This is a genomic window from Nocardia sp. NPDC057663, from assembly GCF_042799895.1.
Taxonomy (GTDB): domain Bacteria; phylum Actinomycetota; class Actinomycetes; order Mycobacteriales; family Mycobacteriaceae; genus Nocardia.
Genome location: NZ_JBHVHX010000001.1, coordinates 613,452 through 836,627, shown reverse-complemented (window position 1 = coordinate 836,627; position 223,176 = coordinate 613,452). Strand labels below are relative to the sequence as shown.

At 68.4% G+C, this 223,176-nt stretch carries 233 protein-coding genes, 4 tRNA genes and 1 pseudogene (1 of these 238 cut by a window edge); 139 read left to right on the top strand and 99 right to left on the bottom strand.

The features are described 5' to 3' along the window. Positions 1–129, top strand: the final stretch of a protein-coding gene (locus ACFVAV_RS03900; protein WP_379029436.1) for a DUF5933 domain-containing protein. The gene continues 1,221 nt to the left of window position 1, outside the view; 129 of the gene's 1,350 nt are visible here — the last part of the coding sequence; its start codon lies beyond the left edge, outside the window; its stop codon occupies positions 127–129. Here ACFVAV_RS03900 and mnhG read toward each other — a convergent pair. The 9 genes from mnhG to ACFVAV_RS03855 form a co-directional block, all read right to left on the bottom strand. Continuing rightward, on the bottom strand, positions 126–461 hold the full coding sequence (gene mnhG, locus ACFVAV_RS03895; protein WP_379029433.1) for a monovalent cation/H(+) antiporter subunit G: 336 nt from the start codon (positions 459–461) through the stop codon (positions 126–128). The two genes, ACFVAV_RS03900 and mnhG, sit on opposite strands and share 4 nt — an antisense overlap. Beyond that, on the bottom strand, positions 458–718 hold the full coding sequence (locus ACFVAV_RS03890; protein ID WP_189025197.1) for a monovalent cation/H+ antiporter complex subunit F: 261 nt from the start codon (positions 716–718) through the stop codon (positions 458–460). Before ACFVAV_RS03890 ends, mnhG begins: the two co-directional genes overlap by 4 nt. Continuing rightward, positions 715–1,272 carry a Na+/H+ antiporter subunit E gene (locus ACFVAV_RS03885; RefSeq protein WP_379029429.1) on the bottom strand — a complete coding sequence of 186 codons (558 nt, stop codon included), beginning with the start codon at positions 1,270–1,272 and terminating at the stop codon, positions 715–717. Before ACFVAV_RS03885 ends, ACFVAV_RS03890 begins: the two co-directional genes overlap by 4 nt. Then, positions 1,269–2,864, bottom strand: a complete 1,596-nt coding sequence (locus ACFVAV_RS03880; RefSeq protein WP_379029426.1) for a Na+/H+ antiporter subunit D — start codon at positions 2,862–2,864, stop codon at positions 1,269–1,271. Before ACFVAV_RS03880 ends, ACFVAV_RS03885 begins: the two co-directional genes overlap by 4 nt. Continuing rightward, complete coding sequence (locus tag ACFVAV_RS03875; protein WP_379029423.1) at positions 2,861–3,244, bottom strand: Na(+)/H(+) antiporter subunit C; 384 nt, start codon at positions 3,242–3,244, stop codon at positions 2,861–2,863. The genes ACFVAV_RS03880 and ACFVAV_RS03875 overlap by 4 nt, the downstream gene beginning before the upstream one ends. A 76-nt stretch (positions 3,245–3,320) precedes the next feature. Further along, complete coding sequence (locus ACFVAV_RS03870; RefSeq protein ID WP_379029420.1) at positions 3,321–6,107, bottom strand: Na+/H+ antiporter subunit A; 2,787 nt, start codon at positions 6,105–6,107, stop codon at positions 3,321–3,323. 113 nt (positions 6,108–6,220) lie between these two features. After that, positions 6,221–7,510 carry a hypothetical protein gene (locus tag ACFVAV_RS03865; RefSeq protein WP_379029417.1) on the bottom strand — a complete coding sequence of 430 codons (1,290 nt, stop codon included), beginning with the start codon at positions 7,508–7,510 and terminating at the stop codon, positions 6,221–6,223. 185 nt (positions 7,511–7,695) lie between these two features. Then, on the bottom strand, positions 7,696–8,961 hold the full coding sequence (locus ACFVAV_RS03860) for a hypothetical protein (RefSeq protein ID WP_379029415.1): 1,266 nt from the start codon (positions 8,959–8,961) through the stop codon (positions 7,696–7,698). A gap of 65 nt (positions 8,962–9,026) precedes the next feature. Next, positions 9,027–11,231 carry an AAA family ATPase gene (locus ACFVAV_RS03855; protein WP_379029412.1) on the bottom strand — a complete coding sequence of 735 codons (2,205 nt, stop codon included), beginning with the start codon at positions 11,229–11,231 and terminating at the stop codon, positions 9,027–9,029. A gap of 89 nt (positions 11,232–11,320) precedes the next feature. On the opposite strand from ACFVAV_RS03855, the gene ACFVAV_RS03850 reads away from it, so the two are divergent. Then, the gene (locus tag ACFVAV_RS03850) at positions 11,321–11,779 is read left to right on the top strand and encodes a hypothetical protein (RefSeq protein ID WP_379029410.1); all 459 of its coding nucleotides are present in this window, start codon (positions 11,321–11,323) and stop codon (positions 11,777–11,779) included. A gap of 69 nt (positions 11,780–11,848) precedes the next feature. Here ACFVAV_RS03850 and ACFVAV_RS03845 read toward each other — a convergent pair whose 3' ends face one another. From ACFVAV_RS03845 to ACFVAV_RS03825, 5 genes are all read right to left on the bottom strand, one after another. Beyond that, entirely contained in the window at positions 11,849–12,202 is a 354-nt protein-coding gene (locus tag ACFVAV_RS03845) for a UBP-type zinc finger domain-containing protein (RefSeq protein WP_379029407.1), read from the bottom strand. Beyond that, entirely contained in the window at positions 12,202–13,671 is a 1,470-nt protein-coding gene (locus ACFVAV_RS03840) for an ATP-binding protein (RefSeq protein ID WP_379029404.1), read from the bottom strand. Before ACFVAV_RS03840 ends, ACFVAV_RS03845 begins: the two co-directional genes overlap by 1 nt. Before the next feature lie 82 nt (positions 13,672–13,753). Next, complete coding sequence (locus ACFVAV_RS03835; protein ID WP_379029402.1) at positions 13,754–15,421, bottom strand: FAD-dependent oxidoreductase; 1,668 nt, start codon at positions 15,419–15,421, stop codon at positions 13,754–13,756. A 38-nt stretch (positions 15,422–15,459) separates the two neighbouring features. After that, on the bottom strand, positions 15,460–15,639 hold the full coding sequence (locus tag ACFVAV_RS03830) for a hypothetical protein (protein WP_379029400.1): 180 nt from the start codon (positions 15,637–15,639) through the stop codon (positions 15,460–15,462). A 190-nt stretch (positions 15,640–15,829) separates the two neighbouring features. Then, the gene (locus ACFVAV_RS03825; protein ID WP_379029397.1) at positions 15,830–16,858 is read right to left on the bottom strand and encodes a beta-ketoacyl-ACP synthase III; all 1,029 of its coding nucleotides are present in this window, start codon (positions 16,856–16,858) and stop codon (positions 15,830–15,832) included. Positions 16,859–17,186: 328 nt separating this feature from the next. On the opposite strand from ACFVAV_RS03825, the gene ACFVAV_RS03820 reads away from it, so the two are divergent. The 5 genes from ACFVAV_RS03820 (at position 17,187) to ACFVAV_RS03800 (ending at position 20,564) form a co-directional block, all read left to right on the top strand. Then, positions 17,187–17,900 carry a phosphatidylserine decarboxylase gene (locus ACFVAV_RS03820; RefSeq protein WP_379029394.1) on the top strand — a complete coding sequence of 238 codons (714 nt, stop codon included), beginning with the start codon at positions 17,187–17,189 and terminating at the stop codon, positions 17,898–17,900. After that, positions 17,897–18,781 carry a CDP-alcohol phosphatidyltransferase family protein gene (locus ACFVAV_RS03815; RefSeq protein WP_379029391.1) on the top strand — a complete coding sequence of 295 codons (885 nt, stop codon included), beginning with the start codon at positions 17,897–17,899 and terminating at the stop codon, positions 18,779–18,781. Before ACFVAV_RS03820 ends, ACFVAV_RS03815 begins: the two co-directional genes overlap by 4 nt. Positions 18,782–18,900: 119 nt before the next feature. Beyond that, the gene (locus ACFVAV_RS03810; RefSeq protein WP_379029388.1) at positions 18,901–19,071 is read left to right on the top strand and encodes a hypothetical protein; all 171 of its coding nucleotides are present in this window, start codon (positions 18,901–18,903) and stop codon (positions 19,069–19,071) included. Further along, a complete protein-coding gene (locus ACFVAV_RS03805; protein WP_379029385.1) occupies positions 19,034–19,393 on the top strand; it encodes a hypothetical protein in 360 nt (119 codons plus the stop codon). The genes ACFVAV_RS03810 and ACFVAV_RS03805 overlap by 38 nt, the downstream gene beginning before the upstream one ends. 82 nt (positions 19,394–19,475) lie before the next feature. Beyond that, positions 19,476–20,564: an NAD(P)/FAD-dependent oxidoreductase gene (locus ACFVAV_RS03800; RefSeq protein WP_379029377.1), complete on the top strand. Its 1,089-nt coding sequence runs from the start codon at positions 19,476–19,478 to the stop codon at positions 20,562–20,564. A 203-nt stretch (positions 20,565–20,767) separates the two neighbouring features. On the opposite strand, the gene ACFVAV_RS03795 is transcribed toward ACFVAV_RS03800, so the two are convergent. Next, the gene (locus tag ACFVAV_RS03795) at positions 20,768–22,015 is read right to left on the bottom strand and encodes a hypothetical protein (RefSeq protein ID WP_379029373.1); all 1,248 of its coding nucleotides are present in this window, start codon (positions 22,013–22,015) and stop codon (positions 20,768–20,770) included. A 72-nt stretch (positions 22,016–22,087) separates the two neighbouring features. Here ACFVAV_RS03795 and ACFVAV_RS03790 point away from each other — a divergent pair, with 72 nt between their 5' ends. Both ACFVAV_RS03790 and groL read left to right on the top strand, forming a co-directional pair. After that, positions 22,088–22,819, top strand: coding sequence for a Clp protease N-terminal domain-containing protein (locus ACFVAV_RS03790; protein WP_379029371.1), 732 nt, complete (start codon positions 22,088–22,090; stop codon positions 22,817–22,819). A gap of 243 nt (positions 22,820–23,062) precedes the next feature. After that, positions 23,063–24,688, top strand: coding sequence for a chaperonin GroEL (gene groL / locus ACFVAV_RS03785; RefSeq protein ID WP_379029367.1), 1,626 nt, complete (start codon positions 23,063–23,065; stop codon positions 24,686–24,688). Positions 24,689–24,771: 83 nt separating this feature from the next. Here groL and ACFVAV_RS03780 read toward each other — a convergent pair whose 3' ends face one another. Continuing rightward, positions 24,772–25,524: a DUF6585 family protein gene (locus tag ACFVAV_RS03780; RefSeq protein ID WP_379029964.1), complete on the bottom strand. Its 753-nt coding sequence runs from the start codon at positions 25,522–25,524 to the stop codon at positions 24,772–24,774. 189 nt (positions 25,525–25,713) lie between these two features. Beyond that, the gene (locus tag ACFVAV_RS03775; protein WP_379029364.1) at positions 25,714–26,295 is read right to left on the bottom strand and encodes a TetR/AcrR family transcriptional regulator; all 582 of its coding nucleotides are present in this window, start codon (positions 26,293–26,295) and stop codon (positions 25,714–25,716) included. A 19-nt stretch (positions 26,296–26,314) separates the two neighbouring features. On the opposite strand from ACFVAV_RS03775, the gene ACFVAV_RS03770 reads away from it, so the two are divergent. Together ACFVAV_RS03770 and ACFVAV_RS03765 are read left to right on the top strand one after the other, a co-directional pair. Then, entirely contained in the window at positions 26,315–26,476 is a 162-nt protein-coding gene (locus ACFVAV_RS03770; protein WP_379029361.1) for a hypothetical protein, read from the top strand. 9 nt (positions 26,477–26,485) lie between these two features. Beyond that, positions 26,486–27,265 (top strand): alpha/beta fold hydrolase, encoded by a 780-nt coding sequence (locus ACFVAV_RS03765; RefSeq protein ID WP_379029358.1) that lies wholly within the window; start codon positions 26,486–26,488, stop codon positions 27,263–27,265. A 1-nt stretch (position 27,266) separates the two neighbouring features. Here the strand turns inward: ACFVAV_RS03765 and ACFVAV_RS03760 are convergent, their stop codons facing one another. Further along, positions 27,267–28,235: an SMP-30/gluconolactonase/LRE family protein gene (locus tag ACFVAV_RS03760; RefSeq protein ID WP_379029355.1), complete on the bottom strand. Its 969-nt coding sequence runs from the start codon at positions 28,233–28,235 to the stop codon at positions 27,267–27,269. 114 nt (positions 28,236–28,349) lie between these two features. Between ACFVAV_RS03760 and ACFVAV_RS03755 the strand changes: the two genes are divergently transcribed. Beyond that, positions 28,350–28,796, top strand: a complete 447-nt coding sequence (locus tag ACFVAV_RS03755; protein WP_379029352.1) for a MarR family winged helix-turn-helix transcriptional regulator — start codon at positions 28,350–28,352, stop codon at positions 28,794–28,796. 60 nt (positions 28,797–28,856) lie between these two features. Here the strand turns inward: ACFVAV_RS03755 and ACFVAV_RS03750 are convergent, their stop codons facing one another. The 3 genes from ACFVAV_RS03750 to ACFVAV_RS03740 form a co-directional block, all read right to left on the bottom strand. Beyond that, positions 28,857–29,309 carry an SRPBCC family protein gene (locus ACFVAV_RS03750; RefSeq protein WP_379029349.1) on the bottom strand — a complete coding sequence of 151 codons (453 nt, stop codon included), beginning with the start codon at positions 29,307–29,309 and terminating at the stop codon, positions 28,857–28,859. A gap of 67 nt (positions 29,310–29,376) precedes the next feature. Further along, the gene (locus tag ACFVAV_RS03745) at positions 29,377–30,336 is read right to left on the bottom strand and encodes an ADP-ribosylglycohydrolase family protein (RefSeq protein ID WP_379029346.1); all 960 of its coding nucleotides are present in this window, start codon (positions 30,334–30,336) and stop codon (positions 29,377–29,379) included. A gap of 65 nt (positions 30,337–30,401) precedes the next feature. Next, complete coding sequence (locus tag ACFVAV_RS03740; RefSeq protein ID WP_379029343.1) at positions 30,402–31,247, bottom strand: DUF4265 domain-containing protein; 846 nt, start codon at positions 31,245–31,247, stop codon at positions 30,402–30,404. A gap of 536 nt (positions 31,248–31,783) precedes the next feature. Here ACFVAV_RS03740 and ACFVAV_RS03735 point away from each other — a divergent pair. Both ACFVAV_RS03735 and ACFVAV_RS03730 read left to right on the top strand, forming a co-directional pair. After that, the gene (locus ACFVAV_RS03735; protein ID WP_379029340.1) at positions 31,784–32,416 is read left to right on the top strand and encodes a TetR/AcrR family transcriptional regulator; all 633 of its coding nucleotides are present in this window, start codon (positions 31,784–31,786) and stop codon (positions 32,414–32,416) included. After that, entirely contained in the window at positions 32,416–33,285 is an 870-nt protein-coding gene (locus ACFVAV_RS03730) for an alpha/beta fold hydrolase (RefSeq protein ID WP_379029337.1), read from the top strand. Before ACFVAV_RS03735 ends, ACFVAV_RS03730 begins: the two co-directional genes overlap by 1 nt. A gap of 3 nt (positions 33,286–33,288) precedes the next feature. On the opposite strand, the gene ACFVAV_RS03725 is transcribed toward ACFVAV_RS03730, so the two are convergent. Continuing rightward, a complete protein-coding gene (locus ACFVAV_RS03725; RefSeq protein WP_379029334.1) occupies positions 33,289–35,349 on the bottom strand; it encodes a prolyl oligopeptidase family protein in 2,061 nt (686 codons plus the stop codon). 52 nt (positions 35,350–35,401) lie between these two features. Continuing rightward, on the bottom strand, positions 35,402–35,932 hold the full coding sequence (locus tag ACFVAV_RS03720) for a hypothetical protein (protein ID WP_379029331.1): 531 nt from the start codon (positions 35,930–35,932) through the stop codon (positions 35,402–35,404). A gap of 138 nt (positions 35,933–36,070) precedes the next feature. Here ACFVAV_RS03720 and ACFVAV_RS03715 point away from each other — a divergent pair, with 138 nt between their 5' ends. Then, the gene (locus ACFVAV_RS03715; protein ID WP_379029327.1) at positions 36,071–37,045 is read left to right on the top strand and encodes a dipeptidase; all 975 of its coding nucleotides are present in this window, start codon (positions 36,071–36,073) and stop codon (positions 37,043–37,045) included. Between the two features lie 54 nt (positions 37,046–37,099). On the opposite strand, the gene ACFVAV_RS03710 is transcribed toward ACFVAV_RS03715, so the two are convergent. From ACFVAV_RS03710 to ACFVAV_RS03700, 3 genes are all read right to left on the bottom strand, one after another. After that, positions 37,100–38,128, bottom strand: coding sequence for an NADP-dependent oxidoreductase (locus tag ACFVAV_RS03710; protein ID WP_379029324.1), 1,029 nt, complete (start codon positions 38,126–38,128; stop codon positions 37,100–37,102). 193 nt (positions 38,129–38,321) lie between these two features. Continuing rightward, entirely contained in the window at positions 38,322–39,359 is a 1,038-nt protein-coding gene (locus ACFVAV_RS03705; RefSeq protein ID WP_379029321.1) for an AraC family transcriptional regulator ligand-binding domain-containing protein, read from the bottom strand. Positions 39,360–39,480: 121 nt separating this feature from the next. Further along, positions 39,481–39,810, bottom strand: coding sequence for a rhodanese-like domain-containing protein (locus ACFVAV_RS03700; RefSeq protein WP_379029318.1), 330 nt, complete (start codon positions 39,808–39,810; stop codon positions 39,481–39,483). Between the two features lie 89 nt (positions 39,811–39,899). Between ACFVAV_RS03700 and ACFVAV_RS03695 the strand changes: the two genes are divergently transcribed. The 4 genes from ACFVAV_RS03695 to ACFVAV_RS03680 all read left to right on the top strand — a co-directional run bounded on the left by ACFVAV_RS03695 (position 39,900) and on the right by ACFVAV_RS03680 (position 43,467). Next, a complete protein-coding gene (locus ACFVAV_RS03695) occupies positions 39,900–40,373 on the top strand; it encodes a MarR family winged helix-turn-helix transcriptional regulator (protein ID WP_379029315.1) in 474 nt (157 codons plus the stop codon). Between the two features lie 81 nt (positions 40,374–40,454). Further along, on the top strand, positions 40,455–41,855 hold the full coding sequence (gene lpdA / locus ACFVAV_RS03690; RefSeq protein ID WP_379029312.1) for a dihydrolipoyl dehydrogenase: 1,401 nt from the start codon (positions 40,455–40,457) through the stop codon (positions 41,853–41,855). A 77-nt stretch (positions 41,856–41,932) separates the two neighbouring features. Next, positions 41,933–42,604 (top strand): L,D-transpeptidase, encoded by a 672-nt coding sequence (locus ACFVAV_RS03685; protein ID WP_379029309.1) that lies wholly within the window; start codon positions 41,933–41,935, stop codon positions 42,602–42,604. 158 nt (positions 42,605–42,762) lie between these two features. Further along, positions 42,763–43,467 carry a polysaccharide deacetylase family protein gene (locus ACFVAV_RS03680; protein WP_379029306.1) on the top strand — a complete coding sequence of 235 codons (705 nt, stop codon included), beginning with the start codon at positions 42,763–42,765 and terminating at the stop codon, positions 43,465–43,467. 78 nt (positions 43,468–43,545) lie between these two features. Here ACFVAV_RS03680 and ACFVAV_RS03675 read toward each other — a convergent pair whose 3' ends face one another. Further along, positions 43,546–43,953, bottom strand: coding sequence for a winged helix-turn-helix transcriptional regulator (locus ACFVAV_RS03675; RefSeq protein ID WP_379029303.1), 408 nt, complete (start codon positions 43,951–43,953; stop codon positions 43,546–43,548). Positions 43,954–44,052: 99 nt separating this feature from the next. On the opposite strand from ACFVAV_RS03675, the gene ACFVAV_RS03670 reads away from it, so the two are divergent. Continuing rightward, a complete protein-coding gene (locus ACFVAV_RS03670) occupies positions 44,053–44,901 on the top strand; it encodes an SDR family oxidoreductase (protein WP_379029300.1) in 849 nt (282 codons plus the stop codon). Positions 44,902–45,005: 104 nt separating this feature from the next. After that, entirely contained in the window at positions 45,006–45,329 is a 324-nt protein-coding gene (locus ACFVAV_RS03665) for a hypothetical protein (protein ID WP_379029961.1), read from the top strand. On the opposite strand, the gene ACFVAV_RS03660 is transcribed toward ACFVAV_RS03665, so the two are convergent. Together ACFVAV_RS03660 and ACFVAV_RS03655 are read right to left on the bottom strand one after the other, a co-directional pair. Then, entirely contained in the window at positions 45,330–45,707 is a 378-nt protein-coding gene (locus ACFVAV_RS03660; RefSeq protein ID WP_379029298.1) for a VOC family protein, read from the bottom strand. Positions 45,708–45,801: 94 nt separating this feature from the next. Then, positions 45,802–46,347: a carboxymuconolactone decarboxylase family protein gene (locus tag ACFVAV_RS03655; protein ID WP_379029296.1), complete on the bottom strand. Its 546-nt coding sequence runs from the start codon at positions 46,345–46,347 to the stop codon at positions 45,802–45,804. A 200-nt stretch (positions 46,348–46,547) separates the two neighbouring features. On the opposite strand from ACFVAV_RS03655, the gene ACFVAV_RS03650 reads away from it, so the two are divergent. Next, positions 46,548–47,435, top strand: coding sequence for an NERD domain-containing protein (locus ACFVAV_RS03650; protein ID WP_379029293.1), 888 nt, complete (start codon positions 46,548–46,550; stop codon positions 47,433–47,435). Positions 47,436–47,439: 4 nt separating this feature from the next. Here the strand turns inward: ACFVAV_RS03650 and ACFVAV_RS03645 are convergent, their stop codons facing one another. The 6 genes from ACFVAV_RS03645 to urtA form a co-directional block, all read right to left on the bottom strand. Next, a complete protein-coding gene (locus ACFVAV_RS03645) occupies positions 47,440–48,177 on the bottom strand; it encodes a GntR family transcriptional regulator (protein WP_379029289.1) in 738 nt (245 codons plus the stop codon). Positions 48,178–48,191: 14 nt separating this feature from the next. Further along, positions 48,192–48,884 carry an urea ABC transporter ATP-binding subunit UrtE gene (gene urtE / locus ACFVAV_RS03640; RefSeq protein WP_379029286.1) on the bottom strand — a complete coding sequence of 231 codons (693 nt, stop codon included), beginning with the start codon at positions 48,882–48,884 and terminating at the stop codon, positions 48,192–48,194. Next, the gene (gene urtD / locus ACFVAV_RS03635; RefSeq protein WP_379029283.1) at positions 48,877–49,689 is read right to left on the bottom strand and encodes an urea ABC transporter ATP-binding protein UrtD; all 813 of its coding nucleotides are present in this window, start codon (positions 49,687–49,689) and stop codon (positions 48,877–48,879) included. The genes urtE and urtD overlap by 8 nt, the downstream gene beginning before the upstream one ends. Next, positions 49,686–50,828 carry an urea ABC transporter permease subunit UrtC gene (gene urtC, locus ACFVAV_RS03630; RefSeq protein ID WP_379029280.1) on the bottom strand — a complete coding sequence of 381 codons (1,143 nt, stop codon included), beginning with the start codon at positions 50,826–50,828 and terminating at the stop codon, positions 49,686–49,688. Before urtC ends, urtD begins: the two co-directional genes overlap by 4 nt. Then, positions 50,825–51,709, bottom strand: a complete 885-nt coding sequence (gene urtB / locus ACFVAV_RS03625) for an urea ABC transporter permease subunit UrtB (protein WP_379029277.1) — start codon at positions 51,707–51,709, stop codon at positions 50,825–50,827. The genes urtC and urtB overlap by 4 nt, the downstream gene beginning before the upstream one ends. Before the next feature lie 72 nt (positions 51,710–51,781). Beyond that, positions 51,782–53,032 carry an urea ABC transporter substrate-binding protein gene (gene urtA, locus ACFVAV_RS03620; protein WP_379029274.1) on the bottom strand — a complete coding sequence of 417 codons (1,251 nt, stop codon included), beginning with the start codon at positions 53,030–53,032 and terminating at the stop codon, positions 51,782–51,784. Positions 53,033–53,357: 325 nt separating this feature from the next. Between urtA and ACFVAV_RS03615 the strand changes: the two genes are divergently transcribed. Further along, positions 53,358–55,187, top strand: coding sequence for an acyl-CoA dehydrogenase (locus ACFVAV_RS03615; RefSeq protein ID WP_379029272.1), 1,830 nt, complete (start codon positions 53,358–53,360; stop codon positions 55,185–55,187). A gap of 11 nt (positions 55,188–55,198) precedes the next feature. On the opposite strand, the gene ACFVAV_RS03610 is transcribed toward ACFVAV_RS03615, so the two are convergent. The 3 genes from ACFVAV_RS03610 to ramB all read right to left on the bottom strand — a co-directional run bounded on the left by ACFVAV_RS03610 (position 55,199) and on the right by ramB (position 57,610). Beyond that, a complete protein-coding gene (locus tag ACFVAV_RS03610) occupies positions 55,199–55,657 on the bottom strand; it encodes a YbhB/YbcL family Raf kinase inhibitor-like protein (protein WP_379029269.1) in 459 nt (152 codons plus the stop codon). Positions 55,658–55,695: 38 nt separating this feature from the next. Then, entirely contained in the window at positions 55,696–56,067 is a 372-nt protein-coding gene (locus ACFVAV_RS03605; RefSeq protein WP_379029266.1) for a cupredoxin domain-containing protein, read from the bottom strand. Between the two features lie 136 nt (positions 56,068–56,203). Continuing rightward, the gene (ramB, locus tag ACFVAV_RS03600; RefSeq protein ID WP_379029263.1) at positions 56,204–57,610 is read right to left on the bottom strand and encodes an acetate metabolism transcriptional regulator RamB; all 1,407 of its coding nucleotides are present in this window, start codon (positions 57,608–57,610) and stop codon (positions 56,204–56,206) included. A 94-nt stretch (positions 57,611–57,704) separates the two neighbouring features. On the opposite strand from ramB, the gene ACFVAV_RS03595 reads away from it, so the two are divergent. The 5 genes from ACFVAV_RS03595 to ACFVAV_RS03575 all read left to right on the top strand — a co-directional run bounded on the left by ACFVAV_RS03595 (position 57,705) and on the right by ACFVAV_RS03575 (position 61,866). Further along, on the top strand, positions 57,705–59,222 hold the full coding sequence (locus ACFVAV_RS03595) for an ATP-dependent DNA ligase (protein ID WP_379029260.1): 1,518 nt from the start codon (positions 57,705–57,707) through the stop codon (positions 59,220–59,222). Between the two features lie 64 nt (positions 59,223–59,286). After that, complete coding sequence (locus tag ACFVAV_RS03590) at positions 59,287–60,462, top strand: anion permease (protein WP_379029257.1); 1,176 nt, start codon at positions 59,287–59,289, stop codon at positions 60,460–60,462. Positions 60,463–60,474: 12 nt separating this feature from the next. Continuing rightward, positions 60,475–60,756, top strand: a complete 282-nt coding sequence (locus ACFVAV_RS03585) for a hypothetical protein (RefSeq protein ID WP_379029254.1) — start codon at positions 60,475–60,477, stop codon at positions 60,754–60,756. Between the two features lie 11 nt (positions 60,757–60,767). Next, the gene (locus ACFVAV_RS03580) at positions 60,768–61,109 is read left to right on the top strand and encodes a DUF3349 domain-containing protein (protein WP_379029252.1); all 342 of its coding nucleotides are present in this window, start codon (positions 60,768–60,770) and stop codon (positions 61,107–61,109) included. Between the two features lie 157 nt (positions 61,110–61,266). After that, positions 61,267–61,866: a TetR/AcrR family transcriptional regulator gene (locus ACFVAV_RS03575; protein ID WP_379029249.1), complete on the top strand. Its 600-nt coding sequence runs from the start codon at positions 61,267–61,269 to the stop codon at positions 61,864–61,866. A 61-nt stretch (positions 61,867–61,927) separates the two neighbouring features. On the opposite strand, the gene ACFVAV_RS03570 is transcribed toward ACFVAV_RS03575, so the two are convergent. The 3 genes from ACFVAV_RS03570 to ACFVAV_RS03560 form a co-directional block, all read right to left on the bottom strand. Then, on the bottom strand, positions 61,928–62,944 hold the full coding sequence (locus ACFVAV_RS03570) for an alpha/beta hydrolase (protein ID WP_379029246.1): 1,017 nt from the start codon (positions 62,942–62,944) through the stop codon (positions 61,928–61,930). 295 nt (positions 62,945–63,239) lie between these two features. After that, the gene (locus tag ACFVAV_RS03565; protein WP_379029243.1) at positions 63,240–64,256 is read right to left on the bottom strand and encodes an XdhC family protein; all 1,017 of its coding nucleotides are present in this window, start codon (positions 64,254–64,256) and stop codon (positions 63,240–63,242) included. 15 nt (positions 64,257–64,271) lie between these two features. Next, on the bottom strand, positions 64,272–64,934 hold the full coding sequence (locus ACFVAV_RS03560; protein WP_379029240.1) for an NTP transferase domain-containing protein: 663 nt from the start codon (positions 64,932–64,934) through the stop codon (positions 64,272–64,274). Positions 64,935–64,994: 60 nt separating this feature from the next. On the opposite strand from ACFVAV_RS03560, the gene uraD reads away from it, so the two are divergent. The 5 genes from uraD to ACFVAV_RS03535 all read left to right on the top strand — a co-directional run bounded on the left by uraD (position 64,995) and on the right by ACFVAV_RS03535 (position 69,199). Next, complete coding sequence (gene uraD / locus ACFVAV_RS03555; RefSeq protein WP_379029237.1) at positions 64,995–65,489, top strand: 2-oxo-4-hydroxy-4-carboxy-5-ureidoimidazoline decarboxylase; 495 nt, start codon at positions 64,995–64,997, stop codon at positions 65,487–65,489. Further along, complete coding sequence (gene uraH / locus ACFVAV_RS03550; protein WP_379029234.1) at positions 65,486–65,803, top strand: hydroxyisourate hydrolase; 318 nt, start codon at positions 65,486–65,488, stop codon at positions 65,801–65,803. The genes uraD and uraH overlap by 4 nt, the downstream gene beginning before the upstream one ends. A gap of 8 nt (positions 65,804–65,811) precedes the next feature. Then, positions 65,812–66,717 (top strand): factor-independent urate hydroxylase, encoded by a 906-nt coding sequence (gene pucL / locus ACFVAV_RS03545; protein ID WP_379029230.1) that lies wholly within the window; start codon positions 65,812–65,814, stop codon positions 66,715–66,717. Continuing rightward, a complete protein-coding gene (locus ACFVAV_RS03540) occupies positions 66,705–68,075 on the top strand; it encodes an 8-oxoguanine deaminase (protein WP_379029227.1) in 1,371 nt (456 codons plus the stop codon). Before pucL ends, ACFVAV_RS03540 begins: the two co-directional genes overlap by 13 nt. A gap of 278 nt (positions 68,076–68,353) precedes the next feature. Beyond that, positions 68,354–69,199 carry an FAD binding domain-containing protein gene (locus ACFVAV_RS03535; protein ID WP_379029224.1) on the top strand — a complete coding sequence of 282 codons (846 nt, stop codon included), beginning with the start codon at positions 68,354–68,356 and terminating at the stop codon, positions 69,197–69,199. Positions 69,200–69,201: 2 nt separating this feature from the next. Here the strand turns inward: ACFVAV_RS03535 and ACFVAV_RS03530 are convergent, their stop codons facing one another. Next, entirely contained in the window at positions 69,202–69,600 is a 399-nt protein-coding gene (locus ACFVAV_RS03530; RefSeq protein WP_379029221.1) for a winged helix-turn-helix transcriptional regulator, read from the bottom strand. A 102-nt stretch (positions 69,601–69,702) separates the two neighbouring features. On the opposite strand from ACFVAV_RS03530, the gene ACFVAV_RS03525 reads away from it, so the two are divergent. The 9 genes from ACFVAV_RS03525 (at position 69,703) to ACFVAV_RS03485 (ending at position 79,492) form a co-directional block, all read left to right on the top strand. Beyond that, positions 69,703–70,656 (top strand): NADP-dependent oxidoreductase, encoded by a 954-nt coding sequence (locus ACFVAV_RS03525; protein WP_379029218.1) that lies wholly within the window; start codon positions 69,703–69,705, stop codon positions 70,654–70,656. Continuing rightward, the gene (locus tag ACFVAV_RS03520) at positions 70,653–73,751 is read left to right on the top strand and encodes a molybdopterin-dependent oxidoreductase (RefSeq protein ID WP_379029215.1); all 3,099 of its coding nucleotides are present in this window, start codon (positions 70,653–70,655) and stop codon (positions 73,749–73,751) included. Before ACFVAV_RS03525 ends, ACFVAV_RS03520 begins: the two co-directional genes overlap by 4 nt. Next, complete coding sequence (locus ACFVAV_RS03515; protein ID WP_379029212.1) at positions 73,748–74,980, top strand: DUF6986 family protein; 1,233 nt, start codon at positions 73,748–73,750, stop codon at positions 74,978–74,980. Before ACFVAV_RS03520 ends, ACFVAV_RS03515 begins: the two co-directional genes overlap by 4 nt. A 106-nt stretch (positions 74,981–75,086) precedes the next feature. Further along, on the top strand, positions 75,087–76,064 hold the full coding sequence (alc, locus tag ACFVAV_RS03510) for an allantoicase (protein ID WP_379029209.1): 978 nt from the start codon (positions 75,087–75,089) through the stop codon (positions 76,062–76,064). Beyond that, the gene (puuE, locus tag ACFVAV_RS03505) at positions 76,061–76,966 is read left to right on the top strand and encodes an allantoinase PuuE (RefSeq protein ID WP_379029206.1); all 906 of its coding nucleotides are present in this window, start codon (positions 76,061–76,063) and stop codon (positions 76,964–76,966) included. The genes alc and puuE overlap by 4 nt, the downstream gene beginning before the upstream one ends. A 204-nt stretch (positions 76,967–77,170) precedes the next feature. After that, positions 77,171–78,040, top strand: coding sequence for an NAD(P)H-binding protein (locus ACFVAV_RS03500; protein WP_379029203.1), 870 nt, complete (start codon positions 77,171–77,173; stop codon positions 78,038–78,040). A 55-nt stretch (positions 78,041–78,095) separates the two neighbouring features. Continuing rightward, the gene (locus tag ACFVAV_RS03495) at positions 78,096–78,530 is read left to right on the top strand and encodes a winged helix-turn-helix transcriptional regulator (protein ID WP_379029200.1); all 435 of its coding nucleotides are present in this window, start codon (positions 78,096–78,098) and stop codon (positions 78,528–78,530) included. A gap of 189 nt (positions 78,531–78,719) precedes the next feature. Next, positions 78,720–78,989 (top strand): DUF1778 domain-containing protein, encoded by a 270-nt coding sequence (locus ACFVAV_RS03490; RefSeq protein ID WP_379029197.1) that lies wholly within the window; start codon positions 78,720–78,722, stop codon positions 78,987–78,989. Further along, a complete protein-coding gene (locus tag ACFVAV_RS03485; RefSeq protein WP_379029194.1) occupies positions 78,986–79,492 on the top strand; it encodes an N-acetyltransferase in 507 nt (168 codons plus the stop codon). The genes ACFVAV_RS03490 and ACFVAV_RS03485 overlap by 4 nt, the downstream gene beginning before the upstream one ends. A 192-nt stretch (positions 79,493–79,684) precedes the next feature. Here ACFVAV_RS03485 and ACFVAV_RS03480 read toward each other — a convergent pair whose 3' ends face one another. Both ACFVAV_RS03480 and ACFVAV_RS03475 read right to left on the bottom strand, forming a co-directional pair. Beyond that, positions 79,685–80,080 (bottom strand): hypothetical protein, encoded by a 396-nt coding sequence (locus tag ACFVAV_RS03480; protein WP_379029191.1) that lies wholly within the window; start codon positions 80,078–80,080, stop codon positions 79,685–79,687. Positions 80,081–80,195: 115 nt separating this feature from the next. Further along, on the bottom strand, positions 80,196–81,356 hold the full coding sequence (locus ACFVAV_RS03475) for a lipase family protein (protein ID WP_379029188.1): 1,161 nt from the start codon (positions 81,354–81,356) through the stop codon (positions 80,196–80,198). Between the two features lie 473 nt (positions 81,357–81,829). On the opposite strand from ACFVAV_RS03475, the gene aceA reads away from it, so the two are divergent. The 3 genes from aceA to metE all read left to right on the top strand — a co-directional run bounded on the left by aceA (position 81,830) and on the right by metE (position 86,738). Further along, on the top strand, positions 81,830–83,119 hold the full coding sequence (aceA, locus tag ACFVAV_RS03470; RefSeq protein WP_379029185.1) for an isocitrate lyase: 1,290 nt from the start codon (positions 81,830–81,832) through the stop codon (positions 83,117–83,119). Between the two features lie 181 nt (positions 83,120–83,300). Beyond that, positions 83,301–84,173: a 3-hydroxybutyryl-CoA dehydrogenase gene (locus ACFVAV_RS03465; protein WP_379029182.1), complete on the top strand. Its 873-nt coding sequence runs from the start codon at positions 83,301–83,303 to the stop codon at positions 84,171–84,173. A 228-nt stretch (positions 84,174–84,401) separates the two neighbouring features. Further along, a complete protein-coding gene (gene metE, locus ACFVAV_RS03460) occupies positions 84,402–86,738 on the top strand; it encodes a 5-methyltetrahydropteroyltriglutamate--homocysteine S-methyltransferase (protein WP_379029179.1) in 2,337 nt (778 codons plus the stop codon). 72 nt (positions 86,739–86,810) lie between these two features. On the opposite strand, the gene ACFVAV_RS03455 is transcribed toward metE, so the two are convergent. Genes ACFVAV_RS03455 through ACFVAV_RS03445 form a run of 3 tightly spaced genes read right to left on the bottom strand, consistent with a single transcriptional unit; the run spans position 86,811 to position 89,843 of the window. Further along, a complete protein-coding gene (locus tag ACFVAV_RS03455) occupies positions 86,811–87,542 on the bottom strand; it encodes a ZIP family metal transporter (protein ID WP_379029175.1) in 732 nt (243 codons plus the stop codon). 8 nt (positions 87,543–87,550) lie between these two features. Beyond that, on the bottom strand, positions 87,551–88,741 hold the full coding sequence (locus ACFVAV_RS03450) for an AI-2E family transporter (protein WP_379029172.1): 1,191 nt from the start codon (positions 88,739–88,741) through the stop codon (positions 87,551–87,553). Positions 88,742–88,790: 49 nt separating this feature from the next. Beyond that, complete coding sequence (locus ACFVAV_RS03445; RefSeq protein ID WP_379029169.1) at positions 88,791–89,843, bottom strand: NAD(P)-dependent alcohol dehydrogenase; 1,053 nt, start codon at positions 89,841–89,843, stop codon at positions 88,791–88,793. Between the two features lie 110 nt (positions 89,844–89,953). Between ACFVAV_RS03445 and ACFVAV_RS03440 the strand changes: the two genes are divergently transcribed. Then, on the top strand, positions 89,954–91,048 hold the full coding sequence (locus ACFVAV_RS03440) for a S1C family serine protease (protein WP_379029166.1): 1,095 nt from the start codon (positions 89,954–89,956) through the stop codon (positions 91,046–91,048). Here the strand turns inward: ACFVAV_RS03440 and ACFVAV_RS03435 are convergent. The 7 genes from ACFVAV_RS03435 to ACFVAV_RS03405 form a co-directional block, all read right to left on the bottom strand. Beyond that, complete coding sequence (locus ACFVAV_RS03435) at positions 91,045–91,608, bottom strand: vitamin K epoxide reductase family protein (protein WP_379029958.1); 564 nt, start codon at positions 91,606–91,608, stop codon at positions 91,045–91,047. The genes ACFVAV_RS03440 and ACFVAV_RS03435 overlap by 4 nt on opposite strands. Continuing rightward, on the bottom strand, positions 91,608–92,366 hold the full coding sequence (locus ACFVAV_RS03430) for a DsbA family protein (RefSeq protein ID WP_379029163.1): 759 nt from the start codon (positions 92,364–92,366) through the stop codon (positions 91,608–91,610). The genes ACFVAV_RS03435 and ACFVAV_RS03430 overlap by 1 nt, the downstream gene beginning before the upstream one ends. Positions 92,367–92,441: 75 nt before the next feature. Next, positions 92,442–93,287 (bottom strand): PPK2 family polyphosphate kinase, encoded by an 846-nt coding sequence (locus ACFVAV_RS03425; protein WP_379029160.1) that lies wholly within the window; start codon positions 93,285–93,287, stop codon positions 92,442–92,444. Between the two features lie 153 nt (positions 93,288–93,440). Continuing rightward, a complete protein-coding gene (locus ACFVAV_RS03420; protein ID WP_379029157.1) occupies positions 93,441–94,073 on the bottom strand; it encodes a class I SAM-dependent methyltransferase in 633 nt (210 codons plus the stop codon). Next, on the bottom strand, positions 94,070–95,314 hold the full coding sequence (locus ACFVAV_RS03415) for a saccharopine dehydrogenase family protein (protein ID WP_379029154.1): 1,245 nt from the start codon (positions 95,312–95,314) through the stop codon (positions 94,070–94,072). Before ACFVAV_RS03415 ends, ACFVAV_RS03420 begins: the two co-directional genes overlap by 4 nt. A 10-nt stretch (positions 95,315–95,324) precedes the next feature. Continuing rightward, the gene (locus ACFVAV_RS03410; RefSeq protein WP_379029151.1) at positions 95,325–96,743 is read right to left on the bottom strand and encodes an ABC1 kinase family protein; all 1,419 of its coding nucleotides are present in this window, start codon (positions 96,741–96,743) and stop codon (positions 95,325–95,327) included. A 160-nt stretch (positions 96,744–96,903) separates the two neighbouring features. Further along, complete coding sequence (locus tag ACFVAV_RS03405) at positions 96,904–97,590, bottom strand: TetR/AcrR family transcriptional regulator (RefSeq protein ID WP_379029148.1); 687 nt, start codon at positions 97,588–97,590, stop codon at positions 96,904–96,906. 207 nt (positions 97,591–97,797) lie between these two features. Here ACFVAV_RS03405 and ACFVAV_RS03400 point away from each other — a divergent pair, with 207 nt between their 5' ends. The 6 genes from ACFVAV_RS03400 to purU all read left to right on the top strand — a co-directional run bounded on the left by ACFVAV_RS03400 (position 97,798) and on the right by purU (position 102,774). Then, positions 97,798–99,129, top strand: coding sequence for a DUF445 domain-containing protein (locus ACFVAV_RS03400; RefSeq protein WP_379029145.1), 1,332 nt, complete (start codon positions 97,798–97,800; stop codon positions 99,127–99,129). A 93-nt stretch (positions 99,130–99,222) separates the two neighbouring features. Beyond that, positions 99,223–99,669, top strand: a complete 447-nt coding sequence (locus ACFVAV_RS03395) for a helix-turn-helix domain-containing protein (protein WP_379029142.1) — start codon at positions 99,223–99,225, stop codon at positions 99,667–99,669. Then, entirely contained in the window at positions 99,669–100,337 is a 669-nt protein-coding gene (locus tag ACFVAV_RS03390) for a heparin-binding hemagglutinin (protein ID WP_379029139.1), read from the top strand. The genes ACFVAV_RS03395 and ACFVAV_RS03390 overlap by 1 nt, the downstream gene beginning before the upstream one ends. A 90-nt stretch (positions 100,338–100,427) precedes the next feature. Then, on the top strand, positions 100,428–100,721 hold the full coding sequence (locus ACFVAV_RS03385; protein WP_379029955.1) for a DUF2516 family protein: 294 nt from the start codon (positions 100,428–100,430) through the stop codon (positions 100,719–100,721). Between the two features lie 89 nt (positions 100,722–100,810). Further along, positions 100,811–101,863, top strand: coding sequence for an alpha/beta fold hydrolase (locus tag ACFVAV_RS03380; RefSeq protein ID WP_379029137.1), 1,053 nt, complete (start codon positions 100,811–100,813; stop codon positions 101,861–101,863). Between the two features lie 20 nt (positions 101,864–101,883). Further along, the gene (gene purU, locus ACFVAV_RS03375) at positions 101,884–102,774 is read left to right on the top strand and encodes a formyltetrahydrofolate deformylase (protein ID WP_379029134.1); all 891 of its coding nucleotides are present in this window, start codon (positions 101,884–101,886) and stop codon (positions 102,772–102,774) included. Between the two features lie 4 nt (positions 102,775–102,778). Here the strand turns inward: purU and ACFVAV_RS03370 are convergent, their stop codons facing one another. After that, on the bottom strand, positions 102,779–103,306 hold the full coding sequence (locus tag ACFVAV_RS03370) for a GNAT family N-acetyltransferase (protein ID WP_379029131.1): 528 nt from the start codon (positions 103,304–103,306) through the stop codon (positions 102,779–102,781). 121 nt (positions 103,307–103,427) lie between these two features. Here ACFVAV_RS03370 and deoC point away from each other — a divergent pair, with 121 nt between their 5' ends. Continuing rightward, positions 103,428–104,099, top strand: coding sequence for a deoxyribose-phosphate aldolase (gene deoC, locus ACFVAV_RS03365; RefSeq protein WP_379029128.1), 672 nt, complete (start codon positions 103,428–103,430; stop codon positions 104,097–104,099). 1 nt (position 104,100) lies between these two features. Here deoC and ACFVAV_RS03360 read toward each other — a convergent pair whose 3' ends face one another. Next, positions 104,101–104,835: a DUF2993 domain-containing protein gene (locus ACFVAV_RS03360; RefSeq protein WP_379029125.1), complete on the bottom strand. Its 735-nt coding sequence runs from the start codon at positions 104,833–104,835 to the stop codon at positions 104,101–104,103. Positions 104,836–104,941: 106 nt separating this feature from the next. On the opposite strand from ACFVAV_RS03360, the gene ACFVAV_RS03355 reads away from it, so the two are divergent. Beyond that, a complete protein-coding gene (locus tag ACFVAV_RS03355) occupies positions 104,942–105,550 on the top strand; it encodes a hypothetical protein (RefSeq protein ID WP_379029122.1) in 609 nt (202 codons plus the stop codon). On the opposite strand, the gene ACFVAV_RS03350 is transcribed toward ACFVAV_RS03355, so the two are convergent. From ACFVAV_RS03350 to ACFVAV_RS03340, 3 genes are all read right to left on the bottom strand, one after another. Then, entirely contained in the window at positions 105,536–106,336 is an 801-nt protein-coding gene (locus ACFVAV_RS03350) for a class I SAM-dependent methyltransferase (protein ID WP_379029120.1), read from the bottom strand. The two genes, ACFVAV_RS03355 and ACFVAV_RS03350, sit on opposite strands and share 15 nt — an antisense overlap. A gap of 22 nt (positions 106,337–106,358) precedes the next feature. Next, the gene (locus tag ACFVAV_RS03345; RefSeq protein WP_379029117.1) at positions 106,359–106,883 is read right to left on the bottom strand and encodes a DUF2505 domain-containing protein; all 525 of its coding nucleotides are present in this window, start codon (positions 106,881–106,883) and stop codon (positions 106,359–106,361) included. Between the two features lie 202 nt (positions 106,884–107,085). Next, on the bottom strand, positions 107,086–107,568 hold the full coding sequence (locus ACFVAV_RS03340; RefSeq protein WP_379029114.1) for a DUF2505 domain-containing protein: 483 nt from the start codon (positions 107,566–107,568) through the stop codon (positions 107,086–107,088). Between the two features lie 120 nt (positions 107,569–107,688). Here ACFVAV_RS03340 and ACFVAV_RS03335 point away from each other — a divergent pair, with 120 nt between their 5' ends. Then, positions 107,689–108,807, top strand: a complete 1,119-nt coding sequence (locus tag ACFVAV_RS03335; RefSeq protein WP_379029111.1) for a UDP-N-acetylmuramate dehydrogenase — start codon at positions 107,689–107,691, stop codon at positions 108,805–108,807. Between the two features lie 127 nt (positions 108,808–108,934). Continuing rightward, positions 108,935–110,134, top strand: a complete 1,200-nt coding sequence (locus ACFVAV_RS03330) for an Ig-like domain-containing protein (RefSeq protein WP_379029952.1) — start codon at positions 108,935–108,937, stop codon at positions 110,132–110,134. Between the two features lie 134 nt (positions 110,135–110,268). On the opposite strand, the gene ACFVAV_RS03325 is transcribed toward ACFVAV_RS03330, so the two are convergent. Beyond that, a complete protein-coding gene (locus ACFVAV_RS03325) occupies positions 110,269–111,627 on the bottom strand; it encodes an MFS transporter (protein WP_379029108.1) in 1,359 nt (452 codons plus the stop codon). A 178-nt stretch (positions 111,628–111,805) separates the two neighbouring features. Between ACFVAV_RS03325 and ACFVAV_RS03320 the strand changes: the two genes are divergently transcribed. Further along, positions 111,806–112,408, top strand: coding sequence for an NADPH-dependent FMN reductase (locus ACFVAV_RS03320; RefSeq protein ID WP_379029105.1), 603 nt, complete (start codon positions 111,806–111,808; stop codon positions 112,406–112,408). Between the two features lie 5 nt (positions 112,409–112,413). Continuing rightward, complete coding sequence (locus tag ACFVAV_RS03315; protein WP_379029102.1) at positions 112,414–113,874, top strand: DHA2 family efflux MFS transporter permease subunit; 1,461 nt, start codon at positions 112,414–112,416, stop codon at positions 113,872–113,874. Positions 113,875–113,883: 9 nt separating this feature from the next. Here the strand turns inward: ACFVAV_RS03315 and ACFVAV_RS03310 are convergent, their stop codons facing one another. The 3 genes from ACFVAV_RS03310 to ACFVAV_RS03300 all read right to left on the bottom strand — a co-directional run bounded on the left by ACFVAV_RS03310 (position 113,884) and on the right by ACFVAV_RS03300 (position 115,470). After that, positions 113,884–114,066, bottom strand: coding sequence for a DUF1737 domain-containing protein (locus ACFVAV_RS03310; protein WP_379029099.1), 183 nt, complete (start codon positions 114,064–114,066; stop codon positions 113,884–113,886). 15 nt (positions 114,067–114,081) lie between these two features. Then, positions 114,082–114,537, bottom strand: coding sequence for a large conductance mechanosensitive channel protein MscL (gene mscL / locus ACFVAV_RS03305; RefSeq protein WP_379029097.1), 456 nt, complete (start codon positions 114,535–114,537; stop codon positions 114,082–114,084). 198 nt (positions 114,538–114,735) lie between these two features. Then, positions 114,736–115,470, bottom strand: a complete 735-nt coding sequence (locus tag ACFVAV_RS03300; protein ID WP_379029094.1) for an SDR family NAD(P)-dependent oxidoreductase — start codon at positions 115,468–115,470, stop codon at positions 114,736–114,738. A gap of 81 nt (positions 115,471–115,551) precedes the next feature. Here ACFVAV_RS03300 and ACFVAV_RS03295 point away from each other — a divergent pair, with 81 nt between their 5' ends. The 5 genes from ACFVAV_RS03295 to ACFVAV_RS03275 all read left to right on the top strand — a co-directional run bounded on the left by ACFVAV_RS03295 (position 115,552) and on the right by ACFVAV_RS03275 (position 120,957). Then, positions 115,552–116,376 carry an alpha/beta fold hydrolase gene (locus ACFVAV_RS03295; RefSeq protein WP_379029091.1) on the top strand — a complete coding sequence of 275 codons (825 nt, stop codon included), beginning with the start codon at positions 115,552–115,554 and terminating at the stop codon, positions 116,374–116,376. Between the two features lie 125 nt (positions 116,377–116,501). After that, positions 116,502–117,518 carry an alpha/beta hydrolase gene (locus ACFVAV_RS03290; protein ID WP_379029087.1) on the top strand — a complete coding sequence of 339 codons (1,017 nt, stop codon included), beginning with the start codon at positions 116,502–116,504 and terminating at the stop codon, positions 117,516–117,518. A gap of 487 nt (positions 117,519–118,005) precedes the next feature. Then, positions 118,006–118,962 carry an alpha/beta hydrolase gene (locus ACFVAV_RS03285; protein WP_379029084.1) on the top strand — a complete coding sequence of 319 codons (957 nt, stop codon included), beginning with the start codon at positions 118,006–118,008 and terminating at the stop codon, positions 118,960–118,962. Between the two features lie 145 nt (positions 118,963–119,107). After that, on the top strand, positions 119,108–120,466 hold the full coding sequence (mshA, locus tag ACFVAV_RS03280; protein ID WP_379029949.1) for a D-inositol-3-phosphate glycosyltransferase: 1,359 nt from the start codon (positions 119,108–119,110) through the stop codon (positions 120,464–120,466). Next, positions 120,463–120,957: a YbjN domain-containing protein gene (locus ACFVAV_RS03275; protein ID WP_379029081.1), complete on the top strand. Its 495-nt coding sequence runs from the start codon at positions 120,463–120,465 to the stop codon at positions 120,955–120,957. Before mshA ends, ACFVAV_RS03275 begins: the two co-directional genes overlap by 4 nt. A 39-nt stretch (positions 120,958–120,996) precedes the next feature. On the opposite strand, the gene ACFVAV_RS03270 is transcribed toward ACFVAV_RS03275, so the two are convergent. Beyond that, a complete protein-coding gene (locus tag ACFVAV_RS03270; protein WP_379029079.1) occupies positions 120,997–122,172 on the bottom strand; it encodes a lipase family protein in 1,176 nt (391 codons plus the stop codon). Positions 122,173–122,375: 203 nt separating this feature from the next. Here ACFVAV_RS03270 and ACFVAV_RS03265 point away from each other — a divergent pair, with 203 nt between their 5' ends. The 4 genes from ACFVAV_RS03265 to ACFVAV_RS03250 all read left to right on the top strand — a co-directional run bounded on the left by ACFVAV_RS03265 (position 122,376) and on the right by ACFVAV_RS03250 (position 124,703). Continuing rightward, the gene (locus ACFVAV_RS03265; RefSeq protein WP_379029076.1) at positions 122,376–123,287 is read left to right on the top strand and encodes an ROK family protein; all 912 of its coding nucleotides are present in this window, start codon (positions 122,376–122,378) and stop codon (positions 123,285–123,287) included. After that, a complete protein-coding gene (locus ACFVAV_RS03260; RefSeq protein WP_379029073.1) occupies positions 123,284–124,021 on the top strand; it encodes a phosphoglyceromutase in 738 nt (245 codons plus the stop codon). The genes ACFVAV_RS03265 and ACFVAV_RS03260 overlap by 4 nt, the downstream gene beginning before the upstream one ends. Before the next feature lie 142 nt (positions 124,022–124,163). Next, entirely contained in the window at positions 124,164–124,511 is a 348-nt protein-coding gene (locus ACFVAV_RS03255) for a DoxX family protein (protein ID WP_379029070.1), read from the top strand. Positions 124,512–124,523: 12 nt separating this feature from the next. Beyond that, positions 124,524–124,703 (top strand): hypothetical protein, encoded by a 180-nt coding sequence (locus ACFVAV_RS03250; RefSeq protein ID WP_379029067.1) that lies wholly within the window; start codon positions 124,524–124,526, stop codon positions 124,701–124,703. A 229-nt stretch (positions 124,704–124,932) separates the two neighbouring features. On the opposite strand, the gene ACFVAV_RS03245 is transcribed toward ACFVAV_RS03250, so the two are convergent. Next, positions 124,933–125,514, bottom strand: a complete 582-nt coding sequence (locus tag ACFVAV_RS03245; protein ID WP_379029064.1) for a hypothetical protein — start codon at positions 125,512–125,514, stop codon at positions 124,933–124,935. A gap of 795 nt (positions 125,515–126,309) precedes the next feature. Between ACFVAV_RS03245 and ACFVAV_RS03240 the strand changes: the two genes are divergently transcribed. The 6 genes from ACFVAV_RS03240 to ACFVAV_RS03215 all read left to right on the top strand — a co-directional run bounded on the left by ACFVAV_RS03240 (position 126,310) and on the right by ACFVAV_RS03215 (position 131,389). Next, positions 126,310–126,672, top strand: coding sequence for a hypothetical protein (locus ACFVAV_RS03240; RefSeq protein ID WP_379029061.1), 363 nt, complete (start codon positions 126,310–126,312; stop codon positions 126,670–126,672). 1 nt (position 126,673) lies between these two features. Then, a complete protein-coding gene (locus tag ACFVAV_RS03235) occupies positions 126,674–127,303 on the top strand; it encodes a DUF3558 domain-containing protein (RefSeq protein ID WP_379029058.1) in 630 nt (209 codons plus the stop codon). 2 nt (positions 127,304–127,305) lie between these two features. After that, positions 127,306–128,673: a hypothetical protein gene (locus ACFVAV_RS03230; RefSeq protein ID WP_379029056.1), complete on the top strand. Its 1,368-nt coding sequence runs from the start codon at positions 127,306–127,308 to the stop codon at positions 128,671–128,673. Next, positions 128,670–129,374: a hypothetical protein gene (locus ACFVAV_RS03225; RefSeq protein WP_379029053.1), complete on the top strand. Its 705-nt coding sequence runs from the start codon at positions 128,670–128,672 to the stop codon at positions 129,372–129,374. The genes ACFVAV_RS03230 and ACFVAV_RS03225 overlap by 4 nt, the downstream gene beginning before the upstream one ends. Before the next feature lie 151 nt (positions 129,375–129,525). Beyond that, positions 129,526–130,440 carry a hypothetical protein gene (locus ACFVAV_RS03220; protein WP_379029050.1) on the top strand — a complete coding sequence of 305 codons (915 nt, stop codon included), beginning with the start codon at positions 129,526–129,528 and terminating at the stop codon, positions 130,438–130,440. A gap of 103 nt (positions 130,441–130,543) precedes the next feature. Continuing rightward, positions 130,544–131,389, top strand: coding sequence for a hypothetical protein (locus tag ACFVAV_RS03215; RefSeq protein ID WP_379029047.1), 846 nt, complete (start codon positions 130,544–130,546; stop codon positions 131,387–131,389). Between the two features lie 86 nt (positions 131,390–131,475). Here the strand turns inward: ACFVAV_RS03215 and ACFVAV_RS03210 are convergent, their stop codons facing one another. Further along, complete coding sequence (locus tag ACFVAV_RS03210) at positions 131,476–132,252, bottom strand: NADPH-dependent F420 reductase (RefSeq protein ID WP_379029044.1); 777 nt, start codon at positions 132,250–132,252, stop codon at positions 131,476–131,478. 110 nt (positions 132,253–132,362) lie between these two features. Here ACFVAV_RS03210 and ACFVAV_RS03205 point away from each other — a divergent pair, with 110 nt between their 5' ends. The 3 genes from ACFVAV_RS03205 to ACFVAV_RS03195 all read left to right on the top strand — a co-directional run bounded on the left by ACFVAV_RS03205 (position 132,363) and on the right by ACFVAV_RS03195 (position 134,802). Beyond that, a complete protein-coding gene (locus tag ACFVAV_RS03205) occupies positions 132,363–132,749 on the top strand; it encodes a winged helix-turn-helix transcriptional regulator (protein ID WP_379029042.1) in 387 nt (128 codons plus the stop codon). Positions 132,750–132,877: 128 nt separating this feature from the next. Then, complete coding sequence (locus ACFVAV_RS03200; protein WP_379029039.1) at positions 132,878–134,116, top strand: sensor histidine kinase; 1,239 nt, start codon at positions 132,878–132,880, stop codon at positions 134,114–134,116. Continuing rightward, on the top strand, positions 134,113–134,802 hold the full coding sequence (locus ACFVAV_RS03195; protein WP_019049472.1) for a response regulator transcription factor: 690 nt from the start codon (positions 134,113–134,115) through the stop codon (positions 134,800–134,802). The genes ACFVAV_RS03200 and ACFVAV_RS03195 overlap by 4 nt, the downstream gene beginning before the upstream one ends. A 64-nt stretch (positions 134,803–134,866) precedes the next feature. On the opposite strand, the gene ACFVAV_RS03190 is transcribed toward ACFVAV_RS03195, so the two are convergent. Both ACFVAV_RS03190 and ACFVAV_RS03185 read right to left on the bottom strand, forming a co-directional pair. Beyond that, on the bottom strand, positions 134,867–135,196 hold the full coding sequence (locus ACFVAV_RS03190; RefSeq protein ID WP_379029036.1) for a hypothetical protein: 330 nt from the start codon (positions 135,194–135,196) through the stop codon (positions 134,867–134,869). 70 nt (positions 135,197–135,266) lie between these two features. Further along, positions 135,267–136,091 carry a hypothetical protein gene (locus ACFVAV_RS03185; protein ID WP_379029946.1) on the bottom strand — a complete coding sequence of 275 codons (825 nt, stop codon included), beginning with the start codon at positions 136,089–136,091 and terminating at the stop codon, positions 135,267–135,269. Between the two features lie 119 nt (positions 136,092–136,210). Between ACFVAV_RS03185 and ACFVAV_RS03180 the strand changes: the two genes are divergently transcribed. The 9 genes from ACFVAV_RS03180 to ACFVAV_RS03140 all read left to right on the top strand — a co-directional run bounded on the left by ACFVAV_RS03180 (position 136,211) and on the right by ACFVAV_RS03140 (position 144,739). Next, positions 136,211–137,194 (top strand): hypothetical protein, encoded by a 984-nt coding sequence (locus ACFVAV_RS03180; RefSeq protein ID WP_379029034.1) that lies wholly within the window; start codon positions 136,211–136,213, stop codon positions 137,192–137,194. Then, the gene (locus ACFVAV_RS03175) at positions 137,191–139,086 is read left to right on the top strand and encodes a hypothetical protein (RefSeq protein WP_379029032.1); all 1,896 of its coding nucleotides are present in this window, start codon (positions 137,191–137,193) and stop codon (positions 139,084–139,086) included. The genes ACFVAV_RS03180 and ACFVAV_RS03175 overlap by 4 nt, the downstream gene beginning before the upstream one ends. Before the next feature lie 15 nt (positions 139,087–139,101). Beyond that, complete coding sequence (locus tag ACFVAV_RS03170) at positions 139,102–139,968, top strand: sugar phosphate isomerase/epimerase family protein (protein WP_379029029.1); 867 nt, start codon at positions 139,102–139,104, stop codon at positions 139,966–139,968. An 84-nt stretch (positions 139,969–140,052) separates the two neighbouring features. Next, entirely contained in the window at positions 140,053–140,919 is an 867-nt protein-coding gene (locus ACFVAV_RS03165) for a thioesterase family protein (RefSeq protein ID WP_379029026.1), read from the top strand. A gap of 28 nt (positions 140,920–140,947) precedes the next feature. After that, positions 140,948–141,766: a pyrroline-5-carboxylate reductase gene (gene proC, locus ACFVAV_RS03160; protein ID WP_379029023.1), complete on the top strand. Its 819-nt coding sequence runs from the start codon at positions 140,948–140,950 to the stop codon at positions 141,764–141,766. Positions 141,767–141,928: 162 nt separating this feature from the next. After that, positions 141,929–142,198: a helix-turn-helix domain-containing protein gene (locus ACFVAV_RS03155; RefSeq protein ID WP_229739639.1), complete on the top strand. Its 270-nt coding sequence runs from the start codon at positions 141,929–141,931 to the stop codon at positions 142,196–142,198. A 187-nt stretch (positions 142,199–142,385) separates the two neighbouring features. Continuing rightward, the gene (locus tag ACFVAV_RS03150) at positions 142,386–142,487 is read left to right on the top strand and encodes a 30S ribosomal protein bS22 (protein ID WP_003402602.1); all 102 of its coding nucleotides are present in this window, start codon (positions 142,386–142,388) and stop codon (positions 142,485–142,487) included. A 204-nt stretch (positions 142,488–142,691) separates the two neighbouring features. Next, positions 142,692–143,726, top strand: coding sequence for an NAD-dependent epimerase/dehydratase family protein (locus ACFVAV_RS03145; RefSeq protein ID WP_379029020.1), 1,035 nt, complete (start codon positions 142,692–142,694; stop codon positions 143,724–143,726). Then, positions 143,723–144,739 carry a lysophospholipid acyltransferase family protein gene (locus tag ACFVAV_RS03140; RefSeq protein WP_379029017.1) on the top strand — a complete coding sequence of 339 codons (1,017 nt, stop codon included), beginning with the start codon at positions 143,723–143,725 and terminating at the stop codon, positions 144,737–144,739. Before ACFVAV_RS03145 ends, ACFVAV_RS03140 begins: the two co-directional genes overlap by 4 nt. Before the next feature lie 135 nt (positions 144,740–144,874). Here the strand turns inward: ACFVAV_RS03140 and ACFVAV_RS03135 are convergent, their stop codons facing one another. After that, positions 144,875–145,783, bottom strand: coding sequence for an HAD family hydrolase (locus tag ACFVAV_RS03135; protein WP_379029943.1), 909 nt, complete (start codon positions 145,781–145,783; stop codon positions 144,875–144,877). 205 nt (positions 145,784–145,988) lie between these two features. Between ACFVAV_RS03135 and ACFVAV_RS03130 the strand changes: the two genes are divergently transcribed. The 5 genes from ACFVAV_RS03130 to ACFVAV_RS03110 all read left to right on the top strand — a co-directional run bounded on the left by ACFVAV_RS03130 (position 145,989) and on the right by ACFVAV_RS03110 (position 151,369). Then, positions 145,989–146,270: a glutaredoxin family protein gene (locus tag ACFVAV_RS03130; protein WP_379029014.1), complete on the top strand. Its 282-nt coding sequence runs from the start codon at positions 145,989–145,991 to the stop codon at positions 146,268–146,270. A 206-nt stretch (positions 146,271–146,476) separates the two neighbouring features. Beyond that, positions 146,477–147,346 (top strand): redox-sensing transcriptional repressor Rex, encoded by an 870-nt coding sequence (locus ACFVAV_RS03125; RefSeq protein ID WP_379029011.1) that lies wholly within the window; start codon positions 146,477–146,479, stop codon positions 147,344–147,346. Continuing rightward, on the top strand, positions 147,343–148,737 hold the full coding sequence (locus tag ACFVAV_RS03120; protein ID WP_379029006.1) for a glutamyl-tRNA reductase: 1,395 nt from the start codon (positions 147,343–147,345) through the stop codon (positions 148,735–148,737). The genes ACFVAV_RS03125 and ACFVAV_RS03120 overlap by 4 nt, the downstream gene beginning before the upstream one ends. Further along, complete coding sequence (hemC, locus tag ACFVAV_RS03115; RefSeq protein WP_379029003.1) at positions 148,734–149,804, top strand: hydroxymethylbilane synthase; 1,071 nt, start codon at positions 148,734–148,736, stop codon at positions 149,802–149,804. Before ACFVAV_RS03120 ends, hemC begins: the two co-directional genes overlap by 4 nt. Next, positions 149,801–151,369, top strand: a complete 1,569-nt coding sequence (locus tag ACFVAV_RS03110; RefSeq protein WP_379029001.1) for a uroporphyrinogen-III synthase — start codon at positions 149,801–149,803, stop codon at positions 151,367–151,369. Before hemC ends, ACFVAV_RS03110 begins: the two co-directional genes overlap by 4 nt. A 56-nt stretch (positions 151,370–151,425) precedes the next feature. Here the strand turns inward: ACFVAV_RS03110 and ACFVAV_RS03105 are convergent, their stop codons facing one another. Continuing rightward, entirely contained in the window at positions 151,426–151,707 is a 282-nt protein-coding gene (locus tag ACFVAV_RS03105) for a hypothetical protein (protein WP_379028998.1), read from the bottom strand. A 192-nt stretch (positions 151,708–151,899) separates the two neighbouring features. Between ACFVAV_RS03105 and ACFVAV_RS03100 the strand changes: the two genes are divergently transcribed. The 6 genes from ACFVAV_RS03100 (at position 151,900) to ACFVAV_RS03075 (ending at position 155,342) form a co-directional block, all read left to right on the top strand. Next, on the top strand, positions 151,900–152,535 hold the full coding sequence (locus ACFVAV_RS03100; protein WP_379028995.1) for a serine hydrolase domain-containing protein: 636 nt from the start codon (positions 151,900–151,902) through the stop codon (positions 152,533–152,535). A 42-nt stretch (positions 152,536–152,577) separates the two neighbouring features. Continuing rightward, on the top strand, positions 152,578–153,555 hold the full coding sequence (hemB, locus tag ACFVAV_RS03095) for a porphobilinogen synthase (RefSeq protein ID WP_379028993.1): 978 nt from the start codon (positions 152,578–152,580) through the stop codon (positions 153,553–153,555). Further along, on the top strand, positions 153,552–154,064 hold the full coding sequence (locus ACFVAV_RS03090; protein ID WP_379028990.1) for a hypothetical protein: 513 nt from the start codon (positions 153,552–153,554) through the stop codon (positions 154,062–154,064). The genes hemB and ACFVAV_RS03090 overlap by 4 nt, the downstream gene beginning before the upstream one ends. 265 nt (positions 154,065–154,329) lie before the next feature. Continuing rightward, positions 154,330–154,770: a hypothetical protein gene (locus tag ACFVAV_RS03085; RefSeq protein WP_379028987.1), complete on the top strand. Its 441-nt coding sequence runs from the start codon at positions 154,330–154,332 to the stop codon at positions 154,768–154,770. Then, a complete protein-coding gene (locus tag ACFVAV_RS03080) occupies positions 154,767–155,036 on the top strand; it encodes a hypothetical protein (protein WP_379028984.1) in 270 nt (89 codons plus the stop codon). Before ACFVAV_RS03085 ends, ACFVAV_RS03080 begins: the two co-directional genes overlap by 4 nt. Positions 155,037–155,120: 84 nt before the next feature. Then, positions 155,121–155,342, top strand: a complete 222-nt coding sequence (locus tag ACFVAV_RS03075) for a hypothetical protein (RefSeq protein WP_379028981.1) — start codon at positions 155,121–155,123, stop codon at positions 155,340–155,342. On the opposite strand, the gene ACFVAV_RS03070 is transcribed toward ACFVAV_RS03075, so the two are convergent. Then, entirely contained in the window at positions 155,339–155,725 is a 387-nt protein-coding gene (locus tag ACFVAV_RS03070; protein WP_379028978.1) for a hypothetical protein, read from the bottom strand. The two genes, ACFVAV_RS03075 and ACFVAV_RS03070, sit on opposite strands and share 4 nt — an antisense overlap. Positions 155,726–155,930: 205 nt before the next feature. Here ACFVAV_RS03070 and hemL point away from each other — a divergent pair, with 205 nt between their 5' ends. From hemL to ACFVAV_RS03030, 8 genes are all read left to right on the top strand, one after another. Then, positions 155,931–157,268, top strand: coding sequence for a glutamate-1-semialdehyde 2,1-aminomutase (gene hemL, locus ACFVAV_RS03065; protein WP_379028975.1), 1,338 nt, complete (start codon positions 155,931–155,933; stop codon positions 157,266–157,268). Between the two features lie 116 nt (positions 157,269–157,384). Next, entirely contained in the window at positions 157,385–158,002 is a 618-nt protein-coding gene (locus tag ACFVAV_RS03060; RefSeq protein WP_379029940.1) for a histidine phosphatase family protein, read from the top strand. Next, positions 157,999–158,640 carry a TlpA disulfide reductase family protein gene (locus ACFVAV_RS03055; protein WP_379028972.1) on the top strand — a complete coding sequence of 214 codons (642 nt, stop codon included), beginning with the start codon at positions 157,999–158,001 and terminating at the stop codon, positions 158,638–158,640. Before ACFVAV_RS03060 ends, ACFVAV_RS03055 begins: the two co-directional genes overlap by 4 nt. Further along, positions 158,637–158,864: a hypothetical protein gene (locus ACFVAV_RS03050; protein ID WP_379028970.1), complete on the top strand. Its 228-nt coding sequence runs from the start codon at positions 158,637–158,639 to the stop codon at positions 158,862–158,864. Before ACFVAV_RS03055 ends, ACFVAV_RS03050 begins: the two co-directional genes overlap by 4 nt. Continuing rightward, complete coding sequence (locus ACFVAV_RS03045) at positions 158,864–159,676, top strand: cytochrome c biogenesis CcdA family protein (RefSeq protein ID WP_379028967.1); 813 nt, start codon at positions 158,864–158,866, stop codon at positions 159,674–159,676. The genes ACFVAV_RS03050 and ACFVAV_RS03045 overlap by 1 nt, the downstream gene beginning before the upstream one ends. Then, positions 159,676–161,310: a cytochrome c biogenesis protein ResB gene (locus tag ACFVAV_RS03040; RefSeq protein WP_379028965.1), complete on the top strand. Its 1,635-nt coding sequence runs from the start codon at positions 159,676–159,678 to the stop codon at positions 161,308–161,310. The genes ACFVAV_RS03045 and ACFVAV_RS03040 overlap by 1 nt, the downstream gene beginning before the upstream one ends. Next, positions 161,310–162,275: a c-type cytochrome biogenesis protein CcsB gene (gene ccsB, locus ACFVAV_RS03035; RefSeq protein ID WP_379028962.1), complete on the top strand. Its 966-nt coding sequence runs from the start codon at positions 161,310–161,312 to the stop codon at positions 162,273–162,275. Before ACFVAV_RS03040 ends, ccsB begins: the two co-directional genes overlap by 1 nt. 41 nt (positions 162,276–162,316) lie before the next feature. Beyond that, the gene (locus ACFVAV_RS03030; protein ID WP_379028959.1) at positions 162,317–163,093 is read left to right on the top strand and encodes an ATP-grasp domain-containing protein; all 777 of its coding nucleotides are present in this window, start codon (positions 162,317–162,319) and stop codon (positions 163,091–163,093) included. A gap of 135 nt (positions 163,094–163,228) precedes the next feature. Here ACFVAV_RS03030 and ACFVAV_RS03025 read toward each other — a convergent pair whose 3' ends face one another. The 3 genes from ACFVAV_RS03025 to ACFVAV_RS03015 form a co-directional block, all read right to left on the bottom strand. Beyond that, a complete protein-coding gene (locus tag ACFVAV_RS03025; RefSeq protein WP_379028956.1) occupies positions 163,229–163,882 on the bottom strand; it encodes a hypothetical protein in 654 nt (217 codons plus the stop codon). A gap of 72 nt (positions 163,883–163,954) precedes the next feature. Continuing rightward, positions 163,955–164,137: a hypothetical protein gene (locus ACFVAV_RS03020; RefSeq protein ID WP_189025537.1), complete on the bottom strand. Its 183-nt coding sequence runs from the start codon at positions 164,135–164,137 to the stop codon at positions 163,955–163,957. A gap of 115 nt (positions 164,138–164,252) precedes the next feature. Beyond that, on the bottom strand, positions 164,253–164,462 hold the full coding sequence (locus ACFVAV_RS03015) for a BldC family transcriptional regulator (protein WP_019049435.1): 210 nt from the start codon (positions 164,460–164,462) through the stop codon (positions 164,253–164,255). Positions 164,463–164,625: 163 nt separating this feature from the next. On the opposite strand from ACFVAV_RS03015, the gene ACFVAV_RS03010 reads away from it, so the two are divergent. The 6 genes from ACFVAV_RS03010 (at position 164,626) to ACFVAV_RS02985 (ending at position 167,540) form a co-directional block, all read left to right on the top strand. Beyond that, positions 164,626–164,952, top strand: a complete 327-nt coding sequence (locus ACFVAV_RS03010) for a DUF4229 domain-containing protein (RefSeq protein WP_379028952.1) — start codon at positions 164,626–164,628, stop codon at positions 164,950–164,952. Then, complete coding sequence (locus tag ACFVAV_RS03005; RefSeq protein WP_379028949.1) at positions 164,949–166,034, top strand: PLP-dependent cysteine synthase family protein; 1,086 nt, start codon at positions 164,949–164,951, stop codon at positions 166,032–166,034. The genes ACFVAV_RS03010 and ACFVAV_RS03005 overlap by 4 nt, the downstream gene beginning before the upstream one ends. A gap of 57 nt (positions 166,035–166,091) precedes the next feature. Further along, positions 166,092–166,229, top strand: coding sequence for a hypothetical protein (locus tag ACFVAV_RS03000; protein WP_379028947.1), 138 nt, complete (start codon positions 166,092–166,094; stop codon positions 166,227–166,229). Between the two features lie 55 nt (positions 166,230–166,284). Beyond that, complete coding sequence (locus ACFVAV_RS02995; protein WP_379028944.1) at positions 166,285–166,506, top strand: helix-turn-helix domain-containing protein; 222 nt, start codon at positions 166,285–166,287, stop codon at positions 166,504–166,506. Beyond that, positions 166,506–167,081, top strand: a complete 576-nt coding sequence (locus ACFVAV_RS02990; protein WP_379028940.1) for a Clp protease N-terminal domain-containing protein — start codon at positions 166,506–166,508, stop codon at positions 167,079–167,081. Before ACFVAV_RS02995 ends, ACFVAV_RS02990 begins: the two co-directional genes overlap by 1 nt. A 63-nt stretch (positions 167,082–167,144) precedes the next feature. Continuing rightward, on the top strand, positions 167,145–167,540 hold the full coding sequence (locus tag ACFVAV_RS02985; RefSeq protein ID WP_379028937.1) for a phage holin family protein: 396 nt from the start codon (positions 167,145–167,147) through the stop codon (positions 167,538–167,540). Between the two features lie 84 nt (positions 167,541–167,624). Here ACFVAV_RS02985 and ACFVAV_RS02980 read toward each other — a convergent pair whose 3' ends face one another. Both ACFVAV_RS02980 and ACFVAV_RS02975 read right to left on the bottom strand, forming a co-directional pair. Next, positions 167,625–168,494 carry a 1,4-dihydroxy-2-naphthoate polyprenyltransferase gene (locus ACFVAV_RS02980; RefSeq protein ID WP_379028934.1) on the bottom strand — a complete coding sequence of 290 codons (870 nt, stop codon included), beginning with the start codon at positions 168,492–168,494 and terminating at the stop codon, positions 167,625–167,627. Between the two features lie 96 nt (positions 168,495–168,590). Further along, entirely contained in the window at positions 168,591–169,049 is a 459-nt protein-coding gene (locus ACFVAV_RS02975) for an SRPBCC family protein (RefSeq protein WP_379028931.1), read from the bottom strand. A gap of 117 nt (positions 169,050–169,166) precedes the next feature. On the opposite strand from ACFVAV_RS02975, the gene ACFVAV_RS02970 reads away from it, so the two are divergent. After that, the gene (locus ACFVAV_RS02970) at positions 169,167–173,063 is read left to right on the top strand and encodes a BTAD domain-containing putative transcriptional regulator (protein WP_379028928.1); all 3,897 of its coding nucleotides are present in this window, start codon (positions 169,167–169,169) and stop codon (positions 173,061–173,063) included. A gap of 30 nt (positions 173,064–173,093) precedes the next feature. Here the strand turns inward: ACFVAV_RS02970 and ACFVAV_RS02965 are convergent, their stop codons facing one another. The 5 genes from ACFVAV_RS02965 to ACFVAV_RS02945 all read right to left on the bottom strand — a co-directional run bounded on the left by ACFVAV_RS02965 (position 173,094) and on the right by ACFVAV_RS02945 (position 177,693). Beyond that, positions 173,094–173,918, bottom strand: a complete 825-nt coding sequence (locus ACFVAV_RS02965; protein WP_379028925.1) for an ABC transporter permease — start codon at positions 173,916–173,918, stop codon at positions 173,094–173,096. Beyond that, positions 173,915–174,901, bottom strand: a complete 987-nt coding sequence (locus ACFVAV_RS02960) for an ATP-binding cassette domain-containing protein (protein WP_379028922.1) — start codon at positions 174,899–174,901, stop codon at positions 173,915–173,917. Before ACFVAV_RS02960 ends, ACFVAV_RS02965 begins: the two co-directional genes overlap by 4 nt. Positions 174,902–174,978: 77 nt before the next feature. Further along, positions 174,979–176,112, bottom strand: coding sequence for an o-succinylbenzoate--CoA ligase (menE, locus tag ACFVAV_RS02955; RefSeq protein ID WP_379029937.1), 1,134 nt, complete (start codon positions 176,110–176,112; stop codon positions 174,979–174,981). A gap of 279 nt (positions 176,113–176,391) precedes the next feature. Next, on the bottom strand, positions 176,392–176,784 hold the full coding sequence (locus ACFVAV_RS02950; protein ID WP_379028919.1) for a VOC family protein: 393 nt from the start codon (positions 176,782–176,784) through the stop codon (positions 176,392–176,394). A gap of 15 nt (positions 176,785–176,799) precedes the next feature. Continuing rightward, positions 176,800–177,693 carry a 1,4-dihydroxy-2-naphthoyl-CoA synthase gene (locus tag ACFVAV_RS02945; RefSeq protein ID WP_316576188.1) on the bottom strand — a complete coding sequence of 298 codons (894 nt, stop codon included), beginning with the start codon at positions 177,691–177,693 and terminating at the stop codon, positions 176,800–176,802. Between the two features lie 141 nt (positions 177,694–177,834). Here ACFVAV_RS02945 and ACFVAV_RS02940 point away from each other — a divergent pair, with 141 nt between their 5' ends. The 3 genes from ACFVAV_RS02940 (at position 177,835) to menD (ending at position 180,799) form a co-directional block, all read left to right on the top strand. After that, positions 177,835–178,281: a DUF6918 family protein gene (locus ACFVAV_RS02940; protein ID WP_379028916.1), complete on the top strand. Its 447-nt coding sequence runs from the start codon at positions 177,835–177,837 to the stop codon at positions 178,279–178,281. Positions 178,282–178,663: 382 nt separating this feature from the next. Next, positions 178,664–178,942 carry a hypothetical protein gene (locus ACFVAV_RS02935; protein WP_379028913.1) on the top strand — a complete coding sequence of 93 codons (279 nt, stop codon included), beginning with the start codon at positions 178,664–178,666 and terminating at the stop codon, positions 178,940–178,942. 225 nt (positions 178,943–179,167) lie between these two features. Beyond that, on the top strand, positions 179,168–180,799 hold the full coding sequence (menD, locus tag ACFVAV_RS02930) for a 2-succinyl-5-enolpyruvyl-6-hydroxy-3-cyclohexene-1-carboxylic-acid synthase (RefSeq protein ID WP_379028910.1): 1,632 nt from the start codon (positions 179,168–179,170) through the stop codon (positions 180,797–180,799). Positions 180,800–180,866: 67 nt separating this feature from the next. Here menD and ACFVAV_RS02925 read toward each other — a convergent pair whose 3' ends face one another. Beyond that, positions 180,867–181,112 (bottom strand): hypothetical protein, encoded by a 246-nt coding sequence (locus ACFVAV_RS02925; RefSeq protein WP_379028906.1) that lies wholly within the window; start codon positions 181,110–181,112, stop codon positions 180,867–180,869. A 158-nt stretch (positions 181,113–181,270) separates the two neighbouring features. On the opposite strand from ACFVAV_RS02925, the gene ACFVAV_RS02920 reads away from it, so the two are divergent. Continuing rightward, on the top strand, positions 181,271–181,870 hold the full coding sequence (locus ACFVAV_RS02920; protein WP_379028903.1) for a TIGR03086 family metal-binding protein: 600 nt from the start codon (positions 181,271–181,273) through the stop codon (positions 181,868–181,870). A 43-nt stretch (positions 181,871–181,913) separates the two neighbouring features. Further along, positions 181,914–182,666 (top strand): hypothetical protein, encoded by a 753-nt coding sequence (locus tag ACFVAV_RS02915; RefSeq protein ID WP_379028900.1) that lies wholly within the window; start codon positions 181,914–181,916, stop codon positions 182,664–182,666. 4 nt (positions 182,667–182,670) lie between these two features. Here ACFVAV_RS02915 and ACFVAV_RS02910 read toward each other — a convergent pair whose 3' ends face one another. Beyond that, complete coding sequence (locus ACFVAV_RS02910) at positions 182,671–183,282, bottom strand: TetR/AcrR family transcriptional regulator C-terminal ligand-binding domain-containing protein (protein ID WP_379028897.1); 612 nt, start codon at positions 183,280–183,282, stop codon at positions 182,671–182,673. Positions 183,283–183,364: 82 nt separating this feature from the next. Between ACFVAV_RS02910 and ACFVAV_RS02905 the strand changes: the two genes are divergently transcribed. After that, positions 183,365–184,408, top strand: a complete 1,044-nt coding sequence (locus ACFVAV_RS02905) for an aldo/keto reductase (RefSeq protein ID WP_379028894.1) — start codon at positions 183,365–183,367, stop codon at positions 184,406–184,408. Position 184,409: 1 nt separating this feature from the next. On the opposite strand, the gene ACFVAV_RS02900 is transcribed toward ACFVAV_RS02905, so the two are convergent. The 4 genes from ACFVAV_RS02900 to ACFVAV_RS02885 form a co-directional block, all read right to left on the bottom strand. Continuing rightward, a complete protein-coding gene (locus ACFVAV_RS02900; protein ID WP_379028891.1) occupies positions 184,410–188,639 on the bottom strand; it encodes a molybdopterin-dependent oxidoreductase in 4,230 nt (1,409 codons plus the stop codon). Positions 188,640–188,837: 198 nt separating this feature from the next. Then, entirely contained in the window at positions 188,838–189,551 is a 714-nt protein-coding gene (locus ACFVAV_RS02895; RefSeq protein WP_379028888.1) for a demethylmenaquinone methyltransferase, read from the bottom strand. A 100-nt stretch (positions 189,552–189,651) separates the two neighbouring features. Next, positions 189,652–190,794: a glycosyltransferase family 4 protein gene (locus ACFVAV_RS02890; protein WP_379028885.1), complete on the bottom strand. Its 1,143-nt coding sequence runs from the start codon at positions 190,792–190,794 to the stop codon at positions 189,652–189,654. A 72-nt stretch (positions 190,795–190,866) separates the two neighbouring features. Further along, the gene (locus ACFVAV_RS02885; protein ID WP_379028882.1) at positions 190,867–191,307 is read right to left on the bottom strand and encodes a DUF3592 domain-containing protein; all 441 of its coding nucleotides are present in this window, start codon (positions 191,305–191,307) and stop codon (positions 190,867–190,869) included. 39 nt (positions 191,308–191,346) lie between these two features. On the opposite strand from ACFVAV_RS02885, the gene ACFVAV_RS02880 reads away from it, so the two are divergent. Further along, positions 191,347–191,844 (top strand): DUF2505 domain-containing protein, encoded by a 498-nt coding sequence (locus ACFVAV_RS02880; RefSeq protein WP_379028879.1) that lies wholly within the window; start codon positions 191,347–191,349, stop codon positions 191,842–191,844. A 194-nt stretch (positions 191,845–192,038) separates the two neighbouring features. Here ACFVAV_RS02880 and ACFVAV_RS02875 read toward each other — a convergent pair whose 3' ends face one another. Next, complete coding sequence (locus tag ACFVAV_RS02875) at positions 192,039–193,316, bottom strand: geranylgeranyl reductase family protein (RefSeq protein ID WP_379028876.1); 1,278 nt, start codon at positions 193,314–193,316, stop codon at positions 192,039–192,041. A gap of 145 nt (positions 193,317–193,461) precedes the next feature. Between ACFVAV_RS02875 and ACFVAV_RS02870 the strand changes: the two genes are divergently transcribed. Beyond that, positions 193,462–194,484, top strand: coding sequence for a polyprenyl synthetase family protein (locus ACFVAV_RS02870; RefSeq protein WP_379028873.1), 1,023 nt, complete (start codon positions 193,462–193,464; stop codon positions 194,482–194,484). Between the two features lie 177 nt (positions 194,485–194,661). Next, complete coding sequence (gene htpX / locus ACFVAV_RS02865) at positions 194,662–195,525, top strand: zinc metalloprotease HtpX (RefSeq protein ID WP_379028870.1); 864 nt, start codon at positions 194,662–194,664, stop codon at positions 195,523–195,525. Between the two features lie 115 nt (positions 195,526–195,640). Here htpX and ACFVAV_RS02860 read toward each other — a convergent pair whose 3' ends face one another. Continuing rightward, on the bottom strand, positions 195,641–196,132 hold the full coding sequence (locus ACFVAV_RS02860) for a YajQ family cyclic di-GMP-binding protein (protein ID WP_189025598.1): 492 nt from the start codon (positions 196,130–196,132) through the stop codon (positions 195,641–195,643). A 175-nt stretch (positions 196,133–196,307) separates the two neighbouring features. On the opposite strand from ACFVAV_RS02860, the gene ACFVAV_RS02855 reads away from it, so the two are divergent. The 10 genes from ACFVAV_RS02855 (at position 196,308) to rplA (ending at position 201,390) form a co-directional block, all read left to right on the top strand. Further along, a tRNA-Tyr gene (locus ACFVAV_RS02855) sits at positions 196,308–196,390 on the top strand. A 234-nt stretch (positions 196,391–196,624) separates the two neighbouring features. Then, positions 196,625–196,697: transfer RNA gene (locus ACFVAV_RS02850), tRNA-Thr, on the top strand. Between the two features lie 58 nt (positions 196,698–196,755). Beyond that, a tRNA-Met gene (locus tag ACFVAV_RS02845) sits at positions 196,756–196,831 on the top strand. A gap of 36 nt (positions 196,832–196,867) precedes the next feature. Further along, on the top strand, positions 196,868–197,038 hold the full coding sequence (gene rpmG / locus ACFVAV_RS02840; RefSeq protein WP_019049401.1) for a 50S ribosomal protein L33: 171 nt from the start codon (positions 196,868–196,870) through the stop codon (positions 197,036–197,038). 144 nt (positions 197,039–197,182) lie between these two features. Next, the gene (locus ACFVAV_RS02835; protein WP_379029934.1) at positions 197,183–198,250 is read left to right on the top strand and encodes a fused (3R)-hydroxyacyl-ACP dehydratase subunits HadA/HadB; all 1,068 of its coding nucleotides are present in this window, start codon (positions 197,183–197,185) and stop codon (positions 198,248–198,250) included. Between the two features lie 198 nt (positions 198,251–198,448). Next, positions 198,449–198,521 (top strand) — tRNA-Trp (locus ACFVAV_RS02830). A gap of 31 nt (positions 198,522–198,552) precedes the next feature. Then, the gene (gene secE, locus ACFVAV_RS02825; protein ID WP_379028866.1) at positions 198,553–198,927 is read left to right on the top strand and encodes a preprotein translocase subunit SecE; all 375 of its coding nucleotides are present in this window, start codon (positions 198,553–198,555) and stop codon (positions 198,925–198,927) included. 112 nt (positions 198,928–199,039) lie between these two features. Then, entirely contained in the window at positions 199,040–199,846 is an 807-nt protein-coding gene (nusG, locus tag ACFVAV_RS02820) for a transcription termination/antitermination protein NusG (protein WP_379029931.1), read from the top strand. A 241-nt stretch (positions 199,847–200,087) separates the two neighbouring features. After that, positions 200,088–200,522 (top strand): 50S ribosomal protein L11, encoded by a 435-nt coding sequence (rplK, locus tag ACFVAV_RS02815; RefSeq protein WP_019049397.1) that lies wholly within the window; start codon positions 200,088–200,090, stop codon positions 200,520–200,522. A gap of 154 nt (positions 200,523–200,676) precedes the next feature. Then, complete coding sequence (gene rplA / locus ACFVAV_RS02810; protein ID WP_336084266.1) at positions 200,677–201,390, top strand: 50S ribosomal protein L1; 714 nt, start codon at positions 200,677–200,679, stop codon at positions 201,388–201,390. Between the two features lie 79 nt (positions 201,391–201,469). Here rplA and ACFVAV_RS02805 read toward each other — a convergent pair whose 3' ends face one another. Beyond that, positions 201,470–203,068 carry an MFS transporter gene (locus ACFVAV_RS02805; protein WP_379028863.1) on the bottom strand — a complete coding sequence of 533 codons (1,599 nt, stop codon included), beginning with the start codon at positions 203,066–203,068 and terminating at the stop codon, positions 201,470–201,472. Positions 203,069–203,470: 402 nt separating this feature from the next. Here ACFVAV_RS02805 and rplJ point away from each other — a divergent pair, with 402 nt between their 5' ends. From rplJ to ACFVAV_RS02780, 5 genes are all read left to right on the top strand, one after another. Further along, entirely contained in the window at positions 203,471–204,001 is a 531-nt protein-coding gene (gene rplJ / locus ACFVAV_RS02800) for a 50S ribosomal protein L10 (protein WP_218719611.1), read from the top strand. A 60-nt stretch (positions 204,002–204,061) separates the two neighbouring features. Continuing rightward, a complete protein-coding gene (rplL, locus tag ACFVAV_RS02795; RefSeq protein ID WP_379028860.1) occupies positions 204,062–204,448 on the top strand; it encodes a 50S ribosomal protein L7/L12 in 387 nt (128 codons plus the stop codon). A gap of 228 nt (positions 204,449–204,676) precedes the next feature. Further along, positions 204,677–205,762 carry an ABC transporter ATP-binding protein gene (locus ACFVAV_RS02790; protein WP_379028857.1) on the top strand — a complete coding sequence of 362 codons (1,086 nt, stop codon included), beginning with the start codon at positions 204,677–204,679 and terminating at the stop codon, positions 205,760–205,762. Positions 205,763–206,317: 555 nt separating this feature from the next. Continuing rightward, positions 206,318–209,818: a DNA-directed RNA polymerase subunit beta gene (locus ACFVAV_RS02785; protein WP_379028854.1), complete on the top strand. Its 3,501-nt coding sequence runs from the start codon at positions 206,318–206,320 to the stop codon at positions 209,816–209,818. Between the two features lie 101 nt (positions 209,819–209,919). Next, complete coding sequence (locus ACFVAV_RS02780; RefSeq protein WP_379028851.1) at positions 209,920–213,873, top strand: DNA-directed RNA polymerase subunit beta'; 3,954 nt, start codon at positions 209,920–209,922, stop codon at positions 213,871–213,873. Positions 213,874–213,946: 73 nt separating this feature from the next. Here ACFVAV_RS02780 and ACFVAV_RS02775 read toward each other — a convergent pair whose 3' ends face one another. Then, entirely contained in the window at positions 213,947–214,276 is a 330-nt protein-coding gene (locus ACFVAV_RS02775) for a helix-turn-helix domain-containing protein (RefSeq protein WP_379028848.1), read from the bottom strand. After that, positions 214,273–214,425, bottom strand: a complete 153-nt coding sequence (locus ACFVAV_RS02770) for a type II toxin-antitoxin system RelE/ParE family toxin (protein WP_379028845.1) — start codon at positions 214,423–214,425, stop codon at positions 214,273–214,275. The genes ACFVAV_RS02775 and ACFVAV_RS02770 overlap by 4 nt, the downstream gene beginning before the upstream one ends. 600 nt (positions 214,426–215,025) lie before the next feature. Here ACFVAV_RS02770 and ACFVAV_RS02765 point away from each other — a divergent pair. Then, positions 215,026–215,559, top strand: coding sequence for a hypothetical protein (locus ACFVAV_RS02765; RefSeq protein WP_379028842.1), 534 nt, complete (start codon positions 215,026–215,028; stop codon positions 215,557–215,559). Positions 215,560–215,613: 54 nt separating this feature from the next. Here the strand turns inward: ACFVAV_RS02765 and ACFVAV_RS02760 are convergent, their stop codons facing one another. Then, entirely contained in the window at positions 215,614–216,609 is a 996-nt protein-coding gene (locus tag ACFVAV_RS02760; protein ID WP_379028839.1) for a DMT family transporter, read from the bottom strand. A gap of 38 nt (positions 216,610–216,647) precedes the next feature. On the opposite strand from ACFVAV_RS02760, the gene ACFVAV_RS02755 reads away from it, so the two are divergent. Beyond that, the gene (locus ACFVAV_RS02755) at positions 216,648–217,178 is read left to right on the top strand and encodes a CGNR zinc finger domain-containing protein (RefSeq protein WP_379028836.1); all 531 of its coding nucleotides are present in this window, start codon (positions 216,648–216,650) and stop codon (positions 217,176–217,178) included. On the opposite strand, the gene ACFVAV_RS02750 is transcribed toward ACFVAV_RS02755, so the two are convergent. The 3 genes from ACFVAV_RS02750 to ACFVAV_RS02740 all read right to left on the bottom strand — a co-directional run bounded on the left by ACFVAV_RS02750 (position 217,175) and on the right by ACFVAV_RS02740 (position 220,262). Then, entirely contained in the window at positions 217,175–217,861 is a 687-nt protein-coding gene (locus ACFVAV_RS02750; RefSeq protein WP_379028833.1) for a hypothetical protein, read from the bottom strand. The genes ACFVAV_RS02755 and ACFVAV_RS02750 overlap by 4 nt on opposite strands. 267 nt (positions 217,862–218,128) lie before the next feature. Further along, complete coding sequence (locus ACFVAV_RS02745) at positions 218,129–218,830, bottom strand: hypothetical protein (RefSeq protein ID WP_379028830.1); 702 nt, start codon at positions 218,828–218,830, stop codon at positions 218,129–218,131. Between the two features lie 175 nt (positions 218,831–219,005). Continuing rightward, positions 219,006–220,262 carry an FAD-dependent oxidoreductase gene (locus ACFVAV_RS02740; protein WP_379028827.1) on the bottom strand — a complete coding sequence of 419 codons (1,257 nt, stop codon included), beginning with the start codon at positions 220,260–220,262 and terminating at the stop codon, positions 219,006–219,008. 125 nt (positions 220,263–220,387) lie between these two features. Here ACFVAV_RS02740 and ACFVAV_RS02735 point away from each other — a divergent pair, with 125 nt between their 5' ends. Both ACFVAV_RS02735 and ACFVAV_RS02730 read left to right on the top strand, forming a co-directional pair. After that, a complete protein-coding gene (locus tag ACFVAV_RS02735; RefSeq protein WP_379028824.1) occupies positions 220,388–220,720 on the top strand; it encodes an ArsR/SmtB family transcription factor in 333 nt (110 codons plus the stop codon). Then, positions 220,717–221,196 (top strand): SRPBCC family protein, encoded by a 480-nt coding sequence (locus ACFVAV_RS02730; RefSeq protein WP_379028821.1) that lies wholly within the window; start codon positions 220,717–220,719, stop codon positions 221,194–221,196. Before ACFVAV_RS02735 ends, ACFVAV_RS02730 begins: the two co-directional genes overlap by 4 nt. Before the next feature lie 39 nt (positions 221,197–221,235). Here the strand turns inward: ACFVAV_RS02730 and ACFVAV_RS02725 are convergent, their stop codons facing one another. The 3 genes and pseudogenes from ACFVAV_RS02725 to ACFVAV_RS02715 form a co-directional block, all read right to left on the bottom strand. Continuing rightward, positions 221,236–222,225: a pirin family protein gene (locus tag ACFVAV_RS02725; protein WP_379028818.1), complete on the bottom strand. Its 990-nt coding sequence runs from the start codon at positions 222,223–222,225 to the stop codon at positions 221,236–221,238. Continuing rightward, entirely contained in the window at positions 222,222–222,557 is a 336-nt protein-coding gene (locus ACFVAV_RS02720) for a GNAT family N-acetyltransferase (protein WP_379029928.1), read from the bottom strand. Before ACFVAV_RS02720 ends, ACFVAV_RS02725 begins: the two co-directional genes overlap by 4 nt. A gap of 15 nt (positions 222,558–222,572) precedes the next feature. Further along, positions 222,573–223,034: pseudogene (locus tag ACFVAV_RS02715) on the bottom strand (carboxymuconolactone decarboxylase family protein); the annotation flags it as partial. Positions 223,035–223,176: the final 142 nt, after the last annotated feature.

Sequence of the window (223,176 nt, the reverse complement as noted above, 5' to 3'; positions counted from 1 at the left end):
GCGGAGTATCCGGTGCTCGCGGGCGCGATCGTCATCGGGCTGCTGGCCGCGGTGGCCGCCGCGTTCCATGCCACCTGGTTCGCCACGGCGCCCCGGCCCGAGATGGCGCCGGTGCGGGTGGCCGGTTAATCGTCGGCGGCGCTACCCAGTTCGTTGATCCGCAGCAGGCCGTCGCGGTGGCGCTGTTCGCGGTAGGCGGTGCGGCCGATGAGGTGGGCGATGACCGGTGCGGTGAGGATGGTGAACAGGCCGGTCAGCACCAGCATCCACACATTGACGTCGTTCCTGATGTCGATCCCGGTACCGGCGAGGACCAGGACCAATCCGACCACCTGGGGCTTGGTCGCGGAGTGCATGCGGGTGAGGGTGTCGGGGAACCGCACGATGCCGATGGCGGCGGTGAACGCGAGCGCGCAGCCGGTCAGGATCAGCACGGCCGAGACCCATTCCCAGGCCGTCATCGGTCGTCCCTGACACGGAAGCGCGACACCGCGGCCGAGCCGAGGAACCCGACCAGGGCCAGCGCGACGATCGCCGGGATCACCGTGGTGTCGTTGCTGTAGGCGGCCCAGACCGCGAGCCCGGCGGCGGCGATGGCCATCAGCGAGTCGATCCCGACGACCCGGTCCAGGGTGCTCGGGCCCGCCAGCACCCGGTAGCTGGTGATGACCGCGGCCGCGGTGAGCAGGATGCCGGCGATGATGGCGACGACGGTCACGGCCGCTCCTCCGGATCGAGGCGTCTGCGTTCGCTCGGCCGTTCGAAGGCGTTGATCAGCAGATGCTCCAATCGCCGTGTGGTGCTGTAGAACTTCTGCACCGACTTCTCACTGCCCACGTCGAGCACGTGGACATAGACCACGCACCGCGCCCGGTCCAGCTCGAGCACCATGGTGCCCGGGATCAGGTTGAGCAGGTCGGTCGCGATCACCAGCACCAGATCGGACTGGATGCCCAGGTGCACCCGGAGCACGCCGGACACGGGTGGTCCGGCGGGCCGGATGGCGAACCACGCCACCTGCAGGCTCGATTCGAGCGCGTAATAGGTGCTCACCACGATCAATTCGAGGAACGACAGGGGGTGGAAGCGCCCGGTCACCGGGACCAGCGGCAGCGGCAGCGCGAAGACGACGATCAGCGCGACCACGAAACCGGCGATGACATTGGCCGCGCTGAGGTCACCCCACAGCGCGACCCACACCCAGGTCAACCACGCGAGCACGCCGACCCGCAGCACGTTGTCCCGGTTGACCAGCATCCCGAGCGTGTTCATCGCGCCTCCGGTCCGAGCACCGAGTCGATGTATACCGACGGGTCGTCCAGGTCGGCGGCCGCGCGCTCGGCGATGCCGAGAATCGGCCCGGCGAGCACGGTCAGCGCGAGTCCGGCGGCGACGAGGCCGGTGGTCGCGAGCACCATGAGCACCGGCATCCGGCCGGGGTCGGTGCGGTCCTCGTAGTGCACATCGGTCGAATCCTCCACCAGGGTCGGTGGTTTCGCCGCGGTGAGATGACCCTCCGGCGCTTCCTCGCGCGGCCGCCAGAAGGCTTTGCTCCACACCCTGGCCACCGCGTACAACGTCAGCAGGCTCGTGACGACCGAGCCCGCGACGAGCACCCAGGCCAGCACGCTGCCGTCGGCGGCGCCCGCCTCCAGCAGGGCGAGCTTGCCGATGAACCCCGAGAACGGCGGAATACCACCGAGATTCAGCGCGGGCACCAGGAACAGCACGGCCAGCAGCGGGCTCGCGGTGGCCAGCCCGCCGATCCGGCGCAGCGACACCGAGCCGGCCTGGCGCTCGATGAGGCCGACGGCGAGGAACAGCCCGGTCTGCACCAGGATGTGGTGGGCGACGTAGAAGACCGCGCCGGTCAGGCCCGCCGTGGTGGCCAGGCCGATACCGAAGACCATGTAGCCGATGTGGCTGACCAGGGTGAACGAGAGCAGCCGCCGGATGTCGGTCTGCGCGATCGCGCCGAGGATGCCGACCAGCATCGTCGCCAGCCCGCACACGAGCAGGATGTCGTCGAACGCGCCATCGGGGAACCACAGGGTGTGGGTGCGGATGATCGCGTACACACCGACTTTGGTGAGCAGACCGGCGAAGACGGCGGTCACCGGCGCCGGGGCGGTGGGGTAGGAGTCGGGCAGCCAGCTCGACAGCGGGAACACCGCCGCCTTGATCCCGAACGACACCAGCAGCACCGCGTAGCAGGCGGTGCGCACACCACTCGGCGTCGCTTCCAGCCGCACGGCCAGTTGCGCGAGATTCAGTGTCCCCGTAGCGGCGTAGGTGATGCCGATGCCGATCAGGAAGATCAGCGACGAGACCATCGACACCATCACATAGGCGATGCCGGTGCGGATGCGTGCCTCGGTGGCGCCGACGGTGAGCAGCACGAACGACGCCACGAGCAGGACCTCGAAGCCGACGAACAGGTTGAACAGGTCACCGGCCAGGAACGCCGTCGACACTCCCGCGGTCAGCACCAGGTAGGTGGGCCGGTAGATCGAGGTCGGCTGATGCTCGTCGCCGTCGGAGATGTTCTGTCCCGCACCGTAGATCGACACCGCCAGCAGCACGAACGCCGACACCAGCAGCATCGCCGCCGAGAGCCGGTCGACCACCAGGGTGATGCCGATCGGGGTCGGCCAGCCGCCCACCTGCACCGCGGTGGTGCCGTCGCGGTCGGCCAGGTACAGCAGCAGCGCGCTGACCACCAGCACGCACGACAGCGCGCTCAGCGAGATCATCGCCTGTAGCCGGGGGCGGCGGCCGAACACCAGCGTCGCCGCGGCGCCGAGCAGCGGGACCAGTACCGGCAGCGCGGCGATGGCGGGCAGCAGCTCCGAAGACAGGGTCACTGTTCGGGATCCTCCTGTTCCCGCCGGGCGGCGATCTGGGCGTCCTCGGGGTCGTTGTGCACATCCTCGGTGGTGGTCAGCATGTAGGAGCGGTAGGCGAGGGCGAGCACGAACGCGGCCAGCCCCATGGTGATCACGATCGCGGTGAGCACCATCGCCTGGGCCAGCGGATCGGCCATGCCGTCGTGCGCGGTGTCGGAACTGCCCAGGATCGGCGGTTTCCCGTCCGGGCCGCCCATGGTGAGGATCAGCAGGTTCACCGCGTTGCCGAGCAGGATCATGCCGAGCAGCATCTTCGAGACGATCCGCTCGAGCAGCAGGTAGACCCCGCACGCGGTGAGCGCGCCGATGGTGATCAGCAGAATCAAGTTGGCGCTCATGCCTGCACCTCGCTGCCGCTCGGCTCCGGCATGACCGCCAAGGCGGCCGTGTTTATCAGCCGCTCGCTGCGCTCGCTCATGCGAGTTCCTTGTCCAAGCGGGCGCCGAGGCTGCGCAGCACGTCGAGTGCCAGCCCGACCACGACCAGGTAGACGCCGAGGTCGAAGAACAGCGCGGTGACCAGCTTGATGTGGCCGATAACCGGCAGCGTCACCTCGACGATCGCCGAGGACAGCGGTGGCGCGCCGAGCAGCAGTGACGCTGTCGCGGTGCCCGCGGCCAAGGTTAGCCCGGCGCCGAGCAGGTGCCCGGCGTCCACCGGCAGCGCCTCGCCGAGTTCGTAGCGACCGCCCGCCAGATAACGCAGGGTCAGAGCGAGCCCGGCGATCAGGCCGCCCGCGAAGCCGCCGCCGGGGGCATTGTGGCCGGCGAAGAAGAAGTACACCGACAGCACCATGATGGTGGGGAAGATCAGGCGGGTGGTGATCTGCAGGACCATCGAGCGTTCGCGCCGGTCGACCAGCCGGGCCGCGGGCAGCCAGCTCACCGCGTCGGGGTCGTAGTGGGGTGAGTCGGCGGCGCGGGGCGCGCTGCCGAAGCGGCGACTGCGGAACACCAGCGAGGCCACGCCGGTCGCGGCGACGACGAGCACCGAGATCTCGCCGAGGGTGTCCCAGGCGCGGATGTCGACCAGCAGCACATTGACCGCGTTCTTGCCGCCGCCGATCCGGTAGGCCGCGTCGGGAATGGCCTGCCAGATCGGTTCGCTGCGCCGGGCGGCGGTGGCGAAGGCGGCCAGGACCGCGACCGTGACCCCGACGCCGATCGCCAGCAAGGCCCGCCGGACCTTGAACGCCGTGGCCTGGTCTTCGGCGATCTCGGCGGGGAAAGCCCGCAGCACCAGCACGAAGATCACCAAAGTCAGTGTCTCGACCAGGAATTGGGTCAGGGCCAGATCGGGTGCGCCGTGCAGGGCGAAGATCACGCCGCAGCCGTAGCCGGTGACCCCGACGACGAGCACGCTGGCCAGGCGGTTGCGCAGCACCGTCGCCGCCAGCGCCATCGAGATCATGATCGCCCCGATCACCGCCTGTAACGGCGAATCCCACAGGCGCAGTTGCACTCCCGTGCGGGTACCGACCGCGAGCAGGATCGTCGGCAACACGATGAGGGTGCCGAGGATCGCGGCCTGGCTCGCGGGCAGCGAACCGGACTGCACGGTGCCGGTGATGCGCAGCGAGAGCCGGTCCATCGCGCGCAGGGCCGCGTCGTAGTTGCGGTCGGCATTGCCGAGGCGTGGGTGCGCTGGTTCGCCGATCCGGCCGCGAATCAGGAACAGCGCGGTGCCGGCCGCGACGATGAGCACCGTCAGCGCGAGCGGCCCGGTGAAGTCGTGCCACAGCGCGAGGTGGGTGTCCAGGACGCCGGGCAGTGAGGTGGCGTAGGGACTCAGCCATCGGTCGACGACCGGGGTGTCGAGACCGCCCGCCAGCCCGGCGACCGCGAGGACGGCGGGCGGGCCGAGCAGCAGCGGACCCGGCGCGTGCCAGGTCATGGCGCGTTCGGGATTCGCGGTGACACCGAAAGCGCCCCAGACGAATCGGATGCTGTAGGCCACCGTGAACGCCGACCCGACGGCCACGCCCGCCAGCACCGCCACCCGGACCGGCGTACTCAGCACCTCGGCCGACCACAGCGCGCTCAGCGCCGACTCCTTGCCGACGAACCCGAGCAACGGCGGCAACCCTGCCATGCTGCATGCCGCGATCACCGCGGTCGCGCACAGCCACGGCGCCCGCCTGCCGAGCCCGGACAGCCGGCGCAGGTCCCGCGTGCCCGCGCCGTGGTCGATGATGCCGACCACCATGAACAGGCTCGCCTTGAACAGGGCGTGCGCCACCAGCAGCGTGATGGCGGCCAATGCCGCGTCCGGCGTGCCGATCGCCATCATCGTGATCAGCAGACCCAGCTGGCTGACGGTGCCGAACGCCAGCACCAGCTTCAGATCGTGCACCTGGATCGCCCGCCAGCCCGCCAGTAGCATCGTGGCGATGCCGAGCGGCAGGAGCAGCAGGTGCCATGGCGTCGTCTGCGCGAACGCGGGCGCGAGCCGGGCCACCAGATAAACGCCCGCCTTCACCATCGCGGCGGCGTGTAGATAGGCGCTCACCGGGGTCGGCGCCGCCATCGCGCCGGGGAGCCAGAAGTGCAGTGGCACGATCGCCGATTTGCTGATCGCGCCGATCAATACGAGCGCGATCCCCACCGAGACCGCGGTCCCGGCCGGCGGTGCGGTCGCGAGCAGATCGGAGAGCAGGAAGCTGCCGTAGCGCGTCCCGAGGATGACGATCCCGACCAGCATCGCCAGCCCACCCGCGCCGGTCACCAGCAGCGCCTGGATCGCCGCCCTGCGGCTGACCGCGCGTTCGGCGTAGTGCCCGACGAGCAGGAACGACAGCACCGTCGTGATTTCCCAGAACACGTAGAGCAGCAGCATGTTGTCGCTGGTGACCAGGCCGAACATGGCGCCCGCGAAACCGATGAGCTCGGCGGCGAATACGCCGAGCCGGGCTTCGCCGCGCGCGAAATAGCGGCCACAGTAGGCCAGGATCAGCGCGCCGATGCCGAGCACGAGCACCGACATCACCGCGGCGAGCGAATCGAAGCGCAGGTCGATGTCCATCGAGATCTGCGGCGCCCATTGCGTATGCGTGCGCACGGTCGTTCCCCAGTGCGCGATCACCCAGCCGAGACTGCCGAGCGGCACCAGGGCCAGCAGGTAGAAAGCGTTGCGGCCCAGTACTCGTACGCACAGCGGGGCCACCAGCGCGGCCAGCGCGTGGACGAGAAGTACGGCGAGCAACTCTCCTCCGTCGGGTCGGTAGCGGTCGAGTAGCTCGCTCCGATCCTACGGGCGATGACGGGATGTGCGCCGGTACCGCGGATGTCACGTCGGCCATGTCGCGTGGTGCGTTGCTATGACACGGCCGTGTTTTCCGATGCGTTTTCCGATGCGGCGGGACGGATCCGGTACAGCAGGAGCAGGCCTGCCGCGGCGCCGATCGTCACGGCGAGTGCGGCCCTGGCGGGCGTGCTGTCGCCGACGGTTGTCGTGCTGGCCGGCCATCGCCGATCCCCGGTGGGAATGGACCACACGATCGACGGCAGGTACAGCGCGCCGATCCCGAGCACGGCGCTGGGCAGGTAGCTGACCCGGATCGAGCCGAGCGTGAAGCCGGCGACGCAGGTCAGCAGGATCGTTCCGGCAGTCCAGGTGTACGACCACGGGAACTGTTCGGCCATCGAGGCGAACACGCAGATCACGGCGGCGCCGAGCAGCACACCCCACGATGTCCCCCAGCGCAGCCCCGCCAGGACGGCGGCCGTGCCGACCACCAGGACGAGCACGAGATGCCAGCCGAGACCGGTGCCGTCACTGAGTGAGTCGGCCGCCGCGGCCACGCTGACCGCGATCAGGACACCGGCCCCGTCGCGGCCGGGCAGCAGGGTGGCCGCGACGAACGCGGCCACGATGGTGATCGCCACGGCGAGGGCGATCTGCCAGGAATTCCCGCGGCGACCGTCGAACTCGCGGCCGAGCCATTCGGTGGCGACCAGCAGCGACAGCGACACCACGGTGGCGGCCAAGATCGGGCCGATCGGCAGATCGGCGGCCAGGCGCGGCACGGCCGGCAGCATGATGCCGTGCCGATGGCGCAGGGTGCTTACTGCGAGCAGCACGACCGCGACGACGATCAGCCAGGCCGGGGTATACACGGACGTGTTCGCCGTCGCCGCGGAGTTCGAGGTGAACACGGCGACGACCTCGCCGTAGACGAACACCACCACCACGCCGACCGCGAAACCGGTCGCGGGCCACCGCATCCGCCACGCGCAGATTCCCAGCGCCCCGAACAGCACACCGCCGCAGAGCGAGTCGATGTAGTTCTGGGTGGTGAGCACGTCGGCCGAGGTCATCGTCCGCCCGATGTAGAAGTTGACCGCCAGCGCCGCCGCTCCGCCGGTCGCGGTGAGCCAGATCAGGCCAGGCCGGTTGATCGGCCTGGCCAGCACGGCGACGACGACGGCCACGATGAGCCCGAGCGCCGCCGCGCGCGGCACGCTGTTGAGCAGGCTGGTGATGTGGTAGGGCGAATTGTCCTCGGCGCCCGCCCCGAAGGTGAACGGCAGGAACAGCGACATTCCGGCCGCCGCGGACCCGGCGAAGGCCGTGACCGCGTCCAGACCATCCCCGATCTTGGGCACCGTTCGACGATACCGGCGCGCACCCCGCTCACCTGGGATGTCGCGATCAGCGGGCGGCGCGCCCCGGCAGCCGGGATCACGCCCTGCGCTCGGCGTACCGGCGCGGCGAACCGACCTGGTCCGCATCGAGCGACGGCCGGACGGTGCGGCGCGCGGCGGCACCGAGGATGTCGCGCGGGGCACGGCTATGGCGTGACCGCAGGCGTCGGCTCGGCGGACCGGATCCGGTACAGCAGCAGCAGCGCGGCCGCGCCGCCGATCGTGATGGCCAGCGCGGCCCGCCCGGCCGTGGGTTCGGACATCGGATCCGCGCCGGTCGGCCAGTTCCGCAGATCGGTGGGAATCGACCACAGGATCGACGGCAGGTACACCGCGCCGAGTCCGAGCACGGCACTGGGCCCGTAGCTGACCCGGATCGAGCCGAACACATACCCGGCGACCACGGCCAGCACCAGCGCGCCGACCGTCCAGACGAACGTCCACGGCAGGCGTTCGGAGAACGTGACGAACACGCAGATCGCGGCAACGCAGCACAGGGCGGCCCACGGCGAGGCCCAGCGCATGCCGGCCAGGATGCCCACGGCCGCCGCGCCGAGCACGAGCACGATCTTCCAGCCCAGGCTCGGGCCATCGATGACCGAGTCGCCCGCGGCGGCCAGGCTGACGGCGATCAGAACACCCGTCCCGTCGCGACCGGGCAGCAGGGTGGCCGCGACGAACGCGGCGATGACCGTGACCGTCACCGCGAGCGCGATGTACCAGAAGCCCCGATGGCCCTCGGCGAGCTCACGCTGGAGCCATTCGGTGGCCAGCAGCACCGACAGCGCGAGGACCGTCGCGGACACGATCGGGACCATCGGCAGATCGGCGGTGAGCGGCGGCCCGGCGGGCGGCTTGATGGTGTGCCGGTGCCGGACGGAGTTCACGGCGAGCAGCACGACAGCGGCGATGATCAGCCCCGACGGACTGTGGACGGCCCGGTCTGTCGTCGTCAACGTATTCTCGGTGACCATCGCGATCACTTCGCCGTACACGAACACCGCCACCGAGCCGAGTGCGAAACCGAATGCGGTCCACCGCATCTGCAGCGAACAGAGGCACAGGGCACCGAAGATCACGCCGCCGAACAGCGCGTTCACGTAGTTCTGGGTGGTGAGCACTTCGGCCGAGTCCATGGTGTGGCCGACAAAATAGTTGATCCCCAGCGCCGCGGTGGCGCAGGCGGCGACGAGCCAATCGAGTCCCGGCCGGATCAGCACGGCCACGACGACGGCGACGATCAGTCCGAGGGTCGTCGCGCGGGGAATGCTGTTGGCCCAGCTGGCCATCTGATAGGGGGTGTCGATCACCGAGCTGGAGCGGGAGGTGAACGGCACGAACAGTGCGATTCCCGCGATCGCGGCGCCCGCGAACGCCGAGACCGCATCCACACCATCCCCGAACGTGGCCACAGCTTGACGATACTCGCCCGAAACACCCTTCTAGCTGCGACGTCGTCGATGACGCGGTGTGGGCGTCAAGCCCGGCTCTCGGCGTACCGGCGCAACGACTCGACCTGATCGGGATCCAGCGACGGCCGGACGGTGCGACGCGCGGTGGTCACGTCGTCGGCGGTGACATCGGCCGCCGCCATGTCGCGGCGCAGGGCCGACAGCGCGGCCTCGCGCAGCAGTGCGGCACAGTCGGCGGCCGAGTAGCCGTCGAGGTCCTCGGCGAGTGCGGCCAGGTCGACGTCGCCCGCCAGCGGCACCGACCGGCCGGCGGTGCGCAGGATGTCGAGCCGGGCGGCGGCGTCCGGCGGCGGCACGAACACCAGCCGGTCCAGCCTGCCGGGGCGCAGCAGCGCCGGGTCGATCAGCTCGGGCCGGTTCGTCGCGGCGACGACCACCACGTCACGCAGCGGTTCGACACCGTCGAGTTCGGTGAGCAGCGCGGCGACCACCCGGTCCGAGACACCGGAGTCGCTGCTCTGGCCGCGGCGCGCGGCGAGCGCGTCGACCTCGTCGAGGAAGATCAGCGACGGCGCGGAATCGCGGGCGCGCTGGAACAATTCGCGGACCGCGCGCTCGGAGGAGCCGACCCACTTGTCCATCAGCTCCGCGCCCTTGACCACGTGCACGCTCAGCTGACCCGTCCCCGCCAGCGCGCGCACCAGGAACGTCTTGCCGCAGCCGGGCGGGCCGTAGAGCAGCACACCGCGCGGCGGGTCGATGCCGAGCCGGGCGAACGAATCGGGGTGGCGCAGCGGCCACAGCACCGCCTCGGTGAGCGCCTGCTTGGTCTCCACCATGTCGCCGACGTCGTCCAGGTTGAGCGAGCCGATCGCCAATTCCTCTGTCCCCGAACGCGACAGCGGCCGGATGACATCCAGCGCGCCGACCAGATCGTCCTGGGTGAGCTCCGGCTCGGCCTGGTCGCGGCTGGCCCGGCCCGCCGCCCTGACCGCCGCTTCCCGGCACAGCGCCGCCAGGTCGGCGACCACGAAACCCGGTGTCCGCGCGGCGATCACGTCGTAGTCGAGTGCTCCGGCGGGCACCTTGCGCAACAGCTGCTCCAGCAGCGCGCGCCGGACCACCGCGGTCGGCAGCGGTAGTGCCAGTTCGCGATCGCAGAGATCGGGCGCACGGAGACGCGAATCCACCTGCGCGGGATGGGCGGTCGTGGCCAGCAGGGCGACGCACGGTGCGCGCATCGCGGCCCGCAACTGGTCGAGGATGAGGGTCGCGACCGGTTCGGCCTCGTCGGGCAGCAGCGCGTCGACATCGGTGACGAGCAGGATGCCGCCCTGCCCGGCGGCGACATCGCCCACGGCCTCGGCGACCTCGCGCAACCGGGTGCCGCTCTCCATCGCGCCGACACTCGGCCCGTCGAGCTCGACGACGCGGCGCGGCGCGGCGACCGCTCGGGCCAGCGTCGCCTTGCCGGCCCCGGCCGGGCCGGTGACCAGCACGCCGAGATGAGCGGGCGCGCCGAGGGTCTTCAGCAGTTCGGGTTCGTCGAGCGCCAGGCTCAGCCACTCGGCCAGCTTGGCCGCCTGTCCCTGCACCCCCGCCAGATCCTCGACCTGGATCGGCGCGCTCCCCGAACTCACCGACACCAGATCGGCCGGGATCCCGTTCTGGTCGGCGTCGGAGTCGCGCTCCATCGCGTGCAGGATCGCGGCCGCGCCACGACCCCAGCCGACGGCCGAATTGGGTTGCACACTCACCGGTCCCGGCATCGGCTCGATCGCGGTGACGGTGAGCAGCTCGGTGGTCCAGGCGATGCCGAACGCGCGCGAGAGCGCCTGCGTCGCCGCCGCCGAACTGATGTCGGGCCCGAGATCGCGCGGCAGCAGCGACACCGTGTCGCCGACCGTCACCACCTTGCCCAGCAGTGCCTGCCGCAAGGTGGCCGCCGGAATACTGGCCGTCGCGTGCGCCGACCCGCTCAGCGAGATCTGCTTGGCGCCGTACACGGTCACCGGCGCGACGGTGACCGCCGCGTTCTCCCGCAGCCCCACATTCGACAGTGTCACGTCGTCGAGCAGCGCCACCCCCGGCGGGGTGCCCCCGGGCGCCTTCGCCACCACCGCCGCGGTCCGGCGCGCGCCGGTCAGCGCGATGCCGTCCCATTCGCGCAGGCCGAGTGCGGTGAGCGTCTCGGGATGCAGACGCACCACCCCGCGCCTGGCGTCGGCTGCCGAGGGGTTGAGCCGGGCGGTGAGCGATAGTTCAGCCACTGCCCCATTCTGCCGCGTCCCGGCGATTCCGCTCGGAGGATCAGGGATCGTTTGGCAGATCGCAAGGTCGGGCGGCGAAAGTGGCTGACATGACCAACTACGGCAACCAGCCGGTACGCTGCACCGGACGCGCCGGAGGTGCCGGCGCAACGACCCACCGGGAAATGCTGCAGATGAATCGAATCTCCCTCGTCGTCCTGGCTGCTGGGGCGCTGTGCCTGACGGTGGCCGGATGCGGTTCCGACGACACCGGCGACGCGAGCGGGCTGCGTAAGGGCACGCCGACCTCCAGCGCGAGCGCCACCACCACATCCGCCGCGAAGACGACGGCCGCGCCCGCCGCGGGCGCCGCCATCACCTGCGCGCAGTTCAAGGAGCTCGACAGCGACGGCGAGAAGCAGGCGATCGAGCAGATCCTGGCGGCCCATCCCGGCGGCCCCTTCGAGGGCAGCCCGAATGTGGCGCTCGGTACCGCGAAGCTGGTCTGCCTCGCGCCGGGCAACGCCGACAAGACCGTCGCCGAGGCCGCCGGGATCAAGCCCAGCTAGCGCAGCGGGCGTAGCCCTCGCCAGACCCGCGCATGGCCGGAGCGAAGGCGGAGGTACGCGGAGCGCTGCTCAGTGGACCAGTGACTGCCAGTTCGCGGGCACCCGGTCGGCCGGTCCGGGCGCGGGCTGATCGATCGGGTGACTGGTCGGCGCCGCGAGCTCGGGCCCGCCGCTGTACATCTCGCTGGTGGTGAAGTTGAAGAACCAGTCCTCGCCGGGCTCGTAGCTCTGCATGAACGGGTGCCCGGTCGAGGCGAAATGCTTCGACGCGTGCTGACTGGGCGAGCTGTCACAGCAGCCGACGTGCCCGCATTCCGCGCAGCGCCGCAGATGCACCCACCAGCCGCCCACGGCGTCGCACTCCGCGCAACCGGCGCCGCTGGGCGGCACCGTCGAGTTGATTCCTTCGAACTCTTCAGACATCACTGATCTCCTGTGTTCGACGGTGTGCTGTCGTTGTCCGCCTGCGGGTCCAGCGGCAAGCGGACGATGAAACGGGTGTTGCCCGGTTCGGATTCGACCCGGATATCGCCATTGTGCTTGTTGACCACGATCCGGAACGAGATGTCGAGGCCTAGTCCGGTGCCGTCGCCGACCGGTTTGGTGGTGAAGAACGGCTCGAAGATCCGGCCCCTGACCTCGGGCGGGATGCCGGGTCCGGTGTCGCCGATCTCGACGGCGGCGCAGTCGTTCTCCTTGTAGGTGCGCACGGTCAGCGTGCCGGTGCCGCCCATCGCGTAGACCGCGTTGTCGATGAGGTTGGTCCACACCTGGTTGAGTTCGGCCGCGAAGCAGGGGACCGGCGGCAGCGCCCGGTCGTAGTCCTTGACCACGCGCACGCCGTCACCGAGCTTGCGGTTGAGCATCACCAGCGTGGAGTCGAGCAGCTCGTGCAGGTCGACCACCTGATAGGGCGCGCGGTCCATCTGCGAGTACTGCTTGGCCGCGCCGACCAGGGTGGAGATGCGGGTCGTCGAGTCGGCGACCTCGTTCATCAGCAGCTCGGTCTCGATGGTGTAGTTCAGCCAGCGGATCGCGCCCTCGAACACCTGCGCCTGGCAGGCCTCCAGAGCCGCGTGCACGCCTTCGAGCCAGTCGATGTCGAGACCGGCCTGCACGAAGGTCGGCGCGAGGTTCCAGCCGTCGGCGATGCCGTGGTCGTCGAACCAGTCGGCGAGCCCGTCCTCGCGGTCGGCCGCCTCCAGTGGGGACAGCTCGGGCGCCTTGGCGACCTGCTCGGCGGCCTGCTCCTGGAGTTCGACCAGCTTCACCAACGCCTCGGGCGTGAACTTGCCCGCCGCCATCATCTTGAGCTTGTGCCGCATGCCCGCGACGCGTTCGCGCAGGCCCGCGGTGGCGCGGACGGCGGCGGCAGCCGGATTGTTGAGCTCGTGGGTCAGCCCGGCCGACAGCGAACCGAGCGCCAGCAGCCGTTCCCGCTCCGCGATCCGCTGGCTCGACTTCTGCCCGCCGAAGAACGCGCCCTCGAGCAGATGCACCGCCATCGGGAACCAGTCGGTGACCATGCGCGCGAAGTCGGCGGCCGCCAGCACGAGGAACCGGGAACGCCGCAGGACATACATCGAGCCCGCGTAGTCCTGGCTGACCTTGTCGCCGAGGTAGGCCATCCACGCGCCCGCGTACACGCCGCGGTGGTCGGTGCGGTTGAGCTCGATCTCGGTGCCGCCGGACAGCTTCGTCAGCCGCACCTCGCCGTCGATCAGCACGTAGAAGCAGGTGGCGGGCTCGCCCTCGCGGTACACCGGGCCCGGGTCGATGTACTCGATCGTGCCCGCGGCGCACAGCTGCGCCAGCTGGTCGTCGTCGAGTTTCTCGAACAGGAACAGCGTGCGCAGTTCGTTCGGATCGCAGATCAGCATGCTGTCGGTCATCTCTGCTCCTACGCAGTATCCATGGGCATGATCGGGCGGCCTGCGTGGTCACGCTCCGCTACCGCCTCCGGCCGCTGACCTCTCATGCCAGATACCGGTGGACGAGCATGACGGCCATCGCGCCCTCGCCGACCGCGGAGGCCACCCGCTTGGCGGATTCGGCGTGCACGTCGCCCGCGACGAACACGCCGGGCACGCTGGTCTCCAGGTGATGCGGCGGCCGTGGCAGTTCCCAGCCCGGCGGGCGGGCGCCGTCGATCATCAGGTCGGGTCCGGCCAGCACGTAGCCCGCCTCGTCCCTGGTGACGACGCCGTCGAGCCAGCCGGTCTGCGGCGCCGCGCCGATGAACAGGAACAACCGCTGCGCGTCGACCTTGTCCTCGGTGCCGGACCGATTGTCGCGCAAGACGATCCGCTCCAGGTGATCGTCGCCGTCGACGCCGACCACCTCGGTCTCGGTGTGCACCACGATGTTCGGGATCTGCGCGATCTGCTGGATCAGATAGTGCGACATCGACTTCTCCAGCGCGTCGCCACGGACCACGATGTGCACGCGACGGGCGTTACGGGACAGGAACACCGCCGCCTGCCCGGCCGAGTTGGCGCCGCCGACGATGTAGACGTCCTGCTCGGCGCACTCGGCCGCCTCGGTCATCGCCGAGCCGTAATACACACCGCGACCGGTGAATTCGTCGACACCCGGCGCCGGATGACGCCGGTAGTCGACGCCGGTCGCGATGAGCACCGTGTGCGCGCACAACCTGCCGCCGTCGGCGAAGCGCACCGTGCGCGCCGACCCGTTGACCTCGAGCCCGACGACATCGCGGGTGGTGATGATCTCCGCGCCGAACTTGGCCGCCTGCCTGCGCGCCCGGTCGGCCAGCTGCGCACCGGACAACCCGTCGGGGAAGCCCAGGTAGTTCTCGATCCGCGAACTCTGCCCGGCCTGCCCACCGGTGGCGGTGCGCTCCACCAGCACCGTGCGCAGGCCCTCCGACGCGCCGTACACGGCCGCGCCGAGCCCGGCGGGTCCGCCACCGACGACGATCAGGTCGTAGAAGTCGCCGCTGGGTTCGATCGTGAGGCCGACGTTTTCGGCGAGTTCGCTGTCGCTGGGCTGGATCAGGGCGGTGCCGGCCGCGGTGATCACCACCGGACAGGTCAGCGGATCGGCGCCCGCCGCCTCCAGCAGCCGGGCGCCCTCCGGCTCGTCCAGGGGGTACCAGCGGTACGGCAACTGGTTGCGCGCCAAGAACTCCCGTACCTGCGACGACCGCGGTGACCAGCGATCGCCGACGACCTTCGTCTCGTGCACGGGGCGCTGTTCGGCACTGCGCCAGGCGTCGAGCAGGCCGTCGAGGACCGGGTAGAGCTTCTCCTCCGGCGGGTCCCACGGCTTGAGCAGATAGTGGTCGAGATCGATGACATTGATCGCGTCGATCGCGGCACTGGTGTCGGCGTAGGCGGTCAGCAGGACCCGGCGGGCATAGGGGTGCAGGTCCATCGCCTGCTCCAGGAATTCGATGCCGTCCATGCCGGGCATCCGGTAGTCGGCGATCAGCACCGCGACCGGCTGGCCGCGCAGTTTCATCTCCCGCAGCGCCTCGAGCGCCTGCGGTCCCGATTCGGCCCGCAGAATCCGGTAGTCCGCGCCGTAGCGGCGGCGCAGATCGCGCACCACCGCCCGGGAGACACCGGGGTCGTCGTCAACGCTCAGAATGGCCGGTTTGGTTACCGCTGGAGTGCTCACCCGTAGAAGTATCCCCCTCTCCGGAGGGACCGCGATGGTCAGAGCTGGTTGTGCAGCACCAGCTCGAGTTCGCTGGGGGTCAGCAGGCGTTCGAGGCGTTCGTCGCGTTTACGGCGGGTGAACGCGGCGCGCAGCGCGAAGCTGTCGTCCGGCTCGATGGTGGGCAGTAGTGGGACGTCGTTGATGTGCCTGCGTGGCAGGAAGGAGCGCAGTTTCACGGCCGATCACCTCGGGTTGACGACGGGAACGCTGGGGGCTGAGCATCGTCGATCAGCAAACGGCGATAGCGAAGAGTTTGCCAGCATGTCCGAGTTGGTGCAAGTGGGACGCCGGTGGACACGGCGAGCCCACCGCTCGGTGGCCTGCCTGGGTGCAGACCACCGAGTGGTGGGCGTAGCTGCTGGTCGGTTATTGCCAGGCAGGCAGCGTGACAACCTGTGCGGCATAGGACAGTCCGGCGCCGAAGGCGATCAGCAGGGCGGCATCGCCGGGCTTCGACTCGCCCGTGCGTAGCAATGCCTCCATGGCCAGCGGGATCGATGCTGCCGAGGTGTTGCCGGCTTCCTCGATGTCGTTGGCCAGCGCGCAGTTCTCGGGCAGCTTCAGGACCCTGGCCATGATCTCGATGATCCGGCCGTTGGCCTGGTGCGGGATCATCGCGTCCAGCTGGTCGGTGGTCAGGCCGGCGCGGTCGATCGCGTCGCGGCAGACCTTCTCCAGCGAGTGCGCCGCCCAGCGGAACACCGCGGTGCCCTCCATCGCGAGGTAGGGGCGTACCGCGTCGGTGCCCTTCGCGTCGATCTCGGCGAAGAACTCCATCCAGTCCTTGTCCTGACGGATGGCGTGGTGCTGGGTGCCGTCCGAACCCCAGACGGTCGGGCCGATGCCCTGCTCCTCGGCCGGGCCGACGATGACAGCGCCCGCGCCGTCGGCGAACAGGAACGCCGTCGAGCGGTCGGTGAAGTCGACGGTGTCGGTGAGCTTCTCGACGCCGATCACCAGCACGTTCTTCGACGTGCCTGCGCGCACGAGATCGGAGGCCATCGCCAGGGCGTGACAGAACCCGGCGCAGCCCGCCGAGATGTCGAACGCGGCGGCGCCGGTCATGCCGAGATCGGTGGCGATCCGCGGCCCGATGGCAGGAGTGAGAACGAGATGTGTCGACGTCGCGACGATGACGCAGTCCACCTGATCGGCGGACACTCCGGCCGCGGCCAGGGCGTCCTTCGCGGCGCCGACGCTCATGCTCTGGATGGTTTCCTCGGATGAGGCGAAGCGCCTGGATTTGATTCCCGATCTGGTGCGGATCCACTCGTCACTCGACTCGATCGGGCCCGCAACCTCGTCGTTCGTGACCACCCGGACAGGGCGGTAGACGCCCAAACCGAGAATCGCGGTGTGCTCAGCTCCAGTCGTCTGGGCGATTCGAGCAGCCATTATGCGTCTCCTCTGTACCTGTCAACCTGCGGTTGCACCGCTGGGTGTACCCGAAGCATCGAAATCCGTCGCTCATCGCCCATGACTCCCGCATGGACAACATGTGAACGTGCAGACATGAGGCGTCCTCATATTAACGGCTTCGATCCGCGAAGTCGTGTCATATGTCACAACCGTTACAGGTACCTTGGAGACAAGGCGATTGCTCGCCAACCCAGTGAAGCTGTTCACAGGACGTAGAGCGGCACACTGACCACGGGTGGAAGCGGTGGGGTTCCCGTAAGGTGTGAACGCTTGCGTTGTCGTCACATCATGAAAGAGGGAGCCCGTGGCACGCCGCCCCACCCCGCCCGGCACGCCCGACACCACCGCCGTCGGCCACATGGTCGACCTGGTGCGGGCCGCCATACCTCCGCTGCACCCCGCCGGCCTGCCGTTTGTCGCGGTGCCCCTCGCGGTCGCGGTCGTCGGCGGCCGGAACAAATGGGTACGCCGGGCCGGTCTGACCGCCGCTGCCGCCTGCGCCGCCTTCTTCCGGCACCCGCATCGGGTGCCGCCGAACCGGCCCGGCATCGTCGTCGCGCCCGCCGACGGTGAGGTCGCTCTCGTCGATACCGCGGTGCCGCCCGCCGAGCTCGGACTCGGCGATCAGCCGCTGCCGCGCGTCAGTATCTTCCTGTCGGTGCTCGATGTGCACGTGCAGCGCGTTCCCGTGTCCGGGACCGTGCGCGAGGTGCTGCATCAGCCGGGCAAGTTCCTCTCGGCCGATCTGCCCGAGGCCAGCGACGCCAACGAGCGCAACAGCATGCTCATCGATACCGCCGACGGTAAGCAGGTCGCCGTCGTGCAGATCGCCGGTCTGCTGGCACGCCGCATCGTCTGCGACGCGCGGGTGGGCGATGTGCTCACCATCGGCGACACCTACGGCCTGATCCGGTTCGGCTCTCGCGTCGACACCTATTTCCCGGTGGGCACCGAACTGCTGGTCGCCCCCGGTCAGCGCACGATCGGGGCCGAAACCGTGCTGGCTGTGCTGGGATGATCGAACAGGCCGCACGCCGAAAGCACCGGCGCTCGGTGCGGTTGCTGCCGAGTGTCGTCACCATCCTCGCGCTGTGTGCCGGCCTGTCCGCGGTGAAGTTCGGGCTCGACGGCGAGCTGGACGTGGCCCTGGCCATGGTCGGCGCCGCCGCCGTGCTCGACACCCTCGACGGCCGCCTGGCCAGGATGCTCGACGCCACGAGCAAGATGGGCGCCGAACTGGACTCGCTCTCGGACGCGATCTCCTTCGGCGTCGCCCCCGCGCTCGTCCTCTATGTCACGCTGCTGGACGGCTACAGCGCGGGCTGGATCGTCGCCCTGCTGTTCGCGGTGAGCCTGGTGCTGCGCCTGGCCCGGTTCAACACCCTGCTCGACGACGATTCGCGCCCGAACTGGGCGCGGGAGTACTTCGTCGGCGTACCGGCGCCGGCGGGGGCGTTGATCGCGCTGGTCCCGATCGCGCTGAAGGTGCAGTTCGGCGACGGCTGGTGGGACAGCTTCGCCTTCGTCGCCGCCTGGACGATCTTCGCCGCGCTGCTGTGCGTGAGCACCATCCCGACCCTGGCGATGAAGTCGGTGTCGGTCGCTCCCCAGGCGGCCGCCGGCCTGCTGGTGCTGACGGCCCTGGCCGCCGCCCTGCTGGTGACCTTCCCGATCATCCTGCTGCTCATCCTGGTCGCCCTCTACCTGGCGCACATCCCGTTCGCCTGGCGCTCGGCGCGCTGGGTCGCGGCGCGCCCGGAGACCTGGCAGCACAAGCCGGCCGAGCGCCGGGCGCAGCGGCGCGCTCAGCGCCGGATGCCGCAGATCCGCCGGCCGGCGATCCGCCGCCCGGCGATCCGTGGCTCGGCCCGGCTGCGGTTGCGGCGTCCGCGCGACTGAGTTCTCGGCGGCCCACGGGCCGCGGGTTTCGGCTGTCGGCGCGGTATCCGGGGAACGGGATATCGGGCCGACAGCGTCGCGCCGAACATGGCATCGGGTGGGGGCGTCGTGTCGCCACGGTGGCGGCGGATGTGAAGGGGGAATCGGTGGAGTCCGACGAGGTCGAGGAGTTCCTGGGCCATCGGGCGCGGTTGTTCGCGCTCGCCTATCGCATGTTCGGTGCCGCGGGTGAGGCCGAGGACATGGTGCACGATGATCGACCGGTTCCTGCTCGCCGCGTCGACCGGTGACGTCACCGCCCTGCGCGCGTTGCTCGCCGACGACGTGGTCTCCACGGCCGACGGCGGCGGCAAGATCACCGCGGCCCGTCGCCCGGTGCACGGCGGCGATCTGGTGGCGCGCTACCTCGTCGGCCTGAACAAGTTCCTCACCCCGGCGAGCTCGTTCTCGATCGACGAGATCAACGGCGAGCTCGCCCTGGTGGTGCGCGCGGACGGAGTCGTCGCGAGCTCGGTCATGCTGTTCGAGCTCGACGCCGACGGCCGGGTCGACGCGATCCGGATCGTCGTCAACCCCGACAAGCTGGGCCTTCTGGTGGCTGCCGAGGAGTGAGCCGGATCACGGCGCCGGTCTGTCAGGAAACCGGGGGCTGTCGGGTCTGGAGGGTGTCGGCATTGTCGAGAGGAGCCACACCATGACCGGGCAGCAGCAGCGAATCGTCGTCCTCGGCGCGGGCTACGCGGGACTCAGCGCGGCGCGCCGCTTGGCGAGCAAGGCGCGCGACGCCGCGATCACGGTGGTCGATACGCGCGCGGAGTTCGTCGAACGAGTGCGTCTGCATCAGGCGGCCGCCGGCCAGTCGATCGGACGCTGGGACCTGCGGGAGTTGCTGGAGCGCAAGGGCGCCGAATTCGTGCGGGCGCGGGTCACCGAGCTCGATCCGGACGCGAAGCAGGTGCGGCTCGACGGCGAGTGGACGATCGGCTACGACACCCTCGTCTATGCCCTCGGCAGCGCGGCCGACCGCACGAGCGTGCCGGGCGTCGCCGACTACGCGCACTCCGTCGCGACCCCCGAGGACGTGCGGGCGCTGCCCGCCGGTCCGGTGATCGTGGTCGGCGCCGGTTCGACCGGCATCGAGCTCGCGGCGGAACTGGCCGAGTCGCACCGGGATTCGCAGGTCACGCTGCTGGGATCGGAGGAGCCCGGCGGCTGGTTGTCCGCCCGCGCCGTCGAGCACATCCGCTCCGGGCTGACCGCGCTCGGCGTCGAGATCCGTTCCGGCGTCAAGGTCGCCGAGGTGCTGCCCGGCGGTGTCCGTCTCGTGGACGGCACCGTGGTGCCCGCAGCGGCTGTCGTCTGGACGGCCGGTTTCACCGTGCCCGCCCTGGCCCGCCGCGCCGGTCTCGCTGTCGACGAGCAGGGCCGCATCCGCACCGACGAGACCCTGCGTTCGGTCTCCCACCCCGACATCTACGCCGCGGGCGATGCCGCACTGATCGACGGTCCCGGTGGCCGTCCGCTCCGGATGGCCTGTGCGACAGCTCTTCCCACTGGTTCCTACGTCGCCCGCGCGATCGTGACGCGCGCACGCGGCACCGAACCCGAACCGATGACCTTCCGCTACCACCTGCAATGCATCAGCCTGGGCCGCCGGGATGCCGTCATCCAGTTCCTCGACGCCGACGACACCCCGGCCACGCGGGTCCTTCGCGGCCGCACCGGCGCGTGGGTCAAGGAGCGGATTGTGCGCTTCGCGGGCAGCGCCGCGGGGATGCGCTGAGCCGACGGGGCGGGCACCTGCTCCCGCCTCGAGCGCGTGTCGGCGCGAGTGAGTCCCGCTGTGTTTCAGCGCGACCCACATCGGCCGATCCACGACGGGCTGACGCGTGTTCGGGCAAACCGCTGCCGGGCTGCGCACCTCTGCACCTTCCCGGGCTCGCTTCAGCGCTGTGATCTGCTGCGTCCCCGCGTTGTCCACGCGGACTACCGGTCCGCCGGCGCGGAGCGGTGTCGCCTGCGCGCCGCGGCCAGAATCCCGACCACGGGAGCAGCGGCGATCACGACGAAGACCACCACCCACGGCACCCGCCACCACCAGCGCAGATCCGTCTCGCCGACAGGGTGTTCCGTGGTGAGCAGCCGAGCCGTCGACGACCACACCACGAACGCGTCCCCGATCGGCACGGCACCGAACGCGTACCGCTTGGAGCCGGGCAGATCCACCGGCAGACCGAGCAATTCACCTTCGGAACCGATCGCGGCGGCCAGCTCGTGGTCACCGTTCACCCGGGCGGCTCCGAGTCCGACCACCGTGGCGGAGAGACTGATCCCGGCGACCAACGGCCCCGAATCGACATCGCCCGCCTTGTCCACCCCGCGCGGGTACTCGCGCAGGGCGGGCCCGAAACCGCCCGGGTAGGACAGGAATTGAGCGCGGAACAGCTGATATTGGTTCCGGGCGAAGTCGGCGTCGAGTTCCGGCAGGAACCGCAGGATCATCGTCTGCGAGGTCGCCCGCGCACCGTCGAGCTGGGTCCCGTCCGGCGCGACCTCGTGCGGCAGCAGGCCGGTGGCCGGATCGAGGTGCGCTCGCGCCGAGGCGAGCCACCGGGTGGTCACCGCGCCGAATCGCTCGCCGAACAGCCTGTCGTGCAACCGCAGCGAGGCCACCGCCACCGTGGAGTCGACCGGCCACGCCTGCCCGTGATAGGCCTGTAGGAACGGTGTCTCCGACGCGGTGAACGCCTGCGCAATCTCCTCGCTGTGCGCCGCGAACCGCTGCACCTCGGCGGGATCGCCGGCATCGAGCGACAGGATCGCCCCGCGCAACCAGTTGGTCCACCCCGCCCAGAAAACCCCGTACGCGGGCCGCAGTGCCGGGCTGAACACCGCCCGCCCGTCGGCGGACTCCAATCGTGCCAGCGCCCAGCGGGATTCACGCAGCGCCTGCTCACGCAGGTCCGGGTCGGTGCGCGCAGCCTGCACCCACGACAGGCCGTAGAGCGCGTTCAGGAAGAAGTGACCTTCCGGAAACTGGTTCTGCGCAGCGAAATCCGCATCGCCGTCGAGTGCATCCCGGACGAACGCCAGCTGACGCTCGGTCGACCCGGGCTGCTCATCGATGCCCGGCTGCGGCCACAGGAACCGGCTCGAGCCGACCACGCAGGCCAGTGTCACGACAACCCCCACGATGCGCAGCGCCCACCGGGCCGTGCGCCGCAATCTCCCCATGCGAGACACTCTGCCATCGAACATCGTCAACCAATGGTTGACGATGTCGAATCGTCAACCTAGAGTTGACGCATGAGCACTCCGAACATTCGCCTCGACGATCTGATCGACGGCATCAAGAAGGCCCGTCCCGACAACGTTCTCGACCAGCTCTCCGACGCCGTGGTGACCGCGGGTCACCTCGGCGAGGTGGCCGACCACCTCATCGGCCACTTCGTCGACCAGGCCCGCCGCTCCGGCGCCTCCTGGACCGATATCGGCGTCAGCATGGGCGTCACCAAGCAGGCCGCCCAGAAGCGCTTCGTTCCCAAGCAGCCCGGCGACACCGGCGCCATGGACCCGCAGGCCGGGTTCGCCAAGTTCACCGACCGGGCCCGGCAGGTCGTCGTGGGTTCCCAGGAATCGGCCAGGGCCGCGGGCAACAACCAGATCACGCTCGGTCACCTCATCCTCGGGCTGATCGGCCAGTCCGAGGGCCTGGCGGCCAAGGAGATCGTCGCCCGTGGTGTCAGCCTGGAGTCGGTCCGGGCGGCCGCCGTCGCCGCGCTGCCGCCCGCGACCGACGACATTCCCGCGCTCATCCCGTTCGACGGTGAGTCCAAGAAGGCGCTCGAACTCACCTTTCGCGAGGCGCTGCGCCTCGGCCACAACTACATCGGCACCGAACACATCCTGCTCGCGCTGCTCGAACAGGAGAACGGCACGGGCGTGCTCAGTGGCCTCGGCCTGGACAAGGCTGTTGTAGAAGCCGAACTCGTCGAGCTGCTGAATCAGTTCCTGGCCGCCGCCGAGGGCGAGTCCTGACACGCGGGGCGCGCCCGGTGAGCTCCTCCGCGCCGGGCGCGACCTTGCACTCTCACCACCCGAGTGCTAAAAATGGCTTGGCACTCACGCCTGTTGAGTGCCAGGTCGGGACGGTGAGGCCGGGTTCCATCGACACCCTCGGTCGTCCGTCGCGGGCACCGCACCTGGCCAGCGTACTTTGGGGCGATCCAACCTGTGGTCGTCTCGTGTGTCAGCCATAGACATGTGGAGGATCTCAACGCAATGGCCAAGACAATTGCGTACGACGAAGAGGCCCGTCGCGGTCTCGAGCGGGGTCTGAACGCCCTCGCCGACGCTGTCAAGGTGACGCTGGGCCCGAAGGGTCGCAACGTCGTGCTCGAGAAGAAGTGGGGCGCCCCCACGATCACCAACGATGGTGTGTCCATCGCCAAGGAGATCGACCTCGAGGACCCGTACGAGAAGATCGGCGCCGAGCTGGTCAAGGAAGTCGCCAAGAAGACCGACGACGTCGCGGGCGACGGCACCACCACCGCCACCGTGCTCGCCCAGGCGCTCGTGCGTGAGGGCCTGCGCAACGTCGCGGCCGGCGCCAACCCGCTCGGCCTGAAGCGCGGCATCGAGAAGGCCGTCGAGGCCGTCACCGCCAAGCTGCTCGAGACCGCCAAGGAGGTCGAGACCAAGGAGCAGATCGCTGCCACCGCCGGTATCTCGGCCGGCGACTCGTCCATCGGTGAGCTCATCGCCGAGGCCATGGACAAGGTCGGCAAGGAAGGCGTCATCACCGTCGAGGAGAGCAACACCTTCGGTCTCCAGCTGGAGCTCACCGAGGGCATGCGCTTCGACAAGGGCTACATCTCCGGTTACTTCGTGACCGACCCCGAGCGTCAGGAAGCGGTCCTCGAGGACCCGTACATCCTGCTGGTGTCGGCCAAGATCTCGACCGTCAAGGACCTGCTGCCGCTGCTGGAGAAGGTCATCCAGGCCGGCAAGCCGCTGCTGATCATCGCCGAGGACGTCGAGGGCGAGGCCCTGTCGACCCTGGTCGTGAACAAGATCCGTGGCACCTTCAAGTCCGTCGCCGTCAAGGCTCCGGGCTTCGGTGACCGTCGCAAGGCTCAGCTGGCCGACATCGCCATCCTGACCGGTGGCGAGGTCATCAGCGAAGAGGTCGGCCTCTCCCTGGAGACCGCCGGCATCGAGCTGCTCGGTACCGCGCGCAAGGTCGTCATCACCAAGGACGAGACCACCATCGTCGAGGGCGCGGGCGACGCGGAGGCCATCAAGGGCCGCGTGGCGCAGATCCGCACCGAGATCGAGAACTCGGACTCGGACTACGACCGTGAGAAGCTGCAGGAGCGTCTGGCCAAGCTGGCCGGCGGTGTCGCGGTGATCAAGGCCGGTGCCGCCACCGAGGTCGAGCTCAAGGAGCGCAAGCACCGCATCGAAGATGCCGTGCGCAACGCCAAGGCTGCCGTCGAAGAGGGCATCGTCGCCGGTGGTGGCGTGGCCCTGCTCCAGGCCGCCCCCGCGCTGGACGGCTTCAGCGGCCTGTCGGCCGACGAGGCCACCGGTGTCAACATCGTGCGCGTCGCGCTGTCGGCCCCGCTGAAGCAGATCGCCTTCAACGCCGGCCTCGAGCCCGGCGTCGTCGCCGAGAAGGTCTCCAACCTCCCCGAGGGCGAAGGCCTGAACGCCGACTCCGGCGTCTACGAGAACCTGCTGGCCGCCGGCGTTGCCGACCCGGTCAAGGTCACCCGTTCGGCCCTGCAGAACGCGGCCTCCATCGCGGCCCTGTTCCTCACCACCGAGGCCGTCGTCGCCGACAAGCCGGAGAAGGCCGCCCCCGCGGGCGACCCGACCGGTGGCATGGGCGGCATGGACTTCTGATCCCCTCGGATCAGTAGTTCCCGCAAGTCACGAAGGCCGGTCCACCACTCGGTGGGCCGGCCTTCGGCGTTTCCGGTAGGTGCTCACCCCACCGGTGTCAACCGCAACCTCTCCGCCAGCTCGTTGAAGATGTAGAAGTTGGGGATGGTGCCGACCGGGGTGAGGGAGCGCCAGGTGCCGGAGAGTTTGAGGCGGATGTGGCCGCTGCGGGCGTCGATGAGCTGGATGTGCTCCCAGGGGAAGGATTCGTCCTGGAAGTGGAGGGCGTCGAGGGAGAGGCCGACTGCGCCGAAGGTCGCGGTGTCGCCGTTGTCGATGGCGGCGACGGCGGCGGGGAGTTGGGTTGCGGTGACGGCGGATTGGATGGCGCGGGCCCATTCGCGAGCGCGGGCGAAGCCTTCTTCGTCGATGGTGGCTTCGACGCCGCCGGGGCCGGTGAGCTCGAGGTAGTAGGACACCGCCGTGGTGTCGTGGAAGGGGATCATCTGCTGGCGCACTTCGGTGCTGTCCCACCGGAATCCGGCGACGCGCTGGCCGGAGCGGTAGACGGTGACGCCGTGATCGAACAGGTCGATGCGGGCGGCGCGGTTCTGCCGGTTGAGGATTCCGCGACGGAATGCCAGCAGGACCGGGATCGCGGCGATCACGAGCAGCGCGACACCACCCTGCCAGGCGCCGACGGCGGCGCAGATGACGCCGATGACGCCGATGCTGCCCGCGACGATGCCGCAGCCACGGACGAACGTGTCGTCGGCTGGGGTCGCGAGGTAGGTATCACGGTGCGCGCCGAGCTGCTGATACTCCGCCATCAGGTGTATCAGCTGGGTCAACGGCACCCTATGCCGGACTTCGGCTACGTCCTCCGGCCTGTTCGGAGTGATCACTCGTCCCTCCATGAGGCGTCTTCATCCGCGGCGAAGCGTATTCGACGAGGCCGATTGCCGCCACTGGTGGGTGGACAATGGTAGCGGTCATTCCGGAATCGGCTGCTACGCGGGGTGAAAACGGCTGTAGAGGGGGCTGATTCAGCGCTGTGGATCGAGCAGCCGGGAGACCACCGCGTCGACCAGTTCGTCGGTGGCGGGCAGGGTCTGCGGCGCGATCCTGGCCAGCTGATTGAAGCCGTGATAGATGCTGACGGCCACGCTCGCGCGGGTGTAGGCCTGTGGATCGGGCACTCCGAGCAGCCGCAATTGCGCGGCGACATAGTCGATCCGGCGTTCGGCGACGCGGCTCATCGCGGCGGCGACGGCGGGTTGATCCACCGACGCGAGCAGCGCGAGATCCTCCCTGCCGTGCGCGGCGTACTCGATGACGTGGGTGAACAGCTGCCGCAATCGTTGCGCGGGCCCTGGCAATTGCTCGAGCTCGTCGATGACGTCCTGCGTGCCGCGCTGCTCCCACCGCGCGAGGACGGCCTCGACCAGCGCGGCGCGATCCTTGAAATGCCAGTAGAAGCTGCCCTTGGTCGCGCCGAGCCGTTTGGCCAGCGGTTCGACAGCCACCGCGGCCAGCCCGCCTTCGCCGAGGGCGTCCAGCGCGGCCTGCGCCCAGTCGTCGGCGGTGAGCCTGCGCCCGGCCGACTTCGCGTTCTCCCCTTGCGACATCCCCATACGCTACCGTATGGTGGACGATCTTCGGCCGCAACGCCTTCCCGAGCAGGCGGTGTCGGCCACCGAACACCTGACCGGCAAGGCGATGCCGATGCTCGACTTCATCGTCTCGGTGCGTGTGGTCGACGGCCGTGCGACCGAACGGCACAGGGATCGAACCGATCGGTCTCGATAGTCTGGACAGGTGCTGTTTCTGGACGAAGGCCCACGCACCGGCCCGGCGATCGTGTTCGTGCACGGCATCCCCGGTTCGGTCGACTGGTTCGCGGCGGTCGCCGAACGGCTGGCGACCGCCTATCGGGTGGTCCGGGTCGACGTCCACGACCAGGGCGCGGACTCGGGTGATTTCACGGCCGCCGCCCGGACCGCGCCGATCATCGAAATCCTCGACGAGCTCGACCTCTCGCAGGTCACGGTGGTCGGGCATTCGTTCGGCGCCGAGATCGCGCTGGAACTCGCCGCGGTCTCGCCCCGGGTGGCCCGGGCTGTGGTGGTCGGGCAAGCGCCGGACTACCGCGCCGCCGCCATCCCGTCGGTGGCGACGTGGGTGGTCCGCCCGTGGATGGTCCGGCTGGCGCAGGGCTGGACACCGGCGCTGGTGGTCCGGCTGGCGAACCGGACCGCGTTCGCGCCGCGCTTCCGCTACGACTCCGCGCCCGGCCTGGCCGACGCGGTGGTGCGTGACTTCCGTGCCGCCGTCCCCGCCGGCCTGGCCTATGCCGCGGGCCCCCGGGGCGACGACCTCGCGGCGCATCCGCTCGACGCGCGGGCCGCCGCGCTCGACCTGCCGGTCCTGGCGATCCACGGCCGCCACGACCACCTCTACGACAGCACCGACACCCTGGACCGCTACGCCGCGGCGGGCGCGCGCACCCACCTCGTCGAACACGCCGGTCACTCCCCGCAGGTCGAGCAGCCGGACGAATTCGTCGCGGTACTCAGGGAATTCGTCGACGGGATCTGATTCAGAACCCGTCGACCGCGGTCACCACGAACGGCCCCGGCGTCCCGGTGTCGCCCATCGGCCCGCCCTTGTCGAACTGTGACGACACGATCAGCGCCCGATCGCCGGAGTGCGCCATCGTGGTGGGGATATTCAGTGCGGGATCGTGGAATTCGGCAACCCGCGTCGCGGCGGCACCGCGGTCGGTGACGGTCCAGCGGCTGATGGTGTTCTCGGTGTTGTGAACCACCCACAGGGTGTTGTCCCGCAATTCCATGCCGTCGCCGTGGCGCACATCGCCGCCGGTCACAGTGACCTTGCGAATCGGCTCGGCGCCGGTCAGGTCGATCCGATACAGCTCACCCGCCGACATCGCGACGACCAGCAGATACGTGCCCGCCTGATCGGCGACGATGCCGTTCAGCTCGAAGGTCTGTGGATCACGCGGGCCGAGCGCCGGGCTCAGGTCGTAGCCGACCCCCAATTCCCCACTGCCCTTCGATATTTGGTCCGGGGTCACCCGGTAGACGACATTGCGCACGCTGTCGGTCAGATAGGCGCTGCCATCGGCGCCGAAGTCGAGATCATTGACGAATCGCGGTGCGCTCCCCGGCACTGCGAACGAAGCGAGCAACGCGCGCGACCCGGTGTCGTACACGGCGACGCCCACGCTCGAATCGATCACCCACAGCCTGCCGTTCCGGTCGACCCGCACGCCGTTGGTGGTCTTACGGCCGTCGGCACCCGCGGGCAGGAACACCTCCGCGCGGGTCGCGCCCGCGGCGGCCCGGTAGACAGCACCGTCGGCGAACGAGCCGACATAGCTGTCGCCCGAGCGCGTGTCCACCGCGATGCCCTCGGGGTACACGGCAGTGCCCGGCAGTTCGTAGGCGGTGCTCAGCCGGGGCGTGGTGGGTGTGGCGTCGGTGCCACACGATGTGGCGGACAGGCAGGCGACGGCCAGGGCGATGGTGGCGCTGGTCCTGATCATGATAAAGCCTCTCAGTGATGTAATGCCAGACATCAAGCAATAGGCAGAAATGTAGATTAGAGGTCTAATGATCGTCAAGGGCGTTACGTGATGACGGGCGGATAGCATGCACCCATGACGTCCATGCCCGCTGCCGAGAGGCTCGGCACGTATATCAAGCGCGCCGAGCAGTCCCTGATCGCGGCGAAGACCGCCGCGCTGAAGCCGGCCGGGCTGACCGTTCCGCAGTACAGCGCGCTGCTGCACCTGGCCGAGAACCCCGGTATCTCCGCCGCGGCGCTGGCCCGGTTGGCGGGGGTGACGCCGCCGACGATGAACACCGTCCTGACCAACCTGCAGGACCGGGGCCTCGTCGAGCGGACACCGCACGAATGGCACAAGAACGTGCTGGAGACCCGGCTGACCGAGGCGGGCCGGGAGGTGACCGCGGCCGCCGACGTCCGCGCAGTCGCGGTGGAGCGCACCCTCGCCGCCCGCTTCACCGCCGCGGAACTGGCCGCGGTGACGGAGCTGCTCACACGCACCGCGGAGGCGCTCGACGAGATCCGCGCCGACCTCTGACCTCCCGAAAACGACGAGAGCCCGCCGGATCATCCGGCGGGCTCTCGGGGTTCGGGCAGGTCAGCGCTCCGCGGCGGCCTTGACCTTCTTCAGTGTCTCCTGCATCCCCGCGATCAAGTCGGCCTCGAACTTCTGCTCGCCACCCATCGCTACCTTGATGGTCCCGCGCAGCCACCCGGGCAGGCCCTTGGCGTCGACGGTGCGGGTCTCCACCACCCGGGTTCCGGTGGCGGTCGGCTCGAGGTCGTAGCGCCACACCGTGCGGTTCTCGTTCATCCGGAACGCGAAGGACTTGTTCGGCTCGAAGGTCACGATGCGCGAGGTGGTCGGGTAGATCTTCCAGCCGACCTTGTTGACGTTGACGGTGAACGCGCCGTCGCGGACGCCACCGAGCGCGACCATCTTGAGCGTCGTCGGGCTGAGTTCGGAGACGCGGCGCAGGTCGGCCAGGATCGACCACACTTTCTCCGGCGCTGCGGCGATGTCGATGCTGGCTTCGAGAGTGTTCGGCAACGGTGCCTCCGGGGGTGGGTGTGACGGTCTGTCACGCTCAGCATAGGCACCGTCGACCTGGGGAACCTCAGCCTGTGGTCGGATTTCTTGCAGCCTGATCGCAACGCTGATCAAAAGTTTTGTGGCCGAATAATTCTGTCACCCAGGCCGGCAGCGCTTCCCGTGCTGTCAGCCATTCCTCCGGCACACCGCCCCCCGTCCCGATCCCCGTGCGCGCGGCCACGATTCCGCCGACGATCGCCGCGGTGGTATCCGCATCCCCACCGGCCTCGACACAGGCGGTGATCGCGGATGGATAGTCGTCGCGGAAACTCGCCGCCGCCCACAGCGTGAACGGCACCGTGTCCTGCGCGCTGACCTGCGCACCATTGCCCAGTTCATAGGAAGCTTCGGCCACCGATCGACCGAGGAGCTTCCTGGCGCGGCGCACCCCGCTCGCCGTCCGTCCGTCTACCAGATACGGATCCACCGCATCCAGGAGTTCCGCTGGTGCACAGTCTTTTCCACGACTGGCGGCCGCCCAGCTCGCAGCCACCGCGACGACCATCGCCCCCACGATCGCCTCCGGATGCCGATGCGTCACCTCGGCCGCCGACGCCGCCTCCGCTGCGGCCCGATCGAACTCCCCGGCGAAATACGCCCCGAGCGGCGCCACCCGCATCGCCGCACCGTTCCCCCACGAGCCACGTCCGTCGAACAGTGCCCCGGCCACCTCGGACCAGGGCTGACCGTCCCGAATCTGGTGCAGCACAGCGACTGTGCCGCCGCTGTATCCCCGATACGGCTCGCACCGATCGGCGAAAGCCGCCGCCAGCGCATCGCGGTCGATCCGCCCGCGCTCACGTAGCTCGGTGAATACCGAACACGCCATTTCGGTGTCATCGGTCCACTCCCATGGACCGGCGGGCGGTCGCCCGGCGAGAAGATCGGAAACCGATCGCCCAGGTACGAAGAACTGAGCCCCTAACGCATCACCTACCGACAGCCCATCCAGGCTGTCCCGAGCTATATCGAATTGGTCCGTCATGTGCGAGCCATCCTGCCAACCAATAGTGGTCGACGCAACCAGAACCTCGACCAGGCAACCGCCCCTTACTCCACCGGTCCGTCGCTCTCGGGCTCGTCTGGGTAGGTGAAGTCTTCGATGGTCCAGGGATCGGTGGGTTGGTTGCGCCAGGCCAGCTTGCCGGGTGGCAGGGCCGCCAGTTCGGTGACGGCGGAGTCGGCGTCCGCCACGTGCTGGATGTGGACGAGGGTCGCGGTGTCCGGGTCGAGCGGGTCGTCGGAGCCGTCGGCGATGATCCAGTCACCGTCGGGGTCGTGGACCACGACCAGCGCGGGGCGTTCGCCGGACGCGACGGTGTTGTAGACGCAGGCGGCGAGATCATCGGGGAAGGCGAGACCGTAGGACTCGGGCGGCGGGTCGCTGGGGTTGCGATCGGGAAGCGCGGGGGTGGCGGTGCGCCACCGCTCGGTCACCGAACCGAGGTCGTAGAACCACAGCCCGTCGGCATGTCCTTGCGCGAGAGTGGCTTTGGTTTCCTCGATGTCGCTGCTCGGCGGGACATTCAGCGCGACAAGGCCGGTGCGGCTGCCCTCACCGTCGACCCCGAGCGGTTCGAAGGCGTCGAGTACCGCCTGGCGAACTTCTGCACGCAGACATCCGTCGGCCGGGATGACCCGGATCGTGCAGTTCCCGGACGATTCGAGCACGTCACCCGCCCACAGCACGCCGTCGTCGTCGGCCTCGACCGCGAGGACATCGCCGCATGCGACATCGCGTGCATGAAAAGGGATGTTGTCCAGCCGAACCCGGGTTTCGTCGACCCGCACCGCCCACATCCGCTCCGTCGCGAACGAATGCCACCCAGTCGGATCGTCCGGCAGCCGAAACACCACCCGGACATAGTCGACCTCGTCGCCCTCACTCACCGTCATGCGGGAGAGCATGCCAGGGGTGTGGACGACGGATCAGTCGACATTCCCCGTTCGGGCACTGCGCATCGGTACACTCTCGTTTCACATCTCAATTGTCCCGGCGCGCAGACGATGTGTAGCGGCCGCTGGACGACGGGTGACGCGATCGGTGGCGCATGTCGATCCTTGGCGAGCCGGAAGTTCTTGGGGCTTGTGCAGAGTGACAAAAAAGTTCTAGAAAATTCCTCTAAAACACTCCCTGTTCAGATTTCGCTCGGTATCGTCCGAGACGGCAAATGGCCAGTGACAACGTAGTCACAAAGCATCAACTTGGAGTGACACATGCTTTACAACATCACCGATGACAGCTCTGACGGCAACATTTTGACCCTGCTGCTCGGCCTGCTCACCGCCTCGCTCAGCACTGGTTCTGCGCAGGCCTCGGGCAACTGAGCGGACTATAGCCAACTTTCGGCTAACGCGCGGTAAGCCGGAAGGGCGGCCGAAGGGCCCGATCCATGACGAGGGGATCGGGCCCTTCGGTATTGTCAGCGACAATGTCACAGGATGCGAATACGGGACGAATGTATGCCGGGCAACCCGTAGAGGACCGGCAACGCCAGCGGCGTGCGCGTTTTCTGGAGTCAGGCCTGACGGTCTTCGCGCGCGACGGGTACGCCAACAGTTCGGTCGGTGCCATCTGTAAGGACGCGGGGCTCTCGTCTCGTCAGTTCTACGAGGAGTTCACCGGCCGAGAATCGCTGCTGTTGGAACTGTACGAGCAGATCGATCGGCAATCGCGCGAAGCGGTCGCCGTTGCCCTCGAAGCGAAGACCGACGCACCGGTGCTCGAGCAGATCGAGACCGCCGTTCGCGCCTATGTCGAGTCGATCGGCGCCGATCCGCGCAAGGCGCGGGTGGCGCTGGTCGAAGTGGTCGGCGCAGGCCCCAAGGTCGAGAAGTTCCGGCTGGAGCTGCGGCGGGTGTGGGGGTCGCTGCTGGCCAGTGCCGCCGAGGATGCCGCCCTGCACGGCGAGATCCCGCCCGGCGACTACGAGTTGCGCGTGCTGGCGATCATCGGCGCGGTCAACTACGTCGTCGACGGCTGGAGTGGCTCGGACCCCAGGCCGCCGCTGGACGACGTGATCCAGGTGCTGAGTCGGGTGATTCTCGGTGCGGTAGGGGCCTGATGCCCCGGGTCGAGGTCGTCCCGATCCAGGTTCCCGACGGAACCACGTTGCCCGTGCGCCTCATCCCGGCGCGCGGTTCGCACCGGCATCCGGTCACGCCGGACGCGCCACGGCCCGTGGTCGTCATCGTGCCCGGCCTCGCCGTGCCGGGAGAGTTCTACGAGTACTTCGGCGACCGCCTGGCCCAGCGCGGTTTCGACGTGGCCATCGGCGAGCTGCGCGGCAACGGCGACAGCACGCACCGGCCCGACGCCGACAGTGCCTACGGCTACCACGAATTGGCCTCGGTCGACTTCCCGGCGATGCTGCAGGTGGTGCGTAGCCGATTCCCCGACAGCACCCCGTACCTGCTCGGGCACAGCATGGGCGGGCAGCTCGCCGTCATGTACGCGGCCAGGGCGCGCGGCCGGATCGCGGGGCTGATCCTTGTCGCCTCGGGCACACCGTATTTCCGCGGGTATCGCGGCGTGCTCGGACCCGGGATGCTGGTCGGTACGGCCGCGGTGGCGGTCGCGTCGAACCTGGCCGGGTTCTGGCCGGGCGACATGCTCGGCCGCCGTGCGTACGGCAGGCAGTCGAAGGTGCTCATGTCGGATTGGGCCCGGCTGGCCCGCACCGGACGTTTCGTGCCCGTCGGCGCCGATATCGACTACGAGGAACGGATCTCGCGATTGAAGTTCCCCGTCCTGTCGATCACCGTGGCAGGCGACGACCTGGCACCGCAGACCTCCGCCGACCACCTGCTGGGCAAACTACCCGCCGCGCAGGTCACCCGGTGGCTCCAGCCGGAGGCACTGGGGCACAACGGCTGGATCACCAATCCGGACTCCACCGTCGACGTCGTCGAGAAGTGGCTGCGCGACCGTTGAGTCCTACGCCGAGCGGCGGTCCTCGATCAGCATCTGCGTGAAGAACTCGTAGACCAGGGTGCTCAGGAACGCCGCCTGCTTGTTGTCGGCCGCGCCGCCGTGCCCGCCCTCGATGTTCTCGTAGTACCAGACGGTGCGTTCCTGGGATTCCAGCAGCGCCGCCATCTTTCGCGCGTGCCCGGGGTGCACCCGATCGTCACGGGTGGAGGTGGCGAGCAGGATCGGCGGGTACTGCTTGCCGGTGTCGGTGTTCTGATACGGCGAGTACTCGCTGATGTAGGCCCATTCCTCCGGCTTGTCCGGGTCGCCGTACTCGGCCACCCAGGACGCGCCGGCCAGCAGCAGGTGATAGCGCCGCATGTCCAGCAGCGGCACCTGGCAGACGATCGCGCCGAACAGTTCCGGGTAGCGGGTGAGCATGACACCCATCAGCAGGCCGCCGTTGCTGCCGCCGATCGCACCGAGCCGATCCGGGGTGGTGATGCCACGGGTCACCAGGTCGCGCGCGACCGCGGCGAAGTCCTCGAAGGCGCGGTGCCGGTGTTCCTTCAGCGCCGCGGTATGCCATTCGGGGCCGTATTCGCCGCCGCCGCGGATATTGGCCATCACATAGGTGCCGCCGCGTTCCAGCCACCCCATACCGGCGGAGCCGAGATACACCGGGGTCCGGGAGACCTCGAATCCGCCGTAGCCGTTCATGATGGTCGGGCCGGGCGTGCCGCGACGGTCACGGTGACGAATCACGAAGTAGGGCACGGCCGTTCCGTCGTCGGAGGTCGCGAAGAACTGCTCGGTCTCGATGCCGGTGGCGTCGAAATAGGCGGGCGCCTGCTTGAGTACGGTGGCGGACTCGCCGACGGCACTGCCGAGCAGCGTGGTCGGCGTGGTGAATCCGGTAGTGGTGAGCATGAATTCGTCGCCGCCCTCGAGCGGGTCGAGGTTGTTCACCGAGGTGCTGGACATGGCGGGTGAATCGGCGAGTTCGGCGCCGGTCCAGCCGTCGGGTCCGGGGGTGAGCACGCGCAGCCCGGTCTGTACGTCGCGCAGGGTGGTGAGGATCAGGTGGTTCTCGGTCCAGCCCCACGATTCCAGCGAGGTGTGCGGGTCAGGGGTGAACAGCACCTCGAATTCGCGTGCGCCGGCGAGGAAGTCGTTCACATCGGTGACCAGGAGGCTGCCGGGAAGGTAGGTGATCTCGCCCGGCGTCCACGCGGTCTTCAGGCGCACCAGCAACCAGTCGCGGTACCAGTCGACATCGGCGTCGGTAGGCGTTTCGATCAGGCGCCACGCGCCGTCCTCGAGGAGGGAGACCTCGCTGTTGAAGAAGTCCGTCGACCTGTGCAGATAGTGCCGCTCGTAGCCGGGATGGCGATCGTAGCCCGCGCTGATCGAGACATCGCCCGGCTTTCCCTCGTACACCGTTTCCGCCGCCGACAACTCGGTGCCGCGCTGCCAGCGCTTGGCGATGCGCGGGTAGCCGGAATCGGTGAGCGAGCCGGGGCCGAAATCGGTTCCCACATAGACGGTATCGGCATCGATCCAGCCGATCCGGGACTTGGCCTCCGGCAGCGAGAACCCGCCGTCCTCCGGTGTGATGAATGCCCTTGTGGTCAGGTCGAATTCACGCTCCACGGTCGCATCGGCGCCACCTCGGGACAGGTGGATGATGGCGCGCTCCTGGCTGGGCCGCAGGACCGCCGCACCCGACCACACCCAGTTCTCCCCGTCGGCCTCGGCGAGCGCGTCGACGTCGATCAGCACATCCCACTCGGGGTCGTCGGTGGCGTAGGACTCGAAGGTGGTCCGCCGCCACAGCCCGCGCTGGTGCTCGGCGTCGCGCCAGAAGTTGTACAGCCACGGCCCGCGCCGGCCGGGGTAGGCGATCTTGGTGTCGTCGTCGAGCATGGCGAGCACGCGCGCCTCCAGGTCGGCGAACCGATCCGTCGCCGCGAACCGCTGCTGCACCACTTCGTTGCGGGCGCGCGCCCAGTCCAGCGCGGCCTCGTCGGTCACATCCTCGAGCCAGAGATAGGGATCCGTCACGTCCTGCTCAACGCCACTCATCCCCATATTGTTGCCGATGTGGCCGATCACGTCCCGGGGCGGCCGGTGCGCGTCACCAGTAGTGGGCGACGTCGATCACCACGCGCGCCGGGTTCTCGAGGGTGATGACCCGGAACGGGAGGCGGGCGCGGACGCCGAGGCCGAGGGTGGTCTGGCCCTCGAACGACCCGGCCCAGGATGCCTGGCGGAAGGCCGGGTAGCCGCGCACGTCGACGAGTTCGGTGCGGTCGGCGGGACGGTAGGTGCTGTTGCCCGCGGAGTCGTAGGCGGGGGCCTGCACCACCACCTGGAGGAACGCGCCGCCGCGCAGCGGGACCGCCGCGCCGGAGCCGTCCATGGTGACGGTGTCGACGTAGCCGGCGCGGTAGCCGGCGAGCGGGCCGGACAGGTCGACCACGAGGCGGTCGAAGCATTCGTGGCGGCCTGCCCTGACATCGGCGACGGCGGCCGTCGAATAGTTCGAGCTCGACTTGTCGAGTGATCCCCAGGTCAGTCCGCAGTAGGACGGAGTAGCCGCGGCCGGAATGGTCCATAGGCCCGCGCAGGACGCGATCGTGGCGAGGAATATGAGGAAGCGACGCATGTCGCACCGCCTTCGGGGCAGTGGGAGGAAGGTACTGATTGATCGGACCAACCAGACATAGCGTTAGCGTCGTTCCGATTCCGGATGTGTTGCGAAACGTAGGATCGCAGGTCACGACTCACGAACCGGAGGTGAACAGTGCCGCCCTTCCTGTGGGAGCAGCATTGCTGTCTGCCGTTGCATCACACGGCGCGGATCGGCGAACTCGCCCGGTATCCACTCGGGTCGTATCTGTCGGTCAATGTCGGCTATTCGGCGCAGACCACCGAGGATTCGCTGGCGCTGCTGCATCAGTTCCGGGCTCGAGCGGCGGCCGATCCACGGTTCCGGCTGGTGGCGAGCCTGGCCGACATCGGCGACGACGACGTGATCGCACTGGCTTTCGACCTGGAGGACTCCGGCCCGCTCGGCGGCAACCTGGACAACGTCGAGATGTTCTACCGGCTCGGGGTGCGCTCGCTGCTACCCACCTACAACCACGCCAACGCGGCGGGCTGCGGCTGCCTCGACACCGAGGACACCGGTCTCACCGGCTACGGAAAAGACCTGGTGCGCAAGCTCAACGAGGTCGGCATGTTCGCCGACGGCTCGCACTGTTCGCGGCGCACCGGCCTCGACATCGCCACGCACACCGCAGTGCCGATGATCTACAGCCATTCCAATTTCGCCGCGCTGTGGGAACATCCGCGCAATATCACCGACGAGCAGGCCCGCTCGTGCGCCGCGACCGGCGGCGTGATCGGCATCAACGGGGTGGGAATTTTCCTGGGGCACAACGAGCCTGGCGCGCGGGCCGAACGGGTCGCGGCGATGGCGGACCAGATTCGCTACGGCGTCGACCTGCTCGGGATCGAGCACGTCGGGGTCAGCTCGGACTATTCGTTCGATGGCCAGGAATTCAACGACGAGATCCGCGCCAACCCCGGCGCGTTCTCGGAGTCGTACACGAAATGGGGTCCGTTGCACTGGACCCCGCCCGAGGACCTGCTCGGCGAATCGGATGTGCCCGGCCTGCACGATCTCCTCGCGGACCGTGGGTTCAACGCAGCCGAGCGTGCAGCCGTCTTCGGCGGCAATTTCGCTCGCGTCGCGGGTCAGGTCTGGCGGGACTGACGGTGGACGGCCTTCGGCCCCGCCGGACCGAGGTGGTGTGGCGGGGCCTTCGGGTCAGGCCAGGTGGACGAGCATTTTGCCGGTGTTGGCGCCGCTGAGAACACCGAGGAAGGCGGCGGGGGCCTGGTCGAGGCCTTCGTAGACGGTTTCGGCGGTGCGCAAGGTGCCGTCGGCGAGCCAGCCTGCGGCCTTGGCGATGTATTCGCCGAAGATCGGGAAGTAGCTGGTCACCAGCATGCCGCGCAGGGTCGCTTCCTTCGTCGCCGCGAGGTAGAGGTCCGGGGTCTGCTCCGCGGTGGCGCCGTTGTAGCCGCTGATCGCGCCGACCAGCGCGATCCGGCCGTGCTGGTTGAGTGCCTCGATGGCGACCTTCAGGTGTTCGCCGCCGACGCTGTCGAGGTAGACGTCGACGCCGTCGGGCGCCGCCGCCGCGAGCTGTCCGGCGAGATCGCCCGCGCGGTAGTCGATGGCCACGTCGAAACCGAACTCGTCGAGCAGCTTTCGGGTCTTGGCCGGTCCGCCGGCGGAACCGATCACGCGCTTCGCGCCGAGCGCCTTGGCGATCTGGCCCGCCACGCTGCCGACCGCGCCCGCGGCGGCCGAGATGAACACCGTGTCGCCGGGACGCACCGCGGCGACGTCGGTGAGTGCCGCGTAGGCGGTGAGGCCGGTGGTGCCGAGCACGCTCAGGAAGTGCTGGGGTGCGGCCAGTTCCGGGTCGATCGGGGTCGCGGTGGCGGCGTCGACGATGGCGTGTTCGCGCCAGCCGGCGAAGTGCGAGACCGTGGTGCCGACCGCGATATCGGCGGCGCGGGAGGCGATCACCTCGCCGATGGCCGAACCATCCAGTGCCGCACCGAGTTCGAACGGCGGGATGTAGGACTCCTTGTCGTCCATCCGGCCCCGCATGTACGGGTCGACCGACATCCAGGTGTTGCGGACCAGGATCTGCCCGTCGGCGAGCTCGGGCAGTTCCCGCTCGACCAGGGCGAAATCGGTCGCGACCGGAGCCCCGTCCGGGCGGGCGGCCAGGTGGATCTCGCGGGTGTGGGTGGGCAGCGCGGCGATGGTCGAGTTCGACATGATCGAGCCTTCTTTCGAGGTCAGCCGGTGTTTCTCTCCGGTGCCGACTACGTTATGGCGGCCGGGCCCGCGCTCCCAGGTCCGCGGACGCCACCACCCGGTCCGTTCACGACACGGTCGCCACGTACCGGACGCTCGACATGTCAGCGGCGCCCCGGCGCGTGGAAATATAGTACCGCCGGGCCGTGTGGGCTCACCGTGCGCGTGCTGCGGTCGGCGCGGCACCGGTCCATCGGTGGAACGCCTTGCGCAGGGCGCGGTCATCGGTGAATGCGAGTCGCTGCGCCACGGTCGAGGTGCTGTGACCTTGGCGCAGAAGGGTTTTCGCGCGCTCGTGGCGGAGCAGGTCGAGTTCGTCGCGCCACGAGGTGCCGTGTTCGGCCAGGTGGCGTTGCAGGGTGCGCTCGCTCATGGCGAGACTCTTCGCGACGCGGGGCAGGGCAGGGTCGCCCGCGTCCAGGGCTGCGCCGAGGGCGATGCGGAAAGCGTCGAGGGGGTCGGCGATCGGGCGGGCGGAGGCCAGGACCAGGTCGGCGTGGCTGCGCATCAGGTCGGACAGCATCGGGTCGGCGCGGGCGAGTGGTGCGTTGGCGTCGTCGGCGTGGAAGGTGATCGCATCCGCCTCGGCGTCGAATTCGATGTCGGCGGTGCCGAATACGGCGATCAGTCCGGTGCGGTCGGCGGGCGCGGAATGGCCGAAGCTCACCCGGGTCGGCGCGAGCGGGCGGCCGATCGCTTCGCGCGCGCGGCGCAGGTAGTAGGCGAGCACGTACTCGTTGACCACCGACGCCACCGCCGGATCGCCGGCCGAGGTCCGGTAGCCGATGGTGAGATCGCCGTCGCCGGACAGATCGAAGCCCTCGGTGGCCGCGGTGACCAGGCGGTGATACGGCTGGGCCGCGCGCAGCGAATCCGCCAGTGTCGCACCGGTGGTCACCAGATAGTCCCAGGTGTTGAGTGAGCCGAGCGGCGCGGCGGCGGCGATCGCGGCCCCCGATCCGGCGCCGGGTCGCGCCTGCGCGATCAACTCCCACAACCGCAACAGGGAGCTCATCGGGATCCGGTTGAGCTCCCCGCGCAGGATCACCTCGTCCGTGCCGGGGACCCGCGCCAGCTGGTCCTCGGCCACGCCCGCAGCCCTGGCGGCTTGAACGAGCAGCCGGACGAGGTGGGTGGACGCCGTGCCGTCGAGACGGCGACCGATCCCGTCCGCCGACGTAGCACCACTCACCCCCCGACCCTACTGCGCCGACCCGTGGGTCGGTCCGCGGTGACTGAGCTCGCCCGGCCATGGCTTCGACGACGTTCACCCGGCCACGGTGGCGATGCCAGGTGGCCGGGTGGGTCGTGGGTCAGGCCGAGGTTTCGACAGTCAGCCCCGCATCGGCCCAGTCCTGGATGCCCTCGCGGTACTTGCGGACGTTGGTGTAGCCCAGCGCTTCCAGCTTGCTCGCGACGGCCTGGCTGTTGCCGCACGCCGCGTTCGAGCAGTAGGTCACGATGGCCGCGTCGCGGTCGGGGAGGAGGTCGGGGGCGCGGTCGGCGACGTCGTCCTCGATCAGGTTGAGGGCGCCGGGTAGGTGTGCCTTGGCGTAGTACTCGGGACCGAGGGCGTCGAGCACGGTCACGGTGTTCGCCGCGATTTCCTTCGCCAGTTCGTCGCGGGTGATGAGTGCGGTCATGGGGTCCACCTCAGTCGTCGGAAGAATTTATGTGCGTGCACACGCTACTATTTGTGTGCGCACGCACGCAAGTGGTCTATGGTGGTGTGGTGCTGAACGAACCGCCGTCCCGTCGTCCCGCGGTCGCCGCGTGGGCCGCGTTGCTGCAGGTGCACGCCGCCCTCGTCCCCGAGCTCGACGCCGAACTGCGCAAAGCCTGTGGACTACCGCTGACCTGGTACGACGTTCTCCTCGAGCTCGATGCCGCCGGGCCGATGCGGATGAGCGACCTCGGCGAGAAGGTCGTCCTCAGCCGTACCAGGGTGAGTCGCCTTGTCACGGAACTGGAATCGAGCGGCCTGCTGTCTCGCGAGACCAACCCCGACGACGGCAGATCGGCGCTCGTCGCCATCTCCGACCTCGGACGGCAACGGTTCCGCGAGGCCGCCCCGCACTACCTCGACGGCATCGAACGCCGCCTCGGCGCCCAGGTGGACCCCGGCGAACTCGAGGCCATGGCCGCCACGCTGCGCAAGGTGCTCGGCGCGACCGATCTGGCCCCGCCACGGCTGCGCCGACGGTGACCGGCGGCCGGTCACGCGCACATCTCACCTATGTGGGGGACGGGTGGGTGAACTCTCCGAAACAGAGTTAGGCTCGGGGTCGTGACTTCCCACTACGATGTCGTCGTTCTCGGCGCTGGTCCCGGCGGATACGTCGCCGCGATCCGTGCCGCTCAACTCGGCCTGCGAACAGCGATTGTCGAGCAGAAATACTGGGGTGGCGTGTGCCTGAACGTGGGCTGCATCCCGTCCAAGGCACTGCTGCGCAACGCCGAACTGGCCCATATCTTCCACAAGGAAGCCAAGACCTTCGGCATCTCCGGTGAGGTCAGCTTCGACTTCGGCGCCGCCTTCGATCGCAGCCGCAAGGTGGCGGACGGGCGCGTCAAGGGCGTGCACTTCCTGATGAAGAAGAACAAGATCGACGAGTTCGACGGCCTCGGCACCTTCACCGGCCCGAACTCGATCGATGTGGCCCTCACCAAGGGCGGCGCCGAGACGATCACGTTCGACAACGTCATCATCGCCACCGGCACCGTCACCAAGCTGCTGCCGGGCACCCAGCTCTCCGAGAACGTGGTCACCTACGAGGAGCAGATCCTCACTCGCGACCTCCCCGGCTCGATCCTGATCGTCGGCGCCGGCGCGATCGGCATGGAGTTCGCCTACGTCCTGAAGAACTACGGCGTCGACGTGCGGATCGTGGAGTTCCTCGATCGCGCGCTGCCGAACGAGGACGAGGACGTCTCCAAGGAGATCACCAAGCAGTACAAGAAGCTCGGCATCACTATCACCACCGGTGCGGCCGTGCAGACGATCGACGACGACGGCTCCAAGGTCACCGTCCAGATCAAGGACAACAAGTCCGGCGCGGTCGAGACCGTCACCGTCGACAAGGTGCTGCAGGCTGTCGGCTTCGCACCGCGCGTGGAGGGCTACGGCCTGGAGACCACCGGTGTCGCCCTCAATCGCGGCGCCATCGAGATCGACGACTACATGCGCACCAACGTGCCGCACATCTACGCGATCGGTGACGTCACCGCCAAGCTGCAGCTCGCGCACGTCGCCGAGGCGCAGGGTGTGGTCGCCGCCGAGACCATCGCGGGCGCGGAGACGCTCACCCTCGGTGACTACCGGATGATGCCGCGCGCCACCTTCTGCCAGCCGCAGGTCGCCAGCTTCGGCCTCACCGAGGAGCAGGCCCGTGCCGAGGGCTACGACGTGAAGGTCGCGACCTTCCCGTTCACCGCCAACGGCAAGGCGCACGGCCTGGCCGACCCGACCGGTTTCGTGAAGCTGATCGCCGACAAGACCCACGGCGAGCTCATCGGCGGCCACCTCATCGGCCCCGACGTGTCGGAACTGCTGCCCGAGCTGACCTTGGCCCAGAAATGGGACCTCACGGTCAACGAGCTCGCGCGCAACGTGCACACCCACCCGACGCTCAGCGAAGCGCTCCAGGAAGCGATCCACGGCCTCGCGGGCCACATGATCAACTTCTGAAGTATCGAAGACATCGAAGGGGCGGTCGCACAGCGGCCGCCCCTTCGCCGTGTCCAGGTGCTCGCGACACGAATTGCGTGTATTTCTTTTCGGCCAAAATTTCGGGCATTGATTTGGCGAATCGCGTTCTGTGCCTGATGATGCGAGAGCACCTCCAGGTAGTTCCAAGCTCGTGTTCGACAGGTTTTGTGTTCCATGAGATGGTCCCCTCGCCCGGCGGCTCGCGGGTGGCGGGCACGGTTGAGAGGCAACGGACTGTGAAGCGCATTTTCGGTTGGGTAGCACGTTCTGCGGCTCTGGTCGCGGTGGCCGGATTCGGCACCGTGGCGCCCGCGATGGCCGAACCGCTGTTCCCCGGTGGCCCCGATGTTCCCGGTGTTCAGTCGATCATTCCGACCGCGTCGCCGTGCCCGGTGGTCGAGGCCAGGGCCTGCATGCGGCTGTCGACGAACGAGGCGTGGCTGGTCGACAACGGCCGCGTCATCTTCGGCCCGACACCGATTTCGCACGGCATGGCCGGCTACGAAACCCCGCCCGCGGTCACCAGGATTTCCTTCAAGCGGGAATTCCACTGGAGCACGATGCACAATGCGCCGATGCGCTGGGCCACCTTCTTCAACGGTGACATGGCATTCCATGTCGGCCCGGTCAATTCGCAGTCGCACGGATGTGTGCGCATGACCGAAGACGGCGCCCACCGTTTCTTCGACTACCTGAACCCGGGCGACATCACCCAGGTCATACAGTAGCCGCCTCTCCGCGTATTCAGGCCGGGCTTAGGTGCGGGGCTGGTCGGCGTTGGCGGCTGGCGGTCTACACCGGGTACGGGTTAGCCCGTGCCCGGTGAGTTACCCATGTTCTTGCGTTCGCCAGTCGGCTAGTTCCCCTCCTGCGGTATACAGCTTTAGTGCGTAGGTGGTTGGTCGGTGGGGCTGCGGGGGTCGTCGTAGTGCTGGCAGTTGTTGCCGGGCTGTATGTGCTGATGAATTCGCGGACCTACCAGCTGGCGGGCAGGTTGGTCGATCGGGTCGAGACCGACGAAAAACTGGTCGCGCTGACCTTCGACGACGGGCCCACTGAACGCACGCCCGAGATTCTCCGCATGCTCGCCGAACTGCAGGTCCCCGCCACCTTCTACCTGGTCGGCGACAATCTGGCCGCCCACCCCGAATACGGTGCCGCGATCGCTGCCGCAGGCCACGAGATCGGCAACCACTCCTACTCCCACCGCCGGATGGTGCTGATCTCCGGCGACACCGTGCGCGACGAGATCGAACGCACCGACGCCGAAATCCGCCGCACCGGCTACCAGGGGCCGATCACCTTCCGTCCGCCCTACGGCAAGAAACTCTGGGCCCTCCCGAACTACCTAGCCGAGCACGACCGCACGACGGTGACCTGGGATGTCGAACCCGATTCCGCGGGCGGCGCCACGCGCGAAGCCATCGTCACCGACACCTTGGCCCAAACCAGGCCGGGCTCGATCGTGCTGCTGCACGTCATGCACGGCCGCGAATCCGCCGCGGCTGTCCCCGACATTGTCACGGGTCTGCGCGCCCGAGGCTACGAGTTCACCACCGTTTCCGACCTCGTGAAACGAGCATATGGGTAACTCACCGGGCACGGGCTGACCCGACTCGGCAAGTAACCGCCGGCCGCCAACGCGAAACGCCCCGCACCTGAGCCTGGCCTAGATACGCGGAGAGGCGGAACGGTGGTAGTTCGACTGGGCCTCGCGGACGGTGTCCATGTTGGTTTCCAGGACCACGATCAGTGACTCCAGCCGGTCGGCCACCTGCGCGCCGAGTTCGGTGAGCGTGTATTCGACACGCGGCGGAATGGCTTCGAGCACCTCGCGATGAACCATGCCGTCGCGTTCGAGTGTCTGCAGGGTCTGCGACAGCATCCGTTCGCTCACGCCGTCGACCCGTCGGCGTAGCGCGCTGAACCGGTACGGCCCCTCGCGTAGGGCCACCAGCGCCAGCACACCCCACCGGCTGGCGACATTCTGCAGTACCGGCCGCGATGTGCAGTTACGTGCGAAGACGTCGGCTTCCAGCGCCTGATCGTCGTCGGTCGACGGGGGCTGCGTGCTCATGGTGCCGATCGTACCGGTCTTGACCAGAGCTCTTGCGGAATGAATAGTGCTTACTAATAGTTAGTGCATGAAGATCAGTGCGAACCCTGGAGGAAGATCATGACCGTTGCGGTGACCGGAGCGAGTGGACAGCTGGGCAGGCTCGTCGTCGAGGCTCTGCTGGAGGTAGGGGAGCGACCGGTGGCGATCGTGCGCGATCCCGCCAAGGTGGCCGATCTCGCCGAACGCGGCGCGCAGGTGCGCCAGGCCTCCTATGACGACCCGGCCGCCCTCGATGCCGCGCTCGCGGGTGTCGACCGGGTGCTGCTGGTCTCGGGCAACGAGTTCGGCGCCCGGGTCGCCCAGCACACCACTGTCATTCGGGCCGCCGAGCGTGCGGGCGTCCAGCTGCTCGCCTACACCAGCATCCCGGTCGCGTCGGACAACCGGATGATCCTCGCGCAGGAACACCGCGGTACCGAGGAGGTCCTCGCGACCGCGACGGTGCCGACGGTCCTGCTGCGCAACAGCTGGTACTGGGAGAACTACGCCGCGGGCGCCGCGCACGCCGCACAGACCGGTGTGCTCGCGGGCGCATCGGGTGACGGCAAGGTCTCCGGCGCCCCGCGCGCCGACTACGCCCGGGCCGCGGCGGTCGTGCTCACCACCGACGGCCACGAGGGTCGCGTCTACGAACTCGGCGGCGACCATGCGCTGACCGGCGCGGACATCGCCGCTGTGATCACCGAGGTCACCGGCACGCCGGTGCGCTACGAGAACCTGGCCGAAGCCGACTACGCCGCGGTCCTCGGCCAGGCGGGCCTGCCCGACCCGGTGGCGGCGGCACTGGCCGACGCCGACAGCGGCATCGCCGACGGACTGCTCGAGGTCCGCACCGGCGATCTGGCCAAGCTCATCGGCCGCCCGGTGTCCCCGCCGGCCGAGGCGTTCCGGGCGATTCTGGGCTGAGATCAGGGGTGTGCCGACGGGGAGCCGTGTGGCAGAGTTCGGGTGTGGCTACCGAAACTCCCCGTCGACGCACGCACTCCTATCTGAGCGGGCTGCTGTTCGTGATGGGCGTTCTGCACTTCGTCGCGCCGAAGCCGTTCGACGGCATCGTGCCGCCGAAGCTGCCCGGCAACCCGCGGACCTACACCTACGCGTCCGGGGTTGCCGAGCTCGGTGTGGCGACCGCGCTCGCGGTGCCGCGCACCCGCCGCTTCGGTGGCTGGCTGGCCGCGGCACTGTTCATCGGCGTCTTCCCCGCCAACGTCCAGATGGCCGTCGACGTGGTCGGCAACCCCAAGGCGCCCGGCCTGTTCAAGGCCGGTGTGCTGGCGCGGCTGCCGCTGCAGATCCCGATGATCGTGGCCGCGCTGCGGATCGCGCGCCGCTGATCACACCCACTGCACGAGCTGGATGACGATCCCGTTCGGGTCGGTCATCTGGAAGTAGCGCTCGCCCCACTCCTCGGTCTCGATGGGCGTCTCGATCGGAACGCCCGCACCGCGCAGGCGTTCGTATTCGGTGTCGATGTCGTCGACGGTGAACACCACGAGCGTGCCGTCGCCGGCGTTGCCCGCGATGCGCGCCGGCTTGAACGTGGTCAGCCCGGTGCGCAGGTAGATGACGTTCATGCCCGCGTCGGCACGTTGCAGGGAGACGAATCCGTCGGCGGCCATCTGCTCGGTGAAACCGAGGTGGTCGATCAGGAACCGGGCCGAGGCCTGCGGGTCGGCGACATTGAGCGAGATGGCCGAACTGGTGATCTGCATGCGGTTCTCCTCGGTGGCGATTAACTCCGTACTTTGTACGCCTTAACGATGGCGAGAAGAGCCCCCGTTCCGCCCTATGACCTGGGTCACAGTTCTAGAAGGTATCTCGGTCGATCCGCAGCGTCGTGATGGTGGCGGCCAGGCCTTCGTACTGGTTGATCAGCAGCACGATCTCGATCAGCAGCCGTTCGTCGTAATGCGCGGCGAGCGCCGCCCAGGCCGCGTCGTCCACATTCCGGGTGGTCACCAGCTGATCGGTGACGGTGAGCAGGGCTCGCTGTCGCGGCGTCCAGCCCTCGGCATCGGGCCCGGTGCCGATCCGGTCGATCTCGACGCCGGTCAGGCCCGCTTTGCGGCCGAGACGGCGATGGTGGTCGGTCTCGTAGGCGCACTCGCGCAGGTGCGCGACGCGCAGGATCACCAGCTCGGCCTCGGCGCGGGGCAGCCGCCCACCCGGCATGAGCTTGCCGGAGAAATGCAGCCAGCCGCGGAACAATCCGCCGGTGCGACCGAGTGTGCTGAAAAGATGCGCGTCGTCGGTGCCCGAGGCGCGGGAAAGCACTTGCCAGACAACCCAGTTGATCGGTCCGAGCTCGCCGAACCGTCCCGGTGAAACCCGTGGTAGGGGCGCTGCGGCCATCTGGTGTCCACCTGCTTTCTCGACGTCGCCCGGTCGAGTCGGAGCGTACTCGCCAGTATCGAATTTCGGTGCCGACTGCGCGAGAGTGCCGGTTTTCTTTGGTTTCCAGTGGTTTTCGCAACAGTTGCGCGTCATGATCGGTGGGTACCGCAGCGCGCAGCGGCGGTGTGAGGTCGCAGCACTGGTAGGGGTACATCGGAATGCTGGTTCGGATCAGGCCGGGTGCGGAGCTCTCCGGCGCCGAGCGGGAGTTCGTCGAATGCCTGCATGCCTATCCGAGCACGGGGCTCGCGCTGGTCGATTGCCAGGTGGGCGATCGCAGGCTGGGCGCGGTGATCGTGACACCGCGGGGGATCACGGTCATCGAGGTGATGGGGTTCCGGCGGCGGCAGAGCGGGCTGCTCGCGGTGTCGGCGGGCACCTGGACGATCAGTGACAGTCCGCTCGATCTGGACACCGAGCAGTCGACAGGCCTGACCGACCGGGTCGAGCACGGCGTGCACGCGGTACGGGTCGCGCTGGAGCAGGCATTGCAGGACAGCAGGCATGTGTCCGGCGCGGTGGTGATGGTGCCCTATCGGGGCGTGGTGGTGCGACCGGCGCGCACCGCCCTGCGACCCGGGCTGGACGTGCTCGTCGCGAATACCGTCGACGCCCATGAGCTGCGGGTCTATCTCGAGGGGTTCTCCGCGGGCCCCCGTGAATGGACCATCGACCGGGTACTCACCACGTGCACCGCGCTGGGCGTCGGTGACCTGACACCCTCGCGCAACGACCTCGCCGCCGACGGTTTCGACGGCAACCGTCCGGCGCAGGCGCCGATCCCGCCGCAGCCACGCAAGTTCACCGAACCGATCCAGGCGCCGCCGGCGGACCCGACCCGGCGGGGAAAGCTGGCGGGGCCGATCGTGTTCGCGGCGGCCCTGATCGGTGTCTTCGTCGTGTTCCTGGTGGTCGGGCAGGCCCTGCTGGACGACCCGCCCACTCCGCGGACGACCTCGGAGACCACCCAGACCACGACCAGGGCGCCCACCACGCCTGCCAGTAAGGGGCCGACCCAGTGCTGGCCGTTCCAGGACGGCTGCTGAACGTTCAATCCCGCACGGCACTACCGAGTTTGGTGAACGCGATCGCTTGCTCGGCGCGCACCCGGACGTGGGCGCGGGAGGAAGCGATGTGGGCGGTGAGGGTGTGCAGGGCCTGGTCCTGCTCGCCAGCCAGCACCTGCTCGGCGATGGCGATGTGGTCGGTGGTCATCGCCGCGACCCGTTCGGCGTTCGGCGCGTCCATGGTGCGGACCGGGCGCACCCGCAGATAGACGGCTGTCAGCGCGTCGGCGAGCGCCGAATTGCCCGCTGCCCGAAGCAGTTCGGTGTGGAATCGTTCGTCCGCTGCCACCAGCTCCGGCCCGGGTTCCGGTGGCGTGTCGCGGTATTCGCGCCAGCGATCCAGTTCGGCGCGCACGGCGGGCAGGTCGTGTGCGGCCGGACTGTGTGGCTGGACCGAGTCGGTGGCATCGATGCGCTGAAAACCCCTCGCTTCCAGCACGATCCGTAGCTCGTAGAGCTCGTCCAGCTCCGCCAGGCGCAGGCGGTACGGGTAGAGCCCGTCGGGATGACGCTGGACCAGCCCGTCGGCCTGCAACCTGGCCAGCGCCTCGCGCACCGGGGTGCGCGAGACGCCGTACCGCAGGGCCAGCCGTTCGGCGCGGAGTCGTTCGGTCGGTTGGAGTTCCCCGGTGGCGAGGTCGTCCCGCAACGCCACGTAGACGCGCTCGGCCAGCGACACCCGTCCGGGACGGACGCCCTCACCTGAGCCCTTTCGTGCCATGCGGGGGCCTGCGTTCAGATCGCCATCGCCGCGCGGACCGCGGATTCCGCGCCGGTCCCGCCCTCGCCCGACGAGCCGAGATGCCCCGAATGCAGCACGTAGTAGTGCTGGGCGGCTTGCAGTGCGAAGCCGATGTGCTGCTCGACCAGCAGCACACTGAGCCCACCGCGCCGGGTGAGGTCGATGATGGTGCGCTCGATCTCGGCGACCACCGACGGCTGGATACCCTCGGTCGGCTCGTCGAGGATGAGCAGCTTGGGCTCGGTGATCAGGGCACGCGCGATGGCCAGCTGCTGACGCTGGCCGCCGGACAGCAGACCGGCCTTGCGGGTCAGCAGTTCACGCAGCGCGGGGAACAGGTCGAGCGATTCGTCGATCAGCGCCTTGCCTCGCTTGCGTCCGTCCGCCACCACCTGCAGGTTCTCGGCGGTGGTCAGCTGGGGGAAACTCTGCTGGCCCTGCGGGACGTAGGCGATACCGCGCTTGACCCGTTGCGACGGTGCGAGTTTGGTGACCTTCTCGCCGTCGAAGGTGATCGTGCCGGACTTGGTCGGCAGCAGCCCGACGGCGGTGCGCAGCAGGGTGGTCTTGCCCGCGCCGTTGTGGCCCATGATGGCGACCACGCTGTCGTCGGGCACGGTCAGGCTGACGCCGTGGATGACCTCGGTGCGCCCGTATCCCGAGTGGATGTCGTGTAGTTCAAGCATCGGCCGACTCCTTGTTCGTCTCGTCCTCGGCAAGTGCCGCGGTGCCGAGGTAGACCTCCTGCACCTTCGGATCGGCCTGCACCTCTTCGACGCTGCCCTCGCTGAGCACCGTGCCGCCGGCGAGGACGGTGACCGAGGTGGCGAAAGATCGCATGAAGTCCATGTCGTGCTCGACGACGACGACCACGCGGTCACCACCGATGCGGCGCAACAGGTTTCCGGTCTCTTCCCGCTCCTCGGCACTCATGCCCGCGACCGGTTCGTCGAGCAGCAGCACCGAGGCGTTCTGCACCAGCAGCATGCCGATCTCGAGCCACTGCTTCTGGCCGTGCGCCAGCACCCCGGCGGGCTTGTCCCGCAACGCAGTGAGACCCGTTGTCTCCAAAGCCTCTTCGATACTCGGCAACACCGATTTGCGTGCCCGCAGCAGCGACAGCGCCGAACGGCCCGCTCCCGCCGCGATATCCAGGTTCTGCAGCACGCTGAGCTGCTCGAACACGCTCGCGGTCTGGAAGGTGCGGCCGACGCCGAGACGCGCGATCTGGTGCACCTTCTTGCCGAGCAGCTCGGTGCCCGACTTCTGGGCCGAGCCGGTGGCGGGCACCAGGCCGGTGATGGCGTCGATGAGCGTGGTCTTGCCCGCGCCGTTGGGGCCGATCAGGAACCGCAGGTCGCCCTGCAGCACCGTCAGATCGACGTCGGTGACGGCCTTGAATCCGTCGAAACTCACCGAGAGACCACGGATTTCGAGGTAGTCGCTGTCCATGCCCGCGTTGCCGCCCGCTTTGGGCTCGTGTGTGGTCATCGCGCTTCCACCTTCTCCTCGGTGACGACGGCGGGTTCGGCCACCGCCGGTGCGGGTGCGGGTGCGGGTTCCGGTTTCCGGCTCTGCCACCAGCCCTTGAACAGCGGCCACAGTCCGGCCAGTCCGGCGGGAATGAACCCGACGACCACGATGAACAGCACGCCCTGCAGGTAGGTCCAGCCCGACGGGAACGACTCCGAGAGCGAAGTCTGCGCCCAGGCGACGCCGATCGCGCCGAGGACCGGGCCGAGCAGGGTGGTGCGGCCACCGATCGCGACACCGATCAGGAACGCGATCGACGGGACGACGCCGATGTCGGCGGGGGAGATGATGCCGACGATCGGGGTGAACAGCGCACCCGCGATGCCTGCCAGGAACGCCGCCACCACATAGGCGACGATCTTGATGTTGGCCGGGTCGTAGCCGAGGAAGCGCACCCGCTCCTCCGCGTCACGCACCGCGACCAGCAGTTCGCCGTAGCGGCTGCGGTTGAGCTGCCGGATCAGCGCGACGACCAGCAGCAGCGTGCCTGCGGCGATGAAGAACAGCATCTGGCGGTTGACCGGGTCGGAGAGCCGGAACCCGAAGAAGGACCGGAAGTCCGACAGGCCGGTGAAGCCACCGATGGCCTGCTGACCGGTGAGCAGGATGGCCAGCGCCGCGGCCAGCGCCTGGCTCAGGATGGCGAAGTACGCGCCACGCACCCGGCGCTTGAACACGCCGTAGCCGAGCACGGCGGCCACGAGCGCGGGCAGCACCAGGATGGCGAGGATGGCCATCGGCGCGGAGGCGAACGGCTGCCAGAACGCGGGCAGTTCGCTGATGCCGGAGATCTCCATGAACTCCGGGACATCGTTGCCGAGGCGAGCGGCGTCGGCGAGCTGCATGTGCATGGCCATGATGTAGGCGCCGATGCCGAAGAACACACCCTGGCCGAGGGTGAGCATTCCGCCACGGCCCCAGGCCAATCCGATGCCCGCCGCCACGATGGCGAAGCAGAGGAACTTGGCGAGCAGGTTCAGGCGGAAGTCGCTCAGGACCGCCGGGGCCACCGCGAACAGCAGGAAGGCGGCGATGGCGAAGCCTGCGAGCGGGGTCAGCCTGGGGTAGGCGCTGAGACGTTCCTTGAGTGCGGTCATGCCAGGCTCCTCGTCCGCACGGTGAACAGACCCTGCGGGCGGACCTGCAGGAAGATGACGATCAGCACGAACACGATCACCTTCGCGATGGACGCAGTGGTCGAGTATTCGATGTACGAGTTGAGCAGGCCGAGCGCGAATGCCGCGATGACCGTGCCCTTGATCTGGCCGAGGCCACCGATCACGACCACCAGGAACGCGTCGATCAGGTAGCTCTGACCGATGGTCGGACTCGTCGAGCCGATCAGGGTGAGCGCGACACCGGCGACACCGGCCAGGCCGGAGCCGATGAAGAACGTGCTGATATCGGTGAAACGCGAAGAAATGCCGGAGGTTTCGGCCAGCCCGCGGTTCTGCACGACGGCGCGAATACGCCTGCCCATCGGCGTGGCCTTGAGCACGGCGGCCAGCGCGGTCACCGCGACGATCGCCAGCACCAGGATGAAGATGCGGGTCTTGGGCACCACGGCACCCGCGATAGTGATTCCGCCACTGAGCCATTCGGGCACGAGCACGTTCTTGGCGGGTGCGCCGAAGATGTCCCGCGCGGCCTGCTGCAGCACGAGCCCGACACCGAAGGTGACCAGCAGCGTGTCCAGCGGACGGTCGTACATGTAGCGGATCAGGCCCATTTCCAGGGCGGCGCCGAGCAGGCCGCCGATCAGGAAGCCCAGCAACAGCGACACGACCAGCGAGACGCCCGCCGACGAGAAGACCTGCTGCACAACGTAGGTGGTGTAGCAGCCGGCCATGATGAACTCGCCGTGCGCCATATTGATGACGCCCATCTGACCGAAGGTCAGCGACAGGCCGAGCGCGGCGAGCAGAAGAATGGATCCCAGGCTCAACCCCGTGAAGAGCTGGCCGATCAGCACGTCCATTGCAGTGGACTCCTTGGAAATGGGGCGGTGTGGGACGCACCGTGCACGGCGCGTCCCACACCTGTCGGGCTGTTACTTGAGGCCCTTGGCCCAGTCGTAGGACTTCAGGTACGGATCCGGGGTGATCGCCTTGCCGGAATCCCACACCGTGTAGATCAGGCCGTCCGGGCGGATCTCGCCGATCCGGGCGGTCTTGGTGATGTGGTGGTTGGAGCCGTCGATGGTGACGGTGCCCTCGGGCGCCTCGAAGCTGACGCCGTCGGCGGCGGCCTGCACGTCGGCCACGGCGAACGACTTGGCCTTCTCGACGGTGTTCTTCCACAGGAAGACCGAGGCGTAGGCGGCTTCCATCGGGTCCGAGGTGGGCTTGTCGGCGCCGAAGGCGGCCTTGTAGTCGGCGACGAACTTCTTGTTCACCGGGGAGTCGACAGTCTGGTAGTAGTTCCAGGCGGTCAGCTGGCCCGCGATGTTCTGCGCGCCGATGCCCGCGACCTCTTCCTCGGCGATCGACACCGAAACCACCGGCATCTCAGCGGCTTTCAGGCCCGCGTTGGTGTACTCGCGGAAGAACGCGACGTTGGAGTCGCCGTTGAGGGTGTTGAACACCGCGCCGGCCTTGGCGCTGCGGACCTTGTTGACGATGGTGGAGAAGTCGGTCGAGCCGAGCGGGGTGTAGTCCTCGCCCTTGATCTCGATGCCGTTGGCCGCGGCGTAGGCCTTGATCTCGCGGTTGGCGGTCTGCGGGAAGACGTAGTCCGAGCCGACCAGGTAGAGGGACTTGATGCCCTTCTGCTTCAGGTAGTCCAGCGCGGGGATGATCTGCTGGTTGGTGGTGGCGCCGGTGTAGAAGATGTTCTTGCTGTCTTCCAGGCCCTCGTACTGCACGGGGTAGTAGAGCAGCGAGTTCAGGCTCTCGAACTTGGGCTTCATGGCCTTGCGGCTCGACGAGGTCCAGCCGCCGAACACCGCGGCGACACAGTCGGAGCTGATCAGCTTCTCGGCCTTCTCGGCGAAGGTCTTCGGGTCCGAGGCGCCGTCTTCGAGGACGAGCTCGATCTTCTTGCCGAGCACGCCGCCCGCGGCGTTGATCTGGTCGATCGCCAGCTTGGTCGAATTGGCCACGGTGACTTCGGAAATGGCCATGGTGCCCGACAGCGAGTGCAGCGAGCCGACCTTGATCGTGTCCTTCGTGGTGTCGACGCAGGACGCGGCGTTCGAGCCGGTGGACGCGTCGTCACGCGCACCGCAGCCGGTGAGCAACAGGCCGGCGATGGCCACCGCGGCGGGCACCGTGAGTGCCTTGACCAAACGGGATTCAGACATGGGCGGTTCTCCTCATCAGGTGTTACGGCGGCGCATGCGCGCCACAACGAACACCGCCGCTGCTGCCCCGGGTAACGGATGTACACCAAGTTGTATACAGCGGCTGTATTCGTGAGCGGAACGGTAGATGGAACATGTTGCACCGGAATATCTCTCGGTCACGTGTCCGTTTCGTCTGTTTCATCCGTGTGAACAATTCCTCCGGGCGGTGGCGTCCCTACGGTTGCGTAGGGATGTCGCGGTGCGGCACGCTTCGAATTCATACGACGTCGAACAGCCGAATCACGCGGCTCTCGGGCCGGGTGGTCAGTCGAGGAGGCGACCGATGGGGCACTACAAGGCGAACCTGCGTGACATCGAGTTCAATCTCTTCGAGGTGCTGAGCCTCGACAAGCTCCTCGACACCGGCGCCTACGGCGACCTGGACTCCGACACGGCGCGACAGATCCTCGACGAGGTGAAACGCCTGGCCGAGGGCCCGATCGCGGAATCGTTCGCCGATGCCGACCGGCACCCGGTGGTCTATCACCCCGACACCTTCGAGATCACGGTGCCCGAATCGCTGCGCAAGACGGTCGACGCGGTGCACGAGGCGGGCTGGTACCGGCTCGGCATGCCGGAGGGCATGGACGGCACCCCCGCACCGAGCGTGCTGATGTGGGCCATCAACGAGCTCGTCATCTGCGCCAACCCCTCGGCCAGCTTCTTCAATATGGGTCCGCTGATGGGCTCGGTGCTCTACGGGATCGGCACCGAGGAGCAGAAGCGCTGGGCGCGTGGTGGTTTCGAGCGCGGCTGGCAGGCGACCATGGTGCTCACCGAACCCGATGCCGGGTCCGATGTCGGCGCGGGCCGCACCAAGGCGGTGCCGCAGGCCGACGGGTCGTGGCACATCGAAGGGGTGAAGCGGTTCATCTCCGGTGGTGACGTGGGTGATGTGGCGGAGAATGTGTTCCACCTCGTGCTCGCCCGGCCCGAAGGCGCGGGGCCCGGCACCAAGGGGCTGTCGCTGTTCTACGTGCCGAAGTTCCTCTTCGATCCCGAGACGCTGGAGCTCGGCGAGCGCAACGGTGTGTACGTGACCGGTGTCGAGCACAAGATGGGGATCAAGTCCTCGCCGACCTGCGAGCTCACCTTCGGTGCCACGTCGGTGCCCGCGAAGGGCTGGCTGGTCGGTGATGTGCACAACGGGATCGCGCAGATGTTCAAGGTGATCGAGAACGCGCGGATGACGGTGGGCGTGAAGTCGTCCGGGACGTTGTCGACCGGGTATCTGAACGCGCTCGAGTACGCCAAGACCAGGGTGCAGGGCGCGGATCTGACGCAGATGGCGGACAAGGCCGCGCCGCGCGTGACCATCACCCATCATCCCGATGTGCGGCGGTCGCTGATCATGCAGAAGGCGTACGCGGAGGGGTTACGCGCGGTGTATCTGTATACCGCCGCGCATCAGAACGCGGATGTGGCGCAGCTGGTCTCGGGCGCCGATCCGGAGCTGGCGCATCGCGTCGACGATCTGCTGCTGCCGATCGTGAAGGGCGTCGGTTCCGAGCGTGCCTACCAGTTGCTCACCGAGTCACTGCAAACCTTCGGCGGCTCAGGGTATCTGCAGGACTATCCGATCGAGCAGTACATCCGCGACGCCAAGATCGACTCCCTCTACGAGGGCACGACAGCGATCCAGGCCCAGGACTTCTTCTTCCGCAAGATCATTCGCGATAACGGTGCCGCGCTGGCTCACGTCAACGCCCGGATCACCGCCTACCTGGACAACGACTCCGGCCGCTTCGCCACCGAGCGTGCCCTGCTGCGCACCGCGCAGGCCGACATCGCCGCCATGGGGGCCACCCTCACCGGCTATGCCATGGCAGGCCAGTCCGACCCCACCGAGCTCTACAAGGTGGGCCTCGGCTCGGTCCGCTTCCTGATGTCGGTCGGCGACCTTCTCATCGCCTGGCGCCTGCTCGTCCAGGCCGACATCGCCGCCGCCGCCCTGGCCGGCGACGCCGACCCCAAGGACCGCCCCTTCTATCAGGGCAAAGTCGCCGCGGCGAGCTTCTTCGCCAAGAACGTCCTCCCCGAACTCACCGCCACCAAGAACATCCTCGCCGCCATCGACGACGACATCATGGCGGTCCCGGAGGAAGCCTTCTGATTGTTCCGCCGTCACCTGGAGTATGTGCCGGTCAGGCGGCCGGAGCCGAGGCTGGCGGCTTCGATGGCGGAGGTCGCGGTGGCTACGGGAGTATCCGGGCTCAGTGCGAGCGGGCGAGACAGTGCGTGCACGGTGAATCGATAGTGATGCACTCCGGTTCCCGGGGGCGGGCACGGGCCGAGGTAGCCGATGCGGTCGGCGCTGTTGGCGGTGACGACACCGCCGTCCGGGGTGTGCCCTTCCGGGTTGACGGTGACGGTCGGCGAGATGTCGGTGACCACCCAGTGCGTGAACAGGCCGCCCACCGCGTCCGGGTCGTCGACGATCAGGGCGAGCCGGGTGGCTCCGGCCGGTACGGTCCAGGCGAGGGGCGGCGGTACGTTCCCGCCGGTGCACGAGTAGGCCGCCGGAATAGGTGCTCCATCGGCGAAAGCGGTGCTGGTTACCTGAATTTCTCTGGTGGCGGGCATGGTTGTCTCCGCTCGGGTAGTAGGTGGTGGGGTCGCGGTCAGGCGACCGAGATGCTGGAGCGCATTCCGAGCGAATGGTGCTTGCCGACGGAACACCAGAGTGCGTAGGTGCCCGGCTGCAGTTTGACCGTCAGTTCGCTGGTGGTGCCGCCCTCGAGCACCGGGGTGCGGGAATCGACGCCGGGGCCGGCGATGACCAGGTCGTGGCGGGTTCTGCCATCGTTGCGCACATCGAGGGTGTAGGTACCTGCCCGGACATTGGCCCTGGACACGGTGATCGAGTACTCGGTCTCGATGACGGTGATCCGGCTCGAATCCTGTGCGTGCGCATCCACGCCGGACAGCGAAACGGCCAGAACGAAGGGGACCCCGACGGCGATTCGGGCTACTCGTCGCGATTGGTTCTGCATCGTACGCCTCCTGACTTTCGGCGCCCGAGAAGTGCACGGACCAGCTGGGGGCCTGCCGGTCCTGCGCAATCAATGATTCCGTGTTTATGCCGCACGCGGTAGACCCCTTTTCGGTCGCCCGGTCCGGTAGCGCGGACTATTTGATCAGGTAGGGGGAGACCGAGCTGCGGTGTTCGCTGATGTCCAGGGCTTTGCCGAGGGGTGGGAAGGCTCGCTGGGGGCAGTTGGAGCGGACGCAGACCCGGCAGCCTGCGCCGATGGGGGTGGCGGTGGCTTCGCCCAGGTCGATGCCGTCGGCGTAGACGACGCGGCCCGCGTGGCGGAGTTCGCAGCCGAGGCCGATGGCGAAGGTCTTGCTGGGCTGGCCGTAGCGGGTGGCGCGGCGTTCCACCGTGCGGGCTACCCAGAGGTATTTGCGGCCGTCGGGCATCTGGGCGATCTGGGTCATGATCTTGCCGGGGTAGGCGAAGGTCTCGTAGACGTTCCACAGCGGGCAGGTGCCGCCGCTGGCGGAGAAGTGGAAACCGGTGGCGGACTGGCGTTTCGACATGTTGCCCGCGCGGTCGACGCGGACGAAGGAGAACGGGACGCCGCGCAGGCTCGGCCGCTGCAGGGTCGAAAGACGGTGGCAGATCGTCTCGTAGCTCTGGGAGAAGAAGGCCGACAGGCGCTCGATGTCGTAGCGGAAGTCCTCGGCCACCTCGTGGAAGTGGGTGTAGGGCAACACCGTCGCGGCGGCGAAGTAGTTGGCCAGGCCGAGCATGGCCAGCTTGTGTGAGGCGTCGGAGGCGAAATTGCCCTCCTCGACCAGCTTGTCGAGTAGCGGCCCGCACTCGAGGTAGGCGAGCTCGGCGGCCAGCTTGAAGGTGCGCTGCCCGCCGGACAGGTGCGGGGAGATCTCGAGCTGCTTGGTCTCGGGGTCGTAGTGGTGCAGCACGCCCTCGCCGAGGTCGATCCGCTCGACGATCCGCACGCCGTGCGCGCGCAGCAGCCGGACGATCTCGGTGCTCACCTCGCCGCCGTGGAAACGGATGCGCGCGGTGAGGTCCTCGGCCGCGGTGTCGAGTTCGTGGATGTAGTTCTGGCGCTGATAGAAGTAGTCGCGCACTTCCTCGTGCGGCTTGCTGATCGCGGCGCTGCCGGAACCGTCGGAGAAGCGATCCTCGGTGGCGGCGGCCAGCTGGGCGCTGGTGTTGCGGTACCGGTTGTGCATGGCGACCAGGGCGCGCGCCATGCTCGGATGCGCCGAGACCATGTCGGCGATCTCCTGGGTGTCGGCCTCGATGCCGAGCTCGGCGTCCATCACGACTTCCTGCAACTCGGCGATGAGCCGGGTGTCGTCGTGGGCGGAGAAGAAGGCGGGGTCGACGCCGAAGACCTCGTTGATCCGTTTGAGCACCGGCACCGTGAGCGGGCGCACGTCGTGCTCGATCTGGTTGAGATAGCTGGCCGAGATCTCCAGCTTCTGGGCCAGTGAGACCTGGCTCAGCCCGCGCTCGGTGCGCAGCTGGCGCAGCCGCGCACCGACATAGGTCTTGGCCATATGTCCAGTTTATGGGCGGTTTCGCAGCCTTGCCAATGGATTCTTAACAGCGTGGGCTGAGCGATGTGTCACACCGCCGGGTTACGGTGCTCGGGTGCTGTTCAGCGATGTCGTCGCGGCCTCGGCGGCGGTGCGAGCGACCCGGTCGCGCAAGGCGAAGATCGCCGCGCTGGCCGAGCTCTTCGCTGCCGCGAGCCCGCAGGAGATCGGGACCGTGGTGGCCTGGCTGTCCGGTGAGCTGGTGCAGGGCCGGATCGGGGCCGGGTGGCGCACGGTGGCCGGGTTGGACACGCCGCCGAGCGAGGCAGCGCACCTCACCGTCGGCGCGGTCGACGATGTCTTCTCGCAGCTGACCGGGCTCAGCGGCGCCGGCTCGACACTGCGCAGGCGCGAACTGCTGACATCGCTGTTCACCGCGGCGACCGAGGACGAACAGTCCTTCCTGATCCGGCTGCTCACCGGTGAACTCCGCCAGGGCGCGCTGACCGCGGTCGTCGTCGAAGCGCTGGCACAGTCCACCGGCATCCCGGTCGAAGTGGTGCGGCGCGCGCACATGCTGTCCGGGCAGCTACCCGCGACCGCCGCCGCCGCGGTCACCGGTGGCGAGGCGGCGCTGAGCGCGTTCCGGCTCGAAGTCGGCAGACCTGTCGCGCCGATGCTCGCGTCGCCGGGCGGCTCGCTGGACGAGGCGCTGGCCGAACTCGGCCCGCAGGTGAGCGTCGAACACAAACTCGACGGAGCCCGGATCCAGGTGCATCGCAGCGGCGAGCAGGTGTGGGTGTTCACCCGGACCCTGCGTGACATCACCGCGGGCGTCCCCGAACTGGTCGAGCTGGTCGCCGGCCTCGACTGCACCAGCGTGGTCCTCGACGGGGAGACCCTGGCCCTCACCGATGCAGGCCGCCCGCGCCCGTTCCAGGAGACGATGAGCCGGTTCGCCACCGTCGGCGACACCAGGGAACTGCTGCTGCACCCCTACTTCTTCGATTGCCTGCACCTCGACGGCGTCGACCTGCTCGACGAGCCGCTGCGCGTGCGCCGCACCATGCTCGAGCGGGTGGCGGGCGAGCACAGCATTCCCGCGCTCGTCGCCCCCGATGCCGACGCGGCCGCCGAGTACTACGACGACGCGCTGGCCGTCGGCAACGAAGGCGTGATGGTCAAGTCGCTCGACGCGCCGTACGCGGCGGGCAGGCGCGGCAAGGCCTGGCAGAAGATCAAACCGGCGCACACCCTCGACCTGCTGGTGATCGGCGCGGAATGGGGGTACGGCAGGCGCACCGGGTTCCTGTCGAATCTGCACCTGGCCGCTCGCGATCCGGAGACGGGCGAGCCGGTGATGGTCGGCAAGACGTTCAAGGGCCTCACCGACGAGCTGCTGCGCTGGCAGACCGAACAGTTCCCGGGCTACCAGACACACACCGACGGGCACGCCGTCTTCCTTCGCCCCGAACTCGTCGTCGAGATCGCGCTGGACGGCGTTCAGACCAGCACCAGGTACCCCGGCGGCGTCGCCCTGCGGTTCGCCAGAGTGCTGCGGTACCGGCCCGACAAGGAGCCCGCGCAGGCCGACACCATCGACGTTGTCCGCGCGCTGGGGGCCGCCGGCTGACCCGGCTGGGACTTTTCCCGCAACGGTTTGGCAATCCGGTGTGGGCATACGACACACTGTTCGGGTGAGCGCCGAACTAATGGTCCTGCTGATCGTCATCGTCACAGCTCTCGCATTCGACTTCACCAACGGATTCCACGACACGGCCAATGCCATGGCGACCTCGATCGCCACCGGTGCCTTGAAGCCGCGCGTGGCGGTGGCGCTCTCGGGCCTGCTGAATCTGATCGGCGCTTTCCTGTCGGTGTCGGTGGCGGCGACTGTGGCCAAGGGCATCGTCCAGTTGAACGAGGTGAGCGGACAGGACCTGCTGGTCATCGTGTTCGCCGGCCTGGTCGGCGGCATTCTGTGGAATCTGCTGACCTGGTTGCTCGGGCTGCCGTCGAGTTCCTCGCACGCCCTGTTCGGCGGGCTCATCGGCTCCACGATCGCCGCGCTCGGCTGGAACGGCGTGATCTGGGTCTCGGGCTCCGAGGGCGTGCTGATCAAGATCGTGATCCCCGCGATTCTCGCCCCGGTGATCGCCGCGCTGGTCGCCGCCGTCGCCACCTACCTGGTGTACCGGATCACCCGCGGCGTCGACGAGGACAAGTCGAACGAGGGCTTCCGCTGGGGTCAGATCGGGTCGGCGTCGCTGGTCTCGCTCGCCCACGGCACCAACGACGCGCAGAAGACGATGGGCGTCATCTTCCTGGCCCTGGTCGCCTACGGCTCGCTCGACAAGGACGACCACATGCCGCTGTGGGTGATGTCGGCCTGTGCGGTCGCGATCGCTCTCGGTACCTACCTCGGCGGCTGGCGGATCATCCGGACGCTCGGCAAGGGCCTGGTCGAGATCGAGTCGCCGCAGGGCCTCGCGGCGGAGTCCACCTCGGCGGCGATCATCCTCACCTCCGCGCACTTCGGGCTGCCGCTGTCGACCACCCAGACCGCGACCGGCGCGATCCTCGGTACCGGCATCGGCAAGGGCGCCGAGGTGCGGTGGCGGGTGATGGGCCGGATGGCCGTCGCCTGGACGCTGACGTTGCCGATGGCGGGCATCGTCGGCGCGATCTGCTGGGCCATCGCGCACCTCATCGGTGGCCTGCCCGGTGTCCTCGTGGTGTTCGGGATCCTGATCTCCGGTGCGCTCGGCATCTATCTGTGGTCGCGGCGCGACCCGGTCGGCTCCCACAATGTGAACGAATGGCCCGACGGTGTGCCGCCGCAGTCGTCGATCGAACAGAACCACACCGGGTAGAAGGGAGCGATCGTGCATACCGTGATCACGAATCTGAGTTCACTGTGGGAAGTGGTGCTGGCCGCGCTGGTCTTCGGCGCGGGGGTGCCCGCGGTGTTCGCCTTCGCGGTGCGCTGGTGGGCCAAGGCCGAGATGGTCGACGCGCAGGGCCGCGTGCAACGGAACTACCCGGCCCTGGCAGGCGCGCTGATCTGCCTGGTCGTCATCGTCGTCGTGGTGATCGCCGGAATCCTGTTCACCGCCAAGGCGTTCATCGCCCACCAGTTCGGCATTCATCTGTTCGGTCAAGCATGAGCGAGGACTCGATGACAGATCCGTCCCCCCACCCCGCCGTCCGGGGGAACCTGCTCTCGCGCGTACTCGGCTGGCTGCGCGCCGGATATCCGCAGGGCATCCCGCAATCGGACTATGTCGCGTTGTTCGCGGTGCTGCACCGTCACCTCACCGACTACGAGGTCGCGGTGATCGGGGAGAAACTGGTCGAGGCCAATCCGAACCGGGAATCCATCAGTCAGGCAGAGATCGAGGCGGCCATCGCCGATTTCGCCAAGGAGCATCCCGCACCCGACGACGTTTCGCGGGTGGCCTCGCATCTGGCGGCCGGTGGCTGGCCGCTGGCCGAACCACTCGATGACAGCGAGGCCTGACAATATCGCTGTGCCAGTGGAATTCATGACGCAGACAGTTTTCGATTCGCCCGGATGCCCGGCGGTTGCGCGCTAGCATTCACGGGTGGTTCGGCGTGTGAATGAAACCGATAGTGGTCGTAGTTACGGTGGATTGTCGCGTCAGCAGCGAGTAGCCATGCGACGCAACCGGTTGACCGACGCGGCGCTGGAACTATTCGGTACCCAGGGTTATTCGTCGACCTCGATCGAGCGACTGTGCGCGACGGCGAATGTGTCGACCCGCAGTTTCTACGAAGACGTCGGCAGTCGCGAGGCGCTGTTGATCGCGCTGGTCGACCGGCTGAACACCGCCGCGCTGCACCGCGTCGACGAGGCATTGGAACGTGCCAGCGAGCAGCCGCTGGTGGTGCGCGTGGTGGAGAGCTTCCGTGCTTTTCTCGCGGTGACCTGCCGTGATCGGCGCGCGGCCAGGGTGTTCTACGTCGAGGTGGTCGGCGTGAGCCCGGCGGTGGAGGAATGGCGGCGCGGGCAACGGCGGTCGGTCTCCGGACTGCTCACCAGGGAAGCACAGCGTGCCGCCGCCCGGGGGGAAGCGGAATCGCGCAGTGTCCATCTGTTCACGCTCGCCTTGATCGGCGCGGTGAATTCCCTGGCCCAGGAGATGGTGCACGCGACCGTTCCCGGCGACGCGATTTCGGTCGACGAGATCTGCGACGAGATCGCCTATTTCATCCGGTCCGGGCTCTCGGTCCGGCCGTCGGCACTGCCGACCTGAGCGAACGCGAAAACGGGAGGCATCCGGGTCGGATGCCTCCCGTTTTCGGGTGTTCGGTGAATCAGATACCCATGCCCTGGGCGAGCAGCGGCCACGAGTCGTGTAGCGCCTGCTCCCAGTACGGCCAGTAGTGGGTGCCCATCGGAGTGAACTGGTAGGTCGCCGGGATGCCCAGCGAGTCCAGCTTGTTCTTCAGGTTGGCGGTGCAGGCGTTGGTGGCTGCTTCGATGCCGATACCGAGGCCGAGGTTGACCACGCCCATCGGGCCGGGGGAGCCGTTGAGGTAGTACGCGACGTCGGCGTTCGTCGGCATGCCGCTACCGCTGGAGACGTAGAGGTTGGTGCCGCGCAGCTTCTCCGCGTTGATGACCGGGTCGTTCTCGACCCAGGCCGGGTCGGTGTCGGCGCCGTACATGTTCGCGGTCTTGCCGCCCGCCCAGGTCTCCACGGAGAACTTGACGGCCTGCTTGCCCATCGGGTCGGCGATCTGCGCGCAGCCGCTGTAGGCGGCGACGGACTTGAACAGCCCGGGCTTGGCCTCGGCCAGCTGCAGCACCGAGGTGCCGGAGGTGGACAGCCCGGCCAGCGCGTTGAGGCCGGTCGAGTTGAGGGTGGCGTCGAGCAGTGGCGGCAGCTCCTGGGTGAAGAAGGTGGTCCACTTGTTCAGACCCAGCCGCGGGTCTTCCTGCTTCCAGTCGGTGTAGTAGCTGCCGCGGCCACCGATCGGCTGGATGACATTGACCTGCTTGTCGGCGAGGAAGCCGAGCGCGTTGGTCTGCGCGGACCAGCTCGCCGAGCCCTCGCCCGCGTCGAGGCCGTTGAGCATGTAGAAGTTGGGCGCGGGCTTGGACTCGTCGACAGGCCGCTGCACGTCGATGGTGATGTCCTTCTTCATCGCCGCCGAGTACACCTTCAGATGCCAGGTGCGACCGTCCTTGACGACGGACGACACGGCGGAGGGCTTCTCGGGCTCGGCGGAGGCGGCGCCGCCGGCTAGCACGGCCACCGACAGGGCGGCGGTCAGAGCCACGGCGGTGGTGCGCAGGGCGGCCACGTTACGTAGTGCAGAGAGGTTCATCGAACAGTCGGTTCCAGTCCACGGGCCCTGTCGGCCCCGTCATCGCAGTGTTTCCCCCGTCGGCCGAGCGGTAGGCGCTCGACGGCCGTGGGGCTGTCAGATCCTGTCGACACTCTATGTCCTCCGGCGGGACATAATCGTTACCGGATCAGAATTGTCGGTGACTTCACGCACGATTGCGGACGCGCAAATAACAGTCCGGATCGGAAATGCCGCCGTAATCAGCCGCTTTATGGCCGGTTCTTGTCACAAGCGACAAGTTCGGCGATTCCGGATCGCCGAGTTCGGTCGGTGCCTAGATCGCCAGGCCGACCGCCGCCGACCCGTAGTCGCGGCGGGCGGCCAGGCGCAGGCCCGCCCGCGAGGCCAGGAAGTCGGCGGTGACGAAGACGGCGGTCTCGGCCGGCGTGCGCGGGCCCGCCTCGAGCCCGGCGGGCACGTGCAGGCGGGCCAGGGTCGGCTCGTCGAAGCCGCCCGCGCGCAGGTCGTCGAGACGGCGGGCCTGGTCGGCGGGGGAGCCCAGGGCAGCCAGGTAGCCCAGTTCGGGCAGGCGCAGGGCGACGGTGAGCAGCGGGATCTCGAAGCGCGGCTCGTTGGCGAGCACGACAATGCCTGTGCTGCTGTCGATTTCGCCTGCGGCCGCGAGGGTGTTCAGGTAGCGGTGCGGCCAGTCCACGACGACCTCGGCGCCCGGGAACGAGGCCGGGTCGGCGAACTCGGGACGCGAATCGCAGATGCTGACCCGGTAGCCGATCATCCGCGCCTGGGCGGCCAGGGTGGCCGCGTAGGCGTTGGCGCCGAAAATGATCAGGCGCGGCGGCGGGCAGTAGGACGCGACGAACAGGTCCGACTCGGGGAGGGCGACGAGCTCGGTGGCGTGCCTGCGATCGGTGACCAGGTGCTGGCCGATGACGTCGGGGTCTTGATTCCACACCACCGTGAAGACAGTGACCCGGCGATGGGCCTGGATGTCGGCGGCGATGGCGGGAAATTCGGGGAAGTCGCGGCAGGAGAAGGGCTCGATGAAGATATCGACCAGCTGGCCGTCGTCGGATCCCGATTCCATTCCGGTGATCAGGCTGTAGCGACGTAGTTGCCGCACCCCGGTCTGCGCGGCTTCCAGTGCCGCCGCGTAGACGGTCTCTTCCAACCGCCCGGACGCGATGGATCCGAAGACTCCGCCATTGGGTGTGACGAGCATTCCCGACCCGATCGACAGCGCGTTCGTGCCGATGGTACGGACCACAGTGGCGAGGCCGCCGGTACGGCCCGAATGCCACACTCGTAGAAGGTCATCGACGATATCGCGCATATCTCAAAACTCCGATCATCGTGCGCCGACCTCCGGGAAATCGCGATCGGTCCCTGTCGCCAAGTCGTCGCACGTGACGCACACCATATCCTGTCTACCGCCCAAATAGGAACCAGCACCGATATCACCTACGGATGCTGCCGAAATGGCGTCCCAGTGCTTGTTCTCGATCACAACGGGATGCCCAGGTGTGTCGGAAAACACACTACGGGCGAGCTCGCTCTCGCTCGCGCGGGCCGCGGCGAGCACCCGCGCGACGACATCGGCCCCGATATCGGGAATGTCGACGGGCAGGAAGGCCACATAACGCGTCCCCGTCTCGGCGGCCGCGCGCAGGCCCGCGCGCACCGTCGCGGAGAGCCCGATGGCCCAGTCGTCGACCCATCGCCACGCGGTGTCCGGCGGCAGCCCGAGGCCGGCCGGATCGGGTCCGGTGGCGCCGAGCAGAACGATCACCGGATCGCAGCCGCCGTCGCGCAGGGCGGTGATCGCCGAGCGCAGCCAGGCGCCGTTCTCGGCGAGTGCCTTGGGTTTGCCGTAGCGGGTGCCCGCGCCCGCCGCGAGGACGATGCCCGTGCACGCCGACGGCACAGGCGGGTCGATCGGTGGCATGACGGTGAAGTTAGTAGCGCAATGTTGCCGGTCGATGACGGCCCGGGAGCGCAAGGACGACGACACGCCGACGTGACCGAGTGCACAACGGTGGCGGCTGCCAGGGGATGGGGCGATGCTGGATCGATGACGAGCGAAGCGATCGGCCTCGCGGGATTCAACGCACTACCCGCCGCGGCCGCCGAGGCGGCATTGCTTGCCTGTTGCTCCGCGCCACGCTGGGCGCGGGCGGTCGCGGCCGCCCGGCCGTATGCCGGCACGGAGGCGTTGCTCGATGCCGCCGACGCCGCGCTGGCCGCGCTCGACGATGCCGATATCGACCAGGCGCTGGCCGGTCACCCGCGGATCGGCGACCGCCCGACCTCGGCGGCATCGGCCCGCGAGCAGTCCGGGGTGTCCGGCGCCGAGGTCAAGGCGGCGCTGGCCGCGGGCAACCGCGCCTACGAGGACAAATTCGGCTATCTCTACCTGGTCTGCGCGGCAGGGCGCGGCGGCGAGGAACTGCTCGCCGTCCTGCGGGCGCGGCTGGACAACGATCCGTCGACCGAAAGGCAAGTCATGCGTGGTGAATTGGCGAAGATCAACCGGCTGCGTCTCGCGCGAGCGGTGGCAGGCGCGTGACCGGCCTGAGCACGCACGTGCTCGACGCCGTGCGTGGTGTGCCCGCCGCGGGCGTCGCGGTCTGGCTGATGCGTGGCGACCAGCGCCTCACCGAAGCGCTGACCGATGCCGACGGCCGGGTGAAAGAACTTGCCGCAGGGCTGAATCCGGGCGACTACCGGTTGTACTTCGACTCCGGCAGCTACTTCGCGGCGCAGGGCACCGAGACCTTCTATCCGGAAGTCTGTGTCGCGTTCACGGTGGATGAGCAGCCGCATCTGCATGTGCCGCTGCTGTTGTCGCCATTCGCCTATTCGACCTACCGAGGGAGCTGAGCGCGCAGATGACATTGAGTGGTCCGATCGTGCTGACCGACAACCGCTACGGCAAGGCCGAGAATCGGGTTGTGCGCTTCTACAAGGAGACCGCACGCCACGAGATCCGCGACGTGAACGTCTCGACCACCCTGCGCGGTGACTTCGCGGCGGCATACATCGAGGGCGACCAGCGCCATGTGCTGCCGACCGATACCCAGAAGAACACCGCCTTCGTCTACGCGAAGAAGCCGGGCCTCGACACCGTCGAGGATTACGCGATCGCGCTGGCGAAGCATTTCGTCGACACCGTCGAGCCGGTGTCGAGCGCGCGGATCGACGTGGATTCCTATGGGTGGCAGCGGGTCTCGGTGGACGGTGCCGAACACGATCACACCTGGGTGCGGCAGGGGCCCGAGGTGCGCACCGCCGCGGTGACCGTGGCGGGCCATGGCGACGCGCAGCAGACGTGGGTGATCGGTGGGATCAAGGATCTGGTGCTGCTCAAATCCACCGGTTCGGAGTTCGCCGACTTCCTCACCGACGAGTACACGACCCTGGCCCCCACCCACGATCGCGTGCTCGCCACCTCGCTGATCGTGCAGTGGCGCTTCGCCGAGACCGGCGGATTCGGCTGGGACGAGGTGTACGACGGCATCAGGGCCACGCTGCTCGAGCTGTTCGCGACGACCTACTCCAAGGCGTTGCAGCAGACGCTGTATGCGATGGGAACCGCTGTGCTGGAACGGTTCCCGGTTCTCGCCGAGATCCGGCTGTCGGCGCCGAACAAGCACCACTTCGACTACGACCTGGCGCGATTCGGGATCGAGAACTCCGGCGAGGTCTGCTGGGCGGCGGATCGTCCCTACGGTTCGATCCACGCGACGCTGCAGCGCGCGGACGCTCCCGAAGCGGGGATCGCGTGGCTGCCGTGAGCGCGCCCGATCTGGTGATCGACGGCTGCGCGGTGGTCACCGTCGACGCGGCGGGCACCGAATACCGCGACGGCTGGGTCACGGTGCGGGGCAACCGGATCGATGCGGTCGGTGCGGGCAGGCCGCCCGCGTTCGGACCCGAGGTGACGCGGATCGACGGCCGGGGGTGTGTGCTCACGCCCGGTCTGGTGAACACCCATCACCATCTGTACCAGTGGATCACCCGTGGCCTGGCCGCCGACAACACCCTGTTCGAGTGGCTGACCATGCTGTACCCGGTGTGGACGCGGATCGATGAGAAGTCGGTGCGGGTCGCGGCGACCGGTGCGCTGGTCTCGCTGGCTCGCAGCGGCTGCACTACGTCGTCGGACCATCACTATGTCTTCCCGCGTGGTGGCGGCGATCTGCTCGCGGCCGAGATCGGTGCGGCGGCGGCGGTCGGGCTGCGGTTCCACCCGGCGCGGGGGTCGATGGATCTGGGACGGGGCAACGGCGGGCTGCCGCCCGACGACGTCGTCGAGTCGATCGACGACATCCTCGCCGCGAGCGCCGCGGCGATCGAGCAGTGGCACGACCCGTCCTTCGACGCGATGGTGCGGATCGCGCTCGCGCCGTGCTCACCGTTCTCGGTGACCGGTGATCTCATGCGGGAGTCCGCGGCGCTGGCCAGGTCGGCCGGGGTCCGCCTGCATACCCATCTGGCCGAGACCGACGACGAGCTGGACTTCTGCCTGGAGACCTTCGGGCGCACGCCCGCGCAGTACATGGAACAGCTGGGCTGGCTGGGCCCCGATGTCTGGTACGCCCACGCCGTGCACCTCGACGATCCGGCGATCGCCGCGATGGCGCGCACCGGGACCGGCGTCGCGCACTGCCCGACGTCCAACGGCAGGCTCGGGGCGGGGATCGCGCGCACCGCGGACCTGGTGGCGGCCGGCGTGCCGGTCGGCCTCGGGGTCGACGGCGCGGCCAGCAACGAGTCGAGTTCGATGATCGAGGAACCACGCAATGCGCTGCTGTACGCGCGGGCCGTCGGCGGGCCACGGGCGATGACCGTGCGTGCCGCGCTGGAACTGGCCACCATGGGCGGGGCGCGGGTGCTCGGGCGGGACACCGAGATCGGGTCGATCGAGCCGGGCAAGCTGGCCGATCTGGCGCTGTGGCGGCTCGACACACCCGCGCACGCGGGGATCGAGGACCCGGTTGTCGCGCTGGTGCTCGGCTCGGCGCCGCCGCTGGCCGCGCTGCTGGTGAACGGGCGTGAAGTGGTGCGCGACGGTGTCGTGACGACGGTGGACGAGGCGGCGGTCGGTGCCGATGTCGCCCAGGCGCAGGCCACGCTCCTTGCCGGGGCATGATCGCGCCCGGCGGGGGTACCGGTGCGTGGCTCCGGGCCTGCCCGAGTCGGTCGGAGGGTGATCGAGGTCGGGCGAGGGGCTGATGCGAACGCAGCCGAGGCGGGGCAGATGCATCGCCCGGGTGGTCAGCGCCGGGGGTCTGAACTGCGGTTTCGATCTGGTCGGCGCACACTGGATGGCGATACCGGGTTAACCGCCCCGCAATCCGGCGCGGGTGTCGCGCAACATCGTGGCAACTCCAGGCCCCTACTGTGGCTGGTGAGGCAAGCGAGGTGAACGTGGATCTGGACACTGTTCGGGAAGTGGTTCTTGCCCGCGAACGCGCCGACCTGGCACAGGTCGGCCCGGGGAGCGCGGTCCTGGCGGGAGGCACCTTCCTGTTCTCCGAACCGCACGACCACCTCGACCGGCTGATCGACATCACCACGCTCGGCTGGTCACCGCTGCTGGAGCGATCCGACGGCCTCGAGATCGCCGCGACGTGCACGCTCGCGGAACTGGCGGGCGCCGGGCCGGGCAGGGAACTCGGGTCGGCGGTCCTGCGACCGGAGTGGCGGGGCACCGCGCTGTTCGCGCAGGGCTGCCGGGCTCTGCTGGCCTCGCACAAGATCTGGCGCACGGCGACGGTCGGCGGGAACGTCTGCCTGTCGCTGCCCGCCGGTGCTGTCCTCGGTGCGCTCGTCGCGCTGGACGCGACGGTCGTCATCTGGCCGCGTGGTGGCGGTGAGCGCCGAATTCTGCTGCGCGACTTCGTCACCGGTGCTGGCGAGAACGTCCTCGCCGCGGGCGCGGTGGTGCGGTCATTCTTGGTTCCTACGTCGAGCCTGTTGGCGCGCACCAGTTTTCGCAAGATCGCGCTGGCTCCGCTGGGTCGTTCCGGTGCGGTGGTGATGGGCAGGCGCACGGCCGACGGCCGGTGTGCGATCACCGTGACCGCGTCGACGGTACGCCCGGTGGTCCTCGACTTCGATACGGTGCCCGCCGAATTCGACGTCGCCGCGGCGCTGGCCGAGATCGAGCCGGAGCTGTGGTTCGACGACCCGCACGGCGCGCCGGACTGGCGCGCGCACGTGACCGGGCTGCTGGCCGCCGAGGTGGCCGCCGAGCTCAGGGAGGCGGCGTGAACTCAGGACTGCGCGTCGTAGGCGGCGCGCGCGGTGAGCACCTGGTCCATGTGCTGCTCGGCCCAGCTCTTGATGGTCCGCATGACCGGCAGCAGATCCTCGCCGAGCGGGGTCAGCCGGTACTCGACCCGGACCGGTACCTCGGGCAGTACGGTGCGGGTGAGCAGGCCGTCGCGTTCGAGATTGCGCAGGGTCTGGGTGAGCATCTTCTGGCTCACGCCCGCCAGCCGCTGGTTGACCTCGCTGTAGCGCAGCGGGCCGTCGGCGAGCGCGTTGATCACCAGGCTCACCCACTTGTCGCCGATCCGGTCCAGCAGTCCCCGCGCCGGGCATGCGGCCACGTAGGCGTTGTAGGCCGCGCCCGCTTCGGCGCGGCGCTCGGCGGCGGTGCGTGTACTCATCGCTCTCCCTCACGTGCGGTACGCACTTCGCAGTGCGTACTTCCCCAAAGAGAGTAGCTCTCCCTAGGTTCGGAAGTACCTACTGAAGAGAGAGAAATCATCATGCGCGCAGTGGTCGTCCACACCTTCGGCGGACCGGAAGCACTCGAACTCGTCGACGTCCCCGTCCCCGCACCGGGACCGGGTCAGGTCAGGATCCGGGTGTCGGCGGCGGCGGTGAATCCCGTCGACGCGGTGACCAGGGCGGGGGCGCTGGTCGAGGCGGGGTTGATGGCGCCGCGCGCGGTCACCGGAATCGGCTGGGATGTGGCCGGACAGATCGACGAGGTCGGCGCCGGGGTGGATGGATTCACGGTGGGACAGCAGGTGATCGGGTTGCGTGATCTGCTCGACCGGTCGCTGGGCAGCTACGCGGACTATCTGGTGCTCGACGCGTCGGCGGTGGCGCCCGCGCCCGCCGGGCGTTCCGCGGTCGAGGCGGCGACCCTGCCGTTGAACGGGCTCACCGCTTTCCAGGCTCTCGACCTGCTCGAGCTCGCCGAGGGCGACACCCTGCTGGTGACCGGTGCGGCGGGTGCGGTCGGCGGGTTCGCGGTCGAGATCGCCGCGCGGTGGCGTGGGGTGCGGGTCGTCGCGCAGGTGGGCGACGCCGATGCCGATCTCGCGCGTGCGCTGGGCGCGCAGTGGGTGGTACCGCGTGATGTTCCCGACCTGGGTGAAGCTGTGCGTGCGCTGGTACCCGGCGGTGTCGACGCCGTTCTGGACACCGTCGGACTGAGCACCAGGGCGCTGGCGGCCGTGCGCAATCGCGGTTCCTTCGTCACCGTCGTCGCCGGCGCCGGCGCCGACCCGATCCCGTTGCGCGGCATCCGCGTTCACCACGCCTGGATCAGCGCCGACGGTTCGGCTTTGGCCACCCTCGCCGCCTACGACCTCACCCTGCGCGTGGCCGACACCCTGCCGCTGGAACAGGCCGCCCACGCCCACACCCGCCTCGCCGAAGGCGGCCTGCGCGGCCGGATCGTGCTGACCACGGCACCAGGAGGTGGTTCATGAGGCTGAACATCGACGGCCGCGCGGTCGAGGTGACCGCGCGCCCAGGCCAATGCCTGCGCACGCTGCTACGCGAACAGGGCGAACTCGCGGTCAAGAAGGGCTGCGACGCCGGTGATTGCGGCGCCTGCTCGGTCCTCCTCGACGGCGAACCGGTCCACTCCTGCCTGATCCCCGCCTACCGCGCCGAGGGGCACAGCGTCACGACCGCGGCCGGGCTGGGTACCGCGGATGAGCCGAACCCCGTCCAGCGAAGCTTCGTCGAGCACGCCGGGTTCCAATGTGGGTTCTGCACTGCGGGAATGGTCGTCACGGCTACGGGCTTGGCGGCCGATCGGCCTGCCGGTGGCGACTCCGCCGACTCACCGGAGTCGGCAGCCGCCGTCACGGACGCCGAGCGCGCCGAGCTGCTGAAGGGAAACCTGTGCCGCTGCACGGGCTACCGCGCTATCGCCGAGGCTGTGGAGTCCTGTGCATCGCTGTGCACAACTTCCCGGCAAGCGCCCGTGCCCACCCCGACACCCGCTCCGGCGTCGGGGTCCGGGGCTGCGCGGGCGGCGGCTCCGGCGCCTCGGGATGAATCTGAGCCCGCAACACCTTCTGGTCGTGCCACGGAAGGTCCGTCGACCTCGGCTGATTCTCCCGATGACAAGGTTGACCTCATCGCGGCGGGGCCTGGCGTCGGTTCGTATATAAAGGGCGCTCAGCCGGGCGGCGAGCGCACCACTGTTTCGGCTGGTGCGGGGCCGGAGGTCGGGGATTCGGCGGTGCGGGCTGTCGCGGGGCGGGTCGATGGGGTGATGCGGCGGAAGTCCGGTGCCGGGCAGATCGGGGACGGGGTGGGGGCTCCGGCCGGTGTGCGGATTGTGCGCGGTGGGGAGGCGTTCACGTTCGACGTGGTGCCGGGGGTAGGGGAGCAGATGCCGCCGAGCGCGCCGTGGCATCTGGCTGTTCTCACCAGCCCGCATCCGCATGCTCGCATCGTGTCCATCGATACCGCTGCGGCGCAGGCGGTTCCAGGGGTCCGGCTGGTGCTGACTCATGCGGATGCGCCCGCGACGGCGTTCTCGACGGCGCGGCACGAGTTCCGGGAGGACGATCCGGACGATACGTTCGTTCTCGATCGGACGGTGCGGTTCGCGGGGCAGCGGGTGGCCGCGGTGGTGGGGGAGACGCTGGATGCCGCGCGGGCGGGCGTGCGTGCGTTGCACGTCGAATATGAGCTGCTGCCTGCTGTTTTCGAACCCGAGGCCGCACTTGCCGAGGATGCTCCGAAGCTGCACGCCGACAAGCCGGAGTCGGCACGCATCGCCGACAGTGATCGCAATGTGGTGGCCGAGATCCACGGCGGGGTGGGTGACTTCGACGGCGGAATCGCAAGGGCCGCGAAAGTGGTGCGCGGGGTGTGGCATTCACCGCGCGTGCAGCACTTGCATCTGGAGATGCACGGCGGCATCGGCTGGCTCGACGACGCGGGCAGGCTCGTCGTCCGGACGAGTTCGCAGGTGCCGTTCCTGGTGCGCGACGAACTGTGCCATGTGTTCGGGCTCGACCGGGACCGCGTGCGGGTGTTCACGGCCCGGGTCGGCGGTGGGTTCGGAGCGAAGCAGGAGATGCTGGTCGAGGACCTGATCGCGCTGGCGGTGCTGCGCACGGGGCATCCGGTGCAGTACGAGTTCACCCGCACCGACGAATTCACCTCGGCCCCCTGCCGTCACCCGATGCGGGTCGCGGTGACCGCGGCCGTCGACGCGGCGGGCATCCTGACCGCGCTCTCGGTCGACGTACTCTCCGACACCGGCGCCTACGGCAACCATGGCGCGGGCGTGCTGTTCCATTCCGTCGGCGAATCGGTGGCGGTGTACCGCTGCCCGAACAAGCGGGTCGACGCACAAGCCGTGTACACCAACAACATTCCCTCCGGCGCGTTCCGCGGCTACGGGCTGGGGCAGGTGATCTTCGGCGTCGAGTCGGCGATCGATGAGCTCGCCCGCGAGCTGGGCATCGACCCGTTCGAATTCCGCCGCCGCAATGTCGTGGTCCCCGGTGACCGGTTCACCGGCGCCGAGGTCGACGAGGGCGACCTGACCTTCGGCAGCTACGGCCTCGACCAGTGCCTCGACACCGCCCAGCAGGCGCTGCGCCGCGGCAACGGCGTCACCGCGCCGGGCCCGGACTGGCAGGTCGGCGAGGGCATGGCCGTGGCGATGATCGCCACCGTGCCGCCCCGCGGCCACCACGCCGACGCCACCGCGCGCCTGCTCGCCGACGGTTCCTACGAGATCGGTGTCGGCACCGCCGAATTCGGCAACGGAACCACCACCGTGCACGCCCAGCTGGCCGCGACGGCACTGGCCACCACCGCCGACCGGATCAGGATCCGCCAGTCCGATACCGACGTCGTCGGCCACGACACCGGCGCCTTCGGCTCCACCGGCACCATGGTCGCGGGCAAGGCCTCCTACGCGGCGGCACTGGAACTGCGCGCGATGCTGCTGTCCAGGGCCGCCAAGATCAGCGGGCACCCCGAACGCGAATGCCTGCTCGAAGCGGGTGGCGTGCGCTGCGGCGACGCGCTGATCACCGCGACCGAGCTGCTCGCCGACGGTGACCTCGTCGCGCACGGCACCCACGCGGGGACGCCGCGCTCGGTGAGTTTCAATGTGCACGCCTTCCGGGTCGCGGTCCGGCCGAGCACCGGCGCGGTGCGGATTCTGCAATCGATCCAGGTGGCGGACGCGGGCACGGTGCTCAACCCGGTGCAGCTGCGCGGTCAGGTGGAGGGTGGGGTCGCCCAGGCGCTGGGCACCGCGCTCTACGAGGACATGCGCACCGATCATGGTGTGGTGACCACCCGGACGCTGCGCCACTATCACATTCCGCAGTTCGCGGATCTGCCCCGCACAGAGGTCTATTTCGCCGAAACCAGTGACGAGCTGGGCCCGCTGGGTGCCAAATCGATGAGTGAGTCTCCGTACAACCCGGTGGCACCGGCGCTGGCGAACGCGATCCGCGACGCCGTCGGTGTCCGACCGGACCGATTACCGATGACCGCCGACCGCGTGTGGCGGATCATCCAGGAAGGAGCCGCCGGGTGAACTCCCATCTCCCCGAGCACATCCGCGCCCGCATCGACGCACGGCTCGACGCCGTCGACGCCGAGCTGCGGACGCGCTACCCGGGAGCGGGTGACCGAGTCCAGCCGGTGCACACCGCCTATGTGGGCGCCGACCGCGCCACCGCAGGCACCCCGGCCGACTGGGGCGCCGCCGCGCTCGACCTGCTGCACCGGCACGCCGACTTCCTCGTCGGCCTCGATGCCACCAACGCACTGCCCGCCGTCCGGCGCAGGCTGACCGAGCAGCCGGTACAGGACCTGCGGATCGACTTCGAGGATGGTTACGGTTTCCGCGCCGACGACGAGGAAGACGCGGCCGCGACCGCCGCGGGCAAGACATTGGCGAGCTGGGCCGGAAAGCCCGGCGCCCCCGACTCATTCGGCATCCGCACCAAAGGGCTGTCGGCGAACGAGCGCAGACGCGCACTGCGCACTCTCGAACTCGTGCTCGACGGGGCAGGTGGAGTACTGCCCGGCTTCCTCTTCACTGTTCCGAAGATCAGAGCGGCCGACCAGGTCTCGGCGATCGTCGACCTGTGCTCCGGCATCGAGCGTGGCAACGGTCTGCCCGATCGGACCCTGCGCTTCGAACTGCAGATCGAGAGCCCGCAGGCGATCGTCGCCTCCGATGGCAGCGCGCCGATCGCCCGCATGATCGCTCTCGCCGACGGGCGGTGCAGCGCACTGCATTTCGGTACCTACGACTACACCGCGGCCTGCGGCATCGCCGCCACCGACCAGGCGCTCGACCATCCGGCGGCCGATCACGCCAAGGCCGTGATGCAGGTGGCGGCCGCGCAGACCGGGGTGTGGATCTGTGACGGCTCCACCCAGATCAACCCCGACGACGACCCCGAAGGCGCCTTCCGCAATCACCACCGCCTGGTCGAGCGGGCGCTGCGCCGCGGCTACTACCAGGGCTGGGACATGCACCCCGGTCACCTCGTCACCCGCTGGCTGGCGACCTACGACTTCTTCCGCACCGCGACCGACGTCGCGGTCCCGCGCCTGCGGGCCTACCTGGACCGGCGCTCCGGTGGTGTCGTCGACGAACCGGCGACAGCGGAGGCGCTCGCCACCACCGTGCTGCGCGGACTGCGCTGCGGTGCGACCACCGATGACGAACTCATCACGCGCGCACCAGAACTCACCGTCCGGGTGCTCGAAACGCTGGCAGCGCGACAGGCCCCGCCGCAGGACTCGCGATGACGCGCGGTGGAATTCGGCGGCCGGTGCGTGCCGGGCGCGCAGCGGCAGCACACAACGGGGTGCACGGCGGGCGACAGCTCGTGGCACCAGAGGCGCAGGAGGCACGGTGACCACACACCTCGGCGGCGACGATTTCACGCTGCTCCCCGATCTGGCGGTACGACCGCTCGGCGGATCGGTGGTCTGGGCGAACGACGAGTTCTTCGCGGAGAAGGAGAACCTGGTCAACCCGGGTCCGGCCGAATACCAGCCGTCGACGTTCGGGCACAAAGGCCAGGTGTACGACGGGTGGGAAACCCGCAGGCACCGTGGCAAACCCGGTGACGACAGCGCCATCGTGCGGCTCGGTGTGCCCGGCGTGATCCGTGGGGTCGTGATCGACACCGCCTGGTTCAAGGGCAACTATCCGCCGGAGGTATCGCTGTCGGCACTGGCGATCGACGGCTATCCACCCGCCGACGAGATCGCCGCGCGCACCGACTGGGTGCCCCTGCTCGACCGGGTGAAGGTGGGCGGTGACAGCCGCAACCCGTTCACCGTCGACAACGAAAACCGCTGGACCCACGTGAAACTCACCATGCACCCCGACGGCGGCGTCGCCCGCCTGCGCGTGCACGGCGAAGGCAGGCCCGACCCGGCACTACTCGGTCTCGGCCCGCTCGACCTGGCCGCGCTGGAGAACGGCGCGCTGGTACTCGACTGCTCGAACCGCTTCTACAGCTCGCCCAACCAGCTGCTCTATCCCGGCCTCGCCCGCGTCATGGGCGACGGCTGGGAGACCGCCCGCCGCCGCGACGACGGAAACGACTGGGTGCGTATCAAATTGGCGGGTCCGGGCGCGATCCGGCTCGCCGAGATCGACACCTCCTGCTTCCTCGGCAACAGCCCGGGCGCCGCCTCGCTCACCGGATTCACCACCGACGGCACCGAAGTCGAGTTGCTGCCGCGCACCGACCTGCTGCCCGACACCAGGCACCGGTTCGCCCTCACCCCCGCGGCCGCCTCCGTCGAGGAGGTGCGGCTCGACATCTATCCCGACGGCGGGCTCGCCCGGCTCCGTCTATACGGGGAGCTCGGCGGATGAGCGAGGTCCGCGACTTCGTCGGCTACGGACCGACACCGCCGGATCCGCGGTGGCCCGGCGACGCGCGCATCGCCGTGCAGTTCGTGCTGAATTACGAAGAGGGCGGGGAGAACAACGTCCTCGACGGCTCGCCGCACTCGGAGACGTTCCTGTCCGAGGTGACTCCGGCCGAGGCCTTCCCGAACCGGCACATGAGCATGGAATCGCTGTACGAATACGGTTCCCGGGCCGGTCTGTGGCGGGTGTTGCGCGCCTTCGAGCGGCGCGATCTCCCGCTCACCATCTTCGCGGTCGCGCGGGCGATGCAGCGCAATCCCGAAGCGGTGGCGGCCTTTCGGGAACGGGGCCACGAGATCGCCTGCCACGGGTTGCGGTGGAAGTCGTATCAGCTCGTCGACCGCGACACCGAACGCGCCGACATGGCCGAAGCGGTGCGCATCCTCACCGAGCTGACCGGCGCGGCCCCGCTCGGCTGGTACACCGGTCGCGACTCCCCGAACACCCGCGAACTGGTGGTCGAGCACGGCGGATTCGTCTACGACTCCGACTCCTACGCCGACGACCTCCCGTACTGGACCACGGTCGACGGCCACGACCACCTGGTCGTCCCGTACACCCTCGACACCAACGACATGCGCTTCGCCTCCCCGGCCGGCTTCCCCAGCGGCGAACAGTTCTTCGCACATTTGCGCGACGCCTTCGACGTGCTGTATCGCGAAGGGGCCGAAGGCAGTCCGAAGATGCTCTCGGTCGGGCTGCACTGCCGCCTCGCAGGCCGTCCGGCGCGCACCGCGGCGCTGGAACGCTTCCTCGATCATGTGCAGACGCACGACGGGGTATGGATTGCCCGGCGCATCGATATCGCCGAGCACTGGCGGGAGGTGCACCCGCCGAAGGCGTGAGCATGCTCGGTGAGCTGCGTCATAGTTCCGCTTCCTCGCGGTGCGGAGACGTCGTTGGATACATCGGTGTGCGTGGGGACCACGAATGTGCCTTCTGGTGCGGTGGTCAGCGGTGCGGCCAAGATCGAGGTGCCCTGAGCAGCCGGTTGCCCGGCCGGATGGGCGCTCGCACGGCCGAGGCGGCCGGTGGAAGAGGAGGCAGTTTTGATCTTGGTTACCGGGGTGGGCGGTCAGCTCGGAAAGCTGATCTTCGACGGGCTGGTGACGGTGGGGGCGGAGGTCACGGCGGGGTCGCGTGCGCCCGAGTCGCTATCGATTCCGGCGCGGCGCGTCGATTTCGACGATCCGTCGAGTCTGGTGGGAGGATTCGACGGTGTTCGCACACTCGTGCTGGTGTCGGCGGGGTTCGGTGAGGATGATGTCGTCATGGCGCGGCATCGGGCCGCGATCGAGGCGGCCGGACGCAGTGGCGTGGCGCAGGTGATCTACACCAGTCTGCTCGGCGGCGGCGATCACCTGAGCCTCGCCACCGCGCATCGCTATACCGAACATCTGCTGAGTACAGCGCAATTCGGCTACACCATTCTGCGGAACGGGTTGTACGCCGAGCTGTTCGCGCTCGAAGTGATCCGCGCCGCGACGCAGGGGGTCGTGGCGAGCGCTTGGGGCGAAGGCAGAGTTCGGCCGGTCGCGCGGGCTGACCTCGCCGCCGCGGCGGTAATCGTGGCCGACGAGGTGGAACGCGCCGCGCGGTGGGGGATTCCGAGCAGGCACATGAATCGCAGCTACGACCTGGGTGGGACCGAGCCGGTGGGGGCTGACGAGATCGCCATGATGGTCGCCGGTGCCACCGGTCGGGAGATCGAACGCCGGGACGTATCGCTGGCCGAGGTGCGGGCCGAAATGACGAAGCTGGGCCTGCCCGCCTATCAGGTCGGGCACGTGCTCTCGATCGTGTCCGGTATCCGGGCCGGGCACCTGGACAACGACACCTCCGATCTGGCCGATCTGATCGGCCGCGCCCCCGTCTCGGTGGAACGGGCACTTCTCGGCGCCGCCGGGGTGGCGGTTTGATCAGGTGGTGAATCGACTGGCTGCGAGAGCAATTCGGTGCGGGCATGATGGAAGGATGCAGAACGAGATCGCCGTGGCGCGCGCCTCGGTGCACGCCGCCGAGATGGCGCAGCAGGGCCCCTGTGGTGACGACGACTGCGGGGTCCGCGAACTACTGGATCGCCTCGGCGACAAATGGACCGTCCTGATCCTGGTCGAATTGGCCAAGGGAACCCGCCGTTTCGGGGAACTACAGCGCGCGATCCCCGGCATCTCGCAGCGGATGCTCACTTTCACCACCAAACGCCTGTGCCGCGACGGCTTCATCGAACGCAGCGCCCACCCGACCATCCCGCCCCAGGTGGACTACACGATCACCGACCTCGGCCGCGGACTCGTCGAGATGGGGACACGAGTGATCGACTGGACCAGAGACAACACCGACGCCATCGCGGCGGCCCGGCGGGAATGGGATGCGCAGAACCCGGCACCGACGACCGCCCACCGCTGAACGCGGCGGGCGGCCAGTGCTGGCTGCCCACCTTGCATCGCGGCGCTGGAGTGGTTCCACGTGCGGGCCACGGCGGAGTCTGGGTCGGTGAGCCGTAGCCGCGATCTCCTGGAACTTTCCGTACATTGTCCGTACAGTGGGTGGATATCCGGAACGGCGTTCGTTTCGCGCTTAGTGAGGGGCATCGACATGACCGCCAAGACTCAACGAGTTGAAGTACGGCTCGACAAGGAACGGCAGGCACAGATTCAGGCCGCGGCAGACGCGGTCAACGAGACGCTGAGCGAGTTCATTCGCGCAGCGGCTTTTGATCGTGCGGACCGGATCTTGGCGTTGTCGAGCCGGACGCTGATGCCGGCCGAGCAGTTCGACGCGATGATGTCCTCGCTCGATGTGCCCGATGAGGCGCCTGCGCTGGCGAAGGCCGCGGCCAAGCCTCGAGTCTTCGTGCGCCGGTGAGCTGGATCTCGACGGCGATCTCCGTCGACCACAAACTCAGCGATTTCGACTGTGGCAAGCCCGTTCTCGACGACTGGCTGCAACGGATGGCACTGCCAGCCGAACAGCGCTGGACGAGCCGCACCTACGTCTGGATCACCCCTGATGATCCGACAGTGCGCGCGTACTACGCCATCGCGCCCACCCAGCTGGAACGTGACGTAGACGGCTTGTCGCAGTCGCTGTCATCCGGGCTGAAGATCGTCCCGGCGTTCCTGCTGGCGAAATTTGCACTCGATCAGCGGCTGCACGGGCGGGGGCTGGGTGAGCAACTACTCGTCGACGCCGTCACCAAGATCATGGGAGCAGCGCAGACCACGGGCGGGCGTCTCATCGTTGTCGATGCCATCGACGAATCCGCCGCCGCGTTCTACGCCAGGTTCGGGTTCACGCGGGTCCGCAACACCGAGCACCGACTGGTCATGAAGATGGCGACCGCAATGTCGGCGTTCGGTGTGCACTGACCATCGCAGGTCGTCCGTCGTCTCGGTGATAGTCCGCAGCTCGTCGCGGAATCCAGTCCATATTCCCCCCTTAACGAGAACGCCGCAGCCCTGCCCTAAGCACCTGCCGCTGCCGCATGACCAGACCCGAATACCACAACGCTCGCCGAAAACCTCGCGGCCCCAGGTGAATAGCTGAGAATGAGCCTCTGGCTAATCTTTTCGGGGTGCGTAGAGTTCAGGATCAAACAAAGAGCGTGCCCCGAGGTTGGTATACAGCTTGCGCTGCAGTGTCCGCAACACGGCGACACCCTCGGAATCATCAAACGTGCTGACCATTCGGAACTCGATACCAGCGCCGAACAGCTCGCTACCGAACGCCAGCTCACTCAGGAACAGTACGCGAGCCGTGTCGACCTCAGACAGTTTCTCCCCGGCGGAGGTAGCTCGACGCAACCTGCCCACTTCATCATCGAAATGATCTCGGTCTGAATAGCCGAGCGCGCGTACAGGTATCGGCGCGCGCGTCGAAATCCCCGTCCAACTCGCAAGACATGCGTCGACGAAATCGCGCTCTCGAATACTCAGCGCCGCCATGTCGTACTCCACCGTAGATCCCTTCGATTGAGCCCGTCATGGCTAATCATCACCGGATCACCCTTGCGGTCTTTGCCGAGCCGCTCCATCTTGCGTCATTCCCTTGAAATTGGTCCGGTCCGGAGGATCAGGCGAACAGTCCGCGGACGAAGGGGAGGGAGTCGGTGAGGGAGGCGTTGACGGTGCCGTCGTGGTCGGTGGGGTAGGTGCGGACGGTGATCGGCTGGCGGTTTGCCGTGAGGACGGCGGCGAAGCGGAGGGTTTCGGGGGTTACTACGTCGGTGTCGCGGAGGCCCTGGCCGAGGAAGAGGGGGCGGTCGTAGCCGGATTCGGGGAGGCCCATGTAGTGGGAGAGCAGGCCGTGTAGGTCGGGGATCGAGGACAGCGGGCGGGTGAACATGCTGCCGAGGGTGGGTTCGGCCGTGGCTAGTTCGTCGGCGAGTGGGTCGATGCAGGTGGTCTGGGCGCGGGTGAGCCAGGTGCGGCCGGAATCGGTGAGCAGGGCATCGATGTCGAGGTCGGGGAACGTGGTGCGCAGGCCGCTGAGGATGTAGAGCACGTAGGCCGACAGGTGGGAGCTCAGCGCGATCGGCGGCATGCCGGGGCCGAGCAGTTGGATGACGTCTTCGATGTAGGCGGGCACGCCGGTGCCGACGGCGCCGCGGTAGTCGAGGGTGGGGCCGCCGAATTCGGTGGCGTAGCGGGCGGTGAACACCGCGGCGCCGCCGCCCTGGGACTGGCCGACGACGGCCCATTTGTTCGACAGGTCCGGGTACTGCGCGGTGGCCGCGTGGACCGCGTCGACCACATTGTGTGCCTCCACGACGCCGTTCAGGTACGGATGCTCACCCGGGCCGCCCAGGCCCGCGTAATCGGCCGCCACGACCGCGTAGCCCTGGCGCAGCCAGGTACCGAGGTAGGCCCAGTCGCGCTCGACCGCGGCGGGTCCCGCCACGCTGTACGCGCAGTTGTCGCTGAGGCCAACCGTGCCGTGCGCCCACGCGATCACCGGCCAGCCACCCTCGGGGGCCGTGCCAGCCGGGAAGTACACGGCGGCGCTCGTCGTGGTCGGCTGGTCGCCCGCGGTGGTCGACCGGTAGATCAGTCGCTCGGCGCGCGCCGAACCGGGCAGCGTCGCCGCGGCGGACAGCGCCTCGACGCCGACAACCGTGCCCGCTGTGCTGCCGGGCTGGGCGCCCGCGGCCGTCGGTACCAGGCTCACCGCGGCCGTCGCCGCGACCACTGCCAGCGCCGGCTTCGACCTCGCCGCGATCTTCGAAATCCTCATGGGGTCACCTTCTCGTCTTCACGGACGAGTGTCCAGGTCGCAACCTGATGCCTTCCCAGTGACGACACGCACACCATTCCTGTCCGGCGTGGTGTGTGAAACAGGTCACAGGGTGGCAGGGTTGGGCGTGTCGGGTAGCACCCGGCGGCCGAGCGCTAACAGTACGGGCGTTATGCTAAAACTCCTGGTCAGCGCTACCGGTCGGTAGGCTCGGTGCTTGCAATCAACCCGCAAATTTCGCAAAGTTAGCAAACGCGGCGGCAAACCTAGCTGAGATTCACACAAGCAACAGGTAGACGGCTATTTCCTGGTGTGCCATCGTGTGGAAGTACACCCCTTGGGCCCTAGCTAGTCCTAGCAAGCCTGCAAATTGCTCCAGCAGTACGAACCGCGCAACCGAAAGCGTTCAGCCGCCGGTTGTTTGAGGATCGGACCGCGGGAGCACCGACCACACCGAGGAAGTGGAGTCAGAGATGTCGACTGTCGGCACCCCGAAGACCGCTGCGGAGATCCAGCAGGATTGGGACACCAACCCGCGCTGGAAGGGCATCACCCGCAACTACACCGCCGAGCAGGTCGTCGCCCTGCAGGGCAACGTTGTCGAGGAGCACACCCTCGCCCGCCGCGGTGCGGAGATCCTGTGGGACCTCGTGAACAACGAGGACTACATCAACTCCCTCGGCGCCCTCACCGGCAACCAGGCCGTGCAGCAGGTTCGCGCCGGCCTGAAGGCCATCTACCTGTCGGGTTGGCAGGTCGCCGGTGACGCGAACCTGTCCGGCCACACCTACCCCGACCAGTCGCTGTACCCGGCGAACTCGGTCCCGTCGGTGGTCCGTCGCATCAACAACGCGCTGCTGCGCGCCGACGAGATCGCCAAGGTCGAGGGTGACACCTCGGTCGCCAACTGGCTGGCCCCGATCGTGGCCGACGCCGAGGCCGGCTTCGGTGGCGCGCTGAACGCCTACGAGCTGCAGAAGGCGATGATCGCCGCTGGTGCCGCCGGTGTCCACTGGGAGGACCAGCTGGCCTCGGAGAAGAAGTGCGGCCACCTCGGTGGCAAGGTGCTGATCCCGACCCAGCAGCACATCCGCACCCTGACCTCCGCGCGTCTCGCGGCCGACGTCGCCGACGTGCCGTCGGTGATCATCGCCCGCACCGACGCCGAGGCCGCCACCCTGCTCACCACCGATGTGGACGAGCGCGACCGTGAGTTCCTGGACGGCACCCGTACCGCCGAGGGCTTCTTCGGTGTGAAGAACGGCATCGAGCCCTGCATCGCGCGTGCCAAGGCCTACGCCCCCTACGCCGACCTCATCTGGATGGAGACCGGCGTCCCGGACCTCGAGGTCGCGCGCAAGTTCGCCGAGGCCGTCAAGTCGGAGTTCCCGGACCAGCTGCTGTCCTACAACTGCTCGCCTTCGTTCAACTGGAAGGCGCACCTGGACGACGCGACCATCGCGAAGTTCCAGCGTGAGCTCGGCGCGATGGGCTTCAAGTTCCAGTTCATCACCCTGGCCGGCTTCCACTCGCTGAACTACGGCATGTTCGACCTGGCGCACGGCTACGCCCGCAACGGCATGACCTCGTTCGTCGACCTGCAGGAGCGCGAGTTCCAGGCTGCCGCCGAGCGTGGCTTCACCGCCGTGAAGCACCAGCGTGAGGTCGGTGCCGGCTACTTCGACACCATCGCCACCACCGTGGACCCGAACACCTCGACGGCTGCCCTGAAGGGCTCCACCGAAGAGGGTCAGTTCCACTGATCCGCACGGGGTTGCTCTGAGTAGCAACACCATTCCTCTACTCCGGTAGGGGTGTACGGACGCTCCGCGTCCAGCACGCCCTCCCACGCCGAACAGCCCCGGCGTGGGAGGGCATCCCTATAGCTTGGTCGACATGACCACCCCAGCCACCCCACAGCCAGACACACAGCAGGAGCGGGACGTGAGCAGCAGCGAGAAGATTCAGCGCGTCGGGATTATCGGCGCGGGACAGATGGGCGCTGGCATCGCCGAGGTGTGCGCACGCGCGCACGTCGACGTCCTCGTCTACGAGACCAGTCGCGAACTCGCCGCCGCGGGCCGCGCTCGGATCCTGCGCTCGCTGGACCGTGGCGTGAGCAGCGGCAAGATCACCGAGCGCGAGCGGGAGCAGGCGGCCTGGCGGCTGCGCTTCACCTCCGATCTCGGCGACTTCGCCGACCGTCAGCTGGTCGTGGAGGCCGTTGTCGAGAACGAAGAGGTCAAGACGGCCATCTTCAGCGAGCTGGACAAGGTCGTCACCGACCCCGACGCCGTGCTCGCCTCCAACACCTCCTCCATCCCGATCATGAAGATCGCGGTCGCCACCGCGAACCCCGAGCGCGTGGTCGGCCTGCACTTCTTCAACCCGGTGCCGGTGCTGCCGCTGGTCGAGCTGGTCACCACCCTCAAGACCAGCGAGCCGGTCGCCAAGCGCGCCGAGCAGTTCGCCGCCGACATCCTGGGCAAGCAGGTCGTCCGCTCGGCCGACCGCTCCGGCTTCGTCGTCAACGCGCTGCTGGTGCCCTACCTGCTCTCGGCCATCCGGATGGTCGAGTCGGGCTTCGCCACCAAGGATGACGTCGACAAGGCGATGGTGCTCGGCTGTGCCCACCCGATGGGCCCGCTGGCGCTGACCGACCTCGTCGGCCTCGACACCGTGAAGTCGATCGCGGACTCGATGTACGCCGAGTTCAAGGAGCCGCTGTACTCCGCTCCGCCGCTGCTGATGCGCATGGTCGAGGCCGGCCTGCTGGGTAAGAAGACCGGCGCCGGCTTCTACCAGTACGGCAAGTAGGGGGTTTGCTCCCCGGAGGCCACCGTCATCACCAACTGAGCGATGACGGTGGCCTTCGGCCATTTCGGGGGTGTTTGCAGGGGGAACGGCGAAGGGCCGCGTTCGCGGCCTAAGCTGCTGTAGCCGGACGCGCTCGCGCGGCCCGGTGATATGTCGAGCGCAGCAATGCGCGGGAGCCGGCGTCGCCCGGGGAGACCGCGCAGGTGATCGAAAGGGAGTATCCCGGTCATGGTCAACGTCACCGATGGATTCGGGTCGAGCGTTCTCGGATATCCGAGGATCGGTCCGCACCGCGAGCTCAAGCGTGCGCTCGAGTCGTATTGGCGCGGATCGCTGGAGCGCGACGAACTGCTCGCGGTAGGCCGCGACATCCAGGAGCGTCAGTTCAACGAGCTGGCCGCGACCGGACTCACGCAGGTGCCGGGCAACACCTTCTCCTTCTACGACCACATCCTCGACAACGCGCTGCTGTTCGGCGCGGTGCCGTCCCGGTTCAAGGAGCACCAGGAGGGCATGCACCCCCTGGACTTCTACTTCCTGATGGCGCGCGGCAACCCCAACCTGCCGCCGCTCGAGCTGGTGCGCCTGTTCGGCTCCAACTACCACTACCGCCAGCCCGAACTCGACGCCGACACCACGTTCTCGCTGCATCCGGAGGCCCTGCTCGACGAGTGGGACCGGGCGATCGAGCGCGGGATCGAACTGCGCCCGGTCGTGCTCGGCCCGGTGTCGCTGCTGCTGCTGTCGAAGGCCGGGCACGTGCCCGGCGAGGCCGAGTTCGACACGCTGAGCCTGCTCGACAAGCTGCTGCCGTTCTACGAGGAGCTGTTCGAGATCCTCGCCAAGCGCGGCTCGACCTGCGTGCAGCTCGACGAGCCCTGCTTCACCGGTGAGCGCTCGCCCGCCGAGCTGGCCGCGTTCGAGAAGGCCTACCAGCGGCTGTCCAAGGCGCCGCTGCGCCCGCGCATCCTGGTCACCGGCCAGTACGGCGATTTCGGTGAGGCGCTGCGCATCCTGGCCGCGACCAATGTCGAGGCCATCGGGCTCGACCTGTCCGCCTACCGGATGACGCCCGAGGAGCTGGCCGCGATCCCCGGGATCAAGCGCAAGCGGATCTACGCCGGTGTCATCAGCGGCACCAACGTCTGGCGTGCCGATCGTTTCGTCACGTTGAACTACCTGAACTCGATCGCCGAGGTCTGCCCCGACCTGGTCGTGTCCACCGGTTCCACGCTGCTGCACGTGCCCTACGACGTGCTCGCCGAGTACGACATCGACGGCAACGTCGCCGACCGGCTCGCCTTCGCCAAGCAGAAGGTGGGCGAGGTGGTCTCGCTGGCCAAGGCGCTCACCGAGGGCCCGTCGGACCACTGGCGCAAGCGGCCCACCGAGGTGCACTTCAAGCAGAAGCACGCGGTGCGCCAGCGGGTGTACGCGGTGACCCCGGACATGCGGGAGCGCGAACCCTACGTGGAGCGCCGTGCCGCCCAGCAGGAACGGCTGAACCTGCCGGTGGTGCCCGCGACGACGCTGGGTTCGTTCCCGCAGAGCGTGCGGCTGCGCCAGGCCCGTCACGAGGTGGCCCAGGGCAGGCTGTCCGAGCAGGACTACCGCAAGCAGGTCGAGGCCGAGATCGAGGCGACGATCCGGTTGCAGGAGGACATCGGTCTCGACGTCTTCGTGCACGGCGAGCACGAGCGCAACGACATGATCCAGTTCTTCGCCGAGCAGCTCGACGGTTTCGCCACCACCCGCTTCGGCTGGGTGCAGGTCTACGGGTCGCGGTGTGTGCGTCCGCCGATCATCTACGGCGACGTGTCGCGGCCCGCGCCGATGTCGGTCGACTGGACCACCTACGCGCAGTCGCTGACCGACAAGCCGGTCAAGGGCATGGTCACCGGACCGGTCACCATGCTGGCCCGCTCGTTCGTGCGCCAGGACCAGCCGCTGTACGAGACGGCCGATCAGGTGGCGCTGGCGATCCGCGACGAGGTGGTCGACCTGGAGCGGGCGGGCATCGCGATCATCCAGGTCGACGAGCCCGCCATCCGCGAGCTGCTGCCCGCGCGTCCGGTGGGTCGCGAGGAGTACCTGCGCTGGGCGGTCGGCGCGTTCAAGCTGGCCACCTCCGGCGTGCGGGCCGACACCCAGATCCACACCCACATCGGCTATTCCGGCCGTACCGAGGTGGTCGACGCGATCGAGCAGCTCGACGCCGACGTCACCGCGATCGTGGCGACCCGCTCGATCGAATGGGTCATGCAGGCGCTGACCGAGGACGTCGCCACCGGCCACGGCCTCAGCCACGGCGTCGGCCCCGGCGTGTACGAGAGCCGTTCGGCGCGGATCCCGGACATCGACGAGCTCGACGAGCTGCTCACCCAGGCCGCCGAAGCCGTGACACCGCAACGGCTCTGGGCCAACCCGGACGGCGGTCTCAAGACCCGCCACTACTGGCAGCTCGAGCCGTCGCTGCGCAATATGGTCGCGGCCGCACGCCGCGTGCGCCGCCGGACACTGGCCGCCGAAGCCGATGCCGAGGCCGCGGCGGCGGCGGCGGAGTAGGCGAGACAGCCGACGGGCGCACCGGAGATCCGGTGCGCCCGTTGTCGTATCAGGGCGGGGAGGGGCTTGCGGTCATTGGCTGAGGGCGGTGACGCCGAACATCGCGCCGACGCCGCTGACCGTGCACAGCAGGGTGAGGCGGGAGGGGTGTTCGGCGTGGGCCTCGGGGAGGATGTCGGCGGTGGCGAGGTAGAGCAGGAAGCCGGCGAAGTAGCCGAGGTAGAGGCCGATCCATTGTTCGGGGACGTGGATGAGGGTGCCGAGGATCGCGCCGAAGACGGGGGCGACGGCGTCCAGACCCAGGAGGGTGAGGGCGCGTTTGCGGGCGCTGCCGTAGAGGGTGGGGATGGTGAAAGTGTTGAAGCCGTCGGCGAAGTCGTGGCAGATCACCGCGATCGCGACCGACAGGCCGACCGCCGCGCCCGCCTGGTAGCCGAGGCCGATGCCGAAACCGTCCAGGGTGCTGTGGAAGATGAGGCCGGCCGCGGCGAGCAATCCGACCGACTCGAATCCGTGGTGGTGTGTACCGAATTCGCTCTCGTGGCCGGTATGGATGGCGACGGCGCGTTCGATGATGTGGATGGTGAGGAACCCGATCACGGCGGCGATCAGCACCACCGGCACCCCGTACACCTCGCCGGGCGACTGCTCCAGCGCCTCGGGAATCAGATCGAAGGCGACCAGACCGAGCAGGACACCCGCGGCCAGGCCGAGCACCAGGTGCTTGCGATCGCCGATCCGCATGGCGACGAAACCGCCGAACAGGGTCGACAGCATGGAGACGAGCGACAGCAGGATCGCCATCGCGCGGCCTACTCGCTCGGCGATTCGGCGGGAGGCTGTTCTTTGCGCTTCTTCTTCGCCGACGGCGCCTCGGCCTCCTCGACCTCGTAGCGCCGGATATAGGCGCCGGCGAAGCCCTGCAGGGTGGCGGTGACCGGGATGGCCAGCAGTGCGCCCGTCGGCCCGAGTAACGCCGCGCCCGCGATCACCGCGCCGAAGGCCACCGCCGGATGCATGTCCAGGGTGGTCGCGGTGATCCGCGGCTGCAGCACGTAGTTCTCGAACTGCTGGTAGGCGACGATGAACAGCAGGATCCACAACGCGGTGATCGGGTCGTGCACCAGCGCGACCAGCACCGGCAGCGCACCGGCCAGATAGGTGCCGACGGTCGGGATGAACTGCGAGACCACGCCGACCCACAGCGCCAGCGCGAACGCCGACGGCACGTCGAACAGCCGCAGCGCGACATAGTGGGCGAGCGCGGAGCACAGTGCCAGCAGCGCGCGCGAATAGATGTAGCCGCCGGTCTTCTCGACCGCGATATCCCACGCCCGCAGCACGTGCTTCTGCTGTTTGGGCGGCAGCAGCGAGCACACCCAGGTGCGGAAGCGCGGTCCGTCGGCGGCGAAATAGAAGGTGAACAGCAGCACGCCGAGCAGCTGGAATATCGCGCCGATCGCGACAGTGCCGATGCCCCAGACGTTTCCGGCCAGACCGACCAGATAGCCCTCAATCGTCGAGCTCCACTCCGAGGCGTACTTGGTGAGGTCGTCGCCGGAAAGGTCCTGGTCGAAGGTCGAATTGATCCAGTCGACGACATCCTGGATGTAGTCCGGCGCGTTCGCCACCAGCATGGTCACCTGGTTGACCAGCAGCGCACCCAGCGTCCACACGAACGCGACGACCACCAGCAGCATCCCGCCGAACACCACACCGGTGCCCGCGCCGCGCCGAACACCGCGCGCGGCAAGCCAGTTCACGGCGGGTTCGATCGCGAAGGCGAGGAACAGCGAGACCATCAGAATGGTCAGCAGGCCCTGCAGCTTGCCGAGCACCCAGAACGCCGCGATCAGCCCGGCGACGGCCAGCGCGGCGTAGAGCAGCGACCGCGGGAGCCAGCGCGGCGGTGTGTGCACCGACCAGCCCACCGGCAGCGTGTTCGCCGCTGCGGCCGGTGCCGCGGCGGCGGGGCCAGAGATCGATTCGTCGTCGGCAGCCACCTGGCCACGGTACCGAGGACGGCGGGGTTCCTGCGCGCTGGCGCGCGGCTCAGATCGTCGCGGCGTCGATGACGAAGCGGTACTGCACGTCGCTGGCGATGACCCGGTCGTAGGCGGAATCGATCTCGTCGGCCGAGATCAGCTCGATCTCCGCGCCGATGCCGTGGGCCGCGCAGAAATCGAGCATCTCCTGGGTCTGCGCGACGCCGCCGATCATCGAACCGGCCAGCGAGCGGCGGAACGCGGCGAGGTTGCGGCCGGTGACGCTCATCGGCTGATCGGGCAGCCCGAGGATGACCAGGGTGCCGTCGAGGGCGAGCAGGCGCAGGTAGTTGTCGATCGGCAGGTTCGCGGAGACGGTGTTGATGATCAGGTCGAACGTGCCGCGCAGCTGCCGGAAGGTCTCCTTGTCGCTGGTGGCGTAGTAGTGGTCGGCGCCCATCCGCAGGCCGTCGTCGCGCTTGCGCAGCGACTGGCTGAGCACGGTCACCTCCGCGCCGAGGGCGGCCGCGATCTTCACCCCGACGTGCCCGAGCCCGCCCATGCCGATGATCGCGACCTTCTTGCCCGGTCCGGCGTTCCAGTGCCGCAGCGGCGAGTACAGGGTGATGCCCGCGCACAGCAGCGGCGCGGCGACATCGAGGCCGATGCCGTCGGGGACGGCGATGACGAAGCTCTCGGCCACCACGATCTGGGTGGCGTAACCGCCCATCGTGTAGCCACCCGGCTGCGTGGTGTCGGGAACCGGAGTGTTGTAGGTCCAGGTGGCGCCGTTGGTGCAGAACTGCTCCTCGCCCGCCAGGCACGGCACGCACTTGCCACAGGAGTTCACCAGGCAGCCGACGCCGACCCGATCGCCCACCTGGTACTTGCGCACCGCGGAGCCGGTGGCCGCGACGATGCCCGCGATCTCGTGACCGGGCACGCAGGGGTACTTGGTGCCGCCCCATTCGTTGCGGGCGGTGTGGATGTCGGAGTGGCAGATGCCCGCGTACTTGATGTCGATCAGGACGTCGTCGGGACCGAGTTCACGGCGCTCGATCGTGACCTTCTCGAAGGACCCGTCGGGGGCGGGGATGGCGTAGGCGGCTGCGGTGCTCATGGGCTTATGCCTACCGTCGCATGCTGCGTTTGCCAACTGTCGCGCCCGGATCGATACCGGTCTGGCCCGGATCCGGGTCACAATGGAGTAGTCGGCTCGCGAGAGAGGACATGCGCGTGCACGCTCTGGGTCGGGTGCTGGCGACGCTGGTCGTCGCGCTGGTCGGCGTGTGCGCATTCCTCGGATACCGCGGTGAGCTGGCGTTTCCCTGGCAGCCGGAGACGGGCGAGATCGTCGCCGTCGCGGAGGAACCACCACCGATTCCGCTCGATCCGGTCCTGGTCGCCGCGCAGGTGGAGCCCGCGCTGGTCAATATCGCCGTCGACGCCTCGCTGTTCGGGACCAGCGCCGCCGGGTCGGGCATCGTGCTCACTCCGGACGGGCAGATCCTCACCAGCCATCACGTGATCAAAGGCGCCGACGAGGTGAAGGTCACCGATATCGGGAACGGGCTGATCTATCCGGCCACCGTCCTCGGCTACGACTCGACCGCCGATATCGCGCTGCTGTCGCTGGCCGGGGCATCGGAGCTGCCGACGGCCCGGCTCGGGTCCTCCGCCGAGCTGCGGATCCGCCAGGACGTGCTCGCCATCGGCGACGCGGGCGGTGACGGCGGCGCGGCGACCGCGGTCGCCGGGCCGATCACCGATCTCGACGCGAGCATCGTCGCGATGAACTCCGCCGATCTGACCCGCAAGTCGTTGCGGGGCATGGTGCAGATCGCCGCGCCCGTCGTCGGCGGGCAGTCCGGCGGCGCGCTGGTCGACAGCGCCGGCGCCGTCGTCGGGGTGATCACGGCGGCCTCGGGGGATCGGCCGGCCACCGAATATCAGCCGCAACAGGCCAACGGGTACGCGGTCCCGATCGATACCGCCATGCGGATCGTGGCGCAGATCCGCTCGGGGACACCGACCGAGACCGTGCACATCGGGCCGACGGCCACGCTCGGCGTGCAGATCGTCGACGCGAAACCGTCCGGCGCCCAGGTGAACTGGGCCTTCTACGGTCAGCCCGCGCGTGCCGCCGGGATCGCCGCGGGTGATGTCATCACCGCCGTCGACGGGCAGCCGATCACCACCGCCCGCGCGTTGAGCGCCGCCGTCAACGTGCGTAAACCGGCTGATCTGATCCGGCTCGACGTCACCGCGCCCGACGGCACGACCCGCACGGTCGAGGTGGTGCTGGCGAAGGGAACACCCATCTAGACCAGGCTCAGCCAGTAGTCCTGGAACTTCAGGAAGACCAGCAGCAGCACCACCGCGTAGAACACCACGACCAGCGTCCACCGCCATTCCGCGAGGATCCCCATCGGACCGCGCGAGCCGCCCCAGGTCTCCTGCGTGGTGACCGCGAACAGCACCGGCACCACGACCCACACCACCATGCAGTACGGGCACAGCGCGTTGATCCGGTACAGGCTCTGGAAGATCAGCCAGCAGATCGCGGCGACGCCGAGAACGCTGCCCAGCCACAGCCCGCCCCAGATCCAGCGCGGGAAGCCGACGCCGACGACGGAGAGCACGGCGAGGGTTACTACCACCGAGAACCCGACGATGCCGAACAGCGGATTCGGGAAGCCGAACACCGAGGCCTGATCGGTCTGCATGATCGACCCGCACGACAGCACCGAGTTGATGCTGCAGGAGGTGACGTAGTTCGGGTCGACGAACAGCTTGAACCGTTCGACGGTGAGCGTGAACGACGCCAGCCAGCCCGCCAGCCCGGCGATCAGCAGCAGCCACGCCGAGCGGGCGGGCGTGGTGATCACTTGGCCGCGTCAGCGATCACGGACGCCAGGCCGTTCTCGGTGAAGATCGCGTCGGACTGGATCAGCTGACCGTTGATGAACACCGACGGGGTCGACTTCACACCGCTGCTCAGGACCTGCTGGGTGACCTGGGTGATGTAGTCGTTGTACGGCTTGTCCTTGATGCAGGTGGCCACGGCGGGATCGGTGTAGCCCACCTCGGTCGCGATCTGGATGAGCTGATCGTTGGTCAGACCGGCGCCGCCTTCCGCGGGCTGTTTCTCGAACATGGTCCGCAGCCAGTTCTGGTACAGGCTCGGATCGGACTTCGCGACACAGAACGAGGCGTTGGCGGCGCGCGAGGAGTACTGGTTCGTCGAGGCCTTGTCGAGGAAGGAGATGATCTGGTACTCGACGACCGCGGTGCCGTCGGCCGCGGCCTTGGCCAGCGCCTCGCCGTTGGCCGCCTCGAACTGCTGGCAGGCCGGGCACTGCAGGTCGGCGACGACGCGGACCTTCACCTTCGCGTCCGGGTTGCCGATGCGGACGGTGCCGGTCTCGGTGACCGAACCGCCGGTCGCGGGCAGCTGTGCCGCCGAACTCGCCGAACCGTCGGTGCCGGAATCGGAGCGGTTCATGGCGATGCCGATACCGATCGCCGCGACCAGAGCGACCAGGACGCCGGCGACACCGATCTGGATCAACAGCTTGCGCCGCTTGTCGGCCGCCGCGGCCGCCGCCAGCGGATTCTGCTTGCCCGTGCTCACCGTCGTCACACGCCTTTCGTTGGTTGTCTTCCCACGCCAGGACATCATGCGGGCCGAACCTGAGAGTTTGTTCAAAGATCGATGTCAGGACGCGTCGAGCCGGCGCAGCTGCTCGGCGACATCGAAATCGGCGGGCGGCCAATCCAGTCCGAGCCCGGTCAACGCGTCGATCAGCAATTCGGTGACCGCCAGGCGCGCGTACCACTTGTAATCGGCGGGCAGGATGTACCAGGGTGCGTAGTCGGTGTTCGTGCGCGCGAGAAGAACCTGGTAGGCCTTCTGATAGTCGGGCCAGTAGCCGCGTTCGGTGATGTCGCCGGGGCTGAATTTCCAGTACTTGTCGGGGCGTTCCAGGCGCTCGCGCAGCCTGCGTTTCTGCTCGTCGAGCGAGATGAACATGGCCACCTTCACGATCGTGGTGCCCGAGTCGGCGACTTCACGTTCGAAGGCGTTGATCTGGCCGTAGCGCTGCTCCCATTCCGACTGCGGCACGAGATCGTGCACCCGGACCACCAGTACGTCCTCGTAGTGGGAGCGGTCGAAGACACCGAGCTGGCCGGGGACGGGCAGCCGCTTGCGGATGCGCCAGAGGAAATCGTGCTGTTTCTCCTCCTCGGTCGGCACACCGAAGGACGCGTGGTCGACGCCCTGCGGGTCGACCGACCCGATGACGTGGCGCACGATGCCACCCTTGCCCGCGGTGTCCATGCCCTGCAGCACCAGCAGCACGCTGCGCTTGTCGCCGGTGCGGCCGTTGGCGAACAGCTTCTCCTGCAGCTCCGACAGGACCGTGCCGCGCTGGGTCAGCAGCGCCTTGCCCTGCTGCTTGTCACCGGTGAAGCCGGGGGTGGCCGAGGTGTCGAGGTCGGCGACGTGCTGACCATCGGCGCGCAATGCGGTGGTGACGGGTTCGGCCCAGAGTTTCGCCATTTCCCATGCCTACCACTAGAGCGCGCGATCGACCGGCAAGCTCGACGCAATCGTTGCCGGTGCGCCGCTTCGACAGGTCGGGGTCGCTGGTCGGGATGATGAACGCGGTGATCGAGCAGATCAGCGTGTACCGCCCAGCGACCTCGTGACGAGTCAGGCGGGGCGGGTGGCGTCGACGTACTGCATGAAACGGCGCACGCGCTGGTCGATTTCGACCAACCCGGCCTCGGCGAACAGGGTGGGGAAGGTGTCGCGGTCGAACAGCCGCAGCCCGCTCAGCCCGGCGGCCATGGTGCTGGCCCGGCCGAACAGGTTGTCCTCGCGGTAGCTGGTGGTGATCGCGATCCGTCCGCCCGGTGCGAGTACCCGGATCATCTCGCGGGTGGCCGCGATCGGATCGGGGATCAGGTACAGCGCGCCGAAACAGCAGACGGCGTCGAAGGTTCCGTCGGCGAACGGCAGGGTGCGCGCGTCGCCGCGGACATAGCCGACCCGCGGGCCCGCGTTGTCGGCGGCGGCCCTGGCCAGCATCGGCTCGGAGTAGTCCAGGCCGGTGACGAAGCCGTCGCCGGAGAGGAACTCGCTGAGGTACCGGGTGAAATTGCCGGGGCCGCAAGCGAGATCGAGCACCTTCTTCCCGCCGCTGAGCCGCAGCGTGTCGACGGCTTCGCGGCGGTCACTGCCCGTGGTGCGCCCGCTGGCCAGATAGAACAGCGCGGGCCGCCACGCGTGCTCGTACACCGCGGCCAGGGCGGGCGCGTTCATGGTCTTGCGAGCTAGGTTCACTGCCGTGCGACCTCGATCGTCATGCCCGCGCCGCGCAGCCGGTCGGTGAGCGCTTCGCCCATGGCCGAGGCCGGGGTGAGAACGCCTGCGCGCTGGGGGAGTTCGTCGAAGGCCAGGCACAAACCGCTCTGGCCGAGCAGCACGGCGGTGGCCTGGTAGCCGGGGTCGCCGGTGCCGGAGAAGGTGGCCTGGTACTTGGCGCCGGAGCTGGTGCGGGCAAACGTCTTCATGGTGAACCAGCCACTGAGACGGGCCTTTTCGCTCGGGCCGGTGCCCGGCTTGGGCAGGATCCGGTCGAGCAGCTTGCGGCCGAGCGAGACGCGGGAGAGCACGGCGCCCGAGGCCATGCCGGCCACGATGCCGCCCGCGATACCGGCGGCGACCAGCGGCGCGGCGGCCGAGTTGCCCGCGTTCATCACCTCGCGGTAGCGGAACTGCTTGCCGTAGGCCCAGCCGAGCAGGCCGTTGGTGCGGCGCACGACCTTGGTGTTGTGCGAGGCCATGACGAAGGTGGTCACCCAGCCGTCCAGGCTGGGATCGATGGTGTTGGCGCGGGCCAGCGCCTGATCGGACTGGCGGCCCACATCGGGCTCCATCGTGCGGTCCGGGCTCAGCGAGTACGGGTGGGTCAGGATCTTGACGCGAGTGGAATCGGCGGCGACGTCCTCCCACATGGCTCGCCCCGAATCGATGGTGCCGCCGCTCGCGCCGCCCTTGAGGTAGGCGACCAGGGTGGTGTCCTCCAGCTCGCCGGTGTTGTCGGCGACGGTGGCGCGGTAGAGCTCGTAGACGCTCAGGTCCGACGGAATCGAGTCGTAGCCACAGGAATTGACGATCTTGGCGCCGGAGTCGACCGCGACCTGCTCGAACTGCTCGATGGCGTCGTGGATGAACAGCGGCTCACCGGTGAGATCGGCGTAGTGGGTGCCCGCCGCGGCGCACGCGCCGAGCAGCGGCATGCCGTAACGAAGGTACGGGCCGACCGTGGTGACGACCACGGTGGTCCGCGCGGCCATCGCGTCGAGCGAGGCCTGGTCGGTCGAATCGGCCACCACCAGTTCCCAGTTCGCGGCGGCGGGTCCCAACTCGGCGCGCACGGCCGCCAGCTTGTCGGCCGACCGGCCTGCCAGGGCGATCTTGGCGCCGTCGGGTGCGGCGGTGAGCAGGTATTCGGCGGTGAGTTTGCCGACGAAACCTGTCGCGCCGAACAGGATCAGATCGAACTCACGGTGCTGCGGCATGACGCGCCTTTCATCGAGTGCCCGCCTTGCGGGCACGCGGCTTCTTCGCCGGTTTCGGCGGATGGGTGGTGAGCCACTCACGGTGGGCCAGACCGAGTTCGGTGACCGGCGGCTCGTCGTAGAGCCATTCCCGGGCGATCAGATGCCAGTTGTTGGTGCTGTCGAGCTGGCCGAGCATACCGAAGGTGAGGAAGTCGGCCCGGCGGGAGAACAGGTGCTCGGGCGGCAGGTTCTGCTGCTTCATCCCGGTGAACTCGCTGGCCCGCGGGTCGACGGCCAGCAGGAACGCGCCGCTGGCCAGTTCGGGGGTGATGGTCAGTTCCTCGTCGACCAGGCACCACTCCGAGGCGGAGAGCACGTACTCGAGACACTCCTCGGCGCCGATCTCCTCCGGGGAATCGATCACGCCGCGATCGATCATCAACTGCCGCAGGTCTTCCGCGCGGTCCTCCGCGGCGGCGCGCAGGCACAGGATCTCGAAGTGCACCAGCTTGGGGTCCATGCGGTTGAACAGGCCGAAGTCGAGGAAGGCCACCCGGCCGTCGCGGGCCAGCAGCACATTGCCCGGATGCGGGTCGCCGCAGAACTCGTTGAAGGTGAACAGCGAGCCGACGTAGAAGCGGTAGATGATCTCGCCGACCCGGTCACGCTGGGCGTCGGGCAGTTTCCGGATCTCGTCGAACCCGGTGCCCTCGATGAACTCGCTGACCAGCACCCGGGTGGTCGAGAGCTCCTGCACCGCAGCGGGCACGACGATGAACGGGTGATCCCGGTACAGGTTCGCGATCTCGGTCTGGGTCGCGGCCTCGGCGACGTAGTCGAGTTCGGCCTCCATGTTCAGCTTCAGCTCGTCGAGCACGGCCGGGGTGATCCACGGCATCGCAGAGGCCAGCACCCGGCGGAACATGGTGAGGTTCTTCAGATCGGCGCGCACCGCGATGTCGACACCGGGGTACTGGACCTTCACCGCGACGGACCTGCCGTCGTGCAGTGTGGCGCGGTAGACCTGGCCGATCGAGGCGGCCGCGATCGGCTCGGGGTCGAATTCGGCGAACACCTCGGCCAGCGGACGGCCGAAATCCTCCTCGACCACCGTGCGCATGGCCTCGAAGGACACTGTCGGCGCGGCATTGCGCAGCACGGCCAGGCGCTGCTGGAACCGGTCGCGATGGTCCGGTGGCACCAGGTCCAGATCGAGTACCGACATCATCTGGCCCAGCTTCATGGCCACGCCCTTCATGGTGCCCAGCACCATGACCACCTGCTCGGTGGTGCGGATCATCGACTCCTCGGCCATCTTGGCGCGTACGGCCTCGGACCGCCCGCGCATGGAGAGCCTGGTCTTCTTCGAACGGATGACCGAGCTCGCCGCTACCGCCCCCAGTTTCGTCCCGCGGGCAAGCCGGGATGTCGGCACGTTCTTCGCCATCGAGGTACCTCCATTGGTGCCGACGCGCAGGGCGGCCGTAGACGCGAAGCGTCACACGACCGCCAGCGGTGACGCAAGCCACAGCGCCCCGCTCGGTTCAGCGTAACCAACCGTGCCGTGATGTCGAGCCCGGCACCGGTAACCGCAGGAAAATACCTGGTCAGGAGGGCTGCGAGGGGATCTCAGGCAGCGTGTGGGTCTGTGCGTTGAACAGCTCGGGCGAACCGCCTGCCTTGGCGACGCCCTCGATCGCCGACCACGCCATCATCGTCAGGTAGTCGATGACGTCCTGGCGCGGCATGGCCTTGTCGGTGGTGGTCCACCAGTGCGTGGCCAGCTGGATGCCGCCGACCAGCACGTACGACCACAGCATCGCGCCGTCGGTACGCGCGCCCTTGCTTCCTGCCCGGTCGATCAGCACGGTCGTGACCACCTCGGCGAAGAGCCGTTCGAACTCGGCGAGCGAGGACTTGTCGCCCGCGGAGTTGCTCATGATGAACCGGTAGACCTCGGGGTCGTCGTCGACGGTGCCGACGTACTCGGTCATCGCGGCGCGCACCAGCTGGTACTCGTCGGCGTCGAGATTGATCGCGCCGTACACCCGGGGCAGCAGCGTGGTCTCGATGAACCGCTGCATGGTGGCGTGCACCAGGTCGTTCTTGTCGGCGAAGTAGCGGTACAGGACGGTCTTGGACACGCCGATCTCGGTGGCGATCTCGTCCATGCCCGCCTGGCTGCCGCGCGCGCGGATGGCGTTGAGTGTGCCGTCGACCAGCTCTTCGCGCCGGTCGATCTTGTGCTGCCGCCACCGCCTTTTGCGGCCGTCGACAGGACCGCCGCCGCGCACGGTCGCGCGCCCGGTCTGCTCGCCGATCTCGACAAGGTCTTCGGTGGACAGAACAGCCCCCTTAGTAATCGATGTGGCGTCTCTGGTTCTACAGCTTAGGCGCGCTGGTGTGGGGTGGCGCTCGTTTGGTCGACGTTGGGGCATTTACCACACTCCGAAGCGGGCTCGCGGCGGCGTTGTCGCGGCGGGCACAGCAGAATGGTGGCTATGGAGAAAGCTCCCGGCAATACGGCGGTTCTCGCGCCGCGCACCGAACCCGCTGCGCAACCCGCGGGTTTCGCGGTCATGACCGACGAGGCGGGCAAACGACGTGACCTCTTCAAGATGAAAGCGCTGGCCACCGGATTCCTCGTGGCGGCCAGCGTGGTGTACCTGCTGTGCCGCTGGCTCGAATCGCGCGGCGGTGGCGGCGAGTGGGTCGGCTATGTGCGCGCCGCCTCCGAGGCGGGCATGGTCGGCGCGCTCGCCGACTGGTTCGCGGTCACCGCGCTGTTCAAGCATCCGCTCGGCCTGCCCATCCCGCACACCGCGATCATCCGCAAGAAGAAGGACCAGCTCGGGGAGAGTCTCGGCGCCTTCGTCGGCACGAACTTCCTCGCGCCCGACGTGGTGTCGGCGCGGCTGGACTCCGCGCAGATCTCGCTGCGGGTGGGCCGGTGGATGGCCGATCCCGGGCACGCGGCCCGGGTCGCGCAGGAGAGCTCGACGATCCTGACCGCGGTGGTCGGCGTGCTGCGTGACGAGGACGTCGAGCAGATCATCGACAACACCATCGTCAAGCGGATCGCCGAACCGCTGTGGGGTCCGCCGATCGGGCGGGTGCTCTCGGAATTGATCGCCGACAATCGGCAGCTGCCGCTGATCGATCTGCTGGCCGAGCGCGCGCATCAATGGGCGCTGGGTTCGCAGGAGACGATCGATCGCATCGTCATGCGGGACGCGCCGCAATGGGCGCCGAAATTCGTCAATACGTTGCTTTCCGAGCGAATCTATCGGGAATTGGTCGAGTTCACCTGGAAGGTGCGTTCGAATCCCGAGCACGAACTGCGCCAGGCCGCCGATCGCTTTCTGCAGGATTTCGCCGACGATCTGCAGCACGACGAGGCGATGATCGCCAAGGCCGAGAAGGTCAAGGCCGAGATCATGGGCCGCGAGCAGATCACCGGAATGGCCGAGGCGACGTGGCGCGCGGCCAAGCGGTTGATTCTCGAGTCGGCCGAGGACCCCGATTCCACCCTGCGCCGCAAGGTGGCCGAGAATGTGCAACAGCTCGGTGAGCGCTTGCGCGACGACCCGGCCATGCGCGGCAAGGTGGACGGCTGGATCGACCGCGGCGCCCGCTATCTGGTCGGTAACTACTCGGCCGAGATCTCTACCCTGGTAACCGACACCGTCGCCCGCTGGGATGCCGACGAGGCGAGCCGGAAGATCGAACTGCAGGTCGGCCGGGATCTACAGTTCATCAGGATCAACGGCACGGTCGTCGGCTCGCTCGCCGGCCTGGCCATCTACACGATCTCGCAGCTGCTGTTCCACTGATCCGGCCGTTAGCCGACCCTGTGCTAACAGAAGTGCTTGCAATAGCTAGCACCCTGATTTAGTATTGACCGTACAACCGCCAGAAGGTGAGTGATGGCAGACCAGCCCGAGGGACGTGTAGCGCACGCGGCACAAGACATCGGAGGGTTCATCAGGTCCCAGCGCGAAGCTGCGCAGGTGTCCTTACGTCAACTCGCCGCTCTGGCGGGGGTGAGCAATCCGTACCTGAGCCAGATCGAACGCGGATTGCGTAACCCCTCCGCCGAAGTACTCGCGCAGATCGCCAAGGCGCTGCGTGTTTCCTCGGAGGTGTTGTATGTGCGGGCCGGATATCTCGAACAGCGTCCGCACAGCCCGGTCAGGGACGCCCTGCTAGCGGACACTTCGGTGACCGAGCGGCAGAAACAGGTGTTGCTGGAAATCTATGAGTCGTTTCGCCGGGAAAACGGGGAAGAAGCCGGCTCAGGGGGGATCGAACGGGACAGCGACGTTTCGTTCACGACAACTGACACTCCGCCACGCCAGGAGAACGAAAACTGATGACCGAGAAGACCGCTACCGTGACCAAGCCCCTGTTCGCCACCGTCGGTGCCGGTGACGCCATCTACACCGCCGTGAACGAGGTCGTCGCCGACGTCCGCGAGCGCGTCGTCGCCACCGATGCGAAGGCTCGGGTCGACGAGGCCCGCGAGCGCATCGCCAACGTCCCCGCCGACGTGCAGGCCCAGTTCGACACGCTGCGCGAGCGCATCGCCGGCCTGCCGTCGGAGCTGCCGGAGGACCTCGCCGAGCTGCGCGAGAAGTTCACCCCGGAAGAGCTGCGCAAGCTGGCCGAGCAGTACTACCGCCAGGCGCTCGACATCTACGCCGACCTCGCCGTCCGCGGTGAGGAGACCGTCGACCGGCTGCGTGCCAACCAGGCCGTCGACGAGCAGATCGGTCGCGTCGAGAACCTGTACAAGGATGCCTCCGCGCGTGCCGAGGATGCCCTCGCCAAGGTCACCGACCTGCTGGGTCGTGGCAAGGCCGAGGCCGAGAAGGTGGCCGACGAGGTTGTCGTCGATGCCGAGGTCGTCGCCGTGAGCACCGAGCCCGCCCCGGCTCCGGCTCCGGCTCCGGCTCCGGCCGCCAAGGCGCCCGCCGCCAAGAAGGCTCCGGCCGCCAAGAAGGCGCCCGCCAAGAAGGCAGCGCCGAAGAACGCCGAATAAGGTCTGACGCCCTGACCTGATCACGCCGACAGCGGCCCCGCGCATCATCCTGGTGCGCGGGGCCGCTGTTCGTATGATGGGGGTGTGAACCTGGTAAACGGTGTGACGTCGCTGATCCTGCTGGTCCTGTGGGTGGTGGCCTTCGGCGCGACGGTGTTCGCGCTCATCCATGCCGTGCGCCAGCGCGCCGACGCTTTCACGGCGGTCGACAAGATGACCAAGCCCATCTGGCTGGCCATCCTGGCGGGCGCGATGGTCTTCCTGCTGCTCGGCGTCGCCGGTTTCGGCATGCTGACCTCGTTCATCGCGATCATCGCGACCGGTGTCTACCTCGCCGACGTGCGCCCGAAGATCGACGAGGTGCAGCGCGGGCCGCGCTGGTAGTCGCACCGGCGAAAGAGCGCCGCCGACCTCTCGCGGTTCAGTGGTACACGGTGTTACTGTATCCATCAGTAACACAAAGGAGTGTGCCGATGCGTGCAAAGCTGCCGACGGCTCTGCTGAACCTGGTCGATTCCGCGTCCATCGCGGTCAAGACCACCCTGGCGGCCCACCGGGCCGATCTGCGGACGCGGACCCACGGGATCGCGGCCTTCGATCCGCCGGCCGTCCCGCACGAGGTGATCCCGGTGGTCACCGCGGACGGCGCCCGCCTGCGGGTCCACGCCTACGGCCCGGTCGACGCGCCCGTCATCGTGTTCGCGCACGGCTGGACCTGTTCCATCGAATACTGGAACGCCCAGATCAACGCCTTCGCCGGCGAGTACCGCGTGATCGCCTATGACCAGCGCGGCCACGGCGAGTCGACAAACGGCTACGCGCGCCCGAGTACCGATCTGCTCGCCGACGACCTGTGCGAGGTGCTCGACGCGGCCCTGCTGCCCGGTCAGCGCGCGGTCCTGGTCGGCCACAGCATGGGCGGGATGACGCTCATCGCCTGGGCGGGCCGCTACCCCGAACGGGTTTCCGAACAGGCCGCCGCCGTGGTGCTCACCAATACCGGCGCGCACTCGCTGGTCGAGGTGTCGACCATGGTCCCCGGCCTGAACAAGCCGCTGCGCCTGCTGCGCGGCCGTCAGATGCCGACCCCGGACTGGCTCGGCAAGCTCATCCTCGGCACGCCGGTCGTCTTCCCGCCGATCGCTCCCGTGCGCTGGATCTTCGCCCGCCAGGTGATGACGCTGGACACCTCACCGGAGAAGCTGAGCTACGCGCTGTCGGTGGTGCGTGGCTGCCCGATGATGACCCGCGCGCGCTACGGCCGGCTGCTCGCCGCGCTGCACCTGGGCGACGCCGCGAGCAACTTCTCCGTGCCGACCACCGTGCTGGCCGGTGACCGCGACGACATGACCCCGGCCGTGCACGCCGAGCGCCTCGCAGAGCTGCTGCGCGAGGCGGGCACCCTGGCCACGTTCAAGGTCCAGCCGACCGGGCATCTCGGCAATGTCGAGCGCTACGACCTGTTCAACGCCGAACTGCGCGAGGTGCTCGTCACCGCGCGTGAGCCTGTGCGCATGCCGGCCTGAGCGCCTGCGAGGATGGGTGGATGAGTTCTGCCCCTGTGACCTCGGATGACCGCCGGTTCGTGCTGACCCTGGGCTGCCCGGACCGGCCGGGCATCATCGCCAGGATCTCCTCGTTCATCGCCGAATTCGGCGGCTCGATCGTGGAGGCCGGCTACCACTCCGACGGTGACATCGGCTGGTTCTTCACCCGGCAGGCGGTCAAGGCCTCGACGGTGCCGTTCGGCATCGACGAACTGCGCGCCCGCTTCGCCGAGGTCGCCGCCGAATTCGGTCCCGAGACCGACTGGCAGCTGCACGACTCCGGCGCACCACGCCGGGCGGTGCTGCTGGTCAGCAAGGACGGGCACTGCCTGCACGACCTGCTCGGCCGCGCGGCCGCCGGTGAGCTGCCCGCGACCATCGAGGCCGTCATCGGCAACCACCCCGACCTGGCCGGGATGACCGAGGCGCACGGCGTGAAGTTCCACTACGTGCCGTTCCCGAAGGCACCCGCCGAGCGCGGCCCTGCCTTCGCACAGGTGCGCGACCTCGTCGACGCCCACGATCCGCACGCGGTGGTGCTGGCCCGCTTCATGCAGGTGCTGCCCGCCGAACTGTGTGAGCACTGGGCGGGCCGGGCGATCAACATCCACCACAGCTTCCTGCCCTCGTTCGTCGGCGCGCGGCCGTATCACCAGGCGTATGACCGCGGCGTGAAGCTGATCGGCGCGACCTGCCACTACGTCACCGCCGAACTGGACGCGGGCCCGATCATCGAACAGGACGTCATCCGGGTCGACCACGCCGACGACGTCCGCGACATGGTGCGTCAGGGCCGCGACATCGAGCGGGTCGTGCTCGCGCGCGGGCTGCGCTGGCACCTGGAAGGCCGGGTGCTCGTGCACGGCCGCCGCACGGTCGTCTTCGAGTAAAAACTCAGAGGTCGTAGAACGGGGCCGGGTAGCGGAATTCGCCGGTGACCGCCGGATCGTAGGCCGTCAGCGGCCGCACCTGGAAGTACTCGGCCCAGTCCGCCTGGTCCGGCACGATGCCGAGCCGGGCGCCGGGGACGAAGCCGAAGCGCGTGTAGTAGTCGGGGTTGCCGACCAGACCGACGACCGACTCGTCCAGTGCGTCCGCCGCGCCGAGCGCCGCGTGCATCAGGGCCGAGCCGACGCCGGTCTTCTGATGATCGGGGTCGACGCCGAGCGGGCCGAGCGCCAGCACCGGGAACGGGCCTATCCCGGCCCTGGTGAGGCAGATGTGCCCGACGACGGTGTCGTATTCGAGCGCGACCAGCGACAGCGTCGGCATCCACGACTCGTCGGTGCGCAGCGCGTCGACCAGCGCGACCTCGGGAGGTTCGGTGATCGACGGGTCCTCCGCGTAGTGCGGAGCGAAGGCGGCTCGATGGATGGCGGCGATCGCCGCGGCATCCGCAGGGGTCTCGCGACGGATCAGCACAATCGTCTCCGTGTCTGTGGCGGCTGGATTAAGTCTCCCGGATTTGGGTACGAGCGCGCAACGCTGTTTCCGGACTGCCTGTGCAAGGGCGGTGTACTAGTCGTGTGTCATGCTCGGGAGCATGACCGTCTCGACGCCGCTGACTCGGGCCGACGTGGCCGCGATGATCGATCACACCCTGCTCGCCCCGGAGGCCACGCCCGCCGAGGTCGAGGCCCTGATCGCCGAGGCGCGCAAGCTCGGGGTGTACGCGATCTGCGTGTCGCCGTCGATGCTGCCGTTGCGGGCGCCGGGGCTGGTCGTCGCGACCGTGGCCGGATTCCCGTCCGGAAAGCATCACTCGCTGGTCAAGGGCGCCGAGGCGCGGCTGGCGGTGGACCAGGGCGCCGCCGAGATCGACATGGTGATCGACGTGGGCGCCGCGCTGGCCGGTGACTTCAACGCGGTGCTGTCCGACGTCATCACGGTGCGCGAGGCCACGACGGATCGGGGCGTCGTGCTCAAGGTGATCATCGAGTCGGCCGCGCTGACCGACGAGGCGATCGTGGGCGCGTGCCGGGCCGCCGAGCATGGTGGCGCCGACTTCGTGAAGACCTCCACCGGGTTCCATCCGGCGGGCGGGGCGAGCGTGCACGCGGTGCGGTTGATGGCCGAGACCGTCGGCGGGCGACTCGGGGTCAAGGCCAGCGGCGGCATCCGTACCGCCGAGGACGCGGCGGCGATGATCGCGGCCGGTGCGACGCGGCTCGGGCTGTCGAAGTCGGCCGCTGTGCTGGACGGGTTCGCCGAGTAGCTCAGCAGGTGAACTCGGCCTGCCGATCGTTGGGTGCAGTCTCGAGCGGCGTCTTGCCGCCCGAGAGCTGAACGACCACACCGTCGTCGGTGACCTTCACTTCCTGCGCGCGCAGACCGAGCGGGTAGCTCTGCAAGCTCTGGGTGAACGTCTCGACGATGCCCTGCACCAGACCGGTGGGCAGGCCGATGCCGAGCAGCTGCGCCGACTTCGTCTCCACCTCGACATTGCCGTTGCGCACCATCGGCTGCACCTGCAGCTGGGCCAGGCCGCCGATCACGTCGAGGGTGATCAGGCCGGTGCTCGACGAGGACTGCACGCCGCTGACCATGCCGCCCAGCGTCTGCGTGATGCCGTCGTTGTTCCAGGTCACCTCGGCGGAGGAGCCGCCGATGGTGCCGCCGCCGCGGCCGCGGTCGACCAGTTCGATGTCGGAGAACTTCGCGTGCACGACCATGCCGACCGCGGGGCCGAACTTGTTGTCCTCGCTGTCGATGGTCACCGACCCGACTTTGCCGTCGAGGTAGGTGATCAGCATCGGCTTCGGACCGAAACTCACGTCGATGCTCGAGCCCATCTGCTTCTCGAACGAACTGCTGATGCAGCGCGAGATCTGGTGGCGGGCATAGGCTTCGGTGCTCACGATCGCCGCCACGAGTAGCACGGCGACCACGACCAAGGCGATCACCAGCGTGCGCCGACCGACCTTCGGGCGTTGGGGTGTCTGCGTGCTCATGGGATCGGATTCTTCCCGAACTTTCTGTGTCTGCTCTGAGGACGCCGTGAAAGGCTTCGTAGCAAAGTGTGAGCTGGCGCACTTTTGGCGGCGTAGCCTGAATCCCATGACTGGCGAGGGTGTGCGCCGGGTGCAGGGGACGGCGGATCATCGGTGGCGGGTGCTGCGGCGGCTCGCCGGCCGCCACGCGGGCTTCTTCACGACCCGGCAGGTGCTGCGGACCGGCTGTGAGACGCAAGTCAGGGCCGCGCTCGGCGACGGGTCGGTGACCAGGGCGGGGGTCGGGATGATGCGGCTGGCGCAGTGGCGGGCCGGTCCGCTCGACGAGTACGCGATGTGGGCGGCCTGGTTCGACGGGGCCGCGGCGGTGTCGTATCAGAGCGCGGCGGAGCTGCACGGGCTCGGCAGATTACAGCCGCGGTTCCTGCATCTGTCGGTGTCGGCGGGCAGGCCGCCGGTGACGCCACGGCTGGTACTGACCCGGCGCAAGCTCGGCGGCCCCGATATCGAGTCGGCCGGGCCGTTCCTGGTCACCACGCCCGTGCGCACTGTGCTCGATCTGGCCGAGACCGAGATCTCGCAGTCGGCGCTGGACGAGGTGGTGGCCGACGCGGTCGCCATCCATCGCTGCGACACCGACGAGATCTGGTGGGGTGGACAGCAACTCGCGCCGCGCGCGGCCGCGCGGGTACGGCGGGCGTTAACCGGCGTCTGACCAGTCGTTCGGCGCGACCGTCTGCCACGGCACCGACAGCACGCAGTCACGCATTCGGCGGCGATACGCGCGCACCGGAAAGCCGTTGGCGCGCAGCAGTTCCGCCGCGCCGCGCCAGCGGATACGCGGACCGAACGGTGCCAGCGCCGCCGACCGATTCCACGCGCGATCGGCCGCGGTCAGCAACGCGTGCACGCGTTCGCCCGGAATGTTGCGGTGGATCAGCACTTTCGGCAGCCGCTCGGCGATATCGGACGGGCGCTCCACGGTGAACGGGTCCCAGGCCAGGGTCAGCGAGAGCGGGCGGTGCCGGTCGAGCAGCACCCAGGCGGACCGGCGACCGAGCTCGTCGCAGGTGCCGTCGACCAGCAGGCCGCCGGGCGCGAGATTCGACTGGATGCGGGCCCATGCGTCGGGGACCGCGTCCTCGGGGTACTGGCGCAGCACGTTGAACGCGCGGACCAGCACCGGGCGCAGTCCGGCCAGTTCGAAACCGCCGCGGGCGAAGCGCACGCCGTCGCGGCCCTCGACGACCCGGGCCGGATCGATCTCGAGTCCGACCACCTCGAGGTCCGGGCGGACGGTGCGCAGCCGGGCGGCCAGCTCGAAAGTCGTCCACGGCGCGGCGCCGTAACCGAGGTCGACTACCAGCGGATCGGCGGCCGTGCGCAGGCGCGCGGTCACCAGGTCGTCGTGCACCAGCCAGCGGTCGCTGCGGCGCAAGCGGTTGACACCGGTCGTGCCCCGGGTGATCGTGCCGACCGGTGCGAGGCCCTTCCGGTCCACGGCTACGGCTCCTGCGCGAATGTCAGACCGTCTTCTTCGCGTCTTCTTCGAGCCAGCGCGAGGTCTCCTCCTGCTCGGCCCGGAACAGGTCGACCAGGTTCACCAGCATCAGCTGTTCCAGGCGCGGGCCGACCATCGGGATGAACACCTTGGCGGTGGGGGAGAAGCGCATGGTGGCGCCGGTCTCGGTGGGGAACAGGCGGATGGTGCCGTTCAGGCTGCCCGGTCCGGCGGGGATGGAGGCGGAGAAGGTGCCCTCGGTCTCGTCGTGGGCGAACGGGCCCCAGCTCTCCTTGCGGGTGATGACCATGTCCTTGCGCATCACCGTCTGGGCGATCTCGGGGAGCATCTCGCGCGGCAGCGTGTGGGCCAGCACCACATCGATGCCCGAGTCGCTCACCTCGTGGCTGATCACCTCGTTGTGCGGGGAGTACTTCCGCATCTCGGCGACGCGCGCTTCCCAGTAATCCCTGCTCTGCAGCGCCGCGTAGAGCTCGTCGGTGGTGTGCAGCGGGTAGCGGGCGGAGTAGTCAAGTCGACGTGCCATGAGGACGCAGTGTATTTGGAGCGCTGGCGCGCTCGAGTCGGCGGCCCCTTGGTCTCGCCGGTCAGGCACCGTTGCTTGCTCCTTCGTCGCCTACGCAACGGCGCCTGACCGGCGGGACGGCCGCCGACGGCCGACTGCGTCGGCCCGCCCCTCCTCGAGGTCGGGGCGTGCGGGTAGGCGGCGGCCTGCGCTCAGGTTGTGGCTAGCGGGCCAGCCACTGTTCGGTGAAGGCGGCCTCGTTGCCGAGGAGTTCGAGCAGGTGCTCGGAGATCGCGGCCTCGATCTTGCCGCCGAACAGGGGGATCTTCACCTCGATGGTGCCGTTGACGGTGGCGGTCGAGCCGGAGCCGTCGGCGGTCAGCGAGACGGTGGCGTGCACCTTGGCGGGTGCGCCCTCGACGTGGGCCTCGACGGTACCGGAGGTGCCGCTGTAGGTCTCGGTGCGGGGAATCGCCAGGTCACCGGGGCGGACCGCGGTGATGGCGGGCGGGAGCTGGTCGGCGGGGATGGACTGGACCAGCTGGGCCCGGACGGTCTTGCCGTCGCTGGAGAAGGAATCGAGCCGGGCGCCGGGGCCGCCGACCTCTTCGAGACGAGCCTTCCAATACTGCTCGTCGGAGAACGCCGCGCGCACGGCCTCGACCGAATAGGTGTAGCGAGCCGTGAACGCCAGAGGTGTAGCCATGCGCGACACGCTACCGGGTGTCCATCGGTGCTCGCCCTGCTAGGGCGCGGGATCGGCGCTCACCGGTTCCGGTGGGTGCGGGAATGGACCTGCAGCCGCGATGTGGTCCATGATCGGCATGTGAACGCGGCGATCAACAAGGAATCCACCGGAAGCGTGGCGCAGGTGCGCGACCTCCTCGCCGATACCGGCGCGGTGGTGCGCGAATCGGTGCGTTTGTCGGAATTGACGACCCTGCGGGTCGGCGGGCCCGCGCTGGTCGCCGAATGCGGCAGTACCGAGGCGCTGATCGCGACGGTGCGGGCGCTGGATGCGGCCGGGATCGGGGTGCTGCTGATCGCGGGTGGATCGAACCTGCTCATCGACGACGCGGGTTTCGACGGCGTCGTCGTCCGGGTGCTGAACACGGGGGTGCGGATCGGCGCCGACAGCGTGGTCGCCGAGGCGGGCGCGAACTGGGACGAGGTCGTCGCGGCGACCGTCGCGGCCGGTCTGGGCGGGCTGGAGTGCCTGTCCGGGATTCCCGGCTCGGCTGGTGCGACGCCGGTGCAGAACGTCGGCGCGTACGGCGTCGAGGTGGCCACGCTGCTGCGCCGCGTGCAGCTGCTCGACCGCGAGACCGGTGCGGTGCGCTGGGTCGAGCCCGCCGAGCTCGGCTTCGGGTACCGGACCAGCGTGCTCAAGCACAGCGACGACGCGGTGGTGCTCGCGGTCGAGTTCGCGCTCGATCCGTCGGGCATGAGCGCGCCGCTGCGCTACGGCGAATTGGCCAAGGCGCTCGGCGCCGGCGACGGCGAGACCCGCCCGGCCGAGGTCGTGCGGGCCGAGGTGCTGCGGCTGCGGGCGGGCAAGGGCATGGTCCTCGACCCGGCCGATCACGACACCTGGAGCGCGGGCTCGTTCTTCACCAACCCCGTCGTCGGCGCGGACCGGCTGCCGCAGGTCTTGGCGGCGATCACCGCGCACCTCGGGGACGTACCGGTGCCGACCTACCCCGCGCCCGACGGCACGAAGCTCTCGGCGGGCTGGCTGATCGAGCGGGCCGGGTTCGCGAAGGGTTTCCCCGGTGAGCAGGCGGCGGCCCGGTTGTCGACCAAGCACACGCTCGCGCTGACCAACCGCGGCGCCGCGAGCGCGGCCGACATCGTCGAGCTGGCCCGCACGGTGCGCGCGGGCGTCCAGGAACGTTTCGGGGTGACGCTGGAACCGGAGCCGGTGCCGGTCGGTCTCACCCTGTGAGCCGGGCAGGTCGGTAGCCCGGCGTACATTCGATGCCGTGAGCAAACCTCCGGTAACCGCCTCGTTGCGTGCGCACGGGACGGCAGTTCAGCATGTGCGCGACAACGTGGCCGCCGATGGCCGTGGCATGGGTGTTCGGCGTGGTCGGTCGCTGATTGCGGTGATCTTGCTGGCAGTGCTCGCCGTGCTGACCGGATGCGCGATCGACCGTCCCGGCGGGGACGCGGCGGCGGGACCGGTCGCGCAGGTCGCCGTCACCCCGTCGGCCGGCGCGACCGGCGTCGACCCCGTGGCGCCGGTGTCGGTCACCGTCTCCGACGGCCGGATCGACCAGATCGCGCTTACCAATGCCAACGGCAAACAGGTCGAGGGCCGGCTCACCCCCGATCGCAGGACGTACCAGATCACCGAGCCGCTCGGTTACAACGCCACCTACACCTGGACCGGCACCGCGATCGGCACCGACGACAAACCGGTCCCGATCGACAGCACGTTCACCACGCTCAGCCCCACCTCGACGATCCCGGCCACGATCAATATCGGCGACGGCCAGGAGGTCGGCATCGCCGCCCCGATCATCCTGAAGTTCACCGGCCCGGTGACGAACAAGGCGGCCGTGGAGAAGGCGCTCACCGTCACCACGGATCCGGGCACCGAGGGCTCGTGGGCGTGGCTGCCCGACGACGGCGGTTCGCGGGTGCACTGGCGGCCCAAGAACTACTGGACCCCCGGCACCACCGTGCACGTGGCGGCCAAGCTCTACGGCGTCGACTTCGGCGGCGGCGCGTACGGCGACGCGGACCTCACCTCCGACTTCACCGTCGGCCGCAGCCAGATCGTGATCGCCAACGCGCCGAGCCACCGCATGCAGGTGGTCCGCGACGGCGTCACCGTCTTCGACTTCGCCGTCTCCTACGGCGAGGGCAACGAGCCGCGCAATGTCACCCGCTCGGGCACCCACGTGGTCACCGAGAAGTACGAGGACTTCATGATGTCGAATCCGCCGTACTACACCAATGTTCGCGAGCGCTGGGCCGTGCGCATCTCCAACAACGGCGAATTCATCCACGCCAACCCGGAATCCCTGTCCGCCCAGGGCTCTTCCAACGTCACCAACGGCTGCATCAACCTCTCACCCGCCGACGCCCAGGCCTACTTCCCGACCGCCCGCTACGGCGACCCGGTCGAGGTCACCGGTACCTCCATCGAGCTCTCCCAGGCCGACGGCGACATCTACGACTGGGCCATCGATTGGCCGACCTGGCAGTCCATGTCCGCGTTGCCCGCCGGTTCCCCGGCGAACGGGTCGGCCGCCGGGCCACGCTAGGGCGATCCCACCGCGCCGAACGTTCACCATCTCGTCGGCGGACTTCGACGCAGGCCATAGTCCGGATGCCGACGCACCCCGCACGCTGACTGTGTGCGGGGTGCGCGCTTCGCGGGCTGATCTGCCGGTGCTCGTCAGACCAGGGCCGGGGTTCGGCTGGGCCAGCGGGGGTGGTTGCGGTCGATCACGTAGGAGTGGGTGTGCTGGTAGTGGCGGGGGCCTACCTGGACCGCATCGGTGAGGATGGCCGGGTCGACGGTGCCGATCTCGTGGATGTGGGTGATCTCGGTGGGATCCTGGCGGGGCCACAGGCGGACCGCCGCGGCGACGCCGAGGGCGGCGATGACGGCCAGGGTGATCCAGGTGGTGGTGAAGCCCGCGGTGGTGGCCAGCCAGCCGGTGATCGGGTAGGTGATCAGCCAGGCCAGGTGCGAGAGCGAGAACTGGGCGGCGAAGAGGGCGGGGCGGTCCTCGGCGCGAGCCGAGCGGCGTAGGACGCGGCCGGTGGGGGTGAGGACCAGGCCGGTGCCCGCGCCGATGATCGCCCAGGTGGCCAGGGCGGCGGCCCAGCTCCCGTCGCCGATGCTCGCGGTCGACAGGGTGATCGCGGCGGCCAGGCCGGTGACGAGGACGGCCGCGCCGGTGAGCATCACCGGACGCTCGCCGCGCCGGTCCAGGATCTTGGGCAGGGTCAGGGCGACGAGCATCGTGCCGAAGCCATTGGCAGCCAGCAGCAGCGCGACGCCGGACTGGTCGCCGCCGAGCACGTCGCGGGCGTAGTTCACGGTGTTGACCATGACCACCGAGCCCGCGGCCGCGACCACCAGGTTCAGCCCGAGCAGTCCGCGCAGCCGCGGGGTGGCCGCGAACAGGCGCAGGCCGGCGGCGAGGCGCCTGCCGATCGCGCCGTCGCCCACCACCGCGTTCGGGATGCGCGCCGCCATGACCAGGGCGACCGAGACCGCGAAGCCGATACCGGTGCCGACGAAGAGCCAGTGGAAGCTGATCAGGCTCAACGCCAGCGCCGCCAGCATCGGGCTGAGCAGAGTCTCCATGGTCGCGGCCAGCTGGGCGGCCGAGAGCGCCTGCGTGTAGTTGCGCTCGTCGGGCAGGATGTCCGGTAGGACGGCCTGGTAGGTGGGGGTGTAGGCGGCCGAGGCGATCTGCAGCAGGGTGATCAGCACGTAGATCTGCCAGATCTGGCCGACAAACGGTAGGGCGAGCACGATCGCGCCGCGAATGCCGTTGAGCGCCATCAGGAATTGCCTGCGGGGCAGGAGACCCGCGTAAGCGCCCGCGATCGGGGCGACGGTGACGTAGGCGATCATCTTCAGCGTCAGTGCGGTGCCGAGCACGATCGCGGCGTTGCCGCCCGCCAGCTCGTAGGCGAGCAGGCCGAGGGCGACGGTGGTGAGCCCGGTGCCGAACAGGGCGGCGACCTGCGCGGTGAAGAGCAGGCGATAGTCCCGATGGGCGAACAGTGAGGTGGTCATGATGGTCTGCCCTCCAGGAAATGCATGGTCTCTTATCTGCGTATAGATGCAACTATATACCCATAGGGGGTATTCCGGTCAAGAGGTGAATTGCGTCCGCTTGACCTGAAGGGAAGTTGAGGTAGCACCGTTGTGCGCAGCGGCGGCCACGCGGCCGCCACCGAGCCAGAGGAACTACATGAGCGCCACGGTTGAGCACGCCCGCACCGCCATTCGCCCGCTGCGGGTCGTCGTCGTCATCGGCAGCACCAGGGCGGGACGCTTCGGTCCCACTGTCGCCGACTGGTTCGTCCGGCAGGCGTCGCTGCGCGACACGATCGACATCGACGTGGTCGACGCCGGGCAGGTCGAACTGCCCCGGGCCTTCGGCGGCGCCGCCGAACACCCGTCCCTGGCCGAGGCCACCGACAAGCTCGCCCGCGCCGACGCCTTCGTCGTGGTGACGCCCGAGTACAACCACAGCTACCCGGGCACCCTCAAGAACCTGATCGACACCCACCACACCGAATGGCAGGCCAAACCGGTCGGCTTCGTCTCCTACGGCGGTATCTCCGGTGGTCTGCGGGCCGTGGAACACCTGCGCCCGGTCTTCGCCGAACTGCACGCGGTCACCGTCCGGGACTCGGTCGCCCTGCCCCATCCGTGGGGCAGATTCGACGACGCCGGCGCGCTGACCGACCCGGACGCCGCCGAAGCCGCCGCCGCCGTCCTGCTCGACCAGCTCGTCTGGTGGGGCGAGGCCCTGCGCGCCGCCCGCGCCGTCCGCCCGTACGGGAAGTGACGGCCGTGCTCACTACGACGACGACAGCCCCCGCCACCACCCACAATCCGATGCGCATCGCGCTGGTGCTGGTGGTCGGCATGATCATGGCGACCCTCGATCAGACGATCGTGAACGTGGCCATCAACAAACTCTCCGCCGAGTTCGACGCGGGACTGAGCACGATTCAGTGGGTGGCCACCGGCTACTCGCTGGCCCTGGGCGCCGTGGTGCCGACTTCGGCCTGGCTGGTCGGCCGCTTCGGCGCCAAACGGCTGTATCTGACGGCGATCACCGCCTTCGCCTTCGGCTCGGTACTGGCGGGCCTGGCCTGGAACATCGAGTCGCTCATCGCGTTCCGGGTGGTGCAGGGCGCGAGCGGCGGCCTGCTGATGCCGGTCGCCATGACCATCCTGCTGCGCGCGGCCGGGCCGGAACGGCTGGGGCGCTTGATGAGCACCCTCGGCCTGGCGATTCTGGTCGGCCCGCTGCTGGGACCGGTGATCGGCGGCTATCTCATCGACGAGGTGTCCTGGCGCTGGATGTTCTTCCTGAACCTGCCGCTGGGTGCGCTGGTGCTGGTGCTGGCGGCCAGGGTGGTGCCCGACGACGCGCCGGAGCCGCCGCGTCCGCTCGACGTGGTCGGTCTGCTGCTGATGTCGCCGGGCCTGGCACTGGTGATCTACGGCGTGACCGCGGCGGGGGAGAGCGCCGGCTTCGCCTCGGCGTCGGTGCTGGTGCCGTTGCTGGCGGGCGCCGGGCTCATCGCCGCCTTCGTGCTGCGCTCGCTGAGCACTCCGGCTCCGCTGCTGGATCTGCGGGTTCTGGGCAACCGAACGACCGGGATCTCCGCGGCCTTGCTCGCGCTGTTCGCGAGCGGCTACTTCGGCTCGATGCTGTTGCTGCCGTTGTACTTCCAGGTGGTGCGCGGTGAATCCGCCCTGGTGGCAGGCGCTCTCGGCATTCCGTTCGCGCTGGCGTCGGGCGCGACCATGCAGGTCGCGGGCCGGTTGATCGACCGGATTCCGCCCGGCCGCTACCTGCCGGTGTCGATCACGGTGGCGCTCACCGGTTTCGTGCTGTTCGTGCTCCAGCTCGACGCGGACGCGCCGTACTGGGCGCTCGGCCTGACCATGCTGCTGATGGGTGCCGGTGGCGGCGGCACCATGATGCCGGTGATCACCACCGCGACCCGGCCGCTGAGCCGGGAGCAGCAACCGGCCGGGTCGACGGTGCTGAACATGATCAGCACCACCGCCATGGCGATCGGCACCGCCGTGGCCTCGGTGACGCTGGGCGCGCTGCTCCCGGTGACCGGCGGGCTCCAGGCCCTGCACGGGATGGACTCGGCCCAGCGTGCCGAATTGGCCCCGGCTTTGGCCGAAGCATTCCAGCAGACCTACTGGATCGCCCCGGTCATGATCGCGCTGGCGATGATCCCGGCGCTGCTGCTGCCACGCCGCGACCGGGTCGACGCGCCCGCGTGAGGTCGATCGCTACCTGGCCGGCCACACCACGGCCTGGGCGACGATGACGTTCGTCCCGTCGAAGGTGACGGCAGGGCCCTCGTGCAGTTCGTAGCCGAGGGCCAGCGCCGCGCTCACCCGCCGGCAGAACGTCTCGTCGTCCGGGCCGGTCAGCACTCGATAGATCGGTAGCCCGTCCGGTGGTTCGCTCATACGGGCAAGTATCCGCTAGGCGGACTCGCTCGCGCGTTCCTTGCTCAGCGACTCGGCCTGCTCGGTGCTCAGCCCCTGCTGCTTGGCCAGCAGGTCGCGGATCTCGATGAGCAGCTCGGTCTCGGTGGGCTCGGCGGCCTTGGTGGTGCCGAACTTGTTCTTCAGCGACTTCATCGGCAGCATCAGCACGAAGTACAGGACCGCGGCGACCATGAAGAAGTCGATGAAGGCGGTGATGATCGGGCCGAGCGCGATGAACGTCGCCGGCTTGTCGGCGATCAGCTGGACGCCGAGACCCAGTTCGTTGGTCGAGCCGAACACCGCGAGCAGCGGGTTGACGAGCCCCTTGGTGAACGAGGTGACCACCGCGGTGAACGCGGTACCCATGACCACCGCGACCGCGAGGTCGATGACGTTCCCGCGCATCAGGAAGTCTTTGAACCCGTCGAACACGGACTTGATATTGCGCATCGGTCAGGCACTCCTCAGTCTGGCTATCGGCAAACGTGGTGATGTTATCGGCCGTTCCAGGCGGTAGCGAATTCGCAGCTACGCCGCCGACTCGTCCGGCGCGATCAGCGCAGTATCAATTCCGGGGACCGGGGCCGCCACTCGGGCAGCCGTGATCCCCGGATTCGGTTGCCTGGTCCGGGGATTGAACGGCGCAGGTCAGGAGCGTCGCGCGAAGCTGCCGGGACCTGCCTGGTCACGGGGCTTGACGACGATGGTGTCGAGGTTCACGTGCGGCGGCCTGCTGGCGACGAAGCCGACGATCTCGGCGATGTCCTGGGCGTAGAGCGGGTCGATGCCCTGGTAGACCTTGGCGGCGCGCTCGGCGTCACCGTCGAAGCGGACCAGGGAGAACTCGGTCTCCACCGCGCCCGGCGCGATCTCGGTCAGGCGGACCGGCTGACCCAGCAGCTCGTCGCGCAGGGTGCGGTGCAGCACGGCCTGGGCGTGCTTGGCGGAGGTGTAGCCCGAGCCGTTCGGGTAGGCGTGGAAGGCGGCGATGGAGGTGATGGTGACGATCAGGCCGTCGCCGGAGGCGATCAGTTTCGGCAGCAGCGCCTTGGTCAGGCGCAGGGTGCCCAGCACGTTGGTCTCCCACATCCAGCGCCAGTCGTCGAGGTCGGCCTCGGCGACCGAGGCCAGGCCCTTCGCGCCGCCCGCGTTGTTGACCAGCACGTCGACCCGGTCGATCGCCTCGGTGAACGCGCGCACCGACTCCTCGGAGGTGACGTCGAGTTCGACCGCGGTGCCGCCGATCTCCTCGGCCAGCCGCTGCACCCGGTCGAACCGCCGGGCGCCCACGTAGACGTGGTAGCCCTGCTTCGCGAGTTCCCGGGCGGTGGCTTCACCGATTCCCGAGCTGGCTCCGGTGACGACGGCGGTGCGAGTGCTCATGGACAGTGATCCTATTCGCCGCGGATTCGCTGTCGCCATGGCTCGGATCACCGTGATGTGGACCGGCGTTAGCCTGTCGGCATGGCTATTCGCGATGCGGTCAGTGCCGATGGAACGAGGATCGTCTACCGGGTGAGCGGCCCGGAGACCGGCAGGCCCCTGGTGCTGCTGCACGGCTGGGCGGGCAATCTGCGCTGCTGGGGCGGGGCCGCCGACGATCTGGCGCAGCGGTATCGCGTGCTCGCCGTCGACCTGCGCGGGCACGGTTACTCCGACGATCCCGGCGCGGGCTACGACGATCCGAAGGCGTGGGGTGCCGATGTCGCCGCGGTGCTGGCGGCCGAGGGCATCGAGTCGAGGGCGGTGCTGCTCGGCTGGTCCTACGGCGGCATCGTGGCCACCGACTACCTGGCCACGCACGGTAGCTCGGCCGTCGCCGCCGCCATCTACTGTGGCGCGCCCGCCAATATCGGCCCGAATGTGCCGGGTGCGGCGCCGGGGCCGGCCATGGAGAAGGCCATCCCTGGCGTCTTCGACGAGGCCGCCGGCCGGGCGGTGCGCGGATTCTCGGTGTTCGGCAATGCCAATACCGGTCCCGGCGCGGACAAGGGCGTCGATGCCCAGCGCCTGTTCGGCACCAGCCTCGCCACCACGCCGTCGGTCCGCAAGGCGCTGTTCTACCGGACCATCGACAACACCGAAACCCTGCGCGCGCTCGACATCCCGGTCCTGGTCCTGCACGGCACGGAGGATCCGGTCGTGCCCGCCGCCAACGGGCAGTACATCGCCGACAATGCCCCTGACGCTCGCATCTCGCTGTGGGAGGGCGCGCAGCACGGGCTGTTCATCGAGGATCGTCCGCGCTTCTTCGCCGAGGTCAGCGCGTTCGTCGACGCGCTGGACTGAGTTCCGCCGCGCCCACCCCCAAATCTCTGTGAACTATTGATGTTTCAGAAATCGGGGTGTGGTCGTGGTGTGATGCCTACCCTCTATCACACGGTCTCGTTTCCGGCCGGGCATGGAGGTGACGCATGGGCGTCGTGGCGCGTTGTGGGCTTCTTCTGGCGGCGTGCCTCCTCGGTGCGCAGGCGGTGGCGGGCGCGGCGCCGCCCGATCCGCGGGTGACCGATGCCGCCCGGCTGGTCTCGGTGACTCCGGGTCAGGGTCGGGTCGTCGACCTGGTCGTGCATTCGGCGGCGATGGGCCGATCGGTGCACGTGGCGGTCCTGCCCGCGTCCGACCGCGCGGCGCCCGCGCCGGTGCTCTACCTGCTCAACGGTGTCGACGGCGGCAGCCCGACCGGTGACTGGCGCGACGGCGGAAACTGGCTGACCCGCACCGACGCCGCGCACTTCTTCGCGGACAAACAGGTCACCGTGGTGATGCCGATCGGCGGCGCGGGCAGCTACTACGCTGACTGGCGAGCCGACGATCCGGTCCTCGGCCGCCAGCGCTGGACGACCTTCCTCACCCGCGAACTACCCCGCCTGATCGACGCCGAATTCCACGGCACCGGCGCCAATGCCGTCGCGGGCGTCTCCATGGCGGGCACCGCGGCCTTCCAGCTCGCGCTCGCCGCGCCGCACCTCTACCGCGCCGTGGGCAGCTACAGCGGCTGCGTCTCCACCAGCGGTCCGCAGGGACATGCCATCGTCAACACCGTCGTTTCCGGCCAGAACGGCGACCCGGTGAACATGTGGGGCCAACCCGGCGACCCGCTCTGGGCCGCCAACGACCCCTTCCTGCACGCCGATCGCCTCCGCGGCCTGGCCATCTACGTGGCCTCCGGTACCGGCCTGCCCGGCTCGCTGGACACCATCGACGGCCCCGGCATCGGTGGCGACACCGCGAAACTGCTCGACCAGCTCCTTGTCGGTGGCGCGCTCGACGCGGTCACCGGCCTGTGCACCCGGCAGCTGGCCGTCCGCTTCGGCGAACTGGGCATCCCCGCCACCGTCGACCTGCGCCCCGACGGCACCCACTCCTGGGGCTACTGGAACGACGACCTGCACCGCTCCTGGCCGCTGTTCGCCGGGGCGTTGCGCTGAGCTGACAGCGGGCGCGATCCCGGTCGTCGGCCGGCGTGCCGACGTGTGACGGCAGCGGCAATACGCGGTGACCGGTCGGATTGAATTGATCTAGGTGCGCGGCTCGAGCGCTGTTGGATCGCAGTTTCGGCGAAGCATTTCAGTGGCGAATCGATGGCAATTCGGACCGCGTGGTGCTCATCATGAGCATGCGGCACCAGGTAATCCGATGGTAGCTGGGGTTGCCATTTGCGCAGGTAAAGCCCCCTTTCTGCACTGCCGTGGCCAGGCTGATCCGCTCGTCGTGAACGCCGATGTGATAAGAATGTGATTGTGCTCGAGGCCTAGTGAGTTTGTTTGCACAGGGCCGTGGAAAATCTTCTGGTAATCGTCACAATATTTTCGCGAATCCGTGTGTAGCGTTCGGGAATGCCGTTTGATCGCGGCAGGAAGGGTTCGGCGTCGAGATCGGAGTTCGATGATGTTTGGTCGGGCAGTGGGCGCTCGGATGGTTGTGGTCGTGCTCGCCGTGCTGGCGGGTGTGGGGATGGCGTCGCCCGCGGTGGGGGCCGAGCAGGCGCGAATCGAGGATCAGCGGACGGAGGCCGATCACACGATCGATGTGGGGGTGTACTCGCCGGCGATGGACACCGTCACCCGGGTGCGCGTGCTGCGGGCCGCCGACCCGGACGCGCCCGCGCCGACGCTGTATCTGCTCAACGGAGTCGGCGGCGGCAGTGACGGCAACTGGCTCGATCGCACCGATGTGGTCGAGTTCTTCAAGGACAAGCAGGTCAATGTGGTGATCCCGTTCGGCGGGGCGGGCAGCTACTTCGCCGACTGGCGGGCCGACGATCCCGTGCTCGGCAAGCCGCGCTGGACCACCTTCCTCACCAAGGAACTGCCGCCGGTGATCGACGCCGCGTTCGGCGGCACCGGCGCCAATGCCATTGCGGGGCTGTCGATGGCGGGGACCTCGGTGTTCCAGCTCGCGCTCGCCGCGCCGGGGCTGTACCGGGCCATCGGGTCCTACAGCGGGTGCGTGCGCACCAGTGACGCCAGGGGACAGGCGATCGTCCGCACGGTGGTCGGCAGCAGACTCGGCAATGCCGCCAATATGTGGGGCCCGCCCACCGATCCCGAGTGGTCGGCCAACGACCCCTATCTGCACGCGGAAGCGTTGCGCGGCACAGATGTCTACATCTCCTCCGGCACCGGGGTTCCCGGCCCGTTCGACACCATCGCCACCGAGGGCGACCCGGTGCAGTCGACCTTTCAGCTGCTCTTCGGCGCCACGCTGGAAGCCGTCACCAACCTGTGCACCCAGCAGCTGCGCGATCGGCTGCAGTCGCTCGGCATTCCCGCGACCGTGGATCTGCGGCCCGACGGCACCCACTCGTGGGGGTACTGGGAGCAGGACCTGCACAAGTCGTGGCCGGTCTTCGAGGCGGCGCTGGCGCGGTGAACGTGACGGCGAAAAACCGCTCGCGGCGGCGGCGCCGATCGGGCAGGCTCGGTGTCGACCACCTCGTGAACTCACTCACGAATACTCTGTGACGACCGTCACCGATCCCGGTAGGGATGTCGGTGGCGGCGTCGCGGCGTGCACACTGGAGGGTGTGAGTCAGCGTCGTCCGGATCTTTTGCCCCACCGCATCGCGGTGCTCTCGGTGCATACGTCACCGCTGGCGCAGCCCGGAACCGGCGATGCGGGCGGCATGAACGTCTACGTGCTGCAGACCGCGCTCGAGCTCGCCAAACGCGGCACCGAGGTGGAGATCTTCACCCGGGCGACGTCGTCGGATCTGCCGCCGGTGGCCGAGGCGGGGCCGGGTGTGCTGGTCCGTCACGTCGTCGCCGGACCGTTCGAGGGTCTGGACAAGAACGAGCTGCCCACCCAGCTGTGTCCGTTCACCGCCGAGGTGCTGCGCCAGGAGGCGCGCCACCTGCCCGGCCACTATGACCTCGTGCATTCGCACTACTGGCTCTCCGGCCAGGTCGGCTGGCTGGCCCGCGACCGCTGGCGGGTGCCGCTGGTGCACACCGCGCACACGCTGGCCGCGGTGAAGAACGCCGCGCTCGCCGAGGGCGACGCTCCCGAACCCGAGACCAGGGTGATCGGGGAGAAGCAGGTGATCGCCGAGGCCGATCGGCTCGTCGGCAACACCGGTGACGAAGCCCGTCAGCTCGTCGACCTGTACGGCGCCTCGCTCGATCGCATCGATGTGGTGCCGCCGGGCGCCGACCTGTCCCGATACCGTCCCGGCGACAAGCTCGCGGCCCGCGCGGAGCTCGGCCTGCGCCCCGACGAGCAGGTCGTCGCCTTCGTCGGCCGCATCCAGCCGCTCAAGGCGCCCGACGTGCTGGTGCGGGCCGCCGCGGACCTGATCCACCGCGATCCCCGCCGCAAGCTGCGGGTGCTGATCGTGGGCGGACCGTCCGGCAGTGGCCTGGCCCGGCCCGACGCGCTCATCGAGCTGGCCGCCGACCTCGGCATCACCGAGCAGGTCACCTTCCTGCCGCCGCAGCCCGCCGACCGGCTCGTCCAGGTCTATCGCGCGGCCGACGTCGTCGCCGTGCCCAGCTACAACGAATCCTTCGGACTGGTCGCCATCGAGGCGCAGGCCAGTGGCACCCCGGTGCTCGCCGCCGACGTGGGCGGTCTCGGCACCGCCGTCCGGCACCGCGAATCCGGGCTGCTCGTACCGGGTCACCGCACCCCCGACTGGGCCGACGCCCTCGCCGCCCTCCTCGACGACCCGGACCGGCTGGCGCGGATGAGTGCCACCGCCGTCGACCACGCGAGCCGGTTCTCCTGGGCGCACACCGCCGAGGGCCTGCTCGACAGCTACGCTGCCGCGATGGCCGGATTCCGCGCCGAACGCGGCCGGATCGCCTTGCACGCGGGCGAGACCAGCCAGGCCAGATCGCGGGCGCTGTGGCGGCGCCGGACGGGAGTACGCAGGTGAGCGCCGTATCGCAGGTGATCGACGAGACGCTGCGTGATCGCGAGATCGAATACACCCGCCATAGCGACGACACCTTCATCGTCGTCCTGCCCGGCGAACGCAAGCTCAAGACCACGGTGATGCTGACCGTCGGCAAGCACGGCGTGCGCATCGAATCGTTCGTCTGCCGCAAGCCCGACGAGAACTTCGAAGGCGTCTACAAGTACCTGCTGCGCCGCAACCGCCGTCTCTTCGCCGTGGCCTACACCCTCGACAATGTCGGCGACATCTACCTTGTCGGCCGGATGTCCGCCGAGTCGGTCACCCCCGACGAACTCGACCGCATCTTCGGCCAGATCCTGGAAGCCGTCGACACCGACTTCAACATGCTGCTCGAACTGGGCTTCGCCGAATCCATCCGCAAGGAATGGAAATGGCGCGTCGCCCGCGGCGAATCCCTCAAGAACCTGCGCGCCTTCGAGCACCTGATCGACGAGTCCGACCAGGTCTGACGTGGTGCTGGGCGAGGGGTCGCCCAGCACCGTGTCACCTCAGCAGTTCGTCGGGACCGGTTCGTTGCGGAAGCGGGACTCGACGTAGTTCCAGGCATCGACGAAGCCCGCGGCGGCCGCCGTCATGTGCTCGGAGATCTCGATCGTGGTGAGCTGGACCGGCGCACCCTTGGCACAGAAGTGGGCGACCGACTCGGCCACCGGACCGTACGGGGTGAGCGTGTCGTACTTGCCCTGCCAGATGTAGGTGGGTGCGGTGGGCGCGCCCTGGAAGTGGACCAGGCTGTTCTCCCGCAGCACGCCGCGCGCGACCTGGCTGGACATCAGGTCCTTGGAGGCGGCCATCTGCTCGGCGTTGCGGAAGATGCCGTGGAAGAGCAGGAAGCGGCGGCACGCGTCCTTGGTGAACTCACGGAACCACAGGCCGTTCTCGTTGAGCGAATCCGAAACCGGCACCTGCTCGGGGTACTCGCGCTCGATGCCCATGGCGGCCGCGAAGGCCAGACCGAAGCCGGGATGCGGCGCGAAACCGAGGGCGTCGGCCATCAATTCGAGGTCGGCGGGGATACCACCGGAGACGACGGCGGCGAGCTTCATCTCCGGCGCGTAGGTCGGCTGCAGCGCACCGGCCCACGCGGTGGCCATGCCGCCACCGGAGTACCCGGCCAGCGCGACCGGCGACGTACCGAGGCCTAGCTCGGCGACCTTCTGCACGGCCCGCACGCTGTCCAGGGTGACCATGCCGCTCATCTTCGCCGCACCGTAGGCGACGGTGGGGCCGAGGTAGTCGGGCACCGAGACCGCCCAGCCGCGCCCGATCGGCAGCATCGCGCCCGGCGCGTCCTGCAATTCACCGTTGAACAGCGACTGCGACGGATTGCACCGGGTGCCGATGGAATTGATCAGCGCCTGGTAGGAGACCAGCGGCGGGTTCTTCACGCCGATCGGCATCAGCACGGTGGTGACGCCCATGATCGCGTTGCCGGCCGAGTTGGTGGAGCGGAAGGCGACCTGCCAGCCCTCGGTACCGGGGTAGAGCATGGTGTCGATCCGGCGTGTGCGCACGACATCGCCCGGCGCGAGCGCACCGATGTCACTCGGTGCCGTGAAGAACGGATCCGGATCCGGAGTCGGGTACAACGGGTTGGCACCCGCCGGTGCGGCGAGGAAGCCCACACAGAGCAGGCTCAACGCCAGTACAACGATTTTCGACACAGCTATCCTTCATCAAAGTAGTGCTGCCCAACTGACTAGACCCGACCCGCGTTGAAGTATCTAACGAATTGGGTCTATTTGTACCGACCAGTAGTCAAAGTGTCGCGTGCCACATGCTGTGATCATTCACATCGACCGGCCGCCGAAGCGCCTCGTCGTGTCGCGACGACGATGTGGATACACACCAGGTGGACAGGAGGGCGATGACGGCACTGGCACTGGACATCGGAGCGACGAAATTCGCTGCGGGACTGGTCGATCCGGACTACACGCTGCGCGAGGTGCGCCGGGCGGCCACCGCTGCCGACGATCCGTGGGCGGTCTGCCGGGAACTCCTGCTCGCTGTGGCGGGCGACATACCGGTGACCGCGGTCGGCATCGGCTCGGCCGGACCGGTCGACGTGCCCGCCGGGGTGACCAGGCCGTTGAACCTGCCGCGGTGGCGCGACGGGTTCGCGATCGTCGCGCACGTGCAGGCGCTGTTCCCGGCGGCCGCGGTGCGGTTCGCGATCGACGGCGCGTGCCTGGTGCTGGCCGAACATCGGGTCGGCGGGCTGCGTGGGGTGGCCAACGGGCTGGCGCTGACGGTGTCCTCCGGCGTCGGCGGCGGGATCATCGCCGACGGGCGAGTGCTGGCCGGGCGCACCGGCAACGGCGGGCACATCGGGCACCTCGTCGTGCCGGGTGATGACACCCCGTGCAGTTGCGGTGGCTTCGGGTGCGTCGAAGCCGTCGCCGGTGGGATGTCGGCGGTGCGCTGGGCGCGCGAGCAGGGGTGGACCGGTGACACCGGCGCCGAGCTCGCCGCGTCGGCGCACCGCGGTGACCCGGTGGCGACGGCCGCGATGGCGCGGGCGGGAACCGCACTCGGACAGGCGATTTCCGCCGCCGCGGCCCTGCTCGATGTGGACCGGGTGGTGATCAGCGGCGGCTTCGCGCACTCGGGCGCGCCGCTGTGGGAGCCGTTGCAGGCCGCCGTCGCCCGGCATGCGCGGCTGGAGTTTCTCGACGGGCTCACGGTGGAGCTGTCGGACTTGGCCGACGGCGCGACCCTCGTCGGCGCGGGGGTCCTCGCCGTGGAAGCGGATGCGGATAATGCCAGAATGGCCCCATGACCTACACCCTCGTGCTGCTGCGCCACGGCGAGAGCGAATGGAATGCCCTCAACTTGTTCACCGGCTGGGTGGATGTGCACCTGACCGACAAGGGCATCGCCGAGGGCAAGCGGGCCGGCGAGTTGCTCGCCGAGCACGACGTTCTGCCCGACATCGTCTACACCTCGCTGCTGCGTCGCGCGATCAGCACCGCCAACAACGCGCTCGACGCCGCCGACCGGCTGTGGATCCCGGTCATCCGCGACTGGCGCCTCAACGAGCGCCACTACGGCGACCTGCAGGGCAAGAACAAGGAGCAGGTCCGCGAGCAGTACGGCCAGGACCAGTTCATGCTGTGGCGCCGCAGCTACGACACCCCGCCGCCGCCGATCGCCGACGACAACGAGTACAGCCAGGAAGGCGACCCGCGCTACGCGGGCATCGAGGTCCCCAAGACCGAGTGCCTCAAGGACGTCGTCGCCCGGATGATCCCCTACTGGGAAAACACCATCTCCCAGGAACTGCGCACCGGCAAGACCGTCCTGGTCGCCGCCCACGGCAACTCCCTGCGCGCGCTGGTCAAGCACCTCGACAACATCTCCGACGAGGACATCTCCAGCCTGAACATCCCCACCGGCATTCCGCTGCGCTACGAACTCGACGAGAACCTGCGCCCGGTGAAGCCCGCCGAGTACCTCGACCCCGAGGCCGCGGCGGCTGGCGCGGCCGCGGTCGCCAGCCAGGGCGGCAAGTAGTCGTTCCACCGGAACCGGCCCCGCATCGTTCGCACGGTGCGGGGCCGTTCTGTTGTCGCGGGCCGCGATGTCACACTCGGCAAGGCTGTGTCGTCACCTCGATAGACGCCGCGAACAGCGCGGCTGCCGAAGGAGGCTCGCCATGAACACCGCCTATGTCATCGTCACCGTCGTCGCCGCACTCTGGGTCGGCTTCTCGGCCTTCTCGCTGCTGCGCCGCGCGGCGTTCGTGGTCGACCCGCTGGTGGAATATGGTGTGCCGCAGACCTGGTGGACGCCGCTGGGTCTCGCCAAGGCGGCAGGGTCGATCGGCCTGATCGTCGGCCTGTGGATTCCAGCCATCGGCGTGGCCGCAGCCATCGGCCTGATCCTGTACTTCGCGGGTGCGGTGGTGACCGTCCTGCGCGCACGCTCGTACAAGACCGTCGCCTTCCCGGTGCTGTACCTGCTGCCGGTCGCGGTAGCACTCGGCCTCGGCATCGCCGCCTAGGTCCACCGCAGAATGGTCGAGAGACCGCGGCTCTCCGCCGCGGTCAAGCTCCTCGATGACAGCACGCAGGCCGCTGCGCCCGCCCCGCCGTGCCAGCGATTCCGCTGCATCGACCATCACCGTGACATTCTGGTCGCCGAGCATCTCGAGCAGTCGAGCCGGCGCAGCACGATGGTCGATGAACCGGGCTAGCTGCTCGACCGCTGCCAACCGCTCGTCGGTGACGGCGGGTTGTGCGTCGGACAAGGCGCCAGTCAACTCATTGCGGTAGGTCACCTGGATGCCTCCTCCGGCATTCGGACTGCGCCGCTTCGCATAGCCGCAGCTTCGGACCTCCGATTCGGTTTCCCCGAGCTGCGGCCTGCGTCAACCGCTCGATTTCGACCTGGGCAGCTTTGCTTCGCGCTGTTGATCGGACTGGCTACCGGATCGGCTGCCGATCAACTGCAAGCTTTGTCGTCATTTCGGTGAGGAATCGGACAGACCTGCGCTGATCGTCCGTGGTAAGACGCAGGGTGCCGCTCTGCGTGCTGACCTCGTTCTCCCGAATTTCGAGAGTCGCATTCCAATTGTTGATTCGCGTTGCAAATCTTACGATGCTCGACGGATTCCGCGGATCTGATCGCAGGTCATAAATCCACACTGCATCGCCTAGTTCCGACTTCTTTTCGTATCCATGACGCCCGTCGGTCGGGTCTGGATCGCTCGGGGCGTGCCGCGCTGAGTACGAAACGACTATATTCTGTCCCTGCTCGATTTCACACATCCCGCTGCCCCCGCGAGCGGCTTCTCCCGAGAGATCAGCGGGGAAGAGTGGAACGGTCTTCCCTTCGGGTGCATGCAATTCGGTCGTGAAGAACTTGCTCAGCGCGTCGCACAGCTCTGCCTGCGTGACAACTGGTTGAGCCTGAGTCGGTTTGTTGTCCGTTGGGGCCGGTGCGGAGCATCCAGTCGCCAGAGCAAATATGGCAGCACCGCTGATGGTCCACCATGTTGTTCTCATTGGCTAATCGTCCAATCGGATTTATCTCCGTCTTTTGCCCAGTAGGCGGCCATAAGCTGATAGCCAACCTCATCGGCGGCAACGTACCTACTCCAGCGTGGACTCAGCGATATACGGACTGGAAGGCATCCGGAATCAAGCTGCATCGAGACGAATGAAGATCCGACTCTCGGCATTTCAGGCATGCTGAGAGACTCATTTGACGGCGCTGTCGGTATTTGCGCGAACTGGTCCGGAATTGATTTGCTAGTTGCGGCCCGTTGCGGTCGTTCTGGCATAGTTTGAGCTGCCGTCGACATCTTTGGCACTAGTGGTTCGTCGTCCCAGAACTCATCGGGATCATCGTAATGATTGTAGAATCCGCCTGTCATGGTGAACCACTACGGCGGAATTTGATTCGGGCGATTGTGTCGTACCCAATGTTGTTCGCTGGCAATTCGAGCCCCCACTCTGCGTTGTTCGGCCCCACCTTGGGAAGTCACGATGATCCTGGCTACGCGTCGTGATCGTGTCAAGGCGTGAACCGTGCGAACCCCGGCGCTGAGACTGCTACCCGGTTCTGTGGCTGTTGCCGTTCGGTCGGGGAGTGGATTCGGCTGGTGGCCACCATGTTCGGATAGACACGCCCTGTCCGTGCGTGGGATTCGGCGGCGTTCTCGTCGTGATCGGGGTGCCTGTATGCGGCCAGGAGGCCGGGCGATGTCCAGGTCAGAGGGAGAAGCTATCGGCCGCTGTTTCAGGTAGGGGCGTTCGGGGCTAGACTCCCTGCTGACGCTTCGATGGGGAGGGAGCTCAGTGGCTATCGGTGGGGATGCTGCGGCGCAGCTGTGGAATGCGGCGTCGTCGGGGCAGTTGACGATGGAGCCGGATGCTGCTCGGGAAGTGGCTCAGGCGTATCTGCGGTTCGCGGCGATTTGTGATGGGTGGGTCAAGGATGCGGCTCACCTGCAGACCATCCATGGGTTCGGGTCTCTGAACTCCGCTCTGCAGCTGCAGAAAGGATTCGCGGACAAGGCAGCGTCTGCTGTGCAGGTCCTCGAACAGATGGCATCGGCGGCGCGGAGCATGGCCGATGGGTACCTTCAGGCTGCGGGAATCCTAGGCGAGGTTGATCAGCTCAGTGCGTCGGCGTTGAGCGCGATCAGCGGACAGGCATGAGATGAAAACTGGAATATCCATCGCGAGTTGTCTTCTGGTCGCATTGACAGTCGCGTCATGTAGTTCAACTCCCGGCACGGCTACGTCGTCCCCGAATACATCGGAGGGTGTCACCGAGACCCAGGCAGCACGCCCGACAATGACCAATCCGAAGTTGCAGCCGCCGTCGCAGGACAACAAGTACACCCAGTCAACGGGCCGTCCGAAGGTGGTCTTCGACCCCTGCACTTGGATAAGTGCCGCCGATATCGAGTCCGTGGGTTTTCGTTCGGAGTCTCGGGAACGTGGGCCAGACCTTGTCGCCGAGTACACGTTCTTGACGTGCACTTTCGACAGCCCAGGCAACACGCTGGCGCTGGGCCTGGATTCGGGGAACATCACATGGGAAGAGAACCTGAAGAAGAACGGAAGCTGGCTGGAGTCGACGACAATCAATGGCCGCCGAGCGGGGTGGGGCAAGGGTGCGCCCGGGGCCACGGATGAATGCAATGTACAGATGGAGACGAATGTCGGCGTGGTGCTGATGTGGGTCCGAGTCCAAAGCCTCGGCAAGAACCAGAATCTCGACCCGTGCGCCAACATCATGGAAATCGCTTCGGTAGTAGAGAAATCCATCGGTAAGGAGAACTGACCATGGCGGACGGGGGAGGAACGCAGGTTCCGCTGACGGACATTCTTTCGACGACATTTGGACTACCACCACTGGTGCCGACGGCCAACGGGCGACAGCAGCAGACGGGGGCTGAGCGGCAGCAGGAGGCGCTGAGTCACGGGGGGACCGATCCGAAGTACATCGCCGATTTCGAAGTCTTCGAAGGACTTTCGCACCAGGACATCTACAACGCGGTGCAGCAGATGCAGCCCGGTGTGATGCAGCAGTTCGGTGACAAGTGGGTCGCGATGTTCACGGAGATCTCGGGTGCGGTGACCGGACTGATGCTGCAGACGGCGCGGGCCGCATCGAGTCTGCAGGGCGAGTTCGCGTCGGCGGGGGAAGCCGCCGGGCGGCGGTTCGTCACCGAGGCGACGGATGTGTACACGGTGCTGTCCGCGGTCGGGCATCGGGTGAAGGCTGCGGCTTATGGTGCGGAAGCGGTGAAAGTGGCTGTGCCCGCGCCGGTCAACTCGGCCGAGGCGGTCGACGTCGGTACCTCGGTGCCGGCGACCCTGGCGGAACTGGTGGTTCCCGGGGATGCGGCAACTGTCGAGCGGGAGAAGGAAGACCGCCGTCTCCAGGCGATCGCGGCGATGAACCTGACCTACAAGCCGACCTATGGGCCCGCCGGTGAGAATGTGCCGACCTTCGTGGCGCCCACCCAACCGGGGACCGGCGGCGACACCGGCACCGGCACGGGTGGCGGTGGGTCGAACAACGGCGGCACGACCGGCGGTGGAACCGGAAACAATGCCGACGCAGGGACTTCCGGTGATCCCGGCACCACCACCGAGGACACCGCGCAGCCGGAATCGACCGACGGCGACGACGACTCCTCATCGGCGGGTACCGATACCGGGAACAGCAACGGCGACGACGACGCCCAGGCGCAGAACAGCGCCGACCCCACGAGCACCAATCCCGCCGCAACGGCACCCGCCGCGGCCACGCCGGGCACCGGCACCAACCCGTCCGGTGGATCGCCCGGGACCGGATCGCCCGGTGGTGGGGCCGGCACGGGCGGTGGCGGCACTCTCGGTCCGGGCGGTTCCGTCCCCGGGCGTTCGCCCGTCGGCGCCGGTCAAAACCTCGCCGCCGCTGGTCTTTCCGGTGCGGCAGGCGCGGCATCCGCTGCGCGTGGCATGGGTTCGCCCGGCATGATGGGTGCGCCGGGCGCGCGCGGCGGCAAAGGCGACGACGATGACGAACACCAGGCTCCCGACTACCTTCGCGGAGTTCAGCCCGAGCTGCTCGGGCCGGAACAGCCCGCGGTGCCCGGAGCCATCGGGGCCGACGCACCCGCGACCCGCCTCGCGGAGGACCAGGGCGGCGCGGGGGCATCGTGAGCTGGACCTTCACCGCCGACGAATTCGCTTACGTGTGGCAGGCGGAAACCGGTGACGACCGCTATCCCTTTCCGCTCACCGTGCATTCGGCCGCCCACACTGAAGACGGGTACGCGGCGCTCGCCCAGGTCGCGGCGCAGCGCTGGCCAACCGGCGCCGACCCGGACCTGACCGCGGTGCTGCGGCACGCGGCCCGGCCCGACACCGCGCTGGCGGTATTCGACGACGCCGGACCCCGGCTGCGCGCCTACGGGGCACGGTCCGGGGAGCGCGGTGTCGTGATCCGGCAGTACGACGACAACAGTGTCGAGGTGTTCTCCGGCAGTGCCGGGATGGTGGCGCGCGCCTTCGCCTCCTTCCTCGGCGAGCTGCAGGCGGGGCAGGCGGGACACCTCGTCGAGGACATCGACCGCTTGGCCGCGCACTTCGAATCCTGGCAGCGCCCCACCGATTCCGTCGCCGCCCGCATGCACCGTCTCACCGAGACCCGCCGCACCGCCTCCGGACACATCGAGTCCAGAGTGGGCTTGCACGCCGAACGCCCAACGCCGGCAAGGTATCTGACCTGGCTCGACGTGGCAGACGACGGACGCTATCTCACCTACCGGCGATACCAGGATCTGCACATCGAACCCGCGGGCAAGCAACGCCTGATCGACGCGATCGAGACCATCGCGACGGCCGGTGCGCACGAGGATTGAGTCCGGTGCAGTCATGACGTACACCGATGTCGCCCGTGATGCCTTGCCGCACTTGACCGCCGGCCCAGCACGCCGCCATCGCTCTCGAGGGTGGCGCGAAGGGCATTTTGTCCTATTCGAACAAAGTTTCGAAGATTGATAGTCTTCCTGCATGGTCAGCTCGTCGCACGAGGCGATGCACGGGATCTTCACCCATGATCCAGTCGCGTTCGCTCGCGCCTTCCACGTTCTCGATCTCCCATTTCCGGATCCCATTGCTGTGGAACAGATTTCGGTTGATCTCACCGAGACGGCTCCGGTCGAACGACGAGCCGACACCATCCTGCGGATCACGACCGCAGAGGATACGTTCCTGCTCGTCGTGGAGGCGCAATCGAGCAGCGATGTCACGAGGATCGCGGCGTGGTCGTACTACGTGACCTTCCTGCACAACAAGTACGAGCTGCCGGTCGTGTTGGTGGTCGTATGCCATGACAAGCAGACCGCCACCTGGGCGAGTAAGCCGATGACGGTCACGTATCGGCGCTGGACCAGTTTCACTCTGCAGCCGCTCGTCCTGGGCCCGCACAACGTGCCTGCGATCACCGATCCCGCCGAGGTCCTCGACGACCTGCCTCTGGCTGCACTTTCCGCGATCACGCATGCCCGGGAGCCGGAGATCGGTGCGATACTGGAGGCGATCATCGTGGCGTTCCGCAGGCGGGGATACGACGATGAGACCGCGTTCTATGCCGAACTCGTCGAACAAGGAATTTCACATACCGACGCCGCCCAGCTGTGGAGGGACCAAATGGCTACTGATCTGTCGTTCTTCCGTTCAGAATCGGCTCAGCGGCTGCGTGAACAAGGTCGTGAGCAGGGCCTCGAGCAGGGCCTGGAGCAGGGCCTCGAGCAAGGGCGGGCTGAACAGGCGGCGCGCTCGGTGTTGACTGTGCTCACTGGAAGGGGCATCGAGCTCTCGGCTGCCCATCGGGCGAGACTTGTCGAGACCACCGACCTCGCTCAGCTCGACACCTGGCTGGTGCAGGCCTTGACCGCGACGCGCGCGGGCGAGCTCTTCGACTGACAGCCTTTCACTGGTGGCGAGGCTGGTTCCCCGCGGGCGAGCAACGCCTGATCGACGGGATCGAGCCTATTGCGGCGGCTGGTCCACGCGACCATTTTTTGATGTGAGCAAACTCAAATCGAATCCGAAGTCGGCAGCGTCACAATTTTTGGACTGTCGAAATCTGGTGATATTGAATAGTCGCGTTCGATCGAAACTTCGTTACTCAGGGGGGAACGTGGCTCTTCGTCATGCCACCAGAAAATTCAGCCGGGCACTCGTTACCGGTGCGCTTCCATTGGCGATTGCCGTCACCTGCGCGGATGTGGCATCTGCCGCTCCGGTCGCACCGGTGGTGGCCGGCATCGAGCGCACCACGTCCTACGACGGACATGACATCACCTTCGTAGACGATCGGACGATGACGATCGACGGGCACACCGTCACCGTCGACAACCAGAATAATATGGTCAGGGTCGATAATCGCCCGGTGTCGTTCCGGAGCGTGGCGACTCCGGCAGAGGCGCTCATTTCCATCGACGCCCCGATCGCCGGCCCCGACAAGGTCGGCACCGGCGCTCTGGTCGGTGCCGGAATCGGCGCCGCGGCAGCCGGAATCCCCGCTGCCGTCGTCGGCGCCATCCCGGGCGCCGTGGTCGGCGGTGTCATCGGCGCTGGTGCCGGCTTCTTGATCGGCATCGGCACGGTCGCCGCCGGTGTTCTGATCGGCGCCATGGTCGGCTGCGTCACCACGGGCTGCATCATCGATGTGCCGGTCTTCCTTGCGGGCTTGGCTGCGGAGGCAGTTATCGCGGCTCCGTCCATTGCCATCGGAGCAGTCGCCGGTGTCGCTATCGGTGCCGCGATCGGAGCCGGTATCGCCGGACTGCCTGCCGCTGGAATCGGCGGTCTTGTCGGCGCCGGAATCGGGGCGGCCGCAGTCACCTTGAACCCGCAACTCGTTCCGTGATCTCATCCCGGTAATACGGAGAAGCCCGTCCCCGAACGTCATGGTTCGGGGACGGGCTTTTTCGCGCAAGTATGGGTGCGCTCGGGTCAGGCGTCGGTGACGGCGAATGCGGCGGAAAGGGGTGGCAGCATCGCGCGGGCGTCGGCGCCGGCGAACCAGAGACCTACCGTGAAAACGGAGGTGGCTTCGAGGTATTTGGCTCGGTGCAGGCCGCCTGCTGGGAAGGGCTGGAGGGCAAGGTCTTCGGCGAGGGTGGCGACGGTATGCAGCGCTGTGGGGTTGTCGGCGCAGAGCGGGACGGCAAGGCGCACACCGTCGAAGATCCGATCGGGGCCTGCCCACACCTCGGCGGCGAGCAGATTGAAGGCCTTGACCACATGCGCTTTCGGGGCGCCCGCGGCGATCCGTTCGGCCACCGCGTCCTCGCTCAGGACGAAGGCGGTGACGCCCTCGGGTGCGGACTCGTCGGGCAGGAAGGCATTCGTGCAATCGATGACGACCTTCCCGGCCAACGCGCCGCCGTGATCGCCGAGTAGTTCGGCAAGCGCGTCCACCGGCACCGCCATCAGCACAACCTCGGCGCCCGCGATCGTCGCGCCGATGCCGGCGGCGCGTACCGCGATCGTCGCCGCAGGCTCGGGTTCGGCAATGCCCGGCGCCTCGGTGACCTGTGCCGCCGAAGTGCTCGTGTCGGCTGGGCTCGTGCCGCGCGGCGTATCGCCGAGCGTCGAGCTGATCCGGGCGGCTAGTTCGCGTGCGGCCTCGGCCGAGCGGGCCCCGATCACCACCTCGTGACCGGCCGCGGCCCAACCACCGCCCAGCGCGGCCGCCATCGCCCCCGCGCCGATGATCCCAATTCGCATGACAACTCCTGTGTTCCGGTGATGTCGCGCCCAGCGGCGACGACCACACCGACGCTAGGAATTCCGATAGGCACCCGCGGGTGCCTATCGGCGGTGGCAGGCTGGTTCGCATGACCGCCGCACCGGCCGAACGGACGGAATACCCGCCCTACGGCGACTACGAGGCCGACTGCCCAGCCAGGATGGGCGTCGACCTGTTCGGGAACTCCTGGCTGCCCGTGATCGTGTACATGCTGCGGGACGGTCCGCTTCGTCACAGTGACCTGCGCACCGCCGTCGGCGGGATCAGCCAGAAGATGCTGACCCAGACGTTGCGGCGGATGGAGCAGATGACGCTCGTACGCAGGCAGCGCTACGCCGAAGCGCCGCCGCGCGTCGAATACGAACTCACCGAGGCCGGCCGGGATCTGCTCCAGCCGATCTATGCGCTCGGCACATGGGTCGAGCGGCACGGGGCCGCGGTGACTCTCGCGATGTATGGCGACCCGCCGGACTGACACGCCCGGGACACTCCAGGTGCCCGCCGGGTGAACGGCACGAGAACACCACGCCAAGGGCCTGTGACCTGCGCGAAACTTCGACGACCCGCCACCGCTACGTCGGTCGGCACTCGTACGATCAAAGCGTGAGTGTTCCGCAGGCCGTGCTGTTGGCAGTCCTCGCGGCTGTCGTCGGGCTGGCAGTCGGGGGCCTGCTGATCCCGTATGTCAACGCCAGGCAGGCCGCCCGCACCCAGGAAGACACCGGACTGACGATGTCGCAGGTGCTCGACTTGATCGTGCTCGCCTCCGAGAGCGGCATCGCCGTCGTCGACGAATACCGCGACGTGGTGCTGGTGAATCCGCGCGCCGAGGAACTCGGCCTGGTCCGTAACCGGCTGCTCGACGAGCGCGCCTGGGCGGCGGTGGAGAAGGTGCTGGAAACCGGCGAGTCCGCCGAGTACGACCTCACCGCGAAGAACCCACTGCCCGGCCGTGGCCGGATCGCCGTGCGCGGCGTCGCCCGCAAGCTGTCCCGCGAGGAGACCAGCTTCGTCGTGCTGTTCGCCGACGACGACTCCGAGCAGGCGCGCATGGAAGCGACCCGGCGCGATTTCGTCGCCAATGTCAGCCACGAGCTCAAGACTCCCGTCGGCGCGATGAGCCTGCTGGCCGAGGCCATGCTGGAATCCGCCGACGATCCCGACGCGGTGCGCCACTTCGGTTCGCGCGTGCTGGGCGAATCGCGTCGCCTCGGCAAGATGGTGACCGAGCTGATCGCGCTGTCGCGGCTGCAGGGCGCCGAGAAGCTGCCCGATCTGGCCGTCGTCGACGTCGACACCGTGGTGCAGCAGGCCGTCGACCGGTCGCGCACCGCCGCCGAGGCCGCGGGCATCACCGTCAGCACCGACCGGCCCAGCGGGCTGGAAGTGCTCGGCGACGAGACTTTGCTGGTCACCGCGCTGTCGAACCTGGTCGAGAACGCCATCGCGTACTCGCCGCAGGGTTCGCACGTGTCGGTGAGCCGGTCATTGCGCGGCGATCATGTCGCGATGGCCGTCACCGACCGCGGGATCGGCATCGCCAAGGAAGACCAGGAACGGGTGTTCGAGCGGTTCTTCCGCTCCGACAAGGCCCGCTCCCGGTCGACCGGCGGCACCGGGCTCGGCCTGGCCATCGTCAAACACGTGGCGGCCAACCACAACGGTGAGATCACCCTGTGGAGCAAACTGGGCACCGGCTCGACGTTCACGCTGCGCATCCCCGCCCATCTGGAAGCCGATGGGGACGAGGACACGGAGCAGACGCCGGAGCTCGCCACGAGAGAAACCATCATCCAGCGCACCCCCGCTGGACGAACGAGCGGTGTGGAGGCACGCAGATGACGAGTGTGTTGATCGTCGAAGACGAGGAGTCGCTGGCCGATCCGCTGGCGTTCCTGCTGCGCAAGGAAGGCTTCGATGTCACCGTCGTCGGCGACGGTCCGTCCGCGCTGGCCGAATTCGATCGCTCCGGCGCCGACATCGTGTTGCTCGACCTGATGCTGCCCGGCATGAGCGGCACCGATGTCTGCAAGCAGCTGCGCACCCGCAGCGGTGTGCCGGTGATCATGGTGACCGCGCGCGACAGCGAGATCGACAAGGTCGTCGGCCTGGAACTGGGCGCCGACGACTACGTCACCAAGCCGTACTCGGCGCGCGAGCTGATCGCCCGCATTCGCGCCGTGCTGCGCCGCGGCGCGGGTGACGAGCTGGACTCCGGCAGCGAGAACGGCGTGCTCGAGGCAGGTCCGGTGCGGATGGACGTGGACCGGCACACGGTGCACGTCAACGGCGGGCAGGTCACCCTGCCGCTCAAGGAGTTCGACCTGCTCGAGTACCTGCTGCGCAACTCCGGCCGGGTACTCACTCGCGGCCAGCTGATCGACCGCGTCTGGGGCGCCGACTACGTCGGTGACACCAAGACCCTGGACGTGCACGTCAAGCGCCTGCGTTCCAAGATCGAGGCCGACCCGGCCAAGCCGGAGCACCTGGTCACCGTGCGCGGCCTCGGCTACAAGTTAGAAGCGTAGAACCGAAAGAACCCGGCATCACTGCGGAAGTGGTGCCGGGTTCTGGCGTGTAGGTGGCCCGAGCTCAGAGCGCGCTCCAGGCGACGCCGATCGGGGTGTCGATCTTCTTGAGCGGGATCCAGCCGAAGGCGTCTTCCTGCATGCAGTCGTAGATCGGGACGTCGGCGGCGTTGCCCCGGCAGGCGATGGTGGTCGTGGTGCCCGTCGCGCTGATGATGATGAACTTGCCGTTCTTGGCGGCGTCGACCGCGGCCGGGTCGTTGAAGTTCACGAAGCTCGGGGTGAAGTCGGCGTACGCGGCCGGATCACCGTTCGGCGCGGCGTTGGCCAGGCCGGTCATGGAGAGGGTGGCGCCGATCACGAGGGTCGCCAGGGAAAGCGCTTTCTTCGACATGAACAGCGATCCAACCCGATCTTGATGACTTTCGCATGACCACGGGGTGAACCAGCAGATTGCGAGAATTTCACGCCGACTGATTCGAAATGTGAGCTTCGGGGTGGATTCGCTCGGCTTCGACTGTCGCCGGGTGCACCGCGATCAGGCCCAGACCCTCGCGACGGCGGCAGTGCTTGGCGAGTTCCTCGTAGGCGGGCGCGCCGAGCAGTTCGCGCAGTTCCGGGGCGTAGGACTGCCACACCGGCTTGGCGCCGACATGGGCGTCGGGGGAGCCGGTGCAGTACCAATCCAGATCGAGGCCGCCGGGGCCCCAGCCGCGGCGGTCGTACTCGGTGACCACGGTGCGCAGGATCTGCTCGCCGTCGGGACGCTCCACCCAGTCCTGGGTGCGGCGGATCGGCAGCTGCCAGCAGACGTCCGGTTTCACCTCGAGCGGTTCGATGCCCTTGCGCACCGCCATGATGTGCAGCGCGCAGCCGGGGCCCGCGGCGAAACCGGGGCGGTTGAGGAAGATGCAGGCGCCGTCGAAGCGGCGGGTGCGCAGCGCGGGTTCGTCCTCGAGCTCGTCGAGTTCGAGGTAACCCTTCTTGACCACCTTGCCCTTCTCGGTGGCCTCGCCCATCAGCTGCCAGTCCTGCGGTGTGAGCATCTTCACAGCACTCGCCAGGCGCTTGCGGTCGTCCTTGTCGGCGAGGAAGGCGCCGTGCGAGCAGCAGCCGTCGTCGGGACGGTCGGCGATGATCCCCTGACAGGCCGGTGTGCCGAACACACAGGACCAGCGCGACAGCAGCCAGGTCAGGTCGGCGACGATCTGGTGCTCGTCGTTTGCTGGGTCGGTGAACTCGATCCATTCACGCGGGAAGTCGAGCTCGACTTCGGGGCTCGGATCGATCTTTCGCCCAGGTCGGAGCCCGGTCTCTGCGGAGCCAGGTGCGCCTTCGGTCACAACTTATGACGCTAACAGTTCAGTCGCCTGGCCTGTAGGACGGGATCACCAAGTACCGTATTCCTGTGCGGCTTGGTGTTCTCGATGTCGGAAGCAATACCGTTCACCTGCTCGTGGTGGACGCGCATCGTGGTGGTCACCCGATGCCGATGAGCTCGTCGAAGTCGGCGTTACGGCTGTCGGAGAACATGGATGGCGACGGGCGGATCACCGAGGCGGGCGAGGCGCGGCTGGTCGCGACCATCGCCGAATTCGCCGATCTGGCCCGCAACTCCAAGTGCGTCGAGTTGATGCCGTTCGCGACCTCGGCGCTGCGTGAGGCGACCAACTCCGAGGAAGTGCTCGGCCGGGTTCGCGCCCTGACCGGTGTCGATCTGGAGGTGCTCTCCGGCGACGACGAGGCCAGGCTGACGTTCCTCGCGGTGCGCCGCTGGTTCGGCTGGAGCGCGGGCCGCATCATCAATCTCGACATCGGCGGCGGCTCGCTGGAGATGTCCAACGGCGGCGACGAGGAACCCGACGTCGCGCTGTCGCTGCAACTCGGCGCGGGCAGGCTCACCAGGGAGTGGCTGCGTGACGATCCACCGGGCAAGCGCAAGATCGCGGTGCTGCGCGACTGGCTCGACGCGGAACTGGTCGGGCCGAGCAAGACCCTCACCGAGCCGGGCAAACCGGACCTGGCCGTCGGCACCTCGAAGACGTTCCGCTCGCTGGCCAGGCTGACCGGGGCGGCACCCTCGGCCGCCGGTCCGCGGGTGCGCCGTACACTGACCAGCTCCGGTTTGCGCCAGCTGATCGCGTTCATCTCCCGGATGACCGCGGCCGACCGTGCCGAGCTGGAAGGCGTGAGTTCGGACCGGTCCCAGCAGTTGGTGGCCGGCGCACTGGTCGCGGAGGCGAGTATGCGGGCGTTGTCGATCGACAGCATCGAGATCTGCCCATGGGCGCTGCGCGAAGGCCTGATCCTGCGCAAACTGGACACCGAGCCCAACGGAGGCCCGGCCGTCCAGCCGCCGGCCGCGTCGGTGGCGAGAGCGGAGTCGGCATGAGTGGTGAGGATTCGAAACAGCTATCCGTCGCCGAACTACTCGCGCGCAATGCCGCGCAGGGTGCCTCGTCGCCGTCGGGTGGCGGTGGCAGGCGCAGACGCAGCGGGCGTGGGCTCTCGGTCAACGATCTGACCGGTGAGAACGCGGCCGTCAAGCCGAACTCGCACGCCGCGCCCGCGCCCGAACCGGCCCCGACCTACCAGCCCGCGCCGGAACCGGCGAGTTACGAACCACCCGCGAGCTATGAACCGCCCGCGAGTTATGAGCCCGCGCCGTATCCGCCGCCGGGCCCGGCCGAGCCGGCGTTCTCGCCGATGTCAGGGCCGATCACCCGCTTCGATCCCCATTCGGGATTCTCCGCTCCCGACCCCAACGATCCCCTCGGCGTGGCGGGCTCGCGCCCGTCGTCCGATCCGTTCGGTCCGTTCCGGGCCGAGGCGCGCGACACCTCGACGCGCGATACCTCGACGCGCGCTAACGGGCGTGGTCCCGGCAGGCTCGGCGCGCCCGGTTCGGCGCAGCCGGTCGATCCCGGCATCGCCGAGATGTTCGGCTCCGGTGCGCTGCCCGCGGTGCCGGGGGCGGCCGGTGGCCGTCGCCGCAAGCCCGATCCGGAGGAGATCCCCGAGCCACCGCAGGCGCCCCCGGTCACCGGTGGCCGCGCCGCGCGCAGGCGGGCCGCCGAGGCCGCGGAGGAAGCCGCCGCGGCGCCTGCCGCGGAGCCGTCCGGTTACGCGCCTACCGGCTACGAGGCCACGCCCTACGGCGGCGAGGCCCCGCGTGGCTTCAACGGTCGCCAGGACGCCCCACCGGCGTTCAACGGCTATCCGGGCGCCGACGCGGCACCGGGCTTCGGCGGCTACCCGGATCCGGGACCTGCCTTCGGTCCACGCCCGGATTCGGTCCAGGGCTTCGGCGGCTTTGCCGACGTCGACGCGGCTTTCGGCCGGCGCCAGGACAACGCCACCCAGGCCTTCGATCCGGCAGACGCCCCGCAGGCGCGGGGGACCGGCTGGCCGCAGGCCCCCGAGGCCGATCAACGGCCGTCGCTGGATCGCAGGCGGTCGGCACCCGACGCCGGGAAGAAGGGCGGACTGCCGTCGTGGTCGGCGCGCAGGCATCGTCCCGACACCGAGGAGTCCGCACCCGACAGCGGTGGTTTCGCCACGGCCGCGTGGTCGCCGGTCAGCCAGGAACAGCCCTTGGTCGCCGGTCAGTCGGTGGCCGGTGACCTGCTCCGCCAGCGCGCAGAAGACGCCGACGCGCGCACCGAGATCTATCGCGTCGGCGGCGAGCAGCCGGGCGCCGACCCCGACACCGACGACTACGCCGAGTCCGATTACGCCGACCGCGACTACGCCGACAACGACTACTCCGACGCCGAGTACGACGACGGCGAGTACGACGACGAGGACGACTACGACGACGATTACGAACCAGAGCCGAAGCCGACCAGGGCGAGCAAGCGGGCCGCGACCAAGGCCGCCGCGTCCAAGGTGGCGCGCCGGGCCAAGTCGCGGGCGGCGAGCCGGATGGCCGCGAGCCGGGTGGCCGCGAGTCGGGTTGGTGCGAGCCGGGTGGCGGCAGGCCGGGCTGGTGCCCGCTCTGCGCGCACCGCCGCCGACGACGCCAACCGCCGTCAGTGGCTGATCCTCGCCGGGCAGAGCGTCGGCGCGGCGGTCGCGGGCATGTTGCTGTTCAAGGGTTTCGAGACGATGTGGGAGACGCTGCCGTGGGTGGCGCTGGCCCTCGCGATGGTCGTGATCCTGGGACTCGTGGCTCTGGTCCGGGTGCTGCGCCGCACCGACGACATCTTCAGCACTGTGATCGCTGTCGTCGTAGGCGTCTTCGTGACGCTGGGACCGCTAGCCTTTCTCCTCAGTACCAGCTGAAGCAGGGAGTGGGCTGTGGGGAACGCGCGGGCGGACATCGGAATCGGGCTGTCGACGGCATCGGTATATCCGGAGAACACGCAGGCGGCGTTCCGCTACGCGGCCGAATTGGGTTACGACGGTGTGGAATTGATGGTGTGGGCCGAGCCGGCCAGCCAGGACATCGCGACCGTGCAGTCCTACGTCAAGCGCTACGACGTCCCGGTGCTCGCCGTGCACGCGCCGTGTCTGCTGATCTCCCAGCGGGTCTGGGGCGCCGACCCCGTGGCCAAGCTGGAACGCAGCGTGCGCACCGCGCAGGCGCTGGACGCCGACACCGTGGTGGTGCATCCGCCGTTCCGCTGGCAGCGCCGCTATGCCAAGGGCTTCGCCGAGCAGGTCGGTGAGCTCGAAGCGAGCTATCCGGTGAACGTCGCGGTCGAGAACATGTTCCCGATGCGGGCCGACACCCTGTTCCGCGAGGGCGCGGTGCGCAGGCTGGAGCGCCGATCGGGGCCGGGCCGGTCGGTGAGCGCGTTCAGCCCGTCGTTCGATCCCACCGACATCGGTTTCGAGCACTACACCCTCGATCTGTCGCACACCGCGACCGCGGGCGCCGATGCGCTGGAACTGGCGCGGCGGATGGGCGACGGCCTGGTGCACCTGCACCTGGCCGACGGTCGCGGCGCCGCGCACGACGAGCACCTGGTCCCCGGCGACGGCACCCAGCCGTGCGCGCAGCTGTGCGAGTACCTGGTGCACACCGGCTTCACCGGGCACGCGGTGGCCGAGATCAACACCCAGACCGCGCGGACCACCGCCGAGCGCTCGGCGCTGCTCGGCCGCACCCTCGATTTCGCGCGCAGGCACCTCACCGGCGCGACTCACGCCGACCGCACCTGACAGATCACACCGCCGCGGCATGGTGGTCACCATGACCTCCTTGTACGCTGTACGAATTGCCGTGTACAGCGACCAGGAGTGACGATGACGCGAGAACTCGCGACCGACGCGCCGTTCAGTCAGGTGGTCGACCTGACCGAGCTCCCCACCACCGATGCCGACACCGGGCGCTACGTCGGCATCATCGCGCCCACCTGGACCATCGGTCCCAAGGTGCACGGCGGTACGATGGTCGCCGCCAGCGCCGCCGCGGCCACCCGCTGGCTCACCGAGGCAGACCCCGCGCTCGCGCAGATGGCGCCCATCGCGGCCAGCTCCGACTTCCTCGGCGCCCCCGATCCCGGCGAGGTCGAGTACGCGGTCCACATCCGCAAGAAGGGCCGCCAGATCTGCCTCGCCGACGCGGAGCTGATCCAGGACGGGCGCACGCTGGTGCGCACCGCCTTCACCTTCGGCCACCTCGACGCCGACGGCACCCGCTGGAGCGACACCGGCACCGACATGCCCGCCGCGCCGGACGCCACCGCGCTCGAGTACACCCCCGATTCGCCGATGGGCAAGATCGTGCACGTCGGCGAGGTGTCGCGGGTCTTCCTCGACGCGAACTGGGCCGACTTCGCCCGCGGCGAGACCGGCCCGCCCCGGGCGCGGCTGTGGATCCGTCCGCTCGACGGCGACGAGGCCGACCCGCGCGTGCGCGCCGCCTTCGCCATGATGGCCGCCGACATGAGCCCGCCGGTGCCGATGAACCTCGGCCACTTCGGCTGGTCGCCGACCGTCCAGATGACCACCTACCTGCGCCGCATCCCCGCCCCGGGCTGGCTGCGGGTCATCGCGACCGCCCGTGAGGTCGGTGAGCGCATGTTCGACGAGGACCAGCTGGTCATCGACTCCACCGGCGCCGTCGTCGCCCAGAGCCGCCAGCTCGCGTTGATCCCGCAGGCGCGCTGAGGGACACCGCACCACTAACCTTGTCTGTATGACGAGAATTGCGGTGGTCGGTGGCGGGCGGATCGGTGAGGCGCTGGTCGCCGGATTGCTGGAATCCGGCAGGGCGATCAAGGACCTGGTCGTCGTCGAGCCGGTCGCCGCGCGTGCCGCGCAGCTCGCCGAGCGGTTCAAGATCCGGGTGACCGGATCGGTCGCCGACGCGGTCGTCGGGGCCGACATCGTCGTCGTCGCGGTCAAGCCGGGCGATGTCGACTCGGTGCTCACCGACCTGTCCAAGGCCGACCTCGACACCGGTCGGGACCAGGTGCTGGTCTCGCTGGCCGCCGGCGTCACCACCGCGCGGCTCGAGTCCAAGCTGCCCGCGGGCTTCGCGGTGGTCCGGGTCATGTCGAACACGCCGATGCTGGTCGGGCAGGGGATGAGTGTGCTCGCGGCGGGCCGCTACACCGACGCCGAACAGCTCGAGCTGGTCGGTGAGATGCTCGAAGCCGTCGGTCAGGTGGTGACGGTGCCCGAAGCCCAGATGGACGCGGTCACCGCGGTGTCGGGTTCGGGGCCGGCGTATTTCTTCCTCGTTGTCGAGGCGATGATCGATGCCGGTGTGAGCCTGGGGCTGACGCACGACGTGGCCAGCCGGCTGGTCGTCCAGACCATGATCGGCTCGGCCGCGCTGCTGGACGAGACCGGGCAGAGCGCGGTCGATCTACGGGCCGCGGTCACCTCGCCCGGTGGCACGACGGCGGCGGCGCTGCGGGTGCTCGAGCGGGGCGCGTTGCGGTCGGCGTTCATCGAGGCGCTACACGCCTCCAAGCAACGCTCCGCGGAACAGGGCGCGTCGAGCGAATGACGATCGGGTACCCGGGATGAAAACCGATTTCTCACACCCGTCGCAGTAATCCCACTGGTCCCGCTAAGCTCGTAGAAGCACGTGCGTGTCTGTTCCGCCGGTGGGGAAGCCGGTGGCGCGGACGTGCCGGAGGTCAATGGTGCCATGATGTCTGCGAACAGAATGTCTGCAAGCAATTCACCGGCGTCGGGCGGTGGATCGGGTTCATCCGGTCCGCGGGTCGGCTCCACGCAGGGACAACCGGTGATCGGCGGTGGCACGCAGTTTCTCACCGTCGCCGAAGTCGCCGATCTCATGCGGGTGTCGAAGATGACGGTGTATCGGCTCGTGCACTCGGGTGAACTGCCCGCGGTGCGGGTCGGCCGCTCGTTCCGGGTGCACGCGAAGGCGGTGCACGACTACCTGGAGACGTCGTACTTCGACGCGGGCTGAACCAGCCCGCCAGGTAGAAGGGCGGTTTCGTCACTGCTCGGGTGTCCCGGTAGCATGAACCCTCGGTTCGTGTCCGCCTGCCGGTGGCACCGCTTCGTGGTGTCCGGTGCGCCCCGGCGGCGCGGGCACCAGACGACGCACGCGACACCGCGTGTGGATGCCGAGTAGAGAAACGCGAGGAAACCCTATGGGTTCTGTGATCAAGAAGCGCCGCAAGCGTATGTCGAAGAAGAAGCACCGCAAGCTGCTTCGCCGCACGCGTGTTCAGCGGCGCAAACTCGGCAAGTAAGCCTGCGTGCCTACGCGAGCCCGTCACCTTCGAAGGTGACGGGCTTGTGTTTTCTTACAGCGTCATCGTTAAAAGCTTGTTGATCGTGTCGGTGGGTGACGCGAATGCGGCTACTCTGGTACGCGGGAAAACATGAGAAGCAGGGGGCTTTGAGTGGGGCCAGGTCCGAGTTCTGATACACGGGAACGACACGTACCGAAGGTAGTGCTGGTGACCGGAGCCAGCCGCTTCTTCGGTAGTAATGTCGCGTCCCGGCTCGCCGCGGAACCGGGTGTCGAGCGCGTGATCGCCGTCGACACGATGACCCCGGGCCGGGAGCTCCGCCGTCGCATGGGTAGCGCCGAGTTCGTGCGCGCCGACATCAGGAATCCGCTGATCCGCAAGGTCGTCGAGGGCAACGACGTCGATACCGTCGTGCACGCGGCCGTGCTCACCCGTCCGCCCGCCGGTGGCGGTCGCGCGGTGATGAAGGACGTCAACGTCCTCGGCACGATGCAGTTGCTCGCCGTGTGTCAGAAGGCGCCGTCGGTGCGGCGCGTGGTCGTCCGGTCGTCCTCGGCGGTGTACGGCTGCAGCGCCAAGGACCCGGCGAAATTCACCGAGGAAATGGGAGCGCGTACCCCACCGTCCGGTTGGTTTGCGCGCGACATGATCGATATCGAAGCGCTGGTGCGCGGAATGGCGCGGCGCAGGCCCGATATTTCCGCATCGATTCTGCGTTTCGCGCCGATCGTGGGTCCCCGGCTGGCCGATCGCGGCGTGCAATATCTGCGTTCGCCGATCACGCCCACTGTGCTCGGGCGCGAATCCAGGCTCCAATTGCTGCACGAGGAAGACGCTGTTGCCGTCCTGGTGCACGCCGCATTTCGCGCACACGGCGGCGCGGTGAATATCGCGGGCGACGGCGCACTGGCCATGTCGCAGGCGATCCGCCGGGCAGGGCGCATAGTCGCGCCGGTGCCGTTCTTCGTTTTCCGCACTGTCGGGCGCACGCTGATGGGCCCGGTCATGCGCGGATTCAGTAGTGAGCAACCCGACTACTTCTACTTCGGTTGCGGGCTCGACACGACCCGCATGCGGACCGAGCTCGGTTTCACCCCCCGCTGGACCACGGTCCAGGCATTCGACGATTTCATCGCGGGCGCAGCGTTGCGGCCCGTCTTCGATCCGGCATGGATCGACGCCGCGGAAACCAAACTGCTCGGCCTCATCGGGGCCGGTTCGGGAGCGCATACATGAACGAGGGAGCGAAAGTAATTCGTCTCGACGTGAATGTCGAGGCCCGGCAACGACCACCGGCGCGACGCTGGCCTGATCAGCCGATGCAGGCCACCCCGGTGACGTCGCTGAGCGAACGCAGGCCGGGGATGCCGACTCGGCCGCCCAAGAGCCTGTCCGACATCGTCCGCGACGCCGTCGGCACGCAGATCGAGAACGCCGCGGAGTTCGCGCGCCGCAGGTTCACCGGCGACTATCAGGTCGACGAGTTCGGCTACGACGTGCACCTGCTCGAGTCGGTCATCCTGCCCGCCCTGCGGCCGCTGTCGGAGTTCTGGTTCCGGGTCGAGGTCGCCGGCATCGAGAACATCCCCGCCACCGGCGGCGCGCTGCTCGTGGCCAACCACGCGGGCACCGTCCCGCTCGACGGCCTGATGCTGCAGCTGGCCATCCACGACAAGCATCCGAACCGGCGCGCGCTGCGCCTGCTGGCCGCCGACCTGATCTTCGAACTGCCGATGCTGGGCGCGCTGGCCCGCAAGGCCGGGCACACGCTGGCCTGCCATCCCGACGCCGAGCGCCTGCTGCGCTCCGGCCAGATCGCGGGTGTGTTCCCTGAGGGCTTCAAGGGCGTCGGCAAGAACTACGCCGACCGGTACAAGCTGCAGCGGTTCGGTCGCGGCGGGTTCGTCTCGGCGGCCGTGCGCACCGGCGTGCCGATCATCCCGTGCTCGATCGTCGGCTCCGAGGAGATCTACCCGAAGCTGGCCGACATCAAGCCGCTGGCCCGCCTGCTCGGCCTGCCGTATTTCCCGGTGACCCCGCTGTTCCCGCACCTGGGCCCGCTCGGCGCGATCCCGCTGCCGTCGAAGTGGTACATCGAATTCGGCGAGCCGATCGCGACCTCGGCCTACGAGCCGGAAGAGGCCGACGACCCGATGACGATGTTCGAGGTCACCGACCAGGTCCGCGAGACGATCCAGCAAACCCTCTACAAGCTGCTCGCCAAGCGCCGCAACGCTGTAATGGGCTAGGACGCACCCCACTGATCACGCGAGAACATGGGTAACTCCCCACCCACCTCCCAGCTGCCCCACGCATGACGCGAGCCCGAGAACAAACAGCCGAGCTCCCGGACGACCCGCAAAATTCCCGGAGAGGCGGGACAATCATCCCGCCCGTTTGCGGGTGATGGCTGCCGCGACCGCGCCGCCTGCCGCGCCGAGTGCGAGCGCGGTGGGGACGCCGATCTTGGCGGCCTTACGGCCGGTGCGGAAGTCGCGGATCTCCCAGCCCCGGTTCTTGGCGACCTCGCGCAGATCCGAGTCGGGGTTGATCGCGACCGCGGTGCCGACCAGCGACAACATGGGCACGTCGTTGTGGCTGTCGGAGTAGGCCGTGCAGCGCTTGAGGTTGAGGCCCTCGCGGATGGCCAGGGTGCGCACCGCGTGCGCCTTGCCGAGGCCGTGCAGGATGTCGCCGACCAGCCGACCGGTGAACTTGCCGTCGACGCTCTCGGCGACCGTGCCGAGGGCGCCGGTCAGGCCGAGGCGCTTGGCGATGACGTTGGCCAGCTCCACCGGCGTCGCGGTCACCAGCCAGACCTGCTGGCCCGCGTCGAGGTGCATCTGGGCGAGCGCGCGGGTGCCGGGCCAGATCTTGTCGGCGATGATCTCGTCGTAGATCTCCTCGCCGAGCGCGGCGAGTTCGGCGGTCGGGCGGCCCGCGATGAAGCTGAGCGCCTTCTCCCGGCCCGAGGCCATGTCGGAGGAGTTCTCCTTGCCGGTGACCCGGAACTTCACCTGCTTCCAGGCGACGTCGACCAGGTCGGCGGTCTTGAAGTATTTGCGGGCGGCCAGCCCGCGGGCGAAGTGCACGATCGAGGCGCCCTGCACCAGGGTGTTGTCGACGTCGAAGAACGCCGCCGCCGTCAGATCACGCGGTACCTCGGGGCCCGTGTCGTCGCCCTGTTCGGCGAGCTCGGCATCGTGCAGGCTGAGCGCGGCGTCGGCGCTGGCCTCACCGGCCAGGTTGGCGCGCAGCTCCTCCTCGCTCGGCCCGAACGGGCTGCGCGGCAGCCGTGCGAACTGTTCCTGTAGTTCCTGGCCGAGGCGGCTGGGCTGCCACCGCGCAGGGAACTCTCCGAATCGCCCTGCGACGAATCCGGCCCTAGCCACCTTCGAACGTTCCGGCACCAGTACCCTCCGCTAGTCGCGCGAACCATGTCCACAGTAACCGGATTCACCGACAACCCGCGGCGGGCTCGAGGATTAAATAGAGCTCATGACTAATCCCACACCCACCGTGACCCTGTTGACGCGCGCCGGTTGTGGCCTGTGCAGCATCGCACTGGCGCAATTGGAGACGATCTGTGGTGATTTCGGTCTCCCGGTGCACACCGTAGACGTCGACGAAGCCGCGGTCAGCGACCCCGGACTGCGTGCCGAATACGGCGATCGGCTGCCCGTGGTCCTGTTGGACGGCCGTGAACACAGCTATTTCGACGTCGATGAGCCACGTTTGCGGGCCGACTTGAGCCGTTTCGCTGGTCGCGGCGGAAAATGAGGCCAATTTCACCGACTTTGTGAACGCCTGCACAAGCGGTTACGGTGGTGGCACGCAATCCGCACCGCCGCCCCCAGCAGCGGCGGTGGCCGGGTTTGTACCGCCCCCCATGGCACCGGTCGCTCACTAGCGACGCAGCGACCCACAACCGGTGAACGAACAGAGGAACCGGACCGCGATCAGGCCCGGAACGAGGAGCCGACGACGTGACAGAGCAGCATGAGACGCCAGGTGGCGTCTCCGGCAAGGCTCTTCAGAGGGATATCCCCCAGGCCACGGTGACTCGTCTTGCTACTTATCTCCGGGTTCTCGCCGGGTTGGCCGACGAGGGTGTAGCCATCGTATCGAGTGAGGAACTAGCTGTCGCGGCGGGTGTCAATTCGGCCAAGCTGCGCAAGGATCTTTCCTTCCTCGGACCCAACGGCGTGCGGGGTGTCGGCTATGACGTGGCCAAGTTGCGCACCAGGATCGAAGATGTGCTCGGTCTGTCGCAGGGACATCGGGTGGTGCTGATCGGTGCGGGCAATCTGGGCCGCGCCCTGGTCGGCTACGGCGGTTTCGGGGTACGTGGCTTCACCGTGGTCGGGATCTTCGACAACGACCCCGCGGTGATCGGCCAGGCGTACGCCGGTCTCGTCGTGCGCGATGTCGAGCAGCTCACCGAGCAGATTCCGGCGCTCGCGCCGACCATCGCGGTACTCGCCGTACCGGACGAGGCCGCCCAGGACGTGTGCGACCGGCTCGTCGCCGCCGGGCTCCCGTCGATCTTGAGCTTCGCCCCGTGTGCCCTGCGCGCGCCCGCCCATGTGGAGGTTCGCCGCGTCGACCTGGCGATGGAGCTGCAGATGCTCTCCTTCGACGCCGCCCGCAACGACGCGCCCGCCCTGCCCGAGGTGGCCCAGGCCGGGTCCGGCCGGATCGCGCGCCGGGTGCCTGCGCAGAACCATCCCGCCCTCACGCACCCCGCGCCGGTCGAACCGGCGCGCGGCAGGCCGCAGCGACGCACCGCGCCGCACTCGGCCACCCCGCATTCGGCAACGGAGCCAAGCACCAAGGGATCGGTGATCACGCCATGAGTGTCCTGCTCGTCGGAATTTCTCATCGGAGTGCACCGGTCTCGGTGCTCGAGAAGGTCGCTATCAGCGAGGCCGACCGCCCGAAGCTGGTCGACCGGCTGCTCGAGTCCAGCCATGTGTCCGAGGCGATGATCGTCTCCACCTGCAACCGCGTCGAGGTCTACGCCGTGGTCGACGCCTTCCACGGCGGGCTCGGCGAGGTCAGCGAACTGCTCACCAAGCATTCCGGGCTGCCGCTGGGCGATCTGACCAGGCACGCCTACGTGCGCTACAGCGAGGCCGCGGCCGAGCACCTGTTCGCGGTCGCCAGCGGCCTCGACTCGATGGTCGTCGGCGAGCAGCAGGTGCTCAGCCAGATCCGCAGTGCCTACGCCAGCGCCGACGGGCAGCAGGCGGTCGGGCGCACCCTGCACGAACTGGCCCAGCACGCGCTGCGGGTCGGCAAGCGGGTGCACTCCGAGACCGGGATCGACCGGGCGGGCGCCTCGGTGGTGTCGGTGGCACTGGACCGGGCGCGCGGCGTCGTCGGCGATCTCGCCGGCCGCACCGCGGTGGTGCTCGGCGCCGGTGCGATGGGCGGCCTGGCCGTCGCGCACCTGTCGCGGGCCGGGATCGGCCGGATCATCGTCGCCAACCGCACGCTCGACCGCGCGCAGCGCCTCGCCGAGACCGGGCGCAGCATGCACGGCGTCGACGCCGAGGCCGTCGAGATGTCGCACCTCACCGAGGCGATGGCGGCCGCGGACGTCGTCATCACCTGTACCGGCGCGGTCGGTGCGGTCGTGACACTGGCCGACACCCACCGCGCGCTCGCGGGCCGGGCCCGCACCGACGCCGCCGAACATCCGCTGGTCTTCTGCGACCTCGGCCTGCCCCGCGATGTGGAGCACGCCGTGGCGGGTCTGCCCGGCGTCGCCGTCATCGACATCGAATCGCTGCAGCGCGATCCGGCCGCGGGCGCCGCGGCCGACGACACCGCCGCCGCGCGTCAGATCGTCGCCGACGAACTCGCGAAATATCTTGCCGGGCAACGCATGGCGGAGGTCACCCCGACGGTGGCCGCACTGCGTCAGCGTGCCGCCGAGGTGGTGGAGGCCGAACTGCTCCGCCTGGATTCGCGGCTACCCGACTTGGCCGATCCGGCTCGCGACGAGGTGGCGCGCACCGTGCGCCGCGTCGTCGACAAGCTGCTGCACGCGCCGACGGTGCGCGTCAAACAGCTGGCATCGACGCCGGGTGGCGACAGCTACGCCGAGGCGTTGCGTGAGCTGTTCGAACTGAAACCCGGTGCGGTGCAAGCGGTTGCCGCTCCCATGGAGGTCGCTGCGGCCGAGTCCGCGCTGGCCGACGACTTCACCGCAGGACACCTCGGCGATGGGCAGGACGCATGATCACGACAGTGCAGGAAGAGGACACCGTGACCGCAGGCAGCAGCAGTGCGCCGTGGCGGATCGGCACGCGCGGCAGCCTGCTCGCGCTGACACAGGCGGGGACCATCCGTGATGCGCTGATCGCGGCGGGCCAGCCCGCCGAGCTGGTCGTCATCAAGACACCGGGTGATCTGTCGTCGGATCCGGTCCAGAAGATCGGCGTCGGGGTGTTCACCTCGGCGCTGCGCGACGAGCTCGCCGCAGGCGGCATCGACATCGCGGTGCACTCCTACAAGGACCTCCCCACCGCGCAGGACCCGCGCTTCACCATCGCCGCCATCCCGCCCCGCGAGGACCCGCGCGACGCGCTGGTCGCCCGCGACGGACTGGTCCTCGGTGAACTGCCCGCCGGCGCCAAGGTGGGCACCTCGGCGCCGCGCCGCGCTGCCCAGCTGCGGGCGCTCGGACTCGGCCTCGACATCGTCCCGCTGCGCGGCAACGTCGACTCCCGGTTGCGCAAGGTGAGTGAGGGCGAACTCGACGCCATCGTCATCGCCCGTGCCGGTCTGTCCAGAATCGGGCGGACCGACGCGATCACCGAATCGCTCGAGCCGGTGCAGATGCTGCCCGCCCCCTCACAGGGCGCCCTCGCGGTGGAATGCCGCAGCGACGACCCGCAGCTGATCGAGATCCTCACCGGCCTGGACGACGCCCCGACCAGAGCCGCGGTGCTGGCCGAGCGTTCGCTGCTCGGTGAACTCGAGGCCGGCTGCACCGCGCCGATCGGCGCCATCGCCGAGGTCGTCGAGTCGATCGACGAGGACGGCCGCATCTTCGAGGAGCTGTCGCTGCGAGCCTGTGCTGCCGCGATCGACGGCTCCGACGTCTTGCGCGCCTCGATCGTCGGCGCGCCGCGCGACGCCGAGGAGCTCGGTCGCGCACTCGCGCGCGATCTGCTGGATCTGGGCGCTCGCGCTTTGCTGAGCGTCGCGGACGAGCCGGAACCGGAGGTCGGTTCCCCCACACAGGCGGTGAACACCCCCGCCCCAGACTTCACCAATTCCAGCCCGATGGAGAACAACCGATGAGCAGCCGAGGCACCAAGAAGCAACCAGGGCGGATCCTTTTCGTCGGATCCGGCCCCGGCGACCCGGCCCTGCTGACCGTGCGCGCCCGCGAGGTGCTCGAGCGGGCGACGCTGGCGTTCACCGACCCCGATGTCGACAAGGGCGTGCTCGCGCTGATCGGCATCGCCGTCGAGGCCGCCGAGGACGGCGAGCGTCCGGTGGACGTGCGTCCGGCGCTCGGCGAGCCCGCCGAGGTGGCCAAGACGCTGATCGCCGAGGCCCGTGGCGGTCACGATGTGGTGCGCGTCGTCGCCGGTGATCCGTTGACCACCGATTCGGTGATCAACGAGGTCAACGCCGTCACTCGCTCGCACATGGTGTTCGAGGTGCTGCCCGGCCTGCCGAACGGCTCCGCGGTGCCGAGCTACGCGGGTATCGCCCTCGGTTCCGGGCACACCGAGGCGGACGTGCGCGGCGAGGTCGACTGGGCGGCGCTGGCCGCGGCCCCCGGACCGCTGGTGCTGAGCGCCACCTCCGGGCACCTGGCCGAGACCGCGAGTGCGCTGGTCGAACACGGCATGGCCCCGCAGACTCCGGTCGCGGTGACCGTGCGTGGCACCACCCGCCAGCAGCGCACCATCGAGGCGACGCTGGCCACCCTGAACAACGCCGCCTCCGAGCTGGTCGGCCCGCTGGTCGTCACGGTCGGCAAGGAGGTCGACAAGCGCTCGAAGATGTCGTGGTGGGAGTCGCGTGCCCTCTACGGCTGGACCGTGCTGGTGCCGCGTACCAAGGACCAGGCCGGCGAGATGAGCGAGCGGCTGGTGACCCACGGCGCCATCCCGATGGAGGTGCCGACCATCGCGGTCGAGCCGCCGCGCAGCCCCGCGCAGATGGAGCGCGCGGTGAAGGGCCTGGTCGACGGCCGCTACCAGTGGGTGGTGTTCACCTCCACCAACGCGGTGCGCGCGGTGTGGGAGAAGTTCGCCGAGTTCGGCCTGGACGCGCGGGCGTTCTCCGGCGTGAAGATCGCCTGTGTCGGCGAGGCCACCGCGGAGAAGGTGCGCTCGTTCGGCATCAACCCCGAGCTGGTGCCCAGCGGTGAACAGTCCTCCGAGGGCCTGCTCGCCGACTTCCCGCCCTACGACGACGTGTTCGACCCGGTCAACCGGGTGCTGTTGCCGCGCGCCGACATCGCCACCGAGACCCTCGCCGAGGGCCTGCGTGAGCGCGGCTGGGAGATCGACGACGTCACCGCCTACCGCACCGTGCGCGCGTCGCCGCCGCCGGCGGAGACCCGCGAGATGATCAAGACCGGCGGTTTCGACGCGGTCCTGTTCACCTCGTCCTCCACGGTCCGCAACCTGGTCGGTATCGCGGGCAAGCCGCACGCACGCACCATCGTCGCCTGCATCGGCCCCAAGACGGCCGAGACCGCGATCGAGTTCGGTCTGCGCGTGGACGTGCAGCCCGAGACGGCGCAGGTGGGTCCGCTGGTAGAGGCGCTGGCCGAGCACGCCTCGCGCCTGCGCGCCGAGGGCCTGCTGCCACCGCCGCGGAAGAAGAGCCGCCGCAGCAGCCGCTAGTCTGCGCAGACACCCCGAAGGCCCGCCCGCCGTGGCGGGCCTTCGGCGTATCCGAGTCATCGGCTGTAGCGCAGCAGGGTGCGCACCAGTCGGCAGGTGGCATCGGACGGCGGGCGCAGCTCGATCTGGTCGGCGGTGCGCCGGATCGTGTCGTTGGTGGCCTGGTTCGGCAGATACACCCCGGAATCGAGGAGCGCAATCGTCAACCGCATGGCCTTGAGCCTGCGGTTGTGCGCCACATACCAGCGACGCGGCCTGCCCGCGGGCAGCCGCTTCTTCTCCAGCGGCACGTACGGCGCGGTGATGAATCCGGACTTCGATGCGGCAATGGCGTTCATGGCGTCCTCCCGTCGCGAATGGGTCCCGCCCCCGATCGTCGGGAACCCTCGAACACGCTTTCGATTGTAGCGAGGGGGTCCGACAAGTTTCGTCGGTCTCTCGCGGAAGCCATTGAGCTCCAGTGGGATTCGATGTTATCCACAGGTTCCCGGCGACGATTCGCCGGGCGGCTGTCGGGGGCCTGTGGTCTAGTGGCGACAGATGTCACGCTGACCGCGGTCGCGGCCTCGATCCTGATCGAGGACGGCGTACTCGACCCCGCCGAGCGCGTCTTCGGCCCACTCGCCATGGTCGACACCGGCTTCTCGGTTCCGGCGGACAAGCTCGACCGGTTCGGGCCGTATTTCGGCGACCGGGACGGCGCCCGCGTCGTCTTCGATCCGGTCGACGGACAGTGGAGTACACCGCCCGCGTTCGAGGGCGGCGGCGACGGACTGGTCTCCACCCTCGCGGACTACCACCGGTTCGCCCGCATGTTGCGCGGCGGCGGCGAACTCGACGGCGCCCGCGTTCTGTCCGGACGATCCGTGGCCGCGATGACGGCCGACCACCTCACCGCCGAGCAGCTCGCCCGCGGCGGGCCGAGCCCGGACGGCAGCGCGGGCTGGGGATACGGCGTGGATGTCCAGCTCACCGACCTGCCCGACGGCCCGCGGGCCGGTTCCTACGGCCGGGACGGCGGCCTCGGTTCGACCTGGTGCAACGACCGCGCGGTCACCGGAATCCTGCTCACCAATCAGGCGTGGAGCTCGGCCGGACCACCCCCGGTGTTTGCCACGTTCGAGTCGATCTTGGGGGAGGCTGCCCGCGCCGGCGACCCCACGTAGGCGCCGACGCGAGGCTTCGCGCGCAGGCGTATTCTGCGGTCTATGACCGCTTTCGACCGCCCGCGGCGGTTGCGCAGGACTCCCGCTTTGCGTCGGCTCGTCGCCGAAACCACGCTCGAGCCGCGGCAGCTGGTGCTGCCGATGTTCGTCGCCGACGGGATCGACGAGCCGCGCGAGATCAGCTCGATGCCCGGCGTGTATCAGCACTCGCTGGACTCGCTGCGCAAGGCGTCCGTCGAAGCGGCGACCGCCGGTGTCGGCGGCCTGATGCTGTTCGGTGTGCCGCTGCCCGAGGACAAGGACCCCACCGGCAGCCAGGCCAGCGACCCCAACGGCATCCTCAATCGCGGCCTGCGCGCGCTGGCCGAAGAGGTCGGCGACGCGACCGTCATCATGGCCGACACCTGTCTGGACGAGTTCACCGATCACGGCCACTGCGGTGTCATCGGCACCGACGGCGCGGTCGACAACGACGCCACCCTGCACCGCTACGTGGAGATGGCGCTGGCCCAGGCCGAAGCGGGCGCCGATCTGCTCGGTACCAGCGGCATGATGGACGGCCAGGTCGGCGCGATCCGGCGCGGGCTGGACGCAGTCGGGCACACCGACACCGCCATCCTCGCCTACGCAGCCAAGTACGCCTCCGCCTTCTACGGCCCGTTCCGTGAGGCCGTCGGCTCGTCGCTGGAAGGCGATCGCCGCACCTACCAGCAGGATCCGGCCAACCGCCGCGAATCGCTGCGCGAACTCGATCTGGACCTCGCCGAGGGCGCCGACATCGTGATGGTGAAGCCGGCGATGTCCTACCTCGACATCCTGCGCGACGTCGCCGATCGCTCGACGGTCCCGGTGGCCGCCTACCAGATCTCCGGCGAGTACGCGATGATCACCGCCGCCGCCGAGCGCGGCTGGATCGACCGCAGGGCCGCGATTCTGGAGTCGCTGATCGGCATCCGGCGGGCGGGCGCGGACATCGTGCTCACCTACTGGGCGACCGAGGCTGCACACTGGCTGTCGTGATCGTTCCACCGCACAAACCCGAAACCCTCCCGATGCCCGAAGACGTCGGCACCGCACGCCAGCTGTGGTGGGCCGTTGCCGGGCTCGGGGTCGTGTACACCGGCGCCGGGATCGCCACCATGGCCGGGCAGCGCGACGAACTGAGCACACAGTTCCTCGACGAGATGCACAAGTCGGACCCAGGCTTCCCGGCGTCGACCGTCGACGTGATGGTGCTGGCCGCGTTCGTGCTGACCGCGATCGTCGGACTCGTGCTGGCCGGGGTGACCGTGCTGATCGCACAGCAGCTCTCCCGCGGTAAGTCGTGGGCGCGCACGGTACTCACGGTCGTCGCGGTCTGGCTCGGCCTCGGCGCGGTCGCCACGATGTTCGCTTTCTCCGGCGACACCGCGGTGGCCACGATGATCGCCGGTGGCACCGCGATCGTGCAGGGTGTCCTCGCGGTCGGCGCCGCGTATCTGAGTTACCGGCCGGAATCCACCCGGTACTTCCAGCTGAACCGTCGGTGAACGCGAGGTGGCGCCCCGTAGTCTTGGGGCGCCGACCCGCCGCAGTGTATGGTGAGCATGCTCACAGTGATTTGGGGTACTCACTGTGACATAGCCGGTAGGGAACCGGCGGAGCGGAGGCAATGATGCGCGTGGTGATCGAGCAGCCACACAGCCTGCGACGCGATCTGTTGGTCATCGGATTGATGGTTCTGCTCGCTCTCGTCACCATCGCTCTCATTCTGTTGCCGAGCCTGGTCGGCTGATTCTCCGGCGCAGTACCCCCATGGTGTTGTTCTCCGAGCCCGGCGCGCGATGGCGCGCGGTCGCCTACGGTCCGTTGCTCTGCGCTGTCATCCTGCTGGTGGAGTGGCTCGCTGGCAGCTCCCTGCACTGGTTCGCCCTGGGTTTCTGCGCCGTCGCCATCGGCGGATTCACCGTGCTCCAGGTGATCGCGGGACGCACCCATGCCCGGGTCGAACTGACCGGCGCCACGCTGCATCAGGGCGTCGAATCGCTGTCGCTGGCCGACGTCGTGGCCGTGCTCCCCGCCGAGGACGACGACGCCACGCAGGCCAGGCCGCTCGGCGCGCTCAGCGGCGTCCCGCGCCGCCGCCGCGGCATCGGATTGCGCCTGGCCGACGGCCGGATCGTGCAGGCGTGGGCGATCGACCACACCGGCTTGCGCACCGCGCTGAGCGCTGCCCTGGCAGGATCGCAAGGATGAGACGCTGGATCGCCGCCGCGCTGTTCGAGCTCGGCTCGGCCGTGCTCTGCCTGGCCGGCGCGGTATACAGCTGGAGCCATGCGCGGCGCACGTCCGAATTCGTCACCGCCGACGATCATCCCGCCTTCGAGGCCGTGCGATACGCGCCACCGCTGCTGATCCTGGCCACCGCGCTGGTGATCATGGCCGGTGTCCTCGTCATCGATGCCGTCGCCAGGATCGCGACCGGATATGTAGCGCTGCGCGTTACCGAAACGATGCACTGAGCGAGGCCGAATTCCGATGTGCGCGTTGGGGTTCGGGACGTATCTCGACCGCTCGCGCAGCGGGCAGTTCACGGAGGAACACCGATGACCAAGCTCATCGCAGGATTCTGTACCGCGGCCGCGGCCGTGGCGGCGATCGCCCTGGCAGCGGCACCCGCCCAGGCCGCAGGCCTGCCCCTGACCCCCATGGTTGCCGAGCCGGCCGCCGGCGGCTTCGCCCCGGAGACCGGCTCGAGCGGTATCTACAACGGCATCATGTGCCAGCTGCACACGATCTCGGCCGAGGTGCCCTGCATGTATACCTAGCCGGTCCAGTGCTGGTAGACGTCGACGACGCGGCCGCCGCGCGTGCCCGGCGCGTTCAGGTACACGGTGACGGTGCCGTCGGGATGGCTCGCCACCTCCGTCACCACCTGACGCAGGGTGGCGCGGATGCCGCCGTCGGCGTCGCGGTGGAGATTCGTGTCGCTGTGCAGGCCGACGCCGATCCGGTTGGCGGGCACGAACATCACGATCAGCGCCGGAATCGGACCCGCGCCGAGCGCGACGGTCTCCTCGTGGCTGAGCTGGGCGCCGATCCGATCCGGCTGGGCCTGCGGCGCGAAGGCGGCGGCCGAGCCCGCGCCGAAGACCACCGCGGCCGCGACGAACCCTGTACCGAGGGCAGTGCTGGTGACGCCGAAACGCATGAAATACCCTTCCGCTGTCGCTGATGTCGAACCGCTCAGTGCCTGAGCAGCCCGGAGCGTAGCCGCAGGCCAACGCGCCTTGATCGAAATCATCAGCGACTCGGGGCGGCGTGTCGGGCGTGTCGCCGGTGGGTCGCTGCGGTCTGGGTCACTGTGCTCCACCCTGTCGTCCGGCGCGCCGAGGCGAGCTGAGAGACTGGAATCCGTGAGTTCTTCTCCGCGCGCGACCAGGTCATCGGTGCCGGTTTCCGCCCAGCTCTTCGAGCGGGCTGCTTCGGTGATCCCGGGTGGTGTCAATTCCCCGGTCCGTGCGTTCAATTCGGTCGGTGGAACCCCTCGGTTCATCGCCTCGGCGAACGGCTGCACCCTCGTCGACGCCGACGGCAATTCCTATGTCGATCTGGTCTGTTCGTGGGGCCCGATGATCCTCGGCCACGCGCATCCCGCCGTCGTCGAAGCCGTGCAGCGGGCCGCGACGGGCGGACTGTCGTTCGGCGCGCCGACCGAGGCCGAGATCGAGCTGGCCGAGGCGATCGCCGCGCGGGTCGAACCGGTCGAGCGGGTGCGCCTGGTCAACTCCGGCACCGAGGCCACGATGAGCGCCGTGCGGCTGGCCCGCGGGTTCACCGGCCGGTCCAAGATCATCAAGTTCTCCGGCTGCTACCACGGCCACGTCGACGCGCTGCTGGCCGACGCGGGTTCCGGCGTCGCGACGCTGGGTCTGCCGACCTCGCCCGGTGTCACCGGCGCGCAGGCCGCCGACACCATCGTGCTGCCCTACAACGACCTCGCCGCCGTCGCCGCGGCATTCGAGGCCAACCCCGGCCAGATCGCGTGCGTCATCACCGAGGCCGCCGCGGGCAATATGGGCGCGGTCGCGCCGCTGCCCGGTTTCAACGAGGGCCTGCGCACGCTGGCCCACGACAACGGCGCGCTGCTGATCATGGACGAGGTGATGACCGGCTTCCGGGTCAGCGCGTCGGGTTGGTACGGCCGCGAGGGCGTCGCCGGTGACCTCTACACCTTCGGCAAGGTGATGAGCGGTGGCCTGCCCGCCGCCGCGTTCGGCGGCCGCGCCGAGATCATGAACAACCTCGCCCCGCTGGGCCCGGTCTATCAGGCGGGCACCCTCTCCGGTAACCCTGTCGCCGTCGCGGCGGGTCTCGCGACGCTGCGCGCCGCCGACGCCGAGGTGTACGCGGCACTGGACCGCAATGCCGATCGGCTCGGCACGCTGTTCGCGAAAGCCCTGACAGAGGCCGGTGTCGAGCATCAGGTGCAGTTCGCAGGCAATATGGTGAGCGTGTTCTTCGCCGACCGCCCGGTGACCGACTATGCCGCCGCCAAGGCGAGTCAGACCTGGCGTTACCCAGCCTTCTTCCACGCCCTGCTCGACGCGGGCGTGTACGCGCCGCCGAGCGCGTTCGAGGCCTGGTTCGTCTCCGCGGCGCTCGACGAGGACGCGTTCGACCGTATCGCCGCCGCTCTGCCCGCCGCCGCCCTCGCGGCCGCGGCCGCAACCCCCGAAGGATCCCCAGCGTGAGCTCCGACCAGCCCGACGCAAAATTCGCCACCCAGGTCGACGGTGACGAGGCGCCGCATCCGGCGCCCGTCGCCGCGCCGCCCGGCCTCGACGACGACCCGTCGACCGTCGAGACCATCGTGCACGTGCTGCGCCACGGCGAGGTACACAACCCGAACGGCATCCTCTACGGCCGCCTGCCCGGTTTCAGCCTGTCGGTGGCCGGCCGCTCGCAGGCCGGCGCCGTGGCCCGCTCGCTGGCCGACCACGACATCTCCCTGGTGATCGCCTCCCCGCTGCAGCGCGCCCAGGAAACCGCCACTCCGATCGCCGCCGCCCACGACGTGATCGTGCGCACCGACGAGAACCTGATCGAAGCGGGCAACACCTTCGAGGGCCTGCGCGTGTCCGTCGGCGACGGCGCGCTGCGCAAGCCACGGCACTGGTGGAAGCTGCGCGACCCGTTCACCCCGTCGTGGGGCGAGCCGTACCTGCAGATCGCGCACCGCATGCTGGCCGCGGTCAACAAGGCCCGCGTGGAGGGCGCCGGTCACGAGGTGGTGCTGGTCTCGCATCAGCTGCCCGTGTGGACGCTGCGCCGGTTCCTGCAGGGCCAGCGGCTCTGGCACGACCCGCGCAACCGCCAGTGCTCGCTCGCCTCGCTGACCTCGCTGGTCTACCACGGGGATACGCTGGTGGACATCGTGTACTCCGAACCAGCGGGCGCCTCCGACCCTTCGGTTCACGGCGCATGACACGCTCCACCACGTCGGTATCCGCCCGCAGCCATCCGCTGCGGGCGATCGCTGTCGTCCTGTCCGCGCTGTTCGTGATCGTCGCAGCCGCGGGCTGTTCGACAGGTACCGATGCGGTGGCAACCGGTGGCGGCACCTTCGAATTCGTCTCGCCCGGTGGTAAAACCGATATCTATTACGATCCGCCCGCCTCGCGCGGCACGATCGGCAAGCTCTCGGGGCCCGATCTGATGAACGAGGGAAAGACCGTCTCGGTCGAGGATTTCCCGAACCAGATCGTGGTCGTCAATCTGTGGGGACAGTGGTGTGGCCCGTGCCGCGCCGAGTCACCCGCACTCGAAAAGGTCTACGCGGCGACCAAAGACAAGGGCGTCGCGTTCCTGGGAATCAACGTCCGCGACCATCAGCGGGACAAAGCCCAGGACTTCGTGGTGGACAACAAGCTCGAGTACCCGTCCATCTACGACCCGTCGATGCGAACTCTGCTCGCCCTCGGCGGAAACTTTCCCACCAGTGTCATTCCGACCACGTTGATCCTGGATCGTCAGCACCGGGTCGCCGCGGTCTTCCTTCGCTCGCTATTGGCAGAAGATCTGCAGCCCGTGGTCGAGCGCATCGCCGCCGAGGAGAAGCAGTGAGCCGTCGTCGTCCCGGAAATCTGACCGCGTGTCGCCCCCGCCAGGGCGCCCGCCGCATGGGAGCGGGGTGGACCGTCGACGATCGCTGGGCGGGCATCGCGACCGTCCCGCGCAGCGTGGCCGGTGCGGGCCTGTTCGATTTCGGTCCGGCCGAGCCGGCCGAGACCGAGCGCACCCTGTCGTTGCCCCGCGACGAGCAGCGTGACGAGGAAACCACCGAGTGATGGTGCTCGCCGCAGTCGGGGATTCCTTCCAGCAGACCGCGGCATCGGGTCCGTTGCTGTTGGCGCTGGGTGCCTGTCTGCTCGCGGGCCTGGTGTCGTTCGCTTCACCGTGTGTCGTGCCGTTGGTGCCGGGGTATCTGTCGTATCTGGCCGGGCTGGTCGGTGCCGAGGCGCCACCGGCCACGGCCGCGCAGGCAGGTGTCCTGACCGCGCAGCGCCGGAGCGCGAAGATGCGCGTCGCCGGTGCCGCCGGACTGTTCGTCGCCGGGTTCACGGTGGTGTTCGTGCTGGCCACGGCCACCGTGTTCGGCGTGATCCAGACCCTCAACGTGAACCGGGAGTTGCTGCAGCGCATCGGCGGTGTGGTGACGATCCTGATGGGTCTGGTGTTCATCGGCCTGGTGCCCGCGTTGCAGCGCGACACCAGGATGGAGCCGCGCAGGTTCACCAGCATCGTCGGCGCGCCCCTGCTGGGCGGGGTGTTCGCGCTGGGCTGGACGCCGTGTCTGGGCCCGACGCTGTCCGGAGTGATGGCGGTATCCGCCGGCACCGAGGGCACGACCGCGGCGCGCGGTGTCGTGTTGATCGTGGCGTACTGCCTCGGGCTCGGGCTGCCGTTCGTCGTGCTGGCGTTCGGGTCGGCCGGTGCGTTGCGCGGGGTCGGCTGGTTGCGGCGCAATTCGCGCACGATCCAGGTAGTCGGGGGTTTTCTGCTCGTCGCCGTCGGCGTCGCGCTGGTCACGGGGGCATGGGATCAGTTCGTCGGCTGGGTGCGTGACGGGTTCGTCTCCGAGGTGACTCTCCCGATCTGATGACTGACACACTGACTACCCCGACCACCCCCACCCCGCCCGCCCGGCAGTCGTTGCCGGGCCGTGCCTGGGCCCTGGTCCGCAATACCTGGCGCGGCCTCACCAGCATGCGTACCGCCCTGGTACTGCTGTTCCTGCTGGCGCTGGCGGCCATTCCGGGCGCCCTGCTGCCGCAGCGCAGCCTGAACGCGCAGAAGGTCGACCAGTACATCGCCGACCGTCCGACGCTCGGTCCGTGGATGGACCGGTTCGAACTGTTCGACGTGTTCGGCAGCTTCTGGTTCACCGCCATCTACGTGCTGCTGTTCATCTCGCTGGTCGGCTGCATCCTGCCGCGCTGCTGGGACCACTACAAGGCACTGCGCACCCCGCCGGTCGCCGCGCCGCGCAATCTCGGCAGGCTGCCGCACCACTTCAGCGAGACCGTCGACCGCGGCGCCGACGAGGTCGTCGAGCAGGCGCGCGGACAGCTGCGCGGCTGGCGCGCCGAGGTGCGGCCGGGCACGCGCGACGGCGAGGTGACGCTGTCCGCGGAGAAGGGCTACCTGCGCGAGTTCGGCAACCTGGTGTTCCACCTGTCGCTGGTGGGGCTGCTGGTCGCGATCGCGCTGGGCAAGCTGTTCGGCTACGAGGGCAATGTCATCGTGATCGCGAACAACGGCCCCGGTTTCTGCACCACCTCGCCCGCGGTATTCGACTCGTTCCGTGCGGGCAACACCAACGACGGCACCGGCATGACACCGCTGTGCATCAAGGTGAAGGACTTCAAGGCCGACTACCTGCCCACCGGCCAGGCCGAGATGTTCCGCTCGAACATCGAGTACCAGGCGGGTCAGGACCTGAGCACCGACACCTGGCGCAGCACCGAGCTGCGGGTGAACCACCCGCTGCGCGTCGCCGGTGACCGCGTCTACCTGCAGGGCCACGGTTTCGCGCCGACGTTCACCGTCACCTTCCCGAACGGGCAGACCCGCACCGAGACGATCCAGTGGCGGCCCGACGACGCCCAGACGTTCCTGTCCAGCGGTGTGCTGCGGATCGACCCGCCCGGCGGCATGTATGCCACCGACGAGGAACGCCGGCAGAACCAGATCGCCATCGAGGGCCTGTTCGCTCCCACGGCGATGTTCCACGGCAGCCTGCTGACCTCGTCGTTCCCGACGATGGACGATCCGGCCGTCGCGGTCGACATCTACCGCGGCAACACCGGCCTCGACACCGGGCGCTCGCAGTCGCTGTTCTCGCTGGACCCGGAGATGATCAAGCAGGGTCGCCTCACCAAGGAAGCACGGGTCAACCTGCGTCCGGGCGAGTCGACCACGCTGCCGAGCGGCGTCAAGGTCACCTTCGACGGTGCGCAGGAGTTCGTGAACCTCCAGGTCTCGCACGACCCGGCGCAGCAGTGGGTGCTGGTGAGCGCGCTGACGATGATGGCCGGTCTGCTGGTGTCGCTGCTGGTGAAACGCCGCCGGATCTGGATCCGGGCGTACCCGGCCGAGGCCGCGGCAGGTACCGTGGATCAACGACGGACCGTAGTAGAAATGGGCGGTCTGGCCAGAAGCGATCAGGCGGGCTGGGGCGGCGAATTCGACCGGCTGCGCGCGCGGGTACTGGACGCGGAAACGGAGAACTGATGCCGATCGACGAAACGCTGTCGCGCTACAGCGACTTCGCCTTCATGTCGGCCATGGCGGTGTATGCCTTGGCGACGGTGCTGCTGCTCGTGCAGTACGCCTCGGCGCGGGCCAAGCAGGTCGCCGCGCGCGAACTGGTCGCCGCGGGCGCGCCCGCCGACCCGTCGCTGCCCGGCCGCATCGAGACGCCGGCGTCGAAGCCGACCGCCGAGCGCCTCGGCAATATGGCGTTCTCGGTGCTGCTGGTCGGCGCGGTGCTGCACGTCGGCTCGATCGTGCTGCGCGGGTTCGCCACCCATCGCTTCCCGCTGGGCAACATGTACGAGTTCACCACGATGGCCACCGCGGCCGCCGTGGTGATCGGCCTGTACTTCCTGCGCGACCAGCGCTACCGGTCGATGTGGGTGTTCCTGCTGGTCCCGGTGCTGATCCTGATGTTCCTGGCAGGCACGGTCCTCTACGCCGACGCCGCGCCCGTCGTCCCCGCGCTGCGCTCGTTCTGGCTGCCCATCCACGTCACCATCGTCAGCATCGGCAGCGGCGTCTTCCTGGTCTCCGGCGTGGCCAGCCTCCTGTACCTGTACCGCATGCGTCAGCCCGCGGGCGAAGAATCGAACAACATCTTCGGCACCATCGCCCGCCGCCTCCCCGACGCCCGCACCCTCGACCAGCTGGCCTACAAAACCACCATCATCGGCTTCCCCCTCTTCGGCGCGGGTGTCATCCTCGGCGCCATCTGGGCCGAAGCCGCCTGGGGCCGCTTCTGGGGCTGGGACCCCAAGGAAACCTGCTCCTTCATCGCCTGGGTCCTCTACGCCGCCTACCTCCACGCCCGAGCCACCTCCGGCTGGCGCGACACCAAGGCCGCCTGGATCAACATCGCCGGCTTCGTCGCCATGCTCTTCAACCTGTTCATCATCAACATGGTGATCAGCGGGCTGCACAGCTACGCCGGGCTGAACTGAACGGGCGAATCTTGTTGCGGTCACGCACGTAGCATCGGGCGATGCGACCGCGGTGGCTCATTGATTTGCACGAGGAATTCCCTGGCTCGGCCATTGTCGCGGCCGAGCTCGATGATGCTCTGATCGTCGAGCCGTATGACGTGATGATGGGGCGCTGGCCGGTTGTCGAGGAGGGGCGCGCGGTCGTCGGATACGGAACCATGCCGACGATGACGCGGCTGCGACGGGTGCCGCGGCTGGGCGAAGCGGTGTTCGACGACTACCCGACGTTGCGCTGCTCGTCGTACTACCGGCACGTGTACGACCTGCTCGGGCGTACGGCCGTGTTCGTGCCGTTCTCGGCGATTCCCGGTCTGCCGTTGCGGCGCATGTTCGGCAGTGAGCAGGTCTTCGTTCGGAGCGACACGAACTACAAGCTCTTCCCCGCGGGCGTGCATGCGGTCGCGGAGCTGGATCGCTTGCTCCAGTCCTATGTCGAGCACCGAGACGAGCTCGTCGTCGTGTCCGAGGTCGTGACCTTCGAGCACGAGTACCGCTGCTTCTGCCGCAACGGGCGTTTCGTCTGCGGAAGCTCGTATCCGCTCGAGCCGTACCTCCCCGTGCCCGACCATGTACGCACCTTCGCGGAGACCGTGGCGGCGCGCATGCTCGCGCAGGGCTCCACCATGCTCACCATCGACGTCGGCGTCGGCCCCGACGGCACGCTGCGCCTCGTCGAGCTCGGCGGCGTGAACAGCTGGGGCTTCTACGGTTCGGACGTCACCGACTTCATCGCCGCGATGGAGGCCGAGGCACTCGCCCGCGCCGACATGTGTTGAATGCGTTTCGCCACTGCTGGACGCCGAAGTAGGGGGCGCCGAAGTCGTCTATCGGATCGAGAGCAGCCGATGGCTCCGGAGACGACAATGCCTGGATGCTCGGGTGAGCGTCCAGGCATCGGGTGGTGATCGGGATCAGCAGTAGTAGCAGATCTTGTTGGCCGGGAGTTCGACGTGGCAGTTGAGGCAGACGGGCTTGCGGACCGGTTCCGGCTTGGGGACGGTGACATTGCGCGCCGAGGCCGAGGTGCGCTTGGGCTTGGTGGCGGCTTCGGCTGCTTCGGCGGTGGCGAGGTCCTGGGAGGTCTGGTGGCGCAGGGCCGCGACCTTGGGGGGCAGGGTGGGGAGGCCGCCGTCGGCGGGGAGGTCGGTGGCGTAGTGCTGGTAGCACTGCCAGCGGGCGGCGGCGGCGTGCATTTCCAGGTCGTCGGGGATGGGCAGGCCCGCGAGTTCGAGGATGTAGCGGTAGCCGGTGCCCACCGTCTGGTTCTTGCGCACGCACAGCGCGCTCAGCGGCGGCTCGTTGTTCTTGTGACAGTGCTCGGCGACCTTGTCCAGCACGACCGGCAGCCAGTGCTGCCACTTCACCTGCGTGCGGATCCCGGATTCCTCCTGGACCAGCTCCGCCAACTCGGTGTTGACGATGAAGTTGTTGAACCTGGTCGCGGTGTCGGCGAGCACCTCGTGTGCCGCGCGAGTCCACGCCGACCTGGCCTCGGTGAACGTCACGGCGCTGCCGTCGGCCGCGCGCCAGGTGGTCGGGATGGAACTCTGCTGCACATCGATCACCGGAATACGTTATCTACCCGGGTTTTTCGCGGTGCATCGGGGGGTATGTGGGTAAACTCACGCGCGCGAGCTCTACGGCTCGGACGGGCCGGAGTCGTCGCGGTGCTGCTTGCCGAGGCGCCAGAGGAATTCCGGATCGTCGTCGGGGCCGAGGATCGGTCTGCGCGGAGATGGGCCGGGCTTTTGGGGTCCGAACGCCTTCCAGCACAACACCGCGACGGCCGCGATTGCGATGAGGGCCAACAGGTACGTCACGTCGCTCACCTCCTGCTATCGAGGGTAGCCGTGTACGCGCCGTGTGCACATCCGCAACGGAAGGGAAATTTCCGGCAAACGCGAGCCCGTAGCGGACTCGCGTCGGCCGGTCGGGTCAGCGGGGTGCTGCCTCGGTGGTGAGCGATTTGAGCAACTGCAGAACCTCGGACTCGCGGAATCGGCGATGTCCGCCCGGCGTGCGCAGCGAACCGAGCCTGCCCGCATGAGCCCACCGGGTGACGGTCTTGGGGTCTACGTGGAACATGGCGGCCACTTGGCCTGGTGTCAGCAGAGTGTCCTGGCCGCCGACGGTGATCGCAGTCATAGCTAACCTCTCCGTTCTCGACAGTTCCCTCATCAGATGGCGTCATCGTCGCACTGCGACCCCCACGTAGTCGAACCACCTACTTTTGGTAAAGGGGAAGTAATAGACAAAAGCCGCGAACGGGGTGCATCGGGCCAGGCCGCGGCGGGGTTACGCTGTTGTCGTGAGTGAAGCAACTGGTCAGCAAGGTTCTGGCGCGGGGAAGCGGCTGGTCCGCAATCTGGCCCTCTACACGCTGGCCCGTCTCGGGCTCGTCGTGGTGATCGCCGCGGTGATCGTCGGTGTCGCCAAGCTCATCGGCGTCGAGGTGCCGATCATCGTCGCGGCGCTGTTCGCGTTGATCGTCGCGATGCCGCTGTCGCTGACTCTGTTCAAGAAGCTGCGTACGAAGGTCAACGAGGACATCGCCCTCGTCGACGCGCGCCGCCGCCAGGACAAGGCGCAGCTGCGGGCCCGGTTGCGGGGTGACGACGACGGGTCCGCCGCGTGAAATACCTCGACCGCAGCGCTCCGCGTGACTGGGTCGACAATGCCGTCCGGCTGATCGACGCCGACTCCCAGCGTTCCGCCGACACCCACCTGCTGCGGTATCCACTGCCCGCCGACTGGCCGGTGCAGCTCTACCTCAAGGACGAGTCCACCCACATCACCGGCAGCCTCAAGCACCGGCTGGCGCGTTCGCTGTTCCTGTACGCGATCTGCAACGGCTGGGTCACCGAGGGCACGACGGTGGTGGAGGCGTCGTCGGGGTCGACGGCGGTGAGCGAGGCCTATTTCGCGAAGCTGCTCGGCCTGGATTTCGTCGCGGTGATGCCGGCGAGCACGTCGCCGCAGAAGGTCGCGCTGATCGAAGCCCAGGGTGGCCGTTGCCATTTCGTCGAGCGGGCCCCGGAGATGGACACCGAGGCCAAGCGCCTCGCCGCCGAGGCCGGCGGGCATTTCATGGACCAGTTCACCCATGCCGAGCGCGCCACCGACTGGCGCGGCAACAACAACATCGCCGAATCCATCTTCGAGCAGCTGGCGCTGGAGACCCATCCGGTGCCGGAGTGGATCGTGGTCGGCGCGGGCACCGGCGGCACCAGCGCCACCATCGGCCGCTACATCCGTTATCGCAGGCACGCGACGCGCCTGGCCGTCGTCGACCCCGAGCATTCGGCGTTCTTCGGCGGTTTCGAGACCGGTGACGCGGGCTACGAGACCGGACTGCCGTCGCGGATCGAGGGCATCGGCCGTCCGCGGGTGGAGCCGTCCTTCGTCGGCCAGGTGGTCGACCGGATGATCGTCGTGCCCGACGCGTCCTCGGTCGCCACCGCGCGCCACGCCAGCGCCGTCCTCGGCCGTCGCGTCGGCGGCTCGACCGGCACCAACCTGTGGGGCGCTTTCCATCTCGTGTCCGAACTGCTGCGCGAGGGTCGCAGCGGCAGCATCGTCACCCTGCTGTGCGACGGCGGTGACCGGTACGCGGGAACCTATTTCGACGACGCCTGGGTCGACGGCCAGAACCTCGATCTGACCGGCCCGACCGCCGTCCTCACCGAATTCGCCGCGACGGGTCGCTGGCACGGCTGATCCGCGTCGGCGAAACCTGACGGTGGGTGTCGGGTATCACTGTCACGATCGGTGTCCATGGCGACCCGCTACTTCACCGCAACCAGCCTCGACGGCTACATCCTGCTGCCGCGGCGCATTGTCGCCGACCGGATGCGGCTGGTCGATGTCGAACGCATGGGTCAGTTCGCCGAACTCGTCTATCGATTGAGCTGAGTCGCGTCGTCAATTTTTGTTGACAACCCCAGATTCGTCAATCAAAATTGACGCCATGATCGATGCAACCACGCTCGCCTCGGCGGCGGGCAATCCCGATCCGGCGGTGGGCCTGCGCGCGGTACTCGCCCTGCGCAGGCTGGCCGACCGGCTCGAATCCATCCAGGTGGCCAATGCCAGGGCCAACGGCTGGTCGTGGCAGGCGATTGCGGAAGCGCTCGAGGTGAGCAAGCAGGCGGTGCATCAGAAGCACAATCGGAAGGGCGGAACCCGCTGATGTTCGAGAAATTCACGCGACATGCCAGGGTGGCGGTGGTCAGCGCGCAGGACGACGCCAAGGAGCTGGGCGCCAAGCAGATCGGACCGGAGCACGTGCTGCTCGGCGTGGTGTCGAACGCCGAACCAGGACTGCGGGCGGTGCTCGACACGCGGGGCATCACCGCCGACGGTGTGCGCACCGCTCTCGCCGGACGCGCGAGCGTGCCACCGCTGGGCACCGACGACGCCGAGGCGCTGCGCTCGATCGGCATCGACCTGGACGCGGTGCGGGCCAGTATCGCCGAGAACTTCGGCCCGGAGGCCTGGGACCGGGCCGAACCGGAGGTCAAGCGTGGCGTGTTCGGCCGGATGCTCGGCGCGGGGCACATCCCGTTCACCGGCACGGCCAAGAAGACGCTCGAACTCGCCCTGCGCGAGGCGATCCACCGCAAGGAGCGCGAGATCTCCACGGCCTACCTGCTGCTCGGGATCCTGCGCGCCGCCGACCCGGCCACCACCGATCTGCTCGGCGGACGCGACGGAGCCTCGGCACTGCGCACCGACATCTACGGAATGCTCGACCGCGCGGCGTGAATTCCGTGTCGGGTCTGTGTCAGTCCCGCCGCAATGTCCGTTTTCGCGCCTAGCATTGCGTGCATGCAGCTAGCTATACGGTTGGTCATCAACGCCATTGCCATCTGGGCCGCGGCCGCGTGGATCGACAACATCGATATCTACGTGCCGCCAGAGTGGTCGTCCGAGTGGGGGAACTGGGGCAAGGCCCTGGTCCTGCTCATCGTCGCCCTCGTGTTCACGGGCGTCAACGCCGTGATCAAGCCGATCGTGAAGCTCCTGTCGCTGCCGTTCGTGATCCTCACGCTCGGCCTGTTCCTGCTGCTGGTGAACGCGGCGATGCTGTGGCTCACCGCCAAGATCACCGAGATCACCGACTACGGCCTGCGCGTCGACGGCTTCTGGGCAGCGCTGTGGGGCGGTGTGATCATCACGCTGGTCAACTGGGTGCTCGGCATCCTGGTGCCGGACGGCGACTAGCAGCCGGCTGCTCGGGCTCCGTTGAATTGCCGGACGGCGACTAGCAGGCGGCTGCTCGGGCTCCGCTGAATTGCCGGACGGCGACTAGCCGAGTCCGACGGCCAGCGCGCTCAGTGCCGACCAGGCGAGCAGTGCCAGCCCGGAATCGCGCAGGGCGGGAATCAGTTCCAGCCCGCCCTTGCCCGTGCGCACGGGGGCGTTGGCCCGGATCGCCAGCGGCAACGCCAGCAGTCCGGCCAGCGCCCACGGTGTGCTGGCGATCAGCGCGAGGCTGATCACGAACGGCGCCGCGAGCAGCACCAGATGCAGGGTGCGGGTGCGCGCGTCGCCGAGTTTCACCGCGAGGGTGACCTTCCCGGCTTCGGTGTCGGTGGGAATGTCACGCAGGTTGTTGGCCACCAGCACCGCGCTGGAGAACGCGCCGACACCGATCGCCAGCAGCAGCCCGACCCAGTCGACCCGCAGTGCCTGCACGTATTGGGTGCCGAGCACCGCGATCAGACCGAAGAACACGAACACCGCGATCTCACCGAAACCGCTGTAGCCGTAGGGCTTGCTGCCGCCGGTGTAGAACCAGGCGCCCGCCAGGCACAGCGCGCCGATGAGCACCAGCCACCACGCGGTCGTCACGGCCAGCACGAGCCCGGCGACCGCGCCGATCGCCAGGCTCAGCACGGCGGCGTTGCGAACGGCGGTGGGGGAGGCCAGCTTCGAGCCGACCAGCCGCAGCGGGCCGACCCGGACGTCGTCGGTGCCGCGGATGCCGTCGGAGTAGTCGTTGGCGAAGTTCACCCCGACGATCAGTGCCAGCGAAACCAGCATCGCCAGTATCGCCTTCCACCAGACGGCCCCGTCGATCGATGCGGCGGCGCCGGTACCCGCGAGTACCGGCGCGATCGCGTTGGGCAGCGTCCGCGGCCGGGCGCCCTCGATCCATTCCGCTGCTGTAGCCATGGATCGAAGCCTAGTGGGGCACCGGCGTGCAGCGCTCCTCAGTCTCTCGCGGACGGCCGGAGCGAATGCGGAGGTACGCCTAGTCCCGGGGAAGTTCTAGGCGGATTCGGAGATCGTCTTGAGGCGGGCCAGGCCCTTGTCGAAGTCCTTGCCGATCAGGTTGTCGATCGGGAAGACCTTGCCGAGCACGCCCATCAGGCCCGAATGCGTCCCGTTCATCTTCCAGGTCACGGTGGTACCGCCCGATGTCGGCGTGAGGCTGAAGGTGACGAAGTTGGTGGCCTTGAACGGCTTCTCGAAGGCCAGCTCGATGCCGATCTCCTGTTCGGCGTCGGCCTTGATCTCCATCGCGCCCGCACCGGCCTTGCGATTGCCGCGCCAGGTGTAGCGAGCGCCGACGCCGGATTCGGGCCCGGTGTAGGTGCGCGCGAGCTGCGGATCGGCATCCTCCCACGGCGACCACAGTCGCCACTGGCGGAAGTTGTCGATGAAACCGTGGATGCGTGCGGGTTCGGCGGCAATGGTTGTGCGCCGGGTCACCTCGAAGTCGCCCATGCGCGTCAGCCTAAGCCGACGTACCGACAATTTCGCGGCGTGCGCCCGTGGTGTCGCGTTCGTCGCTCCGCGGGAAACGGGAGCTCGTCGCCGCGCTCGCCTACGATGACTTCCGGCATGTCTGCACAGCATCTCGGCCCCGACGGGCCGCCTCCCACCGCCGCGGTGGCCCCCTCCCACCTCGTCGTGGGGGTGCTCGGCGTGATCGCGATCCGGCGTGACGACGCCCTGGTCGCGCTTCCTGGTGCGCGAGCCAGACTCCTGCTTGCCGCCCTCGCCGTACGACCGGGCAGGGCCCGCAGCGCACAGTCGCTCGTCGACGAGGTCTGGGGTGATCAACCGCCCCGCGCTCCCATGAATGCCCTGCACACCCAGGTATCCCGGCTACGCGCCCTGCTGCCCGACGGCGCGCTCGAAATCGGCCCCGCCGGCTACCGGCTGACCCTGCCCGCCGACAGCGTCGACCTCACGGCGGCCACCGGCCTGGCCCGCCGCGCCGACGACTTTCTCGCGACCGGGGAAACCACAGCGAGCCTCGCCGCGATCGCCACTGCCCGGGCGCTGTGGCGCGGCGAGCCCGGCGCCGACCTGCCCGATTCCGGCCCCGCCGACGACCTGCGCACCGCCGCCGGTCAGCTACACCGCGATCTGGACCGCACCGAACTCGCCGCCCACACCCACCGCGGCGACTTCTCCGCCGCAATCCCACTGGCCGCCGCCGGAGCCGCGGCCCACCCTTTGGACGAGTCCGCCCACACCACACTCATCCGCCTGCTCGCCGCCGCGGGCCGCTCCGGCGACGCGCTGGAAACCTTCGCCGCCTACCGACTGCGCCTGATCGAAGAACTCGGCGCCGACCCGGGCCCGACCTTGCTCGCCCTCAACACCGCCGTGCTCCGGGGCGACCCGATCGAACTCCCGGGCGTCCGATCTTCCTCACATCGTGCGGTCGAGTCGCGCCCCTCTGCGGATCGTGCGGTTGAGTCGAGGTCCTCCGCGGGCCGTTCGGGCGAGGTGGGCGCCTTCGCGGGCCGTTCGGGTGACGTGGGCACCTTCGCGGATCGTTCAGGTGAGTCGTTGGCGTCCGCACACCATCCGCCCGAGGTCCGCACCTCCGCACCCAGTGTCGCGGATTCATCGACCGCCGATCGGGGCGTTCGCGGTGGCAACGGTCAGCCGCCGGATGCTGCCGACGGTGCGGCGCCGCCCGGGTCCACCGTGGTCGGTGACGGGATCGCGGCGCCCGCACGAGGTCCGTGGGCGAGTGTCGCGGGCGGGGCCGGTAATCCGGCGCCGGAGGGCTGGCCGGATGCCACGACCGACGGCCGGCACACATCGCCCGACCGGCCACCCGCAGCATCGGACAGCATCGGCAATCCGTTGGACCGGTCGAACGGACAGCAGCGCAGCCTCCCGCTCACCGCCGCAGGCCTCCGCGCCGCACCCAACGAACTGCTCGGCCGGGCCGCTGATCTCGACGCGATCGCCGAGCTGGTGCACCGATCACGGGTGACCACCGTGCTGGGCCCCGGTGGCACCGGCAAGACACGCGTCGCCAACGCGGTCGGCGCGCGGCTGGTGCGGTCGCTGCCGGTGGTCCTGGTCGAATTGGCGTCCGTACAGCCCGAATCGGTGGCGGGCTCCGACGCCGCGACCGATATCGAGGTCGCGATCGCGCATGTGCTGGGGCTGGGCGAGGTGGTGCGCGACCCGAGCGGCATCTGGCCGGGCAGGCAGTTCGACGCGGGCCGGATGTTGCGCGAGGCGCTCGCGGCGCGCCCGACCCTGTTGATCCTGGACAACTGCGAGCACGTGATCGACGCGGCGGCCGAGCTCGTCGCCGATCTGGTCGGCGCCTGCGCGCAGCTGACGGTGCTCACCACCAGCCGGTCGCCCTTGGCGATCACCGCCGAGTCGGTCTATCCGCTGGCACCGTTGGCGATCGACGCGGCGGGTTCCCCGGCGACCGAGCTGTTCTCGGCCCGTGCCCGCGCGGTGCGGCCCGATGTGCGGCTCGACCCCGACACCGTGGCGCGGCTGTGCCGGACGCTGGATGGTCTGCCGCTGGCGATCGAGCTGGCCGCGGCACGGGTGCGCACGATGAGCGTGGCCGAGATCGAGACCAGGCTCGAACATCGTTTCGCGTTGCTGCGCAGCGGTGATCGGGCCGCGCCGCACCGGCATCGCACGCTGCACGCGGTGATCGCGTGGAGCTGGAATCTGCTCGACCCCGATCAACAGGTCGCCCTGCGCAGGTTGAGTCGCTTCCCCGCCGGGTTCACCCTGTCCGCCGCGGAGGTCGTCGCGGCGGGAGCAGACGTAGTCGACATGGCCGCCACAGACGGCGCGGTCGACGTGGCTGCCGCGGTCGGCGTTGCCACGGTGGCAGGCGCGGTCGACGTGGCCGCGGCCGTCGACGGCCTCGTCGGACAGTCGTTGCTCACGGTGCTCGACGATCCCGACGGCGCAGGCATCCGCTATCGCATGCTCGAGACGGTCCGCGAGTTCGGCGCCGAACAGCTGGCCGCTGTCGACGCCGAGACCGATGGTGCCGAAACGGCGCTGGTCAACGACCGGATGGCCCGCTGGGCGCGGGAATTCGCGATCGGCGCCGCGCGGGACTACCGCGCGGGTGACCAGGTGGCGGCGGTGATCGCGGTGACCGCCGAGCTGGACAACCTGGTCGCCGTGCTTCGGTCGGCCGCCGATCGTGCTGACGCGCCCACCGCGTACTCGGTATTCCCGGTGGTCGCGGTGCTGTGGGTGATGCGCGGTTCGCATCTGGAGTTCACCGGGTGGGCGCTGCGGCTGGTGGCCATCCCGCCGCCGGCGCCGTCGTCGGGTGAGGCCGCCGACCTGCAGATGATCGCGCACCTGCTGACCTGCCTGCACATGCTGTTCCCCAACGGCGGCGCGGCCCGTCCGGTAGCGACGGTCCGGTCGCGGGCGCGGCGGCTGACAGCGCACCCCGATCTCGATCCCGGTCTGCGTCTGCTCGGCAGGTTGATCACCGTGCGGCCCCGCCGCTTCCGATTGGGCCGGTTGTTCGCCGAAGGCGCGCGCTCACCCGATCCGCACGTGCGGATCGCGGCCTGGTCGGCGCGCGCCAACTTCTGGGAGAACGCGGGCAACGTGGTGGGCTCGGCCGGCGATGCGCTGCACGCGCTGGCCGACCTGGAATCGGCGGATGTCTGGGGCACGGCCATGGTGTGCCAGCATCTCGCCCAGGTGTGCGGTCAGTCCGCCCGCTACGGCGAGGCGGTGGGGTACTACCGGCGGGCGCTGGAGCTGATGGGCAGGCTGCGAGTCCACGAGGAGATCATGGAGAGCCGCTGCTACCTGGCGTCCGCGCTGATCGGCAGCGGTCAGCAGGAGCAGGCTCGCGCTGAACTCGACTTCGCACTGCGTCACGATGATTCGGGAGTCAGGCTGGTCGACGACCCCGCGATCCGCCGCAACCACCGGCTCGCGACCGCCGCCTCGGCGATCGCCGAGCTCGAACTCGCCGACGGCGACATCGACGCGGGCCTGCGGCACTACCGCCGGGCACTGGCCCTGCTCGGCTGGCCGGACTTCGAGCCAACTCCCGGCCCGGGCGCGCTGATGATCTCGGCGGCCACGGTCAGCGCGCACGTGCTGCACGGCCGGGCCGACGCGGCCACCGATCTGGCGACCCAGATCATCGCGACCACCGAGGAACGGCTGTCGCAGTACTTCGACCTGCCGCAGATCGGTGCGGTGGCATGCGCGCTCGGGTCCTACCTGCTGGCCACCGGAACCGCGCGGGACGAGGGCCTCGAACTGCTCACGCTGGCAAGGACCTCGGTGGCCAGGCAGGACGGTCCATCGATGGAACTGGCTCGCCATGTCGCGCTGCACCGGCGCACGGTGGGCGATGCCGCGATGGACCTGGCTGTGCAACGCGCGGCGGGCGTGCGCCGGATGGCCGCGGCCACCCGGATCATCGAGCTGATCTCGGGCCTGCGTCACGACGGCAACGGCACCCGACCCTGACGGATCGGATGCCGTTGCGGTAGCGCGGGTTCAGGCCCGGCGCATGTAGGCCCGCACGGTGAGCGGCGCGAAGACCGCGACCACGGCGAGCGAACCGACCAGCGACCACACCAGGTCACTGCCGTAGACGTTGGCGTTCATCAGGTCACGGCAGGTGTTGACCATGTAGTACACCGGATTGGCGTGGTTGATCGCCTGCATCCAGCCCGGCATGGTGCTCACCGGGGCGAACGCGCCGGACATGAACGTCAGCGGGAACATCACCATTATCGAGATGCCCTGCACCGCCGCGGCGCTCTTACCGGTGACGCCGACCAGCGCCCACACCCAGCTGATGGCGAACGAGCACACCACGACCACCAGGCAGGCCGCGACCACGCCGGCGAAGCCGCCGCCGGGCCGGTAGCCCAGGCACAAACCGACGATGATCGTCAGCGTGGAGGCGATGCCGTAGCGCACCATGTCGGCCAGCAGCGCGCCGGCCAGGGCCGAAACCCGGGCGATGGGCAGGGATTTGAAGCGGTCGAAGACGCCCTTGTCCATGTCCTCGCGCAGCTGGGTGCCGGTGACCACCGAGGTGAGCACGACGGTCTGCACGAGGATGCCGGGGATCAGTACGGGCAGGTAGTTGTCGACGCTGCCCGAGATCGCGCCGCCGAAGATATAGGTGAACAGCGCGGTGAACAGGATCGGCTGCACCGTCACGTCGAAGAGCTGCTCGGGATTGTGCTTGATCTTGAGCAGGCCGCGGTAGGCCATGGTGAACGAGGTGGAGATCGTCTCGCGCAACCCCACCCGATCGCTGACGTCGGCGATGTCGTCGGTGGGTGCGGGAGCGGTGAGGACTGCGGTCATGCCGCGCTCCGTTCGGTGTCGTCGGATTCGTCGGCCGGGTGGCCGGTGATGGTGAGGAAGACCTCGTCGAGGGTCGGCTTGGAGACGGTGATCTCCTCGACGCCGATCTCCCAGTCGCGCAGGCGGATCAGCAGGTCGGCGGTGAGGTTGGGATCGGGCAGCGGCGCGGTGAGCCTGCCCGCCTCCGGGCTGATCTGGGCGGTGACGCCGAGGAAATCGCCGACGATGCGGCGGGCCTCGTCGAGCTGCTCGCGGTCGAGCAGCGTCAGGTGCACCGAGGAGCCGCCGATGGAGGCCTTGAGCTCGTCGGCGGTGCCGTCGGCGATCACCCGGCCGTGGTCGATCACGGCGATCCGGTCGGCCAGCTGGTCGGCCTCGTCGAGGTACTGGGTGGTGAGCAGCACGGTCGCGCCCTCGGTGACCAGCCTGCGGATGGTGTCCCACATCTGGGCGCGGGTGCGTGGATCGAGGCCGGTGGTCGGCTCGTCGAGGAACAGCAGCGGCGGGGTGGCGATGAGGCTGGCCGCGAGATCCAGGCGCCTGCGCATGCCGCCGGAGAAGTTCTTCAGCGGCTTGTTCGCCGCCTCGGTGAGGTCGAACTCGTCGAGCAGCTCGACGGCCCGGCGGCGGGCGTCGGGCCTGCTCAGTCCGAGCAGCCGGGCGAAGATGATCAGGTTCTCGGTCGCGCTGAGCATCTCGTCGACCGAGGCGTACTGCCCGGTGACGCCGATCAGCGAGCGCACCGCGTTGGGCCGCTCGACGACGTCGTGGCCGAAGATCCGCGCGCTACCGCCGTCGGGACGCAGCAGGGTCGCGAGCATCTTGATGGTCGTCGTCTTGCCCGCGCCGTTCGGTCCGAGCACTCCGTAGACCGAGCCGCGCGGCACCGCCAGGCTCACCCCGTCCACGGCGCGCTGCTTTCCGAACACCTTGACCAGACCGTCCGCCTCGACGGCGAGCGCTGAAGTGGGTGTGTAAGTCATGCGACCTACGGTGCCCGGCCCGCCTTGCACGGCCCTTGCGTCGCGATGGCGTGGGCCGTGTAAGACCCCCGCAAGCGTCAGTGCGTGGTGTTGGCCAGCAGGTGTTCGCGCAGGGCCGCCCGGTCGGGCTTGCCGGGGCCGCGCAGCGGGATCTCGGCCAGCACGGCCAGCTCACGTGGGGCCGCGATCGAATCGAGTTCGGCGACCACGTGCGCGCGGATCTCGTCGAGCGTCGGCGCGGCACCGGGCGCGGGGACGATCGCGACCGCGACCCGCTGACCCAGCCGCTCGTCGGGCAGGCCGAGCACGATGCACTCCCTGATCCCGGGGTGATTGGCCAGCACGGCCTCCACCACCTGCGGAATCACCAGCAGCCCGCCGGTCATGATCGCCTCGTCGAGGCGGCCGGTGATCGAGAGCACGCCGTCCGCGTAGGTGCCCGCGTCCTCGGTGCGGAACCAGCCGGGTTCGGCGAAGGCGGGGTGGTCGGGCAGGTTGCGGTAGCCGCGGGCGATCATCGCGCCGCCGAGCAGCACCCGGCCGTCCTCGATCCGCACCTCGGTGCCGTCGAGCGGCACGCCCTCGTAGACGCACCCGCCGCAGGTCTCGCTCATCCCGTAGGTACGGACGACGGTGATGCCGGCGTCGCGCGCGCGTTCGTAGACGGGCAGCGGCGTCGCCGCCCCGCCGACCAGCACGCCGTCGAGTTCGGCCAGCGCCTTCGCCGCCACCGGCGAATCCAGCGACTTGATCAGCTGCGTCGGCACCAGCGCGGTGTAGCGGCGCGGTCCGCGCATCGCGGCGACAGCCCCGGCGAGCGCCTCGGGCAGGAACCCGCCCGACACGTCGAGCACGGTCGGCTCGGTGCCCGCCAGGATGCTGCGCAGCAGCACCTGGATGCCCGCGATGTGGTGGGTGGGCAGTGCCAGCAGCCAGCTGCCGGGTCCGCCGAGCCGGTCGTGGGTGGCATTGCCGCTGGCCCGCAGGGCTTCGGCGCCCAGCAGCGCGCCCTTGGGGATGCCGGTGGTGCCGGAGGTGGTCACCACCAGGGCGACATCGTCGTCGATCGGATCGCCCGGCTTGAGCGCGTCGGAAAGCCTGCGCGCCTCGCGGCGATCGGTGGTCGGAATCGGCAGCCACGCCGGACCGCTGCCGTCGAGCGCCTGACGCAGATGGGGAAGCACTTCGCCGACACCGGAACCGGTCGGCATCTGCAGCGTCCGCAGGGTTCTACTCACGCCACCACCTCCCGATACAGCTTGCTGCGCTCCCTCACGGCTTCGATCGTGTCATGCGACCGACGAGACCCGGCCAACGGGTCGGTTTGCCGGGAAACGGTTCGCCAAAAGCCAGGCATAGCGACTGCGATTCAGTAGGTGGACGACAACTCGCACTGCGGTCCGGACGACGGCGGTCGGGCGCTTGCTCGCAGCTATCGTGCGCGGCCGGACCCGGATCGGCAACTCGGATCCGCCGCAACAGCCACTCGCTCACTCCGCCGACCAGCGTGGATCCCGCCGGATCGGATGTTCGGCGGGAACCTGTACCAGGACGATCGCCACACCGTCCGGGTCACGCACCCACATCTCCCACAGCCCCCATGGTTCGAGCTCCGGCGCGCGCTCGATCGCAATTCCCTTCAGCGCCAACTCCGCCGCCGCGTCGGCCACATCGCGCACCTGCAGCCAGATCGCGCCGTCGAAGCGGCCCGGCTCCCCGCTGCCGCCGTGCCCGGCGACCTCGAGCAGCCCCTGCCCGGCGTAGAACACTGTGCCGCCCGGGTACTCCCGCGCGATCGCCAGTCCGAGGCCGTCCCGGTAAAAGGCCAGCGTGGTGGCATAGTCGCTGGGCCGCACGATGATCCGACTGTTGAGAATTTCCATGGGGGCCGTCCGTTCTCAGAAGTACCAGGGGTAGGGCGCCCAGTCGGGCTTGCGCTTCTCCAGGAACGCGTCGCGGCCCTCGACCGCTTCGTCGGTCATGTACGCCATCCTGGTCGCCTCGCCCGCGAAGAGCTGCTGGCCGACCAGGCCGTCGTCGAGCAGGTTGAACGCGTACTTCAGCATCCGTTGGGCCTGCGGCGATTTGCCGTTGATGTCGGCGGTCCACTCCAGCGCGACGTTCTCCAGCTCATCGTGGTCGACGACCTTGTTCACCGCGCCCATCTGGTGCATCTCCTCGGCCGTGTACGGCCTGCCGAGGAAGAAGATCTCGCGGGCGAACTTCTGCCCGACCATCTTCGCCAGATACGCGCTGCCGTAACCACCGTCGAACGAGCCGACATCGGCGTCGGTCTGTTTGAACCGCGCGTGCTCGCGCGAGGCCAGCGTGAGGTCACAGACCACGTGCAGGCTGTGCCCGCCGCCTGCCGCCCAGCCGTTGACCAGCGCGATGACGACCTTGGGCATGAACCGGATCAGCCGCTGCACCTCGAGGATGTGCAGCCGGCCCGCGCGCGCCGTGTCGACGGTGTCGGCGGTCTCACCGTCGGCGTACTGATATCCGTTGCGTCCGCGAATGCGCTGGTCACCGCCGGAGCAGAAGGCCCAGCCGCCGTCCTTGGGGCTCGGTCCGTTGCCGGTGAGCAGCACCGCGCCCACATCCGGTGACATCCGCGCGTGATCGAGCGCGCGGTAGAGCTCGTCGACGGTGTGCGGGCGGAACGCGTTGCGCACCTCCGGCCGGTCGAACGCCACCCGCACCGTGCCCTGCTCGATATGTCGGTGGTAGGTGATGTCGGTCAGGTCCTCGAACCCGGGGACGGGCCGCCACAGCTTCGGATCGAAAGTCACGACCACGATTATTGCCCTATCGCCCGGCGGACCGGTACGAGGTCGTAACACCGCAGCTCGAGCCGTCATCGCATGTTTCCCGCACCCGGTGCGTATAGTTGCGGCTGCTTGTTCAACGAACCGATCCGGAGGAACCTGAAAGTGGTTGCAGCGCTGTCTGAATCCCTGCTCGACGACACCAAGCGTCCGGCTTTTCTTGCCGACGCCGTCGAGGTTCTCGACGCCGAGGTCTCGGACAAAGGTGGTGCGTCCGGCCTGGCCGTGAAGGGTGGCTACGCGGCGGTCAAGAAGATCAGCCCGACCATCGTTCCCGACGCGCTGGCGTCGCTCGCGCCGAAGCTGCTCGACCAGCTCCAGCCGTACTGGGCCGAATTCACCGCCTCGGGCGCAGGTACGTTCGCCGACCTGCTGACCGCGAAGTCCGACGAGGTCGCCGAGTCGCTGCTGGCCGTGACCGACGCCCGCGCCGAGTCGTCGAGCCGTCCCGCCCTGCAGAAGGTGTACTCCTCCATGCGTGGTTCGGCCAAGAAGCACGTCGTCGAGGCGCTGCCGCGCGTGGCCGACCTGGTGCAGAAGCACGCGGGCTGAGTCCCACGGCGGGGTAGCCCCCGCAAGTATCGTCTCGTGAGGCCGGTGCGGTTCGTTCGAACCGCACCGGCCTTTCGTGTGCCGGAGTGACCACACTCACGTAACGGGGTGCTGCGCGGGCGCGGCCACACAGATCCCCGGTCGCGGGTAAATTCCGCGCGGCAGGATGTGAGCCATGGCACCCCGTACATGAACGGCAGGGAAAGTGCGGGTTGCCGTCAATTCCTCGCCTTACGCGCACGCAGCGAACGATTGGCTATCGCCGCGCCGGATCGATTACCTTGCCAATCGAGCGGATTCGGAAATGGAAATTCCCGAAATACTCCTTCCGCTCGGTACGGACGTAAAAGACTGCATTGCGCAGGTCGAAAGGAAGTCGATCATGATCTCTCGCAAGACTCTCGCCGCCGCCGGTGTCACCGCTGCCGCCGCTGTCATGTTCTTCGGCCCGGCCGTCGCCAGCGCCGAAACGGGTTCGGCCACCGGATCTGCCGAGCTCGCCGGGGTGGCCACCGGCTCGGCCGGCGTGCTCAGCGGTTCGGCCGCCGGTTCGAGCGTGCTCGAGTCGGGCAGCGGCGCGATCGACAGCGGCACCTCCGCGGTGGTCAACATCATCGAGGCGATCACCGGTATCCAGGAACTCACCGCGCCTGCCGCGTGATCTGATCGAGATACCGACCTGCTCCTTTTCGGGATGGTCTTGAAATCTGGCGACGGGTGCGAAACCCGTCGCCAGATTCATTTCTGAATTGTTGATCTGGTTATCGGGCAGAACCCGCCTGCGATGGCTCCGGCGGCGTTGACGACAGTGCGCAACTCGGCGCGGTGACGTAGCCAACGCGGGCCGGGGGCAGACGGGTGTGCCCCCGTCTGACACTCTGGGATTGTGAATCCGTCAACTGCGCAGGCACGAGTGGTCGTCGACGAGCTCGTGCGCGGCGGCGTCCGCGAGGTGGTGCTGTGCCCCGGATCGCGTAACGCCCCACTGGCCTTCGCGCTGCAGGCGGCGGACGCGGCCGGGCAGCTGCGGCTGCACATGCGCATCGATGAGCGCACCGCAGGCTTCCTCGCGGTCGGCCTCGCGGTGTCGTCCGGGCGGCCGGTGCCGGTCGTGATGACCTCGGGTACCGCCGTGGCCAACCTCGGGCCCGCGGTGCTGGAAGCCAATTACGCGCGGGTGCCGTTGATCGTCGTCAGTGCGAACCGGCCCTACGAGATGCTCGGTACCGGCGCCAATCAGACGGTCGAGCAGCTCGGGCTGTTCGGCAGCCAGGTCCGCGCCACCATCAGCCTCGGGCTCGCCGAAGCGGAGGCGGGGGAGTCGGCGTATCCGCGCCAGAACAGCGTGTGGCGCTCCTCGGTGTGCCGGGTGCTCGCCGCGGCGCGCGGAACCCGTTCCGGTAACGCCGGTCCGGTGCAGTTCGACATCCCGCTGCGCGAGCCGCTGGTCCCCGAGCTGTCCGACGATCCGCTGCCCGCGGGCCGTTCCGACGAACGGCCATGGACCTCGACCCAGTACGCCACCCTCGACGTGCCGCTCGACATCGACCTCACGCCCGACACCGTGGTCATCTCCGGACACGGCGCGCGGTTGCTGCCCGAACTCGCCGAGCTGCCGACGGTGGCCGAGCCGACGGCGCCGATGCACGGTCCCGCCCTGCACCCGCTCGCCTTGCCGCTGCTGAAGCCGACGCAGGCGATCATCACCGGTCGCCCGACCCTGCACCGTCAGGTCTCGCGGGTGCTCGCCGATCCGAATGTCACCGTCTTCGCGCTGACCACCGGCCCGCGCTGGCCCGATGTCTCGGGCAATGTCGTCGGTACCGGTACCCGCGCGGTGACCACCGGCGCCCCACGCCCGGAGTGGCTGGCCCGCTGTGCGGAGCTGAACCGGCAGGCGCAATCGGTGGTGCGCGACGAACTGTCGACGCACCCGAAGGCGACCGGCCTGCATGTGGCCGCCGTCGTCATGGACGCGCTGCGCGAAGGCGATCAGCTGCTGCTCGGCGCGTCGAACCCGGTCCGCGACGCGGCGCTGGTCTCGCATCCGCGGCCCGGCGTGCGGATTCTGTCCAACCGTGGCGTCGCCGGGATCGACGGCACCGTCTCCGGCGCGGTCGGCGCCGCGCTGGCCCACTCGGGCCGCACCGTCGCGCTGATGGGCGACCTGACCTTCCTGCACGACGCGTCGGGCCTGCTGATCGGGCGCGGCGAACCACGCCCGGACAACCTCACGATCGTCGTCGCCAACGATGACGGCGGCGGCATCTTCGAACTGCTCGAGCAGGGTGACCCGCAGTACGCGGGCGTCTTCGAGCGGGTCTTCGGTACCCCGCACGGCATGGATCTGGCGGCCCTGTGCGCCGCCTACCGGATCCCGCACCGCCAGGTCGACCTCGACGAGCTGGGCGTGGAGCTGGTAGGCGACGCGCACGGACTGCGCGTGCTCGAGGTCGCGACCGAGCGCTCCAGCCTGCGCGAACTGCACGCGACCGTCCGGGCGAAGATCGCGGGCTAGGCGTACCTCCGCATTCGCTCCGGCCGTGCGCAGGTCTGTCGACGGCTTCGCCGACAGCGCCTATCGGCTACGGCTCCTCGCCTTCGACGAACTCGTCGTCGAACGGGACGGGGATGGTCTGCTCGATCACGTCGGCGGCGTTCGCGGTGTCGGCATCGCGGTCGATATGGGCCGCCATCTCGGCGGAGTAATCGGAGGCATCGATGAAGGCGGGGTCATCGGGGTCGTCGGCGCTGAAGGCCGACTGTTCCTGTTCGATCCGATCGGCCTCGGGGACCTCGTCCAGCGGCCGGGCGGTTTCGTAGTCGATCATCGGTGCTCCTCGGTCGTCGCCTCGCACGGGTGTCGCTGATCGTTCCGCCATCCAGCGTCCGCCGATTCGGTCCGCTCGGCAACCCGCACGGCGATGAGATCACAGTGCTCGGTCCGTCTATATCGGTGTAGGCAGTCCGTCCTCGCTCAGGAGCGCACATGGAACCGCAGTTCGACTTCGCCCCCGCCGCCCGCACGCTCGCCACCGTCGTCGCCGGCATCGCCGACGACCAGCTCACCGCGCCGACGCCGTGCGCCGACACCACCGTGGGGACGCTACTCTCCCACGTCGTCGGGCTGACCGAGGCGTTCCGGCAGGCCGCGACCAAGGAGTCCGACGGCACGTCGGCACCGCCCAGCCTCGACGACCCGCTGCCCGCCGGCTGGCGCGCCCTGATCCCCGCGCAGCTCGACGCGCTGACTGCCGCGTGGCGTGCGCCCGCGGCCTGGGACGGCGACGCCGAGGCCGGTGGCGTCGTGCTGCCTGCCGCGGTCATGGCGATGGTCGCCCTCGACGAGGTCACCATCCATGCCTGGGATCTGGCGGTCGCCACCGGGCAGTCCGTGACGGTCGATCCCGGCTATCTGCCGATCCTGCACGAATTCCTGCGCGACACCGACCCGTCCGGCACGCCCGGTCTGTTCGGCCCGGTAGTCGCAGTTCCCGACGACGCGCCCGCCTTCGCGCGCCTGCTCGGCCTGACCGGTCGCGACCCCGGCTGGCAGACGACCGCGACCGCAGCGGACCGCCGGGTTTGATACGGTCGCACCACGTTTGACGTTCGACCTGGGGGGTTTCGTTGTGCTGCAAGTTGTTCTGATCCTGATGGCGCTGGCCGGGCTGTTTTCCTGGATGGCCTTCACCAACGGCAGCGTGCTCGTGGGGGTGATCTTCGCGTTGCTGGCGCTCGGGCCGCTCATCGCGATCGTTGTCGCCATGGTGCGCAAGCGAACCGGGGCCACGGGCCCGCTGTTCGGCAAGTCCAAGGCGGTGGGGGCGACCGCGCTGGTGACCGTCGTGTGTGCCGTCGGTTACGCGATGTTCTGGACGTTCTGGACGCCCAAGGAACACGAGGGCACGCTGGCGGACATCAGCGACATGGAGTCGGCCTGCCACGACATGGGCGGCAAGTTCTTCCCGACCGCGGCCGAATTCACCGGGCCCGCGCCGCATCCGGTGGTCGCCTTCGTCGACGAACAGGTCGGGACGTCGAAGGCCGAGATCGGCGGCTTCGACACACCGCGTGAATGGGGCGGCCGCGAGCTGAAGCCCGCCGACGTGCAGCTGATCGCCTGCCTCGACGAACCCGACGACGGCACGTTCCTCACCGACTGCAAGTTCACCGGCAGCAGCCTGCCGCTGTACCAGGGCCGCTACGACGTGACCATCCGCGAGGCCAAGACCGGTCGCAAGGTCGGCACCGCGCAGATGTCGGGCAAGTCGACGCCCGACTGCCCGTTCTCGGCGCTCACCAAGGGCGACAACCCCAAGATCCACACCGAGCCCGATCTCGCCGAATACCAGCGCGTGCTGGGCGAATTCGTCTCGAAGTAGGAGCTCAGCGGACGAAGGTTCCGCCGATCGTGGCAATGGTGGCGGCCTTGGCCGACTGGTCGGCGGCGGCCTCGTCGACGGGGTCGCCGCTAGCGAGCAGGCGGTAGTACAGCGGGGCGGAGACGGCGGACAGCACCGCCCGCGCGTCGGTGCCGGCGGGCGCTTCGCCGCGCGCGACGGCGGCGTCGACGCAGGGCGCCCATTCGGTGAGCCGGGTGTCGTAGAAGGTGTGCAGTGCCGCGGCGGTGACCTCGTCGCAGGTGGCCGCGGCGATGACGGCACGGAACACATTGCCCTGCCGTGGGTCGGCGAGGGTCTTGGCGACCAGCCGGGCATTGGCCGTGAGGTCGGCGAGCAGGGTGCCGGTTTCGGTGCGGGGCAGCGACTGCTCGGCCATGTCGACGAGCAGGTCGGCGACCAGCCCCGCCGGGGTGCGCCAGCGGCGATAGACCGTGGTCTTGCCGACCCCGGCCGTCGCGGCGACCTCGGCCAGATCGAGGTGGGCGAACCCGCGGTCGGCGAGCAGATCACCGGCGACCTGCAGGACGGACTCACGGACCCGGGCAGTGCGTCCACCTGGGCGAACAGACCCCGGCCAGGCCACATCGTGATTCATAACGGAACTCCTGTTTCATTTAGCGCGCATCGGGTGTACTGTCCGAAGTGTTAACGGAACTATAGACCCCTTAGGAGTTCTCATGGAGTACCGGCGGCTCGGCGCATCGGGTCTGCTCGTTCCCGCGCTCGGTTTCGGCGCGGGCACCTTCGGCGGACGTGGCGCCCTGTTCAGCGCCTGGGGCGATACCGATGCGGCGCAGGCCAGGCGCCTGGTCGACATCAGCCTGGAGGCGGGTGTCACCCTGTTCGACACTGCCGACGTCTACTCCGACGGCGCCTCGGAGGAGGTGCTCGGCGCGGCGATCAAGGGCAGGCGCGAACAGGTGCTGCTGTCGACCAAATCGGCCCTGCCGACAGGACCGGGCCCGCACGAGGCCGGCGCGAGCCGCGCCAGGCTGATCCGAGCGGTCGACGCCTCGCTGCGCCGCCTCGGCACCGACTACCTCGACCTGTTCCAGCTACACGCCTTCGACGCGGGCACCCCGCTGGCGGAAACCCTCACGGCCCTGGACGATCTCGTGCGCGCCGGCAAGATCCGCTACCTCGGCGTCTCCAACTTCGCCGGGTGGGAATTGATGAAGGCGCTGGCCACCGCTACGGAACTCGGCCTGGAAAAGCCGGTCGCACACCAGGTCTACTACTCACTCGTCGGCCGCGACTACGAATGGGAACTGATGCCGCTCGGCGCGGATCAGGGCGTCGGCGCGGTCGTCTGGAGCCCTCTGGGCTGGGGCAGGCTCACCGGCAAAGTCCGTCGCGGCCAGCCACTTCCGGCGGGTAGCAGGCTGCACGAGACGGCGCAGGCCGGTCCGCCCGTGGACGACGAACACCTCTACGACATCGTCGACGTCCTCGATCGCATCGCCGCCGACACCGGCCGCAGCGTCCCGCAGATCGCCCTCAACTGGCTGCTCACCCGGCCGACCGTCGCCACTGTCCTGATCGGCGCCCGCAACGAGGAACAGCTGCGCCAGAACCTGGGCGCCGTCGGCTGGCAGCTCGATCCGGAGCACCTGGCCGCCCTCGACGCGGCGAGCGCGACCACACCCCCGTACCCGTACTACCCGTACCACCGCCTGCCCGACTTCACCCGGCTGAATCCGCCTGCGGTGCGGGCGGCGTGAATCAGTACACGTCGCGGACGTAGCGCTTCTCGGCGACGAGCTGCTTCTTGAAGGCCAGGGCGCCGGCTTCGTCCAGCTTGCCGTGGATCTGGGCGATCCGCAGCAGGGTGTCGTCGACGTCCTTGGCCATCCGGGCCGCGTCGCCGCAGACGTAGAAGTAGCCGCCGTCGCGCAGCCATGACCACAGCTCGGCGCCGTGCTCGATCATCCTGTGCTGCACGTAGATCCGCTCCCGCTGGTCGCGGGAGAAGGCCAGGTCCAGGCGGGTGAGGAAGCCGGAGCGGAACATGTCCTCCAGCTCGGACCGGTAGTAGAAGTTCTGGGCGGCGTGCTGGTCGCCGAAGAACAGCCAGTTGCGTCCGGTCGCGCCGATGGCCCGGCGTTCGTGCAGGAATCCACGGAAAGGAGCGATACCGGTGCCCGGACCCACCATGATCATCGGGGCATTCGGGTCGAGCGGCGGGCGGAAATGCGGTGCCCGCTGCAGGAAGATCGGCACCTCGGCGCCCGCCCGGTCGGCGAGGAAGGTCGAGCACACGCCGCCGCGCCGGGCGGAATCGCCCACCGGATCGCCGTAGCGGACGACACCCACGGTCAGCTGCACTTCGTCCGGCGTGGTCAGCGGGCTCGACGAGATCGAATACTGGCGTGGTTGCAGCTTTTTCAGTGCGCCGAGCCAGTCGACCAGGTCGGTGCGCACCGGGAAGTCGTGCAGCACGTCGATGGCCTGGCGGTCCCACAGGTAGTTGGCGAGCTCGTTGCGGTTGTCGCGGCGCAGCAGCTTCGCCAGCTGCGGGTGCGGGTTGCGTTCGGCGATGAAGCCGAGCAGATCCTGGCTCACCTTGGTGATGTCGTAGTGCGTGCGCAGGGCCTCGGCGAGGGTGAGCTCGCGGTCGTCCAGCTCGATCACCCGGCGGCCGTCCAGGCCGGTGGCGGTGAGCCATTCTTCGACCAGCTCGGTGCCGTTGGCGGGCAGGACACCCAGCGAATCGCCGACCTCGTAGCTCGCCGCCAGGTCGTGCAGGTCGAAGCCGAAGCGCCGCACCTCTTTCGGCGAACCCGGCGCGCTGAGCGTTTCATTGCGCATCAGGGTCGCCCGGACCGGCGACTGGCGGGTGAAGGGTGCCGGCGCGGCGCGCTGCACGCGGCTCGGCGCGGCGGTGAGCGGACGGTCGAGCACGATCGCTCCACCGCGACCCGCGGGCATGTGTAGCGAGGGGCCGAAACCCTGGCGTGGTGCGTCATCGTTCGGGATCGGGGTCGCGCCACCCCCGGTGGGGTCCGACGGTCCGGCGCCGTCGGCGGCCGAGCCACCGAGTACGGCGAGCACGTCGTCGAGCCACTGCTCCGCGGCATCGGCGAAATCGGGTTCGCTGTCGACCCGCGGCACCAGTGCCTTGGCGCCGCGCTCGGCGAACAGGCGGTCGAGTTTGCGGCCGTGCCCGCAGAAGTCGTCATAGGAGGAGTCGCCGAGGGCGAACACCGCGTAGCGGACGCCGTTGAGGCGCACGATGCTGTCTTCGAGCCGGGTCCAGAAGTCGGCGCCGTTGTCGGGCGGGCCGCCGTCGCCGAAGGTGCTGGTGACGATGAGGATGTCGCCGGTGAGCGCCGACAGCTCACAGGAGTCCATGTCGAGCAGCGACGGCAGGAAGCCGGCCGAGGACAGGCGCGCGGCGACGGTGGCCGCGAGTTCCTCGGCGTTGCCGGTCTGGGAGGCCCACAGCACCGTCACCGGGGCGGCGGCCGGGGCATCGGCGCCTGCGACCTCGGTTGCGGCACCGGCGGTGCGGGAGTACATGCCGGCCAGCAGCCCGTCGACCCACAGTCGTGACTGCGCCGACAGCGGCGCGCTCGCGGGCAGCACCGGCTGTCCGGTCACCGGCAGCGATTGCAGTGCGGCGAGGTACCCGCCGAGGTAGATGCGCTCGGTCTCGCTGAGTGTCGGCGAGGTGCCCGCGTCGAGGCCCAGGATCCCGGCCAGCGGATGGGTGGCGGGCTGCGCAGGCAGCTGAACGGGTTGTGCCGGTGCCTGCTCGGGTGCGGCGGCCGGGCCGACCCGGCGCAGCGCCACCGCGCATGCCTTGAACTCCGGCTGCAGCGAAGCGGGGTCCACCGCGTCGTTGGTGACCGCGTTGATCGTCAGATATTCGCCCTGTTCGTCGTTCCAGTGGAAAGGAGCAAAGCAATCACCGGGCCGCACCCGATCGCTGATCTGCACCGGCAGCACGGCACGGCCACGGCGCGAGGCGATTTCGAGCTGGTCGCCGGGCTTCAGGTCGAGGCGCCGCGCGTCCTCGGGGTGCACCTCGACGAACGGTGCGCCGTTGAGCTTGGTCAGCTTGGCGACCTTGCCGGTCTTGGTCATCGTGTGCCACTGATGCTGCAAGCGGCCGGTATTGAGCAGGAACGGATAGTCGTCGTCGGGCAGTTCGGCAGCGGGCATGTGCGGGCGTGCGAAGAACACCGCACGCCTGCTCGGGGTGGCGAACGCGAGGCGCGGTGTGGTGCCGTCCGCGTCGATATGCAGCGGCTGATGGGTGCCGTCGTTGACGTAGCGGATCGGGTTGCGTGGGGAATCGCTGTCGCGGCACGGCCACTGCATCGGGCCCTCGCGCAGCCGCTCGTAGCTCATGCCGCTCAGGTCGTAGCCGGTCGCCGGGTTGGTGAACTGCTGCAGCTCGGCGAACACATCGGCGCTCGAGGCGAAGTCGAAACCGGGGAAGCCCATGGCCGTGGCGACCTGCGCGATCAGCAACCAGTCCGGCCGCGCGTCGCCGATCGGATCGACCGACTGCTGCAGCAGGGTGACGTTGCGCTCCGAATTCACCATCACCGCATCGGCTTCGGCCCACAGGGTGGCGGGCAGCAGCAGATCGGCGTAGGCGTTGGTGGCGGTCTCGGTGTAGGCGTCCTGCACGACGACCAGTTCGGCCGCCTCCAGCCCCGCGATCACCGTCTTGCGGTTGGCCACGGTGGCGACGGGATTGGTGCAGATGATCCAGGCGGCCTTGATCTCGCCGTCCGCCAGGCCGCGGAACATGTCGATGGTGCCGGGTCCTGCCTCGGTCCGCAGGGTGTCCGCGGGCAGGTCCCACGCGGTTTCGACGAAGGTCCGGTCGGCGGGGGAGAGGAGGCTGCGCTGGCCGGGCAGGCCCGGTCCCATGTAGCCCATCTCCCGGCCGCCCATGGCGTTGGGCTGGCCGGTCAGCGAGAACGGGCCGCTGCCGGGACGGCAGATCGCGCCGGTCGCCAGGTGCAGGTTCACCAGCGCGTTGGTGTTCCAGGTGCCGTGAGTGGACTGGTTGAGTCCCATCGTCCACAGCGACATCCACTCGCCCGCGTCGGCGATCATCATCGCCGCGGTGCGGATGTCGGCCTCGGCCAGGCCGGTGAGCTCGGCGACCCTGGCCGGCGGGTAGTCGGCGAGGAACTCGGGCATCGCGTCCCAGCCCTCGGTGTGCTCGGCGATGAAGGCGGTGTCGATCGCGCCGTCGGCGACCAGCAGGTGCAGCAGGCCGTTGAGCAGCGCGAGGTCGGTGCCCGGCGCGATCTGCAGGAACAGGTCGGCGCGGGCCGCGGTCTCGGTGCGGCGCGGGTCGACGACGATCAGCTTGGCGCCCGCCTTGAGCCGGTCGGCCATCCGCAGGTAGAGGATCGGGTGGCAGTCGGCCATGTTCGCGCCGGAGACGAAGAACAGATCGGCGTGCTCGAAGTCGTCGTAGGAGCCGGGCGGGCCGTCGGCGCCGAGCGACTGCTTGTAGCCGGTGCCCGCGCTGGCCATGCATAGTCGCGAATTGGCTTCGATGTGCTTGGTCCGCAGGTAGCCCTTGGCCAGCTTGGTCGCCAGGTACTGGGCCTCCAGCGACATCTGGCCGGAGACGTAGAGGGCGATCGCGTCGGGCCCGTGCTCGTCGAGGATCGCGCGCAGCCGGGTGGCGGTCTCGTGGACGGCCTCGTCGACCGGCAGCGGGACGGGGACCTGACCGCGCTCGGGACGGTGGTAGGCGGACTCCATCCGGCCGGGGGCGGCCATCATCTCGGCATGCGTCGCGCCCTTGGTGCACAGCCTGCCCGCGTTCGCCGGATGCAGCTTGTCGCCGCTGACCTTCGCGATCAACCGCGCGCCCGACTGATCGGTCTTGGTCTGGACGCTGATGCCGCAGCCGACGCCGCAGTACGAGCACTGTGTTCGCACAGCGCCCGCGTCGCGGATGTCAGCTTCCCCTGTCATGGCTTCGATCATCCGCACCTGTCGTTGCGCTCGATTTACCGAACGTTATGTCCAGGTGACAATTGACCTCACACGTCAAAATTTTCACTGTGAGGTCGAGTCCGGAATATCGGCCCTGATCAGGGCATGTTCCGACGGGGAAGTGCCCGCCGCGCGGTGTCCCGGAGTGACCGGATTCACCCCGGGATCGAGGGCGCTTCAGCCCAGTTTGTAGCCGCGATGCAGCGCCACCACACCACCGGTGAGATCGCGCCACTGCACCGAATCCCAGCCGGCGTCCGCGATGCGCCGGGCCAGCCTGCGCTGGTTCGGCCACGCGCGGATCGACTCGGCGAGGTACACGTACGCATCGGGGTTGGAGCTGACCGCCCGCGCCACCCGCGGCAGCGCCTTCATCAGGTACTCCATGTAGACGGTGCGGAACGGCCCGAACACCGGGGTGGAGAACTCGCAGACCACCACCCGCCCGCCCGGCTTGGTCACCCGCAGCATCTCGCGCAGCGCCAGATCGATGTCGGAGACATTGCGCAGGCCGAAGGAGATGGTCACCGCGTCGAAGGAATTGTCGGCGAACGGCAGGGCCATCGCATCGCCTGCCACCATCGGGACCTGCCGGAACCGGCCCGCGGCCAGCATGCCCTGGGAGAAGTCGGTGGCCACGCACCAGGCGCCCGACTTGCCGAGCTCCACGGTCGAGACCCCGGTGCCCGCCGCCAGGTCGAGCACCCGCTCACCCGGTCGCAGTCCGAGCGCGCGCCGCGTCGCCCACCGCCAGTACCGATCCTGGCCACCGGAGATGACCGTGTTGGTGAGGTCGTAGCGCTTCGCCACACCGTCGAACATCGACGCGACCTCGTGGGGTTGCTTGTCCAGCGAAGCCCGAATCGGTTCCCGCTGCTCTGTTGTCGCCACGAATCGAGCTTATCCGCCTCCGGCCGCGGCTCTCTATGCGTACCTGCGCCTTCGTTCCGGCCATGCGCCGGTCTGCGGGCGGCTACGCCGACAGCGCTCGCTATGCCGAGCGCGGCAAACGGCTTCGCATGCCGGTGACGTCGGCGTAGTGCGTCATCAGCTCGGTGCAGATGGCCGGCCACGTGCGGTGCAGCACCGACTTGCGGGCCGCCGTCGCGAACCGGGCGCGCTGGCCCGGATCGCGCAAGGCCGACACCGCGCTGGGCAGCAATTCGGCGAACCGGTCGACCGGCAGCAGATACCCGTTGCGGCAGTGCGCGATCAGATCGCGCGGCCCGCCAGCGTCGGGGCCGATCACCGGCACGCCGGAGGACAGTGCCTCCTGCACACCCTGGCAGAACGTCTCGTGCTCGCCCGGATGCACCATCACGTCCAGGCTCGCGTAGTGCGTGGCCAGCTCGCTGCCGCCGAGTTCACCGGTGAACACCGCGTCGGGCATGAGCCGGCTCAGCCGTGCCCGCTCCGGCCCGTCGCCCACCACGACCAGCTGGATCGACGGGTCTCCGGCGAGCGCGGCGAGTCGTTCGACGTGCTTCTCCGGCGCGAGCCTGCCGACGAATCCGACGACCAGCCGGTCCTGCGAGCCCAGCCAGCTCGTCCGCAGTTCGGCGCTGCGCGCGGCCGGGTTGAACCGGTCGATGTCGACGCCGCGGCCCCAGCGGTGCACCCGGGGAATGCCGTGGTCGGCCAGGTCCTGCGCGGCCGCCGAGGAAGGTGCCAGCGTGCGCGTCGCGCCTTCGTGGATCCGGCGCGTCCACGCCCAGGCCGCCCGTGCGGCCAGCCCGAGACCGTAGCTCTTGGCGAAGCCGGCCACATCGGTCTGATACACCGCGATCGAGGGCAGATCGAGCCGGGTCGCGGCCGCCAGCCCACCGGCGCCGAGCAGGAACGGCGAGGCCAGATGCACCACGTCCGGATCGAAGGCGGCGATCGCGGCGGTGATTCCGGGCTGCGGCAGGCCGACCGGCAGCGAACTGACCTTCGGCACCATCATCGCGGGCACCCGGTGCACCGGGAAACGGCCGTGGAAGCGCGGGGCGGGCGGCGCGCCGCGCAGGGTGTCGGGCGCCACGATCATCGCGTCGTGCCCGTGCTGGTCCAGGTGGTCCAGCACCCGCAAGACGGAGTTGACGACGCCGTTCATGTTCGGCAGGAAAGACTCCGAGACGATGGCTACGCGCACCCTCTCAGGGTGACCGCCACACCGCGCGACACCCCCACGCCGACGTGAAGCCGGGACGAACAGCAGGCGAAGTTACGCCTCGCGCTGCTTACGGCGCACCAGCCACAGCGCGGGCAACGCCAGCGCCCAGACCACCACGATCACCGACGCCGCCGGAATGATCGCCACCCGCGCATCGCGCCCGGCGACCCGGACCAGATCGGGGTCACGCGTGCTGTACTCCACATTGATCCGCTGACCGGCGGTCAGATTGGTCGGATACAGAATGCCGACCTTCGGATTGTGGGTCACGCTGTCGGGCGTCACGTACATCACCGCCGATCGCAACCGGCCCGCCGAGAGCACCTCGCCCGAGGTGACGCCACGATGATTCTCGATCTCGAAATCGTTGCGCCAGGCCGCGAGCACCAGCAGCACCATCAGCACGCTGATCACCGTCGCGGTACCGAGCACCCCGGTCCTCACCCGTCGCAGGCGCTTCGTCCGCCTCTCCGACAGGCTGGTTTCCGACACGCCGCCACCTTAGTCGGACCCTGCGCTAGCGTGGCGCCCATGTCCCGAAAATTCAGCTTCACCGTGCCTTACACCGTCCCGGTCGAAGAGCTTCACCGGGCACTCGTCGACGATGCGGTCTGGCAGGAGCGCTTCGCCGTCGCCGACACCGCGACCGTCGAACTCTCCCATCCCGACGGCCCGGGTTCGATTCGCCTTCAGATGACCGAAACCCCCGGTCGGGACAAGGTCCCCGGCCTGGTGCGCAAGGTGCTCAAGAGCGATCTCGTGCTCTCGCGCACCGACCACTGGCAGCCCCTGGAGGGTGAGGTCGCCAAGGGCAGCTTCACCGGCCGCACCGGCGGCATTACCACCGAGATGTCGGGCACCTACGAGCTGCGCCCCACCGCCGAGGGCAGCGAGATCGAAGTGGTCGGCACCGTCACCGTGAAGGTGCCGCTGGTCGGCGGCGCCATCGAGCCGCTCGCCGAGCAGCTGCACCAGCGCGTCCTCAACAGCGAACGCAAGTTCCTCGAGGGCTGGTTCGCCAAGTCGTAGTCCCCAACGCGACGGTGCCGCCGGACCACGCGGCACCGTCTCAGAATCGAATCCGCAACACCTGGTCACGAAAGAACATGGGTAACTCCCCAGCCACAAGCCAACCCAGCCCCGACGACGCGGGTAGCCGCCGACGCGAATCACCCCGCACCTGAGTCAGGCCAAAATTCACGGGGAGGCGGGGGAGCCAAAATTCACGGGGAGGCGGGGGAGAATGGCTGCAGGTCGTCTGCGCGCAGCGAAGCCCGTCCTGCTGCCCGCCAGGCGCGGGCGGTGAGGTCCAGATCCTCGTCGGTCACCAGATTGCCCATCACCCGAACGGCCGTGCGCTGCAAGTACTTCGAGCGCATCACCGGCGGCCCGCCGAGCGGGACCATCCTCGGATGGGTGGCCAGGGCCGCGAGCCTGCGCGCCACCGAGAACGTGCGTCCGTACCGGTCCCGCAGCAGCTGCGGCCACACCCGGCTCAGATCGGGCTCGTCCAGCAGCCCGGCGAGCATGTGCCCGCCCTCCAGGCCATAGTCGATGCCCTCACCGTTGAGCGGGTTCACGCAGCCCGCCGCGTCGCCGACAAGGACCCAGTTCGGGCCGGCCACCCCCGACACGGCGCCGCCCATCGGCAGCAGCGCCGACGCGACGGCACGCAGCTCGCCCTCGAGCTCCCATTCCTCGCGGCGCAGCCGGGTGTAGTGCTCGAGCAGCGGCTTGAGCGCGATGTGCGAGGGCCGCCGCTCGGTCGCCAGCGAACCGACGCCGATGTTCACCTCGCCGTTTCCGAGCGGGAAGATCCAGCCGTAGCCGGGCACCAGCTCGTCGGCCGCGTTGCGCAGTTCCAGGTGCGAGGAGATCCACTGGTCGTCGCTGCGTCCCGACTTGATGTAGGCGCGCGCGGCGGTCCCGTAGGCGAAGCGGCGATGCCAGGTGCGGCCCAACTGTTTTCCGACGGGGGAGCGCACCCCGTCGGCCACGACGAGCACCCGGCAGCGCACCGAGTGGGTGGCGTCGCCGATGCGGACCGTCACCCCGCTGACCCGGTCGCCCTCGCACAGCACCTCGGTGACCTTCGCGCCGTCGACCATCCTGGCACCGGATTTGATCGCGGTCTCGCGCAGCTTGTCGTCGAGTTCGGTTCGGGGAACAGCGCTTCCGTAGGTCGGGAACGACCCGCCCGGCCACGGCAGCAACGCCTCCCGGCCGAAACCTGCCATCCGCAGGCCGTGGTTCACCGTGTGCGCGCGCAGCCACTCGCCGAGGCCGAGGTGCTCGAGCTCGGCGGTCGCGCGCGGCGTCAGCCCGTCGCCGCAGGTCTTGTCCCGCGGGAAGACCGCGGAATCGAGCAGCAGCACATCGCGTCCGGCGCGCGCGGCCCAGGCCGCCGACGCCGAACCCGCGGGCCCGGCCCCGACGACCAGCACCTCGACGGCGGCAGGCAGGACAGCGCGGTCGGCGGGGGTGAGATCCGGTGAACCCATGGCTCAATACTGGCACCCCCGGGCGCTGTGCGAGAGTGTCGGGTACACCGGGAATTGTCACTGTGTGACGGTGTTCATCGGCGTGGGCACCGGAACACGCTAGGTTGCTACCCGTCGGGGTCGGACGCATCGCTGGGAGAAGATAATGAGCACATCGGCTGTGAGCGACGAGAGCACCGTGGTTGCCGGGGTCGATCTCGTCGATCCCAAACTCGCCGCCACCGTGCGCGACGGCCTGGCCGCGGTCGAGAAACTGCTCGTCGACGAACTCTCCGACGGCGAGGAATTCCTGCAGGAAGCCGCACTGCACCTGGCCAGGGCGGGCGGCAAGCGGTTCCGGCCGCTGTTCACCCTGCTGACCGGTCAGCTCGGCCCCAATCCCACCGACCCGGCGCTGGTCACCGCGGGCACCGTCGTGGAGCTGGTGCACCTGGCGACGCTGTACCACGACGACGTGATGGACGAGGCCACGCAGCGCCGCGGCGCGGTCAGCGTCAACGCGCGCTGGGGCAACAACATCGCGATCCTGGCAGGCGACTACCTGTTCGCCCACGCCTCCCGGCTCACCTCGACGCTCGGCCCCGACGCGGTCCGGATCATCGCCGAGACCTTCGCCGAGCTGGTCACCGGCCAGATGCGGGAAACCATGGGCGCCAAGCAGTCCCAGGATCCGGTCGAGCACTACCTGCGCGTGGTCTGGGAGAAGACCGGCTCGCTCATCGCCGCCGCGGGCCGTTTCGGCGGCACCTTCTCCGGTGCGGGCCCCGAGCACGTCGAGCGGCTGGCCCGCCTCGGCGACGCCGTCGGCACCGCCTTCCAGATCTCCGACGACATCATCGACATCTCGTCCTCGGCCGAACAGTCCGGCAAAACCCCCGGCACCGACCTTCGCGAGGGCGTGCACACCCTGCCCGTCCTCTACGCGCTGCGCGAGTCCGGCGCCGACGGCGACCGCCTGCGCATCCTGCTCGACCACCCACTGGAATCCGACGCCGAGGTCGAGGAGGCGCTGGAGCTGCTGCGTCGCTCACCCGGCATGGCCAAGGCCAAGGAAAAGCTCCAGGAGTACGCAGACCTCGCCGACGCCGAACTGTCGGCTCTCCCTGCGGGCCCGGCCAACGACGCCCTCAGCCGACTGGTTCGCTACACCATCGAGCGGGTGGGCTGACCAGGAACTATCGCCACCGCGCACTCGTTGACCTGACGCGAAGCAACACCAGATTTCGCGCGAACATGGGTAACTCGCCGGGTACGCCCAGAACTGTTCACGTGGTCGACCGCAGGCCCGACGACTGACGAACCACGCGCCCGACGACCGGCAAAAGGCGCGGGGAGGCGGAACTGCATGCCCAATGGGATCAAGACGTTTGGATTGATGGTCGGGCTGTCGGCGTTGATCGTCGCCATCGGGGCGATGTTCCGCAGCCCGACGATCCTGATCATCTCGATCGTGCTGGCCGTCGGCATGAACGCCTACGCGTACTTCAACAGCGACAAACTGGCGCTGAAGGCGATGCACGCGCAACCGGTCAGCGAACTGGAAGCGCCGGTCATGTACCGGATCGTGCGCGAGCTCGCGACCACGGCCCGCCAGCCGATGCCGCGGCTCTACATCAGCCCGACCAACGCGCCCAACGCGTTCGCGACCGGCCGCAATCCCCGGCACGCGGCGGTGTGCTGCACCAGCGGGATCCTGCAGCTGCTCGACGAGCGGGAGTTACGCGCGGTTCTCGGCCACGAGCTGTCGCACGTCTACAACCGCGACATCCTGATCTCGTCGGTGGCCGGCGCGATGGCCTCGATCATCACCGGACTGGCGAACATGGCCTTCTTCGCCAGCTCGTTCGGCAGCAGGGACGGTCAGGGCCCGAACGTCATCGCGGTGCTGCTGGTCTCGCTGCTCGGCCCGATCGCCGCGGGCCTGATCAAGATGGCGGTATCGCGATCACGCGAATTCCAGGCCGATCAGTCCGGCGCCGAACTCACCGGTGACCCGCTGGCCCTGGCCTCGGCCCTGCGCAAGATCGAACGCGGCGTCCAGGTGGCCCCGCTGCCGCCCGATCCCAAGCTCACCAGCGAATCGCACCTGATGATCGCCAACCCGTTCCGCGCGGGCGACCGCATCGCCCGCTGGTACTCGACGCACCCGCCGATGGACGAGCGCATCAAGCGGCTGGAGGAAATGGCAGGCGGAGACCACCGCTTCTGACGTCACCACCACGTTCTCGGCCGCCTCGCCGCCGAGCAGCGAGACGGAACGCCGAAGGCGCAGTATCGCTGCTCGGCGGCGAGGTCATGAGGCCGAAAACCCGCGGCGTCAGCCGCTAGCGATAATTGACGAACTGCAGGGCGATGCCGAAATCCTCGCCCTTGAGCAGGGAGATCACGGCCTGCAGGTCGTCGCGCTTCTTGCTGCTGACCCGCAGCTCCTCGCCCTGGATCTGCGCCTTCACGCCCTTGGGGCCCTCGTCGCGGATCTTCTTGGAGATCTTCTTCGCCTTCTCGGTATCGATGCCCTGCACCAGCGTGCCGGTGATCTTGAACACCTTGCCCGAAGCCTGCGGCTCGCCCGCGTCGAACGCCTTGAGCGAGATGTCACGGCGGATCAGCTTCTCCTTGAACACGTCGAGCGCGGCCTTGACCCGCTCCTCGGCGTTCGCGGTCAGCACGATGGCTTCCTCGCCGGACCACGCGATCGACGCGTCGGTGCCCTTGAAGTCGTAGCGGGAGTTCAGCTCCTTCTCCGCCTGGTGCAGCGCGTTGTCGACCTCCTGGCGATCGACCTTGCTCACCACGTCGAATGACGAATCGGCCACCCTGCGCTCCTGTCCCTCACGGTCTGACAATGGATTGCCGACAGGTGTGCCGGCCACCGAGACAGTTGTACCCGCATGCCCGGTCCGACCGTGCTCGCAGGGTCGTTGTGCAGGCGGTTTGCATTGGGGGTGTGGGTTCGTTGTAAGCTCTCAGCGCACCGGAAACGGCGCACAAGGCAGATTGCCCGAGCGGCCAATGGGAGCAGACTGTAAATCTGTCGGTGAAAGCCTACGTAGGTTCGAATCCTACATCTGCCACATCGAACCCCGTCGATCATCAGATCGGCGGGGTTCTTTGGTGTCTGGGGTACGGCTGCGATCCGCAGCCTGTCTGTCGGGACCCGTGATCATGTGGGTGCATGCGGGTAAAAACCCAGTCTTACCTGCTGATTTGGTGCTCTCGGGTGGTAGTGTGTAATCTCTTTCCAGACGCCGGAGCACGGGGTCGCGCTGATCGGCCCCGCCGATACAGACTCTGTGCCACGTAGTCATGCCCCCTTAGCTCAGTCGGCAGAGCGTTTCCATGGTAAGGAAAAGGTCAACGGTTCGATTCCGTTAGGGGGCTCGCCGGATTGCCGGTGGTGACCGACTTTCCCGCCGGCCCACCGTAACAGGTCCGCCGTGGCGGTGTAGCTCAGTCGGTAGAGCAAACGACTCATAATCGTTGTGTCGCCGGTTCAAGTCCGGCCATCGCTACCAATAACGACTCAGCCCAGACCGGAAAGAAGGCATATCGTGGCCGCGAAGTCCACCGATGTCCGGCCAAAGATCACCTTGGCCTGCGAAGAGTGCAAGCACCGCAACTACATCACCAAGAAGAACCGGCGCAACGACCCGGACCGCCTCGAGCTGAAGAAGTTCTGCCCGAACTGCGGAACCCACCGGGCGCACCGCGAGTCGCGCTGATTCACCAGAACATTTGCCGAAGGCCGGACGAAAGTCCGGCCTTCGTGCTTTTCCGGGGTCGATACAGTACCCCGAGGGGGTGGTGTTTACACCCCCGGACGGCTTGTGGGCGGTCTACGTGTGAGTAAGGTCCACGTGGTGACAGTGAACACCGGAACCGACGAATCGGTCACCGCCGCAGCCGCCGAACCGTTCGATCCCGCCGCACACGCGGCGGCGATGGTCGGCCACCACTACCGTGTCGACGACTACTACGAGGTCGGCCGCGAGAAGGTGCGCGAATACGCCCGTGCCGTGCAGGACTACCACCCGGTGCACTGGGAGGAAGACATCGCGCGTGAGTACGGCCACCAGGGCCTGCTCGCCCCGCTCACCTTCATCTCACTGGTCGGCATCCTCGCCCAGCGCAAGCTGTTCGAGCAGGTCGTCACCGGCTACGACCTGAGCCAGATCATGCAGACCGACCAGGTCCTGGAGATCCACCGCCCGATCCGGGTGGGCGACCAGCTGACCTGTGATGTGTACCTGCATTCCTTCCGGCAGGCCTTCGGCGGCGACATCATCGTGACCAAGAACATCGTCACCGCGCAGGACGACGAGCTGGTGCTCACCACCTACACCACACTGATCGGCCGCAGCGGCGGTGACATCGATCCGGCGATGTCGGACGCGGTCCGCAACATCCTCATGCACGGTCTCGAGGAGCCCGACCATCACGCGCCGGCCGATCTCCCCGCCGGGATGACCCCCGATCCGGTCACCAGGCAGCCGGAGCCGTCCGTCCCCACCCACGCCCTGTCCTTCGACAGCGTGGCCGCGGGCGATGAACTGCCGCCGCGCACCGTCCGGCTCACCCGTGGCGATCTGGTGAACTACGCGGGTGTGTCCGGCGACGCCAACCCGATCCACTGGAGCGACGAGATCGTGAAGATGGTCGGCCTGGACGACGTGGTCGCGCACGGCATGCTCACGATGGGCCTCGGCGGCGGCTTCGTCACCTCGTGGCTCGGTGATCCCGGCGCGGTGAAGGAGTACAACGTCCGGTTCACCAGCCCGGTCTACGTCGGCGCCGAGTCCCCGGCCGAGGTCGAGTTCACCGGTAAGGTGAAGTCGGTCGATCCGGAGACCAGGACCGCGGTCGTCGCCATCATCGCGAAGTCGGCGGGCAAGAAGATCTTCGGACGGGCCACGGCAACCGTTCAGCTGTCCTGACCTGGTCGGCTGTACCGGATTGGCGAATACCGCACGCGGTAACGTACACTCGGGACTCTGGGGTCACCGGCTGCTGCGCGCTGATCTTCCCGGGGACTAGATCCCCCATGGAAGCGGCGCGCATGTTGTGTGACATCAGAGCTCGATAACTGAATATCGACTGTGGTTGGGCAACACAGCTCAGGCTGGTCCAACCGAAGGGGCGTAGCTCAATTGGCAGAGCAGCGGTCTCCAAAACCGCAGGTTGCAGGTTCAAGTCCTGTCGCCCCTGCCCTGAATGCCAGCGACGAGGAAGGATCGACGTGACGGACGAGCGGGATACTCGCGCCGAAGACGGCGACGACACCGCCGCTGCCACTCGGCCGAGCGGCAAGCGGACAGCTCGCCGTGCGCGCACGTCGGATGCTCCGGCGGACAATGGTTCGGTGGCGACACTGGACCGGCCCTCCTTGCGCAAGGACAAGACTGCAGGGAAGGCTAAGACGGGCAACCCGTTCAAGCGGCTGCTCAAGTTCCTGCGAGAGGTCATCGCGGAACTGCGTAAGGTGATCTGGCCCAACCGGAAGCAGATGGTCACCTATACGACCGTCGTTCTGGTGTTCGTGGTCTTCATGGTCGCGTTCATCGCCGGGATCGACGTGGCGTTCGTCAAGGGTGTCGACTGGCTGTTCGGCTGATCGCCGACACCCACGCCGGTAGCCGATCGCGGGCCGGAACGGCGGAGTGTGCCTCCGCGCACCCGACCCGGCCCAGAGGATGTACGTGACGACACAGGAAGCGAGTGCCGAAGTGAGCACCCCGGAGAACGAAACAAACGCCGAGTTCCCGGTTGACGACTCTGTCGTGGCGGAGACCGCCGCCGACGAGGTCGAGGCCACCACCGAGCTCGCTGACGCCGATGTAGCCGACGAGGCCGTCGTCGAGGCCGTCGCCACCGAGGAAGACCCCGAAGCCGACCCCGTCGAGTCGATGAAGGCCAAGCTGCGCCGTGTCCCCGGCGACTGGTACGTCGTGCACTCCTACGCCGGCTACGAGAACAAGGTCAAGACCAACCTCGAGACCCGCGTGCAGAACCTCGGCCTCGAGGACTACATCTTCCAGGTCGAGGTGCCGACCGAAGAGGTCACCGAGATCAAGAACGGGCAGAAGAAGAACGTCAACCGCAAGGTGCTGCCCGGTTACATCCTGGTCCGGATGGAACTGAACAACGAGTCGTGGGGCGCGGTCCGCAACACCCCCGGCGTCACCGGTTTCGTCGGTATGACCGGCGGTGGCCCCGGCGCCAAGCCGACCCCGCTGACCATCAACGAGGTCGTGAAGTTCCTGGTCCCGGCTGGTGCGCAGGCCCAGAAGCGGGCGGCTGCCGCCGCGGCTTCGGCCGGTGCCGAGTCCGCTGCCGCGGCCGCGGGCAAGCCGGTCATCGAGGTCGACTTCGAGGTCGGCGAGTCGGTCACCGTCATGGACGGCCCGTTCGCGACGCTGCCCGCCAGCATCAGCGAGGTCAACGCCGAGCAGCAGAAGCTCAAGGTGCTCGTCTCGATCTTCGGTCGCGAGACCCCGGTCGAGCTGAACTTCACCCAGGTCTCCAAGATCTAGCGCCCATCCTGCTTCGCAACGGCACCGCTTCGGCGGTGCCGTTGTCGTTTCCCTCGCACCTCCCCGTGTGCGGTGCCCGCGGCGCGATCCGGTAGGGTGTGAGGGTTCGTGTGTAGACCCGCACCGTCGTTTTTTCGCCGGTGCCGAGGTCGTGCGCGGATGCCGGGCTTGGACCCGGCGTGGGAGCGATCCCGCAACAGGCTTACGGCAACCGTAAGGAACCGAAACCCAAGGAAGAAAGATGCCCCCCAAGAAGAAGAAGCTCGCCGGGATCATCAAGCTGCAGATCCAGGCCGGTGCCGCGAACCCGGCTCCTCCGGTCGGCCCCGCGCTCGGTCAGCACGGCGTCAACATCATGGAGTTCTGCAAGGCGTACAACGCCGCGACCGAGTCGCAGCGTGGCAACGTCATCCCGGTCGAGATCTCGGTGTACGAGGACCGGACGTTCGACTTCAAGCTGAAGACCCCGCCCGCCGCGCGTCTGCTGCTCAAGGCCGCCGGTGTGCAGAAGGGCTCGGCCGAGCCGCACAAGACCAAGGTCGCCAAGGTCACCATGGACCAGGTCCGGGAGATCGCCAAGACCAAGGCCGAGGATCTCAACGCCACCGATCTCGATCAGGCCGCGAAGATCATCGCCGGTACCGCCCGCTCGATGGGTATCACCGTCGAAGGCTGAGCGTCAGCGCCGGAGGCGGCAGCGCAGCGTAACCACGCAGGCGCAGCGAAGCCTTCGAATGTGCACTGAGGCTGAGCGAATCCTCGCTCCATGTGGGAGGGCCGGCCAGGCCCGGAAACCACATCTGAACTCGCAACTTTAAGGACAGAGAAACATGGCAAAGCGAAGCAAGGCGTATCTCGCCGCTGCTGAGAAGGTCGATCGCGACAAGCTGTACTCCCCGCTGGCCGCTGCGCGCCTGGCGAAGGAGACCTCGACCACCAAGACCGACGCGACCGTCGAGGTCGCGGTTCGTCTCGGCGTGGATCCCCGTAAGGCCGACCAGATGGTCCGCGGCACCGTCAACCTGCCGCACGGCACCGGTAAGACCGCCCGCGTCATCGTGTTCGCCGCCGGCGAGAAGGCCGCCGAGGCCGAGGCCGCCGGTGCCGACGCCGTGGGCGCCGAGGACCTGATCGAGCGGATCCAGGGCGGCTGGCTGGACTTCGACGCCGCGATCGCCACCCCGGACCAGATGGCCAAGGTCGGCCGCATCGCGCGTGTCCTCGGCCCGCGTGGCCTGATGCCGAACCCGAAGACGGGCACCGTCACCAACGATGTGACCAAGGCCGTCAACGACATCAAGGGCGGCAAGATCAACTTCCGCGTCGACAAGCAGGCCAACCTGCACTTCGTCATCGGCAAGGCCTCGTTCGACGACGCCAAGCTGGTGGAGAACTACGGCGCCGCGCTGGACGAGATCCTGCGTGTGAAGCCGTCGACCGCCAAGGGTCGCTACGTCAAGAAGATCACGGTTTCGACCAACACCGGACCGGGCATCCCGGTGGACCCGAACCGCACCCGCAACCTCCTCGACGAGGATGCGTGAGCTTCAGCTGACAGGTAGCTCCTGATCGACCACGAGGGTGGGAACGCACTGCGTTCCCACCCTCGCTGGTTTTCCGGGGTCAGTCCTTCTTGCGCCAGCCGAGCAGCACCGATTCGCCGTCCTGCGGCTTCCACGGCAGGAAGATCGCGACGATCACCGCGCAGACGAGAACCGCGCCCGCGGCCACCAGGGACGCGGCGTGCGCGCCCTGCAGGGTCGCCGTCTTCATGGCGACGATGAGGTTCTCGCGCTGGGTCTCCAGGAACGGGGTCAGCTCGCGTTTGCGTAGCTCCAGCACGCTGAGCGGACTGGCCTTGACCAGGCTCTTCTCATTGGCGTTCATGATGGCCACCGGGATGGCGTCGACCCTGGCCCCGATCCGGCTGGTGTAGTACGAGGCGACGATCGAGCCGAGCACCGCGACGCCGAGGGTGCCGCCGATCTCGCGGGTGGTGTCGTTGACCGCCGAGCCCGCGCCCGCCTCGTCGAGCGGCAGGGCCGACATGATCGACTCGGTCGCCGGTCCCTGCACGATGCCGAGGCCCAGCGCCATCGACACCATCGACGGCAGCACCCCGAGCAGATAGCTGCTGTCCACCGTGACCTGCCCGCCCAGATACAGGCCCAGCCCGGTGAGCAACAGCCCGATCACCAGCACCGCGGTGGTGCCGACCCGCTGCGCGAGCAGTGTCGCGACCGGTGCGCCGATCGCGACCGAGAACGCGAACGGCAAGGACGCGATACCGAATTCGAGCGGGGTGTATTCGCGCACGCCCTGGAAATACTGGGTGATCAGGAACAGGAACCCGAACATCGAGAAATATCCGATGGCAATAGCCAAGGCGGGCAACGAGAATCGGCGATTGCGGAACAGTCGCATATCGAGAATCGGTGCGGCCGTGCGCAATTCCCATGTGACGAAAGCGGCGAGCAGGACGACACCGAGTGCGGCGGTGCACAGCGTCGTCAGCGAGAGCCACCCGTTGTGCGGCGCCTCGATGATCGCCCACACCACCAGCGTGATGCCCGCGATCGACAGGAAGATGCCAGGCAGATCGAGCCTGCCGACCTGCTCGGCACGCGATTCCGGCACCCAGATGAGCGTCGCGATCAGCGCGACCAGGGCTACCGGCACATTGATCCAGAACACCGAGTGCCAGCTGAAGTGCTCGAGCAGCCAGCCGCCCGAGATCGGGCCGATGGCGATGGCGAAGCCGGCCATCGCGGTCCAGGCGGCGATGGCCAGCGCGCGTTCGCGCTTGTCGGTGAAGATGTTGATGATCAGGGCCAGGGTGGCGGGGAAGACGGCGGCGGCGAAGACGCCCATCGCCGCGCGAGCCGCGATGACCTGCGTCATCGACTCGGCGAGCGCGCCGCCGATCGACATCACGGCGATGCCGATCAGGCCGACGATCATGATCCGCCTGCGGCCGTAGCGGTCACCGAGATTGCCCGCCGCGAGCAGCAGTCCGGCGAAGGTGAGGGTGTAGGCGTCGACGACCCACTGCAGGCCGGAGACGCCGGTCTGCAGTTGGACGCCGATGGAGGGGAGGGCGACATTGACGATGGTGTTGTCGAGGACCACCAGCAGTTCGGCCAGGCAGATCACGGCGAGTGCGAGGAATCGCTGTGAACGCCGGTCCAGCAGCATTGGTGGAGCGACTATGGAGGTTGCCATAGTTCAGAGTGAAGCAGGTTACTGTCACCGAACGTAACACCTTTCCGGTGAGATTGCTGCCACTTCGAACCATCAACTGTGAGCCACGACACAATCGAAACCGGCGAATCCGGCGCTGCCGGGGGCGTTTTGGCAGATCGGGGCAGGTGCCGGTACAGTGGACTCCGGTCATCGACATGTTCGATGGCTACCCATTCGTTCTACCGAAGACCGTTGGTCGTCGATGCCGCTTGCGTGGTGTCGATCGAAGGTCCGGCGACATTGCCGGCGGCCCACGCAGGGAGAGCTGAGGCCGATCTTTTCGCGCCCCGGTACGCCTTGCGTCCGGGGCGTTAGTTTTGTCGCCGGCCCCTGAATTCGGTAGTGCGCGTTCACGAACCGACATCAGAGAGGAGGCGAAGTATGGCGAAGCCTGAAAAGGTCACCGCTGTCGCGGAGATCGCGGAGCAGTTCAAGAACTCCACGGCCACTGTTGTCACGGAATACCGTGGTCTTTCGGTCGGCAAGCTCACCGAGCTGCGTCGTGCGCTCGGCGCCGAGGCCACGTACTCCGTCGCCAAGAACACCCTGGTCAAGCTCGCGGCCGCGGAAGCGGGCGTCGAGGGCCTGGACGACTTGTTCGTCGGACCGACCGCCATCACCTTCATCCAGGGTGAGCCGGTCAACGCCGCGAAGGCGCTCAAGACCTTCGCCAAGGACAACAAGGCGCTCATCATCAAGGGCGGCTACATGGACGGCGCTGCGCTGTCCGTGTCCGAGGTCGAGAAGATCGCCGACCTGGAGACCCGCGAGGTCCTGCTGGCCAAGCTGGCCGGTGCGATGAAGGGCAACATGTCCAAGGCTGCCGGGCTGTTCTCGGCTCCCGCAGGTCAGGTGGCCCGTCTGGCCGCCGCGCTGCAGGAGAAGAAGCAGGCCGAAGGCGCTGCCGAGTAATACCCCCTGCACGGGTATTACGCCCGCGCGCAAAGACATTCACTACCGAAAGGAACAATCATGGCCAAGCTGTCCACCGAAGAGCTGCTCGAAGTTTTCTCGGAGATGACCCTCCTGGAGCTGTCCGGCTTCGTGAAGGCGTTCGAGGAGAAGTTCGAGGTCACCGCTGCTGCCCCCGTCGCGATCGCCGCTGCCGGTGGCGCCGCTGCTCCGGCCGAGGCCGCTGAGGAGCAGGACGAGTTCGACGTCATCCTCGAGGGTGCCGGCGACAAGAAGATCCAGGTCATCAAGGTGGTCCGTGAGATCGTCTCGGGCCTGGGCCTGAAGGAAGCCAAGGACCTGGTCGAGGGTGCCCCGAAGCCGATCCTGGAGAAGGTCGCCAAGGAGGCCGCCGAGGCTGCCAAGGCGAAGCTGGAAGAGGCCGGCGCCAAGGTGTCCGTCAAGTAATTCAGCGCCTCGCGTTTGCGAACGGGCGGTCCTTTCGAGGGCCGCCCGTTTGTCATTTATCCCGACATGGGAAGGTGATACGCGCTGTAGCACTGGGCGGGTTACTCTTCAGTCATGTAGGGGTGTGCCCCGTCTCACTCATGGGTTACAGTGACCGGACCCACAGTGTCGTGACGCACCGCCGTGATGTGAGCGCGCGGTCAGCGGGTGGGGTGCTCGCAGGGAACAATGGAGGTAGGCGTGGGCGTCGAGGTCAGGACCGAGGGTGTTACCAAGTCCTTCGGTTCGCAGCGAATTTGGCAGGACGTGTCGATCACGCTCCCTTCGGGTGAGGTGAGCGCCCTGCTCGGCCCTTCGGGTACGGGTAAATCGGTGTTCCTGAAGTCGCTCATCGGTCTGTTGCGGCCGGAGCGCGGGTCCATCTTCATCGATGGCACCGATATCACCACCTGCTCCAACAAGGAGCTCTACGAGATCCGCAAGCTGTTCGGCGTCCTTTTCCAGGACGGCGCGCTGTTCGGCTCGATGAATCTGTTCGACAACATCGCTTTCCCGCTGCGTGAGCACACGAAGAAGTCGGAATCCGAGATCCGGCAGATCGTCATGGAGAAGCTCGAGCTGACCGGTCTGCTCGGCGCCGAGAACAAGCTCCCCGGCGAGATCTCCGGCGGTATGCGCAAGCGTGCCGGCCTGGCCCGCGCCCTGGTCCTCGACCCGCAGATCATCCTGGTCGACGAGCCCGACTCCGGTCTGGACCCCGTGCGTACCTCGTACCTGGCGCAGTTGCTGCTCAACATCAACGCCCAGATCGACGCGACGATCCTGATCGTGACGCACAACATCAACCTGGCTCGTACCGTGCCGGACAACATCGGCATGCTGTTCCGCCGCCAGCTGGTCATGTTCGGCCCGCGCGAGGTGCTGCTGACCAGCGACGAGCCGGTGGTCAAGCAGTTCCTCAACGGCCGCATGATCGGCCCGATCGGTATGTCCGAGGAGAAGGACGAGGCGCAGATGGCGCGCGAGCAGGCGCTCGTCGACGCCGGTCACCACCACGGTGGCGCCGAGGAGATCGAGGGCATCATCCCGCAGATGAAGGCGGAGCCGGGCATGCCCGTTCGCCAGGCGGTCTTCCGTCGCCAGGCGCGGGTGCGTGAGATCATGCACACCCTGCCGCACGCGGCCCAGGTGGCGATCCGCGAGTCGCTCGACGAGACCGCCGACGACACCCAGGTGATGGCCGCTTACGGCAGCGAGCACCCCACCGCTCAGTTCGACACCAAGACGATTCCGCACGGCCAGATCAACGGCTGAGCGACTTTCGCTCCCACCACGAGCCTCGACCGCCCGGTCGGGGCTCGTGGTGCGTTCAGGGGGCGGTGGCGGCGCGGCGTGACCGGAAAACGGGCGCTGAGCGGCGGTAACGCGAGTTGGCGCACACGGCGTGTCGCGAGTAAAATGACCGCGGTTCCGGACGGGGATGCCCAGCGCGCCAGTCGATCTCACTTCTCGGACAGACCGCGCCGCGCCACTTGACGAGGCGGGCGCGAACCGTCACCCTATTCACAGCAGCGTCAGCTGTTACAGGGGCTTCAGCGCCCAGAACGCCCGACGCGGCCAGCGTCACGGGAGTTCGGCGCGTTTGCCGTGTGAGCGGTCGCACGGATGGTACGTTGACACCCCCGGGTATGTGGGTGTAAGTTTGGACGTTGCGCTGGCTGCCTCCTGTCCACACCTTGATTCGCACTCGTAAGTTCCACCTTCCGGTGTTACTTCCGCTGCTGCCTGTTCGGGTTTCGTTCGGGTTGTAACCAGCGGAATTCGTAGCAGACAAGCGACGGTCGCGGACCACCACGCGACGCGCGTGAGGTGCTGGAAGGACGCATCTTGGCAGTCTCCACCCAGACCAAGGCTGGAATCCCCGGAGCCCCGTTGAGGGTTTCGTTCGCGAAGATCCGTGAGCCCTTGGAGGTGCCCGGACTTCTCGACCTACAAACGGACTCGTTCGCCTGGTTGGTCGGTACTCCCGACTGGCGTGAGAAGGCGGCCGCACGCGGCGACGTCGGTCTCGCAGGCGGCTTGGAGGAGGTGCTCGAGGAGCTCTCGCCGATCGAGGACTTCTCCGGTTCGATGTCCCTGTCGTTCTCCGATCCGCGCTTCGAAGAGGTCAAGGCCTCTATCGATGAGTGCAAAGAGAAGGACATGACCTACGCGGCGCCGTTGTTCGTCACCGCGGAGTTCATCAACAACAACACCGGCGAGATCAAGAGCCAGACGGTCTTCATGGGCGATTTCCCCATGATGACCGACAAGGGCACCTTCATCATCAACGGCACCGAGCGCGTCGTCGTCTCGCAGCTGGTCCGCTCCCCGGGCGTCTACTTCGATCACAGCATCGACAAGGGCACCGAGAAGGACCTGCACAGCGTGCGCGTCATTCCGTCGCGCGGCGCGTGGCTCGAGTTCGACGTCGACAAGCGCGACACCGTCGGTGTCCGCATCGACCGCAAGCGCCGTCAGCCGGTCACCGTGCTGCTCAAGGCGCTGGGCTGGACCACCGAGGAGATCGTCGAGCGTTTCGGCTTCTCCGAGATCATGATGTCCACCCTGGAGAAGGACAGCACGCCCGGCCAGGACGAGGCGCTGCTCGACATCTACCGCAAGCTGCGTCCGGGCGAGCCGCCGACCAAGGAGTCCGCGCAGACCCTGCTGGAGAACCTGTTCTTCAAGGAGAAGCGCTACGACCTGGCGCGCGTCGGTCGCTACAAGATCAACAAGAAGCTCGGCATCCACGTGCACGAGCCGGTGATCTCCTCGGTGCTGACCAAGGAAGACATCGTCACCACCATCGAGTACCTGGTGCGTCTGCACGCCGGTGACCGCTCGATGACCGCCCCCGGTGGCGAAGAGGTCCCCGTCGAGATCGACGACATCGACCACTTCGGTAACCGTCGTCTGCGCACCGTCGGCGAGCTGATCCAGAACCAGATCCGCGTCGGCCTGTCCCGCATGGAGCGCGTGGTCCGCGAGCGGATGACGACTCAGGACGTCGAGGCGATCACGCCGCAGACCCTGATCAACATCCGCCCGGTCGTCGCCGCGATCAAGGAGTTCTTCGGAACCTCCCAGCTGTCGCAGTTCATGGACCAGAACAACCCGCTGTCGGGTCTGACCCACAAGCGCCGCCTGTCGGCGCTGGGCCCCGGCGGTCTGTCCCGTGAGCGTGCCGGCCTGGAAGTCCGCGACGTCCACCCGTCGCACTACGGCCGCATGTGCCCGATCGAGACCCCGGAAGGCCCGAACATCGGCCTGATCGGTTCGCTGTCGGTGTACGCGCGGGTCAACCCGTTCGGCTTCATCGAGACGCCGTACCAGAAGGTCGTCGACGGCAAGGTCACCGACGAGGTCAAATACCTGACCGCCGACGAGGAAGACCGCTACGTTCGCGCGCAGGCCAACTCCCCGGTCGACGCCGAAGGCCGCTTCCTCGAGGAGAAGGTCCTCGTCCGCCGTGCGGGCGAAGAGGTCGAGTTCGTGACGCCGGCTCAGGTCGACTACATGGACATCTCGCCGCGCCAGATGGTGTCGGTCGCGACGGCCATGATCCCGTTCCTCGAGCACGACGACGCCAACCGTGCCCTCATGGGCGCGAACATGCAGCGTCAGGCCGTGCCGCTGATCCGTTCCGAGTCCCCGATCGTGGGTACCGGTATGGAGCTGCGCGCCGCGGTCGACGCCGGTGATGTCGTGGTGAACGAGAAGCCGGGTGTGGTCGAGGAGGTCTCGGCCGACTACGTCACCGTGATGGCCGACGACGGCAGCCGCAAGTCCTACCGGATGCGCAAGTTCAACCGCTCGAACCAGGGCACCTGCTCCAACCAGCGTCCGATCGTGGACGAGGGCGACCGGGTGGAGAAGGGGCAGGTCCTCGCGGACGGCCCCTGCACCGAGAACGGTGAGATGGCGCTGGGCAAGAACTTGCTCGTCGCGATCATGCCGTGGGAAGGCCACAACTACGAGGACGCGATCATCCTGTCGCAGCGCCTCGTGGAAGAGGACGTTCTCACCTCGATCCACATCGAAGAGCACGAGATCGACGCCCGCGACACCAAGCTGGGCGCCGAGGAGATCACCCGGGACATCCCGAACGTCTCCGACGAGGTGCTGGCCGACCTGGACGAGCGCGGCATCATCCGCATCGGTGCCGAGGTCCGCGACGGCGACATCCTGGTCGGCAAGGTCACCCCGAAGGGCGAGACCGAGCTGACCCCCGAGGAGCGCCTGCTCCGCGCGATCTTCGGTGAGAAGGCGCGCGAGGTGCGCGACACCTCGCTGAAGGTGCCCCACGGTGAGTCCGGCAAGGTCATCGGCATCCGCGTGTTCTCGCGCGAGGACGACGACGATCTGCCTCCCGGTGTCAACGAGCTGGTCCGCGTCTACGTGGCCCAGAAGCGCAAGATCCAGGACGGCGACAAGCTCGCCGGTCGCCACGGCAACAAGGGCGTCATCGGCAAGATCCTCCCCGTCGAGGACATGCCGTTCATGCCTGACGGCACGCCGGTCGACATCATCCTGAACACCCACGGTGTTCCGCGTCGTATGAACATCGGCCAGATCCTGGAAACCCATCTCGGGTGGATTGGTAAGGCCGGCTGGAATATCGACGTGGCCGCGGACGGCACCCGTCCCGAATGGGCTGCCACGCTGCCCGAGGAGATGCTGGCCGCGCCGGCCGACTCGAACATCGCGACGCCCGTCTTCGACGGTGCCAAGGATGACGAGCTGACCGGTCTGCTCGCATCGACGCTGCCCAACCGTGACGGTGAGCGCATGGTCGACGAGAACGGCAAGTCGACCCTGTTCGACGGCCGCTCCGGCGAGCCGTTCCCGTACCCGGTCGCGGTCGGTTACATGTACATCCTGAAGCTGCACCACCTGGTCGACGACAAGATCCACGCCCGTTCGACCGGTCCGTACTCGATGATCACGCAGCAGCCGCTGGGTGGTAAGGCGCAGTTCGGTGGTCAGCGTTTCGGTGAGATGGAGTGCTGGGCCATGCAGGCCTACGGTGCGGCGTACACGCTGCAGGAGCTCCTGACCATCAAGTCCGACGACGTGGTGGGCCGTGTGAAGGTCTACGAGGCGATCGTCAAGGGCGAGAACATTCCGGAGCCGGGCATTCCGGAGTCGTTCAAGGTGCTCCTCAAGGAACTCCAGTCGCTGTGCCTCAACGTGGAAGTGCTGTCCTCGGACGGCGCCGCGATCGAGATGCGTGACGGCGACGACGAGGATCTGGAGCGCGCCGCGGCGAACCTGGGCATCAACCTGTCCAGGAACGAAGCGGCCACCGTCGACGATTTGGCGAACTAGGTGGTGACGCGGGTGGCTGTTCCGACAGCCACCCGCACACCGCGATCGATAACTAGTGAACTTTTGCTCGAATTCGACCCGAACAGGGGAAAGGAAGTTACGTGCTAGACGTCAACTTCTTCGATGAACTCCGGATCGGCCTGGCCACCGCTGAAGACATCCGCCAGTGGAGCTATGGCGAGGTCAAGAAGCCGGAGACCATCAACTACCGCACGCTCAAGCCGGAGAAGGACGGGCTCTTCTGCGAGAAGATCTTCGGCCCCACCCGGGACTGGGAGTGCTACTGCGGCAAGTACAAGCGCGTCCGCTTCAAGGGCATCATCTGTGAGCGCTGTGGCGTCGAGGTGACTCGCGCCAAGGTGCGTCGTGAGCGGATGGGTCACATCGAGCTGGCCGCACCGGTCACCCACATCTGGTACTTCAAGGGCGTTCCGTCGCGCTTGGGCTACCTGCTGGATCTGGCGCCGAAGGATCTCGAGAAGATCATCTACTTCGCCGCCTACGTCATCGTCGGTGTCGACGAGGAGCTGCGCCACAACGAGCTCAGCACCCTCGAGGCCGAGATGGAGGTCGAGAAGAAGGCCGTCGCCGATCAGCGCGACGCCGATCTCGAGGCTCGTGCACAGAAGCTCGAGGCCGACCTGGCCGAGCTGGAAGCCGAGGGCGCCAAGTCCGACGTGCGTCGCAAGGTCAAGGACGGCGGCGAGCGCGAGATGCGTCAGCTGCGCGACCGGTCCCAGCGTGAGCTGGACCGCCTCGACGAGATCTGGACGACCTTCACCAAGCTGTCGGTCAAGCAGCTCATCGTCGACGAGGTGCTCTACCGCGAGCTCGTCGACCGCTACGGCGAGTACTTCACCGGCGCCATGGGTGCGGAGTCCATCCAGAAGCTGATGGAGAACTTCGACATCGCCGCCGAGGCCGAGAACCTGCGCGAGACCATTCGCTCGGGCAAGGGCCAGAAGAAGCTGCGCGCGCTCAAGCGGCTCAAGGTCGTCGCGGCCTTCCAGACCAACGGCAACTCGCCCATGGGCATGGTGCTCGACGCCGTTCCGGTGATCCCGCCGGAGCTGCGCCCGATGGTTCAGCTCGACGGTGGCCGTTTCGCCACCTCCGACCTGAACGACCTGTACCGCCGCGTGATCAACCGCAACAACCGTCTCAAGCGACTGATCGATCTGGGCGCGCCCGAGATCATCGTCAACAACGAGAAGCGGATGCTGCAGGAGTCCGTCGACGCGCTGTTCGACAACGGCCGTCGCGGCCGTCCGGTCACCGGACCGGGTAACCGCCCGCTGAAGTCGCTGAGCGATCTGCTCAAGGGCAAGCAGGGTCGTTTCCGTCAGAACCTGCTCGGCAAGCGTGTCGACTACTCGGGCCGTTCGGTCATCGTGGTCGGCCCGCAGCTCAAGCTGCACCAGTGCGGTCTGCCGAAGCTGATGGCGCTCGAGCTGTTCAAGCCGTTCGTCATGAAGCGTCTGGTGGATCTCAACCACGCGCAGAACATCAAGTCCGCCAAGCGGATGGTCGAGCGTCAGCGTCCCCAGGTGTGGGATGTCCTCGAAGAGGTCATCGCCGAGCACCCGGTGCTGCTGAACCGCGCGCCCACCCTGCACCGCCTGGGTATCCAGGCCTTCGAGCCCCAGCTGGTCGAAGGCAAGGCCATCCAGCTGCACCCGCTCGTGTGTGAGGCGTTCAACGCCGACTTCGACGGTGACCAGATGGCCGTGCACCTCCCGCTGTCCGCGGAGGCGCAGGCCGAGGCGCGCATCCTGATGCTGTCGTCGAACAACATCCTGTCCCCGGCGTCGGGTCGCCCGCTGGCGATGCCGCGTCTGGACATGGTGACCGGCCTGTTCTACCTGACTCGTCTCGACGAGAAGGGTGTCGGCACCTACAAGGCCGCCGACAAAGACGAGCCGGAGCAGGGCGTGTACTCCTCGCCCGCCGAGGCCCAGATGGCCGTCGACCGCGGTGAGCTGACCGTGCGTTCGATGATCAAGGTGCGCCTCACCGAGCAGCGCCCGCCGCGCGAGATCGAGGCGGAGCTCTTCCCGGAGGGCTGGCATCGTGGTGACGCGTGGCTGGCCGAGACCACCCTGGGTCGCGTGCTGTTCAACGATCTGCTCCCGGCGGACTACGCGTTCATCAACGAGCCGATGCCGAAGAAGCGGCAGGCCACGATCATCAACGATCTGGCCGAGCGCTACCCGATGATCGTCGTCGCGCAGACCGTCGACAAGCTCAAGGACGCCGGCTTCTACTGGGCCACGCGTTCGGGTGTCACCGTCTCCATGTCGGACGTGCTCGTTCCGCCGGAGAAGGCCGACATCATGGAGCGGTACGAGGCCATGGCGGATCAGATCGAGAAGAAGTACCAGCGTGGTGCGCTCGATCACCAGGAGCGCAACAACGCCCTGGTCAAGATCTGGCAGGAAGCGACCGAAGAGGTCGGTACGGCGCTGCGCAAGCACTACCCGGCCGACAACCCGATCATCACGATCGTCGACTCGGGTGCGACCGGTAACTTCACCCAGACTCGTACCCTCGCCGGTATGAAGGGTCTGGTGACGAACCCCAAGGGTGAGTTCATCCCGCGCCCGATCAAGTCCTCGTTCCGTGAGGGCCTGACCGTGCTCGAGTACTTCATCAACACCCACGGTGCTCGTAAGGGTCTGGCCGACACCGCGCTGCGTACCGCCGACTCGGGTTACCTGACCCGTCGTCTGGTGGACGTCTCGCAGGACGTCATCGTGCGCGAGCACGACTGTGGCACCGAGCGCGGCATCGTCGTGCCGATCGCGGAGAAGCAGGCCGACGGCTCGCTCATCCGGGACGCGCACGTCGAGACCTCGACCTACGCTCGCACCCTGGCGACCGACGCGGTCGACGCCGGCGGCAACGTCGTCGTGGCCAAGGGCGCCGATCTCGGCGACCCGGCCCTGGAGGCGCTGCTCGAGGCCGGTATCACCGAGGTGAAGGTCCGCTCCGTGCTGACCTGCACCACCGGCACCGGCGTCTGCGCCACCTGCTACGGCCGCTCGATGGCCACCGGCAAGCTGGTCGACATCGGCGAGGCCGTCGGCATCGTCGCCGCCCAGTCCATCGGTGAGCCGGGTACCCAGCTGACCATGCGTACCTTCCACCAGGGTGGTGTCGCGGGTGACGACATCACCGGTGGTCTGCCGCGTGTCCAGGAGCTCTTCGAGGCCCGTGTCCCCAAGGGCAAGGCGCCGATCGCGGAGGTCTCGGGCCGGGTGCGCCTCGAGGACGACGACCGCTTCTACAAGATCACGATCATCCCTGATGACGGGTCGGACGAGGTCGTCTACGACAAGCTCTCGAAGCGTCAGCGTCTGCGTGTGTTCAAGCACGACGACGGCACCGAGCGCCTGCTGGCCGACGGTGACCACGTGGAGGTGGGTCAGCAGCTGCTCGAGGGCGCTGCCGATCCGCACGAGGTGCTGCGCGTGATGGGTCCCCGTCAGGTGCAGGTCCACCTGGTCCACGAGGTCCAGGAGGTCTACCGCTCGCAGGGTGTGTCGATCCACGACAAGCACATCGAGGTCATCGTGCGCCAGATGCTGCGTCGCGTGACGATCATCGATTCGGGTGCGACCGAGTTCCTGCCCGGTTCGCTCACCGAGCGTGCCGAGTTCGAGTCCTCGAACCGTCGCGTGGTGGCCGAGGGTGGCGAGCCCGCCTCCGGCCGTCCGGTGCTGATGGGTATCACCAAGGCGTCGCTGGCCACCGATTCGTGGCTGTCGGCGGCCTCCTTCCAGGAGACCACCCGAGTGCTGACGGACGCGGCCATCAACTGCCGCTCCGACAAGCTGATCGGCCTGAAGGAGAACGTGATCATCGGTAAGCTCATCCCGGCCGGTACCGGTATCAACCGCTACCGCAACATCCAGGTGCAGCCGACCGAAGAAGCCCGCGCCGCCGCGTACGCGGTGCCGTCCTACGACGACACCTACTACTCGCCGGACACCTTCGGCACCACCACCGGCGCCGCAGTGCCGCTGGACGACTACGGCTTCAGCGACTACCGCTAAGCAGTAGCCAGGCAAACCAATTCGGCCCCCGCTCTTCGGAGCGGGGGCCGATTTGTCGTGGTGAGCGGGGTGACTACGCCACTTTGATCGTGTGTGGTCCGACGCTGACGCTGATGTCCACGTGTCCGCCGAGTGCGCGGGCGTAGGCGCGGAGGGTGTCGAGTTCCATGGCGGCGAGGTCGCCGTTTTCGATCTGCGAGATTCGTGCCTGGCTGACGCCGAGGGCGGCGGCGAGTTCGGCCTGCGTTTTGCCGATCGTCTGGCGGAGCTCTTTGAGGTGGTGCCCGGCGATTCTGCCATCCAGCTGCGCCGCAGCTGCTGCCTGAACCTGTGGGTCGGCCAGTTCCGGATGCAACCGGTGGGCTTCTTCCTTCACCTCACGCCAATTACGTGCGCCAGTCATCGTTCCTCCTTCGCCTTCTCGACGCGGTAGTCGGCATAGCGATGTTCTGCCAACGGAATCGCGTCGTCATACCAGTGGGACCACCGTCCAGCTTTGTCCCCGCTGACCAGGATGATCGCTCGACGGTCCGGATCGAATACGAAGAGCATCCGAATCTCCGAGCGTCCACGTGAGCCGGGCGCAGTTCCTTCAGATTCTTCAGCCGACTGTGTTCGAGGGTATCGACTAGAGGTCTGCCCAGCGCAGGACCGACTGCGGCGAGTCGGTCCAACGCCTGTTCGATCAAGGCTGCTGAGGCCGGGTCGGACTCGCACAGCTTCATGAACCAGCGATCAACCGGTTCCAGTAGCACGATCTCCCATTCCACCCAGCAAGTATAAGTCACAACTTATGTCAAGCGGGCCAGGTTTGTGGTCAGTTGGCAGTGGTGGCCTCCCGCCTCGGGATCGCCGACCGCAAGCCGACAGTAGTGTGCACCTCCCACCGGGGCGGTAGAGATTCGGTATGGGGCGATACGGATCAGGTCAGCTCGGTCAGTCCCACCAAGCGGTGAAGACTCCGAACTCCCGCGCTGGTACCGAGAGCGCCGGAAATCTCTTCTTCATCACCGCGGAGCACGGCGATTTCGTCAGCACGCCAGTCGGCTTGCTCGGCCGCATCCGTGTGGTCAGTCGACGGTCGATCCGGTGAGTCGGAGTGGCGAAGCCATTGGTCAGGTGATGTCGGTGGGTGATGGGACTATCTGTCGTGTGCTCGAACCTGCGGACGACCTGTCGATAGAGAGTCTGGTTCGTGCTGCGATCAGGCAGGTTTGGGCGGACTGCCCGGATCTGGTTCTTGATGCGGTACACGAGCGAACTGTGGTGGCGCACATCGCAGCTGTGCTGAATCGGCGGTTGGCTGAGCTGCCCGGAAGTTTCCGGGCGGATGTCGAATACGACCGTGTCTCGCGCTTGGGATTCGCGGTGTTGCGTAAGCAGCTGTGGCTGATTCGCGAGGGGCGCGACGAACTTCACCCAGTCGTACCGGATTTGATCGTCCACGCCCCGCGCGGTCAGTTCACCCGTCGCAATGTCCTTGTGCTGGAAGCCAAGAAGGGGCGCGTCTCATCGCGAGCTCGTGAACTCGACTACATCAAGCTCGGTAGTTTCATCGAGCAGCTCGGCTACCAGCACGCAGTCTTTCTCGAGTTCGACGGTGTGGGCGGGCGTCCACGGATCGAATGGATTCGCTCGTCGCAGGACTATCCGGATCCGGCTGAAAGGGCTTCGGAAGAGCTCTAGCACCGGCGAATCGGGACGGGAAATGGTGCGGCTCGATCGGCAATCAGGCGCGGATTACGACTCGGGCCGGGCCGTCGTCGGAATCTCGTCGGCGGCGGTCTGCGCCTCGGGGTCGCCGAGGGCGACGGGTTCGGGTTCGCCGAGGCGGACGGTGATCACGCCGATGAGAATCAGTGCGCCGCCGAGCAGCTGGATCGGGCCGGGGGCTTCGCCGAGTAGGGCCCAGGCGAACAAGAGGGCGGCGAGGACCTCGGTGAGGGCTACGAAGGAGGCCAGGCGGGAGCCGAGGCGGCGGGTGGCGGCGATACCGGTGACGTAGGCGATGGCTGCGGTGACGATGCCGATGAGCAGGACCGGGATCCACCAGGGGGTGGTGAAGTCGGCGAAGACGACCGGGTTGGTGGTGGCGTGCAGGGGGACGATGCCCGCCATGCCTGCCAGGAGCAAGGTGACGCCGCCGATGAGCAGGCCGCCCGCGGCGAGGACGGTGCCGGGGAGGTCGCCGCCTTGGGCGGAGAGGACGAAATATGCTGCGGCGCCGACCATCGCGGCCAGGGCCCACGCGATGCCGATCGGATCGGTGGACAGGCCCGACGCCACGTCGAGAACCAGCAGCAGGCCGGTGATGCCGAGTACCGCGCCCGCGATGGTCGCCGCCCCTGGCTGCTGCCGGTGCCGCACCCACAACCAGCCGACGACGGCGATCGGGGCGGTGTATTCGATGAGCAATGCCGCGCCGACGGCCATGTGCGCGACGGCGTTGAAGTAGGCCAGCTGGGTGCCTGCGACAGCGACCAGGCCGTACGCGGTGATGAGTTTCGCGTTGGCGCGCACCAGATTCCAGTTGCCGTGCAACTGGGGGATCGCCAGTGGCAACAGCACGACCCCGGCCAGGAGCACCCGCACGGCGACCACGGACGCCGCGCTCCATCCGGCATTCATCAGCCCGCGGGCGAGCGGGCCGGACAGGCCGAACGAGGTGGCGGAGGCCAGCGCGAGCATCAGTCCGGACCGCATCCGGGTCATGCTGTCATGGGTCAAAGTCGCCATGACTAATGACGGTAAGGAGCCTGCGGTAATATGTCAATGTGGTTTTTGCTCATGACACCGAGGCGGCGCTGCTGGCGGCGGTCGAACTGGTCAACTCCGCCGAAGACCCGGACACGCTGACCGAGACCGCGCAGCTCGACGAGTTCTTCGACCGGCACGTCTACACCGGCGTGCATACCGGCGATGCCGCGGAACTGGCCGCCGTGCGGGGCTTACGCGCCCCGCTGCGCCGCATGCTCATGAGCGACCGCGACACCGCTGTCACCCTGGTGAACGAGACCCTCGCCGAGCATCGCGCGGTGCCGCAATTGGTCCGGCACGGCGATGTCGACTACCACGTCCACGCCGTGCCACCCGAGGCCCCGCTGCCGGTCCGCATCGCCGTCGAGACCGCCATGGCGATGATCGACCTGATCCGTGCCGACGACCTGAGCCGCCTGTCGATCTGCGCCGACGACACCTGCGAAGGCCTGGTTCTTGACCTGTCCCGCAACCGTTCCCGCCGCTACTGCAGCACTGCCTGCGGCAATCGCAATGCCGTCGCGGCCTACCGGGCGCGGCAACGCTAGAGCGTGCGCACCTTCGGGCACTTCTTGCCCGCCAGGTGGCACTTGTCCTCGAACCCGGCGGGCAGCCACGTCCCGGTCCGCAGCAGCGGATGATGCGGAAAGTGCTGCAACGCCGCGGTGACGAAGATCAGTGGCGCCCACGCACTGCGGATCTGTAGTTGCTGCATGGTGCCGTTCCGGTCCGGGAAACGGCAGCCGACCAGGTCCGGCGCGGTGAGGTCGACACTCTCCAGTGCCGACCAGTACAGCGAGAACGACCGCTCCGGATTCGCCAGGTGAATCCGCCGATTCGAGATCATCGCCGACCCCGGCCGTTCGGCCACCCACCGCGGTTGCGCCGCGGCCTCGGCCCGGGATCGCCTGGTCTCGTTGCGCACCGCATTGCCCAGGTGCGCGGCCGCGCCCAGCGGCGTCTGCCCGTCGGCGCGCACACGGCCCCGCGACCAGCGACCGTCCCCGACGCCACGCCAGGTGAACCAGTGGACCCCGCCGTCGGCGAAGCAGGTCTCGCCGGGCTCCAGCCGGACCCGCGTAGCGGCGGAGGGGATCTGCGCGACCCGCCCGGCCGCGATCAGTTCGGCCACCCCGCACGTGTACAGCAGGTAGTCGTCGAACCACGTCCAGCCGGCCTGCTCGGCCAGGGCCCGGTTGATATCGGCCAGCGGGTCGAACACGTCTCTCACCACCCACTCACAAAGTGCGCCTTCGGCGACAGCGCGGAGTCTCCTCCTGACCACGGTAGCGGAGGGTTACGGCGCTGCTCAGCGCTAGCCGTCGAGTATGGCCACCGGTGCGGCCTCGTACCGCTCGCCGGCGACCACCTCCGCAGGCGCGGCGGCCTCGATCTCAGCCGGCGCCGCCGGGCGCCGAGGTCTCGACCGATGCCGCCGAGAAGACGGCGCTGCTGCGCGTGATCGGCAGCCGGCGCCTCAGTCCGGCGTCGTGAGAGCTCAGGGCGCCCCGGTGACGTAGGCGAGCGCGGTGTCGATCGCCGGCTGCCCGCCCGCCATCGCGTACCCGGCCATCGCGCCGATCGCGGCGCCCGCCACGGTCGCGACCGGGACGGTGATGAAGTCCAGGACGAACAGTCCGAGCGGGAATCCGAGAACGAAGCCGATGGCAGCCCCGATCGCCGCGCCCTGGATGATCTGCGGCTGCAGGCGCGCCGTCTCGGCGTAGAACTGCTCCTGGGCGCTGATCTCGCGCACCGGCGCATCGGCCTCGCCGACCGGGGTGAGCGTGAGGCGGGTGCCCGCCTCGTCGATCGCGGGGGTGAGCGGCACGGCGTGCTCACCGAGGCGCACGACCATCGGCAGCGCGGCGATCACCGCGCCGGAGGCATCGGTGACGGTGACGACCTTCGCGTCGTGCGCGAGCTGAAACTTGCCCGCGTCGAGCGTCGTCACCGTGGCACGCCGATCCTCGGACACCCCGACCTGGTAGTTCACGCCCCTGTCGACACTGCGCAAGGCCGGCAGCGGCGTGATGCCGGGCTGGGTGCCCGCCGGGACCGATTGGGTGGGCTGCGCCGGCAGTGGCGTGATGCCGGGCTGCGTGCCGACGGGTCCGGGCTCGGCGGCGCCGACTCCCGTGGCGGACAGGGTGACTCCCACCGCCAGCAGCGCCGCGCCAACCACAGTGCCGATCCTCATCCCGCAAGCCTCCCGCTGAATTCACCCGGGACCGATTCGTCCCGTTCGTCGCGGCAAACCTAACCGCTGGAAGGGTTTTCGGGAAGTTGTCGCGAGGCCGCTCGGCGTCGGCGTCACGAGGATCACAAGGGCGCTGTCGGTCTTCGGGTCCGATCGCCGAGGTGGTTCCGCACGGTCAGCGGGCCGCAGCGGGCCGGTCTGCCCCGCTCGGTGGGCGGCGCGCGAAATCCGGTGCGTGTTCCGGGCGGATCCCGATTCCGCCGAGGTAGGCGACGAGTCCGGCCAGCATCGGCACGGCATCGACGACCCGCAGCGGCAGCGGGGCGGTGCGCAGCTCACCGCGTAGCGCGGGTGCGATGAGCATGTCGTGCTCGCCGCGCTGGGAGCGCTGGGTGAAGCTGGCGGGCAGCATCCGCCTGCGCTGCACCTTCTCCAGGTCGGCGGTCTGCACCGTGCCGTCGAGTAGCGGCTGGGCGAGGATGCGCGCCGCCGCGACGGCATCCTGCACGGCGAGGTTGACGCCGACACCGCCGACGGGTGACATCGTGTGCGCCGCATCGCCGATGCACAGCAGGCCGGGCACGTACCAGCGATCGAGCATGCCGACCGTCACCTCGAGCAGTTTGACGTCGTCCCAGGAACGGATGGCCGTCGTCGCCTCGTCGGACCAGCCGAAGAGTTCGGTGACGCGATCGCGCAGCCACTGCACTTCGTTGGCGGCCCGCAGCGTTGCGTCGCAACCCTTCTCGATGATGTAGCCGGTCTGGTAGTAGTCGCCCCGATCGATCGCCACCGCCGAGTTTCCGCTGGTGAAGCGGGCCTGCACGGCGCCGCCCCCGGTGTCGTCCGCGGCCTTCGGGATGCGGAAGAACCACATGTCCATCGGCACCTCCTCCATCCGCTGACGCAGGCCGGCGGCCTCGCGCGCCACGGAATCACGTCCGTCGCAGGCGATCACGAGATCGGCGCGCAGTTCGTGCTCGGCGCCGTCGGCGTCGCGGTAGCGGACGCCGGTGACCGCGTCGGATTCGTGGATCAGCCCGGTGACGGTCGACCGCATCCGCAGGGTGAACGTCGGTTCCACGGCGGCGGCGCTCACCAGCAGATCGAGGAAGTCCCACTGCGGCACCATCGCGATGTGGCGGTACCGGCCCGGGATCCGGGTGAGATCGGCGGCGATGACCATGCGATCGCCCGCGTACATGCACATCCTGGTCAGCGCGGACTGCGGCAGCCGGGCGAAGTCCGCGCCGAGCCCGAGTTCGTCGAGCAGCCGCACGGTCGACGGGTGGACTGTGTCACCGCGGAAATCGCGCAGGAAGTCGGGGTGCTTCTCCAGCACGGTGACCTCCACGCCCGCCCTGGCCAGCAGCAGGCCCGCCATCGTTCCGGCCGGTCCGCCGCCGACGATGCAGCACGTGGTCTTGTCCATGAGATCCCCCTCGAACGCCGTTGTCTACGACGAAGCGTAGTAGTAAATCCCGAAGCGGGTCCAGGGTTTTCGGAAATCTCCGGCGACCCTTGACCCCCGCCGCGGCGCGCGCAATACTGAACTAGATGGTTCAGTATGATTTCCTGAATGCCTCGTTCGGGGCGCTCGCGGATCCCACCCGGCGGGGGATACTCGAGCACCTCGGTCGTGGGCCCGCGAGTATCAGCGAGTTGGCCGAGCGGTTCGAGATGACCCTCACCGGCATCAAGAAGCACATCGGGTTGCTCGAGGACGCGGGCATGGTGGTCACCGAGAAGCGTGGGCGGGTCCGGTACTGCCGGATCGGCGAGCACGTCTTCGATCGGGAGGTGGCCTGGATGCAGGGTTATCGGCAGATGCTCGAAGCCCGGATGGACCGTCTCGGTGAATTCCTGCAACGATCGGAGACAGAGCAATGAGTACAACCACCAACGACGCGGTCATCACCTCGACCTCGGACCGCGAAGTCCACATCGAACGCGATTTCGACGCACCGCTGGACCGGGTGTGGAACGCCTACAGCCGGATCGAGCAGCTCTCGCGCTGGTGGGGCCGCGGCCACGTGGTCGACGTCGAACGCTGGGAATTCCGCAAGGGCGGGCACTGGCGTTTCGTCGAGCACGAGGGCGACGAGTCCTACGGTTTCGAGGGCCGCTTCCGGGAGATCACCCCGAAGGAGAAGATCGTGCAGTCCTTCGAATGGGACGGCATGCCCGCGCACATCTCGATCGACTCGACGACCTTCGTCGACCTCGGCAACGGCCGCACCCGCGTGGTCACCGACAGCATCTTCCACACCGCCGACGAATGCGCAGGCATGCTCGCCTCCGGGATGGAATCCGGCCTCAACGACAGCTACCGCGCCCTCGACGCCCTGCTGGTCGAAGGCCGCTGACTACCGATTGATCCGGCGCCGCGGGGAAGCGGTGCCGGATCAGCGGTGGGTGCAGCCGGTGGCACGCTTGCGTGGCTTCAGGCGCAGCGGTGGCAGCGGCGGCGCGGGGATCCGTTCCGCCGGGCCGTGCCCGGGGACCTCGCCGAAACGGCTGGTGTCGTGGGCTTCCCAGGCCTCGCGGGCCGCGATGATCTCGTCGTGGCTGCGGCCGACGAAGTTCCACCACATCACCAGTTCCTCGGTGAACGGCTCGCCGCCGATGAGCGCGAGGTGCGCACCGGCGGCGGCCGAGAGACGCAGGTCGGCGCGATCGGTGCCCAGGTACAGCAGCGGGCCCGGGGTGAGTTCGGTCCCGTCGACCTCGACGCTGCCCTCGATCACCAGTACCGCGTGCTCGAAGGCGCGTTCGAGCGGCAGTCGCACCTCGGCGCCGGGATCGAGCACGATGTCGGCCCCCACGAGCGGGGTGTAGGCCTTCGCCGGTGAGGTGGCCCCGCCCAGCGAGCCGATCAGGACGGTGGCCCGCACCCCAGGCTCCTCGTACACGGGCAGCTCGCGATGCTGCTCGAAGTGCGGTTCGACACCGGTCGCGGTGCCGGGCAACGCGATCCACAGTTGCAGGCCGTTGCCCGCGTGCGCGCCGGGGACGCCGAACTCCGAATGCGCGATGCCGCGACCCGAGGTCATCAGGTTCAGCTGCCCCGGTTCGATCTCGACGTCGGAGCCGACCGAATCCCGGTGCCGGATTCGGCCGTCGAACGGCCAGGTCACCGTCTGCAAGCCGATGTGCGGGTGCGGCAGGATATCCGGGGAGGCTCCGGTCCGGGTGACGGTCGGCGAACCGAATCGGTCCAGGAAACACCAGGCCCCGACGGTCGGCAGATCACGTTGCGGCAGTGTGCGTTCCACGTATACCCCGCGCACCCCACCGAGCGGTACCTCCCTGGCGGGGTATAACTCGGTGATCGGTCCCGGACTCGGCGACGGCTCACACAGCGCCTCGGCGGGATCGGCCTCCAGGTCACTCACTTCGCGATGCCCTTGCCGACCACATGCGCGTCGTACTCGGGGTGCTTGTCCAGCCAGCCGCGGATGAACGGGCAGTGCGCGGTGATGGTGCGCCCGCGCGCGATCACGTCCTCGACGGCCTGGCGGGCGAGCACGCTGCCCAGGCCCTTGCCCGCGAAGGCGCCGTCGATCTCGGTGTGGATGAAATCGGTGTCGTTGTCGCGCTCGACGTACTCGGCGAAGCCGGCCAGTTCGCCGTCGTAGAACACGTCGTAGCGGTTCTTGTCCGCGTTGCGCGCGACCCGGCGCTGCGGCTCGGTCGAGGCGGGCTGGGCGGGGGTGGTCTCGGGCATCTTCTTGCGCTCCTTCCGCACCGGAACAGGGTGCGCGCTCAGGATCGATACGCGGTTGAACGCACCGATCGCGACGGCGATCCAGACGATCACCGAGATCTGTTCATCGGACCAATGCTCGCGCGCGATCTCGTATTCCCGATCGGTGCGCTCCTCGTCGGGCAGGGTGGTGACCGCCTCGGCCAGCCCGAGCGCGGCCCGGTCGGCCGCGCAATAGGTGCCGCCGCGCCGCCACGCGGGCAGCACCGCGATCTCCTGCGCGGACAATCCGGCGCCAAGGCCCGCGTGTTCGTGTACGTCGAGGCAGTACGGGCAGCCGTTGATCTGGGAGACCCGCAGATTGATCAGCTCGATCAGCCTGCGCTCGATGCCCGCGGCCGCGGCGGCGGCACGGATCTCGGCGGCGGTCGCGCTGAGTGCTTTGAAGATCGCCGGATGCTGCTTGTCGATCCACACGCGTTGGGGGCGTTCGGTCACCCTCGCGATGCTAGCTCCGCGGGGCGCGGCCGGGGGGGCCGCGGGGGGGCCCCCGCGGCACCCCCCCCCCCGGGGGGGAGGGAGAGTTGGCGGGCCCGGTGGGCCCCCCCCGCCCCGCGGGCGGGGCGGGCGGCGCGCGGTG

Bases quoted from the DNA above. Each gene is read 5' to 3' on its own strand.
- mnhG (WP_379029433.1), bottom strand. From the start codon at position 461: ATGACGGCCTGGGAATGGGTCTCGGCCGTGCTGATCCTGACCGGCTGC.
- ACFVAV_RS03885 (WP_379029429.1), bottom strand. From the start codon at position 1,272: ATGAACACGCTCGGGATGCTGGTCAACCGGGACAACGTGCTGCGGGTC.
- ACFVAV_RS03875 (WP_379029423.1), bottom strand. From the start codon at position 3,244: ATGAGCGCCAACTTGATTCTGCTGATCACCATCGGCGCGCTCACCGCG.
- ACFVAV_RS03850 (WP_379029410.1), top strand. From the start codon at position 11,321: ATGACCAACTACGGCAACCAGCCGGTACGCTGCACCGGACGCGCCGGA.
- ACFVAV_RS03845 (WP_379029407.1), bottom strand. From the start codon at position 12,202: ATGTCTGAAGAGTTCGAAGGAATCAACTCGACGGTGCCGCCCAGCGGC.
- ACFVAV_RS03840 (WP_379029404.1), bottom strand. From the start codon at position 13,671: ATGACCGACAGCATGCTGATCTGCGATCCGAACGAACTGCGCACGCTG.
- ACFVAV_RS03825 (WP_379029397.1), bottom strand. From the start codon at position 16,858: ATGGCTGCTCGAATCGCCCAGACGACTGGAGCTGAGCACACCGCGATT.
- ACFVAV_RS03815 (WP_379029391.1), top strand. From the start codon at position 17,897: ATGATCGAACAGGCCGCACGCCGAAAGCACCGGCGCTCGGTGCGGTTG.
- ACFVAV_RS03805 (WP_379029385.1), top strand. From the start codon at position 19,034: ATGATCGACCGGTTCCTGCTCGCCGCGTCGACCGGTGACGTCACCGCC.
- ACFVAV_RS03800 (WP_379029377.1), top strand. From the start codon at position 19,476: ATGACCGGGCAGCAGCAGCGAATCGTCGTCCTCGGCGCGGGCTACGCG.
- ACFVAV_RS03795 (WP_379029373.1), bottom strand. From the start codon at position 22,015: ATGGGGAGATTGCGGCGCACGGCCCGGTGGGCGCTGCGCATCGTGGGG.
- ACFVAV_RS03790 (WP_379029371.1), top strand. From the start codon at position 22,088: ATGAGCACTCCGAACATTCGCCTCGACGATCTGATCGACGGCATCAAG.
- groL (WP_379029367.1), top strand. From the start codon at position 23,063: ATGGCCAAGACAATTGCGTACGACGAAGAGGCCCGTCGCGGTCTCGAG.
- ACFVAV_RS03775 (WP_379029364.1), bottom strand. From the start codon at position 26,295: ATGTCGCAAGGGGAGAACGCGAAGTCGGCCGGGCGCAGGCTCACCGCC.
- ACFVAV_RS03760 (WP_379029355.1), bottom strand. From the start codon at position 28,235: ATGATCAGGACCAGCGCCACCATCGCCCTGGCCGTCGCCTGCCTGTCC.
- ACFVAV_RS03755 (WP_379029352.1), top strand. From the start codon at position 28,350: ATGACGTCCATGCCCGCTGCCGAGAGGCTCGGCACGTATATCAAGCGC.
- ACFVAV_RS03745 (WP_379029346.1), bottom strand. From the start codon at position 30,336: ATGACGGACCAATTCGATATAGCTCGGGACAGCCTGGATGGGCTGTCG.
- ACFVAV_RS03740 (WP_379029343.1), bottom strand. From the start codon at position 31,247: ATGACGGTGAGTGAGGGCGACGAGGTCGACTATGTCCGGGTGGTGTTT.
- ACFVAV_RS03735 (WP_379029340.1), top strand. From the start codon at position 31,784: ATGTCACAGGATGCGAATACGGGACGAATGTATGCCGGGCAACCCGTA.
- ACFVAV_RS03730 (WP_379029337.1), top strand. From the start codon at position 32,416: ATGCCCCGGGTCGAGGTCGTCCCGATCCAGGTTCCCGACGGAACCACG.
- ACFVAV_RS03725 (WP_379029334.1), bottom strand. From the start codon at position 35,349: ATGAGTGGCGTTGAGCAGGACGTGACGGATCCCTATCTCTGGCTCGAG.
- ACFVAV_RS03720 (WP_379029331.1), bottom strand. From the start codon at position 35,932: ATGCGTCGCTTCCTCATATTCCTCGCCACGATCGCGTCCTGCGCGGGC.
- ACFVAV_RS03710 (WP_379029324.1), bottom strand. From the start codon at position 38,128: ATGTCGAACTCGACCATCGCCGCGCTGCCCACCCACACCCGCGAGATC.
- ACFVAV_RS03700 (WP_379029318.1), bottom strand. From the start codon at position 39,810: ATGACCGCACTCATCACCCGCGACGAACTGGCGAAGGAAATCGCGGCG.
- ACFVAV_RS03675 (WP_379029303.1), bottom strand. From the start codon at position 43,953: ATGAGCACGCAGCCCCCGTCGACCGACGACGATCAGGCGCTGGAAGCC.
- ACFVAV_RS03670 (WP_379029300.1), top strand. From the start codon at position 44,053: ATGACCGTTGCGGTGACCGGAGCGAGTGGACAGCTGGGCAGGCTCGTC.
- ACFVAV_RS03665 (WP_379029961.1), top strand. From the start codon at position 45,006: ATGGGCGTTCTGCACTTCGTCGCGCCGAAGCCGTTCGACGGCATCGTG.
- ACFVAV_RS03660 (WP_379029298.1), bottom strand. From the start codon at position 45,707: ATGCAGATCACCAGTTCGGCCATCTCGCTCAATGTCGCCGACCCGCAG.
- ACFVAV_RS03655 (WP_379029296.1), bottom strand. From the start codon at position 46,347: ATGGCCGCAGCGCCCCTACCACGGGTTTCACCGGGACGGTTCGGCGAG.
- ACFVAV_RS03650 (WP_379029293.1), top strand. From the start codon at position 46,548: ATGCTGGTTCGGATCAGGCCGGGTGCGGAGCTCTCCGGCGCCGAGCGG.
- ACFVAV_RS03645 (WP_379029289.1), bottom strand. From the start codon at position 48,177: ATGGCACGAAAGGGCTCAGGTGAGGGCGTCCGTCCCGGACGGGTGTCG.
- urtE (WP_379029286.1), bottom strand. From the start codon at position 48,884: ATGCTTGAACTACACGACATCCACTCGGGATACGGGCGCACCGAGGTC.
- urtD (WP_379029283.1), bottom strand. From the start codon at position 49,689: ATGACCACACACGAGCCCAAAGCGGGCGGCAACGCGGGCATGGACAGC.
- urtC (WP_379029280.1), bottom strand. From the start codon at position 50,828: ATGACCGCACTCAAGGAACGTCTCAGCGCCTACCCCAGGCTGACCCCG.
- urtB (WP_379029277.1), bottom strand. From the start codon at position 51,709: ATGGACGTGCTGATCGGCCAGCTCTTCACGGGGTTGAGCCTGGGATCC.
- urtA (WP_379029274.1), bottom strand. From the start codon at position 53,032: ATGTCTGAATCCCGTTTGGTCAAGGCACTCACGGTGCCCGCCGCGGTG.
- ACFVAV_RS03615 (WP_379029272.1), top strand. From the start codon at position 53,358: ATGGGGCACTACAAGGCGAACCTGCGTGACATCGAGTTCAATCTCTTC.
- ACFVAV_RS03610 (WP_379029269.1), bottom strand. From the start codon at position 55,657: ATGCCCGCCACCAGAGAAATTCAGGTAACCAGCACCGCTTTCGCCGAT.
- ACFVAV_RS03605 (WP_379029266.1), bottom strand. From the start codon at position 56,067: ATGCAGAACCAATCGCGACGAGTAGCCCGAATCGCCGTCGGGGTCCCC.
- ramB (WP_379029263.1), bottom strand. From the start codon at position 57,610: ATGGCCAAGACCTATGTCGGTGCGCGGCTGCGCCAGCTGCGCACCGAG.
- ACFVAV_RS03580 (WP_379029252.1), top strand. From the start codon at position 60,768: ATGACAGATCCGTCCCCCCACCCCGCCGTCCGGGGGAACCTGCTCTCG.
- ACFVAV_RS03575 (WP_379029249.1), top strand. From the start codon at position 61,267: ATGCGACGCAACCGGTTGACCGACGCGGCGCTGGAACTATTCGGTACC.
- ACFVAV_RS03570 (WP_379029246.1), bottom strand. From the start codon at position 62,944: ATGAACCTCTCTGCACTACGTAACGTGGCCGCCCTGCGCACCACCGCC.
- ACFVAV_RS03565 (WP_379029243.1), bottom strand. From the start codon at position 64,256: ATGCGCGATATCGTCGATGACCTTCTACGAGTGTGGCATTCGGGCCGT.
- uraD (WP_379029237.1), top strand. From the start codon at position 64,995: ATGACGAGCGAAGCGATCGGCCTCGCGGGATTCAACGCACTACCCGCC.
- pucL (WP_379029230.1), top strand. From the start codon at position 65,812: ATGACATTGAGTGGTCCGATCGTGCTGACCGACAACCGCTACGGCAAG.
- ACFVAV_RS03530 (WP_379029221.1), bottom strand. From the start codon at position 69,600: ATGAGTACACGCACCGCCGCCGAGCGCCGCGCCGAAGCGGGCGCGGCC.
- ACFVAV_RS03525 (WP_379029218.1), top strand. From the start codon at position 69,703: ATGCGCGCAGTGGTCGTCCACACCTTCGGCGGACCGGAAGCACTCGAA.
- ACFVAV_RS03520 (WP_379029215.1), top strand. From the start codon at position 70,653: ATGAGGCTGAACATCGACGGCCGCGCGGTCGAGGTGACCGCGCGCCCA.
- puuE (WP_379029206.1), top strand. From the start codon at position 76,061: ATGAGCGAGGTCCGCGACTTCGTCGGCTACGGACCGACACCGCCGGAT.
- ACFVAV_RS03495 (WP_379029200.1), top strand. From the start codon at position 78,096: ATGCAGAACGAGATCGCCGTGGCGCGCGCCTCGGTGCACGCCGCCGAG.
- ACFVAV_RS03490 (WP_379029197.1), top strand. From the start codon at position 78,720: ATGACCGCCAAGACTCAACGAGTTGAAGTACGGCTCGACAAGGAACGG.
- ACFVAV_RS03475 (WP_379029188.1), bottom strand. From the start codon at position 81,356: ATGAGGATTTCGAAGATCGCGGCGAGGTCGAAGCCGGCGCTGGCAGTG.
- aceA (WP_379029185.1), top strand. From the start codon at position 81,830: ATGTCGACTGTCGGCACCCCGAAGACCGCTGCGGAGATCCAGCAGGAT.
- metE (WP_379029179.1), top strand. From the start codon at position 84,402: ATGGTCAACGTCACCGATGGATTCGGGTCGAGCGTTCTCGGATATCCG.
- ACFVAV_RS03455 (WP_379029175.1), bottom strand. From the start codon at position 87,542: ATGGCGATCCTGCTGTCGCTCGTCTCCATGCTGTCGACCCTGTTCGGC.
- ACFVAV_RS03445 (WP_379029169.1), bottom strand. From the start codon at position 89,843: ATGAGCACCGCAGCCGCCTACGCCATCCCCGCCCCCGACGGGTCCTTC.
- ACFVAV_RS03440 (WP_379029166.1), top strand. From the start codon at position 89,954: ATGCGCGTGCACGCTCTGGGTCGGGTGCTGGCGACGCTGGTCGTCGCG.
- ACFVAV_RS03425 (WP_379029160.1), bottom strand. From the start codon at position 93,287: ATGGCGAAACTCTGGGCCGAACCCGTCACCACCGCATTGCGCGCCGAT.
- ACFVAV_RS03415 (WP_379029154.1), bottom strand. From the start codon at position 95,314: ATGCCGCAGCACCGTGAGTTCGATCTGATCCTGTTCGGCGCGACAGGT.
- ACFVAV_RS03410 (WP_379029151.1), bottom strand. From the start codon at position 96,743: ATGGCGAAGAACGTGCCGACATCCCGGCTTGCCCGCGGGACGAAACTG.
- ACFVAV_RS03400 (WP_379029145.1), top strand. From the start codon at position 97,798: ATGGAGAAAGCTCCCGGCAATACGGCGGTTCTCGCGCCGCGCACCGAA.
- ACFVAV_RS03395 (WP_379029142.1), top strand. From the start codon at position 99,223: ATGGCAGACCAGCCCGAGGGACGTGTAGCGCACGCGGCACAAGACATC.
- ACFVAV_RS03390 (WP_379029139.1), top strand. From the start codon at position 99,669: ATGACCGAGAAGACCGCTACCGTGACCAAGCCCCTGTTCGCCACCGTC.
- ACFVAV_RS03380 (WP_379029137.1), top strand. From the start codon at position 100,811: ATGCGTGCAAAGCTGCCGACGGCTCTGCTGAACCTGGTCGATTCCGCG.
- purU (WP_379029134.1), top strand. From the start codon at position 101,884: ATGAGTTCTGCCCCTGTGACCTCGGATGACCGCCGGTTCGTGCTGACC.
- deoC (WP_379029128.1), top strand. From the start codon at position 103,428: ATGACCGTCTCGACGCCGCTGACTCGGGCCGACGTGGCCGCGATGATC.
- ACFVAV_RS03360 (WP_379029125.1), bottom strand. From the start codon at position 104,835: ATGAGCACGCAGACACCCCAACGCCCGAAGGTCGGTCGGCGCACGCTG.
- ACFVAV_RS03355 (WP_379029122.1), top strand. From the start codon at position 104,942: ATGACTGGCGAGGGTGTGCGCCGGGTGCAGGGGACGGCGGATCATCGG.
- ACFVAV_RS03345 (WP_379029117.1), bottom strand. From the start codon at position 106,883: ATGGCACGTCGACTTGACTACTCCGCCCGCTACCCGCTGCACACCACC.
- ACFVAV_RS03340 (WP_379029114.1), bottom strand. From the start codon at position 107,568: ATGGCTACACCTCTGGCGTTCACGGCTCGCTACACCTATTCGGTCGAG.
- ACFVAV_RS03330 (WP_379029952.1), top strand. From the start codon at position 108,935: ATGGGTGTTCGGCGTGGTCGGTCGCTGATTGCGGTGATCTTGCTGGCA.
- ACFVAV_RS03325 (WP_379029108.1), bottom strand. From the start codon at position 111,627: ATGACCACCTCACTGTTCGCCCATCGGGACTATCGCCTGCTCTTCACC.
- ACFVAV_RS03320 (WP_379029105.1), top strand. From the start codon at position 111,806: ATGAGCGCCACGGTTGAGCACGCCCGCACCGCCATTCGCCCGCTGCGG.
- ACFVAV_RS03310 (WP_379029099.1), bottom strand. From the start codon at position 114,066: ATGAGCGAACCACCGGACGGGCTACCGATCTATCGAGTGCTGACCGGC.
- mscL (WP_379029097.1), bottom strand. From the start codon at position 114,537: ATGCGCAATATCAAGTCCGTGTTCGACGGGTTCAAAGACTTCCTGATG.
- ACFVAV_RS03300 (WP_379029094.1), bottom strand. From the start codon at position 115,470: ATGAGCACTCGCACCGCCGTCGTCACCGGAGCCAGCTCGGGAATCGGT.
- ACFVAV_RS03295 (WP_379029091.1), top strand. From the start codon at position 115,552: ATGGCTATTCGCGATGCGGTCAGTGCCGATGGAACGAGGATCGTCTAC.
- ACFVAV_RS03290 (WP_379029087.1), top strand. From the start codon at position 116,502: ATGGGCGTCGTGGCGCGTTGTGGGCTTCTTCTGGCGGCGTGCCTCCTC.
- ACFVAV_RS03285 (WP_379029084.1), top strand. From the start codon at position 118,006: ATGGTTGTGGTCGTGCTCGCCGTGCTGGCGGGTGTGGGGATGGCGTCG.
- ACFVAV_RS03265 (WP_379029076.1), top strand. From the start codon at position 122,376: ATGACGGCACTGGCACTGGACATCGGAGCGACGAAATTCGCTGCGGGA.
- ACFVAV_RS03260 (WP_379029073.1), top strand. From the start codon at position 123,284: ATGACCTACACCCTCGTGCTGCTGCGCCACGGCGAGAGCGAATGGAAT.
- ACFVAV_RS03255 (WP_379029070.1), top strand. From the start codon at position 124,164: ATGAACACCGCCTATGTCATCGTCACCGTCGTCGCCGCACTCTGGGTC.
- ACFVAV_RS03250 (WP_379029067.1), top strand. From the start codon at position 124,524: ATGGTCGAGAGACCGCGGCTCTCCGCCGCGGTCAAGCTCCTCGATGAC.
- ACFVAV_RS03245 (WP_379029064.1), bottom strand. From the start codon at position 125,514: ATGAGAACAACATGGTGGACCATCAGCGGTGCTGCCATATTTGCTCTG.
- ACFVAV_RS03235 (WP_379029058.1), top strand. From the start codon at position 126,674: ATGAAAACTGGAATATCCATCGCGAGTTGTCTTCTGGTCGCATTGACA.
- ACFVAV_RS03230 (WP_379029056.1), top strand. From the start codon at position 127,306: ATGGCGGACGGGGGAGGAACGCAGGTTCCGCTGACGGACATTCTTTCG.
- ACFVAV_RS03220 (WP_379029050.1), top strand. From the start codon at position 129,526: ATGGTCAGCTCGTCGCACGAGGCGATGCACGGGATCTTCACCCATGAT.
- ACFVAV_RS03210 (WP_379029044.1), bottom strand. From the start codon at position 132,252: ATGCGAATTGGGATCATCGGCGCGGGGGCGATGGCGGCCGCGCTGGGC.
- ACFVAV_RS03205 (WP_379029042.1), top strand. From the start codon at position 132,363: ATGACCGCCGCACCGGCCGAACGGACGGAATACCCGCCCTACGGCGAC.
- ACFVAV_RS03195 (WP_019049472.1), top strand. From the start codon at position 134,113: ATGACGAGTGTGTTGATCGTCGAAGACGAGGAGTCGCTGGCCGATCCG.
- ACFVAV_RS03190 (WP_379029036.1), bottom strand. From the start codon at position 135,196: ATGTCGAAGAAAGCGCTTTCCCTGGCGACCCTCGTGATCGGCGCCACC.
- ACFVAV_RS03175 (WP_379029032.1), top strand. From the start codon at position 137,191: ATGAGTGGTGAGGATTCGAAACAGCTATCCGTCGCCGAACTACTCGCG.
- ACFVAV_RS03165 (WP_379029026.1), top strand. From the start codon at position 140,053: ATGACGCGAGAACTCGCGACCGACGCGCCGTTCAGTCAGGTGGTCGAC.
- proC (WP_379029023.1), top strand. From the start codon at position 140,948: ATGACGAGAATTGCGGTGGTCGGTGGCGGGCGGATCGGTGAGGCGCTG.
- ACFVAV_RS03155 (WP_229739639.1), top strand. From the start codon at position 141,929: ATGTCTGCAAGCAATTCACCGGCGTCGGGCGGTGGATCGGGTTCATCC.
- ACFVAV_RS03150 (WP_003402602.1), top strand. From the start codon at position 142,386: ATGGGTTCTGTGATCAAGAAGCGCCGCAAGCGTATGTCGAAGAAGAAG.
- ACFVAV_RS03140 (WP_379029017.1), top strand. From the start codon at position 143,723: ATGAACGAGGGAGCGAAAGTAATTCGTCTCGACGTGAATGTCGAGGCC.
- ACFVAV_RS03130 (WP_379029014.1), top strand. From the start codon at position 145,989: ATGACTAATCCCACACCCACCGTGACCCTGTTGACGCGCGCCGGTTGT.
- ACFVAV_RS03120 (WP_379029006.1), top strand. From the start codon at position 147,343: ATGAGTGTCCTGCTCGTCGGAATTTCTCATCGGAGTGCACCGGTCTCG.
- hemC (WP_379029003.1), top strand. From the start codon at position 148,734: ATGATCACGACAGTGCAGGAAGAGGACACCGTGACCGCAGGCAGCAGC.
- ACFVAV_RS03110 (WP_379029001.1), top strand. From the start codon at position 149,801: ATGAGCAGCCGAGGCACCAAGAAGCAACCAGGGCGGATCCTTTTCGTC.
- ACFVAV_RS03105 (WP_379028998.1), bottom strand. From the start codon at position 151,707: ATGAACGCCATTGCCGCATCGAAGTCCGGATTCATCACCGCGCCGTAC.
- hemB (WP_379028993.1), top strand. From the start codon at position 152,578: ATGACCGCTTTCGACCGCCCGCGGCGGTTGCGCAGGACTCCCGCTTTG.
- ACFVAV_RS03085 (WP_379028987.1), top strand. From the start codon at position 154,330: ATGGTGTTGTTCTCCGAGCCCGGCGCGCGATGGCGCGCGGTCGCCTAC.
- ACFVAV_RS03080 (WP_379028984.1), top strand. From the start codon at position 154,767: ATGAGACGCTGGATCGCCGCCGCGCTGTTCGAGCTCGGCTCGGCCGTG.
- ACFVAV_RS03075 (WP_379028981.1), top strand. From the start codon at position 155,121: ATGACCAAGCTCATCGCAGGATTCTGTACCGCGGCCGCGGCCGTGGCG.
- ACFVAV_RS03070 (WP_379028978.1), bottom strand. From the start codon at position 155,725: ATGCGTTTCGGCGTCACCAGCACTGCCCTCGGTACAGGGTTCGTCGCG.
- ACFVAV_RS03055 (WP_379028972.1), top strand. From the start codon at position 157,999: ATGACACGCTCCACCACGTCGGTATCCGCCCGCAGCCATCCGCTGCGG.
- ACFVAV_RS03045 (WP_379028967.1), top strand. From the start codon at position 158,864: ATGGTGCTCGCCGCAGTCGGGGATTCCTTCCAGCAGACCGCGGCATCG.
- ACFVAV_RS03040 (WP_379028965.1), top strand. From the start codon at position 159,676: ATGACTGACACACTGACTACCCCGACCACCCCCACCCCGCCCGCCCGG.
- ccsB (WP_379028962.1), top strand. From the start codon at position 161,310: ATGCCGATCGACGAAACGCTGTCGCGCTACAGCGACTTCGCCTTCATG.
- ACFVAV_RS03030 (WP_379028959.1), top strand. From the start codon at position 162,317: ATGCGACCGCGGTGGCTCATTGATTTGCACGAGGAATTCCCTGGCTCG.
- ACFVAV_RS03015 (WP_019049435.1), bottom strand. From the start codon at position 164,462: ATGACTGCGATCACCGTCGGCGGCCAGGACACTCTGCTGACACCAGGC.
- ACFVAV_RS03000 (WP_379028947.1), top strand. From the start codon at position 166,092: ATGGCGACCCGCTACTTCACCGCAACCAGCCTCGACGGCTACATCCTG.
- ACFVAV_RS02995 (WP_379028944.1), top strand. From the start codon at position 166,285: ATGATCGATGCAACCACGCTCGCCTCGGCGGCGGGCAATCCCGATCCG.
- ACFVAV_RS02990 (WP_379028940.1), top strand. From the start codon at position 166,506: ATGTTCGAGAAATTCACGCGACATGCCAGGGTGGCGGTGGTCAGCGCG.
- ACFVAV_RS02985 (WP_379028937.1), top strand. From the start codon at position 167,145: ATGCAGCTAGCTATACGGTTGGTCATCAACGCCATTGCCATCTGGGCC.
- ACFVAV_RS02980 (WP_379028934.1), bottom strand. From the start codon at position 168,494: ATGGCTACAGCAGCGGAATGGATCGAGGGCGCCCGGCCGCGGACGCTG.
- ACFVAV_RS02975 (WP_379028931.1), bottom strand. From the start codon at position 169,049: ATGGGCGACTTCGAGGTGACCCGGCGCACAACCATTGCCGCCGAACCC.
- ACFVAV_RS02970 (WP_379028928.1), top strand. From the start codon at position 169,167: ATGTCTGCACAGCATCTCGGCCCCGACGGGCCGCCTCCCACCGCCGCG.
- ACFVAV_RS02965 (WP_379028925.1), bottom strand. From the start codon at position 173,918: ATGACCGCAGTCCTCACCGCTCCCGCACCCACCGACGACATCGCCGAC.
- ACFVAV_RS02960 (WP_379028922.1), bottom strand. From the start codon at position 174,901: ATGACTTACACACCCACTTCAGCGCTCGCCGTCGAGGCGGACGGTCTG.
- menE (WP_379029937.1), bottom strand. From the start codon at position 176,112: ATGCCGACCGGTTCCGGTGTCGGCGAAGTGCTTCCCCATCTGCGTCAG.
- ACFVAV_RS02950 (WP_379028919.1), bottom strand. From the start codon at position 176,784: ATGGAAATTCTCAACAGTCGGATCATCGTGCGGCCCAGCGACTATGCC.
- ACFVAV_RS02935 (WP_379028913.1), top strand. From the start codon at position 178,664: ATGATCTCTCGCAAGACTCTCGCCGCCGCCGGTGTCACCGCTGCCGCC.
- ACFVAV_RS02925 (WP_379028906.1), bottom strand. From the start codon at position 181,112: ATGATCGACTACGAAACCGCCCGGCCGCTGGACGAGGTCCCCGAGGCC.
- ACFVAV_RS02920 (WP_379028903.1), top strand. From the start codon at position 181,271: ATGGAACCGCAGTTCGACTTCGCCCCCGCCGCCCGCACGCTCGCCACC.
- ACFVAV_RS02910 (WP_379028897.1), bottom strand. From the start codon at position 183,282: ATGAATCACGATGTGGCCTGGCCGGGGTCTGTTCGCCCAGGTGGACGC.
- ACFVAV_RS02905 (WP_379028894.1), top strand. From the start codon at position 183,365: ATGGAGTACCGGCGGCTCGGCGCATCGGGTCTGCTCGTTCCCGCGCTC.
- ACFVAV_RS02900 (WP_379028891.1), bottom strand. From the start codon at position 188,639: ATGACAGGGGAAGCTGACATCCGCGACGCGGGCGCTGTGCGAACACAG.
- ACFVAV_RS02880 (WP_379028879.1), top strand. From the start codon at position 191,347: ATGTCCCGAAAATTCAGCTTCACCGTGCCTTACACCGTCCCGGTCGAA.
- ACFVAV_RS02875 (WP_379028876.1), bottom strand. From the start codon at position 193,316: ATGGGTTCACCGGATCTCACCCCCGCCGACCGCGCTGTCCTGCCTGCC.
- ACFVAV_RS02870 (WP_379028873.1), top strand. From the start codon at position 193,462: ATGAGCACATCGGCTGTGAGCGACGAGAGCACCGTGGTTGCCGGGGTC.
- htpX (WP_379028870.1), top strand. From the start codon at position 194,662: ATGCCCAATGGGATCAAGACGTTTGGATTGATGGTCGGGCTGTCGGCG.
- rplK (WP_019049397.1), top strand. From the start codon at position 200,088: ATGCCCCCCAAGAAGAAGAAGCTCGCCGGGATCATCAAGCTGCAGATC.
- rplA (WP_336084266.1), top strand. From the start codon at position 200,677: ATGGCAAAGCGAAGCAAGGCGTATCTCGCCGCTGCTGAGAAGGTCGAT.
- ACFVAV_RS02805 (WP_379028863.1), bottom strand. From the start codon at position 203,068: ATGGCAACCTCCATAGTCGCTCCACCAATGCTGCTGGACCGGCGTTCA.
- rplJ (WP_218719611.1), top strand. From the start codon at position 203,471: ATGGCGAAGCCTGAAAAGGTCACCGCTGTCGCGGAGATCGCGGAGCAG.
- rplL (WP_379028860.1), top strand. From the start codon at position 204,062: ATGGCCAAGCTGTCCACCGAAGAGCTGCTCGAAGTTTTCTCGGAGATG.
- ACFVAV_RS02790 (WP_379028857.1), top strand. From the start codon at position 204,677: ATGGAGGTAGGCGTGGGCGTCGAGGTCAGGACCGAGGGTGTTACCAAG.
- ACFVAV_RS02775 (WP_379028848.1), bottom strand. From the start codon at position 214,276: ATGACTGGCGCACGTAATTGGCGTGAGGTGAAGGAAGAAGCCCACCGG.
- ACFVAV_RS02770 (WP_379028845.1), bottom strand. From the start codon at position 214,425: ATGCTCTTCGTATTCGATCCGGACCGTCGAGCGATCATCCTGGTCAGC.
- ACFVAV_RS02760 (WP_379028839.1), bottom strand. From the start codon at position 216,609: ATGGCGACTTTGACCCATGACAGCATGACCCGGATGCGGTCCGGACTG.
- ACFVAV_RS02745 (WP_379028830.1), bottom strand. From the start codon at position 218,830: ATGAGGATCGGCACTGTGGTTGGCGCGGCGCTGCTGGCGGTGGGAGTC.
- ACFVAV_RS02740 (WP_379028827.1), bottom strand. From the start codon at position 220,262: ATGGACAAGACCACGTGCTGCATCGTCGGCGGCGGACCGGCCGGAACG.
- ACFVAV_RS02735 (WP_379028824.1), top strand. From the start codon at position 220,388: ATGGTTCAGTATGATTTCCTGAATGCCTCGTTCGGGGCGCTCGCGGAT.
- ACFVAV_RS02730 (WP_379028821.1), top strand. From the start codon at position 220,717: ATGAGTACAACCACCAACGACGCGGTCATCACCTCGACCTCGGACCGC.
- ACFVAV_RS02720 (WP_379029928.1), bottom strand. From the start codon at position 222,557: ATGCCCGAGACCACCCCCGCCCAGCCCGCCTCGACCGAGCCGCAGCGC.